This window comes from Alteromonas sp. (assembly GCF_984505615.1).
Genome location: NZ_CFHOXV010000004.1, coordinates 1 through 185,527, shown reverse-complemented (window position 1 = coordinate 185,527; position 185,527 = coordinate 1). Strand labels below are relative to the sequence as shown.

The 185,527-nt window shown below is 49.9% G+C and carries 154 protein-coding genes; 88 read left to right on the top strand and 66 right to left on the bottom strand.

Features of this window, described 5'->3' with window-relative positions; genetic code table 11:
- Window positions 1-170: 170 nt before the first annotated feature.
- Window positions 171-716, bottom strand: a complete 546-nt coding sequence (orn, locus tag AC4PME_RS04985; RefSeq protein WP_491045295.1) for an oligoribonuclease — start codon at window positions 714-716, stop codon at window positions 171-173.
- Between the two features lie 83 nt (window positions 717-799).
- On the opposite strand from orn, the gene rsgA reads away from it, so the two are divergent.
- From rsgA to AC4PME_RS04965, 4 genes are all read left to right on the top strand, one after another.
- Window positions 800-1,834 (top strand): small ribosomal subunit biogenesis GTPase RsgA, encoded by a 1,035-nt coding sequence (gene rsgA / locus AC4PME_RS04980; RefSeq protein WP_303571999.1) that lies wholly within the window; start codon window positions 800-802, stop codon window positions 1,832-1,834.
- A 339-nt stretch (window positions 1,835-2,173) separates the two neighbouring features.
- Window positions 2,174-3,046, top strand: a complete 873-nt coding sequence (gene asd / locus AC4PME_RS04975) for an archaetidylserine decarboxylase (RefSeq protein ID WP_491045294.1) — start codon at window positions 2,174-2,176, stop codon at window positions 3,044-3,046.
- Between the two features lie 2 nt (window positions 3,047-3,048).
- Window positions 3,049-3,921: a DMT family transporter gene (locus AC4PME_RS04970; RefSeq protein WP_119502711.1), complete on the top strand. Its 873-nt coding sequence runs from the start codon at window positions 3,049-3,051 to the stop codon at window positions 3,919-3,921.
- A complete protein-coding gene (locus AC4PME_RS04965) occupies window positions 3,922-4,629 on the top strand; it encodes a glycerophosphodiester phosphodiesterase (protein ID WP_491045293.1) in 708 nt (235 codons plus the stop codon).
- A 5-nt stretch (window positions 4,630-4,634) separates the two neighbouring features.
- Here AC4PME_RS04965 and AC4PME_RS04960 read toward each other — a convergent pair whose 3' ends face one another.
- From AC4PME_RS04960 to AC4PME_RS04950, 3 genes are all read right to left on the bottom strand, one after another.
- Window positions 4,635-5,060, bottom strand: a complete 426-nt coding sequence (locus tag AC4PME_RS04960; RefSeq protein ID WP_119502713.1) for a MerC domain-containing protein — start codon at window positions 5,058-5,060, stop codon at window positions 4,635-4,637.
- A 78-nt stretch (window positions 5,061-5,138) separates the two neighbouring features.
- Window positions 5,139-5,906: a divergent polysaccharide deacetylase family protein gene (locus tag AC4PME_RS04955; protein WP_491224539.1), complete on the bottom strand. Its 768-nt coding sequence runs from the start codon at window positions 5,904-5,906 to the stop codon at window positions 5,139-5,141.
- Window positions 5,907-6,175: 269 nt separating this feature from the next.
- Window positions 6,176-7,270, bottom strand: a complete 1,095-nt coding sequence (locus AC4PME_RS04950) for a murein hydrolase activator EnvC family protein (RefSeq protein ID WP_491045308.1) — start codon at window positions 7,268-7,270, stop codon at window positions 6,176-6,178.
- Between the two features lie 265 nt (window positions 7,271-7,535).
- Between AC4PME_RS04950 and AC4PME_RS04945 the strand changes: the two genes are divergently transcribed.
- The 4 genes from AC4PME_RS04945 to gpsA are packed head-to-tail and all read left to right on the top strand — an operon-like array spanning window position 7,536 to window position 9,805.
- A complete protein-coding gene (locus tag AC4PME_RS04945) occupies window positions 7,536-7,961 on the top strand; it encodes a rhodanese-like domain-containing protein (RefSeq protein ID WP_119502715.1) in 426 nt (141 codons plus the stop codon).
- Between the two features lie 24 nt (window positions 7,962-7,985).
- Window positions 7,986-8,243: a glutaredoxin 3 gene (grxC, locus tag AC4PME_RS04940; protein WP_119502716.1), complete on the top strand. Its 258-nt coding sequence runs from the start codon at window positions 7,986-7,988 to the stop codon at window positions 8,241-8,243.
- A gap of 39 nt (window positions 8,244-8,282) precedes the next feature.
- Entirely contained in the window at window positions 8,283-8,792 is a 510-nt protein-coding gene (gene secB / locus AC4PME_RS04935) for a protein-export chaperone SecB (protein ID WP_119502717.1), read from the top strand.
- 11 nt (window positions 8,793-8,803) lie between these two features.
- Window positions 8,804-9,805 carry an NAD(P)H-dependent glycerol-3-phosphate dehydrogenase gene (gene gpsA, locus AC4PME_RS04930; protein WP_491045292.1) on the top strand — a complete coding sequence of 334 codons (1,002 nt, stop codon included), beginning with the start codon at window positions 8,804-8,806 and terminating at the stop codon, window positions 9,803-9,805.
- Between the two features lie 38 nt (window positions 9,806-9,843).
- Here the strand turns inward: gpsA and AC4PME_RS04925 are convergent, their stop codons facing one another.
- The 9 genes from AC4PME_RS04925 to AC4PME_RS04885 all read right to left on the bottom strand — a co-directional run bounded on the left by AC4PME_RS04925 (window position 9,844) and on the right by AC4PME_RS04885 (window position 19,259).
- Window positions 9,844-11,211 (bottom strand): TolC family protein, encoded by a 1,368-nt coding sequence (locus AC4PME_RS04925; protein WP_491045291.1) that lies wholly within the window; start codon window positions 11,209-11,211, stop codon window positions 9,844-9,846.
- Between the two features lie 3 nt (window positions 11,212-11,214).
- Window positions 11,215-13,149, bottom strand: coding sequence for a MacB family efflux pump subunit (locus AC4PME_RS04920; protein WP_491045290.1), 1,935 nt, complete (start codon window positions 13,147-13,149; stop codon window positions 11,215-11,217).
- Complete coding sequence (locus AC4PME_RS04915; RefSeq protein WP_491045289.1) at window positions 13,142-14,329, bottom strand: efflux RND transporter periplasmic adaptor subunit; 1,188 nt, start codon at window positions 14,327-14,329, stop codon at window positions 13,142-13,144. The genes AC4PME_RS04920 and AC4PME_RS04915 overlap by 8 nt, the downstream gene beginning before the upstream one ends.
- A 131-nt stretch (window positions 14,330-14,460) precedes the next feature.
- Entirely contained in the window at window positions 14,461-14,925 is a 465-nt protein-coding gene (gene trmL, locus AC4PME_RS04910) for a tRNA (uridine(34)/cytosine(34)/5-carboxymethylaminomethyluridine(34)-2'-O)-methyltransferase TrmL (RefSeq protein ID WP_119503500.1), read from the bottom strand.
- A 111-nt stretch (window positions 14,926-15,036) separates the two neighbouring features.
- Window positions 15,037-15,240 carry a hypothetical protein gene (locus tag AC4PME_RS04905; RefSeq protein WP_150154321.1) on the bottom strand — a complete coding sequence of 68 codons (204 nt, stop codon included), beginning with the start codon at window positions 15,238-15,240 and terminating at the stop codon, window positions 15,037-15,039.
- Between the two features lie 258 nt (window positions 15,241-15,498).
- Complete coding sequence (locus AC4PME_RS04900) at window positions 15,499-16,461, bottom strand: alpha/beta fold hydrolase (protein ID WP_491045288.1); 963 nt, start codon at window positions 16,459-16,461, stop codon at window positions 15,499-15,501.
- A complete protein-coding gene (locus AC4PME_RS04895) occupies window positions 16,428-17,834 on the bottom strand; it encodes an ATP-binding protein (RefSeq protein WP_491045287.1) in 1,407 nt (468 codons plus the stop codon). The genes AC4PME_RS04900 and AC4PME_RS04895 overlap by 34 nt, the downstream gene beginning before the upstream one ends.
- Window positions 17,831-18,538, bottom strand: a complete 708-nt coding sequence (locus AC4PME_RS04890; RefSeq protein WP_119503501.1) for a response regulator — start codon at window positions 18,536-18,538, stop codon at window positions 17,831-17,833. The genes AC4PME_RS04895 and AC4PME_RS04890 overlap by 4 nt, the downstream gene beginning before the upstream one ends.
- Window positions 18,539-18,848: 310 nt before the next feature.
- Window positions 18,849-19,259 carry a methylglyoxal synthase gene (locus AC4PME_RS04885; protein ID WP_491045286.1) on the bottom strand — a complete coding sequence of 137 codons (411 nt, stop codon included), beginning with the start codon at window positions 19,257-19,259 and terminating at the stop codon, window positions 18,849-18,851.
- Window positions 19,260-19,771: 512 nt separating this feature from the next.
- On the opposite strand from AC4PME_RS04885, the gene argC reads away from it, so the two are divergent.
- From argC to AC4PME_RS04850, 7 genes are all read left to right on the top strand, one after another.
- The gene (argC, locus tag AC4PME_RS04880) at window positions 19,772-20,788 is read left to right on the top strand and encodes an N-acetyl-gamma-glutamyl-phosphate reductase (protein ID WP_119503502.1); all 1,017 of its coding nucleotides are present in this window, start codon (window positions 19,772-19,774) and stop codon (window positions 20,786-20,788) included.
- Complete coding sequence (argB, locus tag AC4PME_RS04875; RefSeq protein ID WP_491045285.1) at window positions 20,788-21,552, top strand: acetylglutamate kinase; 765 nt, start codon at window positions 20,788-20,790, stop codon at window positions 21,550-21,552. Before argC ends, argB begins: the two co-directional genes overlap by 1 nt.
- 20 nt (window positions 21,553-21,572) lie before the next feature.
- Entirely contained in the window at window positions 21,573-22,484 is a 912-nt protein-coding gene (locus tag AC4PME_RS04870; RefSeq protein WP_119502725.1) for an ornithine carbamoyltransferase, read from the top strand.
- A gap of 13 nt (window positions 22,485-22,497) precedes the next feature.
- Window positions 22,498-23,706: an argininosuccinate synthase gene (locus AC4PME_RS04865; RefSeq protein ID WP_474841436.1), complete on the top strand. Its 1,209-nt coding sequence runs from the start codon at window positions 22,498-22,500 to the stop codon at window positions 23,704-23,706.
- A gap of 12 nt (window positions 23,707-23,718) precedes the next feature.
- Window positions 23,719-25,101, top strand: a complete 1,383-nt coding sequence (gene argH / locus AC4PME_RS04860) for an argininosuccinate lyase (RefSeq protein ID WP_474848182.1) — start codon at window positions 23,719-23,721, stop codon at window positions 25,099-25,101.
- An 8-nt stretch (window positions 25,102-25,109) separates the two neighbouring features.
- Entirely contained in the window at window positions 25,110-26,420 is a 1,311-nt protein-coding gene (gene argA, locus AC4PME_RS04855) for an amino-acid N-acetyltransferase (protein ID WP_119502728.1), read from the top strand.
- A 292-nt stretch (window positions 26,421-26,712) separates the two neighbouring features.
- Complete coding sequence (locus tag AC4PME_RS04850) at window positions 26,713-27,570, top strand: alpha/beta hydrolase (protein WP_491045284.1); 858 nt, start codon at window positions 26,713-26,715, stop codon at window positions 27,568-27,570.
- Between the two features lie 58 nt (window positions 27,571-27,628).
- Here the strand turns inward: AC4PME_RS04850 and AC4PME_RS04845 are convergent, their stop codons facing one another.
- The 4 genes from AC4PME_RS04845 to AC4PME_RS04830 all read right to left on the bottom strand — a co-directional run bounded on the left by AC4PME_RS04845 (window position 27,629) and on the right by AC4PME_RS04830 (window position 30,932).
- Entirely contained in the window at window positions 27,629-28,528 is a 900-nt protein-coding gene (locus AC4PME_RS04845; RefSeq protein ID WP_491045283.1) for a hypothetical protein, read from the bottom strand.
- Between the two features lie 74 nt (window positions 28,529-28,602).
- Window positions 28,603-29,208, bottom strand: a complete 606-nt coding sequence (locus AC4PME_RS04840; protein ID WP_491045282.1) for an FMN-binding negative transcriptional regulator — start codon at window positions 29,206-29,208, stop codon at window positions 28,603-28,605.
- Window positions 29,208-29,738 carry a YgjV family protein gene (locus AC4PME_RS04835; protein WP_491045281.1) on the bottom strand — a complete coding sequence of 177 codons (531 nt, stop codon included), beginning with the start codon at window positions 29,736-29,738 and terminating at the stop codon, window positions 29,208-29,210. Before AC4PME_RS04835 ends, AC4PME_RS04840 begins: the two co-directional genes overlap by 1 nt.
- A gap of 189 nt (window positions 29,739-29,927) precedes the next feature.
- A complete protein-coding gene (locus tag AC4PME_RS04830; RefSeq protein ID WP_491045280.1) occupies window positions 29,928-30,932 on the bottom strand; it encodes a DUF4382 domain-containing protein in 1,005 nt (334 codons plus the stop codon).
- Between the two features lie 616 nt (window positions 30,933-31,548).
- Between AC4PME_RS04830 and AC4PME_RS04825 the strand changes: the two genes are divergently transcribed.
- Window positions 31,549-32,907 carry a CsgG/HfaB family protein gene (locus AC4PME_RS04825; RefSeq protein WP_491045279.1) on the top strand — a complete coding sequence of 453 codons (1,359 nt, stop codon included), beginning with the start codon at window positions 31,549-31,551 and terminating at the stop codon, window positions 32,905-32,907.
- 170 nt (window positions 32,908-33,077) lie between these two features.
- Here AC4PME_RS04825 and AC4PME_RS04820 read toward each other — a convergent pair whose 3' ends face one another.
- Window positions 33,078-34,769, bottom strand: a complete 1,692-nt coding sequence (locus AC4PME_RS04820; RefSeq protein ID WP_491045278.1) for an NAD-dependent malic enzyme — start codon at window positions 34,767-34,769, stop codon at window positions 33,078-33,080.
- Window positions 34,770-34,819: 50 nt separating this feature from the next.
- Window positions 34,820-37,507 (bottom strand): penicillin-binding protein 1A, encoded by a 2,688-nt coding sequence (locus AC4PME_RS04815; protein WP_491045277.1) that lies wholly within the window; start codon window positions 37,505-37,507, stop codon window positions 34,820-34,822.
- A 141-nt stretch (window positions 37,508-37,648) separates the two neighbouring features.
- Between AC4PME_RS04815 and pilM the strand changes: the two genes are divergently transcribed.
- The 10 genes from pilM (at window position 37,649) to AC4PME_RS04765 (ending at window position 47,668) form a co-directional block, all read left to right on the top strand.
- A complete protein-coding gene (gene pilM, locus AC4PME_RS04810; RefSeq protein WP_119502735.1) occupies window positions 37,649-38,716 on the top strand; it encodes a type IV pilus assembly protein PilM in 1,068 nt (355 codons plus the stop codon).
- Window positions 38,704-39,291, top strand: coding sequence for a PilN domain-containing protein (locus tag AC4PME_RS04805; RefSeq protein ID WP_119502736.1), 588 nt, complete (start codon window positions 38,704-38,706; stop codon window positions 39,289-39,291). The genes pilM and AC4PME_RS04805 overlap by 13 nt, the downstream gene beginning before the upstream one ends.
- Window positions 39,288-39,899, top strand: a complete 612-nt coding sequence (locus AC4PME_RS04800) for a type IV pilus inner membrane component PilO (protein ID WP_119502737.1) — start codon at window positions 39,288-39,290, stop codon at window positions 39,897-39,899. Before AC4PME_RS04805 ends, AC4PME_RS04800 begins: the two co-directional genes overlap by 4 nt.
- Window positions 39,896-40,447 carry a pilus assembly protein PilP gene (locus tag AC4PME_RS04795; protein WP_491045276.1) on the top strand — a complete coding sequence of 184 codons (552 nt, stop codon included), beginning with the start codon at window positions 39,896-39,898 and terminating at the stop codon, window positions 40,445-40,447. Before AC4PME_RS04800 ends, AC4PME_RS04795 begins: the two co-directional genes overlap by 4 nt.
- The gene (locus AC4PME_RS04790) at window positions 40,440-42,218 is read left to right on the top strand and encodes a type IV pilus secretin PilQ (RefSeq protein WP_491045275.1); all 1,779 of its coding nucleotides are present in this window, start codon (window positions 40,440-40,442) and stop codon (window positions 42,216-42,218) included. The genes AC4PME_RS04795 and AC4PME_RS04790 overlap by 8 nt, the downstream gene beginning before the upstream one ends.
- 283 nt (window positions 42,219-42,501) lie before the next feature.
- Window positions 42,502-43,017: a shikimate kinase AroK gene (aroK, locus tag AC4PME_RS04785; RefSeq protein ID WP_119502739.1), complete on the top strand. Its 516-nt coding sequence runs from the start codon at window positions 42,502-42,504 to the stop codon at window positions 43,015-43,017.
- A gap of 29 nt (window positions 43,018-43,046) precedes the next feature.
- Window positions 43,047-44,114 carry a 3-dehydroquinate synthase gene (gene aroB, locus AC4PME_RS04780; protein ID WP_491045274.1) on the top strand — a complete coding sequence of 356 codons (1,068 nt, stop codon included), beginning with the start codon at window positions 43,047-43,049 and terminating at the stop codon, window positions 44,112-44,114.
- 77 nt (window positions 44,115-44,191) lie between these two features.
- Entirely contained in the window at window positions 44,192-46,075 is a 1,884-nt protein-coding gene (locus AC4PME_RS04775) for an SPOR domain-containing protein (RefSeq protein WP_491045273.1), read from the top strand.
- 5 nt (window positions 46,076-46,080) lie between these two features.
- Complete coding sequence (locus tag AC4PME_RS04770) at window positions 46,081-46,527, top strand: YaiI/YqxD family protein (protein WP_491045307.1); 447 nt, start codon at window positions 46,081-46,083, stop codon at window positions 46,525-46,527.
- 238 nt (window positions 46,528-46,765) lie between these two features.
- Window positions 46,766-47,668, top strand: a complete 903-nt coding sequence (locus AC4PME_RS04765; RefSeq protein ID WP_349589796.1) for a Dam family site-specific DNA-(adenine-N6)-methyltransferase — start codon at window positions 46,766-46,768, stop codon at window positions 47,666-47,668.
- 3 nt (window positions 47,669-47,671) lie between these two features.
- On the opposite strand, the gene AC4PME_RS04760 is transcribed toward AC4PME_RS04765, so the two are convergent.
- The 3 genes from AC4PME_RS04760 to AC4PME_RS04750 all read right to left on the bottom strand — a co-directional run bounded on the left by AC4PME_RS04760 (window position 47,672) and on the right by AC4PME_RS04750 (window position 49,132).
- Window positions 47,672-47,878 (bottom strand): DUF2970 domain-containing protein, encoded by a 207-nt coding sequence (locus tag AC4PME_RS04760; protein ID WP_119502744.1) that lies wholly within the window; start codon window positions 47,876-47,878, stop codon window positions 47,672-47,674.
- On the bottom strand, window positions 47,878-48,162 hold the full coding sequence (locus AC4PME_RS04755; RefSeq protein ID WP_150154323.1) for a hypothetical protein: 285 nt from the start codon (window positions 48,160-48,162) through the stop codon (window positions 47,878-47,880). The genes AC4PME_RS04760 and AC4PME_RS04755 overlap by 1 nt, the downstream gene beginning before the upstream one ends.
- A gap of 247 nt (window positions 48,163-48,409) precedes the next feature.
- On the bottom strand, window positions 48,410-49,132 hold the full coding sequence (locus AC4PME_RS04750; protein ID WP_119502746.1) for a TorF family putative porin: 723 nt from the start codon (window positions 49,130-49,132) through the stop codon (window positions 48,410-48,412).
- A gap of 403 nt (window positions 49,133-49,535) precedes the next feature.
- Between AC4PME_RS04750 and rpe the strand changes: the two genes are divergently transcribed.
- From rpe to AC4PME_RS04710, 8 genes are all read left to right on the top strand, one after another.
- Window positions 49,536-50,213 carry a ribulose-phosphate 3-epimerase gene (rpe, locus tag AC4PME_RS04745; RefSeq protein WP_119502747.1) on the top strand — a complete coding sequence of 226 codons (678 nt, stop codon included), beginning with the start codon at window positions 49,536-49,538 and terminating at the stop codon, window positions 50,211-50,213.
- Between the two features lie 26 nt (window positions 50,214-50,239).
- A complete protein-coding gene (gene trpS / locus AC4PME_RS04740; protein WP_474841469.1) occupies window positions 50,240-51,250 on the top strand; it encodes a tryptophan--tRNA ligase in 1,011 nt (336 codons plus the stop codon).
- A gap of 26 nt (window positions 51,251-51,276) precedes the next feature.
- Window positions 51,277-51,861: an anthranilate synthase component II gene (locus AC4PME_RS04735; protein WP_491045272.1), complete on the top strand. Its 585-nt coding sequence runs from the start codon at window positions 51,277-51,279 to the stop codon at window positions 51,859-51,861.
- 73 nt (window positions 51,862-51,934) lie between these two features.
- Entirely contained in the window at window positions 51,935-53,164 is a 1,230-nt protein-coding gene (locus tag AC4PME_RS04730; RefSeq protein WP_491045271.1) for an HDOD domain-containing protein, read from the top strand.
- A 361-nt stretch (window positions 53,165-53,525) separates the two neighbouring features.
- Window positions 53,526-54,731, top strand: a complete 1,206-nt coding sequence (locus AC4PME_RS04725; RefSeq protein WP_119502751.1) for an aspartate aminotransferase family protein — start codon at window positions 53,526-53,528, stop codon at window positions 54,729-54,731.
- A gap of 26 nt (window positions 54,732-54,757) precedes the next feature.
- A complete protein-coding gene (gene astA / locus AC4PME_RS04720) occupies window positions 54,758-55,795 on the top strand; it encodes an arginine N-succinyltransferase (protein WP_119502752.1) in 1,038 nt (345 codons plus the stop codon).
- A 15-nt stretch (window positions 55,796-55,810) separates the two neighbouring features.
- Window positions 55,811-57,280: a succinylglutamate-semialdehyde dehydrogenase gene (gene astD / locus AC4PME_RS04715; protein ID WP_119502753.1), complete on the top strand. Its 1,470-nt coding sequence runs from the start codon at window positions 55,811-55,813 to the stop codon at window positions 57,278-57,280.
- A gap of 18 nt (window positions 57,281-57,298) precedes the next feature.
- Entirely contained in the window at window positions 57,299-58,105 is an 807-nt protein-coding gene (locus AC4PME_RS04710; protein WP_491045270.1) for a DUF1338 domain-containing protein, read from the top strand.
- A gap of 97 nt (window positions 58,106-58,202) precedes the next feature.
- Here AC4PME_RS04710 and AC4PME_RS04705 read toward each other — a convergent pair whose 3' ends face one another.
- From AC4PME_RS04705 to parC, 3 genes are all read right to left on the bottom strand, one after another.
- Entirely contained in the window at window positions 58,203-60,383 is a 2,181-nt protein-coding gene (locus tag AC4PME_RS04705; protein ID WP_491045269.1) for a putative bifunctional diguanylate cyclase/phosphodiesterase, read from the bottom strand.
- Window positions 60,355-60,894: a heme NO-binding domain-containing protein gene (locus AC4PME_RS04700; RefSeq protein ID WP_119502755.1), complete on the bottom strand. Its 540-nt coding sequence runs from the start codon at window positions 60,892-60,894 to the stop codon at window positions 60,355-60,357. Before AC4PME_RS04700 ends, AC4PME_RS04705 begins: the two co-directional genes overlap by 29 nt.
- A gap of 109 nt (window positions 60,895-61,003) precedes the next feature.
- Window positions 61,004-63,304, bottom strand: coding sequence for a DNA topoisomerase IV subunit A (gene parC / locus AC4PME_RS04695; RefSeq protein WP_491045268.1), 2,301 nt, complete (start codon window positions 63,302-63,304; stop codon window positions 61,004-61,006).
- A 269-nt stretch (window positions 63,305-63,573) separates the two neighbouring features.
- Between parC and AC4PME_RS04690 the strand changes: the two genes are divergently transcribed.
- From AC4PME_RS04690 to AC4PME_RS04660, 7 genes are all read left to right on the top strand, one after another.
- Entirely contained in the window at window positions 63,574-64,539 is a 966-nt protein-coding gene (locus tag AC4PME_RS04690) for a family 43 glycosylhydrolase (protein ID WP_491045267.1), read from the top strand.
- A gap of 103 nt (window positions 64,540-64,642) precedes the next feature.
- Complete coding sequence (locus tag AC4PME_RS04685) at window positions 64,643-66,646, top strand: GDSL-type esterase/lipase family protein (RefSeq protein WP_491045266.1); 2,004 nt, start codon at window positions 64,643-64,645, stop codon at window positions 66,644-66,646.
- 1 nt (window position 66,647) lies between these two features.
- The gene (locus tag AC4PME_RS04680; RefSeq protein WP_491045265.1) at window positions 66,648-68,207 is read left to right on the top strand and encodes a rhamnogalacturonan acetylesterase; all 1,560 of its coding nucleotides are present in this window, start codon (window positions 66,648-66,650) and stop codon (window positions 68,205-68,207) included.
- Window positions 68,208-68,209: 2 nt separating this feature from the next.
- Window positions 68,210-69,052: a sugar phosphate isomerase/epimerase family protein gene (locus AC4PME_RS04675; RefSeq protein WP_491045264.1), complete on the top strand. Its 843-nt coding sequence runs from the start codon at window positions 68,210-68,212 to the stop codon at window positions 69,050-69,052.
- A gap of 531 nt (window positions 69,053-69,583) precedes the next feature.
- Window positions 69,584-72,610 (top strand): TonB-dependent receptor, encoded by a 3,027-nt coding sequence (locus AC4PME_RS04670; protein WP_491045263.1) that lies wholly within the window; start codon window positions 69,584-69,586, stop codon window positions 72,608-72,610.
- 76 nt (window positions 72,611-72,686) lie between these two features.
- Window positions 72,687-73,001 (top strand): L-rhamnose mutarotase, encoded by a 315-nt coding sequence (gene rhaM / locus AC4PME_RS04665; protein WP_491045262.1) that lies wholly within the window; start codon window positions 72,687-72,689, stop codon window positions 72,999-73,001.
- A 162-nt stretch (window positions 73,002-73,163) separates the two neighbouring features.
- Entirely contained in the window at window positions 73,164-74,219 is a 1,056-nt protein-coding gene (locus AC4PME_RS04660; protein ID WP_491045261.1) for an aromatic ring-hydroxylating oxygenase subunit alpha, read from the top strand.
- Between the two features lie 40 nt (window positions 74,220-74,259).
- Here the strand turns inward: AC4PME_RS04660 and AC4PME_RS04655 are convergent, their stop codons facing one another.
- Together AC4PME_RS04655 and AC4PME_RS04650 are read right to left on the bottom strand one after the other, a co-directional pair.
- The gene (locus AC4PME_RS04655) at window positions 74,260-75,690 is read right to left on the bottom strand and encodes a glycoside hydrolase family 28 protein (RefSeq protein ID WP_491045260.1); all 1,431 of its coding nucleotides are present in this window, start codon (window positions 75,688-75,690) and stop codon (window positions 74,260-74,262) included.
- A complete protein-coding gene (locus tag AC4PME_RS04650; RefSeq protein ID WP_491045259.1) occupies window positions 75,680-76,474 on the bottom strand; it encodes a DUF1961 family protein in 795 nt (264 codons plus the stop codon). Before AC4PME_RS04650 ends, AC4PME_RS04655 begins: the two co-directional genes overlap by 11 nt.
- 171 nt (window positions 76,475-76,645) lie before the next feature.
- On the opposite strand from AC4PME_RS04650, the gene AC4PME_RS04645 reads away from it, so the two are divergent.
- The 13 genes from AC4PME_RS04645 to hutC all read left to right on the top strand — a co-directional run bounded on the left by AC4PME_RS04645 (window position 76,646) and on the right by hutC (window position 94,651).
- Complete coding sequence (locus tag AC4PME_RS04645) at window positions 76,646-79,351, top strand: exo-rhamnogalacturonan lyase family protein (RefSeq protein WP_491045258.1); 2,706 nt, start codon at window positions 76,646-76,648, stop codon at window positions 79,349-79,351.
- A 268-nt stretch (window positions 79,352-79,619) separates the two neighbouring features.
- A complete protein-coding gene (gene bglB / locus AC4PME_RS04640) occupies window positions 79,620-80,726 on the top strand; it encodes a beta-galactosidase BglB (RefSeq protein WP_491045257.1) in 1,107 nt (368 codons plus the stop codon).
- A gap of 26 nt (window positions 80,727-80,752) precedes the next feature.
- Complete coding sequence (locus tag AC4PME_RS04635) at window positions 80,753-82,300, top strand: MFS transporter (RefSeq protein WP_491045256.1); 1,548 nt, start codon at window positions 80,753-80,755, stop codon at window positions 82,298-82,300.
- Window positions 82,293-83,630: an oligogalacturonate lyase family protein gene (locus AC4PME_RS04630; RefSeq protein ID WP_491045255.1), complete on the top strand. Its 1,338-nt coding sequence runs from the start codon at window positions 82,293-82,295 to the stop codon at window positions 83,628-83,630. The genes AC4PME_RS04635 and AC4PME_RS04630 overlap by 8 nt, the downstream gene beginning before the upstream one ends.
- 11 nt (window positions 83,631-83,641) lie before the next feature.
- Entirely contained in the window at window positions 83,642-84,403 is a 762-nt protein-coding gene (locus AC4PME_RS04625) for a glucose 1-dehydrogenase (protein WP_491045254.1), read from the top strand.
- 76 nt (window positions 84,404-84,479) lie between these two features.
- Entirely contained in the window at window positions 84,480-85,253 is a 774-nt protein-coding gene (locus AC4PME_RS04620) for an IclR family transcriptional regulator (RefSeq protein WP_119502766.1), read from the top strand.
- 10 nt (window positions 85,254-85,263) lie between these two features.
- Window positions 85,264-86,271 (top strand): sugar kinase, encoded by a 1,008-nt coding sequence (locus tag AC4PME_RS04615; RefSeq protein ID WP_491045253.1) that lies wholly within the window; start codon window positions 85,264-85,266, stop codon window positions 86,269-86,271.
- Between the two features lie 51 nt (window positions 86,272-86,322).
- On the top strand, window positions 86,323-87,111 hold the full coding sequence (locus tag AC4PME_RS04610) for a DeoR/GlpR family DNA-binding transcription regulator (RefSeq protein WP_119502768.1): 789 nt from the start codon (window positions 86,323-86,325) through the stop codon (window positions 87,109-87,111).
- Between the two features lie 309 nt (window positions 87,112-87,420).
- A complete protein-coding gene (locus AC4PME_RS04605) occupies window positions 87,421-89,736 on the top strand; it encodes a TonB-dependent receptor (RefSeq protein WP_491045252.1) in 2,316 nt (771 codons plus the stop codon).
- Window positions 89,737-89,800: 64 nt separating this feature from the next.
- Window positions 89,801-90,070, top strand: coding sequence for a hypothetical protein (locus tag AC4PME_RS04600; RefSeq protein WP_491045251.1), 270 nt, complete (start codon window positions 89,801-89,803; stop codon window positions 90,068-90,070).
- Between the two features lie 21 nt (window positions 90,071-90,091).
- On the top strand, window positions 90,092-92,422 hold the full coding sequence (locus AC4PME_RS04595) for a M14 family metallopeptidase (RefSeq protein ID WP_491045306.1): 2,331 nt from the start codon (window positions 90,092-90,094) through the stop codon (window positions 92,420-92,422).
- Between the two features lie 115 nt (window positions 92,423-92,537).
- On the top strand, window positions 92,538-93,914 hold the full coding sequence (locus AC4PME_RS04590) for a formimidoylglutamate deiminase (RefSeq protein ID WP_491045250.1): 1,377 nt from the start codon (window positions 92,538-92,540) through the stop codon (window positions 93,912-93,914).
- Window positions 93,914-94,651 carry a histidine utilization transcriptional repressor HutC gene (hutC, locus tag AC4PME_RS04585; RefSeq protein WP_119502772.1) on the top strand — a complete coding sequence of 246 codons (738 nt, stop codon included), beginning with the start codon at window positions 93,914-93,916 and terminating at the stop codon, window positions 94,649-94,651. The genes AC4PME_RS04590 and hutC overlap by 1 nt, the downstream gene beginning before the upstream one ends.
- 36 nt (window positions 94,652-94,687) lie before the next feature.
- Here the strand turns inward: hutC and AC4PME_RS04580 are convergent, their stop codons facing one another.
- Entirely contained in the window at window positions 94,688-96,016 is a 1,329-nt protein-coding gene (locus tag AC4PME_RS04580) for a Na+/H+ antiporter family protein (protein ID WP_491045249.1), read from the bottom strand.
- A 202-nt stretch (window positions 96,017-96,218) separates the two neighbouring features.
- Here AC4PME_RS04580 and hutI point away from each other — a divergent pair, with 202 nt between their 5' ends.
- The 5 genes from hutI (at window position 96,219) to AC4PME_RS04555 (ending at window position 104,712) form a co-directional block, all read left to right on the top strand.
- The gene (gene hutI, locus AC4PME_RS04575; protein WP_491045248.1) at window positions 96,219-97,439 is read left to right on the top strand and encodes an imidazolonepropionase; all 1,221 of its coding nucleotides are present in this window, start codon (window positions 96,219-96,221) and stop codon (window positions 97,437-97,439) included.
- On the top strand, window positions 97,436-98,980 hold the full coding sequence (gene hutH, locus AC4PME_RS04570; protein ID WP_491045247.1) for a histidine ammonia-lyase: 1,545 nt from the start codon (window positions 97,436-97,438) through the stop codon (window positions 98,978-98,980). The genes hutI and hutH overlap by 4 nt, the downstream gene beginning before the upstream one ends.
- Window positions 98,977-99,777: an N-formylglutamate deformylase gene (hutG, locus tag AC4PME_RS04565; RefSeq protein WP_491045246.1), complete on the top strand. Its 801-nt coding sequence runs from the start codon at window positions 98,977-98,979 to the stop codon at window positions 99,775-99,777. Before hutH ends, hutG begins: the two co-directional genes overlap by 4 nt.
- 9 nt (window positions 99,778-99,786) lie before the next feature.
- Window positions 99,787-101,442, top strand: coding sequence for a urocanate hydratase (hutU, locus tag AC4PME_RS04560; RefSeq protein WP_490709697.1), 1,656 nt, complete (start codon window positions 99,787-99,789; stop codon window positions 101,440-101,442).
- Between the two features lie 162 nt (window positions 101,443-101,604).
- Complete coding sequence (locus AC4PME_RS04555; RefSeq protein WP_491045305.1) at window positions 101,605-104,712, top strand: hybrid sensor histidine kinase/response regulator; 3,108 nt, start codon at window positions 101,605-101,607, stop codon at window positions 104,710-104,712.
- Here the strand turns inward: AC4PME_RS04555 and AC4PME_RS04550 are convergent.
- Window positions 104,697-105,407 (bottom strand): DUF2982 domain-containing protein, encoded by a 711-nt coding sequence (locus tag AC4PME_RS04550; RefSeq protein ID WP_491045245.1) that lies wholly within the window; start codon window positions 105,405-105,407, stop codon window positions 104,697-104,699. The two genes, AC4PME_RS04555 and AC4PME_RS04550, sit on opposite strands and share 16 nt — an antisense overlap.
- Before the next feature lie 265 nt (window positions 105,408-105,672).
- Between AC4PME_RS04550 and AC4PME_RS04545 the strand changes: the two genes are divergently transcribed.
- From AC4PME_RS04545 to AC4PME_RS04535, 3 genes are read left to right on the top strand one after another with little or no spacing between them, the layout of a single operon-like run.
- Window positions 105,673-106,686 (top strand): aspartate carbamoyltransferase, encoded by a 1,014-nt coding sequence (locus AC4PME_RS04545; RefSeq protein ID WP_349589890.1) that lies wholly within the window; start codon window positions 105,673-105,675, stop codon window positions 106,684-106,686.
- A 5-nt stretch (window positions 106,687-106,691) separates the two neighbouring features.
- The gene (hemL, locus tag AC4PME_RS04540; RefSeq protein WP_119502781.1) at window positions 106,692-107,972 is read left to right on the top strand and encodes a glutamate-1-semialdehyde 2,1-aminomutase; all 1,281 of its coding nucleotides are present in this window, start codon (window positions 106,692-106,694) and stop codon (window positions 107,970-107,972) included.
- A gap of 21 nt (window positions 107,973-107,993) precedes the next feature.
- Window positions 107,994-109,082 carry an adenylate/guanylate cyclase domain-containing protein gene (locus tag AC4PME_RS04535; RefSeq protein ID WP_119502782.1) on the top strand — a complete coding sequence of 363 codons (1,089 nt, stop codon included), beginning with the start codon at window positions 107,994-107,996 and terminating at the stop codon, window positions 109,080-109,082.
- Between the two features lie 3 nt (window positions 109,083-109,085).
- On the opposite strand, the gene AC4PME_RS04530 is transcribed toward AC4PME_RS04535, so the two are convergent.
- Both AC4PME_RS04530 and ggt read right to left on the bottom strand, forming a co-directional pair.
- Window positions 109,086-110,003 (bottom strand): Dyp-type peroxidase, encoded by a 918-nt coding sequence (locus tag AC4PME_RS04530; protein ID WP_119502783.1) that lies wholly within the window; start codon window positions 110,001-110,003, stop codon window positions 109,086-109,088.
- Window positions 110,004-110,074: 71 nt separating this feature from the next.
- Complete coding sequence (gene ggt / locus AC4PME_RS04525; protein ID WP_491045304.1) at window positions 110,075-111,760, bottom strand: gamma-glutamyltransferase; 1,686 nt, start codon at window positions 111,758-111,760, stop codon at window positions 110,075-110,077.
- A gap of 307 nt (window positions 111,761-112,067) precedes the next feature.
- On the opposite strand from ggt, the gene AC4PME_RS04520 reads away from it, so the two are divergent.
- Window positions 112,068-112,967, top strand: a complete 900-nt coding sequence (locus AC4PME_RS04520) for a glycosyltransferase family 2 protein (protein WP_491045244.1) — start codon at window positions 112,068-112,070, stop codon at window positions 112,965-112,967.
- A 113-nt stretch (window positions 112,968-113,080) separates the two neighbouring features.
- Here AC4PME_RS04520 and AC4PME_RS04515 read toward each other — a convergent pair whose 3' ends face one another.
- The 3 genes from AC4PME_RS04515 to glnK form a co-directional block, all read right to left on the bottom strand.
- Complete coding sequence (locus AC4PME_RS04515; protein ID WP_491045243.1) at window positions 113,081-114,583, bottom strand: catalase; 1,503 nt, start codon at window positions 114,581-114,583, stop codon at window positions 113,081-113,083.
- Window positions 114,584-114,787: 204 nt separating this feature from the next.
- Window positions 114,788-116,032 (bottom strand): ammonium transporter, encoded by a 1,245-nt coding sequence (locus tag AC4PME_RS04510; RefSeq protein WP_119502788.1) that lies wholly within the window; start codon window positions 116,030-116,032, stop codon window positions 114,788-114,790.
- Between the two features lie 31 nt (window positions 116,033-116,063).
- Window positions 116,064-116,402 carry a P-II family nitrogen regulator gene (glnK, locus tag AC4PME_RS04505; protein ID WP_119502789.1) on the bottom strand — a complete coding sequence of 113 codons (339 nt, stop codon included), beginning with the start codon at window positions 116,400-116,402 and terminating at the stop codon, window positions 116,064-116,066.
- Between the two features lie 333 nt (window positions 116,403-116,735).
- On the opposite strand from glnK, the gene AC4PME_RS04500 reads away from it, so the two are divergent.
- From AC4PME_RS04500 to AC4PME_RS04490, 3 genes are all read left to right on the top strand, one after another.
- The gene (locus AC4PME_RS04500; protein WP_491045242.1) at window positions 116,736-117,461 is read left to right on the top strand and encodes a hypothetical protein; all 726 of its coding nucleotides are present in this window, start codon (window positions 116,736-116,738) and stop codon (window positions 117,459-117,461) included.
- Window positions 117,462-117,524: 63 nt separating this feature from the next.
- Window positions 117,525-118,442 carry a DUF808 domain-containing protein gene (locus AC4PME_RS04495; protein ID WP_491045241.1) on the top strand — a complete coding sequence of 306 codons (918 nt, stop codon included), beginning with the start codon at window positions 117,525-117,527 and terminating at the stop codon, window positions 118,440-118,442.
- Between the two features lie 319 nt (window positions 118,443-118,761).
- On the top strand, window positions 118,762-119,061 hold the full coding sequence (locus AC4PME_RS04490) for a hypothetical protein (RefSeq protein WP_150154329.1): 300 nt from the start codon (window positions 118,762-118,764) through the stop codon (window positions 119,059-119,061).
- A gap of 230 nt (window positions 119,062-119,291) precedes the next feature.
- On the opposite strand, the gene mrcB is transcribed toward AC4PME_RS04490, so the two are convergent.
- On the bottom strand, window positions 119,292-121,622 hold the full coding sequence (gene mrcB / locus AC4PME_RS04485) for a penicillin-binding protein 1B (RefSeq protein ID WP_491045240.1): 2,331 nt from the start codon (window positions 121,620-121,622) through the stop codon (window positions 119,292-119,294).
- A gap of 165 nt (window positions 121,623-121,787) precedes the next feature.
- Here mrcB and AC4PME_RS04480 point away from each other — a divergent pair, with 165 nt between their 5' ends.
- Window positions 121,788-122,027 carry a DUF6489 family protein gene (locus AC4PME_RS04480; RefSeq protein ID WP_119502794.1) on the top strand — a complete coding sequence of 80 codons (240 nt, stop codon included), beginning with the start codon at window positions 121,788-121,790 and terminating at the stop codon, window positions 122,025-122,027.
- Between the two features lie 15 nt (window positions 122,028-122,042).
- The gene (locus AC4PME_RS04475; RefSeq protein WP_491045239.1) at window positions 122,043-123,818 is read left to right on the top strand and encodes a PHA/PHB synthase family protein; all 1,776 of its coding nucleotides are present in this window, start codon (window positions 122,043-122,045) and stop codon (window positions 123,816-123,818) included.
- 66 nt (window positions 123,819-123,884) lie between these two features.
- Here AC4PME_RS04475 and AC4PME_RS04470 read toward each other — a convergent pair whose 3' ends face one another.
- Window positions 123,885-124,283 (bottom strand): DUF4168 domain-containing protein, encoded by a 399-nt coding sequence (locus AC4PME_RS04470; protein ID WP_161599183.1) that lies wholly within the window; start codon window positions 124,281-124,283, stop codon window positions 123,885-123,887.
- Between the two features lie 275 nt (window positions 124,284-124,558).
- Between AC4PME_RS04470 and phaR the strand changes: the two genes are divergently transcribed.
- The 5 genes from phaR (at window position 124,559) to AC4PME_RS04445 (ending at window position 128,905) form a co-directional block, all read left to right on the top strand.
- Window positions 124,559-124,975: a polyhydroxyalkanoate synthesis repressor PhaR gene (gene phaR, locus AC4PME_RS04465; protein WP_119502797.1), complete on the top strand. Its 417-nt coding sequence runs from the start codon at window positions 124,559-124,561 to the stop codon at window positions 124,973-124,975.
- A gap of 235 nt (window positions 124,976-125,210) precedes the next feature.
- The gene (locus tag AC4PME_RS04460) at window positions 125,211-125,828 is read left to right on the top strand and encodes a phasin family protein (protein ID WP_490709707.1); all 618 of its coding nucleotides are present in this window, start codon (window positions 125,211-125,213) and stop codon (window positions 125,826-125,828) included.
- Between the two features lie 26 nt (window positions 125,829-125,854).
- The gene (locus AC4PME_RS04455; RefSeq protein ID WP_119502799.1) at window positions 125,855-126,202 is read left to right on the top strand and encodes a phasin family protein; all 348 of its coding nucleotides are present in this window, start codon (window positions 125,855-125,857) and stop codon (window positions 126,200-126,202) included.
- A 107-nt stretch (window positions 126,203-126,309) separates the two neighbouring features.
- Window positions 126,310-127,527 carry a polyhydroxyalkanoate depolymerase gene (locus AC4PME_RS04450; RefSeq protein WP_119502800.1) on the top strand — a complete coding sequence of 406 codons (1,218 nt, stop codon included), beginning with the start codon at window positions 126,310-126,312 and terminating at the stop codon, window positions 127,525-127,527.
- 139 nt (window positions 127,528-127,666) lie between these two features.
- Window positions 127,667-128,905, top strand: coding sequence for a lytic murein transglycosylase (locus tag AC4PME_RS04445; protein WP_490709708.1), 1,239 nt, complete (start codon window positions 127,667-127,669; stop codon window positions 128,903-128,905).
- A gap of 65 nt (window positions 128,906-128,970) precedes the next feature.
- Here the strand turns inward: AC4PME_RS04445 and phbB are convergent, their stop codons facing one another.
- Both phbB and hrpB read right to left on the bottom strand, forming a co-directional pair.
- Complete coding sequence (gene phbB, locus AC4PME_RS04440; RefSeq protein WP_119502801.1) at window positions 128,971-129,693, bottom strand: acetoacetyl-CoA reductase; 723 nt, start codon at window positions 129,691-129,693, stop codon at window positions 128,971-128,973.
- Window positions 129,694-130,015: 322 nt separating this feature from the next.
- The gene (hrpB, locus tag AC4PME_RS04435; protein WP_491045238.1) at window positions 130,016-132,499 is read right to left on the bottom strand and encodes an ATP-dependent helicase HrpB; all 2,484 of its coding nucleotides are present in this window, start codon (window positions 132,497-132,499) and stop codon (window positions 130,016-130,018) included.
- A 188-nt stretch (window positions 132,500-132,687) separates the two neighbouring features.
- On the opposite strand from hrpB, the gene AC4PME_RS04430 reads away from it, so the two are divergent.
- From AC4PME_RS04430 to AC4PME_RS04415, 4 genes are all read left to right on the top strand, one after another.
- Window positions 132,688-133,866: a GGDEF domain-containing protein gene (locus AC4PME_RS04430; protein ID WP_491045237.1), complete on the top strand. Its 1,179-nt coding sequence runs from the start codon at window positions 132,688-132,690 to the stop codon at window positions 133,864-133,866.
- Window positions 133,867-133,943: 77 nt separating this feature from the next.
- The gene (gene thpR / locus AC4PME_RS04425) at window positions 133,944-134,546 is read left to right on the top strand and encodes an RNA 2',3'-cyclic phosphodiesterase (protein ID WP_491045236.1); all 603 of its coding nucleotides are present in this window, start codon (window positions 133,944-133,946) and stop codon (window positions 134,544-134,546) included.
- 91 nt (window positions 134,547-134,637) lie between these two features.
- Window positions 134,638-135,492 (top strand): formyltetrahydrofolate deformylase, encoded by an 855-nt coding sequence (gene purU / locus AC4PME_RS04420; protein WP_491045235.1) that lies wholly within the window; start codon window positions 134,638-134,640, stop codon window positions 135,490-135,492.
- 108 nt (window positions 135,493-135,600) lie between these two features.
- Window positions 135,601-137,784: a M3 family metallopeptidase gene (locus tag AC4PME_RS04415; RefSeq protein ID WP_491045234.1), complete on the top strand. Its 2,184-nt coding sequence runs from the start codon at window positions 135,601-135,603 to the stop codon at window positions 137,782-137,784.
- A gap of 68 nt (window positions 137,785-137,852) precedes the next feature.
- Here the strand turns inward: AC4PME_RS04415 and AC4PME_RS04410 are convergent, their stop codons facing one another.
- Window positions 137,853-138,434 carry a hypothetical protein gene (locus tag AC4PME_RS04410; protein ID WP_491045233.1) on the bottom strand — a complete coding sequence of 194 codons (582 nt, stop codon included), beginning with the start codon at window positions 138,432-138,434 and terminating at the stop codon, window positions 137,853-137,855.
- A gap of 151 nt (window positions 138,435-138,585) precedes the next feature.
- Complete coding sequence (locus AC4PME_RS04405; RefSeq protein ID WP_119502808.1) at window positions 138,586-139,425, bottom strand: NHL repeat-containing protein; 840 nt, start codon at window positions 139,423-139,425, stop codon at window positions 138,586-138,588.
- A gap of 206 nt (window positions 139,426-139,631) precedes the next feature.
- On the opposite strand from AC4PME_RS04405, the gene AC4PME_RS04400 reads away from it, so the two are divergent.
- On the top strand, window positions 139,632-141,431 hold the full coding sequence (locus AC4PME_RS04400) for a cation:proton antiporter (RefSeq protein ID WP_119502809.1): 1,800 nt from the start codon (window positions 139,632-139,634) through the stop codon (window positions 141,429-141,431).
- 273 nt (window positions 141,432-141,704) lie between these two features.
- Here the strand turns inward: AC4PME_RS04400 and waaA are convergent, their stop codons facing one another.
- Complete coding sequence (waaA, locus tag AC4PME_RS04395; protein ID WP_491045232.1) at window positions 141,705-143,012, bottom strand: lipid IV(A) 3-deoxy-D-manno-octulosonic acid transferase; 1,308 nt, start codon at window positions 143,010-143,012, stop codon at window positions 141,705-141,707.
- An 81-nt stretch (window positions 143,013-143,093) separates the two neighbouring features.
- Here waaA and AC4PME_RS04390 point away from each other — a divergent pair, with 81 nt between their 5' ends.
- From AC4PME_RS04390 to AC4PME_RS04380, 3 genes are all read left to right on the top strand, one after another.
- Window positions 143,094-144,128, top strand: a complete 1,035-nt coding sequence (locus AC4PME_RS04390; RefSeq protein ID WP_491045231.1) for a glycosyltransferase family 9 protein — start codon at window positions 143,094-143,096, stop codon at window positions 144,126-144,128.
- Window positions 144,125-145,201 carry a glycosyltransferase family 4 protein gene (locus tag AC4PME_RS04385; RefSeq protein WP_491045230.1) on the top strand — a complete coding sequence of 359 codons (1,077 nt, stop codon included), beginning with the start codon at window positions 144,125-144,127 and terminating at the stop codon, window positions 145,199-145,201. Before AC4PME_RS04390 ends, AC4PME_RS04385 begins: the two co-directional genes overlap by 4 nt.
- A 95-nt stretch (window positions 145,202-145,296) precedes the next feature.
- Window positions 145,297-146,238: a bifunctional helix-turn-helix transcriptional regulator/GNAT family N-acetyltransferase gene (locus AC4PME_RS04380; protein ID WP_491045229.1), complete on the top strand. Its 942-nt coding sequence runs from the start codon at window positions 145,297-145,299 to the stop codon at window positions 146,236-146,238.
- Window positions 146,239-146,320: 82 nt separating this feature from the next.
- Here the strand turns inward: AC4PME_RS04380 and rplI are convergent, their stop codons facing one another.
- The 10 genes from rplI to AC4PME_RS04330 form a co-directional block, all read right to left on the bottom strand.
- Complete coding sequence (rplI, locus tag AC4PME_RS04375) at window positions 146,321-146,773, bottom strand: 50S ribosomal protein L9 (RefSeq protein WP_119502813.1); 453 nt, start codon at window positions 146,771-146,773, stop codon at window positions 146,321-146,323.
- A gap of 20 nt (window positions 146,774-146,793) precedes the next feature.
- A complete protein-coding gene (rpsR, locus tag AC4PME_RS04370) occupies window positions 146,794-147,024 on the bottom strand; it encodes a 30S ribosomal protein S18 (protein WP_070126454.1) in 231 nt (76 codons plus the stop codon).
- An 11-nt stretch (window positions 147,025-147,035) separates the two neighbouring features.
- Window positions 147,036-147,434, bottom strand: coding sequence for a 30S ribosomal protein S6 (gene rpsF / locus AC4PME_RS04365; protein WP_119502814.1), 399 nt, complete (start codon window positions 147,432-147,434; stop codon window positions 147,036-147,038).
- A 169-nt stretch (window positions 147,435-147,603) separates the two neighbouring features.
- On the bottom strand, window positions 147,604-148,374 hold the full coding sequence (locus tag AC4PME_RS04360; protein ID WP_491045303.1) for a 3-keto-disaccharide hydrolase: 771 nt from the start codon (window positions 148,372-148,374) through the stop codon (window positions 147,604-147,606).
- 55 nt (window positions 148,375-148,429) lie between these two features.
- On the bottom strand, window positions 148,430-149,047 hold the full coding sequence (locus AC4PME_RS04355) for a gluconate 2-dehydrogenase subunit 3 family protein (protein WP_119502816.1): 618 nt from the start codon (window positions 149,045-149,047) through the stop codon (window positions 148,430-148,432).
- 2 nt (window positions 149,048-149,049) lie between these two features.
- A complete protein-coding gene (locus AC4PME_RS04350) occupies window positions 149,050-150,732 on the bottom strand; it encodes a GMC oxidoreductase (RefSeq protein WP_491045228.1) in 1,683 nt (560 codons plus the stop codon).
- Window positions 150,733-150,775: 43 nt separating this feature from the next.
- Entirely contained in the window at window positions 150,776-151,663 is an 888-nt protein-coding gene (locus tag AC4PME_RS04345) for a hydroxypyruvate isomerase family protein (protein WP_119502818.1), read from the bottom strand.
- The gene (locus tag AC4PME_RS04340) at window positions 151,656-152,873 is read right to left on the bottom strand and encodes a nucleoside permease (RefSeq protein ID WP_181013638.1); all 1,218 of its coding nucleotides are present in this window, start codon (window positions 152,871-152,873) and stop codon (window positions 151,656-151,658) included. Before AC4PME_RS04340 ends, AC4PME_RS04345 begins: the two co-directional genes overlap by 8 nt.
- A gap of 49 nt (window positions 152,874-152,922) precedes the next feature.
- Window positions 152,923-153,978 (bottom strand): sugar phosphate isomerase/epimerase family protein, encoded by a 1,056-nt coding sequence (locus AC4PME_RS04335; RefSeq protein ID WP_491045227.1) that lies wholly within the window; start codon window positions 153,976-153,978, stop codon window positions 152,923-152,925.
- Between the two features lie 31 nt (window positions 153,979-154,009).
- A complete protein-coding gene (locus AC4PME_RS04330; RefSeq protein WP_474848285.1) occupies window positions 154,010-155,167 on the bottom strand; it encodes a Gfo/Idh/MocA family protein in 1,158 nt (385 codons plus the stop codon).
- A 294-nt stretch (window positions 155,168-155,461) separates the two neighbouring features.
- Between AC4PME_RS04330 and AC4PME_RS04325 the strand changes: the two genes are divergently transcribed.
- The 3 genes from AC4PME_RS04325 (at window position 155,462) to AC4PME_RS04315 (ending at window position 157,865) form a co-directional block, all read left to right on the top strand.
- A complete protein-coding gene (locus AC4PME_RS04325; RefSeq protein WP_491045226.1) occupies window positions 155,462-156,466 on the top strand; it encodes a LacI family DNA-binding transcriptional regulator in 1,005 nt (334 codons plus the stop codon).
- 73 nt (window positions 156,467-156,539) lie between these two features.
- Window positions 156,540-157,433, top strand: coding sequence for a sugar phosphate isomerase/epimerase family protein (locus AC4PME_RS04320; RefSeq protein WP_491045225.1), 894 nt, complete (start codon window positions 156,540-156,542; stop codon window positions 157,431-157,433).
- A 108-nt stretch (window positions 157,434-157,541) separates the two neighbouring features.
- The gene (locus AC4PME_RS04315; protein ID WP_119502824.1) at window positions 157,542-157,865 is read left to right on the top strand and encodes a DUF3392 family protein; all 324 of its coding nucleotides are present in this window, start codon (window positions 157,542-157,544) and stop codon (window positions 157,863-157,865) included.
- Here the strand turns inward: AC4PME_RS04315 and acnA are convergent.
- Window positions 157,862-160,657 (bottom strand): aconitate hydratase AcnA, encoded by a 2,796-nt coding sequence (gene acnA / locus AC4PME_RS04310; protein WP_491045224.1) that lies wholly within the window; start codon window positions 160,655-160,657, stop codon window positions 157,862-157,864. The genes AC4PME_RS04315 and acnA overlap by 4 nt on opposite strands.
- A gap of 145 nt (window positions 160,658-160,802) precedes the next feature.
- Here acnA and AC4PME_RS04305 point away from each other — a divergent pair, with 145 nt between their 5' ends.
- A complete protein-coding gene (locus AC4PME_RS04305; protein WP_119502826.1) occupies window positions 160,803-161,276 on the top strand; it encodes a cupin domain-containing protein in 474 nt (157 codons plus the stop codon).
- Window positions 161,277-161,311: 35 nt separating this feature from the next.
- Here AC4PME_RS04305 and AC4PME_RS04300 read toward each other — a convergent pair whose 3' ends face one another.
- The 3 genes from AC4PME_RS04300 to AC4PME_RS04290 all read right to left on the bottom strand — a co-directional run bounded on the left by AC4PME_RS04300 (window position 161,312) and on the right by AC4PME_RS04290 (window position 165,355).
- Window positions 161,312-162,529 (bottom strand): MFS transporter, encoded by a 1,218-nt coding sequence (locus AC4PME_RS04300; RefSeq protein WP_491045223.1) that lies wholly within the window; start codon window positions 162,527-162,529, stop codon window positions 161,312-161,314.
- A gap of 131 nt (window positions 162,530-162,660) precedes the next feature.
- Window positions 162,661-164,079, bottom strand: coding sequence for a sugar porter family MFS transporter (locus tag AC4PME_RS04295; RefSeq protein ID WP_491045222.1), 1,419 nt, complete (start codon window positions 164,077-164,079; stop codon window positions 162,661-162,663).
- Between the two features lie 55 nt (window positions 164,080-164,134).
- Entirely contained in the window at window positions 164,135-165,355 is a 1,221-nt protein-coding gene (locus AC4PME_RS04290) for a XylR family transcriptional regulator (RefSeq protein WP_119502829.1), read from the bottom strand.
- Between the two features lie 169 nt (window positions 165,356-165,524).
- Here AC4PME_RS04290 and xylB point away from each other — a divergent pair, with 169 nt between their 5' ends.
- The 3 genes from xylB (at window position 165,525) to AC4PME_RS04275 (ending at window position 169,630) form a co-directional block, all read left to right on the top strand.
- The gene (gene xylB / locus AC4PME_RS04285; protein ID WP_491045221.1) at window positions 165,525-167,015 is read left to right on the top strand and encodes a xylulokinase; all 1,491 of its coding nucleotides are present in this window, start codon (window positions 165,525-165,527) and stop codon (window positions 167,013-167,015) included.
- 71 nt (window positions 167,016-167,086) lie between these two features.
- The gene (xylA, locus tag AC4PME_RS04280; RefSeq protein ID WP_474867945.1) at window positions 167,087-168,406 is read left to right on the top strand and encodes a xylose isomerase; all 1,320 of its coding nucleotides are present in this window, start codon (window positions 167,087-167,089) and stop codon (window positions 168,404-168,406) included.
- A 63-nt stretch (window positions 168,407-168,469) separates the two neighbouring features.
- Window positions 168,470-169,630, top strand: a complete 1,161-nt coding sequence (locus tag AC4PME_RS04275; protein WP_491045302.1) for a pyridoxal phosphate-dependent aminotransferase — start codon at window positions 168,470-168,472, stop codon at window positions 169,628-169,630.
- Between the two features lie 87 nt (window positions 169,631-169,717).
- Here AC4PME_RS04275 and AC4PME_RS04270 read toward each other — a convergent pair whose 3' ends face one another.
- From AC4PME_RS04270 to AC4PME_RS04220, 11 genes are all read right to left on the bottom strand, one after another.
- A complete protein-coding gene (locus AC4PME_RS04270; RefSeq protein WP_491045220.1) occupies window positions 169,718-171,832 on the bottom strand; it encodes a TonB-dependent siderophore receptor in 2,115 nt (704 codons plus the stop codon).
- Window positions 171,833-171,974: 142 nt separating this feature from the next.
- The gene (cheD, locus tag AC4PME_RS04265; RefSeq protein ID WP_303572111.1) at window positions 171,975-172,583 is read right to left on the bottom strand and encodes a chemoreceptor glutamine deamidase CheD; all 609 of its coding nucleotides are present in this window, start codon (window positions 172,581-172,583) and stop codon (window positions 171,975-171,977) included.
- 11 nt (window positions 172,584-172,594) lie between these two features.
- Window positions 172,595-173,425 carry a CheR family methyltransferase gene (locus AC4PME_RS04260; protein ID WP_491045219.1) on the bottom strand — a complete coding sequence of 277 codons (831 nt, stop codon included), beginning with the start codon at window positions 173,423-173,425 and terminating at the stop codon, window positions 172,595-172,597.
- A complete protein-coding gene (locus AC4PME_RS04255) occupies window positions 173,426-175,717 on the bottom strand; it encodes a methyl-accepting chemotaxis protein (protein ID WP_491045218.1) in 2,292 nt (763 codons plus the stop codon).
- Between the two features lie 3 nt (window positions 175,718-175,720).
- Window positions 175,721-176,224 (bottom strand): chemotaxis protein CheW, encoded by a 504-nt coding sequence (locus AC4PME_RS04250; protein ID WP_490709725.1) that lies wholly within the window; start codon window positions 176,222-176,224, stop codon window positions 175,721-175,723.
- Complete coding sequence (locus AC4PME_RS04245) at window positions 176,221-178,050, bottom strand: chemotaxis protein CheA (protein ID WP_491045217.1); 1,830 nt, start codon at window positions 178,048-178,050, stop codon at window positions 176,221-176,223. The genes AC4PME_RS04250 and AC4PME_RS04245 overlap by 4 nt, the downstream gene beginning before the upstream one ends.
- 24 nt (window positions 178,051-178,074) lie before the next feature.
- Window positions 178,075-178,440 (bottom strand): response regulator, encoded by a 366-nt coding sequence (locus tag AC4PME_RS04240; protein WP_119502839.1) that lies wholly within the window; start codon window positions 178,438-178,440, stop codon window positions 178,075-178,077.
- A gap of 410 nt (window positions 178,441-178,850) precedes the next feature.
- Window positions 178,851-180,206, bottom strand: coding sequence for a hypothetical protein (locus AC4PME_RS04235; protein ID WP_491045216.1), 1,356 nt, complete (start codon window positions 180,204-180,206; stop codon window positions 178,851-178,853).
- A 123-nt stretch (window positions 180,207-180,329) separates the two neighbouring features.
- Entirely contained in the window at window positions 180,330-180,626 is a 297-nt protein-coding gene (locus tag AC4PME_RS04230) for a hypothetical protein (RefSeq protein ID WP_491045215.1), read from the bottom strand.
- Between the two features lie 92 nt (window positions 180,627-180,718).
- The gene (locus tag AC4PME_RS04225) at window positions 180,719-182,074 is read right to left on the bottom strand and encodes a hypothetical protein (protein ID WP_491045214.1); all 1,356 of its coding nucleotides are present in this window, start codon (window positions 182,072-182,074) and stop codon (window positions 180,719-180,721) included.
- Window positions 182,075-182,158: 84 nt separating this feature from the next.
- Window positions 182,159-185,461 carry a S41 family peptidase gene (locus AC4PME_RS04220; protein WP_491529508.1) on the bottom strand — a complete coding sequence of 1,101 codons (3,303 nt, stop codon included), beginning with the start codon at window positions 185,459-185,461 and terminating at the stop codon, window positions 182,159-182,161.
- Between the last annotated feature and the right edge of the window lie 66 nt (window positions 185,462-185,527).

Sequence of the window (185,527 nt, the reverse complement as noted above, 5' to 3'; positions counted from 1 at the left end):
TCGCGACCCCGACCTTGGCAAGGTCGTGCTCTACCAACTGAGCTATTCCCGCATACCGGTTCAGTCGTTTTGCGAAAGTGGCCCTTCGCAAAAGTGGAGCGCATTTTACAAAAATCCCGGCGATGCGCAACACTTAATTTGAATTTTTTTCGAAATACCGGTTCGTTCGCTTAAATCGTAAACACTTTTTCCCGGTAATACTGCAATTCCGCTATAGACTCGCGAATATCGTCCAGTGCCAGATGCACACCTTTCTTCGTGAAACCGTCGAGAATTTCCGGCTGCCAGCGCTTAACCAGTTCCTTAATCGTGCTCACATCTATACTGCGGTAGTGAAAATACGCTTCCAGTTCCGGCATATATTTCACCATAAAACGGCGATCCTGTCCGATAGTGTTGCCACACAGAGGCGATTTGCCGGCATCTACGTAATCACTCAAAAATGCGATGGTTTGTTTTGCCGCTTCTGTTTCATCAATTTGACTCTCGCGACATCTGGCAGTGAGCCCGCTGTTGCCATGCACACGGGTGCACCACTCATCCATACCATCTAAAATCGCATCCGGCTGGTGTACAGCTATGACCGGCCCTTCTGCCAGTACATTGAGCTGCGGGTCAGTGACGATAGTGGCAATTTCCAGCACCTTACAGGTTTCAGGGTCCAGCCCTGTCATTTCCATATCAATCCAGACTAAATTGCCATCGTGTTTTGTCATTCTAGTTTCCTCGTCTTTAACATGGCACACGGGCCTGACAAACGGTATCATTGGTCAAGTATACGTTAACTTTGCAGGAAATCGTGGCAAAAAAACCAAAACTGACACACCGCCAGAAGCGCCAGGTTGCAGCAAACCGGGCCCGCCGGCTAAAAGATAAAGCATCTGATCCTGAAAAACAGATTGATGCTGCCAACCTGATCCCCGGCCGGGTTGTCGGTCGTTTCGGTAAGCACGCAGACGTTGAAGATCAGCAGGGTACGGTGTACCGCTGTCACATCCGCCGGACTATCGAATCGGTGGTTTGCGGTGATGATGTCCTGTTCGACACCGGTAATGAAAACGAGTCCGGTGTCAGTGGCGTGATTGAAATCGTCCGCGATCGCCGCTCCGTGCTTACCCGGCCGGACTATTACGACGGCGTGAAACCCATCGCCGCGAATATCGACCAGATCATTGTTGTCAGTGCGGTAAAGCCCGATTTATCTCTGAATATCATCGACCGCTATCTGGTTGCCTGCGAAGATACCGGCATTGCCCCCGTTCTCATCCTCAACAAAACCGAGTTACTGAGCGACGAAGAATTCGACACGGTAAAACAGCAACTGGCAGTGTATGAATCTCTGGGTTACAGATTAATTTATACCAGTTGCAAGCGCGGTGACGGCCTGGACGAACTGAAAACCTGTCTGAATGACAAAGTCAGTGTTTTTGTAGGCCAATCCGGTGTGGGCAAATCCAGTATCATCAATCAGGTGCTGCCGGATGCCGATGAACTGGTCGGTGAAATATCAGATAACTCCGGTCTTGGTCAGCACACCACCACCGCAGCAAAATTACTTCATTTCCCTGAAGGTGGCGATCTTATCGATTCCCCGGGCGTAAGGGAATTCAGCTTATGGCATATGCCGGTAGAGCAAATCACCCGCGGCTTCATCGAGTTTCGTGATTATCTGGGCGGTTGTAAATTCCGCGACTGCAAACACATGAACGATCCCGGCTGTCTCATCCGTGAAGCAGTAGAAGAAGGAAAAATCAGCAGCGCCCGCTTCGACAGCTACCACCGCATTCTGGCGACCATGGACGAACAGCGCCCGAGCTATACCAATCCGTTTTAAAAAAGCTGATACATGCACAGCGCTGAAGAGCCGGATTTGGATAACAGAACCGTAAGCCCTTCCCGCCACGGAGACGGAATTGCCTGCGTGAACTATCTGGCGCAAAGATTGTAAAAGAATGGATGCCCGAAACGAGGAGCCCACAGGGATGTGTTTACAGCGTGTTCACGAAGATAGCGCCGCTCGCGGCCAGAAAGGCTAACCGCTTTTAATCCTTTTCCCCTTCCGCTTATATCAAACACTGATGGCCCATAACGGGAAAGTGCATCCGTTTGTTTACAACTTGTTGTACAATCATCCGCGACAGAAACTTGATAACTATTATTTTTCGGAGTGCCCGTGCTGGACTGGTTCAAGGTTAACCTTCAATATATTTTGCCCAAGCATCTTTTATCCCGCCTGGTTGGTAAGTTTGCGGCTGCTGAAGCCGGCGGCGTGACCACAGCGTTTATCAAATTTTTCATCAAGAAATACAATGTGGATATGAGCGAAGCGCTGTATCCCCATCCGGAGCACTACAAAACCTTCAATGAATTCTTCACCCGTCAGCTGAAACCTGAAGTCCGTCAAATTGCAGAAGGTGATGATGTGCTGATCCAGGCAGTTGACGGTGCAGTCAGCCAGTTTGGTGACATTCATCAGGACAGTATTTTTCAGGCGAAAGGCCACAACTACAGCCTCACCACCTTACTGGGTGGCAAACCTGAACTGGCAAAGCCTTTCAAAAACGGTAAGTTCGCGACCATTTATCTGTCGCCGAAAGACTATCACCGTATTCACATGCCCGTTGAAGGCACACTGACAGACATGGTGTATGTACCCGGTGAGCTGTTCTCCGTTAACCCGCTGACTGCTGAAAATGTACCGGGATTATTTGCCCGCAATGAACGGGTAATCGCATTTTTCGACACTCCGGTTGGAAAAATGGCTATGGTACTGGTTGGTGCAACCATTGTAGCCAGTATCGAAACCGTCTGGTCCGGTACAGTGACACCGCCTGCTGGTAAAAACGTGCAACACTGGCAATACGAAAGCGATGATGAAGCAGCCGTTAAGCTCGAAAAAGGCGATGAAATGGGTCGCTTTAAACTTGGCTCTACCATTGTGGTTTGCTTTGAAAAAGACCAGATTGAGTTTGAGGATATGGAAGCAGGCATGACTACCCGCCTCGGGGAAGTGTTTGCCCATGCGAAGGCAAATAAAACTGCCTGATTGTGGATCCTGTTAAACGAAGCCTGATAACGCTTCATATCACCGTTATCTTACTGGGCGGCACAGGCCTTTTTTCAAATATTATTCCCTTGAGCGCAACGGATATTACTTTCGGGCGCTCGGTATTTGCCTGTCTGTGCCTTGCCGTATTCATGCGTCTGGCCGGTGAAACCTTCAGACTGAACAACAAACGTGATTACGGTATTGCCCTGTTGCTGGGTGGTCTGATGGCCGTGCACTGGGTAACATACTTCGCGGCGATGCAATACGCCGGTGTTGCCGTGGGCATGATTGCCCTGTTTACCTTCCCGGTCATAACCGTTCTTATTGAACCCTTCTTCGAGAAAATCCGGCTTGTCTGGCAGGACTTCTTCAGTGCATTAATTGTTTTTGTGGGCGTGGCGCTGCTGGTGCCGGAAATATCGCTGGAAAACGAGGTGACATTGGGTGTGCTGACCGGTATTTTTTCTGCCGTGCTTTATGCACTGAGAAACCTGCTTCACCGCCAGCACTTTTCTCACTATTCAGGTGCGAAGGCCATGGCCTGGCAAATCCTGGTAGTGATAGCCTGCCTGCTGCCTTTTGCCAGTGAACACCTCAGTGATGCCACCTTTGATACATGGTTGCTGCTGGCCGTTCTCGGCTCCATGTTTACCGCAGTACCCCACGCGCTTATAGCAACCGCGCTGATCCACTTGCGGGCAAAAACTTTTTCTCTGATTGCCTGCATGCAACCACTGTACGGCGTAATCCTGGCTATGCTAATTTTACATGAGTCTCCGGGCTGGAAAGCGTTAATAGGTGGCATACTGGTGACATCAGCCTCCATCTACGAAACCATGAACGCACAAAAGCTCCATAACCAGGACAAGTAAATGATAGTACTCGCTCATCGCGGGGCAAGTAAGGCGGCACCGGAGAACACGTTGCTGGCCTTCAGACTCGGATTCGCCATGGGAGCACACGGTGTTGAGTTCGATACTTATCAGATCGGCGATGACATCGTGGTGTTTCATGACCGCTGGCTACACAGAACCACGAATGGCCGGGGGCGGGTTGCCGATCAAACAATTGACTATCTGCGCTCACTGGATGCCGGTCAGGGTGAGCGTATTCCGTTTCTTGCAGAAACCCTGGCTACCCTGCCTGAAGATGCATTATGCAATGTTGAAATCAAAGGACTGACAGACACCGCCCGCTGGCTCAGCGCCTTTGACCGCGCTTGTGAAGAAAGCGGCGCCACTACAGACTCCATGGTGATATCGTCTTTTAATCATCAATGGCTTGCAGAGATCAGCCTCGCCAGACCGGACCTTAAAACCGGTGCACTTACCGCCAGTATCCATACCGGTTTATTGCAGTTCGCAGACTCACTGAAACCCTGGTCATTACACATTGCACTGGATATCGTTGAAGAACGTTATGTCAGCCGGGCAAAAGCCGAGGGCTATAAGGTGTTCGTTTACACTGTGGATAACCCTGAGGATATGCTGTTACTTCAGCAATGGGGTGTGGACGGGATTTTTAGCAATGTGCCGGACGTAGCATGCGAAACGCTGAATGCTACGCGACGGATGTGTTAACGAAGTTACTTTGCAAGATGCTGGGATAGTACCGTATTGCGGCAACAGCGGCACTGCCGGCACAAACGCATGTTTATCCAGTGGCCGGCAACAATAAGCAGCGCGCCGGTGGCAATGGTAAAGGGTTCGTAGTCGTGCCCGAATATATCTTTGAACCAGTAAATAACCCCGCCTGAAAATAACAGAACCAGCGGATAATATTGCCCGTGATAACGCACCGCGCCGTTAATCAGTGCTACAGCACCTATCAGCATGGAAATAGTAAGAATGGTGCGCTCAAACCAAAGTTGCGCGAAGAACGTTGAGCCGATAAGCGGGATCAGCGGCAGCAACAAAGGCAAAGCAAGACAATGCAACGCACACAAGCTGGATATCCATATACCCAGCCTGTCTAATTTAGTCGGATTGTCAGCATCCTGAATTCGGGACATTTCTCGCCTCGCCAGCAAAAGGGACGTTATAATATAACAGTCTTGGCGAAATTCAAAATTACAATCCCAAAAAAAGGATTAATTCGGCGCGACCATCTGTGGCCTCATCGTGTCGTCTGACTTTTGCTGTGCCATCATCGCCGGTTCAGGCTCAAATAAATCGCTGACCGTCGATAGCCTAATCCCCATTTCCTCCAGCTCAGGCAAACGCTTTTGCAGGATTTTCATGGTCAGTCTGTGCGGATGAGCAATGGCAACAGCGGTCCCCGTTTCACGGGCAAGCAGCAACATACGATCGAACTCTTTTTCAATGGCCGCTTCGTCGATGACATGGTCGAGAAACACATGCCTTCGTGCTACCGGGATCCCGGCGTGCAATGCGGCTTCCTCCGCCACAGTTTTCACGGATGTACGGCTGTCAACGAAGAATAAATTTCGTTGCTTCAGCAAATCCATAAAAGAGCGCATCGGATTGAACATGCTGGTCAGCCTGCTTCCCATGTGATTGTTCACGCCAATCGCATAAGGCACACTTTCCATTGCACGGGCAAATTGAAGTTCCATCTGAGTTTCAAACATACCTACGCGCAATCCGTCAGGCCCCATTTCCTGGCCATCAAAGGATTCCATCGGCATGTGTAACATTATATCCCGCCCCTGGGCATGAGCCAGTTCGGACATTTCAGTAGTCATGGGAGCATCAGGAAGAATCGAGAACGTCACTTCTCTTGGCAGGTCAAGCGCCCTGCGGTCAGAGAAACGATGTCCGATATCGTCGATAATAACGACGACTTTTGGTTGGACACTTGCAGCCGCGACTGGTAGACAGAAGAGTGCAAACAACACACCCCAAAACAACGCAAACCAATCAACCAACTGACGGTCAGTTCTTTTGAGTAAACAAATTTTTAGCAAGCGCACGCCTATTATTTTAATAGTGTAATTATAAGGTTCTTATGACCTTTGTTACCCTGCGTCCATACGGGTTATTTATTTAGTATTGCATTCCATACATATTGAGCATAACAGTGATCTTCGAAATATGAAATTTCAAATGCGCTTTTTTTGACATTTTTTGAACAATTTTTGAGGTGGCCGCTCAGTTCGCCGGAATATCAGAGATCCAGCCAGCTTGAGGGATTAAGGGCCTTGCCCTTGTGCCGGATTTCAAAGTATAGATTAGGATAGTTCTGTCCGCCACTTTGTCCGACTAAAGCAATCGTTTCACCGTCGCCCACCGTATCTCCGGCTTGCTTCAGCAATGCCTGATTGTGTCCATAGACACTCATATAGCCTTGCCCGTGATCAACAATGGTTACCAGCCCGAAACCACGTAACCAGTCAGAATAAAGGACACGGCCATGAGACACGGCTCTCACCGGTGTACCTTCTGCACCTTCAATGATGATGCCTTTCCAGCGCACCTGCCCCTGACGACGGGTTCCGAACAGCTTGCGTACACGTCCGGAAGCCGGCTTCAACAACTTCCCTTTGTAGCCGGATAACCCCGCCAGTTCTGATTTCGCCGATTCCGCACGACGGCGCGCCTCATCTATGGCCCGCACAAGCGCTTCTTCGTTTTGCTTGAGTTCATTTACTCTGGCAGCATCACTCTCGATTTTCTGATTAAGTTTTTTCAGTGTTTCAGAACGATCTGCCTGACGGGCCAGTAACACTGCTTGCTGAGACTTCTGCTCCGCCAGCAGGCTATTCAGCGCTCTGGCTTTTTCAGAAAGCGCCTCATTAACCTGAACCAGTTGTTCCACATTCGAGCGGAAAGTGGTGATTTCCTTTGAGCGGGCTTTGCTCAGATACTGATAATAAGTCAGCACGCGCTCAAAGGTACTGGCTTCGTCCTGATAAAACAGCATCTTTGCATAGTCATAATTGCCGGCCATGAAAGCACTGCGTAACTGGTTCGCCAGCATGGTCTGTTGCTGCAGAATGGCCTTTCTCAGCGCTTCCTGTTCTGCTTCCAGCTTTTTCTGCTGTTCACGGTTATCAGCCAGTTGTGTAGAGGTATCATTGAGAGATTTGGCCGTGGAGGCGATTTCAAGTTCAGATTGCTTCAGCGCCGCCTTCAATTCACCGGCATTCGCTTTATTGGCAGCCAGTGTCGCTTGCCTGGCTTTAAGTTCAGCTTGTAACTCAGCAAGTTTTGCCTGTTGTTGTTCCTGAGCATAAGCCTGAGGTAGCAGCACGGTGAACAGGCAGAGCCAGCAAAGGACACTGAGAAGAGGCCCGCGAGCGGACTTTCCGGACGGACCGGCCTGGTTGAAATTTTGTACACTCACCCGTTGCTTTGCCTCTGACAGCACCTGACTCTGATTCAAAGTCCATACTATATCAACGGGATAGAGGATTCATCTGCAATCGACTAATTCAATGATGCGCTGTCAGGCTGGTTTCTGTGCGGTTTTTCTATATACTTTGCAGTCGATTTTTAGTCTTCCATGTAAAGTAAGGGTTTTAGGAATGGAACAGCTCGTAGAGTTTGCCGGTAATAATATGCTGTTAGCCGGTGCGTGGGTCGCCTTAGTTGCAATGCTGATTTTCAGCTATGTCACAGGTTTCACTTCATCAGTAAAAGAAGTAAACACCCACGAAATGACCATGCTGGTAAATAAAGAAGACGCCGTTGTTTTTGATACCCGCGCGCCTAACGAGTTTAAAACCGGTCACATTCTCGGTGCCCGCCAGCTGAAACCCGAGGAAGTCAGAGCAAAAGATTTCAAAAAGCTTGAAAACGTAAAAGACAAACCCATTATTGTTGTATGTGCAATGGGTAACAGCGCACGCGGTATTGCAGCGGCCATGAACAAAGCCGGCTTCGCAAACGTGAAAGTGCTGAAAGGCGGCATGAACGCGTGGAACTCTGCCGGACTTCCGGTTGCCAAATAACGGGCCGGAACACAGGAGCAGATTGTGAGTAAAGTAGAAATTTATACCAAGGGGCATTGCCCTTACTGTCATCGTGCTAAAGCATTATTAGCGCAAAAAGGCGTAGCATTCGAGGAAATCGCAATTGATGTGAACCCTGAACTCCGCGATGTGATGATAGAAAGAGCTAACGGCGGTTGGACAGTACCGCAGATATTTATCAACGATACCCATGTGGGCGGATGTGATGATTTATTTGCTCTTGAATCACAACAAAAACTCGATGCGCTGTTAGCGCAATAATTTTAAGTTAAGAACGTATTTACACATTCAGGAATTATCATGGCTGAAGAAAATCAGAACACCAATGGCGCAGAGGCAGGCCAGCAAGCCCAGGGTCCTCAATTCAATATTCAACGCATCTACACAAAAGACATTTCTTTTGAATCTCCGAATGCGCCGGCTATCTTCCAGAAAGAATGGAAGCCGGAAATCAAATTAGATATCGATACATCTACAAATAAAATGGCTGAAAATGCATTTGAAGTTGTTTTATCTGTAACCGTTACTGCGACCGTTGGTGAAGAAACAGCGTTCCTGTGTGAAGTAGAACAAGCGGGTATTTTTGCGATTGCACCGGAAATGCCAGATCAGGCTAAAGCACCTCTGTTAGGTTCTTACTGCCCTAACCTGTTATTCCCTTATGCCCGTGAAGCTATTTCAAACCTGGTTAACCGTGGCACATTCCCGGCTCTGAACCTGGCTCCGGTTAACTTCGACGCTATCTTCGCCGCTTACATGCAGAAACGTGCACAGCAAGCGCAGGAAGGTGGTCAGAAGCTAGACGCTTAAGTCACTCTTTTATGAATACCGGTTCAGTAACCGTATTGGGGGCGGGGTCTTATGGCACCGCCCTTGCTTTTTGTCTGGCCAGAAATAACAACCCCACGTTGTTATGGGGCCGCGACGAAGCTCACATGCAGGCACTGGCAGACAGCAGGGAAAATGCCCGTTATCTGCCCGGCGCCAAATTTCCCGATGCTTTGACTGTAGAAGCCGACCTTGCCACAGCTGTTGCTGCCAGCCGCGACATTCTTATTGTCGTGCCCAGCCACGCCTTTAAAGATTTACTTAATACCATCAAGCCTATGCTAAAAGCCGATCACCGGCTGATCTGGGCTACTAAAGGTCTGGAACCGGGTACCGGCAGACTGTTGCGTGACGTTGCACTGGATGTATTGGGTGATACTTATCCGCTGGCAGTACTTTCCGGCCCGACGTTCGCAAAAGAAATGGCTGCAGGTCTGCCAACTGCCATTTCACTGTCGTCCACCTGTGAATCGCTGGTCGATGATTTTGCCCGCAAGCTGCATTGCAGCCGTTCATTCAGGGTTTACAAAAATCCTGATTTTATCGGTGTGCAACTCGGCGGCGCAGTGAAAAATGTTATCGCCATTGGTGCAGGTCTGGCTGATGGCCTTGGCTTTGGTGCCAATGCCCGCACAGCGTTGATCACCCGGGGACTGGCTGAACTGACCCGTCTTGGTGTTAAAGTGGGTGCTCAACCGGAAACCTTCATGGGAATGGCCGGTCTGGGTGACCTGGTATTAACCTGTACTGACAATCAGTCCAGAAACCGCCGTTTTGGTCTTGCACTGGGACAAGGGAAAGACGTGGACACTGCCATGCGTGACATCGGCCAGGTTGTCGAGGGTTACCGCAATACCGAAGAAGTGCATGCACTGGCGAAGCAATATGGCGTGGAAATGCCTATTTGTGAGCAAATATATGCTGTGCTTTATCACGGTAAGCCGCCGAAAGAAGCCGCTCTGGCATTACTGGCAAGAGATTTAAAAAGCGAGTAGCACCAGCTACCCGCTTTTCTTACCTTTTCATAAAACCACTACAAGGTAACCAGTTCAGGTTTACCACCCGCTTCCTGATAAATCGTCGCGGCAGCCGATAAGGTCTGCTGATAACTGGTAATAACCGACAATTGTGCCGAGAACCAGCTTCGTTGCGCACTCAGCAAATTCAGAAAATCGATATCACCGGCTTTGTAACGAATTTCAGCTAACCGGTATAACCGTGCGTTGTTTTCCATTGAAGCGACATCCAGTTCATAAGCCGCTTTCAGGTATGCATAGTTGTCCAGTGAATCCAGCAGTGACTGAGATGCGCTTAACGTGGTGGCGCGGTAGTTATTCCACGCCAGAGCCAGATCCACATCGGCAATCTTCTTACCGGCATCGATACGGCCACCGTCGAACAGTGTAGCGGCGCTGTTTAGTGCGGCACTCACACTCCAGCCGGAAGCCAGATCGAGCAAATCACTGACTGATAAGCTACCGCTCAGACTTAATCCCGGCAGCCCCTGAATGCCCGCCAGATACACGTCAATATCAGCCTGCTTCAAAGCAATATCCGCAATCTGCACGTCAGGGCGTTGCTTTAACACCGCAGCCGGCTGATACAATTCAATATCCGGCAGAACAAATGACAGCAGCTTTTCTTCACCACTGATGGCGGTTAAGGTTTCATCCCCCAACAGAACCGCAATGGCGCGGCGGCTCAAGGTAGCCTGATAATTCAGCCGTAACAGTTCCCCACGGGCACTGATCATGGTGTTCTGTTGCTGGCTCACCTCAATACCCGACGCATCCCCTTCCTGAAAGCGAATGTCCACCAGCTTATACAACTGATCAGCCGCTTCGTAGTTTTGTTTTGCGATGACAAGGCGTTGCTCCAGTGACAACAAGGTAAAGTACTCGCTTGTCAGCAAACCCTGCACCTGCAATGCTGCACTGCGGCGGCTAAACTGCTGACTGTCGATACTCAGCTTATTGCCAAGCTGAGTGGCTTCACGACTGCCCCATACATCAAAGGTGTAACTCACGCCCACACTGCCGGATGTACTGTTTGACTCTGTGCCGGTATCGAAGGTTTTTCCGCTGCGGCCGCTTGCACTGGCAGTAATATCCGGAATATTGTCGGCCTGACTCTGACGTAAAATCAGCTCAGCCCGTTGCAGCCTCAGTGCTGCTTCTTCCAGTGTCAGGTTACTGTCTGCCAGGCGAAGCATAAGTGCATTTAACCCCTCAGAATTAAACACACTCCACCAGTTTTCCGCAATGTCTACGCCGGCGCCGTCCTGTGTATAAATATCAAAAACATCCGGCTGTGTTTTTGACTTTTGTCCGTCCAGGTCTGACGGCGTATAAGCACAACCTGTCATTAATGCTGCTATCAGCAAACATCCTGATTTTTTCAAAACTCAATCCTCTGATAACGCATCAATGGGGCTAAGGCGGGATGCCTTGAGTGCAGGAGCATAACCGAACAGTACGCCCACCAGCAGCGATGTAATAAATGCCAGTACAGGCGGTAGCAGTGTATAAGCCACTGAAATGGAAAACTGAGACACGATCAGGATCACCAGATATCCGAGCAGAATGCCCACACAGCCGCCGAGAATACACACTACCCAAGCTTCAATATTGAACTGCTTGAGAATATCGGCCGGCTTGGCACCGGTGGCCATCCGCAGACCAATTTCCCGTTTACGTTCAGACACATTCACCAGCATGATATTCATCACGCCAATACCGCCAACAAATAACGATATGGCAGCAACAGACGCTAAAAGCCAGGTAAGCGTATTTTGTGTTTCGGTAACCGCCTCAACAAGTGAGTCGGTAGTAAACACCATCACATCTTCTGTACCATGACGATCGGTGAGAACAGCAAGGACTGCATCCTTCACATCTGATGCGACTTCTGAACTGGCGGCTTTAATTGTTATGCCGCTCAGGTATTCACGGCCAAATACCTTTAGCCGTCCGGTTGTAATGGGGATCAGTACTTCGTCATCCTGATCACTGCCACCGGCAGTCGCCCCTTTAGATTTTAATACACCAATCACTTGGTACAGGCTGTTTGACATAAGTATGTACTTACCAACTGCCTGCATCTTATCGGTAAATAAGGTTTCAGCAACCGTATCACCTATCACCACAACCGGTGCATAATTGTTCACGTCTTCGGTGGTGAAAAATACGCCCTGCGCCATTTCCCAGTCTTTCACATGAAGGTAATCCGGCGTGGAGCCTTTAATCCGGCCGGAGAAGTCATTCTCGCCATAGCGCATGGTATTGCGGGAAGAACGTTCCGGCGCAACGTAAGTCACGCCGGGAATATCACGTAATGCGTCAGCATCTGCCAGAGTCAGCGTTGCAACATCACCGGAATTGCGCATATTCCTGCCGCCCGGCCGCACTGAAATCAGATTGGTACCAATAGCTTCAATACGCTTCAGCACGTCCTGTTTTCCTCCTTCCCCGATTGCCATCATGGTGACTACCGCTGCTACTCCAATGATAATCCCCAGCAGGGTAAGTAAGGTGCGGAACCAGTTAAGCCGCAGTGATGAAAAAGCCATGCCCAGTGCCGCAACGCCGGAAATACTCTTAAACGGTTTTATCGACGATGTCTGTGCAGCAGATGTCGTCACCGGCTGAGCCACTTCCCCCGAATCAGACACGATTTTTCCATCCAGCAGATGCACCTGACGCTGAGCATGTTCTGCCACAGCCGGATCGTGAGTAATAAGAATGATGGTAACCCCTTCCCCGTGCAGTTCTTTCAGCAGATTAAGCAGTTGCTCTCCGCTGGCAGAGTCCAGTGCGCCGGTGGGTTCATCAGCCAGAATAACCTCTGCACCGTTTATTAGTGCACGGGCAACAGATACCCGCTGTTGCTGACCACCGGACAACTCACCGGGGCGGTGATCCTGCCGGTCGCCCAGCCCGAGCTTGGTCAGTAACGCTGATGCCCGCTCCTCACGGACGCTCTTATCGGTGTTACTGTATATTGCCGGCAGCGCAACGTTTTCCGTCGCGGTGAGGCTGGCGAGTAACTGATAACGCTGAAAGACGAAGCCGAAGGTTTTCAGGCGCAGCGCTGACAACTGTTCCTGTGACAGCTTGTTCACATCGTGGCCGTGAATGGTATAACTGCCCGACGTGGGCGTGTCCAGACAGCCGAGGATATTCATCAGGGTCGATTTTCCGGACCCGGACTGCCCCATGATGGCAACAAACTCACCTTTTTGGATCCGCAGTGAGACACCGTCCAGCGCCCTGACTTCTGTACCTTCAGTTTGATAACTGCGGGTTACATTCGCCAGTTCAATTAAAGGTACGTCAGCCACGTGGCCCCCTCATAGGCGGACCACCCATGGGACCGCCGAAACCACGGTCGTTGTTATCTTTAGTGCCTGCAGCCGCAGATGCCTGGCCGGTAACAATTTCGTCGCCTTCATTCAGACCGGATAAAATCTGAATTTCAGTGCGGGTGCTGACCCCGGTCTTTACCGGCTTTCTTACCAGTTCGCCCTGCTCACGAACCATAACGAACTTATCTCGGGGAGGCCCTTTCACCGCTGCCAGCGGGACTACCAGGGTATCTTCTTCCTTCTCTTCAACAAAGAAAACCTGGGTGGTCATAGAATCCATCAGCGTACCTTCGGTGTTCTCCACATCCACCAGCACCAGATACAGTACTACGTCGTTAATGATTGTGGGTGTAGGTAATACCTGACGTACTACAGAGTGATATTTCTTACGGGTATTACCGATAGTAGAGAAATACACCGGCATACCACGTTTAATACTTTCCACATCAGCTTCAGAGACTTCTGCCCGTAATGTCATGGTAGTAAGATCAGAGATCTGCAGCAGCTCCGGTGCGTTCTGGTTAGCATTTAATGTTTGTCCTTCACGCACAGCAATAGACGCTACCGTGCCGCTGATAGGCGCATAAATTTTGGCAAAGCCCAGTGTCGCTTTATCACCGGCCAGAGATGCTTCGTCAGCTTTAATTTGTGCAATACTGGCTTTAATTTTTGAATCCAGTACTTTGACATCGATACGGCTGCTGATAGCGGTATCAGCACTCACTGCATCCTGATCAAACAGATTGTTGTTCCGTTTCTCACGCAGCAAAGCCAGTTCCCGCTCAGCTTTAAGCTGGGCAAGGTTCGCGTTCTTCACATCCAGCGCAAATTCTGCGTTCTGTACCTGTGTTTCAAAGACTGTTGCATCAATTTCCACCAGCAAATCGCCGGCTTCCACCACATCACCTTCTTCCACATGGATTTTCTCAACCTGACCGGAAACCTGTGCACCAACGACAACATAACGTTTGGGTTCCAGCTGGCCTGTTGCAATGATGTTCTTTTCAATGGTACCGCGGCCAACCTGCGAAAATAAAAATGCGCTGGTGTCTCGGGCGGGTGCTGCGAACATGTTCCATGCAGCGTAGGCGGGTACAGCAATGACAACCAGTAACAGCAGCCATTTTACCCATCGGTGGGATCCTGGTGATAACACAGTCTTTCCTTAAGTGAAAATACCTAAAATACAAAAGCCCGCATCTTTACACTACGGGCTTTACACAACTTAACATTACTTCACAGTGGTCCACAGACAAGGCGGGACGGGGCGTGGCAATCAGATTAGCTTTATCTTGCGCCTTCATATCCCGTTTGCCGCCAACTTTCGTAAACGAAAACTGACACGGCATTGGACAGATTCATGCTGCGGCTGTCTGGCAGCATGGGGATGCGTACGCGTTGCTCCGGAGGCAGGGACTGAATAAACTCGTCGGGCAGACCACGGGTTTCAGGGCCGAAGATTAACGCATCACCTTTCTGGTATTTCACATCACTGTGAAACGCTTTACCTTTCGTGGTACAGGCGAAAATGCGCGCCGGTTGTTCACTTTCGAGATAAGCATCCAGGCTGGCGTGGCGCTTTACGTCGGCAAATTCATGGTAGTCGAGACCAGCACGCCTGACACGCTTATCGTCCCAGTCGAAGCCCAGAGGCTCAATCAGATGCAGGGAAAAGCCTGTGTTTGCACACAAACGGATAATGTTGCCGGTATTGGGCGGAATTTCCGGCTGGTATAAAACGATATCAAACATGGTCACATCACGAATTTTGCTGTGGAGCAAGGATACGGTGTGACAGGACATGAGACAAGCCCACAGCGGAGGAATGGCGGTTGCTGTGGGCAGTTTTGGTGCAATGGACCGTTACAGTGCGTTAAGCACCCTGTTAGTTTGCGCCTGAGCAGCCCAGCGACGTGCACGACGTTGCGCTACGGAATTTCCGACAAACTCAACCACTTTATCTGACAAAGGGGTGAAAGTGCTGATTGCATGCCCGTAAACAGAAGATAAATCTGTATTTTTGGGCGCTTGTAAACGCATTGTTCTTAATGAAGTATATTTTTGCATGATTTTCTGGCCTCGCATTGCTTTATAGGGCAACTTTTCTGTCGTTAAGTTTTATTTTGTTACGGTTCACTCTGATGAGTCTTCCCGTGTCTTATACGAAAGTATTGCATTAGCCATACCGCAATTTTCAGTGTCATTAAAATTTAATAAAAAACGGTGTCAGGTCAGTTATTTACAGAAGCTCGACCGGTCGGCAGAATACATTGCCGGCGACTCTGTCCCCCGTCAGTGTGTGTAAAATAGAGACACTTTTGTAAATCAGGCGAGAAAATCGAGGATCTTGTTCATAGCAGGTTCACGGATCCGGTCTGCTTCAATGAGAATTTCGTGATACGCCCCCTCGCAGGAATGCAGAACGGCATCCGGCATGAGTCCGGCCACCCTTCGCTGCCTGCGGTTATCCACCACCGTATCGTCGCCGGCACTGAGAATTAACACAGGTTGCTTAATATCACCGGCATTATTCTCAATAAAATCCATGGCTTTCATGGCCGCTCTCAGCCAGTGAACGGTTACACCGCCAAGCTGGACCTCTGGCGTGTTTGCGTAAGTATCACGGAACAAACGGTATCGCAGTTCGCTGTGTGTGAGATGATTGGCATCGAAGGTAACCGGCGAGTAATCTTTTTGCCCGATAAAATAGCCTTCCTGTTGCCCGGCTTTCTGATAGCGGCGCTCCACCATATTGAGCAACGAATTGGCAATCCAGCCCGGTAACGCGGGACGTATACCGAACATAGGAGAACAAAAAACAAGTTTCTGAAACAAAGACGGATGGGCCAGAGTCGTGAGTGCTCCAATCGCACACCCCATGCTGTGGGCAAGCAGGTAACGTTCTCCGTCAGGTTGTCTGGCCGATACCACCTCTGTAATGAAGAGGTGAAGGTCACTGACATAATCTGCAAAATCACGGACGAAGCCCTGATGCGGATTAGCGGTCATTCTGTCCGACAGCCCCTGCCCCCGGTGATCCATAATGAAAACAGCAAAGCCCTGATTGTACAGATCAAACATCACTTCCTGATACTTCAGGTACGCCTCAATACGGCCGCTGCTGATAACAATGGTAGCGGCAGGCTGTGCAGGGATACAAAGCGCATAAGCCAGCTTCACACCATCTCTGGCAGTCAGCACACCTGAGGTGACATGCTGCTGCCAGAATGCAGGAATGGCATCGCTGTTATGAATTAATGAGTGTTCTGTGGAGATTGTCCGGACCATGTATCACGCCCGTCCAGTGGCAGAGAAATGTTGACAGCCAGTCCACCGGACGCATTTCGGGTTGCTTTAATGTCGCCATGATGCATTTCCACTGCGGCTTTTGCAATGGCAAGTCCCAAACCAACCCCGCCGGACTCACGATCTCTGGCGAGACTCGCACGGTAGAACGGTGCAAATACAGAGCTGCATTCCTCTTCAGATAACCCCGGGCCGTCATCCTTAACTACAACAAACCACTGCGACTCTTTCACAGAAACGGTTACCGATACGGAAGACTCCGCGTAGCGAATGGCATTTCTCACTACGTTTTCAACGGCGCTGCATAACAGCATACTGTTCACGTTAACGGTTTGCTGTGGCAATGCTGCAACCTCAAACCGGATGTTCCGGTTAGACGCCTCAAATCTGGCGTCGGCAAAGGTACGGTCAAACAGCACACTGATCATCACCGGAGAGATTTCCGGTTTGCCGGACTCTGCCCGTGTTAATGTGAGCAACTGTCCGATCATCGAGTCCATCCGTTCGGCTTCCCGCTCTATCCGGGCAAGGGCCGCCGGATCTACGTTCTGCTGATGCGCCAGACCTACGGCCATTTGCAAACGGGCAAGGGGAGAACGTAATTCGTGGGAGATATCCGCCAGTAGCCGCTGCTGTCCTAACCACATTTGTTCGAGCTGCGATGCCATGGCGTTAAAATCGCGGGATAAACTTCCTAATTCATCACGGCGGCCATCGGCTTCCTTCACCCTGGCTTTCCAGTTCCCCCCCGCCAGTTCACGACTGGTTTCCTGCAAAATAGTGATCGGACGTACCAGAGACCGGGCGAACAGATAGGATAAGACAATGGTAATCACCAGCGCGATGGAAAGAAAATACATGAGAGGCTGTTGACTGTCGGGAGGCCCATTCATCAGCGAAACATAAATGGCAAAATCTTTACCGTTAATAGCGACTCTGGCAGGCCCGATTGTCTCAAAATTTCCCCGAACCAGCGACAACGGTGAGGCCTGCTTAGCCAGCCTGACCAGATCATCCTCTTCACTGCGCCTGACTGGTGGCCCTCCTCCCTGCACCATCGCCCCGTCATCAATGCCTACAGCGATAAGTCTGTGCCGGTTTATCCGGTCAGCTTCTTCCAGAATGCGGCGGGCAGGTTTAGCGCCGTCTTCCTGACTTACGCGGTCAATAACTGCAACAGCCCGGTTCAGGGCTTCCAGCTCGCGCGCATCCGGTGCCCGGATTTCTGCGTGTTCATTGAAAAAACCAACCGCATAAAAAGTCACAACTGCGGTAAAAATAAAGGTTACCCAGAACCATAAAAACAAACGCCCGACTAAACGCCGGGCCGGATTGAAACGTGCAAGTGAATTCATGAAGCCAGTCTTAGTAAATATCCCGACCCGCGAATGGTTTTTATCTTTTCATCATTCGTGGTTTCAGCAATCTTCTTACGCAGATTACTGACATGCATATCGATACTGCGGTCAAAGGCCTGTAACTTCTTACCCAGCACCTTCTGGCTGATGTCATCTTTCGTGACCAGCTGCCCGGCATTAATCATTAGTAAATGCAGTATAGCAAATTCGGTGTTAGTGAGTGTCAGCGCCACATTATGGCTTGCCACTGTCTGCCGGCTCATGCTCAGAGAAATATGGTTTACAGACAAATCCTGTTGTTGTCTGGACTGGGTAGACATTTCCAGACGGCGGAAAATAGCCTTCACCCGCGCCACCAGTTCACGGTGATTAAATGGCTTGGGCAAATAATCATCAGCCCCGAGCTCCAGTCCGAGGATGCGATCATAATCATCGCCCCGGGCAGTTAGCATCAGTACGGGGGTTAAATGGCTGATACGCAATTTTTTCAGCACTTCAAAGCCATCCAGTTGAGGCATCATGACGTCCAGCAGGATCAGGTCAACAGACTCACCGGAAGTTGCCGCCGCCAGACCACTGTATCCGTCATTGGCCACGGTGACACTGTAACCGGTTGCCTCAAGATAAGTTTTCAGCATGTCCGTCAATTCACGGTCATCATCAATGATCAAAATAGACTGCTTTGTCGCTGTGGCGACCATCTCATTGCCTCCAAAATTCTGCGGCTTAAAAAAACGTTGGGTGTGCGTTGATGACATTGAACGTAATACTGACATGGAGAAAACGGTCTGTGTCATGGCATGGCTCCTGTCCTGCTGATAGTAAGTTTACCTGACTCCGACCACCGTAAAGACGCGATGTCACCAACTTTACAGAAGCTTTACAGTACCACTAAACAACTTTGCAGAAATCCCGCCTACACTGACTTAACAATAAGCACGAGTCCACCGACGTTGGCACACACTTCAATGCCAACCGCCGGACCGGCGTAGACCGGTCCGGCTTTTTCTCTTAATACTGCGGTTTCAGCGGCAAGTAATCTTCAGCGAAAAATAACGGCGATGTGATAATAAGGTCAGCAGTCGCCGAAGAACACGCAACCGGCACATTCCATACCGAACACAGGCGCAGCAGCGCTTTTACATCAGGATCATGAGGGGCCGGATTAAGTGGATCCCAGAAGAAAATCAGTGCATCCAGTTTTCCTTCGGCAATGAGCGCTCCAATTTGCTGGTCGCCCCCGAGCGGACCACTCTTATAACGTTTGATACTCAGTCCGGTATCATCTGCAATCAGACCACCGGTGGTACCCGTTGCCACCAGTTCGCATTTTTGCATACTGTCTAAATGTTTATGCACCCACGCAAGGAGTTCTGCTTTTTTATGGTCATGGGCAACCAGTGCGACGGTTTTTTTGTTCATTCTTGTGTCCTTTCTTTCTTACCACAGGCAGTAAATATGTGCGTATCGTGACAAAACGGTGCGCCACCGGACTGTCAAATAATCTTCATAGATACCGTTTATATTACGAAATTCACCGCGCCCGGCACAGAGAAATATTTATACATATTTATTGCATATTTATTCGCAATGAGTATCATAGGCGACGGTTTAGTAATCTCTGCAGCATTCGATAGGCGCTCAAAGTCAGCCATGGCAACGTTTTATCGTGAAGACAGAGAAAATGACAGGACAATCTCATGATTCAACCAACCAGCAGGCCCGACCAGCAGGTTGACAAGGTAAAACAGTTTAGCTCTCCCCTGGCTGGCTACACATTGCATTATGTACACCGACGAGCCGGTGTGGATTTGCTTTTGCGGTAGCGCACTTTTTACCTTTGTACGCGGGCGAATGAAAACAGTATCCCTTTCATTCGCGTACAAAGGTAGAAAGTGATTTTTTATCCCTCTACAGAATTAATTAAACCTATTATGTTAAAAGTATCAGTTATCGGAGCCAGTGGTTACACTGGCGCACAACTCGTTGATTTAGTTCATCGTCACCCTGCTATGGATTTACTGGGCACCTATGTTTCTGAAAACAGTGCCGACGGCAATAAATCCATTGCTGCGATCCACGGTCAGTATGCACACCTGAGCCAGTACATGCTTACGCCGATGAATGACAGCACGTTAGACACACTCGCAGATACCATGGATCTGGTTTTCCTGGCCACACCTCACGAAGCCAGTCACGACTGGATGGCTGCACTGAGTAAAGGCAAAGCCAAAGTGCTGGATTTATCCGGCGCATTCCGCATTAAGAATACAGAAGTATTTGAACAGTTCTACGGTTTTAAACACACCTCGGAGGCGTGTCTGGATAAAGCGGTGTATGGCCTGGCTGAATGGTATGCCAAGGATATTGCGGCAGCGAAAATCGTTGCCGTGCCGGGGTGTTATCCCACAGCTTCACTGACAGCGTTAAAACCTCTGCTGGAGAATGGCCTGTTAGACAGTGCCGTGCGCCCGGTCATAAACGCGGTGTCAGGCGTCAGTGGTGCAGGCCGTAAAGCCGCATTAAACAACAGCTTCTGCGAAGTAAGCCTGCAGGCATACGGCGTGCTGGGTCACAGACACACCCCGGAAATCGAGGCATGGCTCGGTACCGGCGTTATTTTTACGCCACACCTGGGCAACTTCAAACGGGGCATTTTAGCGACCATTACCGTTAAACTTAAGCCTGGCGTGAGCGCCGAGCAACTGTCATCTGCCTATCACACCGCTTATGAGGGCAAACCTGTTGTCCGTATTCGCGATACCTTCCCGAAAATTGATGATGTAGTGAATACGCCGTTTGTTGATTTGCACTGGAAACTGGATGCTCAGTCAGGCTATGCCGTTATTACCAGTGCCATCGACAATACAATGAAAGGTGCAGCCTCGCAGGCAATGCAATGTGCAAACCTGGTCAGTGGTCTGCCCGACGCTCAGGGACTGATTGCATAATGAAGTTGTCTCCTATTGTTATTAAAGTGGGCGGTGCGCTGCTTGAAGATGAAAATGCGGCGCTGTCATTACTGACTTCTGTCGGTGAAGTCATGAAGACCCGTCCTGTGGTCATCGTACATGGCGGCGGTCCGCTGGTTGAAACACTGATGGCCGCACTGAATCTGCCCAGCCAGAAAATTGATGGTCTGCGGGTAACACCGGACGAACATATGCCGTACATCTGCGGCACACTGGCCGGTAGCGCGAACAAATCATTGTGTGCACTGGCAATTCGTAGCGGATTAACACCTGTTGGCTTGTCTTTATTAGATGGCAACATGGTAAGCTGCGAGCCGCTGGATGAGAAATACGGTGCGGTTGGCGTGCCTTCTGCAAACAGCCCGGAACTACTTAAAGCTTTAACCGGCAAGGATCTGTTACCGGTAGTCAGCTCCATCGGCGCCAGTGCGCAGGGCCGTTTGCTGAACATTAATGCCGACCAGGCAGCCACCGTAATCGCCCAGTTGCTAGACGGCGAGTTACTGCTATTGTCTAACGTCAAAGGCGTGCTTGATGCTGATAAAGCGCTGTTAAGCTCATTAAACCAACAACAAATAGACAGCCTGGTTGCCGGCGGTGTGATCACTGACGGCATGAAGGTAAAAACAGATGCGGCTCTGCTGGCAGCTTCGTCCCTGGGACGTCCGGTCACCATCGCCAGCTGGGATGCCAGCATCAGTGACATTTTAAATAAGGATACCGGTACGCGCATCGCGCCATAACCGTATTGAGGATATTGACCATGAAACAGGATTTATTGTCCTTTGCTAACTGGACACCCGAAGACACGAAGGCGCTGTTAGATTTAGCCGTAACCATTAAACAAAACCCGGCGAAGTACAGCCAGGTACTGGCAGGTAAGTCTGTTGCAGCACTGTTTGAAAAGCCTTCTCTGCGTACCCGCGTAAGTTTCGATATCGGCATTAATAAACTGGGTGGCCATATGGTTTACCTGGACGTACAGGGCGGCAAACTGGCCGGCCGTGAAGATAACGTGGATACCGCTGCCAATCTGGCGTGCTGGGCAGACGCCATTGTTGCCCGGGTGTTCTCACACAGCACGCTGGAAGACTACGCGAAAGCGGCAAAAGTACCGGTGATTAATGCGCTTTGCGATAAGTATCACCCGTGTCAGGGTCTGGCTGATTACCTCACCATGTTTGAAGCGTTCGGAAAAACCGAAGGCCTGACTATGGCTTATATCGGTGACGGCAACAACGTAACCCATTCATTACTGATTGTTGGCGCACTGCTGGGCTGCAACCAGGTTGTGGTTACACCGCCAGGACACGAAGCCGATCCGGAAATTGTTGCGCAAGCACAAGACATTGCCGCTAAAACCGGCGTTAAAATAGTACAAAGCAACGATATTGATGCCGCTATCGGCGCTGATGTGCTTTATGCTGATACCTGGTTATCGATGGGCGATGATACGCCGCTTGAAGCCATTAAAGATAAATTTATGCCTTATCAGGTCAACGAAGCCCTGATGGAAAAAACCGGCGCACAATATGTTATGCATTGTCAGCCTGCTCACCGCGACCTGGAAATTACCGGTTCGCTTATCGACAGTGACAAATCACTGCTGATGCAGGAAGCAGAAAACAGAATGCATGCCCAAAACGCAATACTGACCAAACTACTAGGTTCCTGAGAGGACAGGTGTAATGAAAAAGAACGTGAATAAAGTCGTACTCGCCTATTCCGGCGGGTTAGATACCTCAGCCATCATTCCATGGCTGAAAGAAAACTATGACTGTGAAGTGGTGGCATTTGCCGCTGATGTCGGTCAGGGTGATGAAGAACTGGTTGGCCTGAAAGAAAAAGCTATCGCTTCCGGTGCCAGTGAATGTCATATCGTTGACCTGAAAGAAGAGTTCGTCAGCGAATACATTTATCCGACTATCACTACCGGTGCTATTTACGAAGGTGAATACCTGCTGGGTACCTCTATGGCCCGCCCTGTGATTGCAAAAGCACAGGTAGAAATTGCCCGTAAAGTTGGCGCAGATGCGCTGTGTCACGGTTGTACCGGTAAAGGTAACGACCAGGTGCGTTTCGAAGGCACCTTTGCTTCTCTGGCACCTGATCTGCACGTTATCGCGCCATGGCGTGAGTGGGACATGGTTTCCCGTGAAGATCTGCTGGCATACCTGGCAGAACGTAATATCAAAACGACAGCTTCTGCGACCAAAATCTACAGCCGTGACGCAAACGCATGGCACATCTCCCACGAAGGTGGTGAGCTGGAAGATCCATGGCAGGAGCCTACCAAACAAATCTGGACAATGACTGTTGATCCGGAAGATGCGCCTGACCAGGCAGAACGTGTCACGCTGTCTTTCGAAGAAGGTCGTCTGACGAAAGTGAATGATGAAGCCCTGTCGCCTTACCAGGCGCTGGTTAAGCTGAACACCATTGCTGCTGCACATGGCGTTGGCCGCATCGACATCGTTGAGAACCGTCTGGTAGGTATGAAATCCCGCGGTTGTTATGAAACGCCGGGAGGCACAGTAATGGTAGCGGCGTATAAAGCGCTGGAAACCATGGTGCTGGATAAAGCCTCGCTTAAATACCGTGAACAGATTGGTCTGGAATACTCCCACGTGATGTATGACGGTCGCTGGTTCACTCCGCTGAATGATGCCCTTCTGGCCGGCGCTGCGTCTTTCGCTAAGCGCGTAACCGGTGACATCGTTGTGAAGCTTTACAAAGGTCAGGCAACCGTGACGCAACGTCGCTCACCAAACAGCCTGTACTCTGAAGATTTCGCAACCTTCGGTGCTGATGACGTATACGACCAGAGTCATGCTGAAGGCTTTATCCGCCTGTTCAGTCTGTCCAGCCGTATCGAAGCACTGAAAAAGCAGCAGTAACAGGAGAATATCATGGCATTGTGGGGCGGCCGTTTTGCGGCAGGCAGTAGCAACATGTTCCGGCAGGTGAATGATTCCCTGCCGTTCGACAGAGTAATGGCAGCACAGGATATCCAGGGCTCCATTATCTGGTCACGCGGTCTTAAAAAAGCCGGAGTACTGACTGAAGACGAACAGGCGCAGTTAGAGTCTGCCCTGTCTGAACTGAAAGTACTGGCGGAAAAAGGCGAGTTAGATTTCGACGCCAGTCCGGAAGAAGACATTCACAGCTTCGTGGAAGCGGCACTTATCGATAAGCTGGGTGACATTGGTCGTAAACTGCACACAGGTCGCAGCCGTAACGATCAGGTCGCGACAGATTTTCGTTTATGGGTCCGTGAACACGTTGACTCGTTGAAAGCTGACTTAAAAGCGCTGATCCGCTCATTGCTGAATACCGCCAGCCGCCACCAGCAAGCCATTATTCCGGGGTACACCCACTTACAACGTGCCCAGCCCATTCATTTTGCACACTGGTGTTTAGCCTATGTGGAAATGTTCAAGCGTGACCTGGCACGGATGAAAGATCTGAAAAAGCGCATGAATCAGTGCCCGCTGGGCTCCGGTGCGCTTGCAGGTACCACCTATCCGGTTGACCGTCATGAACTGGCGGAAGAACTGGGCTTTGATTCACCCTGCCTGAACAGCCTGGATGCAGTATCAGACCGTGACTTCGTGCTGGAACTGCTGTTCTGCGCGTCCACCAGTATGATGCATATTTCCCGTATGGCTGAAGATCTGATTTTCTACAATTCAGGTGAAGCAGGCTTCCTGCAACTGGGTGATGCGGTAACTTCCGGCTCGTCACTGATGCCGCAGAAGAAAAACCCTGATGCGCTGGAACTGATGCGTGGTAAATGCGGACGAGTTTTCGGCAGCCTGCAAGGCCTGCTGGTTACCATGAAAGGTTTGCCACTGGCATACAACAAAGACATGCAGGAAGACAAAGAAGGTGCCATTGATACCGTAAACCAGTGGCATATTTGTCTGTGTATTGCTGTTGAAGTGCTCGACTCACTGTCGCTGAATGAAGAGCGTTGCCGTGAAGCCGCCCAGCAGGGCTATGCTAACGCCACCGAACTGGCCGATTATCTGGTAGGCAAGGGCATTCCGTTCCGTACCGGCCATGATATTGCGGGTAAAGTGGTGCTGGCAGCCATCGACAAAGGCTGTGCCATCGAAGATTTGCCGCTGGCTGATTTACAGGCCATCTGCGATAAAATCGAAGACGATGTCTATCCGGTACTGCAACTGGAATACGGCGTTAACCAACGCAACATTCTGGGCGGCACCAGCCAGGAAACAGTGACCAAAGCACTGTATCAGGAGCTGGAAAATCTGGATAAGCTGGGGTAACACGACAAATGGTGTTAGCTCATCATGATGGCATAAAACTCTTTCGCAGTTCGCTGCCGTACATCAACGCGCACAGAGGTAAAACCTTTGTGCTGATGTTCGGTGGTGAGGCCATCGAACAGAGTAACTTTGCCAACATTATTCACGATATCGCCCTGCTCGCCAGTTTAGGTGTACGTCTGGTGCTGGTGCACGGTGCCCGTCCGCAAATAGACGAACGGGTTAACATGCGGGGCATCGAAGGGCGTTTTCTCGACGGTGTCCGCATTACCGACAAGCAAACTCTGGAATGTGTTAAAGATGCTGCCGGCTCAGTGCGCAGTCACGTAGAAGCACTGCTGACCATGGGACTGCCCAACTCGCCTATGCACGGCGCGCAAATTCGCGTGTGTACCGGTAATCTTGTCGTCGCTAAACCTATGGGTGTACGTGGCGGTGTTGATTACGAAAATACCGGCCTTGTGCGCCGGATTGATACCACAGGTATCAACGATCATCTGAATGACGGCTCGATTGTTCTGCTTTCTCCCATGGGGTATTCCACCACCGGAGAAGTGTTCAACTTATCCCATGAAGATGTGGCGACGCAGGCTGCGATTGCACTAAAAGCAGATAAAATTATCGTTTTCTCCAAAGACGACGGTATTCGTCATAACGACGGCAAATTACTGCGCACCATTGAACGTCCGCAACTGGAAGAACTCATTTTTGAAGAGCAAATTCAGACTGAGCAAACGGTGTTAAGTGCACTGACCACCAGTGTGGCTGCCGGGATCCCCCGTGCTCACTGCATTAGCTACGAAACTGACGGTGCATTGTTGCAGGAATTGTTCACCCGTGACGGTGCCGGTTCGCTGGTGATGGAACACCACTATGAGCAGTTACGTGGTGCCACCATCGAAGATGTGGGCGGTATCATTAACCTCATCAAACCGCTGGAAGAAAGTGGCGCGCTGGTGAAACGTTCCCGTGAACGCCTTGAGAATGAAATCAATCAGTTCATTATCATTGTGCGTGACGGCATGATCATCGCCTGTGCGGCGCTGTATCTTTATCCGGAAGAAGGCAAAGCGGAGCTGGCTTGTGTGGCAACACACCCGGACTACCGTGGCAAAAACCGGGCAGAGCGCATTCTGGAAGAGGTGAAACGTCGTGCACTGGATTCAGGCATTCACACCTTGTTTGTTCTGACTACGCTGACAGCACACTGGTTTCTGGAGCACGGTTTCCGTCCTTCAGATCTCAGCGAGTTGCCGCAGGCGAAAAAGGAACTGTATAACTTTCAGCGTAACTCGAAGATTTTCACCCTCGGGCTGTAATTTACTTTGTATCACAACCTGCCATCCGGCAGGTTGTTTTTTCTGACTCTGCTCTCATCCCCTAAACGCACCAAATAGCAAAAGATAATCATTCGCATTAATGGTAAAGTAGGTCGTTGCACTTTTCTGATTCGTTATCAGACATCAATTTGCAATCGCACTCACGTTTTCCGTTATTCAGGCTATTAATATGTTTATCAGAGTTTTGATTTTTTCACTTTTCAGTTTGTCTCTTAGTCACGTTTCACCAGCAAACGCTCAACCGGATCTTACAATAACAACCGGTAAAACCGTGGCTGATACCGGCGCCCCGGGCTACCGCTTCACCCGTTTACAATTCACCAGACATGACGCAAAACACGATACGCAGAAAGCGTACCGGGTGAATCTGGCGATACCGGAAGCACCTGCTCCGGAACAGGGCTTTCCTTTACTCATTATGCTGGATGGTAATGCTGCACTGATGGAAGTGTCTGCAGACTTACTTACTGAGCTGTCGCAAAGCGCAGCTCCGCCGGTACTGGCATTCCTCGCTCATGACAACGATCTGCGCATTGACGGCGATGCACGCGCTTATGACTACACACCGGCCGTCAATGAATCTGCATTAAGTGCTAAAGAACAACACCCCGGCAGAGAGTATGGTGGCGCAGACGGATACTTGTCTTTTATCACCGGTAAGGTCATTCCTGCTATTTCAGACAATACCCCGGTTAACCCTGAGAAGATGGGATTGTGGGGTCATTCCTATGGCGGTATTTTCGTTTTGCACGCCCTGTTTACGCGGCCAGACAGCTTCGCGTTCTATGCCCCTGTCGATCCGTCATTGTGGTGGGGAGAAGGCTATATTTTATCTGAGGAGCATGACCTGCTAGCGGAAAGCCCGGCGGACATTAAAGACAAAAGCCTGTTAATACTCACGGGTTCTGGCGGTGAGGCAAAACGTCGCCCGCGGAGAGATCGGGATGCCGCAACACTGGCTGCCGTGTACAAAGCCAGAGAAGCAGTTCCTGCCGGTGAAACAGCCAGAATGGTTGAACGTTTAAAAGCAGCCGGTGTTGATGCTGAAATAACTACGCTTCAGGGCCTCTCTCACGGAGAAACGCTGGGAGCGTCATTACCCTACGTGTTCAGACAGTTCGCCAGATAAACACTCCCCTCCTGACAGCTATGTTATCTGCCGCTGTCCTGTTTCAGAAACAGCGGCTTTAGCGGATGCGCTTAATCTCAGCTTCATCCAGCTTGATGACATAGGCATTCCCACCAATGCCATTGAACTCCTCATCGGTCAGTACAATGGTATTGCTGTTATAAAACGCCACCGCTTCCTTTTGGGTCACGATACCTAAATCAATCCGTGAGACATCGCCGGAAAAGAAATTATCTACTTCAAAATTCTCGAACAACCATAAGCTGGTGGAGTCCAGCAGAACCAGCATATCCCTTTCAGGGTTTAAGGCCGCCGACGTGATCCAACAGAGTTTTTCCAGCGTGGTACATGTTTGGAATGAGCCCAGCAATTCAGCTTCAAAGTTCGCGGCATAATCACCGATGCGGTACAGGTTGGTCAGACCGTCAAAAGGAATAGTACGGTTTTTGGTAAACAGATACAGATTGTGGTCAAATTCCACGAATGCTTCCAAATCAAAATTACGGTGTTCCGGCGGGATTGGAGAACCGTCCATTTCCGGATAAGTAAATTTGATGATTTCAGCTTCCGTCGTATCGGTTTTAATATCGATTGGATTTTCTATTTTGTATACCGTCAGCCATTTTCTGGACTGATCGTTATTGCCGAAATCCCCTAAGAAAAAATGCCCGAAGGCATCCTGCGTCATATCTTCCCAGTCGATATTTTTCGCGTTGGTCACATGTATTTTGCGAACAATACTGCCGTCGTCATCCAGTTGATAGAGCACCGGGTCATCGCCACCATCGTTAATCGCCCATAACCGGTCTTTCTTGTCGAACTCGATACCGGAAATCTCCCGCAGATGGGGATCAAGATTAACGCGCTTTTTACTGTAAAGATCGTGCACAGCAGTGAGCGTAATAATGCCAGCCACGGACGCAGCAAGGCCAATAAAAGCAAACAGGATTTTTACCATGATGAATTATGGAGGAAATTTGTCACGCTAAAGATGGAAATGGATAATAACAGATTAAAGTCAGGGGCCGGAAATTATTCCCCGGTCCCCAATTGCCGTGATTTCATGTAGTTCGCCAGCGCCAATGCGTCTGTATCTTGTAATTGCTGCAAAGCTTGATAAACGCCTTGCTGATCAGCCTGTGACTTGTGCTGATTCAGTTTCTCTTTGCCTTCCAGCGTGTCCACCTGAATACGAAATCCGGTGGTTGCACCGGATAACTTATTCACATAGTCGTCAGACATAATACTTTTATCCCCGGTGAGTCCCGGATCGTAGGTTTCAACCAGTGCCATCATAGCGGCAAGGTTTGCCTCATCTTCAACAAGTTCCAGTGTCCCGTAAGCGTGTACAGCAGCATAATTCCATGTGGGGACGTTTGGCTTACTGGCATACCAGCGGGGAGAAATATAGCTGTGAGGGCCGGAAAAAATTACCAGCACCCGCTGACCATCTGCATCCCGCCACTGAGGATTTGCCTTCGCCAAATGACCCAGCAGTTGCCCTTCCTGTTCACGAACCACAAAAGGTAAATGTGTGGCGGTGAGATCAGGTGTAATCATCACACCGAAGCTGTGCGCTTTAATGAACGACCAGGTTTGTCCGCCCGCAGGCATGCGCATATTTTTAGGAATAAACATCAGGTTCCTGCCTCATGGATATCTTCATTAAGTTTTTTATGCAACCAGAGCCGGCGGATGGTATTTAAATTCACCGCAATCAGGGTAAGTTCCAGCAGCGTGGTGCCTATAGACCCCACCAGTATATTATTAGTCAGCCAGCACAATGCACCAATTATGAAGCCAATGCGCATAGAAATGCCGGTGAGACAAAAAACCGCATAAGTGCCTACGCAACTGCCGAGAATGGGGAACAAGTCTTTCCAGCTGTCTGCCAGCCAGCTCCCCCACCCCATCGTAAAAGCAATAAACCAGAAAGCCACCACCGGCGAACTGGTTTTCAGCGATAATCCGGTTCGCAAAACGGCCAGCAGTGCGCTTACGGCTGCCGTAATGGCATTCAGAAGGAAAAAGTGGAAGGCATGATTAAGGTTCATCACCACCATCATCACTTTCAGATGCCGGTCATCTTTTTGGTAAAAGCACAGTATGCCAAGCACAAAGCTGAGCAGCCCCACTGCCTGGGCAAAGTCTATCTCAGGGAGAGTCATGTAAGATGAGGGTAAACGCGTTGATACCGTTAAAGTATCAACTAAGCAGCCACCACGCAATGATTGTCCAAAGTCGCCTGGCTGGCCGGTTCAAATGTAAACCTCTGGTGTGAAATCTCAGACTACTCTGAGATGCTTTCACACCAGATAAGAATAAAAGAGCGGACAGTCCATTGCCCGCAAACAGGCTCAATTGTCAAAGTTGGCTATTGTTACTTCGTTAGCAGCAACCGTGACTTCTTTGACAGTTAAAAAAGAAAATTCATTATCATCGTCGGTTTCAGGCTCGTCCAGATGACCCAGACAGGTCAGTGCCAGCGTGTAATCACCAGCTTCCAGATAGCCCAGCCCGTAGGATGACTGGTCGGAACTGGCATCGGTATTAACCGTTGCTATCGCGACCGGGCGAAACTCAGTATCTGTGGCACTGGTGTCTGCGTCATCCCCTAAGGAGGCCACATCCAGGCCCGTGCCTTCAAATACGTAAACAGCATTACCGTAAGTAAAGTCAGACTTCACGGAACAAGCTGCCTGAGTCAGCAATGACTCCCCGACACGGCCTTCAATGCCGCCGGCTTCGCTGTTATCGACCAGCCGTATTCCCCGGGGTTTCAGGAACACCTCATCCTGACCTTGCGGATCCACCAGGCTTTTACGTAAATCAAATTCGACGGTAAATGTCTGCTCCTCTCCGGCCAGCGCAGTAAAACCGTCTAACTTCACTTCACCGGAAGGTACGGACAAGGGCCAGGTGCCATCATCCATAACCACGTAAGACGCTTCAGACACAGGGATGCGAATTTGCGTGTATTCACCGGCGGGCAATTCAAAATCTTCTATCAACGATGCAAATGCATTTCCCTGAAGGGTAAGCAAATCTATCTCGCGGGGATCGCCGTTGCTGTCTGTGACATCGATAGTGATGGCATCACCATTCCCGCGTAACTCAACGGTGCTGAAAAATACGACCACTTCACTGGCGTTATCCACCGGCGCATCTGAGATATTCAATGTGAAATTAGAGAAAAACGTTTCTGTATCTTCGGCCTGAGTCACTTCACTACCACTGCCACCACCACAGGCAGTCAGTACCGCAACAGAAGAAATAATGAGAGCCGCAGGGCCTGCCTGCTTCAGAACACGACTAATTTTCTTTGTATAGCGCTTCATTACTGCACCAGCTCCTGTTTTCATTATTATTCTCCGTTTTTTCTGCATTGCTGTTTAAATATCACTAAAATTCTATATAGGCGTTAACCAGAATTTGTTTCTGTGCCATGATCATATCAAGCAGTGTGCCAAAGAAAAAAAGAGCATATAAAACAGTAAATTAACTAACAACACAGTGGGTGAATTAGTCATTTTTGAAGTGAAAACGTAGCGATGTACCGACACTTTCCGGCCCGTGCAGGAGGTTTTTTAGTTTACGTATGCGTTCGTTTACTTTTTAGCCGCAGAGCGTACAGTTTTTCTTCAACCCGTATGCAAAGCCGTTCACACCGAACGAAAGATCAATAAGTTAAGGGTACATACAAGAAGATAAATTCCTGTTCCTCGTGTCAGGTATTGTTGCTTATCCCATACTATGATCATTTTTTGATCAATTATCTTGTCCCATCTGGCCTGCAGTGCTATTTTGAATTTGTTGAGTCGTCAAAAGGGAATTGCGACCATCCCGAAGCTTATGGATAAGTTCGCGCAGTCAACTCCGCCATCTTTTGTTCAACACCGGAATCGGGTGTTGTTTCTAATATCGTCATAAATCCAGCCTGATCCGGTTTACTTATTACACCTATCAGAGGAATTGATTGTGAAAAGGAATAATCCAGGCTCAGGTTGTGCATCCCAGGTACAATCCCTCGCCAAACCCGTTATAACCGTTATCAGCGCTTTGTTTTTTGCGACCGCCTGTATGTCTACCAGTCCTAAAATGGGCGGCAGCGATTCAGGTGCTGTAAGTGGTGGAGCCGGCGGGGCATCTGCAGCTAACAATAATACCCAGTTGGAAAACTGTGATGAAACCCTCGGTACACTCAGTGTATTTGAAGACACCTCTTTACCCTGGTGGTCCGAATACCGCAGGACCTACCCCAAATTAGGCAGCACGATTCCGGTGATCCGCCTGATGATTCAGCAATCCAACTGCTTTGTCATTGTCGAGCGGGGCCGTGCTATGAATGCTATGAATACTGAGCGGCAGTTGATGCAGTCCGGTCAGTTGCGATCCGGCTCAAACATTGGTGGCGGTCAGATGGTTGCCGCAGACTATACTCTCAGCCCTTCCGTGTTGTTTGCAGAAAAAACACAGGGCGGTAAAGCCATAGGCGGTGCATTATTTGGCGCGCTGGGCTCTATCGTGGGCGGCGGCTTCAGTAAAAACGAAGCGGCAACCTCGTTACTGCTCATTGATAATCGCTCCGGTGTTCAGGTTTCATCATCCACAGGCAGCGCAGCGAATCACGACTTCAGCCTGTTTGGGGGCATGTTTGCCGGGGCGGCAGCCGGTGGCGCCGGGGGGTTCTCGAAAACACCGGAAGGTAAAATGCTGGTAACTGCGTTTGCCGATTCTTACAACCAGATGGTAATGGCCCTGCGCACATATAAGGCTCAGGAAGTAAAAGGCGGTCTGGGTAAAGGCGGATTGCTAACGGTAGGCGGCGCAGATGACCCGATGCCCGAAGCGACGGATGCAGGCCCTATCGTCACCACGGCCACAACCACCACTGCTGTTTATGTAGACCCTACACCTACACGGGTAACCGTATCTGAACGTGAGTCATACAACTTTGCTGTTGATGAGTATGATGAGCAGGCTTTCAACAAATATTACGACTGGTTAAAAACCTATGGTCCGATGATGACAACTTTTGTGTCAATTGATCCTGACAAAGCCGACTCAAACATGTTCGGAGGCATGACAATTGCCTCTGTTGCATCCATGTTGTTGACCCAGCTGGATTCCCAACGCATCGAGTTGGAAGCCTGGCCATATCAGGCAAGGGCTCAGGCCTGGAATAAAATGGGTAAACGCATTGAACAACATACAGAGCTATTTGAACGTAACCGGATGCTCGCCCTTAAAAATGAAAAATTAGATCCGGATGTCCGCAGTATCATCGAAAGCATTCAGGTAGTAACCAAAGAATCGCTCTTCCCTGAAGGGATTTAAGCGGAAAGGATAAGCGAAGGAACTCATCTCAAAGAGGTTGTATCTTTAAAAACGAGAAAGACCGTACAACTTGGGTTGCACGGTCTTTTTTATTCGCAGTCAATGCGGGCAGGCGCTGAATAATACCGGTATGCTTTATACCGGTATTAGCGGCTCCGGCTTTACTGTACTTAAATACTTACCCGCTTATAGGGGCGGTATTCAGCCTGCCAGAAGTTTTTCTCAATACTCGCTTTCAGAGCCTCGTCTGTCATTTCCAGCGCCAGATCCTGCTCCATAGCCACTTTCGCCACGGCAAAGGCGATCTCTTTGCTCAGAGTTGCAATTTCAGTAAGTGGCGGCAATAAGCAGCCTTCACCGGTATTAGCCATAGGTGATGCCGACGCCAACGCGTTACTGGCAGCCATCAACATTTCATCACTGATGAGCTTTGCCTTACCCGCAATGACACCCAGGCCAATCCCCGGGAAGATATAACTGTTGTTACACTGGGCAACAGGATACACCTTACCGTTGTACTCAACAGGTTTGAACGGGCTGCCGGTAGCAATGACAACTTCACCGTCTGTCCACTCAATAACCTGCTCAGGCCGGGCTTCAACCTGACGTGACGGATTACTCAACGGGAAGATAATAGGCAGTTCGCAATGACTCTTCATTGCGCGGATAACCTGCTCAGTGAACAGACCCGGCTGACCGGACACACCTATCAGCACATCAGGCTGAGCACAATGCATCACATCCAGCAACGACGGGAATTTACCGGAGAACGTCCAGCCTGCAATGTCTTCCTGACTGTGCTGCAGCTTCGCCTGGAAGTCACGTAAGCCTTCCATACCTTCGGTCAGCAAGCCAAAACGGTCAATCATAAAGACCTGCTTACGCGCCTGCGCATCAGTCAGTCCTTCCGACACCATTTGCTGGATCAGCATTTCTGCAATACCGCAACCTGCTGAGCCGGCACCGACAAAGACCACTTTCATCTCAGACAGTTTGCGCTGAGTAGTCCGGCAGGCTGCCAGGATGGTACCCAGAGTCACCGCTGCGGTGCCCTGAATGTCATCATTGAAACAGCAGATTTCGTTGCGGTAACGTTGCAATAAAGGCATCGCATTAGGCTGAGCAAAATCTTCAAACTGAATCATTACTTCCGGCCAGCGGCGTTTAACCGCTTTAATGAACATGTCGACAAATTCGTCATATTCTTCCTGCCCGATGCGCGGATGGCGCGCGCCCATGTACATCGGGTCGTTTAACAGTTTTTCATTGTTGGTACCCACGTCCAGCATGACAGGTAACGTGTATGCCGGGCTGATACCACCACAAGCGGTATACAGCGACAGTTTACCGATTGGAATACCCATGCCGCCGATCCCCTGGTCACCCAGACCCAGGATCCGCTCACCGTCGGTCACAACAATCACTTTTACCTTACGTTTTGTTGCGTTCCTGACGATATCATCCAGTTGATGACGTTCTTCCCAGGAAACAAAAAGTCCGCGGGAACTGCGATAGATGTCAGAAAACTGCTCACAGGCATCACCTACTGTAGGGGTGTAGATGATGGGCATCATTTCTTCAATATGTGACTGGATAAGGCGATAGAACAGGGTTTCGTTATTATCCTGAATGGCCCGCAGATAGATGTGCTTATTCAGAGCATCATCAAAAGAACTGTATTGCATGAACGCACGTTCAACCTGTTCTTCGATTGACTCATACCTTGGCGGAAGTAATCCGGTCAGGTTGAAAGAGGCCCGTTCACGGGCCGTAAAAGCACTGCCCTTGTTCAACAAGGGCGTTTCTAACAGTGAGGGTCCAGCGTGGGGTATATATAAATATCGGTTTGACTCGTCTGACATTGTTTATCCGATTTATTGTTGGGAATGTAGCCCGGCCAAAACCTTCTCGCCTAAAAGATTTCCTCTGGCTCGGGCGCTGCGTTTTCGTCACCTTGTGCAGGATCGACGATTTCATCGTCAAGCACGAACACCTTCGGTTCGGTGCCTTGCGCAAAGTATTCAAATAGTGTCGTATGGTCTGTTCGTCTGGTCAACTTTCCTGTGCCCCTGTCGATACGAACTCGTACCACTCCTTCCGGAATGGCCATCGGTTCTTCCGGCACACCATCGAGTATTTTCTGCATAAACCGGATCCAGGCAGGTTGCGCCGCTTTCGCGCCATCTTCACCACCAATCATGGCATTACCCAGCCAGTTAAACTTCTCAGGATTACGGTTGATCAGATTCTGATTACGGGTAGAACGGCCAAGATTACGGTTCATATCGTCAAATCCTACCCAGGCTGTTGCGATAATGTCCCGATGAAATCCGCTGAACCACGTATCCCGCGCATCATTGGTTGTACCCGTTTTGCCCGACAGGTCATCCCGCTGCAGAATATTTCTCGCCCGCCAGCCGGTGCCCATCCAGTAGGTTTTCTTGCTCCAGCTGCCATTGGCACGTACACCGGTTCGCATCATATCAGCTACCAGGAAGGCATTTTGTGCACTGATCACTCTTGGTGCTGAGCGCTTTTCTGCTGAATCGTCAGTTGTGACCGGCAAGCCTTTGCCCAGGCCGCCCTCAGCATTCAGCTGGGCTTCCAGCATAGCCTCTACATTGTCTTCACTGTAGTCCTGAGCAGCCGCGCCCGCTATTTGCTCACCGCTTTCAGAGCACGGGTTGCACGCCCACGCCGGAGAGGCTTGCCACAATTGCTCTCCCTGCTCATTGAGCACACGGTCTATAAAGTATGGTGTAATCAGGTAACCGCCGTTGGCGATAACAGACATGGCCCTTACGACTTCCAGCGGCGTGTGCGCGCCGGAACCCAGTGACACGGTTTCATCGTTAGGCACTTCGTCTTTATCGAAGCCAAATTTTGCCAGATGCTCTCTGGCTTTTTGTAATCCCACACCCCGTAGCAAACGCACTGAGACCACGTTCTTCGATTTACCCAGTGCCACACGCATACGGATTGGTCCGTCGTATTCCGGAGGTGAGTTCTGCGGACGCCAGGCCACGCCGGTGGTGGCATCCCACTGATTAATCGGCGCATCATTAATGACGGATGCCAGGGTATAGCCATTTTCCAGCGCAGCGGAATAGATAAAGGGTTTAATATTTGAACCTACCTGACGCTTGGCCTGGGTAGCACGGTTAAACTGGCTCTGATAGAAGCTGTAGCCGCCAACCACAGCCTCAGCCGCACCGTTATGAGGATTGAGTGCAATGAGAGCACCGCTGACTGCCGGAATTTGTGCCAGCCGCCACAGCTCATCCTGCATGCGGATATAAATCACAGCACCGGGAGAAACAATATCCGATGCGGTTTCAGGTTCATCTCCCTGACGGGAATCGGTAATGTAAGGACGGGCCCAGTCGAGACCTTCCCAGTTAATCACACGCTCCACGCCATTCAGGTCGGTCACTGTTATCGACGGCTCTTCTTCCGGCGTGGCAGGATCAAAGACCTGCGTGACCACCGCAGGCACCAGCGGGTGGAAATGCGGCACCGCATCCAGCGCAGTTCGCACTTCATCCGGCGTCCATTGTTTGTTTTGATCGGTCAGGGCCAGAGAATTTTCTTCCGGCTCATCATCTTCATCTTTCGCAGGCTTGTTCCACAACCAGGTCACCGGGCCTCTGTAACCATGACGTTCATCATAGTCGTGCAAGTTTCGTACTACTGCGTCCTGTGCTGCTTGCTGAATATCAGACGGCGCAGTGGCGTATACCTGATATCCCCCGGTTTCAGCCTCTTCCTTCCCGTAGATTTCAACCATCTCGTTGTAGATCAAATCAGCAAGGTACGGGGCATCGAGATCTATTTCAGCGCCGTGTTTACGTGCAGTGACCGGCGCACCGGCGGCTTCATTGAACTCTGCCTTCGTGATAAAGCCCTCATCCAGCATACGTAATAACACAATACGCCGGCGCTCAACCGAACGTTCCGGCCGGCTTACAGGATTCAGCACCGATGGCGCCTGCGGTAAACCGGCAATCGTAGCGAGTTGGGCAAGGTTCAGTTCTTTTAAATTCTTCCCGTAATACACCTGGGCAGCGGCACCGAAGCCAAATGCACGGTGACCAAGTTCAACCTTGTTCAGGTAAAGCTCGAGGATTTCCTGCTTACTCAGCACCTGTTCCATGTGAATCGCAATGAAAATTTCTTTGATCTTACGGATGAAGGTTTTGTCCCGGGTCAGGAAGAATCCGCGGGCAAGCTGCATGGTGAGCGTACTGGCGCCTTGCTGCTTTTCACCGGTGATAATTAAATTGAAAGCCGCCCGGGCCACACCAATAGGATCGATACCATAATGCTCATAAAAACGGCTGTCTTCGGTAGCAATTACCGCCTGAATCAATTTTTCAGGTACGTCCTCAAGTTTTACCGGAATCCGCCGTTTAACTCCATATTGAGAAATTAATTTTCCATCATAGGTATAAATTCTCATGGGTGTTTGTAAGCGTACATCCTTCAGGACAGTAACACTTGGCAGGTCTGGTTTGATATAAAAATAAATACCGGCAAGTGCCGCTACGCCTAGCGTGCCGCCAATAATTGCAATCAGAAAAAGGGATTTTATGTACTTCACGAAGTTTTCATTACCAAGAGTGTTACGCCGGTTAGTGTCAGAAATTTATACCTATGTACCTGTATCATAACCATACAGTTTAAATATTTTGCGTTACATTCTACCTTAGAGTATTAATTCTGAAATTCCGGACGCCAGCAAATGAAATCGCTGTTTAAGAAAAAGCTGCCACCTATTGTGGGCCTTGACATAGGCACTCGTCAAATAAAAGCAGTGTTGATTGAACGCAATGCCAAAGGCTTTGTGCTGCAGGCGTTCGCATGCGAGCCCATCTCTAAACGGGCGTTTTCCGAGCGTGAAATCAAAGATTTCGACGCCATCAGTATTACGCTGAAGAAAATTAAGAAAGTACTGAAAACGAAGGTTAAAGCGGTCAATATTGCCGTAGCGGGCTCGTCTGTGATCAGTAAAGTGGTACACATGGACCCGGAACAGTCTGATTTCGAACTGGAAGGTCAGATTGAAATCGAAGCAGACAGCCTGATCCCCTATCCTCTCGAGGAAGTGTATCTGGACTTCGAAGTACTTGGCCCCAGTAAAACCTATCCCGGCAAAGACAATGTGCTCCTTTCTGCTGCCCACAAAGACCTGGTCGACAGCCGTATCACTCTGGTAAGAGAAGTTCCCTTCGAGCCTAAAGTAGTTGATATGGAAGGCTATGCGCTGGGTAATGCGCTGTTTTACTTCCATCCTCTGGAAAATGAGGACGAGAAAATTTGCTGTATCAACCTGGGTGCTTCACTGCTGCAAATCTGTGTATGGCAAAACGGTGAAGTGATATACACCAAAGAGCATGCTTTTGGCATGAATATGCTGATTCAGGATCTTGCGGCCATCAATATGATGGAGCCCGACGAGGTAGAAAAACAAATTCTGCTGGGCACGCTGCCGGGTAACTGGCAACAGGATACCCTGCCCATTTTTGCTGCCAATCTGCAGCAACAGATCCAGCGGGCCATTCAAATGTACGTGTCTACATTACACGGCGATCGCCCGGAGAAAATTGTATTCGCCGGCGGCGGTGCCACCATACCGGAACTTGTCGAGTCATTGAGACAGGACTTGGGTATGGAAATAGAAGTATTTAATCCTTTTGAAGGTATGACCGTTAATCCCAAACTCGATCAGGAAAAACTGGCGGCGCTGGCCCCCCAGCTTGCCCTTGCCGCGGGTCTGGCCAGCCGGAGCTTTAGCGAATGGCACATGTAAACCTGCTTCCGTGGCGGGAAAAGCAACGCCAGCAACAAAAACAACAGTATCTGATCCTTATTCTCGGCATCGCCATTTTTGTCGGTGCAATTTTCTGGGCTGTGGGTCAGGTCATTGATGCACAAATCCGTAATCAGAATTCCCGCAATAATTACCTCAAACAAGAAATTGCTGTTCTGAATAAGCAAATTGCAGAAATCCAGAAAATTAAAGAAGCGAAGAAAGCGATTGAACAGCGCATGGCACTGATTGAACAGCTTCAGGTCAGCCGGAACGTTGCTCCCTCGGTGTTTGATGAGCTGGCCAGAATCCTGCCAGCCGGTGTGTCTTTTACTTCTATGAGAAGATTGGGTAACAGTATTGAAATACAGGGGCTGAGTGACTCCAACAACCGCCTGTCAGATTTTATGCGCCGGCTTGATAACTCTCCGGTATTTTCGGGCGGTGAATTGTCATCGATTAAAGCAGACACATCGGCCAGTGACGCAGTAAGCGACTTCACACTTAAATTTAATATCAGCCCGGAAGTTGCACCACGCATTGAACAACCTTCTGCGGGAGGTAATAAAAAATGAGTTTTGATTTTAGTAAGCTGAAAGAACTCAACGAACTGGATTTTGAACAGGTTGCCATCTGGTCGAAAGAAGTAAAACTGGTGGTTATGCTGTTCGTGATTATCGTGGTTGGTGCATTGAGCTACTGGTTCATTGTAAAACCTAAGCTCCCTGTGCTTGAACAGGCAGAAATTGAAGAACAGGAACTGAAAATGCAGTTCCAGGCCAAATACCGTATCGCGGTGAACCTCAATGCTTACATGGAACAGTTAAAGCAAATTGAGGCCGATTTCTCTACCATGCTACGTTCACTGCCCACCAGTAACGAAACGCCGGGACTACTGGACGACATTACCTACGTAGGTACTACGTCAGGCCTGACTTTTAAGTTACTGAACTGGCAGCAGGAAGTGCCGAAGGAATTCTATACTGAATTACCTATCGAAATTGAGGTATCAGGCGGCTATCACAATTTTGGTGAATTTGTGTCTGAAATAGCTGATTTACCAAGGATCGTTACTCTTCACGATTTTGAAATTGTGCACGAAGCGGACCGTCTGAATCTGCAGATGCAAGCGAAAACCTACCGTACTTCCATGAATTCTCAACAGGGAGCAAAACAGCCATGATGTTAAAATCGTCACGTTTTGTTCTCCTGGCAGTAGTGGTTTCTGTACTTTCCGCCTGTGGCGCACGGGTGGACGACCTGGTGTCGTACATCCAGCAGGTGAAAGCTACAACGCAGGTACAGGTTGACCCGTACCCTGAGTTCAAATCCCAACCTGCTTTTGAATATGAAGCCTCTTCTTTCAGAAGCCCTTTCGCCCGTCCGGTGGATCGCACCTCTCCGGTGGTCGTCGCCACAAACAACAATTGTTTACAGCCTGATTTTGACCGCAGAAAAGAAGAACTTGAGAAGTATGGTCTTGATTCTCTGACGTTATCTGGCACATTTAGCACGCAGGGTGTACGCTGGGTATTGTTCAAGACCAACGAGGGCAGCCTGTTAAAAGCCCGTGAAGGAAGTCATGTCGGTTTGTTTTACGGAAAAATTAAGTCAATTGGCACCGAATCCATTATTATTGAACAATTGCTACCCGACGGAGCGGGATGCTGGCAACGGGAACAAACCACGCTGTCGATGAATGCAGCGGCAGGAGATAATAACAATGTCTGAGCGATACCTTTTCAATAAAAAGCTGCACAAACGGAGCCGCAGATGGCTTTGGGTGGGTGGCTCTGTGGCTGCGCTGGTGATTTTTAATGTCCTGGCTGCGCCGGCTATTGCCCAGGAACAGGAAACCGTACTGCTGGATCCTTACGCTGAAGTCGATAAGATCTTCAACTCAACCCTGACCAATATCGATTTTTCCCGTGAAGCCGACAATATGGCTGTCACCGTTATCGAATTTGATAACGACAACTTTTCGCCGCAACTCATTGAGGCACAGGGAAAACTCACCATCACTCTGCCCAAAACTGAACTCGGAGATGATCAGTTGGTTGAGCTCGATGTGGTTCAGTTCGGCACAGAGGTGCAGTCTATTGAGACTTTCCAGGACGAAGAAAGTGCCAGCCTTGTAATCAATTACAAAGGCACCGTGCTGGCCCGCCACCGCAAGCAGGGCAATACGCTGCGTATTGAACTACAGCCGATGAGTAAAGAAGAACTGGCTGAACTTGATAAAGATCCGGAATACTCAGGCAAGCCTATTTCACTGGACTTCCAGGACGTACCGGTTCGTCAGGTGCTGCAAATCATTGCTCAAACCAATGGCTTCAACCTGGTAACCACAGACACGGTTACCGGCAACGTAACGATTCGCCTTGAAGGGGTGCCCTGGGATCAGGCACTGGCGATGATTCTTAAAATCAAAGGGCTGGATAAGCGCATGGAAGGCAATATTCTGCTGGTTGCTCCTGCAGAAGAGTTGACCGCGCGGGAAACTGCCCAGTTACAATCGAAAAAGCAGGTGTCAGATCTGGCACCGCTGACTACATCGAATATCACGGTGAATTACGCAAAGGCGGATGCCATTGCGCAAATCCTGAAATCGCAGGATGGAGGCATTTTGTCAGACCGTGGTTCAGTCACAGTTGATGAACGTACCAACACGCTGCTGCTGAAAGATACTCAGGAGTCTATCGATGAAGCCCGCGCTGTTATTGATGCGCTGGATATTCCGGTCAAGCAGGTACTCATCGAATCCCGTATGGTCACAGTACGTGACAATGTTGATGAAGAACTCGGCGTACGCTGGGGCATCACAGATACCCAAAGCAACGGCGCGATTTCAGGTTCACTGGAAGGTGCTGATTCCGCCTCCTCTGGTAGCGTGCCGGACATTTCTGACCGGCTGAATGTGAACCTGCCGGTAACCACCACAGGTGTCGCCCGTATTGGTTTTCAAATTGCCGATTTAATAGACGGTAACATCCTGGATTTGGAGCTGTCAGCACTGGAGTCGGAGAATAAAGGTGAAATCATTGCCAGTCCCCGTATTACAGTCGCCAACCAGCATGAAGCTTATATTGAGCAGGGTACAGAAATTCCTTATGTACAGGCGACGTCCAGCGGCGCTACGTCAGTAGAGTTTAAGAAAGCGGTACTGAGCCTGAAAGTGACACCACACATTACCCCTGATAACCGGATCATTCTTGATTTGGTAGTTACTCAGGATACCCGTGGTGAAACGGTTGATACATCTACCGGCCCGGCGGTTGCCATTGATACGCAGGAAATCCAGACACAAGTGCTGGTAGATAATGGCGAAACTGTGGTGCTGGGTGGTATTTTCCAGCAAACCAGTACCTCAGATGTATCCAAAGTGCCGTTATTCGGCGATTTACCGGTAGTTGGAAATTTATTTAAAAGAAACGCCTCTGTGTATCAGAAACGGGAGTTGCTCATTTTCGTCACACCGAAGATCGTAGCAGAATCTTTGTAAGACTTTTCACAACGTAACGTCAAAATAACCCCGAACGGCAGACCAGTTAACCGGTCTGTCGTTGTTATTTATAACGCTAACGTGCTGATTTCAAAGTCTATCGATTAAAAGTACAACAAAACTTGCATCGCTGCCCGTGAAACTGAGATAATCCCGCTCTCGAAAATAAAGCGAGGTTTTAAGCGTTGTGCCTGTTGTTGAAGTGAACGGGCGCAAGTGAATGGGTAGTCCCGAAGGCAAGACCACTACCCCTAACAGAATAAAAGTTGTGATATAAGCAAATATGGCTGAAAAACGTAATATCTTTTTAATTGGCCCCATGGGTGCTGGCAAAAGCACCATCGGCAGACACCTTGCAGACGAACTTCACCTAGATTTTTTTGATTCCGACCAGGAAATTGAGCGCCGTACCGGTGCTGATATTACATGGATTTTTGACCTGGAAGGTGAAGAAGGTTTCCGCAAGCGCGAAGAAAACGTCATAAACGATCTTACGGACAAGCAAGGTATCGTGTTGGCGACAGGTGGCGGTTCAGTAACCAATAAAGCTGTGCGTAACCGTTTATCTGCCCGGGGTATCGTTGTATACCTGCAAACTACTATCGACAAGCAAGTCGCCCGTACTCAACGTGACAAGCGTCGTCCTCTGCTGCAAAAAGGTGAACCGGAGCAAATCCTGCGTAACCTTGCTGAGGAACGTAACCCGCTTTACGAAGAAGTTGCGGATTACATTGTTGATACTGATGATCAGTCTGCCCGTGCGGTAGCTAACCAAATCATCAGCAAAATCGGATTATAAGTAACATTCAGGAATAGGGGCGCTGCGTGATGTCGATGTTAACTGTAGAACTCGGAGATCGTAGCTACCCGATTCACATAGAAGCGGGCTTACTCTCAAAGCCTGCTGTTCTCTCTCCTTATATCAAAGGCCCGCTGGCTGTCATTATTACAAATGATGTAGTGGCACCGCTTTATCTTGAAAAAGCAAAAGCAGCCTGTGGCGATGTGCATATTGAAACCATCATTATCCCCGATGGTGAGCAACATAAATCTCTGGAACAATTCGGCGTTATCATGACACGTCTGCTGGAGATGAATGCTGCCAGAGATACCACCCTTATTGCGTTGGGCGGTGGGGTAATCGGTGATTTATGCGGATTTGCTGCCGCGTCTTACCAGCGTGGCGTTCCGTTTATACAGGTTCCCACCACCCTGCTCTCTCAGGTTGATTCATCCGTTGGCGGTAAAACCGCGGTTAATCATCCACTTGGGAAAAACATGATTGGCGCGTTCTACCAGCCGGTTTTTGTCGCCATCGATACAGATACCCAATCCACCCTTCCGGCCAGAGAATTTGCGGCCGGCATGGCAGAAGTTATTAAGTACGGCATAATTTATGACAAAAATTTCTTTAAGTGGTTGGAAGATCATGCCGATAAGCTTAAAACACTGGAAACTAAAACACTGGCAGACGCCATCTACCGTTGCTGTGAGATAAAAGCAGATGTGGTAGCCAAGGATGAGCGGGAAGGCGGATTACGTGCCATACTTAACCTCGGTCACACATTTGGTCATGCTATCGAAGCAGAACAGGGATATGGAAATTGGTTACACGGTGAAGCCGTAGCAGCTGGTACAGTAATTGCGTGTCAGGCTGCAGAAGCACTGAATTGGATGGATGCGTCAGAAATTCGACGAGTTACTGCCCTCATGGCAGCGTTCGACCTTCCGGTAGCGGGTCCCGACAGCATGAACAAAGATGCCTACATGAAGCATATGCGCCGGGATAAAAAAGTCGAAGCGGGTAATATCCGTTTTGTTATTCCGCAAGGTATCGGACATGCGGTTGTGACTAAAGACGTCAGCGACGAAATTTTAACGCAACTTCTTCGCTGACCGGCAACCTGCGCATCAGTATCGCCAGACATTCAATGGTAAGTGCGTAACACCAGTAATCAGCTGAGGGTAATCAGGTGCAATCTGAATTGCATGAAAGACTGGAATATCTGGTCAACTATTCTTCACAACTAATTTTTGTAAGCGGGGATTCCGCTGCTCAGCAAAAAAAGACGCTGGAATCTTTTGTGTTCCAGCAACACGACGAGACAGAAATCGCCTACGTGACAGCCGATCCTACTATGGAGCTGTCAGATTATCGTCGTCAACTTTGCAGACAATTACTGGGTACACTGGTTGGCAGCTATATACGGCCGCTGAATGAGTTGCTTGCAGGGCTTAACGAGCACGTTGGTCCCATTCTCATAACCATTACCCAGGCGGAGCATGTACCGGACGAACTGCTTCAGGAGCTGTGGGATCTGGTACTGCAAAGCCGTTTTGCAGGCAATAAGCAACATTTGAATGTATTACTGTTCGGTGAGTCAACCTGGGCGGAGAGAGCCCGGAAATGGCTACCGGCAAAAAACACCGATACGCCTCTGCTTATAAGCAGTCAGTCAGTGGCGACTCAACAACCTGGCTCAGAGTTAGATACTATGATTGAGAACCGACGTAAGGCTTTTCACGAGCACCTGGCTAAACGCAATGGCCAGGAGGAACATCTGCAAACAAGAAGTACCAGTGTACTGGCTTCCCCTCTTTTCATTTCACTTGTCGCAGTGATGTTTGTTGCCGTTTTCGGTGGCCTGATTTACATGCAGTACGGCGATGATATCAAGGCCCTGTTTGGCCCTATTGACGACCAATTCCCGCCAGTATCCTCCGTTGAACCGGGCTCGGCCTTTGATGAACTGAAAGATCCTGCAGAAAAAGCCGTGCAGGAAGATAAACCTGTCGTTTCCTGGGACAGGGCTGTTGCCGCTATCGATGAAAAAGACCAGTCTCAATCAGTTGCTGAAGACAATGCCCAGCCGGAAGACTTACTCAGCTTTATCGAAGACGTGACGGCTGAGAAAGTGGAAGTGCCGGTATCGCAGGATACACCAGCAGAAGCGGAGACTGACACAGGATCTGAAGCCTCGTCTTTCAGTACCGGAAGCGATTTCTCTGACACAACCGCTGAAAACGCATCCGCAGACGAGTTAATTGCATCAATTACAGATACCCGTGAAGAGATTGAAGAAGCGCCGGCACAAGTGCAGGAAGTGACACCGGTCAGAACCAGCATTCCCCGTGAGCCTATGGCATCAGCAGGTTTTGATGAATTTGTATCCGGCCGCAAGGTGCAGCCAGTTCAGCCAGAACCTCAAAGACGTTCTGAACCGGAGAAGCCGCTGATCACCGAGGCTAAAGTGGGTCGCAAACCTATGGTGCTGGAGAGCCGTCCTAAAGGACAAATCCGTGATATTCCGGAAGAACCGGCTCAGGTATCACCGCCCCCGGCTGACGAACCAGCCCGCATTGCTACCCGTACACAAGTACCTGCAACTGAAACGGCACAGCCTGTTCGTGAGGTCGCAAGAGTGACACCTCCTGCCACACCTTCTGTAAGCCCCCGTGCGGCTGAGGTCACCGAATCCCGTACCAGTCCGGCGCCGTCTGTACCTGAGACACCGGCCAGAGCAGAACCGGTATTCAGTGGCAGTGGCAACTATGACAATGAACAACTGTTTAACAGTATTCAGGCAGATGATTACATCGTTCAGCTAGCCGGCCTGAAAGATGAGACCCTGATGAAAGAGTTCATCAAAGACAACAACATGGAAAGCTTCATCTGGATTTACCGCACTCAGCGTTACGGCGGTGACTGGTTTGTTATTTTATACAATGACAAATTCGACGCTTTTTCAGAAGCTAACAATGCTGTGGCCACCATCCCGCCTTTTCAGGGCCGTGAAAAAATCTTCATCAAGCGGGGCCGCAATGTTCTGGAAGAAATTGAAAAGGTAAGCCAGTAATGGCTGTGAGCATATGGGTAGACGCCGATGCCTGCCCGGTTGCCATTAAAGAAATCCTGTTCAAAGCCGGGCCGCGCACTAAAACCATGGTTACCTTCGTGGCAAATCATGGGATCAGGGTTCCGCCTTCCCAGTGGCTTACACGCCTGCAGGTGGAGAAAGGATTCGATATTGCCGATAACGAAATCGTACAGCGGGTATCAGCGGGCGACCTGGTCGTTACTTCAGACATCCCCCTGGCAGACGAAGTCATCAGTAAACAGGCTTGTGTCGTCACACCAAGGGGTGAAGAACTTACCCGCGAGAATATCCGCTCACGACTGAATATCCGTGATTTTATGGACACCATGCGGGCAAGTGGCGTGCAAACCTCCGGCCCACCGCCATTGTCTCAGCGGGAAAGGCAGGCCTTTGCTAATGTGCTCGACCGCTTTTTAGCATCTGCCCGCTAACCTTCAACGTATTTGTCGTTATCACCTGCAACTTTGCTGCAAATCTGATCGTTCCCGCTTTAATTCGCCGTTAAATGCACCGGTTATTCGATTGCAGGTTGTGGGGATCACCGATGACAGATACAATCGATTATGGCTTTGATAGTCACTGAATATCCGGCTGGCCCGGGACAAATAGCAAATAACATCCTATAACACGTTAAAAACGTGATGTGCGCGTGGGTAACATTCAAAAAGCATGATGCAGAAGAAGAACCGGGCCTTCCTGAAGTGGGCTGGCGGTAAGTACAGCCTGGTAGAAAACATCAATGCCAAACTTCCTTCGGGCAATCGGTTGATTGAGCCTTTTGTTGGTGCTGGCTCTGTATTTTTAAATACTGACTTCAAGCGTTATTTGCTAAACGACATTAACCCCGATCTCATTAATCTGTACAACTTTCTGAAAGCCCAACCGGATGCCGTTGTACATGATGCGTCCCGCTTTTTCTCAGACAAACATAACGTTGAAGCCACTTACTACGCGCTGCGGGAAGAGTTTAATCACACAGCAGATGAATATTACCGCGCTATCCTGTTTCTGTACCTGAACCGTCATGGCTACAATGGCCTTTGCCGCTACAGCCTTGCCGGCAAATTTAACGTTCCTTTCGGCCGTTACAAAAAGCCTTACTTCCCTGAAGAAGAAATGATGGTATTTGCCGAGCGCTCCCAAAAGGCAGTGTTCACCTGCTTACCGTTTGAGAAGGTGTTCAGTCGTGCCAGACGGGGCAATGTAATTTATTGTGATCCTCCTTATGCTCCCCTGAGCAAAACAGCGGCTTTCACCAGTTATGCATCCAAAAGTTTTGGCCTTGATTCACAGCATAAGCTGGCAGAGCTGGCCATTCGTGCCTCAAAGAAACGGGGTATACCGGTATTGATATCCAATCATGATCTTCCGCTGACCAGGAAGCTGTATGCCGGTGCTGAAATTTCGGAATTGTCGGTAAAGCGCTCTATCAGTCAGAAGGGTGAAAACCGCAAACCGGCGGCTGAGTTGCTGGCGTATTTTGCTCCGGCGACAGATTTACCGCCCCCTAAACCCCGCAAACGCAGAAAGAAGCCGGTAAAACCGGTGCTGAAGCACACAGGCTTAAAGTAATACTCAGTTAATGATGGCGTTTACCAGACTCGCCAAACCCAACACCAGTAACGCAACGAATATCACACCGGTTACAATGTATCCGGCCAGCTTACCCTGATTAAAATCCCGCTCATAATTTTGCTGGCTTTGCACACCAAATGCACTGGCGAGTACGCTCAGAATCATGGCGAAAAAGCCGGGAGATTTAGGTTTACCGCTGATAAGCATTATTTACCTGCGGGTTGGAAATCTCTGTCTGAATTGCCATAGAGCAGTTCTAACAGGTCGAAGAAATGAAACTGATACGATGTAGACTTACCGGACGCCCATTCCAGCCAGCTGACTTCAGTCATCATCAGCGCTGAACACTCACGGGGCAAGGCTGCTGCCTGAGTTACCGTTTGCGCTTCATCCTGAAAGTCGCATACAGCTTTTGTAACGGTAGCCGGATCGCAAAATGCAGCAGACAGCATGACTGCTATCGCAACGAGAGCACCTGCTGGTTTTTTCACGCAAAAGCGTGATTTACGAAAGAAACTTATCTTTTCCATGATTGTCTTCGCCGGCTAAAAAGTAACCTTATTATAGCGACAATAAGAATTCTAACAAGCTGAAGTTAGTACAGGAAAAGTGGCATTTTTTTCATCTTCGGATAACCGCGGGAGGCGAAGTTACCTTATGGCTGTATTTAAAATAAAAAACCCGGAGACAGATGCTCCGGGCTTTTACTCTCAACGTTATAAAAGAGGTATGTAGATCTTACAGTTCGAAATCTACACCGTAAGAAATAACATACTTGATTGAATCGTTATCCAGAGCGTCTCCCGGATATTCATCATCTAAATCTGTACCGGTAATGGCGAAAGTAAAACCGTCTTTCGCGATAGATACTGCCCAGTCTGCATAACCTTCAACACCGTTGAAAGCTTCTGCAAAGTCACCCTGATGATAACCAACGTGCAGACCCAGCTCTGCACCGGAAGCTACCGGCATGCCGTAGTCCAGAGACACGTAAGAAGCCTGAGCAAAACCGAAGTCCTGGCCTTCGCCTTCATCAGCTTCAGTGTTAGCCAGTAAGTAAAGGGTTGCACTGAAACCGCCGTAACCTACAGTACCGTAGATTTCACCGAAATCGAATTCAGCTTCTTCATCGTAGTTGTAGTACAGGTAACCGACATCATAAGTGAAGTCACCAGACTCACCTGAGAAACCGAAGTACAGATCATGCTCGTATGAGTACACGTCATCTGACGCATACTGAACATTAGATACCCATGTACCGGCATAGAAACCGCTTTCGTCAGCGTAGTCGATACCACCCTGAACAGCAGGTTCGTTAGTAGTCTGAGTCAGACCACGCCAGATGTAGTTGTTTGTGACACTTACGTTCGCACTCAATTCTGCAAAAGAAGGCGCAGAAGTCAGTAAAGCTGCAGATGATACGGCAACAGCCAGCAACGTTTTTTGAATGGAAGTTTTCATGTGTTCTCCGTTGGATTTTATTTATGTACGTATTGAACGATTTCTGTCTTATTGTTTTTATTCAGCTTTCTCGTATAAGGCAAAACTAATGCCCATCTGATTAAAATCATAAAATGATGAATAACCAACTGATTACAATGAATTTTTATTCACAAATTTTAAATCTATCATTAAATAAAACCGAACAGCACCATTATGGTTCGCACTAAATATGAACAACATCACCATTTTGGTGCAGTTATTCATCCTATTTCATGACATTTAGTGAGAAATATCATTGCGACACTATAATTCGCACTTATTTGCGGTATCCGGCCCTGCTTATGCTGGCCGCAAACAAGACAAACGCGGTCTGCCGCGCTATTATCCGGTGCGTTCTTAAGAACATATAAGGTATGAAGCTATGAAAGAGTTTTTAATCGCCCCTTCTATATTGTCTGCCGATTTCGCCAGGTTAGGGGAAGACGTGGAGGCAGTGCTGGCAGCAGGAGCTGATGTGGTTCACTTTGATGTGATGGACAACCACTATGTCCCCAACCTTTCATTTGGTCCGATGATTTGCGAAGCATTGCGGAAATATGGCATTACCGCTCCCATCGACGTGCATCTGATGGTGTCACCGGTGGACGACCTTATCGAACAATTTGCCAAAGCCGGCGCCAGCTATATCAGTTTTCATCCTGAGGCGAGTCAGCACGTCGACCGTTCGCTGCAATTGATCATTGATAACGGCTGCCAGCCCGGACTGGTTTTTAATCCGGCCACCCCGCTTCATTACCTTGACCATGTCATCGACAAACTGCATCACATATTGATCATGTCGGTGAACCCGGGTTTCGGAGGCCAGTCATTTATCCCTTCAACCCTTGATAAACTCCGTGCAGTTAACCAGCGGGTAGAAGAAAGTGGTAAAAATATCCGTATTGAAATTGACGGAGGGGTAAAAACCGATAACATTCGTGCCATCGCAGAAGCCGGCGCAGATATGTTCGTTGCCGGCTCGGCAATTTTTAATGCCCCCGACTATAAAAATGTAATTGACGACATGCGACGGGAATTAGCCGCCGCAAACAACGTCTGAATTCAGCAGGTACAGGTAATCAGGAAATGAGTAACAAACCCATTGTATTAAGTGGCTGTCAGCCCTCAGGACAACTTACTATCGGTAATTACATGGGAGCCCTAAAACAGTGGGTTGCCATGCAGGATGATCACGATTGCCTGTATATGCTGGTAGATTTACATGCCATTACGGTGCGCCAAGAGCCCGCGGCGTTACGTGAAGCCTGCCTTGACGGTCTGGCCTTATACCTGGCCTGCGGCATTGACCCCGAAAAGAGCACCTTGTTCGTGCAGTCCCATGTACCCGAACATGCCCAGCTGGCTTGGATCCTGAACTGCTATACCCAGATGGGTGAGCTGAACCGCATGACTCAGTTTAAAGACAAGTCTGCGAAGAATGTAACCAATATCAATGCCGGCCTTTTCACTTATCCGGCACTGATGGCCGCAGATATTCTGTTATATCAGGCAAATCAGGTACCGGTAGGTGACGACCAGAAACAACACCTGGAACTGGCCCGTGATGTTGCCACACGTATGAACAACATCTACGGCGATATGTTTGCCATCCCGGACCCGTTCATTCCTGAATTCGGCGCACGCATTATGAGCCTGCAGGATCCCGGCAAGAAGATGTCTAAATCTGACGACAATCCGAAAAACTTCATCGGCTTGCTCGAAGATCCGAAAAAGCTCACTAAGAAAATCAAAAGCGCGGTAACTGATTCTGACGAGCAGGCACGCATTTATTTCGACACTGAAGAAAAGCCGGGTGTATCTAACCTGCTGACATTATTGTCTCTGTCTACAGGCCGTTCCATTGATGAACTGGTTCCTGAATACGAGGATAAAATGTATGGTCACCTTAAAGGCGATGTGGCTTCTGCTGTCGTTGCACTGCTTGAGCCAGTACAAACGCGCTTCAAAGCATTACGGGAAGATCGTGCTTATCTTGATGAAGTCATGAAAAAAGGGGCAGAAAAAGCCTCAGCCCGTGCAGCTAACACACTGGATAAGGTTTACGACACACTGGGCTTCATTCCCCGTCCACGCTAAGCCGGCACAATATACGGAGTCAGTTTGTGTTGTTATTAATTGATAACTTCGATTCCTTTACCCATAACCTGGCCCGCTATTTCACTGAGCTGGGCCAGCAGGTAAAAGTGGTGCGTAACGACGAAATCTCCCTTGAGCAAATTACCGCGCTGGCACCGCAATACCTGGTGTTATCACCGGGTCCCTGCACGCCGGATGAAGCCGGTATTACGCTCAGCGCCATTGAACACTTTGCCGGAAAAATTCCCATGCTGGGAGTTTGCCTGGGGCATCAGTCTATTGGTCAGGTGTTCGGCGGTAAAGTCACACGGGCAGATAAAGTCAGGCACGGTAAAACCTCTGTCCTCTACCACAATAATACAGGAATGTTCAGCGACTTGCCCGACGGATACACTGTCACCCGGTATCACTCACTGGTACTTGAACCTGAAACCTTGCCGGACAGTTTGTCAGTGGAAGCCTGGTGTATTAACGAAAGTGGTAAACGGGAAATTATGGCAATTGCCCATAAAACATTACCTCTGTGGGGTGTACAATTTCATCCGGAGTCATTGCTGACAGAGCATGGCCACGCTATTTTGCAGCGGTTTATTACGCTGGCAGATGCATAATATTCAGAAAGTATTCAAAAAAAGTCATACTCCGGCCGATAACAGGGTACTATGATTTTTCCGGTAGCCCGATATGCTTTCGTTTTCTGTATCCGACAGCACCCCGAATAAAAATGACGTACGCAGGAGCCGCCCGGTAGTGGAGCATACCCCTGACAACTTACCCCCAATCAATGAGAGGTTTGATAACCTGCTCATTGCGCCTGCGCGGGTGTCTCAGATGATGGGACGCCGCAGTCCGGGGGAAGTGGCGTTTGCCCAGTCGGAACAGGGCGATGCTCGTCGCCGTTTGCTGCATGTTGAAAAAGTCGCCATTAAAAACAAACAGCTTCAGGCACAGTCAGAAGCCAGTCTGTTAGACCGTGTTAACGCCGAACTTCATCAGTATGTTTTTGAGTTGCTGAAAGATGAAATAGACAATACAGAGGTGGTCCTTACCTCTGTACTTAACCTGAGTCATGACGTTGCACCGCTGCTGGATATTCTGTCAGTCAGGGCCACATCTATTTCCCGCATTGAACCTCATGCTGCGGCACTACCATGGCTCTACGATGACCTCATGACCGTGGTAAATGCACCTAAGTTTCGTCGTAAGGACTCTAAGGGAAAAGTGATTCCGGTGGAAACTTTACGCACGGCGCTGAGCTTTATCGGAATTGAAAACCTCCGTTTATTGCTGCCGGCCATGATTCTGCGCCGGGCTCTGCCGAAAATTACCGATCCGTATCCGGACATTAAAAATCGTATCATGCAATTCGCTCAGTCAACGGGTCTGACTATGCGCGCACTGGCTGATGATTATGATTTACCGCCCCATGAAGCCTTCACTGCAGGGCTCCTGTCCCAGCTGGGGCGGTGTGCGGTGTCACGGTTATATTTTAAAGCCTTTGAACAGGCGCAGATTGCGTTGTTAAGAGAAGCGGAAATTGCAAAGGACACTGAACAGCACGGAGCGATGGCGAAAGTACAACCATCGGCAAATTACCTCATTGCTATGCAGCAGGAATTTTCTGAGCCGCTCACAGCAAGGCTGTTGGAGATACTGCAATTTAAACGTCTGCGCCTGGCGCTGCCGTTTATTGAAATCACAGAGAATGATCAACACCCTCACGATCTCACAGAGCTTTACAAGAAAGCCAAAGCTTATGCCGCTGTACGTATGTTGCACCAGGGTAAATTTCTGAACAAAGACGAAATCCCGCTGGCACTGCATAAAACGGGCTTTGTCAGAAGCGAACGTGACATTTTGAAATCCACCGACATCTTTCAGCTCCCTCTGATTGAGAATCCGCCTCTGGATTAACGTCTTTTGTGCACGAAATCGCCGTTTTTCGTGCACTTCCACAAAATTTAATCAAAAATTTTTACTGGATAATCATTCATACTGCTAAAAATCACGGTACGTCCTTCGCCCCGCCGCCACTTGCCCTGACTCAACTTATTAACAAATTGCATAAGCTTAGACAAATAAGCTGAATGCTTATGCACTTTTTATGCAAAACAAGCTAAAACCCTCTAAAAACAAGGCCTGCAGCGGGATTGCCAAGGTTACAAAGTGGCGATTAACTGGCATACTGTATAGCTAATTCGTACTTTTCGCATCCAACATCATCTGCACAATTTCACATTTGCACAGCGGATGCCCGATAAAAGAGGTAACTATAATGAACGTAACTCGCGCAACCTTTGATGAGGTCATGGTCCCTAACTACAATCCGGCCAACATGGTTCCGGTTCGTGGTGAAGGTTCCCGCGTTTGGGATCAGGATGGTGCTGAATACATCGATTTCGCAGGTGGTATTGCCGTAAACGTACTGGGTCACAGCCACCCTGCACTGGTTAAAGCATTAACCGAACAGGGCAGCAAGTTATGGCACTTAAGTAACGTTTTCACCAACGAACCTGCATTGCGTCTGGCAAAGAAGCTGACTGAAGCCACATTTGCCGAGCGCGTTTACTTTGCTAACTCAGGTGCTGAATCTAATGAAGCGGCACTGAAACTGGCACGTCGCTATGCACTGGAAAAATTCGGTGAAGAGAAAAACGAAATCATCGCCTTTAACAAAGGATTCCACGGTCGTACTTTCTTTACTGTAACAGTAGGCGGACAAGCCGCGTATTCTGATGGTTTTGGCCCTAAGCCCGGCGCTGTTGTTCACTGTGACTACAACGATCTTGCAGCATTTGAAAAGCTTATTTCAGACAAAACCTGTGCGGTTATGATGGAGCCTCTGCAAGGTGAAGGCGGCATTATCTCTCCTGATCCTGACTTCGTAAAAGGCGTGCGTGAACTGTGTGATAAGCACAATGCACTGCTGATCTTTGATGAAGTGCAATCGGGTGTTGGCCGTACCGGTAAACTGTACGCATACATGGGTCTGGGCGTGACGCCTGATATTCTGACCACAGCGAAATCATTAGGCGGCGGCTTCCCGATTGGTGCCATGCTGACTACCGCTGAAATTGCCGCTCACCTGAAAGCCGGTACTCACGGCAGCACTTACGGCGGTAACCCGCTGGCATGTGCAGTAGCTGAGGCCGCTCTTGACGTTGTGAATACGCCGGAAGTGTTAAACGGTGTGATCGAAAAAGAAAACCTGTTCCGTGAACTGCTGGGTGAGATCAACGCTAAATACAATGTGTTCGAAGAGATTCGTGGACAGGGTCTGTTGCTGGGCGCTGCCCTTAACAAAGACTACGAAGGCCGCGCCCGTGACTTCCTGGTTGCTTCAGCTAACGAAAAACTGATGTGCCTGGTGGCCGGTGCCAATGTAGTGCGCTTCGCGCCTTCTCTGATCATTTCAGAAGAAGAAATCCGCGATGGTATGGCACGCTTTGAGCGCGCTGTAGCCAGCGTAGTTAACGCCTGATAAACAACGGCTCCGGAAACGCGGTTATGTATATTATTCGCCCTATTAACACTGGTGACTACGACGCGCTGAACAACATCGCAGTGGAGTCCGGTATTGGCTTTACGTCATTACCGGTAAATGAAACGCTGCTGCGCAAAAAAATCAGTCGTGCAGAAAGCGCTTTTTCCGAACAGGTGGTTCAACCGGGCAATCAGTCTTACCTTTTTGTTATGGAAGATACCACCACAGGCACTGTGGTGGGCACCACTGGTATTGAGGCCGCTGTAGGTCTGGATGATGCGTTTTACCATTATCACATGGGTAAAGTTGTTCATGCCTCCCGTGAGCTGAATATTCACAATACTGTGGATATTCTCTCTGTGTGTAACGACTACACCGGTGTCACCGAAATCTGCACGCTGTTTCTGCGTGAACAGGCTAGAGGCGGTGTTAACGGTCGCTTCCTGTCTAAAGTGCGATTTTTGTTTATGATGGAGCATCGTGAACGGTTCTCGGAAACCATCATTGCCGAAATGCGCGGTGTCAGTGACGAAGAAGGTAAATCACCGTTCTGGGCCTGGCTGGAAGAGCATTTCTTTTCGCTGGATTTCCCCACTGCGGACTACCTTACCGGGATTGGCAATAAACGCTTTATCGCGGAATTGATGCCCAAATACCCCATTTACGTCAATTTATTGAGTAAAGAAGCACAAGCGGTGATTGGTCAGGTTCATGATAAAACCCGCCCCGCCCTGCTTCTGCTTCAGGAAGAAGGCTTCAGCTGCCGTGGCTACGTAGATATTTTCGACGCAGGCCCGACAGTAGAAGCGAATCTGAGCCATATCCGCACAGCACAGGCAAGCCGCAAGCTTCCGGTGGTCATTGACGATCAGACGGCAGCGCAAGGCGGACAGACCTGTTACATCATTAATACTTCTGTAGCGGATTTTCGCGCCGTTGCCACTGATTTGGCGGTCAGCGAAGAAAACAATGTTGCTGCCATTTCCCGCCAGGCTGCAACGGCACTAAATATAAACGAAGGCGACATGGTACGTTTTGCACCAGTCAGCTTTCGGGACTAACGACAGGATTGATTCATGCAAACTACACACTTTATCAATGGTGAGTGGGTCGCTGGACAAGGACACACTATTCAGTCGGTTGATCCGGCAAAAGACCAGGTTATCTGGGAAGGACAAGCTGCCACCGCAGCACAGGTTGGCGAGGCCATCGCTGCCGCGCGTAATGCGTTAACAGACTGGTCATTCAAAAGCTTTGACGAGCGCCTGACTGTCATCAAAAAATACGGTGAACTGCTGGCAGACAGCAAGCCTGAACTGGCTAAAATCATTGCCCGTGAAACAGGTAAACCTGAATGGGAAACGGCAACCGAAGTGGGCGCCATGACAGGCAAAATCGGTATTTCCGAAAAGGCCTATCATGAACGAACCGGTACTGTTGAAAACCCTATGCCCACGGGTCAGGCGTTCATCCGCCATAAGCCCCATGGTGTGGTAGCCGTATTTGGTCCGTATAATTTCCCGGGCCACTTACCAAATGGTCACATCGTACCTGCGCTGATGGCGGGCAACACCATTGTGTTTAAACCCAGCGATTTAACCCCGGCTGTGGCTGAGTTCATGGTGAAGCTGTGGGAAAAAGCCGGTCTGCCGGCTGGTGTACTCAATCTGGTACAGGGCGAAGTAGAAACAGGCAAAGCACTGGCAACGCATGCTGGTATTGACGGCCTTTTCTTCACTGGTAGTTCCCGTACCGGTAAAATTCTCCACGAGCAGTTTGCAGGGCATCCCGGCAAAATTCTGGCTCTGGAAATGGGTGGAAACAACCCGCTGATCGTAAAAGACGTTGCCGACACTGATGCCGCCGTTCACGACATCGTGCAATCAGCCTTTGTGACCTCTGGTCAACGTTGTACCTGCTCCCGCCGTTTATTCCTGCCATCAGGTGCAGCAGGAGATGCCATCCTGAACCGCCTGGTAGAAGTCACCAAAAACATTAAAGTTGGCGACTACGACGCGCAGGAGCAGCCGTTCATGGGTGCGATGATTTCTGCCAAAGCGGCCAGAATGATGGTCGATGCTCAGGCAGAGCTGGTCTCTCTTGGCGGCAAAGTGATTGTGGAACTGACTCAGCCGGAAGCAAACAAGGGCTTTGCGACACCCGGCATTATTGACGTGACAGACATGCTTGATGCCTTGCCGGACGAAGAACACTTCGGACCGTTACTGAAAGTCATCCGTTACACCGATTTTGATGCAGCAATCAAAGAAGCAAACAATACCCGTTACGGTTTATCTGCAGGTTTCCTGGGCGACAGCGAAGAAGACTACCGTTATTTCTTCCAGCGTATCCGTGCCGGTATTGTTAACTGGAACCGCCCGATCACCGGAGCCAGCAGTGCAGCCCCCTTTGGTGGCGTAGGCGAAAGTGGTAACCACCGCGCCAGCGCGTACTACGCAGCCGACTATTGTGCATACCCTGTTGCATCTGTTGAGCTGGAAAAAGTCACCCTGCCGGGTACATTAAGCCCGGGTTTAACGCTGTAGCAAAAGGACGCAGTTAACATGCATACAAATGTAGATACCTTATTTGACCGCCTGTGGGACAAATATGTGGCTATCACACCTTCAGCCCATAAAATTCATGCGCTGCTGGTGGGTGAGGAAAACAGTGACAGTATCGTGAACGATCATGTGGCGTTCCGTACTTTTAATCTCGACAAATGCCGGTTAGATAAACTCGCTGCGCACTTTCTGGCGCTGGGCTATGAGGCGAAAGGCGATTACGACTTTGAAGCCAAAAAGCTGACCGCAAAGCATTTCGAACACGCCGACCTGACTAAACCTAAAGTGTTTATCAGTGAACTCCGTGTAGAAGAGCTGTCAGAAGCCTCTCAGGCGATCATCCATAAGCTGGTAGAGCAAATGGATGAAAGCATCACCACCAGCGAAACGTTTCTTTATTCAGGGCCTCAGTGGTCACTGTCTAAAGAAGACTACGATACGCTGCTGAATGAATCTGAATATGCAGCCTGGATGGCGGCATGGGGATTCCAGGCTAACCACTTCACCGTGAGCGTTAACCATCTCAGCCAGACACAGTCTCTGGTTGACGTGAACACGCTGCTTAAGGAAGCAGGTTTTGTTCTTAACACCTCAGGTGGCGAAATCAAAGGTGGCGAAGACGTATTTCTAGCCCAGTCATCGACAATGGCCGACAAAGCCGGTGTTGAAATGAACGGGGAAACGGTTCAGATCCCATCCTGCTTTTATGAGTTCGCACAACGTTACGAACTGCCTGACGGCAAACTGTACCAGGGCTTTGTTGCGGCGTCTGCTGACAAGATTTTCGAAAGCACAAACGCCAAGTAATTACACAGCAGATATCTGCCGTACTTTCATTGGCAAAAGGCTGCTTCACCAAAGGTGAAGCAGCCTTTTTTATTTACGCCAGCCATCTTTGCAAAGGTCAGCCTGTTACCGCACTCTGTTCCGGTAATCTTGCAAGGAATTCACTGAACCGGGATGGCTTATCAAAATAGAAGCCCTGCAATAAATCCACCCGGGCTTCACGAAGTAACGGCAGGTATTCAGACAACTCCACCCCTTCCACTACAGTATGAATTTCTAACCGTTGCAACATAACAATAATGCCCTGAAACAACGCCAGTGCTTTCGCGTCATGATGGATGTCTTTTAACAAGCTGCGATCCAGCTTTACCGTACTGAACTCAAACATTCTGAGGTAACTTAACGCAGAGAATCCGCTGCCGAAATCATCCAGCGCCAGGTCAAAGCCGGCATCCCTTAACGCCTGAAGTGCACCAATTGCCCGCTGTTCATCCTGCATAAAAATAGACTCAGTCAGTTCTATTTCAATTAATGACTCTGACACCTTTTTTTCCGCACAAATGGCTTTTGCCTGAGCGGGAAAGTGAGGATCTAATAACTGGTTGGCACTGATGTTAACAGCGAGTGGCACTACCTGATGCTGCTGTGCCATCACGGTGAGGTAGTCACAGGCGCGGGACAAAGCCTGCAACCCGATTTGTAAATCCAGCTGATTCGCCTCAGCCAGCGGAATGAAAATGCCCGGAGAGACGTTACCGTGCATAGCAGACTGCCACCGGCACAATACCTCGCCGGATTTCAGCACACCCTCAACATCGTATTTACCCTGAATGTAGAAATCCAGGCTATCCTGCTCGATGGTTTTACGTAAATCAGACAGCATGCTGACCTGCGCCTTCATACTCTCCCATAACCCCTGCTGGTAAACACTCACCCGCCCTTTACCGCCAATCTTCGCCTGATACATGGCTGCGTCGGCATTCTGAATTAAGCGTTCAACGCTGCCGCCATCAAACGGATGACAGGCAATGCCGATACTTGCGGACAGATGTAACTCGGTACTCTGCGCCTCAATTTTGAGGTTTTCTATTCCCTTAATGACAGATTCACCGATAGCGCTGGCACGATCTTCATCACAATCCGGCAATACCACCACAAACTCATCGCCCCCCCAGCGGGTGACAGTTTTACCGTTGTAATGTATGCGGGAAAGGACGCGGGCCACTTCCTGTAAACAGCGGTCACCGGTTTCATGACCGGCACCGTCATTGATTTGTTTAAACCCGTCCAGGTCGATAAACAAGAGCTTAAAGTTCTGACCGGATTCCAGTGCGTTTTCCAAAGCTTCATTCAGCCCGTTGCGGTTACTCAAACCGGTCAGATCATCATGCATGGCCATCTGACGTAAGCGGGTTTCATTAAATTTGCGCTCTGAAATGTCCCGGACAGTGGCAATCAGATAGGGCTTTTTCTGATACTGGCTTTCAAACCGCGCCAGCGATATATCTACCGGCAATTCCCGCTCATCAAGTGTTACCAGCACCGTTTCAAACCGTATTTGCTGATGTCCGTGCTTTGACAAATGTTTGTCTGCATCAACGATCAAATCCTTTAACGACCAGCCGAGGGTCATGTTTTTATCCTGCACTTTGATAAGAGAAACGAATGCCTCGTTACACTCAGTGATGGAATAGTCGTCTGACAACACCAGCATTGCTTCACGAGAGCTTGCGAAGGCGGATGCCATCAGATGAAAGGTCTGCTCTGCTTCACGTTCGTAAGTGATGTCGCGGGTGGTGCCCACAATCCGCACTGCAGAACCAAATTCATCCCGTTCCAGCACTCTGCCCCGTAAACGCATCCAGAGAAACATTTCGCGGAAACGGTAACGGAAGGACACCTCAAGCCGGTCTTCGCCGCCATGCAGTACGATGGACCACTGAAACTCCAGATTGGAAATGTCTTCTTCGTGTATGTTTCGCAGCAAATCAATCGGACTACTTTCCCGCAGAGACTCTTTAGCGGAATGGAGTGAAAATGAACGGATGGTAATTCTGTCGTCACTGGCACGCCATTCCCAGTAAGACTCCTGGGCAGCCCACATGGCAAGGCGCAACCGGGTTTCTGTTGCCTGACTCTGTTGCAGAGCCTCATACAAAGCCACACTGCGCTCAGTCAGCAAAGCTTCCGCCTGCACCCGGGCACGCTTTTCCCTGGCTAAACGGCGCTCAAGCGCTGCAATCGCCTTGCTGTCTTTGTCCATGTCCGCATCAGCTTTCAACGGTGATATTGAATTCATAGGTATGGGGCTTGTCTGATCTGACTGTTGTACGTTGAATAGTTTGCCCGAAGTGATCGGCAGCTGCGTCCATCAGACCTTCAGCCAGAGAATGCAGTTCGCGGGTTGAGTAATATTCTAACAGCATGGTGTTATCCGTTTTGGACAACACTTTAAAAGTTGGTAAATCAGCATCGGGATAAAGTTTGCGTACCTGGACGTGAATATCATTGTCCAGCACACTAAGGGCATCAAGAATACCGCTACGCCCTGCCATCACCTGGCCATGGGCGGAAGCAAGACGACCAAACAGATAGTAGCCAAAGTCGTGCAGCAGTTCTTCTGCAGGCTTGCCGGTCTTTTCCACCAGCACACCAACCAGTTTCTGCATTTCAGAGAAGGGGTAGTAACCTACCGATGTGTAGGCACCATCATTTTCAAGGTTCGCCGCGACAATCACCTCATCAGCAAATTCCGGCGAGACCTTTTCTTCCAGCATTTCAACCAGCGTTGTGAACACAATCCCCAGCATACGGACATTCCTGTTTTATCCAATCTTATTAAGTGTAGCCCGGTAATACCGGGCCACAACTCAATAATTGGTCTAAACCGCAGCAGGTAAGCTGATTGCAGGCAGAGACTTAGGCGTCGTCGTTGCCTTCGCTGTCTGTTTCAGGCGCAGCAGTTTTGGGGAGTTCAACAATGAGGTCGTCTACCCGCTGAAGACCACGGGGAAGTTTGTTGCCCCGGCGTCCCCGCTCACCCTGGTAATGCTCAAGGTCAGCCGGTGACAGTGTCATGCTGCGTTTGCCAGCAACCACTTTCACCGATGCGCCATCTGGTACAACGGCTAAACAGCACACAAACTCTTCGCGGGTTTGTGCTTTCGCTGATGGGATATTAATGATTTTATTGCCTTTTCCTTTCGCAAGGCTGGGTAAATCCCGTAACGGGAACAGCAACATACGCCCTTCATTAGAGATGGCTAAGCACCAGTCGGATTCAATATCATTTACCCGTTGCGGCGTAATCACTTTGGCTGCGGTGGGTAAACTTAAGAAAGCCTTACCGGCTTTATTTTTGCTGATCATATCCGCAAATTTGCCGACGAACCCGTAACCGGCATCGGATGCAATGAGATATCGCTGCTCATCATCCCCCATGAGTACATCAGTAAACTGTTCGCCTCCCACTACGCTGAACCGTCCGGTCAGTGGTTCACCCTGGCTGCGGGCAGAAGGCAGGCCGTGGGCGTCACAGGAGAATGCCCGGCCGGAGGTATCGAGGAACACTGCCGGCTGATTACTCCGGCCTTTCGCGCTCGCGAGGAAACCGTCACCGGCTTTGTAGCTTAATCCTTCTGCGTCTACGTCATGGCCTTTGGCGCATCGTGCCCAGCCTTTTTCCGACAGTACTACGGTTACCGCTTCGGACGGGATAAGCTCTTTTTCAGACAGGGCTTTGGCTTCGCCACGCTCTACCAGCGGCGAACGGCGATCATCACCGTACTTCTCAGCATCAGCCAGAATTTCTTTCTTAATCAGTGTTTTTAAGCGGCGATCAGAGCCCAGTAAGGTTTCCAGTTTCTGACGTTCTTCTTCCAGCTCATCCTGCTCACCTTTAATTTTCATCTCTTCTAACTTCGCAAGGTGACGTAATTTCAGTTCCAGAATGGCTTCGGCCTGCTTATCCGACAGAGAGAACCGGCGCATAAGCTCTGCTTTCGGCTCATCAAAGGTCCGGATGATCTCAATCACTTCATCGATATTTAAGAAGGCAATCATTAAACCTTCTAAAATATGCAGACGCGCCAGCACTTTATCCAGGCGGTACTGAAGACGGCGGGTCACGGTGTCTTTACGGTAAACCAGCCATTCAGCCAGAATAGTGCGCAAATCTTTCACCTGAGGACGGCCGTCAAGACCAATCATATTCAGGTTTACGCGGTAACTTTTCTCTAAATCTGTAGTTGCGAACAAATGCTGCATGAGCTGTTCACTGTCCACACGGTTAGAACGCGGCGTGATAACAAGACGGGTTGGATTTTCGTGGTCAGATTCGTCACGTAAATCACTTACCATAGGCAGCTTTTTCGCCTGCATCTGCGCAGCAATTTGTTCTAACACTTTGCCGCCGGAGGCCTGGTGAGGCAGTGCGGTGATAACTATGTCACCATTTTCTTCGGTGTAAACCGCGCGCATTTTTATTGAACCACGTCCGGTTTCGTAAATTTTCCGGATGTCTGCCCGCGGGGTAATGATTTCTGCATCGGTCGGGAAATCCGGTCCCTGTACATGCTCCAGTACGTCAGCTAATTCGGCTTTGCTGTCATCCAGCAGCATGGCACAGGCATTGGCAACTTCCCGCACGTTGTGAGGAGGAATGTCTGTGGCCATACCTACCGCAATTCCTGTCACGCCGTTTAGCAAAATATGCGGTAAACGGGCGGGTAAAACTTTAGGTTCCTTCAGCGTTCCGTCAAAGTTAGGCATCCAGTCTACGGTGCCCTGCCCCAGCTCGTTCAGCAGCACTTCACTGAAACGGGATAAACGGGCTTCTGTATAACGCATGGCAGCAAAGGATTTGGGGTCATCCGGCGCCCCCCAGTTTCCTTGTCCGTCTACCAGTGGATAGCGGTATGAAAACGGCTGGGCCATCAGTACCATGGCTTCGTAACAGGCAGAATCACCGTGAGGATGGAATTTACCTAATACGTCACCCACGGTTCTGGCTGACTTCTTGTATTTTGCCGTTGCGCTTAAACCAAGATCAGACATCGCATAAATAATGCGGCGTTGAACGGGCTTTAAGCCATCTGCGATATGAGGTAATGCCCGGTCCATGATTACGTACATGGAGTAATTTAAATAGGCATCTTCGGTAAACCGGCGTAGAGGAAGTTGCTCAACCCCATCCCGGTTGATAATGATTTCGTCGCTCATGCGTTATTTTCGTTATGATGTGGTTCACTGCTTTTTAGCCATTGTGAGCCAATCCCCGCCGATACGCAATAAGCTGACAAACCGGGTGGTAATTTCATTATTGGAACAAAACGTTGAAGCCGCCTGTTCAGCCTTGCCTGAAGAACAAGGCCCGCTCTACACTCGCTCCACTCACTGACGACTCATTAACGTGGACAGGGATGAAGCCTGAAGCAATTATTCTATGCCTTGCTGTTTCTTTAATGACAGCTTGTGCCGGTGTCAGAAGCGTGTCTGAAACACAGTCTGTACAAAGTAAGGCAGCTCCGAAACCACTTTACCGTGACCCCGTTTATGACGGCGCCGCCGATCCCACAGTAGTATGGAATCCTCACACCTCCAGCTGGTTCATGTACTACACAAACCGGCGTGCCAATATGCCAGACCCCGAAGGTGTTGAATGGGTTCACGGTACCCCCATCAGTATCGCTGAGTCGGCGGATGGTGGTGTGACGTGGCGCTATAAGCGCAATGCTGTTATCAACTATCCCCACTCCGGTGATAACAGTATTACCTACTGGGCACCGGATGTGTTTTTTCATGAAGAAACCTGGCACATGTATCTCACCATTGTGCCCGGCGTATTTACAGACTGGGCTCATCCCCGCACCATCGCGCACTTCACCAGTACTGACATGCTGTCATGGCATTACGAGTCAACATTGAAGCTGGCCAATGAGAAAGTCATTGATGCCGATGTCATCGCCCTGCCGGATGGTGGCTGGCGCATGTTTTACAACAACGAGCCTGACGGGAAGTCTGTGTACTATGCTGACAGCGACGATTTATATCACTGGCAGGACAAGGGCAGAGCTCAGTTGGCCTGTCGCGGGGAAGGTCCGGTTGCTTTTAAGTGGCAAGGTTACTGGTGGCTGATTGTTGACGCATGGCGAGGGCTGGCGGTTTACCGCTCTACTGATTTAACCCGCTGGGAACAACAAACCGGCTATTTACTGGCGGAACCCGGAACAGGTAAAGACGACGGTATTAATGGCGGCCATCCCGACGTAGTGGTTGAAAATGACCGCGCCTGGCTGTTCTATTTCACCCATGGCGGCAGAGTGGGAGAGAATGCAGAGAAAGACAATGCAGAGTCCAGACGCAGTGTCATTCAGGTCACTGAGTTGCAGTTTGAAAGTAACTGGCTGACTACTGACAGGAACGCGCCAGCACTTATCTCCTTACCGGCAAAATAATTTTGAACCCGCCGGTTCAAATGTGAAATTATTTTTACATACCTGTTTACGCATTGTGAACCCTTGTGATTGAATTTGACTGTACTTTTCAGGATGAATCACAGTGAAACTAACCAATCCATTTGCCGCGAGGCTTGCCAGCCGCACCGCTGTTTTAGCAAGCATCATTACCTTCACAGCTTTTTTCCTGGCAAGCTGTGCCAAATCCCCTCCCCCCCAATCCGGACCTGACTACACCGCGTACCTGTTTGCATCGTTCAGAGGCAACGGTGAGGACGGCTTGCACCTGGCATACAGCAGAGACGGTCTGAACTGGATAGCGTTGAATAACGATAATGCCGTTTTAACACCGGACGCCGGCACGAAGCTGATGCGGGATCCCACGTTGATAAGAGGACCGGAATCGTTTCACATGGTGTGGACCACCGGCTGGGAAGACAAAGGTATTGGTATAGCTCACAGTGATGATTTGGTCACCTGGAGTGAACAGCAATTTGTTCCTGTGATGTCGTCCTATCCTGCCGCTAAAAATGCCTGGGCGCCGGAAATTTATTATGACGAAACTGAGCAGGAGTTTGTCATCTTCTGGGCATCGACCCTGGCCGGAAAATATCCTCAAACTGAGGCTCAGGCAGATAAAGGCTGGGATCATCGCATCTATGCAACACGCACGAAAGATTTCGCCGGATTTACCCCCACCACCCTCTTCTATCAGCCCGACTTTAATGTCATTGATGCCAACATTACGGCGCTGGATTCAGGATACGTGATGCTGATTAAAGACGAGACCCGTTATCCTGCCGCCAAACGCTTGCATACGGCTTTCAGTGACAATATCAACGGGCCGTGGAGGTTCACTGAATCGTCTTTTTCTCCGGATAGTTTGTGGGTAGAAGGCCCGACGACGCTTAAGGTAAAAGACGGCTTCCTGGTGTATTACGATGCCTACATGACACACCGGTTTGGTGCTATGTTCACCAAAGACTTTGTTCACTTTGAAGACAAAACGCCTCAGCTTAATTTGCCTGCAGGCACCCGTCATGGCAGTGCTATTCCCATTACCGAAGAAGAACTGCAGACACTGCTTAACGCTTATGGTGACGACACAACGCACTGGTCAGCAGATTCACTTAAATCAGTGTGTAGTGGTGAACCGTTAACATGCAAACTGGGGGGCGGCACGGGCAATTACCAGGTCGCAGTTATCGGCACCCTGTCGTCAGATATCTACGCAGAGAGCCGCAGAAAAATGTTTACTCCGGCGGTCGCCAGCGAAATGCCTGCTAACCCCGGTCCTTCCACCGCTTACTTCGCGGTTAATGTGCGCGACCCGGAGGGCCAGCCCATTCAGGATGTCAGCGAGCCGTCAACGGACGGCCTGAACCTTACCTTTATGCAGCCCCTTCATACCATCAGCAGTATTGAAGTTACACCAATGAGGAACAGTCGCTCTTTGTTTATCATCGGTGATTCAACGGTGTGCGATCAAACACTGCAATGGTCAAAGGCCAGCGAAGATCGCTATACCGGTTGGGGGCAGTTGCTGCCAGCCTGGTTTGCGCCGTCAATGACTGTCATTAACTATGCAGACAGCGGAGAAGGCACCGAAGCATTCGCAGTGCCCGATGGTGTGCTCTGGCAGAAAATGGCGGGACAGATCCAGCCTGATGACTGGGTACTGATCCAGCTCGGACACAACGATAAGAAAACCCCAAAGTCCGTTTACGTGTCACGATTGACCGGGTTACTTGAAACCATTCAGGGTAAGGGAGCACTTCCTGTTGTGATTTCCCCGATGATCCGCAATCATAATATTTCTCTCACGCAACAGCACATATACGGCGATCTGGTTTTGCGGGACGTGCTGCCGGAGATCACCACCTCCGCAAATGTCCCCTACATTGATTTAATGTCGCTTTCCCACAACTGGGCCACCCGGCTGGGACAGGCTGAAGCACAAACCTATTTTGTGGATGACGATCAGACTCATTCAAACGAACACGGCGCAGGGATATTCGCTCAATTTATAGTGGATGAAATCAGCCGTCAGCAATCAGACCTGGCCAGTTACCTACGTGTATCGCAACATGACAAAGCAGAGAAATAATATGCCTTATCTACCACGCTTCTTACGCCCCGTTTTCGCGTTCTTCGTTACCAGTGTTTGTGCGGTGTTTTCCCTTACCGCACTGGCAGATGACGAAAAGCATCTGACACCAGCCACCATTTTTATCGCCGGCGATTCCACTGCTGCCACATACAACAATACTGATCACCAGGGCTGGGGAGCGGTTTTTCAGCAATACTTCGACGACAAGAAAGTCACCGTTGATAACCGTGCCAAAGGAGGCCGCAGCACGCGGACCTTTATTGCTGAAGGCTGGTGGGACAAATTACTTAACGATGTGAAGCCGGGGGATATCGTGCTTATCCAGTTCGGTCACAATGATGCCAGCCCGGTTAATGACGACTCCAGAGCCAGAGGGACATTAAAGTCTCTGACTGAAGAATACCGCGACATACACAATTTGCTGACTGACAAAGACGAGCGGGTATTTTCTTTCGGCCACTATATCCGTCAGATGGTGGCAGATGTCCGCCAGAAAAAGGCTATCCCTGTTTTACTGTCGCTGACCGCCAGAAACATCTGGCATGGCGATCGTATCGAACGGGGCTCCGGTGAATATGGTGGCTGGATGCACAGTCTGGCCATGGAATTGCACACACCTTTTATTGACGTGACCAACGCTGCGGCTGATCAGTTAGAAGCACTTGGCAAGGAAGAAACCGCTGCGCTTTATCCAAAGGATCATACTCACTTTCATACGCAGGGGGCAAAGCTTCACGCTGAAGTCGTTGTCGCTGCCATAAAAGGTATGCGCCCTTCTCTTTCACCGGCACTGTATTCAGAAGCCGGTAATGCGGTTACTGCGAACAACTGGACCTTCGTTAATTTACCCGTGGTGCAAAATCAGGGACTGCGCAGTGTGTTTATGGTGGGCGATTCTACTGTCAGAAATGGTCGTGGCGATGGTGCCGGCGGTCAGTGGGGTTGGGGTGATTTCATTGCCGGCGCGTTGCCTGATGCCAATGTGAACTTTGTTAACCGCGCTGTAGGAGGCCTGAGCAGCCGGACTTTCGTCACCGGCGGACACTGGCAACGGGCACTGAATATGATGAAGCCCGGCGATATTGTGCTGTTACAGTTTGGCCATAATGATGCCGGCGCGCTTAACGATGACTCCAGAGCCCGCGGTACCATTAAGGGCACAGGCATGGAGCAAAAACGTATTGAGAACATGCTTACCGGCGAACCTGAAGTTGTTCACACCTATGGCTGGTATTTACGTAAGATGATTGGAGAGGCCAAAGCGCAGGGCGTCATCCCGGTAATTTGCTCTCCGGTTCCCCGAAAAAAATGGGAAGACAACGGCTTTCGTATTGCCCGCGCCCGTGACAGTTATCCCCAATGGGCAGAGGCGGTGGCCCGCACTGGCAACACGGCTTTCATCGATTTACACGAATTGGTTGCAAGCGCTTACGACGGTAAACCCCATGAGTTGATCGACAGCTATTTTGGTGATGCCCATACCCACACCAGCAAAGAAGGCGCAGAAGTCACTGCAGCAATAGTCGCTGAGCGCTTAAAACCTATGCTGGGTCTGTAAACATGAGTGCATTGAATATCGGCGTACGCGCCCATGATTTTGGTCAGGGCAGTATTGAGGAAGTCTGCAACCGCATTGGCCAGTATGATGTGTCCTGCGTGCAACTGGCTTTGCCCAAGTCCTTTCCTTTTATGGGACCGGACGCCGGGCGCATCACGCCGGGCTTTGCTAGCAAAGTGAAAAACTGCTTCGCTGCACACAATATCGATATTGCTGTGCTGGGTTGCTACATCAACCCCGTGCATCCGGATAAGCAAATCCGTGAAGTATCGCTGCAATGGTTTGAAGAGCATTTGCAGTTTGCCAGCGACTTCGGTTGCAAAATCGTGGGAACGGAAACCGGCAGTATTAATCCAGATTGCCTCTGGCATCCCGATAATCATTCAGAGAAAGCGTTCAATGAACTGGTTACCTCAGTGAAAAGGCTTGCCCTGACCGCAGAGAAATTTGGCGTAATCATCGGTATAGAGGGTGTAGCCCATCACCACATTATTAATACACCGGAACGTTTGTGTCAGTTACTGGAGGCGGTGGACTCCTCCAATGTAAAAGTGATCTATGACCCGGTAAATTTCTTTCCGGTAAATATGCCTGTCTCTCAGGAGGCTGCCATGGATGAGATGTTTGCAAAGCTTGGACAGCAAATCGTCGCAGTGCATTGCAAAGACTTCATCACTAAAGACCACAAAAAATTCGGGGATTTACCTTCCGGCACAGGAGAGATGAATCACCGCTATCTTTTTGCCTGGCTGGCCAGATTTAAACCGGATATTCAGATCATTCTTGAGAATACATCTGCCGGCAACATCGACAAGGTACTTTCCTTTCTGGATAATCAATTGTAGTTCAACCCTTTTCAAGCGTGTTTGCTCAATCCTCTGTACCCAACCCTCCGGGCAAACACGCAATTTATCCTGCTATTTTTACACCGGCAATTCCCGCGAAACAATTGTAAACCAGCCGTCAAAACAGATTTAAAAACCTGTTAGTTTCATATATTGAATTTTTTGTACTTTTCCGAAAATAGTTTTGGCCACTATTGACCGGTAATTTTGCCCCCGAAAAGCACGATGACTGACCTGACACACCGGTAAACGACATCAAAACTGCTTATTTTATTACCTTAAAAACCATTATTAATCATAGCTTTAAACAAACACCAACAGCTCTCATTTCAATTATGGAACTTTATAGTTAAAAGCTTATTTATCCCTTGACGGCTGATTGTGGATGAAAACGCTTGATTGGAAATGATTGGGCTGTGTTGACGGCTTTTTGGGCCGGGATTACCATCATTTTCGATGTAAACAAAATATTAAAAACATGTACGGAAGACTTACATCGAACTTGGCCGATAACAGCAAATCGAGGTTAAAATGAAAAACTTCAAGGACAACAGAAGAAACACAGGGCAAAACCCTACCCTTGCCCGCAAGCCACTTGCCACACTTATTTCAAACATACTGATTGCAGGATCCTGTGCGTCTCTTTCACTGGCAGCAGTCCCGGCATTTGCACAGCAGAATACCGCTACGCAGCAGGAAGACGCCATTAAGGTGTCCGCTACTGCTAATGCCAATAACGCTGAAACTGCAGAAGCAGAAGATGCAGATGACGAAACAGAAGTTATTGAAGTCAAAGGTATCCGTTTCAGTCAGCGTGGCGCTATCGACCGTAAGAAGATGGCAGGCACCATTATGGACTCCCTTGTAGCTGAAGATGTAGGCCAGTTCCCTGACAAAAACGTGGGTGAAGCCCTGCAACGTATTCCCGGCGTTCAACTTGACCGTGATTTTGGTGAAGGTGCGTCAATCAGTATCCGGGGCGTTGAGCCCGGCTTGCTCCGTGTAGAAGTTAACAATGTATCAGCCCAGGGCTTCGGCGGCGACCGTGGTGTCGACTTCCGCGCCATGGCGTCAGAACTCATCCGCTCACTGGATGTAATTAAAGGTTCAGAAGCCCGGCTAACTGAAGGGGGTATCGGTGGTACCGTGCAGGTTAACACCCGTAAACCTAACGAGTTTACTGAGAACTTCCTGTCTGTGAACGCCGAAGGCCAGTACAACGACCTTACCGGCGAGCCCAATAACCGTTTTAACTTTGTTGGCGTATACAAATTTAATGAAGATTTTGGTGTACTGGCGAACGTAACCAGTGAGAAAAAGAACACCATGATCCATGCTATCCGGAATACCGAGTGGATGCTGTTCGATGATTACGACAACACCGCAGAAAAGACGTTCGTGAATCAGGATTTTGCAGACATTACTGACAAAGCAGACTGTGCCACATCCAGTGATCAGAACCTGTGTGAGCAACAATGGTATGACTTCTCACCCCGTATCCCCCGCTACGGTATCTGGGGTCGTGAGGAAGACCGGATCAGCGCCAACCTGATGGTACAGTACCGTTTCAATGATCGTTTCCAGACACATGTGGGTTACACCTATAACGACCGTGACAAGACCGCAACTGACCTGAACCTGCACCTGGAATCAGGTTCCGCCGCCCGTGTCGATCCGGCATCTGTAGTGGTTGATGACCAGCACAATGTGACCTATTTTGAGACCATTGCCGCCGGTGTAACCAACCGTACGCTGAATTTCGCCTGGGATCAGACAACGTCTATTTTCGAAACCGGGTTTGAATATGATGCCGATGTGTGGAGCGTAGAAGGCTTGCTCTCCAAATCAGACTCTAAGCAGGACATAGATTCCCGGGATACCCATATTACTGCCGAAGGTCTTGCGGGCATTGCTGTTACGCTGAATGATGAAGGCATGCCGGAATGGGATTTCAACGACGGCTATTTTTATAATGCCGATGACCCTACCGATACCTCCGACCGTTTTGATGTAAACGACCCGGGCAGCTACCGCTCACGCTCACGCTATAAATATGCACCGCATACCGATGAATCAGACGAAACCATGGCAAAACTGGATTTCACTTATGTGCCGGATTCAGATTTCATCACTATGGTACGCTCCGGTGTGCAGTACACGAAACAGGAACAAATCAACGCCGATTATCAGTACAACATCATTCGTGATGTGGGTCAGGAATATAATGGTGTTGAGTGGACCGTTGATGATCAGATTGCGCTGATCAGCGGCAATACTTTCCAGTCAGATGAGTTGTTTGACGGCTATGATTTACCGGTAAGTACCGTAGGCTCTTATCAGGCCGTTGATACCCAGCCTTTCATTGATGCAATTCAGGCTATTTCGGACGACAACACAACCCGTGAAGATCTCGATGTGCGTTCGGGCAACTACGACGTATCGGTAGAAACCCAGGCCATCTATCTGCAGGGTAACTTCGAGACTTACGTGGGTGAAATGCGTCTTTGGGGTAATGCCGGTGTGCGGTACGTTAAAACGAAAACGGCTGCAAACGGTAACGTTTGGGAGCGGATTATTGTTGACCAGGTTGATGAGAATGGTGATGTTCTCACAGACCCGGTTACCGGCGAAGACTTAGCAGGTGTGGAAGATCCGGATCATCCGGAGGATTTCGAGGGCCGTAAAACTGTTGACGGTGAATACAGCGACACGCTGCCAAGCATAAACGTGAACCTCGGTATCATTCCTAATGAGCTGGTGCTTTACATGGGTGCAGCAAAAGTTATGTCACGGCCAAAAACCACCGACTTGAACGTGAACGCTGACTGTACCATTTATAAAACACGACGCTCTGTTGAAGATGATATTCACGATTACTGTACTGCCGGTAACCCCGCTCTGAACCCGTATCGTGCGAATCAGTTTGATATTTCACTGAACTGGTATCCCGATGAGAACTCAGTCATCTCCGGTGCTTACTTCATCAAAGATATCACCAGTTGGATCATTGATGCAGAAACCCGTTTTGACGTGGACTTCTTCGGCGACGGCCGTCTGTTTGATGTGCGCCAGAAAATCAATGGCTCAGGTGTAACCACCAAGGGTATCGAGCTTCAGGCTTCCACCGTATTCACCTGGTTGCCGGCGCCCTTCGACGGCTTCGGCGGTAGTGTGAACTACACCCGCATGTCTGCTGATGATGTTGGTTTGTTCAACCAGTTAAACGGTGAAGAACTGCCCTTCCCGTCACAATCTGAAAACAGCTATAACCTGACGGCGTTCTATGAAACGGATATGTGGAGTGTTCGCCTTGCATACAACTATCGCGACGAATACCTGGCATCGCCGGCAGACCGTTCCGGGAACCCCGTCTTCGTTGATGATTCCGGCTATCTGGACGCAAAAATTGTGTACAACGTCACAGAAAACCTGCGCTTATACGCTGACGGTCGTAACTTAACCGGTGAAGTGAAAACTTATACTGCAGGCCCGCACCGTTTATCAGATCTGCAGTGGTCCGGACGTGAGTACGCTGTAGGTGTGACTTACCAGTTCTGAGACCGACATAGCTAACTATGTTACATAAGGCTTCCTGACAGGAAGCCTTTCTTTGTTTACTTACCAGGAGCAACCTTTGGAAACCATCGCATTTGTAATGCAATTACGCCCCGGTTTTGAAGCGGAATATGAAAAACGCCATGATGAAATCTGGCCGGAGTTGGTGACGCTGTTGAAAGAGGCCGGAATAGGAGACTATTCCATTTTCCTGCATCCGCAAACGCTGCAACTCTTCGCCACACTTAAGCGCCCGGAAAGTCACAAAATGGATACCCTGCCAGAGCAGGCAATAATGCAAAAATGGTGGGCATATATGGGCGACATCATGGACCATAATCCCGATAACAGCCCCGTCAGCGTGCCACTGCAGCCGGTTTTTTATCTCAAATAGAGCAACACTTGAGATTTCGGTTAGCCTCACACCATTTTATTTAAAAATTATTCTTTACGCGGACTCATTTACAGAGTAAAAATGCGCCAAATTCGGGTAAGCCGGATCCTACTCTGCCAGCCTGACTTGCAGCTTACTTTTTTGTCATTGCCGGAGAACTCAATGGCATTTCAATATCCGCCGGTGAAGAGCTATTTCGACGCTGCATCATCCGATGCTGAGGTTAAGTTTGCCTTCGAAAAAGGGCTGCGTTATGCAGGCCACACTCTTATGGTACCTGAAAAGTTCAGCTACTTTACCCTGCCTCACCTGAATGATCGCTATGTGCTTTTTAATCAGGGTGATGGTTACGACATCGTGTCGAATGTTTGTCTGCACAGACAGGCAAAACTGCTTGAAGGCGCCGGGCGCACCCGAAACATCATCTGTAAGTTACATTGCTGGGGCTATGACAACCTGGGCACGCTGCGTGGCACACCGCAATTTGGCGAAAAGCAGACCGGTGCACTGAAAAAAGAGTCACTGGTAAACTGGCACGGCTTACTCTTCCGCGACCGCGCGCCGGACATGGACTTAGAAGCACTGGGTCTTAGCAGTTACATTAACTTCGATGATTATTTTTTCGCTGATCTGGAAACGGCCCGCTATAACTTTAACTGGAAGACATTCATCGAGATTTACCTGGAAAATTACCACGTATTCTCTATGCACCCGGGTTTAAAACAGTACGTGAAAGCCGATGACCTGGAATGGGAATTTGGCAATGATTTCTCAGTTCAGAAAGTAGGACTGGGACAGGATTTACTGAAAGCGACAACACCTCACTACCGCCATTTCCAGGATGCGCTGGCTGAGCGCTTCGCCGGCAACCTCCCCCGGTACGGTGCGATTTGGTGCTTTATCTATCCCAACATCATGATTGAGTGGTATCCCGAAGTACTGGTTGTCAGCACTGTATATCCGGACGGTCCGCGACACTGTACTAACCACGTAGAGTTTTATTATCCGAAAGCATTCCATGTAAAATCGCCGGAATACTTCACGGCAGAGAAAAACGCCTACATGGAAACCGCTGAAGAAGATGAAGTGGCCTGCACACTGCTGGAAAAAGGCCGTGAAGCGCTTTACCTTTCAGGCGAAGAAGAATTCGGCCCGGTAGACAGCTTTCTTGAAGCCGGTGTTGCCGGTTTTTATGAGTTTTTGACGCCGGTTGAGTAGACAAGGTGGCAGTAGTTATCCTGCCACCATTGCTGATAATTTATGCGTTATACCACTCAAAACCACCAACATTAACGTTCTGAACCGCCTCTTCGCGGGTGTTTTCTGCAACCACATTGCTGAGTGTAACGTTGCTGACCGGCATTTCTGCCTGACCTTCTATCTTACACACATACCCGGCTTTGCCCACCCGGACGTTCTGCAAATGAATGCCGGAGATAGCCGTTAGTTTGCGCTCGTAAGTGGGTACAAGATCTTTCCACTGATACAGTACATCTGTTGCTATGGTCAGTGCGCCGCCGTTGATGGCAGGTGCGGTGATATTCTGTACCACTACATTTCGTACATAACCGCCTCTGCGCTCATTGGTTTTGATCAGCATCAGATTGCCCGTGCCTTCATACTTAAACGCTGCGCCGCCTTCAAAATGGCAATCATCAACAAACACATTTTCAATACCACCGGATAATTCACTGCCTATGGCGATTAGCTGATGAGCCCGCTTTATCCGGCAATGCCGGATGACCACGTTTTTGCACGGCATGTTTAAGCGCCAGGCGTCCTGATTTCTGCCAGCCTTAATGGCTATTGCATCATCCCCCTGGTCAAACTCACAATGTTCAATCAGCAGATTCTGTGTCATTTCGGGGTCAACGCCGTCATTATTGTGCCCGTACGCTTTTACCGAAACGCCGCGGATGACTACATGCTCACTCATGTAAGGATGCAGTACCCAGAACGGGCTGTTTTCGATATCAATATCTTCTACCAGTACGTGTTTACAGCGATTGAAATGCACGAAGTGAGGACGCAGGTTGGCACCTTCATAATCCATTTTACGGACTTCAACCGGCTCGCCTTTCGCTGCCATATGATAAAGGTTCGCCAGCGCCTGCATATGTTCAGGCGGACGCTTATACCAGATTTTCCAGGTATCCAGGTTGGCAAAAAGCTTGCCTTCACCGCTAAGCGCAATGTGCTCGCATCCGTAAGCGTAAATAAGCGGCGAGTAGTTATAACACTCCATGCCTTCCCAGGATGTTTTTACAGCGGGTAAGTAATCTTTCGGATCCCCCGAAAAAGTAAGCTGAGCACCTTTCCGGACGTGCAAATTCACAAAGCTTTTTAAATGGATTTTACCGCACACCCACTCACCCTGAGGAATAATCACCCGGCCGCCACCAGCCTGATGGGCGGCATCAATTGCACTTGCGATCGCCCGGTTGTTGGCGTGCTTATCACCCGCAATGGCACCAAAGGCGCGGATATCAAACTCCGGCGTATGAGCAAAGTCGGGAACAATGATATCCGGCATAGCAAAAGGCGTATTGGTCTTAAACGACTGCGTATTCATACCGGCCCGTGATGAGTTGATAACTGAAGATTGCTGACATGCAGCCAGCAAGGCTACTGACGATGAGGCGAGCAGGAAATCCCGCCGGGAAAGACATTGTCTATTGTTATTCCCCATGGCCAGCTCCTTTTAGCGCCCAAATTTTCAAATCGCGGTACTGAAACTTTGTCCACTGCATTTGCCGGAAGCCGAGTTTCCCGTCCTGTAACGGCGGGCCGGTGTCGATGCCGTCTACCACGGGCATATCATCGGTGTAATCGATAACGGTGCGCCCGTTGATTGAAAGTTGAATATGATTCTTATGTTTCACTAAGCGAATATGATTGATGCGGGTATCTGTTGCCGCTATGCCGGGCTTACCTTGTTGCAGTAACGAGAATGTGTTGTTTTTGCGCAGATTAGCGTGTCCCCTTGCCGGATTGTGCGCAGCGTTCGCGTAATAAGAAATATGGTAACTGCGAATATCCCCGTTGGTATATTGGGTGAATGTGCCATCCCTCGGAGTAAGGCTTGCATCAAAAATGTCTTCACCTTGTATGCCTTTTGCGGCAAAAAACACTATAACCAGTCCCGCATCTGTTTTCAGCGCCTGCGCATCCCACTCTGCAATGAAACTGTCAGGCAGCGTCTCAGGCATCCAGAACACATGGTGACCCGCTTCGTCGGGCGACCACATTTGCATCCAACCATTCTGAAAGGCTGTCTGGCCCGGACCTTCCATACGCCAGCCCGCCATATCCTTCTCCCGGGATAAGGGGTTTTGATAAATAATGTCGCCTTTTGTCCATTTTTCTTCCACCACCTGCGCACTGGCAGTCATCCCCGATGTTGCATTCCCACTACAGCCACAGACCAGTAAAAATAAAGCGCCTGCAGCAAAATACGTTCTGACTGAAACCATACTCCCTCCGTGTGCCATAACACTATTTTTCAAATGTGAAACTCTTTGACGATTCACTGGCAATCACAACCGGTCAAATAGTGTTATTTTCGTTCTCGTATGATAGAAGTTAAACAAAGATTAACAAGCGGTTAATATTTTTAGTTTCAGATTTGGTATTAAAGGAATCTCATGGACAGACGGCAATTCATCGTTAACAGCAGTATGGCGGCGTCCGTACCTTTTGCATTGTCAGCAACAGGTTGTGCTTCAACGGTAGCGGGACAGGCAACAGGGCAACAGGCAATAAAGCCGGTAACACGACTGCCCGGTGCACTGAGCTGGCTGGAAGGAGAACAACCCGCTTATCAACCGGGCACAACGTTTGGCTATCCCTGGCCCCGCGGCGAATTACAAGTTGAAACGCCATTATCGCTGGTTCATGAGTCAGGCACGCAAATACCATTGCAATCATGGCCCACGGCTTACTGGCCCGATGGCTCGGTTAAGTGGACTGCTCATGCTATTCCGGCAGACGCCCGATGCGGTGATGCGTGTAAAATAGTGAAAGGTAAACCCGCCACGCCAGCTAAGGCGGTATCTGTTGATGAATCGAATCAGCACATCAATGTAAACACCGGTGTCATTCAGTTTTCTGTCCCCAAAAAAGGTTCGTCGTTAATCAGCACGCTCTCCCGCGATGGCAAGGTAACGGGGAAAGACGCCAAACTGGTGGGGATGCGCAAAGCTTCGCCTGATAACGACGCCACCAATGAGCATTTTGAATCTCAAATTCAACAGGTCGTTGTGGAACAAAGCGGTCCGGTGCGGGCGGTAATTAAAGTAACCGGCATAAACCGCACTGCATCACAGCGTGACTGGCTACCTTTCACGTTACGCATGTACGCTTATGCAGGCGGTGAAACCGTACAACTCACCCATTCATTTATCTTCGACGGAGATGCAGAATCCGACTTTATCAGTGGTTTAGGTCTCAGGTTTAAGGTGGTGCAAAGAGACGAGCTTTACAACCGCCACGTTCGCTTAGTGGGCGCAGACAACGGTTTATGGGGCGAGGCAGTAAGAGGCATCACCGGGCTGCGCCGTGACCCGGGTGAAGCGGTCCGGAAAGCACAAATTGAGGGTATAGCTCTGCCACCTGAGTCAGAGTGGGATGAACGGGTAACCAGCCGTTTGCATTACATTCCCGTGTGGAACGATGTCACGCTCACCCAGACAACGGCAAACGGTTTCGAAATCCGCAAACGTACGAAAGCCGGTCATGGCTGGATTGGTTCAGATCAGGGACATCGCGCCAGCGGCGCTGGCTACCTGGGAGGCGTGTCCGGCGGGATCCTGTTTGGTATGCGGGATTTCTGGCAATTGCACCCGGTGCAAATTGATTTACGGGACACCGGTCAGGATGAATCTTCTGCCACTATCTGGTTCTACTCTCCTGAAGCCCCCGCGATGGATTTACGTTTTTACCATGACGGCATGGGTCAGGATACCTACGACAAACAACTCGATGCCCTGAATATTATCTACGAAGACTACGAGCCCGGATTCGGCGACGCGCATGGTATTGCGCGCACCACAGAATTTACCCTGGCCGTAACCGGCAGTACGCCATCCCGCCAGCAAACCATTGACATAGCGGCGGCAATCCGCGAACCGGCCAGACTCATTGCCGCACCGCAGGACTACCTGGCAGCCAAAGTATTCGGCGGCTCCTGGAGCTTACCGGACTCATCAACCCCTGCCATGAAGAAGATTGAAGATCGCCTGGCCTGGCAAGTGGAATACTATGCCGGGCAAGTGGAGCAACGTCACTGGTACGGGTTCTGGAACTATGGCGACATTATGCATACCTACGACAGCGACCGGCATGTGTGGCGCTATGACATAGGCGGATATGCCTGGGATAACTCAGAGCTATCGCCAGACCTGTGGCTCTGGTACTCCTTCCTGCGCACCGGCGATCCCACCACCTTCCATCTGGCTGAACGAATGACCCGCCACAACCGCGATGTGGACATTTATCACGCTGGCCGGTTTAAAGGATTAGGCACCCGTCACAATGTGCAGCACTGGGGATGCAGTGCCAAGCAAATGCGGATCAGCACCGCGTCTTATCGCCGTTTTCATTATTTCATTACCGGCGATGACCGTACAGGTGACGTCCTCAGCGAAGTGACAGATGCAGATAAAGTGCTGGCCGTGCTCAACCCCACCCGCAAGGTAGAAAGAACCAATCCAATCCCCGGCCTGGCGAAAATGGGAGCCGGCACAGACTGGGGCTCTGCCGCCGCAAACTGGCTGACTGCCTGGGAGCGTACCGGCGATGATAAGTACCGAGCACGTCTTGCGGATGCCATGACAGTCATCGGCAATCACCCTCAGGGCTTTTTCGCCGGTGCATTTGGGTATGATCCTGAGAAACAGGCGTTAGTACCTTACCCTGAAGCTGACCCAACCCTGTCTCATTTAAGTTCAGTGTTCGGCCTCATCGAAATGTCCACAGAACTAAATCAGCTCATCGATATTCCGGCTTACCGGGAAGCCTGGCTTAAATACGGCCGGCTTTACAGCGCACCGGATGAAGAGCAGGAAGCTGCGCTGGGGAAAGTGATGCGCGGCAACAGTCTTACCGTGGCCCACTCGCGGTTAACCGCCTATGTGGCTGCGCAGGAAAATGATCCTGAACTGGCCAGACGGGCCTGGAAAGAATTCAGGCAGGAATGGGGTGGAGAGAAATCCATTGGCACAACCCGGGTAACGGGTCCTGATGTGCTAAACCCCGTTGATGAAGCCGCCTGGGTATCGACAAATGATGCCGCCCAGTGGGGCCTGGCCGCTATTCAGAATCTGGCGCTGGTGAAGTCAGCGCTGTCGTAGAATGACGCGCTTTCACCGGTAAAGCGCAACAGTGTGTGGAAAAGGTTTGTGTCAGTCAAACCTACCCTTCGGGCGGCAGTTTTGCCGCCCTTTTTTCAACGTCCTTCCTTTTTTGATTTCACTTCTCTGAACCCTCTGTTTCAAATGTGAAATTAATGTCACATATTTTAACATTTCGATGTTAAGCCAATGTAAATCGAGGTAACGTGATTGAAATTGATTATTTTGGTAACGCCGTTACCCGTTTGGTTTTAAAGAAGGACTTATCATGCCTGCATTAGTTAACGACATCGCGTATTCCACCGTCCGGCAGAACATAGACAAACTCATCGACAACCTGGTGAACATCACCGATGAAACCGGAGAATTCTTACTAAAGCTGGAAGACGGCAGAGTTATAGACACCAAAGGCTGGAATGACTGGGAATGGACCCACGGCATTGGTTTATATGGCTTGCTTAAATATTGGGATATCACCGGCGACGATAAGGCCCGTGAAATTATAGAAGACTGGTTTGCTAACCGCTTTGCGGAAGGTACTCCAACGAAAAACGTTAACACCATGTCGCCGTTCCTGACACTGGCATACATGCAGGAACGTACGGGCAACCGCAGCTATCTGCCGTATCTGGATGTGTGGGCCGAATGGATCATGGATGGTATTCCACGCACTGAAGAAAATGGTATTCAGCATATTGTTTTCAACTCGGTAAACTACCAGCAAATGTGGGATGACACGCTGATGATGAGTGTTATGCCGCTGGCAAAAATCGGCTTGCTACTCGACCGTCCTCACTATGTTGAAGAAGCTAAGCGCCAGTTTATGGTACACACCAAATACCTGGCTGATCGTAAAACCGGATTATGGTTCCACGGCTGGACATTCGACGGCCGTCACAACTTCGCTGATGCACTGTGGGCCCGTGGTAATTGCTGGGTCACCATTGCCATTCCTGAGTTTATAGAGCTGCTGGATCTCCCTGAAACCGATGCACTGCGATTGTTTTTGATTGAAACCCTGGAGGCCCAGGTTAAAGCACTGGTCGAAACACAGCATGAAAGCGGTTTGTGGCACACACTGCTGGATGACCCTACTTCTTACCTTGAAGCGTCTGCCGCTGCCGGTTTCGCATATGGCATCTTAAAAGCGGTACGCAAAGGCTACATCAGCGATAAATATCGTCCCTGTGCAGAAAAAGCCATTAAAGCCGTGCTTGAAAACATCGATGAAACCGGCGAATTACAGCAGGTCTCGTTTGGTACACCAGTGTTTGACACCCTGCAGGGCTACAAGGATATTCCGTTGACGTCGATGCCTTACGGCCAGTCCATGGCGATTCTGGCACTCGTTGAGTACATGAACGCATACATCTGATTGATTTAATCAAGGAGGAGCGCACCATGGCACGACGCGAACTCAAACCGGTAAACTACGTAGCATACGGCCTCAATGATATTCTCGGGGCCGGCTCCATGGCCGTGATCAGTGGCTGGATATTATTTTTCTATACCACATTCTGCGGCTTGTCAGCCGTTCAGGCCGCCAGTATTTTCGCCATCGCCCGTATACTCGATGCAGTGGCAAGCCCGCTTATTGGTCATATTTCTGATGGATTAGGCAATACTAAACTGGGGCGTCGTTTCGGACGCCGCCGGGTATTTCTTATCTTCTCCATTCCTCTGTTACCCAGCTTTGCATTGATGTGGGTGAGTGGTCAGCATTATCTGTATTACCTCGTGACGTATGTCTTTTTCGAGCTGGTCTACGCGGCGGTCATCATTCCTTATGAAACCCTTGCAGCAGAAATGACAGATGACTACAAGAAAAAAGCCAAACTGGCCGGTGCCCGCATTCTGACGGGTCAGGTGTCAGCCATCCTGGCCGGCATTTTGCCAAGCTGGATAGTCAGCGCAGTGGGTGGCAAAGAGTCAGCCTCCACCTTCTTAATCATGGGTGTCATTTTCTCCTTGCTGTTTATGGTGGTTGTGTTCACCGTATGGCTTTTCACCTGGGAACGGGACGTCAAGGAAGTCGGGGAACAGGAGTTGACCAAAGGCAAAGGCTGGACGGTTTCCGGCACGCTCAAAGCGCTGTACACCAACCTTACCTCTACCATGAAAATCCGTGCCTTCAGGCTGCACCTGGGTATGTATCTGGGTGGTTACATCAGTCAGGACGTATTTAATGCCGTGTTCACGTATTTCGTGGTGTTCGCTATAGGAGGTTCTGTGGTCATTGCATCAGAAATGATGGCCGTAACCTATGTTGCACAGCTCTTTGCCGTCGCAGTCGCGATCCCCATGGTGATGAAATTTGGTCCGGCCCCCAGTTACCGGGTTGCCATTTTACTTTACATCATTGCCATTGTGTCTCTGGTTGCCATGTATATCACCACCGATAACTTTAACTTCATGTGGCTGATGCTTGGCGTCATTGTTGCCGGATTAGGCCGGGGAGCACTGAATTACATTCCGTGGAACACTTACAATTACATGGCTGATGTGGACCAGATTGTGACCGCACGTCGCCGTGAGGGCAGCTTTGCCGGCGTGATGACCTTTATCCGTAAAGCAACCCAGGCCGTTGCAGTGATGTCTGTGGGTATTATTCTGGAAGCCGGCGGCTTTATTTCCGGTGCTGAAACCCAAAGCAGCCAGGCCATTTCCACCATCGTCCTGATGCTCGCCATTGGCCCGGTGTTGGTACTCATTTTCGGCTTTTGGGTCTCGACTAAATTTAAGTTATCCAAAGAAACCCACGAAGTGCTGATGAATGAAATTGAGCACTTAAAGCGCGGAGCAACCACACCGACAAGCGAAGAAAACAAAGCCATTGTCGAAGACTTATCAGGCTTCGCTTACCGCGACTTGTGGGGTAATAACACGGTTGGTATTGCACAGGACAACGGTTCGTCAGCGGGGAGTCGTCATGAAAATGCCAATGTGTAGAACATTGTTCACCGCAGCGGTTGCCCTGATGGCCGGGGCTTTGTCTCCGGCAGTCAATGCTGAAGACATTCCCAAATCATGGATTGATAAAGACACCGGCCACCGGGTAATACGCCTGTCAGAAGAACCCGGTTCCCGCTCGCTGTACTTTCATCAAAATGCCTACAGCGCAGATGGCAACAGCATGGTTATTTCGGTGGATAACCCCAGAGGGGTCGCCGTTGTTAATCTGAAAGACGGGACAGTTAAACGGCTGTTTGAAGACCCTGACGCGGGCATTTTGTTCATGGGCCCTGCCAGCCGTGATGTATATGTGACCCGTATAGAAGGTGCCGGAAGTGGTGAAGTCGTTGCCAAAAATGAGCTGCAACAGCCCACAGAAGTTCTGGCTATCAATATAGACAATGGCCGGGTCCGGCATGTTGCCACCGTACCGCGGGGAAAAATTCATTCCATCAATAAGGATGAAAGCCTGCTCATCGGTGCATTTGCAGAGCGCGAATACAGCATTGAATCCGGTCCCCGCCACGCCCGTTTCGAAGCACGCTATGAAGCGACCGGTAAAGATGGCAAACCGCTGACCTTTGCAGAAGCCAAAGAAGTGCGCATTAACGAGCGGCTGGAAGCACGTATTCCCATGGAAATGTTTGTGGTGGATACCCAAACCGGCGAACAACGAACTATTCACAAAGCGACTGACTGGCTGAATCACATTCAGTTCTCCCCCGCTGACCCGGACAAAATCATGTTTTGCCATGAAGGCCCCTGGCATAAAGTGGATCGCATCTGGACGATGAATGTGGATGGCAGCCATATTCAAAAAATGCACTCCCGCAGCATGAACATGGAAATTGCCGGTCATGAATTCTTTGACCACAGCGGCAGCCGTATTTTCTACGACTTACAAACGCCCCGCGGGGAAGTGTTCTGGTTAGCCAGTGTCGATCTTTCCTCAGGAGAGCGTATCTGGCGACACATGCCAAGGGATTACTGGTCAGTGCATTTCAACATTTCTCCCGACGGCAAGCTGTTTGCCGGTGACGGTGGCGATGAAGAAATGGTTGCCAGAGCCAAAGACGGCAAATGGATTTATCTGTTCAGAGATGAGCCAATAAACGATGTGGCCGGGATCAGTGCCCCTGATGCAGCGTTATTGATTAAACCGGCAACCTTACAGGCAGAGCGTCTGGTCAATATGGCTGACCACGACTACCGCCTCGAACCTAACGTTACCTTTACCCCTGATAACAAGTGGGTGGTCTTCCGTTCCAATATGCATGGCCCGGTGCACGTTTACGCCGTAGAAGTGGCCAGAGCACACCAACCTTAAGGAAACCGGTTATGTCTGTTTCATTTGATTTAACGAACAAAACAGCCCTGGTGACAGGCGCGAGCCGTGGCATAGGCCAGGCCCTCGCCACCGGGCTTGCCAGTGCAGGCGCCAGAGTGATCTGTGCCAGCAGCCGCGCCGGCGGATGTGACGATACTGTTGCCCAAATCCGCGATAACGGTGGCGAAGCCACCGCATTGTCAGCCAATTTAAGTGACGCTGATGCAACACTGGCCCTCGCTGAAGAAGCGTTATCTGTGTATGGCGACGTGGATATTCTGCTCAATAACGGCGGAACGATTTTCCGGGCACCGGCAACTGATTTTCCGCTGGATAAGTGGCAGGAAGTGATGCGGGTGAATATTGATTCTGCATTTATTTTGTCGCAGGCCATCGGCAAAACCATGGTAGAGCGCCAGTCGGGGAAAATTATCAACATTGCATCGATGCTGAGCTACAGCGGAGGCATTACGGTTCCCGCCTATACCGCCAGCAAACACGCCATTGCCGGTTTAACCAAAGCGCTGGCCAATGAATGGGGCGCGCATAATGTGCAGGTTAATGCCATTGCACCGGGCTACATCCGTACCGACAATACTCAGGCCCTGCAGGATGACGAAAACCGCAGCACTGAAATTCTTAAGCGTATTCCTGCTAACCGCTGGGGCGAGGCGCAGGACTTACAGGGGGCAGCCGTTTTTCTTGCCAGCGCAGCAAGCAATTACATCAACGGACACATTCTGGCCGTGGATGGCGGCTTCTTAGCCCGGTAACTCGTACCGGGCGGGATTGGCAGTTCCCTTCCGGCAGCGGATAAAGGTTAGCTACATAGCAAAAAAGGACACAGTTATGACAGAACGATATTTGATACCCAGTGTGGTGCATGCCTGCGAAGTTTTCCGCTTGCTGGCCAGCAGAGATCGCGGCATGACCATGCAGGAACTGGAAGCTGCACTGGACCTGCCGCGAACCACGGTTTTCCGTTTACTCCGTACGCTGGTCGCCGAAGAGATGCTGGAAAAGCGCGGCAAAATTTACTTCTGTGGTGCCAATCTGATGCAGTTGGGTCTGCAAATCATTCACTCAGATCGTATGCAGCAAATGGCCATTCCCCATATTCAGCGTCTGGCTCTGCGTACCGGTCATACTGCGCATCTGGCTGTACCGAATCACGGTAAAGCGCTGATCGTCGAAGTGTTCGACAGCCCGAATCCGTTGATGGTATCCAAGCGCCCGGGGGTAGAAGCCCAAATGCACTGCTCTTCAACAGGAAAGGTGTTTCTGGCGTTTTTGTATTACGACAATCTGGAACTGTTGCTGGCCGAACACCCTATGGAACAGCATACGCCGTTTACTATCACTAACATCGCCGATTTGCGCAAAGAACTTAACCGGGTACGGGCATTAGGCTATGCCGTTGACGAAAGAGAATATAACAAGGACGTACGTTGTGTTGCTGTACCTGTGCGCAATAGCCTGGGCACCGTAGTGGCATCGGTGGGTATCACCGCACCGGCCGCTGTATTTCCCAAAACCGCCGTGCCTAAAGTGGCTGAAATGGTTAAAGAAGCAGCCAGAGGCATCTATAAAGATGCCTATCAGCTTGAACGGGTAAGCAATTAGGTCAGAGCCTGTGACAGCAGATACGCTTTTTACCACAACCACCCCGCACTGCCTGCTTGCCGGCGAAGTGATGGTGGAATTATCCCGCGCGGAACCCGGATTGTTCAGGCAGAGTTTTGCCGGCGATGTTTACAACACGGCGGTATATCTCAAGCGCTGCCTGCCCGCCTGCGAGGTGAGCATGCTCACCGCTGTGGGGCGGGATCCCTTTAGCATGGCAATGAAACAGGCCATGGGTGATGAAGGCATCAACACCGGCTTCATACTCACCCACACCGAAAAGGGGCCGGGACTCTACGCCATTCATACCGACGCCAGCGGAGAAAGAAGCTTTCAGTACTGGCGCAATGACGCGGCAGCAAGGGAGTGGGTAACGCTGTGGCAGCAAACCCTCACCGGCTCAGAACCATCACCTTTACCGCAGGCAGATTTAATTTATCTGAGCGGAATTACACTGGCGGTGCTGGATGAAACCCAACGGGCTTTATTGTTCGACTGGCTGCATCAGGCAAGAGAAAGCGGCACCAGAGTAGCATTCGATCCTAACTACCGGCCGCAACTGTGGGCATCTGTTGATGAAGCCGCAGTATGGACCCGACGGGCTTACCGTATTGCTGATATCGCCTTTCCCGGCATGGATGAACACAAACTGCTTTTCGGTCACAAAGACTGTTTTGATGTGATGGATATTGTAGCTGGCTGGGGCGTGAAAGAAGTTGTTGCGAAGAACGGAACCGACCAGATACGCGTGCTGTTTAATGAAACTATGGTGACCATTCCCGTGACACCGGTAGCCCATGTTGTCGATACCACCTCGGCGGGTGACGGATTTACCGGCGGCTATCTGGCAGCACGCCTCGACGGAAAAAGCGTACGTCAGGCCGCGCAGCAGGGGGCTGACGTGGCGGCCACCATTATCCGGTTTCCGGGAGCCATAGTGCCGGAACCCGCTTTCACAGAGGCTTTAAACCGGCTCCGCGACACAGAAACTACTGCCCGTCCGGAAACGGCAGGATAAACCGGGGTTCGTAGCCCCTTCGTTATTTACGGAAAAATAAGAAGACCGCACATGCTTGAAAAACAACGGCATCAACTGATCATCAGTGCCCTGGATGAAACCGAATTTCTCAGTGTGAAAGATCTCTGCTCACAGTTAAAATCGTCAGAAGCCACCATCCGCAGGGATTTAGTCAAGCTGGCGGCACTGGATAAAATTCGCAAAATTCGTGGCGGTGCGCAGGTAAAAGAGAATGCGGTACGGGATAGCAAACCCGGGCTATCTGCCAGCATTTTTGCGCAGGACAGAAGCCGTAATGCGAACACTAAGCGGATGATTGCCAAAGCAGCCACCCAGCTCGTTCAGGACGGTGAAGCCATCATTATAAACGGTGGTACATCGACGTTCATGATGGCCGAGTTCCTGGCGGACAGAAAACTGAACATCCTGACTAACTCATTCATTCTTGCCCACGAACTGCTGGAAAGCAGCCAGAATCAGGTTGCCCTGCCCGGCGGACAGGTTTACCGCCACCAGAGTATTATTCTCAGCTCGTTTGAAAACGATACGACGCAAAAATACCGGGGCAGTATGATGTTCATGGGGTCACCGGGCGTCAGCGAATTTGGCATCATGGAAACCGACCCGCTGCTGATCCTCGCAGAACAGAAGCTTCGCAAACGGGCTGACAAACTGGTGGTACTGGCTGACAGCACCAAAATCGGTGTGAAAGGCAACCTCCTTTTCTGTGGTCTGGAGGAAGTAGACATTGTAATCACCGACAGCCAGGCTAACCCTGAAGCCGTGCAACGTATCAGGCAGCATGGCGTGGATGTCATGATTGTTGAGGCGTGTGGTTAGTACCGCGCCTCCGTGTTTTCCCGCCGCAAGCCCCTCCGCCCAACATTAGTGCAAGTTGCACTCTCCAAGCTCAACATTCAGCTAAATAGCATATTTATTCACCAGAAATTATCTTGTATATATCTATAAAAACTGAAAGCCCCGCTGCACTTTAACTGAAATATTAGTAAAGCCATCCTCATAAATACGAAATTCAACGCGATAAACAGGATACTCACACTATACAAAAGTATCAAAGGCAGACTTATTGCACCCGCAATCCTTAAATGTATATACCTATTAAAATACTACCTGCATAAGGATGCGATAATGAAAGCCACACACACTGCTTCTCTTTCTCCGCTTTTCAAACGTTCCGCACTGTGCTTTTTCGTCACTGCGGCGATGACTTCCGGTGCTGCATTTGCTCAGGAACCGGCAAATGCCACAACACCGGCCAGTCAGTCAGATTCTGACCTGCTGGAGCGTATAGAGGTTACCGCCACCCGCCGCACCACCACACTGCAGGAAACGCCGGTGGCGATATCCGCATTGTCAGGCAAAACGTTGAAGCGCACGGGGATCACCAGTGTGAGCGAGTTCACGAAGATGGTGCCGGGAATGCGTATTGAGGAAAGCAGCCCCGGTAATCAGCGTATCAGTTTACGTGGCGTAACAGCACCGGGCGAAGGAACGGTGGGTATTTACTATGATGAAACGCCGCTGAGTGGCTCAGTGGGGGTTAGCAGCAATGCCGGAGGCCGCCCTCCGATGGCGTCATTATTCGACGTAAACCGTGTTGAAGTGGTTCGCGGACCACAAGGCACATTGTACGGCGCAGGCTCAATGGGTGGTGCTATCCGTACTATCTTTAACAAGCCCATTGATGATTTCGAAGGCGCGGTAGAGTTATCAACCGGTACCATTGAGCATGGTGGCACAACGTCATCAGTTGATGCCATGGTGAACGTGCCGCTGATCGAAGGTGTACTGGATGCCCGTGTGGTCGGTTTCAAGAAATCCAGTGACGGTTATGTCGATAACACGTTTCTTGGCATCGAAGACACCAATGATTACGACAAAGAAGGGGGGCGTATCATGTTGCGGTACACCCCAAGTGAAGATATCACGCTGGACGCCATGTACCTGATGGACTCCACAGAAGCCGGTAACGGCCAGTGGCATCCCACAGTTGGTGAATTTGAATCGGTATCACAAATCAACCAGCCTTTTGAAGATACAACTAAGTTATACAGCGCCACGCTGAACTGGGAGATGGATTTTGCCACGCTTACTGCCACTACCGGCTATTTTAAGCGCTGGACTGAGTTCAACATGGACGACAGTTATTACATCGACACCTACCTCACAGAAGACCGCTGTCAGTCGCGCTGGAACGACGGTACGGCCTGTGATGAAGCGACCCTGACGGAATACTACGATTACGTCAACGGGCTGACGCCGGCAGTGTTGCAGCACAAAGGGTATATGACCAACAAGACCCACGAAATCCGGCTGACTTCAAATATGGAAACCGCCATTGACTGGACCGTCGGTGCCTTCTATCAGAAACGGAATGACTACGTACAATCTCAGGATGGCGCAGCTGACGCTGCAACCGGCGAGCTGATCGAGCCGATGGAGCTGTTCTACCGCCGGTATATTCTGGATGATCTTGAGCAAAAAGCGGTGTTTGGCGAGGTCACCTGGCATACGACAGACAAGCTGGCACTGACCGTGGGTACCCGCTGGTTTGATTACGCCAAAGTCGTCACCGGTGAAACCACTGATGCATGGGAACTGATCAACGCGTTTGAGAAGCCCCGCACGTCGCAGGAATTTTCCGAAAGTGACTTTATGTTCAAATTTAACGCGGCGTGGGAAGTTGATGCTGACATGATGGTCTATGCCACTGCAGCAGAAGGGTTTCGTCCCGGCGGTGCGAATAACGTCATCGGACTGGAAGAAATGCTTACCGGCTATCAGTCAGATTCTTTGTGGAACTATGAAGCCGGTTTCAAAAGCTCCTGGCTAGACCGCGATGTGCAATTTAATGCTGCGGCTTACCTGATTGACTGGGAAAACATGCAGGTGCGCGGGCGGACGACAGACGGCGCGTTCTCCTTCTTATCCAATGCAGGGACAGCGCAAATCACCGGCCTTGAGCTGGAAAGTGGCTGGCGCGTAACAGATGACTTCCTGCTTACCGGAAATATGAATTTCCTGAGTGCTGAGTTAACCGCCGATCAGGTCAGCGATGTGATTTTAGCGCCGGGTCAGGATGGTGACCGTATTCCTTACATACCTGAAGTAACCGCTATGATTGCAGCGACATGGACGCTGCCGGCCCTGATTGACGGCTTCGACGGTTCGGTCCGTGCCGATGCCAATTATGTGGGCTCTTCCTACTCTGAACTGCGACCCGACGACACCTATTATCTGAAGCTCGACAGCTACACCCTGGCAAATGTCCGCTTCAATCTGGATAACTACGACAACGGCTGGGGTTTATCGCTGTACGTGAACAACCTGTTCGACAAGAACGCCATAACCTATATCAGTGGCAGTTCATCATATCCCAATGTGTTTGCCAGTAGCGCTCAACCCAGAACAGTTGGTATAACCGTACGTAAAGACTTCTTCTGACGGACACTCAGGCAATGGCACTACAGTGCGGTTGCCGGATAACAACATTAAAAAAGGAACAAATATGACTATTTCCAACGGGGCGTTTTTCACAGCAAAGCCCGTTAAATCCTTTAGAAAGCTGGCTCTGGGTTTGATGATCAGTGGCCTGCTTGGTACCTCTGCGCCGGTACTGGCACAAAACCATACCATACCGGCTCCGGTTGATGTACTGGGGCACGCCCCGGGTGATGATTTTTATCTGGCGAATTACGAAGATTCGCTGAAGTATTTTCATGCGCTGGCAGACAGCACGGATAAAATGCAGATGTTTACGGCGGGTAAAACCACGTAAGGTAAAACCTTCGAATACGCCATCATCTCCACACCGGAAAACCTGGCGAAGTGGGAAGAGTATAAAGCCATTTCCCGCAGACTGGCTGACTCCAGGGATCTGACGGATGAGGAAGCCCGGAAACTGGCTGCCACGTCAAAAATTATCGTTCATATTGATGGCGGCATGCACGCCTCTGAAGTGGCTGACCATCAGCTCCCTATCAAACTGGCTCATACCATGGTGACTTCGGACGACCCGAAAATCAGCCGTATCCTTGATGATGTGATTCTGGTTTTATGGCCAACCCTGAACCCGGACGGACAGGACATGGTGGTTGACTGGTATCGTCAGAACACCGGAACAGAGCACGAAACCAGCCCCATGCCGTGGCTGTATCAGGAGTACGTCGGCCACGACAACAACCGTGACGGCTATATGCTGAATATGACAGAAAGCCGCTCTGTCACCGCTCAGGTTCAGGAGAATGCGCCGGCGATTTTCTATTCCCAGCACCAGAAAGCGCCCTTCCCTGCCCGGATTTGGGTACCGCCGTTTTCAGATCCTATCTCAGAAAATATCGACCCGCTGGTACGACACTGGACCAGCCTGATTGGCATGCACATGATTGGCGAGTTCGAGCACCAGCAGTTACCGGGAGCTATCGCGCAGGCCCGGTTTGATAACTGGTTCCCGGGCTTTCTGGATTACACCCACGCCTTCCGCCACACTATTTCCTATTTCACGGAAACGGCTCTTCACCTTTACGCCACGCCCTGGGAATACGATGCCAAAGACTTTCCGGATAACCGCAAGGATCTGAAGCCTCAGGTGATGTATCCGTCTCCGTGGAAAGGCGGCAAATGGACGCTGGGTGATGCCGTACACTATATGGAAGTGGCTTCGATCTCTACGCTGGATACTGCATCACGCTACCGCGAGCAAATCTTGTATGACCGATATCAGTCAGGTCGCGATACCGTCGCCCGTTTTAAAGAAGAAGGGCCTTTTGCCTGGATAATTCCGGCTCAGCAACACGATTTATCAGAGGCCAGTGAACTGGTTGAAGTTATGCTGCGCCAGCAGATTGAAGTGTATCAGGTTAGTAAATCCGCTACATTCGGCGACACCAAAGTCGCTGCAGGCAGCTGGGTTATTCCCATGGACCAGCCGTTCGCCGGACTGGTACAGGAGTTGTTTGAACGTCAAACGTATCCCGCCACTTTTGTTGATAAAGACGGCCTTCCGGAAAATCTGCCCTACGATGCCACAGGCTGGACTTTACCCCTGCAAATGGGTGTGGATACAGTAGCGCTGACATCCAAACTGTCTGACCGCGACAAGAAGAAACTGAAAGCTGTTACATCAGTAGATCTGCCCTCCGGTGTTGAAGGCCGCGGTAATGTATTTGTTGCTCCTCAGAATCAGAATGCCAGCTTCGCCCTGATTAATGCAGCCCTTGCAAAAGGTGCTTCGGTAAGCCGCGGAATACATGACGAGAAACCCGCATTCTTTATTTCAGGGATAGACAAAGACAGCGCTGAAGCGCTGGCCACAGCCCACGATGTTACTCTGCAAGGCACTTCCCGCGTACCTGAAAATGCGCAGGCAGTAGAAACAGCGAGAGTTGGACTCTACCGTCCGTGGAAACCATCTATGGATGAAGGCTGGACCCGCTGGATTTTTGAGCAGTACGGTTACAACCCGGTTACCCTGTACAACGACGATATGAAAGCCGGAGATTTACTGTCGAAAATTGATGTCCTGGTACTGCCGGACATCGATTTAAGCTGGATCACCGAAGGCTTCAGTGCGCCTAAGAGCGACAGCTGGTATAACCGTACAGGTGGTGCCACAGAGGATCCTGTACCGGCAAAATATGCCGGAGGCATTGGTTCAGAAGGTGCACAGGCATTACGGGATTTTGTTGCCCGTGGCGGTAAACTCATTGCCTTCAACCAGGCGTCTGATGCCGCTATCAGCTTACTGGGACTGCCGGTAAAAAATGTCCTCGCCGGTGTGGGCAGCGACGTTTTCTACTGTGCCGGTGCGCTGGTACAAACCGAACTGAACAAAGAAGCTGACAGTGCAGCCACACTGGGTCTGCCGGATGACCCGGTAGTGATGTTCTCTCACGGTCCTGCCTTTGATACATTACCCGGCTTTGACGGCACCATATTGTCTTCCTATCCTGAAGAAGGTGACGTATTGCTGAGCGGTGTGTTGCTGCACCCCGAAGCTATCAATGGCAAAGCGGCTGCTATGGAAGTGAATTACGGTGACGGCGAAGTGTATCTGCTGGGCTTCCAGCCTCAATGGCGCGCCCAGTCACACGGCACGTACAAGTTTATCTTCAACAACCTGTACAAGTAACGCCACAACACATAACTATGCAACCGGCTCTGTCAACGACTGAGCCGTTATTTTTGTTCCCTTTCTCAAATTATGTCTATACAATAAATTTATCACCCCCCGAATGGTAGCTACCATGACATCACAAACTGCTTCGCTTTCTGACTATACCCTTTTCGCCCGTCATGTTTTGCTCCCTGACGGCTGGCATCAGGATCAGCGCATCAGTATTGCTGGCGGAAAAATAAGTCATATCACAACGGCAAGCCCTGAACCTTCAGATCGAGTGATTGATGTGCTGCTTCCCGGCATGCCGGACCTGCACAGTCACGCGTTTCAAAGAGGGATGGCAGGGCTTGCAGAAGTGAAAGGACCCGGCGCAGATTCGTTCTGGACCTGGCGGCAGGTCATGTACCGCTTTCTAGAAAAACTCACACCGGACGACCTTACTGCAATTGCTACCCTTGCATACATCGAAATGCTGGAGAGCGGGTTTACCCGTGTGGGCGAATTTCATTACCTTCACCATGCCCCTGATGGTAAACCGTACAGCCAGCCCGCCGCCATGAGTGATGCCATCATCGATGCTGCAATCAGTACCGGCATCAACCTCACAATGCTTCCGGTTTTCTATGCACACAGTGGTTTCGGCGGTCAGGCACCGGAAGCCGCACAGCAACGGTTCATTCACAGCACTGACGACTTCGGTAAACTCTATGAACATATTGAACGCCGGCTGCTGACTACAGACGGTGCCGTAACCGGCGTAGCCCCTCACAGCTTACGGGCGGTGACCGGAGAAGAGCTGCAGTTTTTAACATCGCTGGGGAACGGACCGGTTCACATTCATATTGCAGAGCAAATGAAAGAGGTGAACAGTTGTCTGGCCCATTACGGCGCCCGTCCCGTTCAGTGGTTGCTGGACAATCAGCCCGTGAATGCGCGCTGGTGTCTGGTGCATGCTACTCACCTGGATGAGGCCGAAATTTCCGGTATTGCCCGTTCACAGGCTGTCGCCGGGTTGTGCCCTGTTACCGAAGCCAATCTGGGTGACGGCCTGTTTCCGCTTACCCCGTTCCTGGAGGCCGGCGGCCGCATTGGTGTGGGTTCAGACTCCAACGTAAAAATTGATGCACCGGAGGAGTTACGCCTGCTGGAATATGGTCAGCGCCTGCAACTGCAAAACCGGAATGTGAGCCAGCGTCATGCAGGTGAACGCTGTGGTCAGTCTTTGTGGCAACAAAGCGTTGCCGGGGGCGCTCAGGCACTGGGCGTAGCTCCCGGATTGCAACCCGGCGCCTGTGCCGATATGGTTTCTTTGAAAATCAGCGGGTTACCCGATATGCTAAGGTCTCACGATAATATTATCGAGCAACTGGTTTTCTGTCACAATAAAGACCTGATTGACTGTGTGTGGGTAAATGGCCGGCTTACAGTAAAAGAAGGCCGTCATGCCGGCAGAGAACACGCGCAACGCGCCTTCATTAAGACCATTAACAGAGTATTTCAGTAATGCCGCCAGAACCGCAGGAAAAAGGGGTCAAAGATACACTGCACCAGACAATCTGCAACGACATTCGTCAGCAGATCTTGTCGGGCACCTGGCCTCCGGGTTACAAAATTCCTTTTGAGCATGAGCTTGTTGAGAACTACGGGTGCTCCCGTATGACGGTAAACAAAGCCATTACCTCTCTGGTAGATGAAGGATTGATTCACCGCCGCCGTCGCGCCGGCTCTTTTGTGGCGCGTCCGAAAATTCAGTCTGTCATTGTGGATATTCCTGATATACAAACTGAAATCGCTAACCGGGGGCAGCCATACGGCTTCTCTCTGTTATCACGGCGCAAACGCACCGCGCAAAAACGGAAAACGGAAGAACTGGAACTGGGTGCTGACAATCCGTTACTGGAATTACGTTGTCTGCACCTGGCAAGTAACCGGCCCTTTGCACTGGAAATGCGTCTCATCAACCTGAATGCCGTTCCGGAGGCTGAAGGCATCACGTTTGAGGATGTGTCGCCGGGTCACTGGCTGCTCGAACATGTAGCCTGGAGTAAAGCCCAGCACCGTATCTCTGCCATTTCAGCCAATGCAGAACAGGCTGAAGCGCTGGGTATTGAAGAAGGTACAGCATGCCTGTTGCTGGAGCGTCAGACATGGCGTGGCGGCGAAGGGATCACCTACGTAAGGCAGTTATTTCCGGGCGATGCCTATAATCTTCTCGCCCGTTTCTCACCCGCTTTCGGTTAACCGCAGCCTCGCTTTTATGAAGGCTGCGGCTTCCGGCTATAACAACATGGCAGCAACCCAACCGCCTGCCAGCAAGGATAAATTGTAGTGTAAGAAGGTAGGTACAACCGTGTCCCAGATATGGTTGTGCTGACCGTCTGCATTGAGTCCGGCAGTGGGTCCCAAAGTGGAATCTGAAGCCGGAGAGCCCGCATCGCCCAGTGCACCTGCCGTTCCCACCAGCGTGACAATGGCCAGCGGACTAAAACCCAGTTGCAATGCCAGCGGCACAAAAATCGCGGCGATAATCGGGACAGTGGAAAAAGAAGAACCCACGCCAAGGGTGATTACCAGACCCACCAGTAACATCATCAGCGCGCCTAACGCCTTGCTGTTATCAATCAACGCCGCACTGGTATCGACCAGAGACTGAATATCTCCGGTTGCACGCATCACTGCCGCGAACCCTGATGCTGTGATCATGATAAAGCCCACGTTGGCCATCATCTTCATGCCTTCAACAAAAACATCGTCGGCCTGCTTCCAGCGGATAACCCCGCTGATACTGAAGATCACAAAGCCCACCAGTGCACCCAGCACCATAGAGTCAAACATCAGTTGCACCACAAATGCAGTAATCACAGCAACACCTGACACCGCCAGTGACCGGCCACTGTATTTCACCTCTGTATGCTCAGCCCGTTTCAGCTTTTTGTCACTGTATTCCCGCGGTTTGCGGTAGCTGATAAACACAGCAACCAGTAAACCGGCCAGCATACCAAGGGCAGGCAATGCCATGGCACGGATGACAGATACACCGGACACATCAGCGCCGCTTTCCTGCAGATTTACCAGCAGAATGTCATTCAGATAAATGGAACCGAACCCCACCGGCAGAAACATGTACGGGGTGATCAAACCAAACGTCAGCACGCAGGCAATGGCCCGGCGGTCCAGCTTCAGCTTTTGCGTGACCAGCAGCAGAGGCGGTACCAGCAAAGGAATAAAGGCAATATGAATAGGAATGAGGTTTTGCGAGCATACCGCCATCACTAACAAAGCAGCCATTACGCCATAACGGATATTCCGTGCCAGCGCGGGATTTTCACCCTGCTTCTTATCAAGTTTTTTCAGTACCTGCCCGGCCAGCAGATCAGGAATACCCGAGCGGGAAATTGCCACCGCAAAGGCCCCCAGAAAAGCATACGACAGTGCCACCGTCGCGCCTGCACCCAGTCCGCTGTTGAAGTTATTCAGCGTACCCAAGGTACCCAGACCACTGAGCAGGCCACCTGCAAACGTCGCGATAATAAGCGCTATAACTACGTGCACCCGCGCCAGACTTAGCGCCAGCATTATGCACACCGCAATCAACACTGAATTCATGCTTACCTCTTATGTCTATACTTATACTAATGATGACAGGCAATTTTATTTTTATTGTTCTGTTATATCGGGGGCTGGCAATAAATACAAGACGCAACATAGATATTGCGATGAAATGGATAAATATTTGGATTTATATGACTATACATATTAAAAATTGTTGGCTATATTAAATTGAAATAGCGTCCACAGAGACAAGCGCATGAAGCAACAAGCTGAAAAGATTTGGGTGAATGCAAGGCTGGTAACCATGGCCGATCCCGCCGCCCCTCTGGCGATAACAGATTACGGTGCCGTCGCGATGGCTGATGGCAAAATTCTGGCCGCCGGTCCTGCTGCCGCCGTCACTGCGCAGTATCAGTCTGAACAGGTGATTGACTTACAGGGCTTGCTGGTGACACCCGGCCTCATCGACTGTCACACCCATCTGGTGTATGCAGGCAGCCGTGCCAACGAATTTGAAGCCAGGCTGGAAGGGACCAGTTACGCTGACATCGCCGCACAAGGTGGCGGCATTATGTCTACGCTCACCTCAACCCGCGCCGCATCAGAACAAACCCTGCTGGATGAAACCCTGCCTCGGCTCGACAGTCTGCTCGCACAGGGTGTGACGACGGTAGAGGTAAAATCCGGTTACGGACAGGATATTGAATCTGAACTTAAGCAGTTACGGGTTGCACGGTCACTGGCGCAGCACCGTTCAGTGTCAGTCTCCCCCACACTGCTGGCAGCGCATGTGGTACCGCCGGAATTTAAAGGCAGCGCTGACGACTATGTATCGTATGTGTGTGAACAGTTGATACCGGCTGCTCTGGCAGATGGCAAGATTGATGCAGTGGACGCATTTTGTGAGCACATTGCCTTTACGCCACAGCAAACCAGCCAGATTTTCGACACTGCCAGACAAGCCGGACTCAAGGTAAAACTTCATGCCGGACAACTGTCAGATAATGGCAGCGTGTCGCTGGCAGCAAACTACCAGGCACTGTCTGCCGATCACATTGAATTTGCCACTGCGAAAGACGTGGAAGCCATGGCCGCTTCCGGCACCGTAGCAGTGCTGCTGCCGGGCGCCTTTTACTGTTTGAGAGAAACACAGAAGCCACCGGTTGAATTACTCAGACAACACAATGTTCCGATGGCTGTTGCTACAGATGCCAATCCCGGTACATCGCCGGTAACGTCACCACTACTTATCATGAACATGGCCTGTACTCTTTTCGGACTTACCGTTGCTGAAGCATTCAGTGGTATGACACTTCATGCAGCCGCTGCACTGGGTCAGCAATCTCACACCGGCAGTCTGGAAGCCGGAAAGTACTGCGACCTTGCCTGCTGGGACGCACCGTCACCGGCACACCTTATTTATCAAATCGGACTTAATCCCTTACGTCGCCGAATCTTCAGAGGACTGGAAAAATGACAACAATAATAATGCAACCTGGTCAGGTATCACTTAAAGACTGGCGTACGATTTACGAAGGCGCACCGGCTGTTCTGCACGAAGATGCTTTACCCCGGGTGATTGCTTCAGAACAGGCAGTGCAGCGCATTATCGCCCGCAACAAACCGGTATACGGTATTAATACCGGCTTCGGAAAACTGGCGAATGTGCGTATTCCTGATGATCAACTGGCACAACTGCAGCACAACATCGTCATTTCTCATGCTGCCGGTGTGGGTGAGCCGGCTCCGGTTAACGTTATCCGTTTGATGATGGCGCTTAAACTGGCCAGCCTGGGACACGGCGCATCCGGTGTGAAGCTGGAAACGGTTAAACTGCTGGAGGCTTTCCTCAATGAAGGGATCACCCCGGTTGTACCGGAAAAAGGCTCAGTCGGGGCATCCGGCGATCTTGCGCCTTTATCTCATATGACTATGGCACTTATTGGACTGGGCGATGTGCTGGTTGACGGTAAACAAATACCTGCCGCTGACGCCATGGCTAAAGCTTCACTCACTCCGCTCAGCCTGGGACCGAAGGAAGGTCTGGCGCTCCTCAACGGTACCCAATACTCTACGGCTCAGGCCCTTGCAGGGCTGTTCGCCGCACAACATGGCTTCGCCAGCGCACTTATTACCGGTGCCATGTCTACCGATGCAGCCAAAGGCTCAACCGCCCCGATGGATCCACGCATTCACGCCTTGCGTGGTCATCAGGGTCAAATCACCGTAGCCGCAGCGCTGCGTGAGCTGCTGGAAGGCAGTACAATCCGCGACTCTCATCTGCAATGCGAGAAAGTGCAGGACCCTTACTGCCTGCGCTGTCAGCCACAGGTCATGGGTGCCGCTTTTGACTTACTGAATCAGGCCGCCGCCACCCTGCTTACTGAAGCTAATGGTGTGTCAGATAATCCCCTTATTTTCAGTGATACGGATGAAGCCCTGTCAGGAGGAAATTTTCACGCCGAACCGGTTGCCTTTGCAGCCGACATGATTGCCATGGCCGTGTGCGAAATCGGTTCACTGAGCGAGCGGCGCATTGCCATGCTGGTTGACCCTGCGTTATCAGGCTTGCCGGCATTTTTGACGCCCCGTCCGGGCCTGAATTCCGGCTTTATGATCCCGCAGGTTACGGCAGCAGCCCTGGTATCTGAAAACAAACAACAGGCATTCCCGGCCAGTGTAGACTCCATTCCCACCAGCGCGAATCAGGAAGACCACGTTTCAATGGCCGCGCACGGTGCACGCAGACTGGCTGGTATGAACACCAATCTGCAGCATATTCTGGCCATAGAATTGTTGATCGCCGTGCAGGGCATCGATTTGCATGGTGACATGAAAACCAGTCCTCATCTGGAAACCGTCAGACAAACCCTGCGCAGTGAAGTCCCTATGTTGCAGGATGACCGCTACATGGCAAAAGACATGGCTGCCGCCTTTGCGCTTATATCAGGTCCAGGCCTTACGGGACCGGTCGCAGAGATTTTTAACCCGGCGCAGTCCGGCGGAGCGTCAGCATGAGTACTGACTGGCTGGAGATCAGCGAGGGCAATACGCCCCTTGTGCTGAGTATCCCTCATACCGGGCTGACCATACCGGATGAAATAGCACAACAGCTGCAATGCGATAAAGAAACGGCACTGGCTGATACCGACTGGTGGGTAGACAAGCTATACAGTTTCGCGCCTGAACTCGGTATTACCGTGGTGCGCAGCCATATCTCCCGCACGGTCATCGATTTAAACCGGGACCCGTCCGGCGTATCGCTTTATCCGGGCCAGACCACCACACAACTTTGCCCGCAGGAACGTTTCGACGGCGTACCATTTTATGCCGCACCGCTTTCTGAAGAAGAAACGGAATACCGCAAAGCCACGTGGTTTATGCCCTATCACAACGCACTGTCCCACCAGCTGAACCGGCTTAAGCGTCAGCACGGGCAGGTCGTCCTGTTTGATGCCCATTCCATCCGCTCGCTGTGCCCCCGTTTATTTGAAGGCGAATTACCGGGCCTGAATCTGGGGACAAACACAGATAAAAGTTGCCACAGCGACTACGCCACCATCGCATTTTCTGCGCTGCAAAGCAGCGTTCATTCTGCGGTAAGCAATGGTCGCTTCAAAGGCGGCTGGATCACACGTCACTACGGTAATCCGGAGCAAGGTATTCATGCATTGCAACTGGAAATTGCCCAGCGCTGCTACCTGCGTGAGCCGGCAGAACCCGGCCGGCCGGAATACGATGCGGCTTATGCTGCTCCGCTTCAAAACGAATTAAAACAGTTACTCTCCCGGCTGATTGACCGGGCAAAATCCTGAGGAAAGATCATGACAACATCCCGAGTAATCCGTGCCCCGAGAGGCAGTGAACTGAACGCTAAAAGCTGGCTGACCGAAGCGCCCCTGCGTATGTTGATGAACAACCTGGACCCGGAAGTGGCAGAGCGTCCCGAAGATCTGGTGGTTTACGGCGGTATCGGTAAAGCAGCCAGAAACTGGGAATGCTTCGACAAGATTGTCGATACGCTTAAAAACCTGAATGACGATGAAACCCTGCTGGTGCAGTCAGGGAAGCCGGTGGGAGTGTTCCCCACCCACGAAAATGCACCACGGGTACTGATTGCCAATTCCAATCTTGTTCCCCACTGGGCGAACTGGGACACGTTTAACGAGCTCGATAAAAAAGGCCTCATGATGTATGGCCAGATGACTGCCGGTTCATGGATTTACATCGGCTCTCAGGGCATTGTTCAGGGCACCTATGAAACCTTCGTCGAAGCCGGCCGCCAGCATTTCAACGGTAACCTGGCAGGACGCTGGATCCTGACTGCCGGACTGGGCGGTATGGGCGGAGCACAGCCTTTAGCGGCCACCATGGCCGGCGCCTCCATGCTCGCTATTGAGTGCGATGCTACCCGCATTGATATGCGCCTGCGCACCCGCTATCTGGACGAAAAGGCAGAGACACTGGATGAAGCGCTGGCCATCCTTGAGCGGGCAAAAGAAAACGGTAAACCGGTATCGGTAGGCCTGTTAGGAAATGCAGCGGAAATACTGCCGGAAATGGTTAAGCGTGGCATTAAGCCGGATATGGTTACCGACCAGACATCAGCCCACGACCCGGTTAACGGCTACCTGCCTGCGGGATGGACGCTGGAAGAATGGCGTGAGAAACGGGTGAGCGACCCGGCAGCAGTGACTGCAGCAGCGAAAGTGTCCATGGCGGAACATGTGAAAGCGATGCTGGCCTTTGATGATATGGGCATCCCCACCTTTGATTATGGGAATAACATTCGTCAGGTGGCTTTGCAGGAAGGTGTAACCAATGCCTTTAACTTCCCGGGGTTTGTACCCGCTTATATTCGTCCGCGCTTTTGTGAAGGTGTAGGACCATTCCGCTGGGTTGCCCTGTCAGGCGACCCGGAAGATATTTACAAAACCGATGCCAAAGTAAAGGAGTTGCTGCCTGATGACGCTTCATTGCACAACTGGCTGGACATGGCGCAGGAGCGGATCAGCTTCCAGGGGTTACCTGCACGCATTTGCTGGGTGGGTCTTGGCGACCGTCACCGTCTCGGACTGGCGTTCAACGAAATGTACCGTAACGGCGAACTGAAAGCGCCGGTGGTTATTGGCCGTGATCACCTGGACAGCGGTTCTGTGTCGAGCCCGAACCGTGAAACCGAAGCCATGATGGACGGTTCGGATGCGGTTTCCGACTGGCCGCTGCTCAATGCCATGCTGAATACAGCGGGCGGTGCCACCTGGGTATCACTGCATCATGGTGGTGGTGTGGGCATGGGTTTCAGCCAGCATTCAGGTGTTGTGATTGTGTGTGACGGTACTGAAGAAGCTGACAAGCGCATTGGCCGTGTACTCTGGAATGACCCGGCCACCGGCGTGATGCGTCATGCTGATGCAGGTTACGAACTGGCACAGAAATGTGCGCAGAAACACGACCTGAATCTGCCCATGCTTAAATAACCGTCAAGCCTTCCGTAGTTCGGAAGGCTAATTTTACAGATAGCAGCAATTTACACCCTGTTTTTTGTACAAACGCGCCTGTTGGTGGTTTAATAGGCGCACGTTTTTCTAACCAGCTTATCAAAAATGCGCGCAGTACTGTGGTCCTGGTTCAGCATCTTGATGTTTTTTGGGGTGTGCACTGCGCCGGCTCAGGCTCAGACTACCCATCAGCTCATCAATGAAAATATTGAAACCAGCCTGACGGACAATTTTGAATTTTACTTCGAGACAGACACGCAGCTGACTATCAGTGAAGCAATCAAGCGTCGTCCTGATTTCCGTTTTTATACCGACCCGAATCCTAACTTCGGTTTTCAGTCCCGCGCATTGTGGCTGGTTACTAAATTCAACAACACCAGTAATACCCGTGACTGGGTATTCAATATCGATTTCAGCCAGTTAGATAAAGTCGATTTTTATCTGGTCAGAGGCGATGAAGTCTTAAAGCAAAGTCATCAGGGTAAGCTGCAAACCGAGCAGATATTCCGCGTACCGACCATGCGGGCTGAGCTGCCGGTGGACGCTCCGCTGGAGTTATACCTGCGGGTCGAAAGTTCCTCTTCCAGCCTGATTGTACCGTTATCTGTGGAGCCGGAAACCCGCCATAGTTTCGGCGTACAACTGGACAGTCTGTTGTGGGGATTGTTCTACGGCGGCCTGATCATTCTGGCAATTTACAACTTCGCGCTGTTCTTCGGTTCCAGAGAGCCAAGCCTGGTCGCCTATGTGGGCTACATTGTGGCGGTATTGCTATGGCAATTTGTCTGGGGCGGCCATCTTCACCTGATATTCCGCGACGGCTTTGACCCGTGGTTTGCTGCACATACGGAGATGATTTTCGTCATCATCGGGATCAGCTCCGGGCTGTTCGCGGTTACCTTTCTGGAAACCAAAAAACATGCCCCGAATGCCCATCCGGTAATCATGTCCCTGCTGGTTTTGCAGGGCGTTATCGGCGCAGGCTGCCTCATCGATTTGCTGCCTCACATCTGGAAGAATAACCTGGTGTATGGCGTGGGTATGATTGCGATTTGCAGCTATATCTATGCCGGTTTTGAGGCTTACCTTAATAAGTTCAAACCCGCCCTCTATTTCATCTTCGCCTGGGGCATGCTGGCCAGCGGTGCAATCGTGGGCATTCTGAGCTTACTGAATATTTTACCTTCCAATGACTACACCACGTACTGCTTTCAGGTGGGCGTGTTCATCGAAGCCGGGTTGTTCTCTTTCGCCCTCATGGAAAAGAGTCGCAACCAGCTGGCCTCTGAGGTCAGTCAGGCAACCAATGAGCTTCGCAATAATATGGAACTCATTGAAGAGCAGAATGCCCGTCTGGACATTGCCCGCAAAGACGCTATTAAAGCCAGTAACGTAAAATCTCAGTTCCTGGCCAATATGAGCCATGAAATCCGTACACCTCTCAATGCCATTCTCGGATTCAGTAAAGAGCTCACCCATGTTGCCCTGCCGGTGGAACAACAGGAGCAGGTGCGTATCATCAACACGGCGGCGGATAACCTGCTGGGTATCGTCAATGACGTACTCGACTTCTCTAAAATTGAGGCCGGTAAGCTGCAAATTAACAATCAGCCATTCTCACCGAACCAGTTACTGGAAGACATGGTGACGCTGATGTCTAAGTCTGCCCACTCCAAACGACTGGAATTTGTTTTTGATACCGGCCCCTTACCGGAAAAACTCATCGGCGATGTATTCAGAATCAAGCAGGTACTGAACAACCTTCTCAGTAACGCACTGAAGTTCACCTCTTCCGGCACCATCACCCTCACAGTGAGAGGCACATCCCTGCCCCACGGCATCCATGAATTACACTTCCGGATTGAAGATACCGGTATTGGTATCAGCCGTCAGGATAAGAAAAAACTGTTTAATGCTTTCTCCCAGATTGATGATGCGTTGAACCGTAGTTATCAGGGCACAGGGCTTGGCCTGGTTATCTGCCGGGAGCTGATAAAACTGATGCGCGGCACACTGGATTTAAACAGTGTTCCCGGGCTTGGCAGTGTCTTTGACATCCGTCTGCGGGCGAATCAGCTTAGTCAGAAATACAGTCTGACACCGAACGCCGAATGGATTGGAAAACGGGTTGTGGTATTCGACCCTGTGCCGGACACCCGCAGAGCCACAGCCTCCATGCTCACCGCGCTGGGAGCCAGGGTGACATCAGCAGATTCCGTAGCCTTTCTAAATATGCTGGATATGCATTCTGATTTGCTGTTTGCTACCGTACCGGTTTCCCATCTGGAGAAGCGGAACACGTACCTCAGTGAACTGGTGGAGTTTCCGGCGAAGAAGCGCATCCTGTGGTATTCCGGCCCGGAACCGTTCAACCAGTATCCCAGCCTGACCCAGCACTTCCATGAACAGGTAAGAATGCCTGTCACACTCACCAAACTGGAAAGCCTGCTGCATCAGAAAACAGCCCGTCGCCGCAATCCGATGCAGGATAAGATGAATAACCTGCCTAAGGCACGTATTCTGGCTGTTGATGACATGGAAATGAACCTTAAGCTGTTGCATACCTGGCTGGATCACTCGCCGGTCAGTCTGACCACGTCCATGAGCGGGCAGGATGCCGTTAACCGTTGTCAGAGCACGGAATACGATCTCATCCTGATGGATGTTCAGATGCCGGGTATGGACGGTTTGCAGGCATCAAGACTGATCCGCAAAACGGCTCTGAATATGGGTACCCCCATCATTGCAGTCACCGCCCATGCTTTCAAAGAGGAACAGGAAAGGTTGCTGGCATCAGGTATGGACGATTATCTACCCAAGCCTATCGAAATGGGCGCGCTTCTCGATTTGATTAAGCGCTGGTGTCAGAACGCCACCCCGACAGCCATGGCTTTACCTACTCTGGACTGGCAACTGGCGGTTAAACGCACCCACCAGAACCCGGAAGCAGCACGCTCGTTACTGGGGGATTTTGTGGTGTTGCTGCCGCCCACCATTTCCACATTAAAATCGATGTGGAAAGAAAAAGACTTCGACGGCCTGAAGGCGGAAGTGCACAAACTCCACGGAGCCTGCTGTTACACCGGTGTACCGAAGTTACAGGAACTGGCTTCAGAACTGGAAATCGCGCTGAAGCTTGAGCAAAACTTCCTGATTGCAGAGCATCTGCCTGCTCTGCTGAATGAGTGCGAAATATTAATGACAGAAGCCAGACGCTTCCTGGAAGAAATGAATTACACCTTCCCCTGAGTATCCATCAGTCTGTCCTGACGGGCTTGCTGGCACTGGCGCATAAAGCGGGCAAAGTCAGCAGGCTCACGGTCAATATCAGAGGCGGCAATAAACACGTCATACCCCAGCGACTGACGAAGCTGAGACATTCTGTTCGCCAGCATGGCTTTAACGCCGGTAAAGGTTCGATTGTCTGCCGTGGTGTAATGTTTATCATCAAACATTTCCTGCTCAAAACAGGCACCGGTTTTACAGTTTTGTTCATCTCTGTGAAGCAGCAACGGACGCTGCTCCATCAGTAAATGGGTGGCCAGCCGCGGGGAAACGTGATTTAAGAACGCACCGTAGTCTTTAATCCGGAAACCTACCGCTTCAAGCTCCACCTGCTCTAAACCCTGCTGCACCCGCGGGCAGTCTATACGCTGCACGTTATCCCACTGTAACAGCCAGTTGCCCAAACGGTGATGATAACGGATTTCCTGCGGAGAAATTTCGATACTGAACTGAGGCTCTCTTACTTTGAACCAGCCGATGAGCAGCGAAACAATCGACGCACTGGTCAGGAAAATAGCAGCCAGAAACAGCCAGTCCGGCAGAAATTTCATCCATACTGCCGACATTATCAGTCCTACCACACCCAGCACCAGTGCAGTGATGCCGTTACCCTTTGACGTTGCCCTGACATAAATAGGGTCAGAATCAGCTCCAGACATAAAAATACACCACAAATACGATAACCGCCCAGATGAATATCATACGAAGACGCCGGCATTGCGGACAGTCAGTCCGCCACCATGAACGGGATGGTTTGTTTACCTGCGGTCGCTTTGTCACATTCATCCGGTGATTATCTGAAGAAAGTTTGATTTTACCCCGGCCTGCGCAGAAAAACTCATAAACCTATTTAAGGTTCTTATCTCTACACATCGCCGGCTTTTTGATAAACTGTTCAGGTTTATTTTGTTTGTTGAGAGCACTATGTCACAGTTTACCGGCAACCATATCCTTTCGGTCAATCAATTCGATCGTGATGCCATCGAGAAAGTCTTTTCTGTGGCCCATTCCATGGAGCCTTATGCAAAGCGTCAGAAGCGCACCACGGTGCTGGACGGCGCCATCCTGGGTAACTTATTTTTCGAACCCAGCACACGTACACGGGTAAGTTTCGGTACTGCCTTTAACCTGCTTGGCGGGGAAGTGCGGGAAACCACCGGCATGAGTAACTCTGCGCTGGCGAAAGGTGAATCGCTTTACGACACGGCCCGTGTATTAAGTGGCTATTCCGATATTATTGCCATGCGTCATCCGCAGGCGGGTTCAGTAAGCGAATTTGCTGATGGCAGCCGTGTACCGGTTATCAACGGCGGTGACGGCGCAAACGAACACCCGACTCAGGCATTACTGGACTTATTCACCATTAAGCGTGAGCTGGAATACAACGGTAAAGGCATTGACGGACTCCACATCGCTATGATTGGTGATCTCCGTTATGGCCGTACCGTACACTCCTTGTCGAAACTTCTGTGTTTGTATAAGGATATCCACTTTACACTTATCGCACCTGCAGAGCTGGCCATGCCGGACTACATTGTCTCTGCCATTGAAGATGCCGGTCACAAACTGACTATCTCTGAGCATATCGACGGCACGGTAGATGCGGACATCTGTTATCAGACACGCATTCAGGAAGAACGCTTCCCTTCTCAGGAAGAAGCCAATAAATACCGTGGCCGCTTCCGCCTCAACCAGTCTATTTACACTAAGCACTTCCAGTCAAAAACGGTGATCATGCATCCACTTCCGCGGGATTCCCGTATGGAAGCTAATGAGCTGGATAACGATTTGAATACCAACCCGAACCTGGCCATCTTCCGGCAGACCGATAACGGCGTGCTGGTGAGAATGGCACTCTTCGCGCTGACACTGGGCGTTGAAGATCTGGTCGCGAAATATGAACGCGACGTGGTTTGGTACACTAACAAGAGCCAATAAGCATTATGTCAAAATCTGAAGTCCTCTTTGCCCGCGCGCAAAAAACGATTCCCGGTGGCGTAAACTCCCCGGTCCGTGCCTTTAAAGCGGTAGGCGGCACACCCCGTTTCATCACTAAAGCTGACGGCGCTTACATCTGGGATGCTGACGACAATCAGTACATTGATTACGTGCAGTCCTGGGGCCCCATGGTACTGGGTCATAACAACGATAAAATCCGTGAAGCCGTTATCAGCGCTGCGCAAAACGGATTAAGTTTTGGTGCCCCTACAGAATCTGAAATTATCATGGCCGAAATGGTCAGCAGCATGGTGCCGTCAATGGAAATGGTACGCATGGTGAATTCAGGGACCGAAGCAACCATGTCGGCAATCCGGCTGGCCCGTGGCTATACCGGCCGCAACAAGCTGGTTAAATTTGAAGGCTGTTACCACGGTCATGCTGATTCACTGCTGGTTAAAGCCGGTTCCGGCGCACTGACACTGGGTGTACCGAGTTCACCGGGTGTGCCTGCGGATGTGGCGCAGCATACGCTGACGGTGGAATACAACAACCTTGAAAGCGTTGAAGAAGTCTTCCGTGAACACGGCGATGACATCGCCTGCATCATCGTTGAACCGGTTGCCGGCAACATGAACTGTATTCCGCCTGTAGAAGGATTCCTTGAAGGCTTACGTAAGATCTGTGATGACCACGGCAGTGTACTGATTTTCGATGAAGTGATGACTGGCTTCCGTGTCGCCAAAGGCGGTGCACAGGCAAGATACAACATCAAGCCGGACCTTACATGTCTGGGTAAAGTGATTGGTGGCGGTATGCCGGTGGGCGCATTCGGTGGCCGCCGGGACATAATTGAACATATCGCCCCTACCGGCCCGGTTTACCAGGCAGGGACTTTATCAGGTAATCCGGTAGCCATGGCAGCTGGCCTTGCTGCACTGGCTCAACTTGATGATGACGCCATGTATGAAGGGATTTTCGCACAAACTCAGGCACTGGCAGACGGTTTTCAGGCTCTGGCGGATAAACACGGCATCCCTATGACCACCAACGTTGCCGGCAGCATGTTCGGCTTGTTCTTCACCGGTATTGACCGCGTGACGAACTACCAGCAGGCCATCAACTGCAACCAGGAACAATTCCGGGTGTTCTATCACGGCATGCTGGACAACGGTGTTTACCTGGCACCGGCATCTTATGAAGCAGGGTTTGTGTCAAAAATGCATACTGCAGACGTAGTTGATAAAACACTCAGCATTGCTGATAAAGTGTTAGGCTCTCTGTAGTGTTGGATATGTGGTGACACCATGACGTTAAGCTGGCTACTCATTTATGGTCTTATCGCTGTGGGCGGTGTTGCTGCATATTTCCTGTTCAGACAGTCTGCACAAATCCGCGAACTGAAGGCTGAACTCGACAGAACACACCCGAAGAAAACGCCGGTTTCTGATACCCCTGACGGCCGCGAAGCCAGTTACATCGAAAAAGCCAATGAAGCGATGCAACTGAGTAAAACCTTCCAGAAATTCGTCCCCCGTCAGTTCGTTGAACACTTTGCCAAACATGGCAGCGGAGCCACACTGGAACTGGGACATGCAGACGAGGATGAAGTGGCTATCCTGTTTTGTGATATCCGCGGCTTCACCGGCTTGTCAGAGCATCTCAGCCCGCAGGAACTCATGGGCTTCCTGAATTCCTATTTCCTGCGCATGAATGATCCTATTCACCAGAATCGTGGATTTATCGACAAGTTTATTGGCGACGCCATTATGGCGCTGTTCGACCACCCGGGCGGCACCGCCAAAGATAAAGCCCGCGACGCCCTTCAGGCTGCTATCGATTTACGTAAAGCACTGGTGATGTACAACTCTCACAGGGATAACTGTGAATATCTGCCCATTAATATCGGGATCGGTATTCATTTCGGGCCGGTGATCATTGGTACTATCGGTTCAGATGACCGTATGGACACCACGGTACTCGGCGACAGTGTGAATATTGCTTACAGACTTGAGTCTCTGACCAAAAAATACAATGCAGACATTATTGTCAGCGCACAAACCCTGGAAACGGTAGGCGCGGGCTATCCGGTTAAAACCCGTTTACTTGACTGGGTTAAAGTGAAAGGCCGGCAAAGTGCCATTGAAGTGTATGAAGTGCTCGACCATCTGAGTGAGGAAGAACAGAAAGCCAGGCTCTCTGTACAAACACAAATCACCGCCGGACTGGCCTGTCGTATGCGCAGGGAGTGGGACGACGCCATTGCTCACTTCATGAAAGCCAGAGATATCAATCCACAGGACCAACTGCCTCAGCATCACATTGATGTGTGCCTGCAATACCGCAATCTAACGCTCAGTGAAGACTGGGACGGTGCGTTGAAGCTGCACCACTAGCTGTTATTTTTTTGCGTGCTCGCGGATAAAGTTAACCGGCGGCGCAAAGAAAGATGCCCCGGTTTCCGCACTGGTGTAATCCAGCCAGCGGTCATAATCACCGTCTCCGGTTCCGAAAACCTGGCTGTGCAACATAGACTTGAAAGGCCGTGCACTGGCTGAACAGCTTACAAAGAAAAGTCCCTGAGTTGTCAGATCTCCGTAAGGCATTCCCTGTTTGATTAACCCCGGTAAATCATCATCAGGCCCTTTCGCCGACGCGCGGATACAATGAGACATGGGGTTTTGCTCCTGACTCACCAGGTTGTGTTCCCGGGTCAGACCGATAATTTGTTCCTGCTGACGGGCAGTAAGACTTTCCCAGCGTCGCAAATCGTGACGGTAACGTTGCACATGCACGTAACTGCCGCCGTTAAAAGCCAGTTCGTCGTTATCGATAATACCGGTTTTGCGTCGCTGCATTCCCCGCGGATTATCCGGCGCATAGATAAAACCATTCAGATCACGGCCATCGAGATAACGGAAGCCTCTTACCTGTTCCACCAGCTCAACATGCAGTCTGAGCAATTCCATCACTTCCATACCTACCGCATGACAGATATCAGCACGGTCAGCACGTATTTGAATAAACAGGTCGCAGGGCGTGGAAGGGGCAGTGCGATCTTCACACTGCATATCCGGAAACGGAGCCAGTTCAGTAGGAATAAAGCCCGGATACAATTCAGACCAGAAACCGGCACCGATGGCAATCATGCCGGTGAGCATGGCTTCATAGTGCTCGTTTTCGTAAAAATCGAATATATCCAACACGCGGGCAAGCTTTCCCCTCACCGTTTCTGCATCGTCATCCACGACATTCAGCAATAAATATTGCGCATGCAGATTCGGTTCGGCGCACACCCCTTTTTGAGGTTGACTCATGACATCCTTCCGTTTGCCCGCTGATTATTGATTTATGGGCATTTTCCCGGGCCAGTAACTAATAGTGTGGCTCAATACCCCGCGGCTTGTCCATCTTTTCGGCTTTCAGAGGCACCGAAATACACACCCCGCTGACTATCCAGCATAATTGCCTGATAACCGCCGTAGATCCCGACGGCTGGTTGCAGAGTGTGACCTCTCTCCATCAGTTCACGTTTAACCGTTTCACTGAAGCCTGATTCAAGATGTACCTGACCGCCATCCAGCATGAGATGTCCGGTAGGGCTGCTGGAACCGGAATGTAATATACGGGGCGCGTCACCGGCTTCCTGTAAGTTCATGCCAAAATCAATCAGGTCGACAATGATTTGTGCATGCATTTGTGGCTGCGTGGCACCGCCCATTACACCAAAGCTTAACCACGGCTTACCATTGCGGGTAACGAAGGCAGGAATAATCGTGTGGAAAGGACGCTTGCCCGGTGCATACTCATTCGCGTGTCCTTCCTGCATGGTGAACAGCTCCCCACGGTTCTGCAGCACAAAGCCGAGTTCCGGCGGCGTCATGCCTGAGCCCATACCACGGTAGTTACTCTGGATCAGAGACACCATGTTGCCGTCTTTATCGGCGACAGTCAGATACACGGTATCACCTTCGTACACACCGGCATCATAGCGTTTGGCCGCTTTTTCCGGATTGATAAGTTGCTGCCGCTCTGCGGCGTAGTCTTTAGACACCAGCCAGTCTACGGGCACTGAAGTAAATGCCATATCTGCATAGAATTTTGCGCGGTCTTCAAATGCCAGCTTTTTCGCTTCAACAAAAGTGTGAATGTAGTCTGCTGAGCCGAATCCCATCCCTTCAATATCGTAACGCTCAAGAATATTCAGGATTTGCAGAGCAGCAATGCCCTGTCCGTTAGGGGGTAATTCCCATACATCGTAACCCCGGTAATTCGCGGATACCGGTTCGACCCACTCTGACGTATGGCTGGCCAGATCATCTAAGGTAAGGTAACCGCCCTGCTCTTTCATGTAGGCAGCGATTGTCCGCGCAATATCGCCTTTATAAAAGGCATCTCTGCCGCCGGTGGCGATTTTTTCGTAGGTGGCAGCCAGTCCGGGATTTTTAAACACATCCCCTTTTTTCGGTACTTTACCGCCTGGCATAAAGGTTTCAGCAAATCCGTCATATTGACCAATCCGGTCGGCATTCATTTGCAGGTAATACGCAATGAGTTCAGAAACCGGAAAACCATTACGGGCATATTCAATAGACGGGGTTAAAATGGCAGTCACAGGCAGAGAGCCGAACTTGCTGTGCAGCTCAAACCAGCCATCCACAGCACCGGGAACCGATACCGGCAACGGCCCAAATGAGGGCACTTTATTGAGCCCTTTTTCTGCAAACACGGCTTTGGTCAGGGTACGGGGTGAGCGGCCGGACGCATTCAGACCATAGAGTTTCTTCTCTTCTGCACTCCACACGATAGCAAACAGATCACCGCCAATACCGCTTCCGGTGGGCTCAACCAGACCGAGCATAGCATTTGCTGCAATCGCTGCGTCGATGGCATTGCCACCCTGCTTAAGAATATCCAGCCCCACCTGGGTCGCCAGAGGCTGACTGGTGGCTACCATCCCGTGCTGTGCAATGACCTCGGAACGGCTGGCAAACATTTCACCGGTGATCCGGTCGTATGCCCCGGCAACAGCAGACACGCCCAGTAATACTATACCGATGATAACCGGCTTCAGACTCTTTTTTATCAGTCGCAAATGCATTTCCCCGCTCTGTCTATCCACTGTAAAAATTACCGGCTTTGTGTAAATTCATATTTATCACACTCCGCCCTGCAATTCATCCGGGCCGGCCAGAAAACAAAAAATGACGAATTAACGCGAAGTTAGCCCGTTCACTATACTTTAGTTTAAAGGTGGAATTAAGTTTGCAGTAATCTTGCGGATTTATTCACTGTTTTTCTAACAGACTCACCACGAGCCGTATCTGTGGTTGGAAATTAACCCGTCCCGCAGGGACATGAACCGACAGAGAGACGACGCCATGAGCACTGATTTTAGTATTGTTACTATTGTTAAGCGACGTACCCAGCAGTTGTCTAACCTGATTAGCAGCATAGAACGCTCTACACTTTTACCTAAAGAAATGGTGATTGTGTGGATGGCTCCGCCAAGTGACGAATCACTATTAAGTAGCGAAAACTTCCCTATCGTGCACCGTTTTGCAGCAAGTGATGAACTTCCGATCCCAAAAGCCCGTAACCGTGGTTTCGATACCTGCAAAACCGACAAATTTATTTACCTTGATGTGGACTGCATCTGCCCTGAATCTTTACTGGAAAATCTGGTCCGTTCACTCGCCATCGGTAAGGTTGTCACCGCCAATGTATGCCAGTTGGATAAAAAAGCGGAAGATATCAGCGAAAGCTATGTGCAACAGCTTGCCCTTCCTCAGGCCACTGCCGCAGAAAAAGTCCCGTTTGTGCAGTTCGATACTAATATCTTCGGTATCACCCGGAAGGATTATGAGCGTGTAGGCGGGTTCGATCTCGATTATCACGGCTTTGGTATCGGCGATTTGGATTTTGCTGCACGTTGCAGTCAGGCAGGCCTTTATCTGGTTAACACCGGCCGTCATGTATTCAAGCAATTCCACGCTCACTACAACCCGCCGGTAAATCACTTATGCGATATCGTATCGAACGCTGAAGTGTTCAAACAGAAATGGGGCGCATATCCGTCCTGTGATTTGTTCGCCCGCTTCGCTGAACTCGGGCTTATTAACGCTGATTACGAAGAGTCCGGTATGCGTGTGGTACGTCTGGTCACAGACGAAGAGCTGGCGACTTATCTGGTAAAAGAACCGGATAGTGTGGCGTCAGAAGGCACATCAGCTCCGGCTGGTACGTTAACCCGTACAGGTTCATTGAAGCAAACGGCCTGAAGTAAGAAATTACGCGGGGTCCTATCCCCCGCGATTGGTTCTTCACAACGAAAGCACCCGGCATCTGCCGGGTGTTTTGTTTTTCAGTTTAATTGCCCGTAACCGGGCAATTGTTACTTATCTTCCAGAGGTGTATCTTCGGTAATTGGCACCGCGTTAACGTCTGTGTCCAACGCTTCCACCGCTTTTCGGACACCAGCAGCGTAGTCAGGATGTACTTTTTCAAGAACAGCGTACCAGCGCTCTTTTACGCCGTCAGAACATGGCCCCATCGCGGCAGCATAGTTCTTGTACAACCTTTCTTTCTGCTCATCAGAGAACATGTTGTAAAGGGCTCGTGGCTGCACGTAATCAATGTCCGATTCTTCCTGATAGTAGCGGTCAGCATCGCCGTCGATGCGCAGCGGTGGTTCCGGGTTCTTAATTTGAGCCACCGGACCGTTGTGCTGGTTTGGCTCGTAATAGGCGTCAGGATTACCAAAATCATTGGTAAAGAACCGCATCGCACCGTCTTTATGATAATGGTTCAACTCCGCTTTCTTCGGCGCATTAGCCGGTAAGGCTTCATAGTGAGTTCCCAAACGATAACGGTGAGCATCTGCATAGGAGAACACCCGGGCCTGCAGCATCTTATCAGGACTGAAGCCGATACCGGGCACCACGTTTGACGGGCTGTAGGCTGCATTCTCAATCATCTGGAAGTAGTTTTCAGGCACGGTGTGCATTTCCAGTTCGCCCACTTCAATCAGAGGGAAATCACCATGAGGCCACACTTTGGTGAGGTCGAAAGGATTATAAGCCTGCTTCCCTGCCTCTTCTTCAGGCATCACCTGAATGTACAGAGTCCATTTAGGATATTTGCCGTCTTCGATGGCATTGATTAAGTCTTCCTGATAAGACTCGCGGGTTTTACCTATGATCTCTTCAGCCTCATCATTGGTGTAATGTTCATGCCCCTGCTGTGTTTTAAAGTGGAATTTCACCCAGAAACGCTCGCCTTTGGCATTCCACATACTGAAAGTGTGTGAGCCGTAGCCGTTCATGTACATAGGGTTCTTAGGAATACCACGGTCAGACATCAGAATGGTGACCTGATGCACAGACTCAGGTTGTCCGGCCCAAAAATCAAACATCGCTTCCGGGCTGCGAAGATTTGTTTTCGGATGGCGCTTTTGAGTACGGATAAAATCCGGAAACTTAAACGCGTCGCGGATAAAGAAGATTGGGGTATTGTTACCCACCATATCCCAGTTACCTTCTTCGGTGTAAAACTTAAGACTGAAACCGCGCACATCACGCTCGGTGTCAGCAGCACCTGATTCCCCTGCAACGGTAGACCAGCGACTCAGTACGTCGGTCTTTTTGCCAATCTCAGAGAACAGGTCGGCACAGGTATACCGGGTAATGTCGTGGGTCACTGTAAATGTACCCTGCAAGCCCCAGCCTTTGGCATGCACCGTTCGCTCAGGAATACGCTCCCTGTTCTGGTGTGCCAGCTTTTCAACAAGCTGATAATCTGTCAGCAGAACCGGACCTCTTGCGCCCGCTGTTCTGCTGGTTTCGTTAGATTCGACGGGCGCGCCCGCGCTGGTGGTGAGAGTTGGTTTTTTACTCATAACGGTCTCCTGGGAAAAGCACGATAGTTGGTGTAACTATGCGTACAACAGAGAGCCGGAAAACGACCAATCTATTTTTTAAAAGATGTTAATTATTTATTTCTATTAAACAGAAAAAACCCCGCAGATGCGGGGTTCAAATTTTGGTGAGTTGAGCATTATGCTTTTGTTATAGGTTGCCCAATCAAGTCTCCGTGTTGAAGATTAACGACCTGAAGTAAAGTCAGGATATGCTTCCAGACCACATTCAGCAACGTCAACACCTTCAAATTCTTCTTCTTCAGAAACCCGGATGCCCATTACAGCTTTCAGGATTACCCAAACAATCAGACTGGTTACGAATACCCATACAAAGATTGTAGCAGCACCTAACAGCTGACCACCGAAAGTAGAACCTTCGTTAGTTACCGGCACCAGTAACAGACCTAACAGACCGACTACACCGTGAACAGAGATAGCACCTACAGGATCATCGATCTTAAGTTTGTCCAGGAACACGATGCTCAGAACAACCAGCAGGCCACCTAAGGCACCGAACAGTGTTGCCATCAGAGGCGTTGGCGTTGAAGGTTCAGCAGTAATAGCTACCAGACCAGCCAGTGCACCGTTAAGAACCATAGTCAGGTCAGCTTTACCGAACATTACGCGGGCCAGCAGCAGCGCAGCAATTGCACCACCGGCGGCGGCAGCATTGGTGTTCATGAATACAACCGCAACAGAGTTAGCACTTTCTACAGTCGCTGTTGCCAGAACAGAACCACCGTTGAAGCCGAACCAACCCATCCACAGAATGAATGTACCTAAAGTCGCCAGAGGCAGGTTAGCACCCGGGATAGCATTTACTTTGCCATCTGCAGTGTATTTACCTTTACGGGCACCAAGTACCAGTACACCGGCTAACGCAGCAGCAGCACCTGCCATGTGAACAATACCGGAACCTGCAAAGTCAGAGAAACCGTTGTCGCCCAGTACGTACATACCGAATACAGACTCACCGCCCCATGTCCATGCACCTTCCATTGGATAGATGAAACCAGTCATCACAACTGCGAATGCCAGGAAGGCCCACAGTTTCATACGCTCAGCAACCGCACCGGATACGATAGACATTGCAGTGGCAACGAATACGACCTGGAAGAAGAAGTCAGCTGAAGGGGCGTAGGTAGCAGGTTCTTCTGCAACACCTGTTGCACCGTCACCAACAATACCGGAAAGGAATAATGTGAAGTCACCACCGCCGTACATGATGCTGTAACCGCAGATCATATACATGGTACAGGCAATGGCATACAGCGCCACGTTCTTGGTCAGAATTTCAGTGGTGTTTTTAGCACGAACCAGACCCGCCTCAAGCATGGCAAAGCCGGCAGCCATCCACATGACTAACGCACCGCAAATAAGGAAATAGAAGGTATCTAATGCATACCCGAGTTCAAATGTGATTTCCATTGTTTTCTCCGCAATTTCTTATTGTGTTGTTTTACAGCGCGTCTGCGTCAGCTTCGCCGGTACGAATACGAACAGCATGTTCAAGGTCGTAGACGAATACTTTACCGTCACCGATCTTGCCAGTTTTTGCTGCGCCAACGATGGCTTCTACCAGACGATCAACCTGGTCTGCCTGAACAGCAACTTCCAGTTTTACTTTTGGTAAGAAATCCACCTGATATTCGGCGCCGCGATATAATTCAGTGTGTCCTTTTTGACGTCCAAACCCTTTCACTTCGGTAACGGTAAGACCGTCGATACCGATCTCTGAAATGGCTTCACGAACATCATCCAGCTTGAATGGCTTGATGATAGCTGTGACTAGTTTCATGTGTTGCTCCCAAATAATGGTTGTTTGTTTTCGCTTTTAGCGGGGGTTGCTGAAGTAAACCAAGTCCTATGCCACAAATTTTAATCTATAAAAAACAGATATTTATGCATTAAAACGAATGAAGAGCTTAAAAATTACGCACCATGATCGTGCGAAGGTGAAATAACGCACCACAATTGGGCAACCAAAATCGTGCTTGTGTAAAGACTGGGAACTTCATCTTATTTCAGCGGTCTTCTGTCGCGTATGGAAACCACGGACACCGCTTTCTTTGCCCCTCAAAGGCCAACATTTGATCCACCCCGCCCAGGAAAAAAAAGCGGGGTCTTTGTCGTGTCTGTTATTATTCATCTTATATTGCTTGCCGCGCTGGCGCTGATGGAAAGTAAGCGCAATATTCCGGAGCCCGTGGTCAGTAAGCCCATCACGGCGACGTTAATACGTCCGCCACAACCTCAGGCTGTCCGGGAACCGGACACACTACCGGAAACCATTCCGGAAGCACCGGCTCCCGACAAGCCTGAACCTGAACTGGCCGCACCGGAGTCCAAACCAGCTCCGGAAAAGGCGGCTCCGCCTGACATTGCAACACCGCCGGCAGTAAAAGAGCCGCCGCAGCAACAACCCGTGCAACCTGAAACGTCAGAGCCGGTTCAACCGCCTGTCTCTTCTGTTATCGCGCAGCCGGCTGCGCCAACAGATTCAGGCACGGTTTCAACCAGACCATCATTAACATCGCGCCGTGCTCTGGATGCTTTTTTCAGCCGGCAACAGGCTGCCAGTACACAGCAGGATGCTGAGCAGGTAGCCAAAGAACTCAGGCGGGCAAAAACGTCACCGGATATCAGCGATCCCCGCAAAGGCGCAGAAAAAGAAGATCCTCTTGCCCCGCCCCCTGCCGTTGAAGTGGATTGCAGTAGTAAAACCACCCAAACCCTGGCATTTATTTCACGTTTTACCGGTGGACGGGCGACCTGTTCAGACAGGGGCAAAGGGTTTGAGAAATTTATTGATGCGCGGATAAATAAAGGGGTCAAAGAAGAAGAGAATCAAAATTAGTCTGTATTGCGTATAAGGGCTTCTACAGATAATCTATGCCCCGATTCTTATTGAGGAAAACCTATGGCAGCCGCTAACTTACTCGCCCTGATTGATGATATCGCTACTTTGCTGGATGACATTTCCGCCATGTCTAAAGTGGCTGCGCAGAAAACTGCCGGGGTTCTGGGTGATGATCTTGCATTAAATGCCAACCAGGTTCAGGGAGTGCGTGCCGAAAGAGAACTGCCTGTGGTCTGGGCTGTGGCAAAAGGCTCGCTGCTCAACAAAGTGTTCCTGGTACCTGCAGCGCTGCTTATTTCTGCTTTTATTCCGGTTCTGATCACCGTCATGCTGGTCATTGGTGGTCTGTACCTGTGTTTCGAAGGGGCTGAAAAAGTATTGCACCGGCTTTTCCATAAAGAAGATGAAGCGGAGCGTGAAGCCAGAATTGAAAAACTCTCGCAGGAAAATATTGATCTTGTGGCGCTTGAGAAAGACAAGATTAAAGGCGCCATCCGGACTGATTTTATTTTGTCCGCAGAGATTATCGTCATTGCACTGGGTAGCGTACAGCAGGCTGATTTTGTCACTCAGGTAGGTGTGTTGTGCGCCTTGAGTGTTGGGATCACTGCCGGTGTGTATGGTCTGGTTGCCGGCATTGTGAAAATGGACGACGTCGGTCTGTATATCCTCAGAAAGTCACTCACCGGCGGCTACAACGGTTTTCAGCGTGTCACTGGCCGCGCCCTGCTCGTTGCTGCGCCTCTGTTGATGAAAACCCTCGCTTTTGTCGGCACCATTGCCATGTTCCTCGTTGGCGGTGGCATCCTTACTCACAATATTCCGTTCATGCACCACCTCGCTGAATCCATTAATCACAGTGTGGAGCAACTCAGCTTTGTCATTTCACTTATCACTGATGGTGTGGCTGGTTTGATTGCCGGTTCGATAATTGTGGGGATTGTTTCACTGTTTTCTAAAAAGAAAGACGCGCATTAAGCTTCTCTGATGTTGTCGGGGCGGCAAACTACGCCCCGGCCACAACCAAAATCATCGCGGGCTGACTCACCTGTCAGCCCCTTACATCATACCTGGTCAAATTCGCCAAATAGAGTTTTCAAAATTACTAATTCTTAGTGTTTATACTATTTACACTTATCTAAGCTTTTCCACACCGACAAAATAAAACATTTAAAATCAACACTTTAAAATTTTTATTCGTGTTGGCACAACTATCGCTAAAGTTAATGCGACTTAACAATTAACTGCCGGGAAGTCAGTAAGAGTGCAGTTTATTAACCTTAACTTTGGAGAAATTATGTTTACTTTACGTCGTCAATTCACTGCACTTGCACTTGTTGCTACTTCTGTTCTGTCTGTACCGGCAATGGCTGAAACATCATTGCAAAGCCAGCTTCAGGGCTATTTATCTGAGATGGTTGAGCAACAAATCGATAACGTGCGCACAGAAATCCTGTCTGAAGTGACTCAGCTAGTGGCCAACACCACGTATCAGGCCGAACCTGAAGAAGCTGAAGAAACACTGGTTGCTGACATCAAGATCCGTGATCTCAAACAGGAAGATGCGATGTCTTCTGAAGACATCAAAGGAGAGTAATGATGATGACATCAGGTGCGTTGTTGTTGCTTGCGCTGGGACCGGTTGTCTCGTATCTCGCCAGCGCAGTGTTATTCAGCGGTGTGCAACACATTGCAGACCGCTTTCACTAATCCCAACGAGCTCCCGTAGGGCCTTCCCTGAGTCAGAACTGGTAGCGGGACAGATTTTTACTGAGCCGTATGTCGCTGCCAGTTCTGACTACAGGGCTTTTTCGCTAAGAAAAAGTCCTAATTTCCAAACAAACGTTCCCACCAGCTTTTCTTTTCTTTGCCCGGAGGCGCTACAGGCTTACCGTAGCAATCCTGCGCCGGCGGCGGCAGTACATCAAGAATAGCCGGCACACTCATTGAGTCAGGACACCCGGCAATGGTCAGTGCACCCGTCTGACTGTCGAAATGTGCAATACCTAACCCTTCCGGAAAACGTCGTGACAGTGACTTGGGCGACTGACTTTTCTGATAGTTTACAAACACAGGTAAGGCCCCGCCGGCACCGGTTAACAGCACTGGCTGGTTATCATCATTCCCTACCCATACAGTTGCCACATTATTCCGGTCAAAGCCGGTAAACCAGCTGTCGCGGTAATCATCTGTGGTGCCGGTTTTACCGCCCATATTGATATTCGGGAAATTACTGCCCACACGTTTAGCTGTACCTTCCGTGGTCACTTTATACAACGCGTAGTTCAGCAGGTATGTCGCGGCCTCATCTACCCGCTGGGAATAGTAATCGGCATTCTGCCACACCAGCCGGTTATTCGAAGAAACAACCGATGTCACAGTATGCAGCGGAATATAACGGCCATTGTTCGAAATGGTCTGATACATCTGGTTAGTTTCCAGCGGCGATAACGACATGGCGCCGAGTGTCATAGCCGGCACCTCACGGAAGTCACTCTCTACTCCCAGCCGGTGAATGGTTTCTGCCACATTGTCGAGCCCCACTTGCATACCGAGATTCACTGTAGGCACATTTAACGATTCTGTCAGACCTTCAATCAGAGGTACTTGTCCACGGAATTTCTTATCCGCGTTCAGGGGTGACCAGGTTTGTCCGTTGCCATTTTCAAGGGTAATGGGTTCGTCCTGTAAAGGAGTGGCCAGATTAAACATTACCGGGTCTTCAAGAGCAGTGAGATACACTGCCGGCTTAATGAGTGATCCCACCTGACGTTTGGCATCCAGCGCACGGTTAAACCCTTTGAAGCTGGTATCTTTACTGCCCACAATGGCACGAATTTCTCCACTGGCGATATCAGTCACAATCATCGCGGCCTGTAACTCAGCTTTGCGATCTGACTGCAGGCCCTTCAGTGTGTTTTCAACCGCTTTTTCAGCCCTGCGCTGGGCATATATATCCAGCGTGGTAAATACCTTCACCCCGGAGTCACGCAGGGAAGGATCGGCCAGAATGGTGTTGAGTTCACGGCGCACTTTATCCATAAAAGCGGGATGTTTCCCGCTGGCTAAGCTCGCGCCGGACGCCAGACCTACAGGAGAGTTAACAGCAAATTCGTATTGCTTACGGTCAAGTTCGTTGGCTTCAAATAAAATGCGCAACACCAGATTACGCCGCTCAATAACCCGTTCCTCGTAGCGTCTCGGATTGTAATAGGATGGCCCTTTTATCATGGCCACCAGCGTGGCGATTTCAGGTACGCTGAGTTCATTGGCCGGCCGGTCGAAATAGAAATAACTGGCAAGGCCAAACCCGTGCACAGCCATGTCTCCGTTCTGACCCAGAAAAACTTCGTTCAGATAGGCCTGCAAAATTTCATCTTTGCTGTAACGGGCATCGATGATGAGTGCCATCAATGCTTCTTTTATTTTCCGCGTCAGCGCTTTTTCTCTGGTGAGGTACAGGTTTTTCACCAGCTGCTGCGTTAAAGTACTGCCACCCTGTACGGTTCTCCCTGCCTGAATGTTAGCAACCAGCGCGCGGAGAATAGAAAGTGGTGCGACCCCGTGGTGCTTGTAGAAATCTTTATCCTCGACAAGGATCAGGGCTTTCGGTAATAAAGGCGGAATTTCATTCAGCTTCACCAGCATACGGTCTTCGCGGCTGCCACTTACCATCCGCGTGACAAGCCAGGGTTCCAGACGAATTTTCGGCAGTGAAATACCGGCACTGTCATCCCGGATACTGCTGATGCGGCTGCCCTGCCAGGTAATGGTGATCTGACGTAAAGGCTCATCGCCGTCAGGAAAACTGAACGCCCGTCGCTGAACCACAAGCTTATTGCCGGTATAACGATATTCTCCGCTACTATCGGGATTCGTGACCTTCCGGTAACCAAGCAGTTTCAGTTCATCCAGCACTTCTTTTGGCGTGATTTCCAGCGCTTCAGATAACATTAGTGGCCGGGCAAATATTTGCGCCGGGACTTCCCATTTATTGCCTGTAAAGGTGTGCTTGATCTGGGCATCCAGATACACCATGTACCCTGCCAGCACCACGAACCCGACAATACATAACTTGAACAACAGCCCGGGCCAGCGACGGCGGGGCTTGCTGCCAATTTTCTTTGGTTTATTAACTTTCGTCTGTTTTTTAGCCACTTATCATGCCAATATAGAAAACGTCAAAGGGGATTTTGCGGTTTTCGCGGCTGAATTTCCAGCCTGAAACTAACCGTGCAAATCATTGTCATCTTGCAGTAATCTTATGATTACGCCAGAACAATCAATCCGGATGGCCCGGAAGGCGCCAGAAAGGAGTGAAACATGAAAATTTCCATCGATATCGACCTTTCCCCCAAGGAAGCAAGAGAACTCATGGGATGGCCGGATATGAGCAAACTTCATGAGGCCACCATCTCACAACTCAGCGAGCAAATCAAAAGCGGAAATCAGGAAGCCATGATGTCCATGCTGAAGCCCTACCTGGATGGCAGTCAGCAAGCATTCTCATTCTATCAAAAGATGCTGGAAAGCATGGCAACCACAGGAACCAGCAAAAAATAAGCACGGAGGTTTTTTGTGCACGAGCAGGACAAAGATCATATTCTGGACACATTGAATCAATACGCACAGCAGTTTAACGCCATGGTTCATAACATTCTGACGAAGAAAAATAGCAGTGAGGAGACATCCGCTATGTTCGACCCGGAGAAGTTAGGTTCGCTGCTGTCAAACGACACGGTAGAGGTAGATTCGGCAAAGCTTATCCAGACGCAAATGGATTTCATGCGTCAACAAACTGAATTGTGGCAGCAGGCGACTAAGGCCATGTTGGGAGAGAATGCCCATCCTGTTATGCAGGAAGAGAAAGGCGACCGTCGTTTTTCTCATACAGACTGGCAGGACAATCCCATATTCAGCTACATGAAGCAGGCTTACCTGATTAATTCCAAGATGTTGCAGGGCATGATTTCATCCATGCATTTCAAAGATCCCAAGTCGGAAGAACAGGTAAAATTCTACACCCGTCAATATATCAACTCGGTATCACCGACCAATTACTTACTGTCAAACCCGGAAGTGTGCGAAGAAATTCTGAAAACCAAAGGCCAGAACATGGTGAAAGGCATTGAGAATTTCATGCGGGATCTGGAAAAGAGTCCTCTTGAAGCGTTCAAAATCACACAGACCGATATGGATGCCTTCGAGTTAGGTGTCAACCTGGCTACCACCGAAGGCAAGATCGTTTATCAGAACGATTTGATGCAGTTAATTCATTACACGCCGAAGCATGAGAAAACTTTCGCGACGCCAATACTGTTTGTGCCTCCTTTCATCAACAAATACTACATTCTTGATCTCGACGAACGTAAGTCCGTGGTAAAAGGCCTGCTTGATGCCGGTTTTTCTGTGTTTATGATTTCCTGGGTCAACCCGGATGCAAAACTGGCAGATCAGGATTTCTTCGATTACATGAAGAAAGGTCCGGTGGAAGCCCTTGATGTGGTTTGTGATATCACCGGTAAGAAGAAAGTGAATATGGTGGGCTTTTGTGTGGGCGGCACATTGCTGAGCACAGCAACGGCTTATCTGCGTGCGAAAAAAGACACCCGCATTGAGTCACTCACTTTACTGACCACCTTGCTGGACTTCAGTGAACCCGGCGAAATTGGTAATTACCTTACCGAAGATGCATTACCTGTGATGGAACAGAATGCGGACATCAAAGGTATTTACGACGGCCGCATTCTGGGCCTGAGCTTTAGTTTGCTGCGGGAAAACAACCTTTTCTGGTCGTATTTTATTAATAACTACCTCAAGGGCAAAGACCCTGCTGCCTTTGATATTTTATTCTGGAACAGCGACGCCACCAACATCACCGCGGCCTGTTTTAAGCAATACATCCGCACCATGTACTGGGAAGATAAACTGAAAGTGCCGGGGGCAGTAGAAATTGACGGCATTCCCATCGACCTTGGAAATATCGATGTGCCGGTGTATTTCCTGACTACTCTGGCAGACCACATTGTGCTGTGGCAGGGCGCCTACAAAGGAACACAACTGGTATCAGGCGATACACGCTTTGTACTCGCCGGGTCGGGACACCTTGCAGGGGTAATAAATCCGCCAGATCCCGGGAAATATCCGCACTGGATTAACGACAATCTGCCGGCAAGTGCCAGCGAATGGTTTGATGGTGCTGTGAAGCAGGAAGGCTCATGGTGGCCAGACTGGCATGCATGGTTGCAGAGTCACCGGAAAACAAAAGTAAATGCCCCGCAGCCCGGTGAAAGTGAAAAATATCCGGCCATCGAAGCAGCCCCGGGCAGTTACGTGAAAAAACAGCTGGGATAAGCCGGCAGACAAAAAAAGGGGGCGTTCAACGCCCCGCTTTGCTTCTGTCTACATGAGGATTCAGTATTACGATTCGCTGTTTTGTGTTTTAGCGATATCCAGTACACGGGATCTCAGTTTTTCATCCGTTTGTACCAGTTGTGCAATGGTCGTGTAGGTTTGCACCTCAAGACCGGTTTTTTCAATTTCAGTTACCATTTCAGTTTGTGCAGCCTGCTGAATTTGCTGCATCTTCTCAGGTGTTTCGTCACCTTTCAGTTCAGACTGATATTTATCTGCAACATCACTGACCGCATTCATCGCGACAGTAAATTTCTCAAGAGTTGCATCATCGAAATCCTTCGACTGTGTCATCGGCGCACTTGACGGGGCAGCCTCTTTGGTTTCCTGAGCTGCCTGTGCAGCGAAATTTAACGTGCAAGCAACAGCGAGGCTCATCACAAGTGATTTGACAAGTTTAGTCATAATAATCTCCGGTTTCATTTGAATTGCCTGAAATGCGTTATCTTCAAATGAATGTGATTAAAAGAAAGATAATCCGGCTATTCAGGCTCTCAACAGTGATACAGCGATAACTATGCCAATCACGATTTAATTAATAATTTCAGCAAGTTAACTAAATCCAGGTTTTCTTATCAGTGAAAAAGGTAGTCAGAGTGTCGCTTATTTTCACACCTTTTAGGTTGCCGCAGCGGCATTTTGTGCGTTACTCTCATTTCAGCACCGCCGGAGGTAACATTATGATCATCATTAAAAAATATCCTAATCGCAGATTGTACGACACATCTCAGAGTCAGTACGTTAACCTCGATTATATAAAGGCGTTAATCAATGAACGTCAGGAATTTAAGGTGATTGACTCCAAAAGTGAAGATGACATTACCAAGTCATTATTGCTGCAAATCATCAGTGAATCCGAAGCCAACGAAAACCAGTCTTTGTTAACGAATTCGTTACTAAAACAACTAATCCGATATTACGACACTGACATGCAGGACTTTCTGCGACAGTACCTTGAACAATCTCTTGTTACCTTCATAGAGCAACAGGATCAGGTACAGGGTATGATGAAAAATATGATGGATAACACGCCCTTCGGTATGTTTAACAAAATCATCGAACAAAATATGGATGCCTGGAAGAAGAACCAGAAGTAAGTATCATATACTGGCAGGGGAGCAATTCTCCTGCCCCGAAACAGACACACCTGCCACATTTCCTCTTCAATGCTGCAGAGCAGCATAAAAAGCTATTTGCTTATTAAATAATCGTCTAAACATTCTTGCTGCACCGCAACATTTTTGTTGATCTCTTCAAATGCCCTGGTTAATATCTAATCAAATCTTGCTGCAACGCAGCAGAAGGACTTCATCAACTGGTCGGGAGAAGAGTATGTTTGGCAAGTTTTCAGAACAGCTGAAAAGTACCACTAAACCGGTACATACGCTGTTTGCTGTGAATACAAAAACGCTGGAAAGTCTGTCTCAACACCAAACCACGTTATTTACGGGTTTGCTGAGCGACAGTGTTCGTTACATTGAAGCGGTAACGAAACAAACAGAGTTTAAAGGTGTAATGACAGCGAATTCTGAACTGGCTGAGTCAGTGCGTGAACGCATGACCAGTGCGTCGAAAGACACCTACTCCACCCTTAACGCCATGCGTGAAGAAATGACCGAAGTGATGGCGGCCAGTCTGGCCACCGCCACAGAAGAAACCAAAGAAACAGTTGAAAAAGCGACAGCAGCCGTGAAAAAAACCACGAAAGCTGCCGCACCGAAAAAAGCTGCGCCTGAAGCCGCGAAAGCGCCGGTAAAGGCAGCAGAAAAAGTGGCTGAAGCAACAAAGGAAACTGTTGAGAAGGCCGCTGAAGAGACAAAAGCCGTTGCTGAAGAAGCAAAGGAAGCGACTGCTGAGGCAAAACCTGCCGCAGCAGCAAAGAAACCAGCAACACGTACCCGTCGCACGACTGCTAAGAAGACTGCGACAACGACTAAATCAACTAGCTAACTTACCCCGGAAACTGGAGACAAGTAATGTTTGAGCAAATGAACGAGCAAATGAAAAGCGCAATGAAGCCGATGACTGACCTTGCGACATTGAACATGAGTACAATGCAGGATCTGGCAGAAAAACAGAACGCCCTGTATTCATCTCTGTTATCTGAAAATATGTCTTATTTTGAAAAAGCTTCTCAGCAGAAAGATCTGTCTGGTCTGGCTGAAATGAACAAGGCATATGTTGAAACTATTCAGGAAACTGTTACTGATGCAGCGAAAAGCTCATATGCAGTAATTTCTGATGCACAGCAGAAAGCTGGCGAGATGTTCAAAGGTTTAAGCGACGAAATGACTGCGAAATTCCAAAGCGCAGCAAAAGCATAAGTCCCTCCTGAGCGGCCTTCAGAGGCCGCTCAGGTTACCCCACATCAAGTGAACCTTTTCATCCCCCAAAAGGTCTTAGCCCCAGCCAGTATTTGAGGAGAGACGTAATGAATTATCAGGCTTACGATTATTTGACGCGCGGCGCATACATTATGCACGAGGGTTTCAGTCTGCTTAATGATATTGCGAACCATCCTTCCAATCTTTTCGCACATACCTTACCCGGCCGCATAACCCGCGCTTCGCTGGAAACTGCCATGCGGCTGACACAACGCTACGAGAAGCTGGGGTTTAATATCGACGAAATCAAAATCGACGATAAACGCCATAAGGTGAAAGAAGAAATCGTAATGAGCAAGCCGTTTTGTGATCTCATTCATTTCAACCGGATCGGTGTGAAAGATGATCATAAGGTCTTGCTTGTTGCGCCTTTATCCGGCCATTTTGCAACCTTGTTGAAAGGCACGGTGGAAGCGCTGCTTCCGGATCACGAGATTTATGTGACTGACTGGGCTGATGCCAGAGAAGTACCGCTGGAAGACGGTCCGTTCAGTTTTGATTGCTATGTGGGTTACCTTATCGAGTTTCTTGAGTTCTTAGGGCCCGGCACGCACTTAATGGCGATATGTCAGCCTACTGTGCAGGCTTTAATCGCTACCGCAGTGATGGCCGGACAGAAAAATGCCTGTGTGCCCAAGTCGCTCACTCTCATGGCGGGCCCCATTGACTGCTCTAAGAATCCTACACGGGTGAATGAGTTCGCGCAGGAACACCCGATGAACTGGTTCCGTAATGTGGCGATTATGTCGGTACCTTATGGATATCCGGGCGAAGGTCGTCAGGTGTATCCCGGTTTCATGCAGCTGGGCGGTTTTATCAGTATGAACCAGCAAACTCACATGAAAAAGTATCAGAGCTTCTTCCAAAATCTGGTATTTGGGGAAGAAGAAGATGCTGATCGTTTCCGCGCCTTTTACGATGAATATCTGGCGGTACTGGATATGCCCGCCGAGTTCTATCTTGAAACCATTGAACGGGTATTCAAGAATAACGAGATTGCCCGCGGTGCGATTACTTATCAGGGTAACCCTGTAGATTTTGAAACCATCGACAATACTGCTCTGCTTACCGTAGAGGGTGCTGATGATGATATTTGCGGCTTAGGACAAACAGAAGCTGCACAGGATATTTGTAAAAATATTCCGAAAAATATGCGTAAACATCACGTGCAACAGGGAGCTGGTCATTACGGTATATTCAGTGGTTCTAAGTTCCGCAAATCGGTACGTCCGGTTATCACTGATTTCATCCACAAGTACGCATAAGCCCTCCCGGACAAATAACTCTTTCCTGCAGCGCTCCTGATCTCACCGGCGGAGCGCGCCGTATTTTCACCATGTTTCCCTCGCTCCCGGGGGCTCAGATAAGGTAGCATGAACGCCTCATCAACAAAGGTAATATGCAATGTCTAAATGGATGCCGCGTAAGCTTGGTTTTTCAATACTGTCACTGCTGACAGCGACTTCTTCAGCTTATGCCAATACAGATTTTGAACAGTGTAAAACACAATTATCTCAGCAAGCCGTAGAACAAGGCGTGAAAGAAGAAACGGCAAAGGCCGTGTTCGCCAACATTCAGTATCAGCCCCGCGTGATCTCGCTGGACCGCAGCCAGCCTGAATTTGTACAAACCTTTCCGGGCTACTACAGCAAACGCGTTACGGCATGGCGCATCGGCAAAGGCCGGGAAATGTACGCTAAACATAAAGAACTGTTAAATAGCTTAAGCCATAAATACGGTGTGCCTGCCCATTATCTGGTGGCATTTTGGGGGCTGGAAACCAATTTTGGTGGTTACAAAGGTAAGATGAATGTACTGAATTCACTGGCGACTCTTGCCTGTGATGAAAGACGTAGCAGCTATTTTTCCAAAGAATTAGTCACTGCGGTTAAGCTTCTTGAAAGAGAATCTTTAGATCAGACCAAAATGGTAGGTTCCTGGGCAGGCGCCATGGGCCATACGCAATTTATGCCCTCAGCGTATATGAACTATGCGATTGACGGCGACGGCGATGGCCAGATCAATCTGTGGGACAGTGAAGAAGATGCCCTCGCTTCAGCGGCTAACTTTTTGTCTCAATTAGGCTGGCAACCCGGATTCCGTTGGGGAAGGGAAATTCAGTTACCGGATAATTTCGATTATCGCGAAACGGGATATAAAAACCGGCGCAGTATTACTGAGTGGAACGAAAGCGGGATTAAAAAAGCAGACGGCAGTGCGCTGGGTAACAGTGATGAAAAAGGCTATGTCGTAGTACCAGCCGGTCATAACGGTCCGGCGTTCATTGCCTACCATAACTTCCGTATTATCATGCGCTGGAACAATTCCGAATTCTACGCCATCGCCGTAGGTAAGCTGGCTGACCAGATTGCCGGTGAAGCCGGTATTGATAAAGCGTTACCGGAATTACCGGCTTATACCAGGGATGACATTTTGAGACTGCAAACAGCGCTGAATGCTTCCGGTTACGATGTAGGTAAACCCGACGGTATTATCGGACCGGCAACCCGCGCAGGGATCCGCGAATATCAGCTGGCCAGCAACCTGATTGCTGATGGTTTTCCGGGACTGGATGTGATGAAAGCGATTGGTGTGTTGCCGGATGAACTCAAAGAGAGCGACGGCAATAAAGAAAGCGAGTAGCTGGATCCGGATACGGTCAGTTCACAGAGCACGGGCGTGCTCTGTGAACATTGTAACCGAACAGCTTAGTACATGTGCTGTCCGCCGTTAATGGACAATGTAGAACCGGTAATAAATCCGGCTTCATCGCCTATTAAGAACATAACACTACGGGCGATGTCTTCAGGTTTCCCCAAACGGCCCACCGGAATCGTTGCAATGATCTTCTTCAATACTTCTTCCGGTACAGCACGTACCATGTCAGTATCGACATAACCCGGCGCAATAGCGTTTACGGTTACACCTTTACCTGCACCTTCAAGTGCCAGCGCTTTAGTAAAACCATGAATACCGGACTTAGCTGCCGCATAGTTAACCTGGCCATACTGACCAGCCTGACCGTTAACCGAACCGATATTAACAATGCGACCAAAACCACGGGTGCGCATTGAATCAATCACTGAGCGACACGTGTTAAAACAGGAAGCGAGGTTAGTTTGAATAACGGCATCCCATTGCTCAAAATTCATTCTGTGCATGGTGCCGTCCCGGGTGATCCCGGCATTGTTGATTAGAATATCCACCGGACCATAATCTGTCGCGATTTGGTCAATTGCTTCTTTCGTTTTCTCAAAATTCGAGACATCGAACTTAAATGAAGGTATGCCAGTGCGTTCAGTAAACGCCTTAGCCGCTTCATCGTTACCACCATAATTTGCCACAACAGTGTAACCCGCATCTTTCAACGCTACACAAATTGCTTCACCTATTCCCCGGGTGCCACCTGTGACCAGTGCAACTTTGCTCATTTCGTCTCCCTCAAATGTTGACTCATATTTGTACAACAATTCTATATAAGCATGCTTGATGAGACGTTGACAACGGAAACCTGAAGACTTTTTGCGCCGGGTCAATGCCCGTGTCTAGATGAATGACTATAGTGAATAAGAAACTTCTTACTTATCATGCAGTTGAAAAAATGAACAAGTATTTAGCGATTAACTGGTCAGAGGATCTCTTTTAATAACAGATACTTGCATAATATTTGCAGCACGTAAATTAGTTGTATACACCATTCAAACATGATTAAAGTTGTAAGACGGGTACAATAGTTCAGGAGCAACCACCCGTTTATTTTCGTGGCTTCATTGAACGTCCGGCTTCAGCTTCCATGGGATTATCAGGCCACCGGTGTTTCGGATATCGTCCTTTCATTTCTTTCTGCACAGCAAGATAGCTACCCTGCCAGAAGCCGGCCAAATCCGATGTCGTTTGTACTGGTCTGCCCGCCGGAGACAGCAACTCCAGCGTGATGACCTTTGCGCCGTCTGCAACAGTGAACGTATCTGCACAGCCGAACATTTCCTGCAGTCTGACCGGAAGCACGACTTCGCCGTCTGACCGGTAGACCAGTTTCCTTTTTTCACCGGAAGGCACGGTGATGCTCAGTGGCAAAGCACTGTCCATGGCATGTTGCTGGCTCCAGGGGAGTGACTGATGTAGCAGTGTCGCCCAGGACAGGCCGGCAAGTTGCTCCCAACTTTTAAACGAAGATAATCGTGCGGAGATATCACTACGGTCAAGAAGCGACAATGGTGACTCAGGGTTTTTCCATACCGGCGGGCTGTCGAAAGCTTGCGGTTGGTGTAAGTCACACCCGCAGGCCATTTGATACCGGTACCACCATTGCCAGTCTTTCTCACTGAAAGGCCACGCGGATAACGGCAATCCTTCCAGCAACGATACCCAGGCCTCACCGCGAATGCGGGCCGGCACGTTAGCTGCCGGTTCACTGCTTAACACTATCTCATGGAAACCTTCAGTTTTGCGCGCTTCCATTTGCTTCTTCTGACTGTTATACGTCACCGTGTCTTTAACTTTGAAAGCCCCCGGATATAACTGTCTCAATAAGGATTCATTAACAGGTTCGGCCTGACGAATGATCACGTCAGAGCCGTTAACCTGCCCTTCCTTAACCACCAGCCAGTCAGACTTTTCAATCATACCTTCAGGCAAAGCAGCACCCCGGCCACTGGCCAGCTTATAATCACTGCCCTGCTTACGTCTCGCAACCCGCTCAGGAAAAGCCAGCGCAAGACACACTGCAACAGCTTCACCGTTTAACTTTCGAATCTCTGCTTTCAGTGAGATGCCAAGTGCAGATGCAAACCGCGAGGCCCTGGCTTTCAAACCGGATAACTGAGGTTCTGCCAGTTGTTCAAGCCAGGCTGATACATGAAATTGGCGTTCTGATGCCGTATGTTCTTCACAGGCAGCCGCCACATAGCAGGCAACGTCCTCCAGTTCAGCCAGGTGCGTCTGCGCTCCGGCTTCTTTTGCCTTCACTAACATATTTGCCAGAGCCGGATGCACCGATAATTTGTTAAGTCCGCGACCATGTGCTGTTAATGTACCATCGCGATCTACGGCACCGGCTTGTTGCAGGCGGTGTAATGCTGCAGCAGACTGCGCCTGAGAAGGAGGCGTCAACATGCGCATATTATGCAATTCAGTTCCCCAGGCCAGTGCATCCAGAGTGAGCGGGGAGATATCTTCACGTAAAATTTGTGGCAGCGGGTATTTTGCCAGTCTGTCATGCTGCTCTTTCGGCCACATGCGATACACTTTCCCGGGCCCCAGACGCCCTGCCCGTCCCTTACGCTGAATAGCCGATGCCTGTGAAATCATCTGCGTATTCAGGCGGGTAAACCCGGTGGGAGGATGGTAATTAGCGACATTTTCAAGACCGGCATCTATGACCACTTTAATGCCTTCAATCGTCAGGCTGGTTTCGGCAATATTAGTAGCAAGAATGATTTTTCTCATTCCCCGGCTATCCGGTAAAATAGCAGCAGTTTGCCGTTGTTTACTCAACGCGCCATACAGAGGATGCACCACATATTCAGATGCATTCAGCCGCTGTTCCAGCAAGGTGGCAACTTTGTTAATCGCGCCGGCGCCCGGTAAGAAAACGAGAATGTCGCCGTCATCTTGTGCAAGGCTGAATTGAATTTGCCTGGTAACCTGCTCATGCAAAGTATGACTTTGCACCTGACCGGTATAGACTTCCTCTACTTCAAACTGCCTGCCGGCAGATTTCAGCACAGTGGCATCAGGAATCAGCGTCAGTAATTCATCCACATCGAGGGTGGCAGACATCACCACCAGAGATAAATCTTCCCGCAACCCTTCCTGTACTTCCAGCGCCAGCGCAAGACCAAAGTCACTGTGAATACTGCGTTCGTGAAATTCGTCAAAGATGATTAAGTCAACACCTGCTAACTCCGGGTCCCTCTGGATACGGGCAGACAACACACCTTCTGTGACAATCTCCAGACGTGTTTGCTTACTGACCTTACTTTCACCGCGGATACGGTAACCCACAGTTTGTCCGGTTTCCTCTCCGAGCAATGAAGCAAGGTAGGCCGCCAGATTGCGTACCACAACCCGCCGCGGTTGCAACATGACAATGCGCCCCGGAACATGCTCAAGCAGTGCCAGAGGCAGTACGGTAGATTTCCCCGCCCCGGGCGGTGCACCGACAATGACATTGCCGGCGGCAACAGCAGTTATCAGTTCAGGGATCAGGCCTGCGGCAGGTAATTTACTTTGCATAACAAGAAAACAGGTTCAACAGATAATCTGGCAAGTATATACCTGTGCCCCGGAAGAAATACATAAAGTCATTGATAAGTCAGCCACTTCCGTTTAGATTTTAGACTGTAAGCGAACTGTTTTTATTTTCCGGATACAGTTTTGCTTTCATATATTCAAATTACGTATCAGATAAATGAAGTGAGTAAATGGATTTACAGACCATCATTATTTGTACGGCCATTGCCAGTATGACGTTATGTTTTACTATGGGCATGGCCTGGCAAAGTCACAAGGCATCAAACTATATCTTCCACTGGATGTGTGCCGGCGCCTGCTTTCTCGTCTCCAACCTTACCGCTTTTGTCTGCATTAAATTCGACGTACAAGGCCTGCTGCACCCGGGAATAGCGAATGTGTTATACATGGCAGGCCATGCTTTTATCACCTCTGGTATTGCCCTGTACATATACGGTAAAGCACCGCCTTATCTGGCAACCGGTGTGGCGCTTTTCACCCTTCTGCTCCATCTGAGTCCGGATTTCAGAGGGTCGGTTGATGCCAGATTTATTATCCTGACTCCCGTTGTAGTGATGCTCAGTGGTGCATCCATTACCATGTTGTGGCACACCGCCATGCGTAAAAAGGGGAGATTCCTGTGGCCACTGCTTATCACAATCACCATTTTCGCCCTGCAGATGTTAATACGCACTATGGCGTTACTCACTTCTCACGACGCACTGGCATTTACCGGTAACGACATATTTCAGATTGCAGGATCGCTGGCCGTTATTACTTTTATTTCAATGCTGGCAGTAACATTAAATTACGTCATCAACGGCGAACATCAGCAGATGCTGAAAAAACTCTCGGACACGGATTTCCTCACCGGCTGGCTGAACAGAAAAGCACTTGAGCCCTGTGCACTTTCATGCCGGGAAACAGCTCAGCGGACAGGACATACTTTCGGCATCATCATATTCGACGTTGATCACTTTAAAGCGATTAACGATAAATGGGGTCACCATGCCGGAGACGTTGCTCTCCAGCAAATTACATCGCGGGCAAAAGACATTGTCAGAGATGAAGACAACTGCTTCAGGATCGGCGGCGAAGAATTTCTGATTATTCTGACACGTTGTAATGCAGAACAATTGCAGCGGGTGAGTGAACGTTTGCGGCAGACTGTGGCAAGCCGGCCGGTGATGATGGACGATAAGCCAATGAATATCACAATCAGCATAGGCAGTGCGTTAAGTCGTCACGATGATTCAGGCTGGCAAGCGCTGTTTGACCGTGCTGACAAAGCACTTTACCAGTCAAAAGCAGAAGGCCGGAATACGGTCAGCATTTCCGAACCGGAGCATACCGCTGAAGTATGGCAGTAAATTAACCCGGTTTACTTTGAATCCCCTGTAAGCCTGGTTTACTGTACGCTCTTCACAGAAAAACACGGGTTACTGCGATGCGTTCATTTATCGGTCTTGATCTTTCTTTGCAGGAGAAGCTCGCGCTTTCCGGCTGGCGGGAACGGGCACTTCCGGCTGTAGTGCTCAGGAAAACCGGTGCCATTGTCGCTCCCGGTCAGAAAGCCCCGCCGGCTGCGGTGCCACCGGAGAACTATCACCTCACGCTGGCATTTCTTGGCGACATCAACCAGAGACAGCATGAAGCACTGTTACACGCACTGGACGACATCGCTGCTGAACCTTTTTCTGTGACCCTCAACACCACCGGCGTGTGGGACGGACCTAAAATTTTATATGCGGGCCCTGATGAGCCATGCCCGCCATTGATGCAGTTAGCTAAGTGTGTACGTAAAGCCGCCCGTGAAGCGGGAATACCGCTGGAAAACCGTGAATACAAACCTCATGTCACAGTTGTCAGGAAGGCCGGCAGCGACCAGCCTCCCCCTCTGTTGCCTCCGGATATCAAACTGCAATTCCGTGACTTTCACTTTTTTGAGTCTGTCTCTACGCCATCAGGTGTCCGCTACCCCGTGCGGCACTCCTGGTCTCTGGAGCCTGATATCTCCGTTCGCGAGCGATTGCGGCGGGGTCTGGTATGAGATATATCAATTGAGGCTTTACAGATGCCAATTGCATGGGTAAAACAACACACTGAATTCAACAACCTATTTGTCAGAGCCTTTACATCTCATGCAACAAACTTTTCGTCTTGTAATCGATTGTCCGGACCAGATTGGCCTTGTCGCCAAAGTTTCCCAGTTTCTTGCCGGTCACGGAGCCACTATCGTCGAGGCTAATCACCATACCGACCTGCAAACCGGCCGCTTTTTTATGCGCCATGAAATCGGGGCTGACTCAATCAAACTGGACTATGACGGGTTTGTAAAAGCGTTTACACCGGTTGCAGATGAATTCCGGATGAACTGGAAACTGACCGACTCCCGCGTAAAACAGCGTGTTGCTCTGCTGGCCAGCCTTGAATCCCACTGCCTGGTAGATTTGCTGCACCGCTGGCACACCGGCGAACTACACTGCGACATTCCGGTGATCATCGGTAATCACCCGCAGATGAAACAGTTTGCTGACTGGTACAAAGTACCGTTCCATTGGGTGGATTTTAAAGCTCTGGGTAAAGAACAGGCGTTCTCGCAGATAGAAACGCTGATCAGCGAATACAAAATTGACCTCACAGTACTTGCCCGATTCATGCAAATTCTGCCGGATACGTTGTGCACGAAGTTACAAGGTAAAGCGATTAATATTCATCACAGCTTCCTGCCGTCTTTTGCCGGTGCAAGACCTTATCAGCAGGCCTATGATCGCGGTGTTAAGCTGATTGGAGCCACGTGTCACTACGTGACGAAGGATCTCGATGAAGGTCCTATCATTGAGCAGAGCGTAAAGCGTATCAGTCACAGCGATTCAGCCGCAGACATGGTCCGCAAAGGAAAAGATTGCGAAGTGACAGCGCTGGCCCACGGTGTGCGTTCTCACCTGGAAGACCGGGTCATTATTCACCGCAACAAAACTGTGGTCTTCGCGTAAAGACCACAGTCCACCGTACCTGTCCCGGAACCCGTCGTCGTTATATGGCCCTCAGCGCCGCATTCTTATACACTGAACCGCTGATAATAACGACGATGGAACTCTATAATGAAAAAATTTACCGCCTCGCTGACAGCGATGGCTGTTGCGCTTACCCTCGGCGCATGTTCTGACCAGGCAGCCAACCAGGCTGCAACGACCTCACCGGATGCAAGTGCACAAACGCAGCAACAGTCTCCGGAATTTGACAATGTGTTACTGCAACCCTTCCCCGGGCCTTACGGCGGCGTTCCCCAGTTCGACAAAATGAAGGTTGAAGATGTTAAGCCAGCCCTGAGAAAAGGAATGGCACTCAACCTGGAAGAAATAGACGCCATTGCAAATAACCCTGAACCGCCTACGTTCGACAATACGATTGTCGCCATGGAACGTGCCGGCAGTGCACTGGACCGTGTATTCCGTTACTACGGTATTTTCAGCTCGAACAAATCCAGCCCTGAATTTCGGGATGTGCGGGCAGAAATGTCTCCGGAACTTTCCGCATTCTCAACAAAAATTACCCAAAATGAAGCGTTGTTTAAGCGCATTAAAGCGGTTTACGAAAGTGAAGAACTGAAATCGCTGACGCCCGAAGAACAACGTATTACATGGATCACCTACAACAGCTTCGCCCGTAACGGCGCAACCCTGGATGGTGACGCAAAAGCACGCTATGCCGAAATCAACAAAGAGCTGGCTACGCTGTACAACCAGTTCTCAACGAATGTGCTGGCCGACGAAGAAAACTACGTGACTTACATCACCGCGGAGCAGCTGGGCGGCCTGCCGGATTCATTTGTAAAAGGTGCAGCCGCTGCTGCAAAAGAGCGCGGGCAGGAAGGTAAGTATGCAATTACTAACACCCGTTCATCTATGGATCCTTTCCTCACCTACAGCACAGACCGGGCGCTTCGTGAACAGGTGTGGAACACCTACTACAACCGTGGTGATAACGGCGATGAATTTGATAATAATGACATCATCAAACAAATCCTGACGTTACGTGATGAGCGGGTCGAATTGTTGGGGTATGACAACTACGCCCAGTGGCGTTTAGAAGATCGTATGGCAAAAACACCTGAGAATGCCATGGATCTGATGATGAAAGTCTGGCCGGCAGCCATTGCGAGGGTAGACGAAGAAGTGGCTGACATGCAGGCTATCGCTGATGAAGAAGGCGCAGACATAACTATCAAGCCCTGGGATTACCGTTTTTATGCCGAAAAAGTACGTAAAGCTAAATACGACCTGGACTCAAACGAAGTAAAACAATATCTGCAACTGGATAAACTCCGTGAAGCGATGTTCTATGTCGCCGGCCGTCTGTTTAACTTTGACTTCACACCGGTTCCTGAAGGTTCGGTACCGGTTTTCCACCCTGATGTGAAGGTATGGGAAGTAAAAGACAAGGATAGCGGTAAGCTGATTGGTCTCTGGTATCTCGACCCATTCGCACGCCAGGGCAAACGCTCAGGAGCATGGGCGACCACATACCGCAGTTACACCACCTTTGACGGTGAAACCACTGTGCTGGCTTCTAACAACTCTAACTTCGTTAAAGGCCCTGAGGGCGAACCCACGCTAATATCCTGGGATGACGCCAATACCTATTTCCACGAATTTGGTCATGCTCTGCATTTCCTGTCTTCAGATGTGGAATACCCCACTTCCCACTCCGGTGTCCGTGACTATACCGAGTTCCAGTCACAACTGCTTGAGCGCTGGCTCACCACTGATGAAGTCATCAATAACTACCTGGTCCATTACAAAACCGGCGAGCCGATTCCCGCTGAACTGGTAGAAAAAATTAAGAATGCATCCACCTTCAATTCCGGTTTCGGTACAACCGAATACATGGCTTCGGCAATCATGGATTTGCTGTATCACACCACCGATCCTGAGAAGATTGAGCCTGATGCCTTTGAACGGGATCAACTGAAGGCGCTGGATATGCCTGAAGAGATTGTGATGCGTCACCGCAGCACCCAGTTCGGGCATGTATTCTCCGGTGAAGGTTATGCAGCAGCATACTATGGTTACATGTGGGCGGACGTTCTCTCTGCGGATGCAGCGGAAGCATTCGCAGAAGCGCCGGGCGGCTTCTACGATAAAGAATTATCGGCAAAGCTGGTGAAATATCTCTTTGCTGTCCGCAATGCAATGGATCCGGCCGAAGCTTACCGTCTTTTCCGTGGTCGCGATGCGCAGACAGATGCCCTGATGCGGGCACGTGGTTTTCCGGTACCTGAGTAAACCGCTTAACAACGAAAAAGGGGGATGATGATAATCGCCCCTTTTTTTATCAGCCTCTCAACACTGAATTAAAAGCTTACGCGGTAACCCAACTGCACCTGATTATCGTAACTCTTGTCCTGAGACAAAGTGATATCTGATGTATCGCCGTGCCAGGTTTCTCTGCGAACAGCAAACGACATGGTGTGGTTTTCTTCGGCACCTTCCGTTTCCAGATACACTGATACGGTGTTGCTGTCAGGCAGGGCAAAAGAGCCGCTTACCGGTAAATCAATATCATGAGCAGGACGCACGCCGGACGCTACCCCAACCCGGTAAGCTGGCTGCTCCCACCAGGTAATCAGTTCATACGCTCTCGATGTCACCCGTTCACTGAACACACCAAAGTCCATTACAGCACGACCGTAAGACGCTACCGCTTCAAGATTAACTGTATCGCTGATTCTGGTTGCCAGACTCAGTTTGTAATCTTTCTGGCGGCAGCCATTGAATCTGATTTTATTTTTCGACAGGGAAACGGAGATATCACCGGAGTAATCAAGTTTTTCTTCCAGCCAGGCTTCAGCCTGATCACCAATAGAAGAACTGGCCAGACATACCTGAGGTGTCAGCAGGGCACAAAGTGCTAATGTGGTTACCTGTTTCAACATGGTTCTGCTCCGCTTTATTATCATTCTGCAAAGGGCTTACCTCAGCGAGTGATTAAAGTATAAGCAAACGGGCAGCTTTTTGGGTATATAAAACCATCCTCAATTAGTCTAACTATACCCAAAAAATATCAGTGTGTTGATTTTATAGTCATTAATGAAATTTTAGCTTTGCGAGTTTTGCAGAGGTATAAGGCGTGCTTTCCTGAGAAATCCACACGTTACCGTCAGGACCGTAGCAAACACCTTCGACCTGGGCGAATTGTGAGAGAAAGTCGACAGTTTTCAGCTGATAGTCACCACTGACAGTGGCGATGAAAGGTTTAAACATGCCCAGGGCATTGCTTCGGTAACCGACCAGAACAAATTCCTGTGTATCACTGTTCCAGTCTGCGCCAGTGACAACGCCGGGAAGCCCGTCTACTGACGTGAATGGAGTAAGTACTTGCTTAGCTTTTATATCCTGTAAAACGTATACGTGTGACTGCTCCGTAGCCCAGCTTTTTGAAAACAGGATCAGTTTTCCATCCCGCATTGTCATGGCTTCACCATCATAATCGTGAGCATAGGGAGCATTTTCCTGCGGCGTATTACCTGCGTAGGTAAAACGGCGCTTTACTGCTTCCTGCACGGGGTCTGCACGGTTAATCTTATAGACGGTGAGTGATTTATGCTTACCGGCATTATTTCCGATGTCACCAATATAGAAATAGTCATCGTCACCGGTAATGGCTTCCCAGTCACGGTTTTTTGCATCCAGCGTCACCCTTGCGGTCAGCGATCCGTCCTGTCCAAGGGTAAACAATTCCGGCTCATTGCCAGAGTCATTGATGGTGTAAATACTGTTGCTGTCGCAAAACAGACCCGATGTTTCCTTCAGCGCGTTATCCAGCGTATAGGTGGACAGCACCTCAACACCATGTTGTGGATCTGCTGACACACTGCAACCTGCCAGTAACAATAACGGGCTTAAAATGAAAACAATACGGTTCACTGATATTCTCTTTCTGCTGTAAATAAGGTTAATCTAAATAAAACAATGTGATATGCACAAGTTCAGACTACTATACCATTGTGACGATTATTTTTTGCAATGGCTAACGATAAATCCGCTTTGACCTGAGGTCAGTATAAAAGCCGGAAAATAATAAATATGCCGGGCATCAGCGGCATAGCTTCAACTTTAAGAAGGAACACCACGTGTCAGACCCGTTATTAAGCCTGGTCAGTGTCGGCCTGCTGTCTATATTCTGTCAGTTTCTGGCTTATAAAATACGCCTGCCAGCCATTTTACCTTTGCTGATAACCGGTATTATCGTTGGTCCGGTATTTGGCGTGCTCGACGCAGACGCACTGTTCGGGGATCTTCTGTTTCCAGTTGTATCCCTGTCGGTGGCCATCATCCTGTTTGAAGGTTCACTGACACTAAAATTCAGTGATATTGCGGGTCACGGCAATATGGTGAGAAACCTGTGCAGCGTTGGCGTGCTGGTCACCTGGGTGGTGGCAACCATCGCTGCCCACCTGAGCCTGGATTTATCCTGGCAGCTTGCAGCCCTGTTTGGTGCCATCGTAACCGTAACAGGCCCGACGGTCATTGTGCCGATGATCAGAACTGTAAGACCGAAAAGTAACATCGCTAACATTCTGCGCTGGGAAGGCATTGTCATTGACCCTATCGGTGCGCTTTTGGCGGTGCTGGTTTACGAGTACATTGTGGCCTCTCAGGACACGGCACTGGTACATACTCTGGTGGCGTTTGGTAAGACGGTAGGTATGGGCACCGCCCTGGGTCTGGCCGCCGGCTACCTGCTTGGTCTGTCGCTACGTAAAGAACTGATCCCCCACTATCTGCAAAACACCGCCGTTCTCACCCTGATACTGGGTGTTTTTGCTATCTCTAATCATGTAGCCCATGAGTCAGGCCTGCTGGCGGTGACTATTGCCGGTATGGTACTGGCAAATATGAAAAATGTGGACGTGGAAGACATCCTGGAGTTTAAAGAAACCTTAAGTGTTCTTCTGATTTCCGGCCTGTTTATTATTCTTGCGTCACGGTTAAATCTCGACTCTGTGTTCGAGGTCGGTTCCGGCGTCATTGTGGTTCTGGTGGCCATTATGTTTATCGCCAGACCCCTTTCCGTACTGGCTTCCTCTGTGGGCACAGGACTAAACTGGCGTGAACTGGCACTGATCAGCTGGATAGCGCCCAGAGGTATTGTAGCAGCAGCCGTATCTGCACTGTTTTCTCTGAAGTTGGAGGAAATTGGCTATGAGGGTGCAGGGGTTATCGTTCCCATCGTCTTTGTGGTCATTATTACCACCGTCGTTGTGCAGAGTCTGTCATCTAAATCTGTGGCCAAACTTCTGAAAGTTCGCTCCCCTGCGCCAAACGGCTTTTTAATTTTCGGCGGCAGTAAGTTCAGCCGGATGCTGGCAAAAGAACTGAAAGCACATGATTTGCCGGTTTGTATTGCCGATACCAACTGGGATGCCATTAAAGAAACCAGAATGATGGATATTCCGGCCTATTTCGGTAACCCCATGTCGGATCACGCAGCGCGAAGCCTGGATTTAGGTTTATTCGGTACTGTACTGATCATGTCTCCCTACAAACAACTTAACCCCATGATTGCTTATCATTTTGAGTACACCATGGGCAAAGATAAAGTGTGGGGCTTAACCAACAATGAACAAAGTGCACGGCCATCGCATCAGGTCAGCACCCAGTATGCGCAGAAACTGACACTGTTTGCTGAGGGAGTCACATACGGATACCTGGCCTCTGCTGTCTCTCATGATGCATCCGTGAAAACCACACGCCTGAGCGAAGAATTTACTTTCGAAGATTATTCAGCAAGATACGGCGACAGAGCCATTCCGCTTATTGCACTGGACGAGAACGGACGTTCTCATGCATTTTTGAATGGTAAAGATATTGCACCAAAAGCAGGATGGAAATTAATCAGCTTGATTATACCGGAGAGTGAGCCGGTGTGAGGCCAGAACGGCACCCTACCCTTGGGGCAGGGTGCCTCTCCCTGGAAATAACGTGTATTCAAGCGCTCCCCTCTATTATTATTATTGGATGCGTTGTTGTTTATTTTTTACTTGAGCTACACCGTCGGCGCTTAAGAAAGCAATAGACAGACCAAATTTTAAAAAGCCATAATTATCAGTTATTTATGCTTTTTACAGGGCATTTACCAACCATTACCTACTGTTGACGCACCAACAGAACGCACCAATTCAACTCACATGCACCAAAAAGGCTCAAAGGGATGAACGAATGACTTCCAGTGTCTTCCCGGTCGCGCCCCGGTTTGCACTGATCACAGCAAATCCGGCCTCGCCCGCCACACGGGCAGCATCGGGAGAATCAAACAACGTTTTACAACAGGCGGCGAGTTGCGTCGCATCTTCCACTATGCTGAGCGCACCACATTCTTGCAGGTACTGGCAAATAAGCGGATTGTTATAAACGTTGGGCCCCATGATCACCGGTAACTTCTGTGCAGCCGGCTCCAGGGCGTTGTGACCACCTTTATCCGCAAGACTGCCACCGACAAAGGCAATGGTGCCGAATGTATAGACGGTATTAAGCTTGCCCATTTCATCTACCAGCATGACGTCAGTCTCACTGCTCACCTGTGCGCCCGGCGAAGCTGTACGCAGGTAGTGCAACCCTGTTTGTTCCAGCAGATCCGCTACGCGGGCAAACCGCTCCGGATGCCTGGGCACAAGAATGAGTAATAAATCCGGAAAGCCGGGCTTCAGGCTCTGATAAGCATCAAGTAAGGCACTTTCCTCACCTTCATGAGTACTACCACCAACCAGTACCCGGCGGGCCTTTTTGTCAAGACCGTAAAATGAATCACCGGCATCCGGTGCAGACATTGCCTGGTCGAACTTTATATTGTTAGTAAGTGTTAACTTTTCTTGTTTGATACCGAGAAACTGATAATTTTTAAAGTCTCTCAAACCCTGGGCGCATACATGGGAAAGCTTGTGAAGCATGGGCTCAAACAGTATTTTCAGTTTCTTATATCGTCTGGCGGAGCGATCTGTCATGCGGGCGTTAATCACTACAACCGGAATGTCACGACGCCAGCAGCTGTGGATCAGGTTAGGCCACAGCTCCACCTCAGTGATCAGTACCATTTTGGGCTTCACCCGCCGCAGCATACCCGCCATAGCCATGTGTAAATCGTAGGGTAAATAGAAGTGGTGAACAGTATCTTTGAATATGGATCTGACCCGCGCCGAACCGGTGGGCGTGGTGGTGGTTATCGTCACCGGTGTTTCCGGTTCTTCTTTCATTAACTGCTTTATCAGCACAGACGCCGCGACCACCTCACCTACTGAGACACAGTGAAAAAGATACCCCCCCGGCGCGGCTGGCGGACGAACAAAGCCAAATCGCTCAAAACGGCGGTGGTTATATTCTTTATTTCTTCTCTGCCCGCGAATGATGAGATTCAGAAAAGCGAACGGAACGATAAGCGCCAGCAATAATGAATAAAACCAGCGAAACAATGTCTCACTGAGGCCGGGCCGGTATTGGTTTTTGCGGGCAGTCATACGTACTCTGCGTCCTTTCGTCATTAAACTGTCGTGAAGCTTTGTTTAACTAAAAATCAGTTTTCAATTATTGTGTTTGTTATGCCGGACAAGAGTCACAAGCCTGCTGTACTTCTGGTTAAACTAAGCGCCATCGGTGACATTGTAATGGCCTCCGGTTTGCCATCCAACATAAAATCCTCACTAAATGCTTCACGCCTTGTGTGGCTTACCGAAGCGCCCTATGCCAGTTTCATTGAGGCTCATCCTGATGTTGACGAGGTTATTCGATGGCCGAAGAAAGAATGGTCAGCACTGGTCAAAAAAAGGCGCTGGCTGAGCCTCTGTCGCGCTGTGAGAGCATTTAAGGCAGAGCTGTTATCACATCACTTCGATATCGCTATAGATGCACAGGGACTGCTTAAAAGCGCATTTCTTTGCTGGTTATCCGGCGCAGGCCACCGCATAGGGTTTAAAAGCAAAGAGTACAGTCACTGGCTACTGACAGAATCACTGAAAAAACCGGACTCTGATGACATCAGTTCGGAGTACAAAGCACTGGGGCGCTATCTTGGTGCAAATGACTTCACCATGACACTGCCTGCCTCTGGGCCGGCTGTGCGCCAGGCGAAGGATGCCCTTGCTGCCAGCGGTATCAGTGACGACTACATCGTTCTGTGTCCCTTTACCACCCGTCCTCAGAAACACTGGCCATTGCAGCACTGGAAAGATGTCATAGCGTGGTTAAATATTCATGACAGTCTTCCGGTGATTATTGCCGGGGGGCCTGGCGATGCGGATACAGCATCAGAACTGGCTTCAGGCAAAGAACATATATTCTCTTTCGCAGGAAAACTGTCTCTTGCAGCCAGCGGTGCCATACTGGCAAATGCACGTGCTGTAGTTGGTGTGGATACGGGTTTGACTCACCTGGCGATTTGTCATCAGCGACCTGTTCTGGCCCTGTTCGGTTCCACCTGTCCGTATACGAAAACAGATAATCCGGATGCCACAGTATTGTACGAAAACTTACCCTGCGCCCCCTGTAAGCGTAAGCCGGTTTGTAACGGAGCCCACGACTGCATGCGGGCTATCACGCCACAAAAAGTCACCGCGTGGCTGGAGAAGTGGCTATGACGATAAAGGTGATGCATGTGGAACTTGGCAGACAGTTGTATGGCGGTGCCAAACAGGTTGAATATCTTATCAATGCGTTGCCTGAAGACATCATTACCAGCTACCTGGTGTGCGCATCAGACAGTGCGATTTCTCACATCCCGGCGCCCGGCTGTATCAAGCATCCGGTACCTTACTCCGGCGATACGGATCTCAGGTTTCCTTTCCGCCTTTACCGGCTTGTTAAAAGGCTTGAACCGGATATTCTGCACATTCACAGCCGCCGGGGTGCTGATGTGTGGGGCGGTCTGGTGAGTTCACTGTGCGGTATTCCGGCTGTATGTACCCGCAGGGTGGATAATAAAGAGTCTGCACTGGCTGCAGTGAAGTACCGGCACTACAAAGCTGTCGTCAGTATTTCACGGGGTGTACATGATGTGGTGTCACGGCATTGCAAACAGATCCCGCAGCCTGTGATCCACTCGGCAGTCGATCTCAATGACTTCCGCTACAGCAAGGACGCTGAGTGGTTTCGGGAAAAGTATGACATCCCGGCTAACCATAAGGTCATCGCAAACTTCGCCCAGCTTATTCCGAGGAAAGGTCAGAAAGATCTCATCATGGCCATGCAGGCAGTAATGGCCCGCAGGCAGGATGTGACCTGCTTACTGTTCGGTAAAGGTAAACAACAGGCTGCGTATCAGCAACTGGCAGATGACTCCGGAGCCGGTAAAAATATCAGGCTGTGCGGGTTCACATCAGATGTGCCGCGTATTTTGCCAAATATTGATGTGATGGTTCATCCTGCTTATGCAGAGGGCCTTGGCATAATCCTGCTTCAGGCCGGGGCCTGTAAAGTCCCTATGATAAGCTGCCCTGTTGGCGGCATTCCGGAAATCATTCACAACGAAAAAACCGGCTTACTGGTTGAGCCGGGAGACCCGGCCGCACTGGCGCGGGAAATTCTTCATCTGCTGGATGACCCGGCAGAAGCCCGCGCTCTGGGTGAGAATGCGTTTCGTCATGTGCAGCAGCATTTCAGTATCGCCGCCATGGCGGATGCTTACACGCGCCTTTATAAAAGTCTCCTATAGAGGACTCTCTTACAAACTAAATCATTTCCCCTTGTCACATTACCCGTTGAGATCTAATATACGTAACTAGTTACGTATATTGCGGAGTTTGGGAAATGGGAGATGTTTTACAACTGGCAGGTGCAGCTGCACTGGGCAGCCGGTTCAGGAGATTGTCTGAAAAGTTGGTTGCACAGGCCAGTGAAGTCTATAAAGCGTATAACGTTCCTATGGAACCAAGCTGGTTTCCTGTTATGTATAGTCTGATGCAGGAGTCGCCATTAAGTGTGAGTACCATTGCAGAAATTACCGGCCAGTCTCACCCGTTTGTCAGTAAAACCACCGCTCAAATGAAAAGCGCAGGATTACTTGTTACCCGCCCTTCTGAGCAGGATAAGCGGGTGCAATTGCTTTCACTGTCAGATAAAGCACTGACGATGCAGCCGGTGCTTGAAAAGCAGATAGCCGACATCGGCAGTGCCCTTAATTCAGCACTGAACGACGTGGCGCCGGACTTTCTTGAACAGCTGGGTGCCGTAGAAACCCTGCTGTCACAAACGTCTTTGCTGGGCCTGATAAAACAAAAGGCAACACGGGGATTCCGCGTAATTGACTATTCCCCTGAGCATCGTGATGCGTTTTACCAGCTCAATAAGCACTGGATAGAACGCTATTTCACCATGGAAAGCTCTGATCATGCCTCGCTGGGAGACCCCGAAAATTACATTCTGAAAAAAGGGGGCCATGTTTTGCTGGTGCAAAATCCTGCCGGTGATATTTGCGGAACGGTGGCACTGATAGCCATGGATGATGACTGCTATGAACTGGCTAAAATGGCTGTGGCAGACAGCGAACAGGGCAAAGGTTTGGGAGCACTCCTCGGGGAAGCTGCCATACAAAAGGCCCGGGATGCCGGAGCGAAGAAGCTATACCTGGAAAGTAACAGGAAACTGGCACCGGCCATCAGCCTTTACCGCAAACTGGGGTTCAAAGAAGTGGATAAACCCACACCTTCACCCTACGCGCGGTGCGATATACAAATGCAGCTAATGCTGTAAGTTGATACGGGAAACATCTTAACGGGCATAAAAAAACCGCTGCAAGTGCAGCGGTTTTCAGTATTACTTAATCAACTGGCAATTAAGCTTCTGCAACAATAACAACCTTAACAGATGTCATTACTTCAGAGTGTAACTGCAGGTCGATGTCGTATTCGCCAGTTTCACGCAGTGTACCGGTAGGCAGTTTAACTTCTGCTTTAGATACTTCAACGCCGGCAGCAGTGATTGCTTCAGCGATGTCACGTGTACCGATTGAACCGAACAGTTTGCCTTCGTCACCAGCAGGAGCTGCGATAGTCACTTCACCCAGTTCAGCAACTTTAGCAGCACGAGCTTCAGCAGCAGACAACTGGTCAGCGATTTTCGCTTCCAGCTCTGCGCGGCGAGCTTCAAACTTTTCAACGTTAGCTTTAGTTGCAGGAACTGCTTTACCTTGTGGGAACAGGAAGTTACGCGCAAAACCAGCTTTAACGTTAACTGTATCGCCCAGACCACCAAGGTTAGCGATTTTGTCTAATAAGATGATTTCCATCTAAGTTACTCCTTCGCCAATTACTTGTTGTGTGAATCTGTGTACGGCAGCAGTGCTAAGAAACGCGCACGTTTAATAGCAGTAGACAGCTGACGCTGATACTTTGCACTGGTACCAGTGATACGGCTAGGAACGATTTTACCGCTCTCAGTGATGTAGTTTTTCAGTGTAGCAATATCTTTATAATCGATTTGCTCAACACCTTCTGCAGAAAAACGGCAGAACTTACGACGTCTGAAAAAACGAGCCATGATAGATCTCCTTACGCGTTGTCTTCAGTGGTTTCAGTTTTCTTTTCCGCGCGCTCACCGCGTGGAGCAGAATCGTCACGACGCTCACGACGTTCTTCCTTCATCATTGGAGAAGGTTCAGTCACAGCGTTCTTCGTGCGCATAACCAGGTTACGCAGGATCACATCGTTAAAGCGGAATGCATTTTCCAGCTCGTCAACAGCTTCTGCAGTTGCTTCAGCGTTGATCAAAACGTAGTGTGCTTTGTGAAGCTTTTCGATTGGGTAAGCCAGTTGACGACGGCCCCAGTCTTCCAGACGATGGATTTGACCACCTTCTTGCTTCAGGATAGTGGTATAACGTTCGATCATACCAGGTACTTGTTCACTCTGATCAGGGTGAACCATAAATACGATTTCGTAATGACGCATTACACGCTCCTTACGGTTGTAGCCTCGACAGTACAGCCAAACTGTATAGAGACAAGGAACTAGATAGGTTTGATGGCTGTAAGGGCGCGCATTATATAGATCAATTGCTCACCAGACAAGCAAAAAAGCCGCGATAATTCGCGGCTTTGAAAGGTTAACACTATAAAGCTTAACGGAAGTCCGTCAGAGTATTCTGGCCGATTTCACGTACCCAGATATTACGGAAGCTCACAGGGTTACTGTGGTCCTGTAACTGGATAGGTGCACAACCATGCGCTTCATAAGAAGGTCCGCCAATCCACTCGGTTTTACCTAAGATTTCAGTGTGGTTTTGTACCAGCACCCCGTTAATTAAAACGGTCAGGTAACCAGGTTTCACCAGTTCATCACCATCAAACTCAGGCGCATTAAAGATGATGTCGTAACTCTGCCACTCACCCGGCGGATTCACCGGGTTAACCAACGGGATAGCCTGCTTGTAGATACTGCCCGCCTGACCGTTGGGGTAAGTTTTATTGTTATAAGAGTCCAGAACCTGAACTTCATAACGCTGCTGCAGGAAAATACCTGAGTTGTTGCGCTGCTGGCTTTCCAGCCCCTCAACATCCTCAGGCGTTTTCCACTCAGCATGCAGTTGTACGCTGCAGAAAGACTGCTTGCTGACAATATCACCGGTACCCGGTTTTACAGTTAGCGTGCCGTCTTCTACCGTCCACTTCGCTTCACCACCTTTCAGTGATTCAAAAGCGGATAGGTCAGTACCGTCAAACAGTACCACCGCATCAGAAGGTGCTTTGCCCGCCGCGGTTTCAACCATAGCAGGAACAGGTTCCCACACTTCAGATTTTGCAGCCTGCTCTTCCGGACTCAGTTCTTTCGCCATTGACGATGTTGACGCCAGTGACAGTGCCAGGCCGGATAGCAATGTTGTTTTTGTCATCTTTTTCATTATGTGCCCTTAATATTGAAATGATGGTGTTGGTGAAAAGGCTACCTCAGGTAGCCCAGGCTCTGTCACCTTTCTTATAAGGGATATCTTCATATTTTGTCGGAATGGCAACGTAACGCAGTACTTTCGTTGAGCCAACTTCTGACGTGAAGAACGAGAACAGCACCAGTTGCTTGATCAGCGAGAAGTAGTGAGGAGCAACCAGCTCTTCATCCCATGGCGCTCCCGCATTAGGATTGCTCATGGCTACATCACCCCAAATACCCTTCTTAGCATTATAGGCTTTAGCTTCTTCGTCGAGCGCAGACAGCAATTCCATCTTCTGCTCAGCAGAAAGTAACAGGAAGTCTTTGCCATACTCTTTTTCAGCACGCTTCTTCAACGTTACCAGGCCTTCTTTGAAGGTTTTCTGCATAGTCGGGTGATAGCAGTCTGCTACCAGAACGGCCATACAGCTACCTACGTCGGCGTCTTTTGCCCCCGGTGTATCGGTACGGGGAAGGATGACTTCGCCCAGTTCGTTGAAGAAGGCTACGTCTTCCTTGCTGAAACCGGTGTCGGACAGTGGCACCACTGGCAGATTTTCATAAGCCAGCGCTTTGCCACCTACAAATGCAACACCCGTGGCAGCAGTGATGAATTTCAATAAATCACGACGGTTCATGGCTACAGGTTTCCTTTTTTCAGTTCGTCTACTGCAAAGTCTGCTGCACGGGCAGTCATTGCCATGTAGGTCAGAGACGGGTTAACACACGATGCTGAAGTCATTGCCGCACCATCGGTCACGAACACGTTTGGTGCATCCCAAACCTGATTGTGCTTGTTAAGTACTGAACTCTTCGGATCGCGGCCCATACGTGCCGTACCCATTTCGTGAATACCCATACCCGGTGCGTAATCAGCATCATAACCCTGAACATTCTTAAGGCCAGCAGCCTCAAACATGTCAATGGCGTCCTGCTTCATATCTTTACGCATTTTGTATTCGTTTTCACGGATCTTAACGTCCATGGCAAGTACCGGCAGACCCCATTTATCTTTCTTCTTGCTATCAAGATAGATACGGTTATCGTGATGCGGCAGCATTTCACCGAACGCTGTCATACCGATAGACCAGTCACCCGGCTCAGACATCGCATCTTTCAGGTTAGACCCCAGACCAAGCTCGGCGATGTCTTTACGCCAGCCCCCACGGCTTGCAGAACCCTGATAACCGAAGCCACGTACGTAATCACGCTTGTCGCCATCCCAGTTACGGAAACGGGGCACATAGAAACCAGCCGGACGACGGCCGAAATAATAGCTGTCTTCGTACCCTTCAACACTGGCGCTTGCGCCTACGCGGAAGTGGTGGTCCATGACGTTATGACCCAGCTCGCCAGAGCTGCTGCCCAGACCGCCTTCCCACACATCAGTTGCTGAGTTCATCAGCAGCCATGCAGAGTTAAAGGCAGAGGCGTTTACGAATACAATTTTACTGTTGAACTCGTAAGTCTCATTAGTTTCAGCATCAATGATTTCAACACCGGTTGCACGCTTCTTATCTTTATCGTATTTGATTTCTTTTACGATGGAGAAAGGACGCACTGTCAGGTTACCGGTTGCCATTGCTGCCGGCAGCGTGGAAGACTGCGTTGAGAAATAGCCGCCAAACGGACAGCCTAACCAGCACTTGTTACGGAACTGACAACCCACACGGATATCATTAATCCCCTGGGTTATGTTTGCAGAACGTGAGTGGATGAAATGACGTGAACCACCAAACGCTTTCTTAACGCGGGCAGCAACATCTTTCTCAACCGCATTCAGCGGAATAGGAGGCATAAAGTGACCGTCAGGCAGTACGCTCAAGCCTTCACGGGTACCACTGATACCAGCATATTTTTCAACGTAGTCATACCATGGCGACAGGTCTTCATAACGAATTGGCCAGTCAACGGCGATACCTTCTTTGCCGTTAGCCATGAAATCTTCCGGATTCAGACGGTAGCTTTGACGTCCCCATAACAGTGAACGTCCACCCATTTGATAGGCGCGGTACCAGTCAAAGCGTTCTTTTTCGATGTATGGCGCTTCCTGCTCATTAGCCCACATACCAAGCGTCATTTCATTCAGCGGGTAATCGCGGGAAAGTGCAGGATAAACTTCTTTCATGTCCTGCGTAGCCAGGCCCCGGTGAGGATAGTCCCAGCTTTCTTTATGCGCATTAATATAATCTTTAACGTGCTCAATATTTCGGCCACGTTCCAGCATGAGTACTTTAAGGCCTTTCTCGGTCAGTTCTTTGGCAGCCCAGCCGCCACTGATCCCCGATCCGACAACGATCGCATCATAGTTATTACTTGCCATGTTTTGTCCCCTTAAACACGTCCGGCAAAAGCGTTTCTACTGATCAGACATCACAAATGCGGATCGCCTGGTTAAGCGACTTCAGTTTGCCTGCCTTACTGTCTGGAGTTGGAATAAATTCCTGGGCCAGATACCCGTCAAACGGTAAATCCTTAATCGCTTTCGCAATGGCCGGATAATACAGTTCCTGAGAGTCATCAATCTCGTGACGCCCCGGCACACCCGCTGTGTGGTAATGCCCGAAATACTGATGGTTGTCACGTATGGTGCGAATGATGTCACCCTCGCTTATCTGCATATGGTAGATGTCGTACAGCAATTTAAAATGCGCTGATCCCAGCCGGCGACACAGCTCGATACCCCAGGCTGAATTGTCGGCCATGTAATCAGGATGATTGACCTTGCTGTTAAACAGTTCCATTTGCAGCACTACCCCGTGCTTTTCAGCATGAGGCAGAATTTGTGATAGCCCTTTAACGGCATTTTTCAGTCCGGTCTCGTTGTCCATACCCCGTTTGTTACCACTAAAACAAATGAGGTTGGTGTAACCGGCTGCCGCCACTTTCTCTATATGCGGAATGTAACGTTCGATGAGAGCTTCATGAAAACGGTCGTCACACCAGCCGTCTTCAAGATTCAGTTCAGCACCATTACACATAGAGCAATGCACACCATGTTTCTTAAGAATATGCCACTCATCAGGACCCACTAAGTCGATCGCTGAAAAGCCCATATCTTTAATGGCAAGGCAAAGCTCCTCTAAAGAAAGATCCGGAAATGTCCAACGCGCCACTGCGTGTTTGATATTTCCTTTGAGGGCGGCATGCTGGCTTGTGCCAGCATGCGCATGAAGAGATAAAGCACTGGTCGCTGTCAGCCCAACCCCTGACAGCGCCAGCCCTTTAAGCACCGCTCTACGCGAATTACGCATCGGTGGAAACCTTCTCGTCTTTGAACAGGATGAAGAAAAGTACCAGTACGACAGCCGCGAACCCTGCAGGGAACAACCAGATGCTGCTCCAGTCCGCTCCGGCTTCTGATGTGTAAGTGTCGGTGATCTTACCTGCAACCCAGAAACCAATCAGCATACCCACACCATAGGTGGCTAATGTGATAAGGCCCTGCGCAGCACTTTTGATTTTTTCACCGGCTTTAGCATCGGTATAAATCTGTCCGGATACGAAGAAGAAATCGTAACAAATACCGTGCAGTGCAATACCGATTAATAATAAGAACATACCGCCGTCAGCATCACCGTAAGCGAACATCACATAACGCAGTACCCACGCCAGCATACCCAGCAATAACGTTGCCTTGATGCCGAAACGGTTCAGGAATACCGGCAGTGCCAGAATGAACAATGCTTCTGAAACCTGACCCAGTGCCATTTTACCCGTCGGGTTTTCCACGCCGATACCGGCCAGGAACGGGTTCGCATTCTGATAGTAGAACGCCAGCGGAATACAAATCAGTACCGAAGACAGGAAGAACACCAGGAAGCTGCGGCTTTTAAGCAGTGTCAGTGCATCCAGACCCAGCATTTCACCCAGACTTGCCGATGCTGTACCTTTCGCTTTAGGTGGTGTAGCAGGTAACGTGAAGCTGAAGATACCCAGAATTAATGAGCCAATGGCAGAAAGTGCAAAGGTGTTACGCAGTGCGCCTTCAGAAATGCCGCTGGCAGAATCCCATGAGAACACATAGCTGATCACCAGACCGGCTAAAATCCAACCTATGGTTCCCCAAACACGTACTTTACCGAATTGTTTTGACGGGTCAGTCATCTGGCCGAATGATACCGAGTTAACCAGCGCCAGAGTCGGCATGTAAGCAATCATGTAACCCAGCACATAGGGATAAAACGATGCAAAGTCAGTCGAGACGTACATCATGTACATCAGTGCTGCGCCAATCAGGTGAAGCACACCCAGAATACGTTCTGCATTGAAGAAACGGTCAGCGATTAAGCCAACGATGAAAGGCGCAATAATCGCCCCCCAGGACTGGGTAGAAAACGCCATACCGATTTCACTACCGGAAGCGCCCAGTGTTTGCCCCATGAAGGTACCTAAGGTCACAAACCAGCCACCCCAGATAAAAAACTGGAGAAACATCATAATGCTCAGGCGGGTCATTATCATTGTTATATCCTCTTACTACTTCGGGGCCTTTTGGCCCCGGGCATTATTATTATTTGTCCAGACCCAGGATCCGGCGGTTTCTTTCTGTGCTGCTGCCAGCACCGGCAAAATCATCGAACGCAACTTTGGTTGGCTCAATAATGTGAGATGCGATAAACGGTGCACCTTCAGCAGCACCCTGTGCAGAATCTTTCAGACAGCATTCCCACTCAAGCACTGCCCAGCCTTCAAAACCGTACTGGGTAAGCTTAGTAAAAATGCTCTTGAAATCTACCTGGCCGTCGCCCAGTGAACGGAAGCGCCCGGGACGGTCTACCCAACCCTGGTAACCACCGTATACGCCGCTTCTGCCATTCGGCAGGAACTCAGCATCTTTCACATGGAACATTTTGATGCGGTCGTGGTAACGGTCGATAAAGTCCAGGTAATCCAGTTGTTGCAGCACGAAGTGGCTGGGATCGAACAGAATGTTTGCGCGGGGGTGATCGTCAACTTCCTGCAGGAAACGCTCAAATGTTGCACCGTCGTGTAAGTCTTCACCCGGGTGGATTTCGTAGCACAAATCAACACCGGCTTCTTCGAAGGCATCCAAAATAGGTCTCCAGCGGTTACCCAGTTCTTTGAAGCCTTCGTCAACCAGACCGGCAGGACGTTGCGGCCACGGATAAACAAGATGCCACATCAATGCACCGGAGAAAGTCACGTGCGCATTCAGGCCAAGACGCTTACTGGCTTTTGCCGCCAGCATCAGCTGATTAATTGCCCACTCAGTACGCTCTTTCGGCTTACCGTGTAAATGCTCAGGCGCGAAGTTATCGAATAACTCATCGTAAGCAGGGTGAACAGCCACCAGCTGTCCCTGCAAATGTGTAGACAGCTCGGTAATTTCAACACCGGCTTCAGCACACATGGCTTTTACTTTGTCGCAGTATTCCTGACTTTCTGCGGCAATTTCTAAATCAAATAATTTGGGGTCAGTAGGCACCTGAATGCCCTTATAGCCCAGTGAAGCTGCCCACTTTGCCATCCCTTCCAGAGTATCGAACGGCGCTTTGTCACCTGCAAATTGTGCTAAAAAAATCGCAGGGCCTTTAATTGCTGCCATGGTAATCTCCTAAATTCTGTAAACGGGTCTGTTACTCGGTATCCGGGATCGGATGCCACTTCACGTCGCTGGCGCCGGAGGCAACCATTGCTTCAATAAATGCCATTCCGCGTAAACCGGACTTCAGACCGGGCACGCCTTCAGCTTTACCTGTCTGACCTTCGCGTACGGCGATAGCAAAGTAACGGTAGAGGTTAGCAAAAGCTTCGAGATAGCCTTCAGGGTGACCTGACGGAGTACGGCAGCGATCGGACGCTTCAGGGTACAAACCCGGCTGGCCGGAGCCGGCACGGTATACGCAGTAAGGTGCATCCAGTGTGCGGAAAATAACGGAGTTAGGCTCCATCTGATGCCATTCCAGTCCGCCTTTATCACCGTACACTTTAATTTTCAGCGCGTTCTCTTCACCGGCACACACCTGGCTGGCGATGAGCACGCCCTTAGCGCCTTCGGCAGTGCGGAAGAATGCTGCACCGTCATCGTCTAAACGGCGGTTCGGTACAATGATATTCATGTCTGCACACAGTTCAGTTACCGTGTGGCCGCTGATAAATTCGGCCAGACCAAAGGCATGGGTACCGATATCGCCCATACAGCCTGCACCGCCGGACAATGCCGGATCTGTGCGCCATGCAGCCTGTTTGTTATCAGGATCGTCTTCGCCGCTTAACCAGCCCTGCGGGTACTCAACAAGAATTTTACGGATGTTACCCAGTTTGCCATCTTCAACCATGGCTTTAGCCTGCCACACCATGGGATAGCCCAGGTAGGTGTGCGCCAGACCATACAGACGGTCAGAACTGTTAACGACTTTCGCCAGTTCTTTGGTTTCTGCCAGATTCAGACCGGCAGGCTTTTCGCAGAATACATGATAGCCAGCTTCCAGCGCGGCTATGGTGACCGGCACGTGAAGATGGTTTGGTGTGACAACCACAACCACTTCCATACGCTCGTCAGCAGGTAATTTATTTTCTGCTTCCAGCATTTCCTGCCACGACGCATAAACGCGGTCGCTGCTTAAACCCAAACTGTCACCGGTACGCTGATTATTCCCAGTATCGCGGCTGAATGCCCCGCAAACTAAATCGTACTGACCGTCCAGGCCTGCTGCGTGACGATGTACGGCGCCGATAAAAGCACCTTCACCACCACCGACCATACCCATGCGAACCCGCTGCAACTTCGCCATGTATTCCCCCAATTGTGCGCATCGTTGTTACAAATATGTAATTACTGTAAAAATGTAACGGATTACATAAATTGATGTCAACGAATTTTCTACCATCGTCGTAGTTCGAACGACCAAATGTAATGAATACACGGAAATTTTGTATATTTTTTGTTTATATTTCACATTTAAAACTGGATTTATGCTTACATTTGGGTAATCCTGTCGCGACAAAATGTAATCCGTTACATATGCACAGAAGTGAATACCTCACTTCGCACTGCAAAGAATAAAAAGTGGTTTGAGAAAAAGGTAATGCCAAATATCCGAGATGTCGCTGATTTAGCCGGAGTTTCCGTGGCAACTGTGTCACGTGCTTTGCAACAGCCTGAACGTGTTTCTCCGAAAACACGGGCTAAGGTCATGTCAGCAGTGAGTGAAGTAGGGTATAAGCCAAATCTGATGGCGGTAAAATTCCGCTCCGGTAAAACGCACAGTCTGGTCGTACTGGTTCCGACGGTGGCAAACGTATTTTTTGCCAGGGTGATCAGTGGCATGCAGGAAGCTGCAGCCGAATCCGGCTATTCACTGTTACTGGGCAACACACTTGGTAATGCAGACATCGAGGCAAATTACGCCAAGATGGTACAAACATCACAAGCTGACGGACTTATTCAGCTTCGCGCACACAACCCGTTTTCTGAAGATACCGGCAAGAACGACAGCATGCTGCCCATGGTAAATGCCTGTGAGGTACTCAGTTCGAATATTTGCCCGACCGTGACACTGGATAACCGCGCCGCGGCCAGAGCCATGACGGAGCATCTGCTCTCTCTCGGTCACAAACGTATTGCGCTTTTTAAGGGGCCTGCAGACAGTCCCCTCACACAGGAGCGGCTTGCCGGTTACCGTGACGCATTGCAAGCCGCCGACATTCCTTACGATCAGTCTTTACTTTTCGCCGGTGATTTTACGTTGCAGGCAGGATATGAAGCGGCGGGCCGGATGCTGGCACTGGATAGCCGTCCCACTGCGGTATTTTGCGAGAACGATGAAACCGCTCTGGGTGCACTTCAGGGCTTTAAAAACGCAGGTTTGCGGGTACCTCAGGATATCTCGGTTGCCGGCTTTGATAATATCGACTTTGCCGCCTATTGCGATCCCCCTCTGACCACCATTGCACAGCCGGCAGAAGCCTTCGGCCGCACTGCTGTAAACTTGTTAGTAGACGTACTGGAAGGCAAACTGACAACGGCACCTAAAGTAATTATGCCGTTCGAACTCATTTTACGGGGCAGCACCGGGAAGGCTCCGGATTAAACAGAACGATGACTTTTACTTGCTGCGTACGCTGTAACTTCGTGAGCAAGTGCAAATGACGAAGGAGAATAACATGTCAGGCAGAAACATTAAGGCAAGTCATATTGCCAGCAAGATCGGCCAGTCCTCACTGGACCGTCGTCAATTCGTAAAACTGGGCGCAGCCGGAGCAGGCCTGCTGATGGCACCGGGATTTGCATTTGGTCAGGCTAAAGCGGAAACCCGCGTAGGATTACAGCTGTATACACTGCGCGATATGATGGCCGTCAGTGTACCCGCCGTGCTGAAACTGGTTTCAGCGGTTGGCTACAAAGAACTGGAATTCGCCGGTTATTTTGGTCACAGCCCGAAAGAAATCCGCAAAATTGTTGATGGTGAAGGCCTGTCAGCACCTTCTGCACACATTCCTCTGGATATGTTCCGCAAAGAAGGCATTAATAAAGTTATCGAAACCGCCCTCGAAGTAGGCCACAAATATGTGGTTATCCCTTATCTGACTGAAGAACAGCGCGGTACAACCATCGATGTGTACAAAAAGCTGGCAGAAGAATGCAATAAGTGGGGCGATGCCTGTAACCGTCAGGGACTGAAACTGGCCTACCACAATCATGATTTCGAATTCCACGTTACTGACGGTGTCGAGCCGTACGATGTGTTACTGAACGAAGTGGACGCTGACAAAATGGCGATGGAAATGGATTTGTTCTGGATGTTCAAAGCCAATAAAGATCCGCTGGCCTACTTTGCCAAACATCCCGGCCGCTTCAAGCTGTGGCACGTCAAAGACATGGACAAGCAGGGCCAGTTCGCTGACGTAGGTACCGGTACAATTAACTTTGCCAAAATCTTTGCCGCATCGAAGCAGGCGGGCGTAGAGCACCGTTTCGTTGAACGCGACCAGACACCGGATAAACTGCAAACCATTCAGCAAGGTTACAAAGCCGTATCCACATTGCTGGCCGGCTAATACCTGAGTGGTCAGGTACATACGCTGAACTTTAATTCAGACGTAGGTTTTCTTTGCCGCAAAACGTAAAATGCCCGCTATCAAAGCGGGCATTTTTGCAGTGAATTTATGACAGAACTATTTGGCCAGTTAAGCCAGTGGCTATCTCCCTATTATACCCAACTAAGTATCATGCTGATGGCCACCATTCTGGTGGTGTACGGCGATATCATCAATAAACATATCAAACGGATGCTGGCGCCATATCATTTTCTTATCCGCACAACACTGTTCGTGTTGCTGTGTGCTTTCGGATACGGGCTGCTCACTATTCACGGTGCGCCGTTCCTGCTCTACCTGATAAAATACCTGCCCTGGTATTTACAGGGCGCGGGCTTTATCAGTGCATTCATCATTCTGGGCGTACTTGCCGAAAGACGGCGCTATATTTAAGCGCCTTTCTTCAGATACTCCCGGATAACATAGTGCAGGATGCCGCCGTTCTCGAAGTAGGTAAACTCATTGGCGGTATCAATCCGTACGTCCATCATAAATTGACGGGCCTCACCATCGTCAGGCGTGACAGTTACCTGCACTTCCTTCTGGCCACGTTCAACCGGCGCAATGCTGTAGGTCTCGTCACCACGCAATGACAGTGATGACGCGCTGTCGCCTTCTTTAAACTGCAACGGCAGAATCCCCATACCGATGAGGTTAGAACGGTGAATACGCTCATAACTCTCTACCATTACGGCTTTAACACCTAATAATGACGGCCCTTTGGCTGCCCAGTCCCGGCTTGAGCCTGTACCATACTCTTTACCTCCGATAACCACAGCCGGTACACCATCTTCACGGTAGCGCATGGCTGCATGGAAGATAGACATGGCATCACCGCTGGGATAATGGGTGGTTGCGCTGCCGGTGGTGCCGGGTGCTAACTGATTTTTCAATCTCACATTAGCAAACGTACCCCGCATCATCACTTCATGATTACCACGACGTGATCCCAGAGAGTTAAAGTCTTCCGGTTCAATGCCCTGCTCCTGCAAATATTGTCCTGCAGGGCTGTCCGGGGCAATGGCGCCGGCAGGAGAAATATGGTCGGTGGTAATGGAATCACCCACCTTCACCAGACAACGTGCACCTTCGATGGCACTCAGTGACGCAGGTTCACTGCCCATGTCAGCAAAGAAAGGCGGATGTTTGATGTAAGAGGAGTCCGGCCAGTCATACACAGAGCTTGAAGACACATCCAGTTTGTTCCAGATGTCATTGCCTTTAAATACATCCGCGTATTTCTGCTTAAACAGATCGCCCGATACATAGTCGTTAATTTTCGCCTGAATTTCCTGTTCTGATGGCCACAGATCTTTCAGATAAACCGGTTTTCCGTTCTTATCTGTACCGATTGGCTCACGGGTAATATCCACTTTCATATTACCAGCCAGCGCGTATGCCACCACAAGCGGTGGAGAAGCCAGGTAGTTAGCCGCTACATCCGGATGGATGCGACCTTCAAAGTTACGGTTACCGGACAATACTGAGGTAACGGTGAGTTTCGCATCGTTAATTGCACGGGAAATTTCCTCGGGCAACGGACCTGAGTTTCCGATACAGGTAGTACAGCCGTATCCCACAAGGTTAAAGCCAAGTTGCTCAAGGGGCTCCATGAGTCCTGCATCTTCCAGATACTGTGTGACCACCTGTGAACCCGGCGCCAGTGAAGTTTTCACCCAGGGCTTACGGGTCAGACCCAGTTCCACCGCTTTCTTCGCCAGCAGGCCGGCACCGATAAGCACAGACGGGTTAGACGTATTCGTACAGCTGGTAATGGCGGCAATAACAATTGCACCGTCTTCCAGATTAAATTTCTCACCATTGAAGTCGACGAAAGAATCCTGCTCTTCATCCACCTCTGCCATGTCGCCGCCTTCGGCAACAAATTTAGCTTCTTCACCTTCGACTTTTATATCAATCTGAGACTGATACCAGTCAGTGAAGGCACTGGCGGCAGTATCAAGAGCAATACGGTCCTGCGGACGTTTAGGTCCTGCAATAGAAGGCACCACATCAGCCAGGTCCAATTCCAGCGTTTCGTGATAAATGGCATCTTTGGTGTGATCGTCATGCCACAGACCGGCTGATTTTGCGTAGGCTTCGACCAGTTCAATCTGTTCGTCAGGACGACCGGTCAGCTTCAGGTAATCCAGTGCCACGCTGTCTACCGGGAAAATACCGCAGGTGGCACCGTATTCAGGCGCCATGTTCGCAATGGTCGCGCGGTCTGCAGTGGTAAGGTATTTAATGCCCGGGCCGTAGAATTCAACGAACTTGCCCACCACACCATGCTCACGCAATTGTTCAGTGATCGTCAGAACCATGTCAGTAGCAGTTACGCCGGGATTTAACTTACCGGTTAAACGGAAGCCCACCACATCCGGGCGCAGCATGGTAACGGGTTGTCCCAGCATGGCCGCTTCGGCTTCAATACCACCTACGCCCCAGCCAAGCACGCCAAGACCGTTAATCATCGTGGTATGAGAGTCTGTGCCTACCAGCGTATCCGGATACACCAGAGTGTCGTCTCCTTCCTGTTTGGTAAACGCACAACGTGCGAGATATTCCAGGTTCACCTGGTGCACGATACCCCGGCCCGGCGGCACCACTTTGAAGTTGTCAAAAGAAGACTGTCCCCATTTCAGAAACTGATAGCGCTCACGGTTTCGCTGAACTTCCACACCGGTGTTTTTCTCGAAGGCATCCTCTGAGGCAAAATAATCCACCATAACAGAGTGGTCGATAACCAGTTCTACAGGGTTCAGAGGGTTAATGGTTTGTGCATCTCCCCCTAAATTATTTACCGCATCACGCATGGCGGCGAGGTCAACAATGGCGGGCACGCCGGTAAAGTCCTGCAGGATTACCCTGGCCGGTACGAAGGAAATTTCATGCTGACTGTCATCTTTAATATCCCACTTCGCCACTTTCTCAATATCTTCGCTGCTTACGAATTCCTTGTCTTCGTGGCGGATTAAGTTTTCCAGCAGGATCTTTATGCAGAAAGGCAGACGGTCGAGGTCGAATTGCTGCCCAATGGAATCGAAACTGATTGCTTTGAATGCATTATCGCCAACATTAACGGTCGTAAACTTCTGATATTTCACGTTTTCACCTTTCAAATTGAATGAGTGCGCGGTTCTGTATGGCCTGAACAGACAAAAAAGCGCCGGAGAATTTCTCATTCATACGGTAATGTTGTGAAAAAAAGTTCACCCGTTCACCACATCGGATTTGTTTAGAATTGGTTAATAAAGATGGTGTTTTCGATTAACGGGCACGGTATGCTATTTGTACAGGGTAAAATCACAAAAGAAGAATTATAAAAACATGGGCAAAACGCGACATCACGAATTAATCGATCAACTGCAACTGGAACCACACCCGGAAGGCGGATTTTACAGGCAGATATTCAAGTCTGATAAACAGGTTAATTCACCTGCACACGGTCTGGGCCGCCCCGCCATGACGCATATCTACTTTTTGTTGCTTGAAGGCCAGGTAAGCCGCTTCCACCGCGTTTTACACGATGAAGTCTGGAACCATTACGAGGGAGCGCCGTTGCGTCTGTACCACATTCATCAGCAACAGCTGAGAGAACAGCGGATTGGTGGCAGGGAACATGGCTATGCAGCTGTCATTCCGGCCGGCAACTTTCAGGCCGCTGAAACCACCGGAGAATACACTCTCGTGGGCTGCAGCGTAGCGCCGGGCTTTGACTTCGCAGACTTCAGTTTCATTGAGGAACCGTCACTGAAACAATGGATTGAGATCGCCCACCCGGATATGTCACGTTTTATCTGAATCAACAGACCGGCGTGACATCACGCCCGTCTTCACTATGCCTGTGCCGTTCGCAGCCTTAATACCGGGCGCTCATCAATGAAAATATGGATCAGCGCAGTGATACCGGCAATCACGCAGGCGCTCCACCAGACTACATCGTAAGAACCGGTGGTATCGTACAGATAACCACCCAGCCAAACGCCGCTGAATGAACCCAGCTGATGGCTTAAAAACACAATGCCGTACAGCAGCCCCATGTGCGGCAGACCGAATAACTGCGCCACCAGTCCGGATGTTGGCGGCACCGTGGCCAGCCACAACAAACCAGTCACAATAGAGAATATGTAAACCGATGTTGATGACATAGGAAAATACATGAAGCCGGCAATGGCGACAGCCCGCAATGCGTAAATGAGGGTGAGCAGATTTTTCTTGGAATATTTACCCGCCCATGAGCCGGACAACAGGCAGCCAAAGATGTTAAACAACCCGATAAGTGCCAGGCTCATGACCGCGATGTCAGCAGTAAAGCCCCTGTCAGCAAGAAATGCAGGCATATGCACGGTAATGAATGCCAGTTGGAAACCGCACACATAAAACCCCACCACTATCAGCCAGTAATGAGGGTAAGTACAAGCCTCTTTCAGCGCTTCTTTCACAGTCTGACGCACCTGTGTGTTGCCCTGCGCCGCCTGTTGCCCGCCGCTGCCGGTTAATGAACCGGCCATCAGGCTCATCATCAGCGCACTTCCCGCCATCAGTAACAACGCATTGCTCCAGCCATAAGCGGCAATAAAATGCTGTGCAACGGGTACTACCAGCAACTGTCCGGCGGAGCCGGCGGCGCTGCCAAGACCTAAGGCAAATGAGCGTTTTTCCGGAGACACCATTCTCGCCATTGCAGGCAATACCACACCCAAACCGGAGGCGGCGATGCCCATCCCCATCAGCAAGCCGGCTCCCACGTTCAGGCTGCCGGCGCTGTCACTGAAGGCAGTAACCGCTAAACCACCGGCATACAGGAAGGCGCCCAGAATAACGGTTTTTACGGTACCGAAACGGTCTGCCATTGCTCCGGCAACAGGCTGAAAGAGTCCCCACCATAAATTTTGCATCGCCAGCGCAAAAGCAAACACCTCACGGCCGTAGCCAAACTCTGAGGAAACAGGCTCCATGAAGAAACCCATGGAAGAACGCAATCCAAAATTGAGCGATAACAATATGCAGGCAAATGCGATGGAGAAACTGAAGAGTCTGACCGGCTGTGACATGAGGCATCCTTGTGATGCAGCCCTTTACACTCCGGTATCTGCTTGCGGTAAAAGGCTGAAACGTAAAAAGGCATACTACCGCTTTTCGTATGCCTTTAATACTCAGTGGATGTAAGGTTTTTCCCGCCGGCTCAGCCTTTCATATCTTCCAGTTCACGACCGCGGGTTTCATACACGTACTTGCTGACAAAAATCACTGACAGCACAGCACATAATGCATAGAAGCCGTATGCGCCTGCCAGACCAATACCGGCCAGCATCATCGGGAAAGTCCATGTGATAGCGAAGTTTGTCAGCCACTGGATCAATCCGCTCACCGCCAGACCGGAGCCACGGATTTGATTGGGGAACATTTCTCCCAGCATCACCCACATGACCGGTCCCCATGAGAAGTTGAAGCAGAACACATACAGATTGGCAGCAATCAGTGCAACAGGTCCCCAGGCACCCATTATCAGTTTTCCGTCCATCCCCTGCTCTGCGTTGCCAAACGCGACAACCAGCGCGATAAGCGTGACAGACATACCGGCAGAACCCCACTTCAACAGCGGCTTACGGCCCACTTTATCGATGATTGCCAGGGTAACCAGACAGGCAGCAATACTGATGGCTCCGCTTATCACGTTGATCAGAAGGGCGTCACTTTCTGAGAAGCCGACGGCCTGCCATAACACCGCGCCGTAATAGAACACCACGTTAATACCCACCAGTTGCTGCAAGGTGGCAAGTCCCAGACCAATCCATACGATGGGTCTGACCTTTCCGGTATCCGGTTGTTTCAGGTCGCTCAGGCGGGGCTGATGATCATCTGCCAGCGTGGACTCAATTTCCGCCAGCTTGCCCGCTCCTGCATCACCGTAAAGCTTACCCAGAACCTGCTGCGCTTTGACTTTATCTCCTTTAACGACAAGGAAACGGGGACTTTCAGGTATAAACAACAGCATCACTAAGAACAACGACGCCGGGACCAGCTCCATCCAGAACATCCAGCGCCAGGCTGCATAATCCATCCACAGAGCCTGCGTAGAACCCGAGGCGAAATCGGCAAGAATGTAGTTACTGAGAAAAGCGGCAAATAACCCGCTGATAATAGCAATTTGCTGAATCGAGGTAAGCATGCCACGGTATCTGGCAGGCGAGACTTCGGCAATATAAGCCGGTGCCATGACAGAGGCAGCGCCTACCGCAAGCCCACCCAGGATACGATAGAAAACAAACTCACCACCACTGGTTGAAACACCGGAGCCCCAGGCACTGATAATAAAGAACACTGCAGCCACCAGCAGCAATGCCCTTCTGCCGTACTTATCTGCCAACCGCCCAGCAAAAAAAGCACCGACAGCACAACCTAAAAGCATACTGGAAACATTAAATCCGGTCCCCACACTTTCTGACTGAAAGGCGGCCTGTAAACCGTCAACAGTACCGTTAATAACGCCACTGTCGAACCCGAATAAGAAACCACCTATAGTGGCAACAACACTGATGAAGAAAATAAAACTCCTGTTTTCAGAGGGCTTGTCTGTACTTGCTGATAACACGGTTTCCATAGGGTACTGATTCTCCGTTATTAATAATTCTGCGTCATTTAAGTTTCATTGCTCTCTAGATGGCGGCAAACTTTGATAAACCTTCCACGGGCAAGTCATCCAGACTTTGGGGCCGGTGTGCCTGACGGTACTCCACCGGAGTCTGGTTAAAATGCTTGCGGAATATGGCATACATGTATTGAATCGACGGGTAGCCACAAATTTCTGCGATTTCAACTGCGGCTTCATCAGTTTCCTTCAGCATTTTGCAGGCACGGCTGAGTTTTTCGTTATGAATTTCGGTGTGAATACTGTGTCCCCGCTCCTCTTTGAAACGGCCCTCCAGGTTTGAGCGGGATATACCTACGTAGTCCAGCACCTGGTCAACCTTAATACCCCGACATGCGTTATGCCGTATGAAATGCATAGCCTGCATTACCAGCGGGTCTTTAATCGCTTTGTAATCGGTAGACTGCCGTTCAGCTACACGCTCGGGCGGTACGAGTACCGGCGCTTTGCTGACTGGTAAACCCTGCAATTGCCGGTGCAGCATTCTTGCAGCCTGAAACCCCATGTCAAAACAGCCCTGCTTCACTGATGTCAGACTGACACGACTCAGGTACCGGGCCAGCTCGTCATCATCTATACCTATCACTGAATACCTTTCAGGAATGAGTAAGCCAAGATGATCACAGGCTTGCAGCAGGTGACGGGCCCGCGCATCGGTAACTGCCACGATTCCGGTCGGTTCCGGTAAACTATTCAGCCAGTCGGTGAGTCGTTTTAAAGAATACTGCCAGGTTTCAGGACGTACGGCATGACCACGATAAACGAAACACTCATAGCCTTCCCGCCGAGTCAATTCCAGCATGGCGCGTTCACGCTCATGTGCCCACCGGTTCTGAGAGTCAAGAGGCGCACCGTAAAAGGCGAATTGTTCTATGCCTTTTTGTTTTAAATGTTCAAATGCAGCTTCAACCAATGCAAAGTTATCGGTAGCGACGTAGGGCACTTGGGGATAATCAGCCTTATTTTGATAAGAACCGCCTACTGCCACTACCGGCACTCTGGCTTTAGTCAGCGCTTTTTCAATAGCAGGATTATCAAAATCCGCAATAATTCCGTTTCCGCTCCACTCGTCCAGATGCTCCAGCCGGGTCATAAAGTCCTCTTCAAGATACAAGTCCCAGTCGGCTTTCGACGTTTGCAAATATCGGCCTATACCTTCGATAATCTGACGGTCATAAACCTTACTGGCATTAAACAGCAGCGTGATACTGTGTGACTTTTCAAACATAGCTGGCCCCGACTAATAAGATTCCGTAAAGCAATTTATGAATATTGTTTTTACGCATCCTAAACCACTGCAAAGCAATTAACAAAAAGATTACAAAATTTCATAATTGCTCTGATCGCTTTTGATAATCAACATAGAGGAATAGCGGATTACCAGAATTGGATACAACATGTATATAGGCATTGACTTAGGCACCTCAGGGGTAAAAGTGGTGTTAACAGACGAACAGGGCGCGGTGTTAAGAACCACCCATGCGTCTCTGGATGTATCGATGCCAAGGGCCTTATGGTCAGAGCAGGATCCGGCAGACTGGTGGGAAGCGACCTGTCAGTGTCTGGATGCGCTGAAAGCATCGCAGGACTTAAATACCGTGAAGGCCATCGGACTGAGCGGACAAATGCACGGGGCAACCTTGCTGGATGAAACCGGTGACGTGTTGCGCCCTGCCATTTTGTGGAACGACGGCCGGTGCGACGATGAATGTCATGAAATAGAAGCGGCCGTGAGCGACGCACGTCAGCGCAGCGGTAATATCGTGATGGCAGGCTTTACCGCGCCTAAAATCCTGTGGGTCAAGCACCATGAACCTGATGTCTACAGACGCATTCACAAAGTATTGTTGCCCAAAGATTACCTGCGTTACAAACTGACCGGTGAATTTGCCAGCGAAATGTCAGATGCAGCCGGCACTATCTGGCTGAATACGGAATCCCGTAAATGGGACAGAACATTGCTGGCTGCCACAGGACTGAATGAATCTCATATGCCGGCACTTTTCGAAGGGAATGCGGTCACCGGAGAGCTGACGGCCAGCCTTGCCGCACGCTGGGGCATGAAATCCGTCCCTGTAGCCGGCGGCGGTGGCGATAACGCTGCCGGCGCTATTGGCTGCGGTATTGTTGATCCGGGTCAGGCCATGCTGTCACTGGGCACCTCCGGGGTTTACTTTGCCGTCACCGATACCTTTCGCATTAACACAGAGCAAGCTGTACACAGCTTCTGTCATGCCCTGCCTTCCCGCTGGCATATGATGTCGGTAATGCTGAGTGCTGCGAGCTGTTTACAATGGTACGCAGGTCAAAGTGGTTACGAGGATGTAGGTGCGATGCTTGATGATGTTGAGCAGTCAGTCTCTTATTCTGATGAAGCAACACCGTTGTTTTTGCCTTACCTGACCGGTGAGCGGACACCGCATAATAATCCTTATGCGAAAGCAGCCTTTTTCGGGGTCACAGCCAGCACTACCCGCGCACACATGGCCAGAGCTGTCATTGAAGGTGTTTCCATGGCACTGGCAGATGGCATGGACGCAGTGCATCAAAGTGGCGTCAGTGTATCGTCAATCAGTCTGATCGGTGGTGGAGCGAAAAGTCCTTTCTGGCGACAATTGCTCAGCGATATCAGTGGCCAGACCTTAACCTACCGCAAAGGCGGCGATGTTGGCCCTGCGCTCGGAGCGGCAAGGCTTGCGCAACTGGCGGTGAATCCTGATAAATCCTTATCTGACATTTGTTTCCAGCCTGAAGCCGAAGCGGAATATCAACCAGACCCCAAAGTTAATGAAGCCTATTTAGCAAAACGTCAGCAGTTCCGTGAGCTTTACTACGCCATAGAACCTTTCTGGTCGTCACCGAAAAAACAGAAAACTTTCACGAATTAACATAATTGTTGAACTGCGCAGGGTCTTTCACACTGTCTTCACCATAACCCTGCCTGAACAGGAAAAAGAATATGAGCAACTATTTCGACGCAATTCCAAAGATCAAATACGAAGGCCCGGAATCGACCAATCCACTGGCTTTTAAACACTACAACCCGGAAGAAGTGATCATGGGTAAAACCATGGAAGCGCATCTGCGCTTTGCTGCCTGCTACTGGCACAACTTCTGCTGGGACGGTGCTGATGTATTCGGTGCCGGCACATTTAATCGCCCCTGGCTGACTCAGGGTGATGCCATGACGCAAGCTAAGGCGAAAGCGGATGCGGCTTTCTCATTTCTGGAAAAGCTCGGCGCGCCTTACTACTGCTTTCACGATGTTGATGTGGCACCGGAAGGTCAGTCTCTGAAAGAATACGTGCACAACTTTTCCACCATGACTGAAGTGCTGGCGCACAAGCAGGAAGAAACCGGCATGAAACTGCTCTGGGGCACGGCGAATGTATTCAGCCACCCACGTTACATGTCAGGCGCAGCAACCAACCCGGATCCGGCCGTGTTTGCCCGCGCAGCCACTCAGGTGTTTCATGCCATGAACGCAACAAAGCAACTTGGCGGTGAAAACTACGTGCTGTGGGGCGGCCGCGAAGGCTACGAAACCCTGCTGAATACCGATTTAAAACGTGAACGTCAGCAACTGGGGCGCTTCATGAACATGGTGGTCGAGCACAAGCACAAAATCGGCTTTGACGGCCTGCTGCTGATAGAACCTAAGCCACAGGAACCGACGAAGCATCAGTACGACTACGACACAGCAACCGTACACGGATTCCTGTCTGAATTTGGTTTAGAGAAAGAGTTTGCCGTAAACATTGAAGCCAACCACGCCACGTTATCCGGCCACTCTTTCCATCACGAAATTGCCACTGCATTTGCACTGGGGATCTTCGGCTCTATTGATGCCAACCGCGGCGACCCGCAATTAGGCTGGGATACTGACCAGTTCCCTAATTCAGTAGAAGAAATGACACTGATTTGTTATGAAATTCTGAAAAATGGTGGCTACACATCAGGCGGCTTTAACTTTGACACCAAATTACGCCGTCAAAGCACCGAACCGGAGGACTTATTCCTGGGCCACATCGGCGGCATGGATACCTGTGCGCTGGGCCTGAAAAAAGCTGCTGCTCTGCTGGAGTCTGAAGCACTGGGTAACGCCGTTGAAAAACGCTATGCAGGCTGGTCAGAAGATTTCGGCCAACAGGTATTAAACGGTAAAATGTCACTGGAAGACGTAGCTAAGTTCGCCAGCGATAACGCACTGGATCCTAAGCCTGTATCCGGCAAACAGGAAGGCCTGGAAAACATCGTAAACCAGGTGATCTACAAGTAAGCTGGCTGGCGCTGACCGGTTTGCTGTATCATGGCTCCTCGTTTTTACGGGGAGCCTGTTTTGTTGAAGTTTTCAGATCGTGCCAACGCCATTACACCCTTCTATGCCATGGCTTTTTCAGAGAAAGCCAGTGCCCTTGAAGCAAAAGGGCATCATGTCGTCAGACTCAATATTGGCGAACCGGATTTCGGTGCTCCGGGTCCGGTTGTGCAGGCCATGCAGGACGTCATGGAAAAGGCAGAACTGCCCTACACGTCAGCCTTAGGTTTACCGGCCCTGAGGGAAGCCATCGCCGGTTTCTATGGTCAGCGACACGGTGTTACTGTCAATCCAAATAATGTTGTAGTGACGGCCGGCGCATCAGCCGCACTGCTTCTGGTGAGTGCCGCACTGGTTAACCACGGCGACAAAGTGATGCTGGCCGACCCGGCCTACCCGTGTAACCGTCAGTTTATCCGAAGCTTTGGCGGGCAGTTGCAAAGCATTCCCGCCGGCGCTGAACAGCGCTTTCAGCTGACACCACAAAGCGTGCAGGCAAACTGGGAGAGCGATACCAAAGGTGTGATGCTGGCATCACCGTCTAATCCCACGGGCACATCGGTGCCTGAAAGTGATTTGGCGGCAATATGCGAATTTGTAAAGTCCCGCGGTGGCTGGCGTATTGTTGACGAAATTTACCTGAATCTCAGCCATCATGGTCACGCCCAGACCGTACTGGCTTTTGACCCCGACGCCATTGTGATCAACAGCTTTTCAAAGTACTTCGGTATGACGGGCTGGCGTTTAGGCTGGTGTGTAGTGCCGGATGACATGGTGCCGGTGATGGAGCGTCTGGCGCAGAACTTATACATTTGCCCGTCGACCCCCGCGCAATATGCGGCGCTGGCCTGTTTTACCCCGGAAACCCTGAACGTTTGCGAAGGACGCAGAGATATTCTGCTGCACCGGCGTCAGCGGGTTCTTGATGGCTTAAAGCAGGCTGGATTATCCGTGGATGTGGAGCCGGACGGCGCGTTCTATGTATATATCAACGTCACCTCTACCGGTCTGAACGCCATGACATTCTGTGAGCGGTTACTGGAAGAACAGCACGTTGCCCTGACACCGGGTAATGATTTTGGCGGGGCTACCGGTGATGACTATGTGCGTTTGTCCTTCGCAGCTTCAGAAACTGCACTGGATGAAGGTATAAAGCGTATCGGTACTTTCCTGGCGTCACTGTGATTTATCAGGACTGGTAGCGGCTTAAATATAGAAAAGCCGGTCAGCGGCCCCTGAAGGCAGCACGACCGGCTTTATGAGCATAGTTAGTTAAAACTGATATTTCACGCTGGCAGTATAATTCACCGGCGAGCCCGGCATTACCCAAAGCTTGTGGTATGAGTTTTCAAAGTACACTTCATCAAACAGGTTGTGGACGTCGAACTTCACACTCAGCTTCTCATTTAATGCCAGCGAAGCCGACAGGTTCACCAGCGTATAGGAAGGCAGTATAAATCCGGCGTCAGTGGTTTCCCCCAGGCGGTCGCCCACATAACGCACCGTGGCGCCGAAGAAGGCTTCTTTTTTCATCAGTTGCGTATAGTGATTCAACGAGATAAAGCCTGCGTGTTTCGCCACATTGATCAGACGGGAGCCTTTCGGAATGGTCACGCCCCAATCGAGGTTATTCACTTCATTCGCTGTTTGCGCATCCGTGTAAGCATACGAGAAATCCAGACGGGTATAGGCAGTTAAGTCTGTGGTCAGCTGAAACTCAACGCCCTGACTCTCCACTGTACCTAATGTCGCCGACAACCCGGTGTTGGGCTCTGCTGTCAGCATATTGGTTTTTTCAGCGTCAAAGATAGCAATGCTACCGGAGAACCGCTCAGCCAGATTTTCCCACTTAGCACCCACCTCAAACGAGGTAGTTTCTTCCGGGTCAAACGCATTGCGGTCGGAGTCAAGCCCGGGGTTGGGTCTGAACCCTTCAGCATAGCTGGTATACAGGCTCACCTTTTCGTTTACAGCGTAAGTCAGACCGAGACGGGGCGTGACCACTGTTTGATCCTGGCTCTGACCGGCACCTGCCAGATGGTCATAAATTTCCTGCTCGAATTTGTCTACACGGAAACCCAGCAGAAGTTTAGTGGCTTCATTTAACTCGATGAGATCCTGCGCATAAAAACCCAGACCCTGTTGCTTTTCTGCAGTAAGGGTAACAGGGGAGACATCTGGACGGGCTATGGTGTAATCAGGATTGGCAGGATCGATACTGTAAGTGGTGTCGCCCGCGCCCCAGGCTGTACGCCAGCGACGATAGTCAGTATCGATATGATAATTGTAGTAATCCAGACCAATCAGCAGGTTATTGGTTAAACCGGCAACCTCTGCTTCGCCGCTCAATTCTGCACGTAAGGATAAATCCTGCGCTTCATAATCACGGGTTCTTCGCTGGCGCGACAGAATATCCGGATCAGTCAGTAATAACTGACGACCAGCCGACAACTCTGTATCTGAAGATTGTCCTTTCATGGATGAATCGCGGTACGCCATACCTGTAAGCAGGTGCCAGCTGTGAGTCAGTTCGTGGTTCAGCACCAGTTGATGACCGAAGGTTTTGACTTCATGTGCACCGTCCCGGATATCACCGTAAAAGTCTTCAGGGTTCACCGCATCAAAATCGTTGTCCAGCACATAGACACCACGGTCCAGCGGTTTCTCCTGATCAAGGATTTCCATCTGATAACTCAAACTGGTTACGTCGGACAGGTTCCAGATGAACGAAGGATTGATATTCAGGTTTTTAAAGAAAACGGTATCTCTGTATGTGTCAGAGTCTTCATATGAACCATTGAGCCGGTAAGCCATGTCATCATTCAGACCATTCGTGTAATCGAATTCAACCTGTTTCTTACTGTAATTACCCAGTGTGCCCTGAACGTAGCCCTGTTCTTCAAATTGCGGCTTTTTAGTAATGATATTGATGGTACCGCCGGGTTCTCCCTGTCCGTACAAGGCAGAACCGGGGCCTTTCATCACTTCAACTGACTGAATGTTTACGGTGCCGCGGTTCCCGCTGTAGCCGCGAACATTAAAGCCGTTGATGAGGTAGCCAGTGGCGTTGTTTTCATCGCCTGAGAAACCACGGATGGCAAAACTGTCGAACATGCCGCCGGAATTATTCTGTCTGACTACCGCAGGAGAAAAATCCAGCGCATCGATGAAACGGGTAATGCCTTCATTGGCTAACTGATCTGCACTGATACGATCAACTGCCTGAGGCGTTTGAATTAACGGAACATTGCCACGGTAAGGCTGGAAGTGTCGCTTCACTTCAATGTGTTCCACGTCATCCTTCTTTTCCTGCACGGCAATAACACTTTCTTGTGCTGCTGCGCTGGTGGATAGTGCGAGTAATGAATATAAAAACTGCTTTTTCATAAAATCTTCTGTGCCGGGAATTTACCGGCGCAAAATGTTATAACATCACAAAAACTACCGCAAACAGATTTTTAAAAAACTTTCATGACACACGGAATACGTTTCAGGAATCGATTTTAATGACTTACAGTCCTTTTCCTGCTTAATTCCCAAACATATCAATGGAACCGGTCGCTTTTGTTTCCTCGTTAACACGCATGGCGAGTTCCGCTTCACGGTCATGAATAGTGTTGTTGTTCATGTCGTAAATGCGCTTCATCAGCACCGAACCGGTAGATGGCGTGAAGTAAATTTTGCGGGCGTAATTAGCCATCAAATCGCTGGCCAGGATGGGAATATTCTCGGTTCTTAAGAAGTCGATGGCAAATTCAGAATTGGTTGCGCCGATATCATTTTGCACATATCCGGGCAGCACTCTGGCACCGCCAAATACCTTAGCAACCAGACGTTTCTTTTCTCCGCCCAGATGCAGGCAATCATTTAACAGCACTTCCATGGCATGCACACCGTAGCGGTTTGCTTCAAAAGACATTTTGTCGATTTGCTTATTATTTGGCAGCATGAAATGGTTCATGCCGCCAACTTCAGTGATGGGATCATACAGGCATACTGCCACGCAGGATCCCAGTACCGTCACAATGAGTTTGTCTGCCGCAGTGACATAGTATTGGCCGGGTAAAATTTTTACCGCATCACGGCCAAAACGACTGTCGTAATAGGTGGGAGGCTGACTAAAATCATGGGCGGTCACGTTATGTGTAACTACCTGACTGGCGCATAAATTGTTTTACCGACCGGTCTTAGAATATCCGACGCATCAGCAAAATGCTCAGAGTGCCCGGCAATGTACAAGCTGTCATGCTTGAGATGACCGACCAACCTGTTCAGGATCTGATATTGAGTAGGTTTATCAAAGTAAATCATTACGTTACGGCAAAAAATGACATCCATTTTCTCTTTGAAGCCATAATCTTTATGTAACAGATTGATTTGCCTGAATTCCACCATCTCCCGTACTTCATCGACCACCCGCACCATACCGGATTTCGAGCCTTTGCCCCGGTAGAAAAACTGCTTTTGTCTTTCAGGTGACATTTTCTCGATGGACGATGCTTTATATACACCATTTTTTGCGGTTGCCAGCACCTTGCTGTCAATGTCCGATGAGTAGATTTTGATACCCGGCCGGAATGAGCCAAAGGTTTCAGCTACCGTCATAGCAATAGAGTAAGGTTCTTCTCCTGTACTGCTCGCCGCGCACCAAATCGCGGTCACATTGGAATGATTACGAAGGTATTTTTCCAGCGCGGTGAAGTGATGAGGCTCACGGAAAAATGACGTTAAGTTAGTAGTCAGCGCATTAACAAATTCCTGTTGTTCAATGTCACTGCGCTCTACCACTTTTAAATAGTCACTAAAGGTTTTCAGCCCCAGCGCCCTGAGGCGCCGGGATAACCGGCTGTACACCATGGTAACTTTAGAGTCTGCCAGACGAATGCCTGCAATTTTAAACACGGTGGCGCGCACCCGTTCGAAGTCGTCCTGACTATAAGCATATTCTCTGTCGACTTGCTCAGCGGTTGCGGCGGTCATTTAGAATGTCTCCCACTCACTTTCGCTCGGCGAGCCTGGCTTCAGAGCTTTAGGCGCACTCACGGCTGTCATACGCGCGGCCGGCTTTGATGCACCGTTTGATTTTCTCGCCGGCGGTGGCGCAAGCAAACTGCCACCATCCAGTTTGAACATCGCCACCCGTTCTGTCAGGCCAATGGCTTGTTGTTGCAAGCTGTCAGCCGCCGCAGCAGCCTCTTCAACCAGTGCCGCGTTTTGTTGCGTCATTTCGTCCATGCTGTTCACGGCTTTGCCCACTTCTTCGATGCTGGTAGCCTGCTCAGAAGACGCTGCAGAGATTTCAGACATGATGTCGTTCACGCGCTGAATCGCATTAACCACTTCAGCCATGGTATCGCCGGATTTGTTAACCAGCTGGTTACCACCGTTGATTTTGCCCACAGAGTCAGAAATTAACTCTTTAATTTCCTTCGCGGCTTCCGCTGAACGTTGTGCCAGCGTACGCACTTCCGATGCTACCACAGCAAAACCGCGGCCCTGCTCACCGGCTCTGGCTGCCTCTACAGCCGCATTCAGTGCAAGGATGTTAGTCTGGAAGGCAATACCGTCAATGACGCCGATGATGTCTGAGATTTCCTGAGCTGACGCATTAATATCGCCCATGGTATCGACCACCTGTCGAATAAGATCCCCGCCTTCATTGGCAACTTTTGAAGCCTGTGAAGCCAGCATGTTTGCCTGCTCTGCGTTCTCTGCATTCAGACGCACGGTGCCGGTCAGTTCTTCCATAGCGGAAGCTGTTTCTTCCAGACTGGACGCCTGCTGCTCAGTACGGCTGGATAAGTCGGCGTTACCTGTGGCAATTTCCGACGAAGCCGTATTAATGGTGTCTACCGCTTCGTTAATCGAACGGATAGTGCCTGAGATTTCTTCGGCAAATGAGTTGATGGCGTTGGCCAGCACCTGGAATTCACCCTGGAAGTCATCATCTACCCGCTGTGTTAAGTCACCGGCTGACATTGAAGACATAACATCGCTGATAGTACCGATGATACGTTTATTGTCCTGAACAAACTGGTTAATTGAATTACCCAGTTCAGCGAAGTCACCATCAAGTCGTAACGGGTCGGTATCCAGATCGCCCACCACCAGACGCTGCATAGTGGCGCGGATAGCCTGAACCGCCTTAACCCGCGCAGTAATATCTACGGCGTATTTAACCACGCGGTAGGGTTTACCATTCTGGTCGAAAATCGGATTGTAGGATGCCTGGATCCACACATCGTCACCGGCTTTATTGATGCGTCTAAATTCATCGGCGAAGTAAATACCTTTGCCCAGTTGCTCCCAGAATGAACGGTATTCCGGACTTTTCTTATATTCCGCATCAACAAACATGCTGTGATGTTTGCCCTGAATTTCTTCCAGTGAATAACCCATAGCGCCAAGGAAATTTTCATTGGCGTTGATAATTGTACCGTCCAGGTTAAATTCGATAACCGCCTGAGCACGGTTCAAAGCTTCAATCTGACCTCCGTAATAAGCATTTTTGATTTTCTCGTCAGTGATGTCTGTTGCAAATTTAACAACCCGGATCACTTTACCGTTTTCATCGTATACTGGGTTGTAAGATGCATTGATCCAAATCTCACTGCCGTCTTTGCGAATACGGCAGAATTCACCTGAGGACACCTGACCACGGGCCAGGTTGCGCCAAAAGTCTTTATATTCCTGGCTTGACGTATAATCGCTTTTGCAAAAGATACGGTGGTGTTGACCCTGAATTTCTTCCAGGTCATAACCCACTGCACCGCAAAAATTTTCATTAGCGGTAATAATCGTGCCGTCCGGATAGAACTGAATAACCGCCTGAACGCGATTCAGTGCGTCAGTAATGGCATTGGTTAAAATGGCATCCTGATTATCAATCAGTTCAACGCTGTAGGCGGTTGTCTCGCCACGCACGTTTTTCAGCCCGGCCACCGTGACCTTAATATTCCGGTCCTTCAGTTCCAGTAATACCTCGCCACCGACCGGCGACTGGGCCGCGGCCTGCTGAAGACTGCTGGCCTGTAAGCCCAGGGCACTGATATTACTGCCAATAAGGGTCATGACCGAAAAGCTGCCATTGCGGGCTTTGATGCTACCTTCCAGTTGCCCCAGCAGTGCTTTTGCCGCTTTGTTTGCGACAACTATATTGCACTGATTGTCTAAAATCAGCAGGTTTGCAGACGATGCATCGAGGGCCTGAATGCTTTCCAGCGATCCTACTACGGCATTGTCCTCACCACTTAACCATTTAAAAACACCCATCGATTACTCTCCTACACTCGCCTGACTGACTTCCACCAGCCCAAGTTCATTGCTGTTAATTAAACTTTCAATATTGACAAGAATGACCATGGTTTCGTCCACATCCGCCAAGCCATGTAAATACCGACTATCAAACGCCACGCCAAACTCCGGAGGTGGCAACATTTCTTCTTCACTTAAACGGATAACATCGGATACACCGTCAACCACAATACCCACTATGCGCTCATCCACATTCAACATAATGACAATGGTGAATTCGTTGTAAGTGGCTTCGCCCACATTGAACTTAATGCGCAGGTCAACCACAGGCACAATATCGCCCCGCAGGTTCATGACCCCTTTTATAAAGTCGGGAGCATTGGCGATTTTCGTTACCTGCTCATAACCTCTGATTTCCTTCACGGTGGTGATGTCCAGCGCGTAGTGCTCCTCACCTAAAACAAAACTGAGAAATTCACGATCATCTCCGGCCATCACCGACTGTTGTACGGCGGCTTCGCTCATACACATAACTCCTCTTCTGCGGGCAGTTGACAATGTTCTGCCACGGCGTCTGCATCCAGTATCATGGCCACGGTGCCATCACCCATAATTGTTGCTCCTGCCAGACCGGGGATTTTCCGGTAATGGCGTTCCAGACTCTTAATCACCACCTGCTGCTGACCTAAAATGGAGTCAACCTGAATGCCGTAGCGTTTTTTGCTACTTTCCACCAGTACAACAATGCCTTGAGTAGCCGACGTGACGGCATCATCGATATCCATCATTTGGTGCAGTGCCACCATCGGCCAGTACTGTTCTCTGATCCACAGCAGTTTTTCATTCCGGATATTTTTCAGTTCGTTAGGCTTTGGTTGGAATGACTCAATTATATTTAGTAGAGGAATCACAAAAATGCGACTTCCAACTTTCACACACATGCCATCAAGAATGGCTAAAGTGAGGGGTAACTGGATGTAAAACCCTGATCCTTCTCCAGTTTTTGAAACTATCTCAATTCTTCCGCCAATCGACTCAATATTTCGTCTGACCACGTCCATACCGACTCCCCGGCCACTGACGTCAGTCACTTCCGCAGCAGTGGAAAAGCCGGGCTCAAAAATCAGATTCCACACATCACTGTCTGGCATGTCGTCACTGAAAGGCAGACCATTTTGACGTGCTTTGTCCAGAATGCGCTCACGGTTAAGACCCGCACCGTCGTCTGTAATACCGATGACGATATTGCCGCCTTTTTGCTCCGCACTCAGAGTCACCGTACCCGCCTCTGGTTTACCGGCTGCCTTACGGACTTCAGGGGATTCCACACCGTGATCAATACTGTTGCGCACCAGGTGGGTAAGCGGATCCACCAGCTTTTCAATCAAACTCTTGTCAATTTCGGTGTGCTCACCTTCCATCACCAGATTGACCTGCTTACCTAACTTTTTAGACAAGTCACGGACAACCCGGGGGAAACGGCTGAAGGTCATATTTACAGGCAACATCCGCATGGACATCACCGATTCCTGAATTTCCCGAGTATTGCGTTGCAACTCGGTGATTGCATGTTGCAACCGGTCGCTTGCCTGTCCGTCTACTTCACTGCCCACCATCGAGAGCATTGACTGGGTGATTACAAGCTCTCCCACCAGATTCACCAACCCGTCGATCTTGGTAGTATCTACGCGGATAGAGGCGTTCTCTTTGGCCGGTGGGGCTTTCGCCGGTACTTTCGGTTTTACGGTAACGGCCGCAGGAGCTGGCTCAGGCTGTCCGGCCGCTTTGGCATCTGCCGCAACGTCTGTGGTGTTAGCAGAAGAGGTTTCATCTGCGCTTTCTGCGACAACAGGTAATGCTTCTTCATCATCAAAAAAGCCGAAATCGAACCCTTCACCGTTATCACCGGATTCAGAGGATGCCGCCGGCTGGCTGGCCTGACTGCTATTTTCTCCCTGACTCCCGCTCCCAAGGACGGTTTCCAGTTCAGCAATACGGGCAGAAATATTGTCGTCGGGAGTATCAGTTCCCGCTTTGTAAGCTTCGAGGGTTTCCTTCAGCACATCTGTGGAGGAAAGCAGTAAGTCCACGGATTCCGTGGTGAGTGGCATAAGGTGTTTGCGGGCCTGGTCGAGCAGGTTTTCCATGACATGGGTCAGACGGGTAAGTGCGTCGAAACCAAAAATACCGCTGCCGCCTTTAATGGAGTGGGCGGCGCGAAATATGCTGTTTAGTTCCTCATCATCAGGGGCAGACACATCAATTTCCAATAAGATGCGTTCCATTTCCTGCAAATGTTCGTCGCTTTCGTCGAAAAAGACAGTATGAAACTGCCCAACATCAATGGACATTTTACGCTCCCGTGAAGCATAGAATCAGCTGGCCAACTTATTGATAACTGTCACAAGTTTATTGGGGTCAAAAGGCTTAACCATCCAGCCGGTGGCACCGGCCGCACGCCCTTTTGCTTTCATGTCATCACCTGCTTCGGTAGTTAACATGACGATAGGAACGCGTTGGAATGCCGGTTTGCCTCTGAGCGCTTTAATCAGTGTCAGTCCGTCCATGCGTGGCATGTTCTGGTCTGTAAGCACAACATCAAATGCTGAACCGGAACACATATCCAGTGCATGCTGACCGTCTTCGGCTAATGTCACTTCGAAGTTAGCCGCACGCAATGTCATTTCCACCATTTGTCTGATTGAAACGGAATCATCTACAACTAAAACCCGTGTACTCACCTGATTACTCCTCACTATTCGGTGTTGGCATTAAACCGGACAGAAAGTGATCGGTGATGCCAATAAACGTAGTACACAGTATGAACAAGATCCAAATTCGCGAAATTATACTTTTGGTTATTTGGCGACAATAGTGAATTTTAACGACATTTGCGACACAGATAGTGTAAGCATTAAATTTTGACTATAAATTAGTCGCTTAACATTGGAATAAGAATGAGTCGCATGAAAGAAGATGCTGAAATTGTCAGTGAAATCAGCGACAAACATACATGGTTATACATTTATATAACTGAAAGTAAGTAGATGCCACTGAATATTGAAGGCGTATACAACCAGCTGATGTCTCGCTCGTATATTCAACTGCGTCCTGAGTAGAGGACGCAGCACGTTGTACGGGCGTAGGTACGTTAAAAAATACGCATTTCCATGCTGTACACCTGCTCTTTGCCGTTTATTTCTGACATATAGACTTTATACAGATAATCAGGCGCTTCCACTTCGATAACATCATTCATCACGAAACTGTCCTCGCCCACCGCAGATAAGGCATCGTTTTTAGATTGCCCTTTAAAGAACTGCGCAAAGCGCCATTGATGAGTTTGGGCGTATTCATTCTGAATAAAGTCAGGGCTGACATTCACCTTACTGACATTCCGGCCAATGACTTCTACCAGCGTCCAGGGGTTTATTAACACATACCCTTTGCCAAATCGCCGGTTCGTCCAGCCAATCTTTTCACCGGGCAGTGCGGAGATATCCAGACTTTCCCCGTTGTCGTCCCGATTTGTAAAGTCATCCAGAAATGCCACAGCCTCATTGTTTTCCTGCCAGGTAAATTCAGGTAACGACGCCATCACTTTTTCATTGCGCAATACAAAACCGGTAGCTTCCTGCTCTACATCTTTTTGGTCATTCACCAGATAGGTTTCGCCGGTTAGCGTAAGGGTAATATCTCCCTGTCTGAAAGACATTTGCTGTTTGCCTGAATAACTCTCTCCCTTCCCGATGCCATTAATTGACCACTTACGGTAGTCGAAGCGATCATCAAAAAAGAAAAAGTTGGTCAGTTCATTACCAAAGAATGCTGAGCCGAACCGGGCTTCTGCCACGATACCGTCTTTCAGGGTAATCCAGTGCGAGCGGCCATAGGCAAGCATTGTCCAGTGCTCATCCTGCCTGAACGTAAAAGAAGGCGTCCCGAACAACGTTTCTACTTTTTCCTGCTTATCACCGGGTTTGATGCCATACATGCCCTGCCCGATACTGACTTCAGTGCTTTGTGGCAATGGCGGGGTTTTATCATCGGAGGCTTCAAACGCCGGCGCTGAGATTGTTTGTTTGGCGCGGATGACATTCATGCCGAATTGTTTGAATCCGTCCGGAGTAAACGGGGTCAGATCACCATCAACATATTCACTGCCATCTTTGCATTCAGATAACAACTGGGCCGTTACCCTTAACATGCCACGGTCATAGCTGGTTTGCTGAAATTTTGTCCGTAACACTGCGACACCCTGCGCATCAGCATCAAGGGCTTCGTAAAACAGATCGTCCCTGGCCTCAGCCATCATTTCTTTATGCGCGGCGTCGCTGATTGTGTCACCACGCACATAAGACATCACACTTACCACAGTGGTATCGAGTACGTCGTAATCACACGTCGGGAAATACTTGAGGAATTCCGGCTCCTTGCCGGTAGCATCGACAGACAAACTCCCTGTCAGTAAGGCCAGAAATGTTGCTACGAAAGTATTTGTTTTCATGACACACTCCTTGTTTGTTAGACAATTATAACAACACCAACTGGCCAAAAAGTAAACTAAAGTATAAAACTAATGTCACGCCCGGGTATTCAACTGCGTCCTGAGTAGAGGCCGCAGCGCGTTTTACAGGCGTTCGATTGCAGGGATGTCGTAGTAAATATCCGGAGACTGCTCTTTCAGCTCAGTGAGGGATTTTTTTCTTGCGGTCCGCTCGCTGACTGTTTCACCAAAAACAGCCAGATGCTCTTCTTCAATGATTTGCGAAATATCAGAATGGCTGGCAATTCCTAGCAGTTTTGCTGCCTGAATAAGGCCTTCGGTCCGGTGCTTTTGCACGTTGTCCGGCTTGCCTGACAAAGTATTGCGGAAACTCAGAATAAGTTGCTCCCGGCAATACCCCAAAAATTCATCGTGTGTCATCAGCGTACCTTTTTCATTGTTTGCGATTAAGCACGGTAATGGATCTGCAAAAAGAACTCAAAAGCCACTACACCAATTAAGCAGGGCATACGTTAAAAAATACGCATTTCCATACTGTACACCTGCTCTGTGCCGTTTATTTCTGACATATAGACTTTATACAGATAATCAGGCGCTTCTACTTCGATAACATCATACATAACGAAGCTGTTTTCACCGGCGGCGGACAGAGCGTCAGCTTTCGGTTGCCCTTTGTAAAATTGTGCGAAATGCCAGTTGTGAGAGTCTGTATATTCACTTTGAATGAAATCAGGGCTGACGTTGACCTTGCTGACATTCCGTCCTACAACTTCCACCAGCGTCCACGGGTTTATCAGCACATATCCTTTTCCGGATTGCCGGCTCGTCCAGCCAATCTTCTCGCCGGGCAGTGCAGAGATATCTAAACTCCCGGTTTCTCTGTCCTGCGCTATGTATTCATTCAGATATTCAACGGCCTCATTACTTTTCTGCCAGGTAAACTCAGGTAACGATGCCATCAGTTCTTCATCGCGCAATACAAATCCGGTAGCTTCCTGCTCTTCATCCTGTTGATTGTTCACCAGATAAGTTTCGCCGGTGAGCGTAAGCGTTATACTTCCCTGCCTGAAAATCTGTTGTTTTTTGCCGGTATAAATGTCTCCTTTCCCGATGCCATTAATTGACCACTTACGGTAGTCGAAGCGATCATCAAAGAAGAAAAAGTTGGTTAATTCATTGCCAAAGAATGGTGAGCCGAAACGGGCTTCTGTCACGATGCCGTCTTTCAGGGTAATCCAGTGTGAGCGGCCATAGGCAAGCATTGTCCAGTGCTCATCCTGTCTGAACGTAAAAGAAGGAGTACCAAAAATGTCTTCCACCTTTTCTGACGAGTCACCGGGCTTGATGCCGTACATGCCCTCAGCGATACTCACGACGGTATTTTCTGGCAGTGCAGGCGTTATTACTTTGCCGGCACCGAACGCATCGAGGGTAATGGTTCGTTCAGAGCATATAACATTCATGCTGAACTGTTTGTGTCCGTTTGGTGTGAGTGGAGTCACATCACCTTCATCATAATCGCTGCCGTCCTTGCATCCGGATAATAGCTCTGCGGTCACCCTCATTTTGCCACGATTATTATTGATCTGATTAAATTTGGCTTTTAGTAACACGATCCCCCGGGCATCGACCTCCAGCGCCTTGTTAAACAAATCATCACGGGCATCCGCCATCATGTCGTTGTGCGCAGCCTCGCTGACCACATTGCCTTGCACAAATGACATAACAACAGCCACACCGGTATCAATAATTTCGTAATCACACGTCGGGTAATACTTGAGGAATTCCGGCTCATTGCCAGTGGCATCGACAGACAAACTCCCTGTCAGTAAGGCCAGAAATGTTGCTACGAAAATATTTGTTTTCATGACACACTCCCTGTTTGTGTGACAAATATAACAACACTAACTGGCCAAAAAGCAAACTAAAAATATAAACCTGATGTTGCCCCGTTACGGCCGGATATCATGCGCCGGCGTGCGAACATCCGGGAGTGTCTCTCCTTCCAGCGGGTTTACCGGATTCAGTTTTATCTGCTCTTTTAAATAGCGGATTGCAGCTTCGAGCTGGGCGTCTTTTCCGTTAAATGTTGCATAAGGAAGATTATCGACTTCCCTGTCCGGACTGATCCCCCGCCCTTCAGTTATCCAGCGTCCGTCTGCAGCAAATACAGGAAATTCAGCCACCCGCGCCATACCATTATCGGCAACGCGGTTGCGTCCGGTAAGCCACACACCGGCACCTGCGGTCTGCTTGCCGATAACCGGAGCCAGGCGCATTGCTTTTACTCCGGCAGTGAACGTTTCGCCATCTGAATAGGTAAACTGATCGGCCAGTACCACAAGGTGGCCACGGAAGGTTTGCTGCATGTTTGTGCCAACACTACCGGTAGGATACTGCCAGAACATCCATACCCGCCGGAGCAGTTTCTCAAGGATCATACTGTCTACGTTGCCACCGCGATTACGCCTGACATCAATGATTAAGCCATCCTTTTTATACTGGGCATAGAACTCCCGCGCAAACGACGCCACATCATTACCCCCCATTGCATAGAGGTGCAGATAGCCGATGTCAGCATCTTCCTGATTCACTTTTTCGCTGTTCGCCATTACCCAGTCACGGTAACGCTGTGCAAAATCTGTATTCACATCTGTCGGGGTAACAACGGTTTTCACTACTTTCTCACCCCGTTTCAGTGTCAGCAACACCTGCTTGCCGGCGGTGTTCATGAGCGCCCGTACTACGTCTGCGCGGGTTTGTGTTTCACGGCCATTTACCGCAAGGACTATATCGCCTTCTTTCGCATCGGTACCCGGCTTTGCCAGAGGTGGAGCTTCTGCCGGAATTTCACTGTCGTAACGGTAAATGTGGGAAAGAAGTACACCATCAGCGGTGTCTTCAAGGATCCCGCCCAACATGGCCGCTTTGGCTGCATTTTTATCAGCCGGCATTTCACCGCCCCGCACCTGACTGTGTAACGCATTGAGCTCTCCCATCATCTGGGCAAAAACGTCATTCAGTTCACTCCGGTGTGTTACACGTGCAAGCAGCGGAGCGTATTTCTTTTCTACCTGTTTCCAGTCGAGCCCCCGCATCGCCGGATCGAACAGTGACTCCCTGTGCATCAGCCAGGCATCATGGAACATCTGCGCCCATTCCTGTTGCGGCGTAATGCGCATTTGCCAGCCTGCTGTATCGAGTTGCTTACCTGACAAGTCTTTCGGAAAACTGGTACTGGCAGGCACGATGTACATGTGCTTATTGCCCTTACCCTGTTTGTGTACAAACAGGGACTTTCTGTCTGCGGATAAGGCATAACCGGCCACACCGGAGGTCACCGGCTTCAGCTTACCGTCGTGCTTAATTGCCATCCCTTTCAGCACGGCTGCACTGCCACTTTGTTCCGTTACAAATAAGGTTGAGTCAGTCATAGTCAGATGACCGTAGTTAGCCGGACTGACTGGCACCTGCCAGAGTCTCGAAGTCAGGCCATCCCATGTTACAACGGGGCCGGCCTGCTCGCCTTCCTGCTCACCTTCCTGCTCTGACCCCGTTTCATCTTTTTCTGAGCCTTTTACTTTACGGTTCAGCTCGGTTGGCGCGGCAAAACTGAATTCACCGTTACCGGTAAGATCAAGAGCAAAAATTTGTGTCGGTTTGTCAAAGGCAGTCCCCATGGCACGATCGCCCCAGGGATTCGACGGTGAAGGAGCAAAATGCCGGTCAGACAGAAAATAAAGCCACTGACTGTCTGCACTGAACGCCGGAGAGTAAGACTGGTATTTATCCGATGTTACTTCCATCCCCCGCTGTTCAGCCATGGCATACAGATAAATACTGTTGCGCTCGTTACCTAAAATATTACGGCTGACAGCCAGCAGTTTGCTGTCCGCAGACCACACCAGGTCCGGGGTGGCAAACAATCCGTCACTGTCGTCCAGTACCGTGGACACCGTGCTATCAGAAGTATTGAGAACCTGAACCTTTCCCTCATTATCGTCGAAGGCAAGCCACTTACCGTCAGGTGAAAGGGATAACTGCCAGCGGAAGGCATCGCCATTTTTTGTGAGTTGCTCAGCCTGGTCAGAACCATCTGCTGCAAAACGCCAGATCTCCGTTTCACCGCTGGCGTCATTTAATGCATAAACCCACTTCCCGTCATGACTGAGCAGGGCTTTCCGGCTGCGTGAATCTTCCGGCGTATCCACTTCAACCAGTCTTGAACCATCTGTTCTGGCAATAGCAATGCGGCCCCTGGCGGTCAGCACAACGGCATCACCGGATTGCGCGAAGGCCGTATTGGTAAGAAACTCAAGAGGCGCATTGTCCCAGTGTTCCCGCAGGTAGGGGAAATCTGAAATTAGCTGAACCGGCACAATATCGCTGCTGCCTGATGACAAGTCTTTCAACACTAAATCCGCACCCTGCTGGTACACAATCCGGTTGCTGTCTGCACTGGCACCGCGTACCGTCCAGTCTGCCGTTGCGGATTCTTTTCGCAGAGATTTTCCGTCGGGAGTCATCGACCAGAGGCTGTCCGGGCCATCCTGGTTACTGATAAAATAAACACGGTTGTCTGCCAGCATTGGCGTGCGTACAGAACCGTTATGGTCTGCTGTTAACCGCTCAGCCTCCTGCCCGGAATGCAGTTTCCAGCGCCAGAGTTCGCCTTTCGCGCCCCCCTGGTAATAGTTTGCATTGTCGCCGGATACCTGTAAGCCAAAGCGAACAAAGTAGAGCCACTCACCTTTGTCATCAATGACCCCCTCTACTGCATCAGCGAGAGGTAAAGTAGTGACCTTGCCAGAATCCGGCTCCAGCAGTTTAAGAACATAACTATTGGCTGGTCCTGTATGGCTGTTCGTGCTGTAAAGGAGCGCGCCGGATGTCGTCCACTGGTGCAGTTTAACTGCCGCATTTTCAAAGGTGGCACGCTTTGCTACACCACCACTCACAGGTTTTATGTAAACTTCTGTCGTGCCTTCATAGTTAGCAACAAACGCCAGTTGTGTGCCATCAGGAGAAATAACCGGCTGCGTTTCTTCTGCCCGTTGGGTAGTTAACCGTGTCGCTCCGAACTGACCGCCATTCTTAGTGTTCAAATCTACAGACCAGAGATCGCCTTCAGCGTTGAATATCAGCTGGTCATTATGCAAAACCGGTTCACGGTAATACCCCGGAGCCGCCATGGCCTGCGATACAGAGATGGCAAGCAGCACTGCTATGCTGCACGCGAGTCGTTTGCGCTTCATTCGTTTCATGGTTTGTTCCCTGGTGTAAGTGCGTTATAATTTATTTTTTAATCCCCGCCTCAACGC

What these genes read in the sequence shown, in the direction of transcription:
- AC4PME_RS04490 (WP_150154329.1), top strand. Translation starts at nt 118,762, where the DNA reads ATGTTTACTTTACGTCGTCAATTCACTGCACTTGCACTTGTTGCTACT.
- AC4PME_RS04480 (WP_119502794.1), top strand. Translation starts at nt 121,788, where the DNA reads ATGAAAATTTCCATCGATATCGACCTTTCCCCCAAGGAAGCAAGAGAA.
- AC4PME_RS04250 (WP_490709725.1), bottom strand. Translation starts at nt 176,224, where the DNA reads ATGAGCGAAGCCGCCGTACAACAGTCGGTGATGGCCGGAGATGATCGT.
- secB (WP_119502717.1), top strand. Translation starts at nt 8,283, where the DNA reads ATGGCTGAAGAAAATCAGAACACCAATGGCGCAGAGGCAGGCCAGCAA.
- hutI (WP_491045248.1), top strand. Translation starts at nt 96,219, where the DNA reads ATGAAGCAACAAGCTGAAAAGATTTGGGTGAATGCAAGGCTGGTAACC.
- acnA (WP_491045224.1), bottom strand. Translation starts at nt 160,657, where the DNA reads ATGAGAAATTCTCCGGCGCTTTTTTGTCTGTTCAGGCCATACAGAACC.
- hutH (WP_491045247.1), top strand. Translation starts at nt 97,436, where the DNA reads ATGACAACAATAATAATGCAACCTGGTCAGGTATCACTTAAAGACTGG.
- AC4PME_RS04530 (WP_119502783.1), bottom strand. Translation starts at nt 110,003, where the DNA reads ATGAGTCAACCTCAAAAAGGGGTGTGCGCCGAACCGAATCTGCATGCG.
- bglB (WP_491045257.1), top strand. Translation starts at nt 79,620, where the DNA reads ATGCCTGCATTAGTTAACGACATCGCGTATTCCACCGTCCGGCAGAAC.
- hutG (WP_491045246.1), top strand. Translation starts at nt 98,977, where the DNA reads ATGAGTACTGACTGGCTGGAGATCAGCGAGGGCAATACGCCCCTTGTG.
- purU (WP_491045235.1), top strand. Translation starts at nt 134,638, where the DNA reads ATGCAACAAACTTTTCGTCTTGTAATCGATTGTCCGGACCAGATTGGC.
- AC4PME_RS04510 (WP_119502788.1), bottom strand. Translation starts at nt 116,032, where the DNA reads ATGGAAATCACATTTGAACTCGGGTATGCATTAGATACCTTCTATTTC.
- AC4PME_RS04835 (WP_491045281.1), bottom strand. Translation starts at nt 29,738, where the DNA reads ATGACTCTCCCTGAGATAGACTTTGCCCAGGCAGTGGGGCTGCTCAGC.
- AC4PME_RS04535 (WP_119502782.1), top strand. Translation starts at nt 107,994, where the DNA reads ATGACGTTAAGCTGGCTACTCATTTATGGTCTTATCGCTGTGGGCGGT.
- AC4PME_RS04630 (WP_491045255.1), top strand. Translation starts at nt 82,293, where the DNA reads ATGTGTAGAACATTGTTCACCGCAGCGGTTGCCCTGATGGCCGGGGCT.
- orn (WP_491045295.1), bottom strand. Translation starts at nt 716, where the DNA reads ATGACAAAACACGATGGCAATTTAGTCTGGATTGATATGGAAATGACA.
- AC4PME_RS04605 (WP_491045252.1), top strand. Translation starts at nt 87,421, where the DNA reads ATGAAAGCCACACACACTGCTTCTCTTTCTCCGCTTTTCAAACGTTCC.
- AC4PME_RS04515 (WP_491045243.1), bottom strand. Translation starts at nt 114,583, where the DNA reads ATGAGTAAAAAACCAACTCTCACCACCAGCGCGGGCGCGCCCGTCGAA.
- AC4PME_RS04350 (WP_491045228.1), bottom strand. Translation starts at nt 150,732, where the DNA reads ATGGCAAGTAATAACTATGATGCGATCGTTGTCGGATCGGGGATCAGT.
- AC4PME_RS04355 (WP_119502816.1), bottom strand. Translation starts at nt 149,047, where the DNA reads ATGAACCGTCGTGATTTATTGAAATTCATCACTGCTGCCACGGGTGTT.
- aroK (WP_119502739.1), top strand. Translation starts at nt 42,502, where the DNA reads ATGGCTGAAAAACGTAATATCTTTTTAATTGGCCCCATGGGTGCTGGC.
- phaR (WP_119502797.1), top strand. Translation starts at nt 124,559, where the DNA reads ATGATCATCATTAAAAAATATCCTAATCGCAGATTGTACGACACATCT.
- AC4PME_RS04895 (WP_491045287.1), bottom strand. Translation starts at nt 17,834, where the DNA reads ATGAATTCACTTGCACGTTTCAATCCGGCCCGGCGTTTAGTCGGGCGT.
- AC4PME_RS04360 (WP_491045303.1), bottom strand. Translation starts at nt 148,374, where the DNA reads ATGACAAAAACAACATTGCTATCCGGCCTGGCACTGTCACTGGCGTCA.
- AC4PME_RS04410 (WP_491045233.1), bottom strand. Translation starts at nt 138,434, where the DNA reads ATGTTGAAACAGGTAACCACATTAGCACTTTGTGCCCTGCTGACACCT.
- AC4PME_RS04460 (WP_490709707.1), top strand. Translation starts at nt 125,211, where the DNA reads ATGTTTGGCAAGTTTTCAGAACAGCTGAAAAGTACCACTAAACCGGTA.
- aroB (WP_491045274.1), top strand. Translation starts at nt 43,047, where the DNA reads ATGTCGATGTTAACTGTAGAACTCGGAGATCGTAGCTACCCGATTCAC.
- AC4PME_RS04790 (WP_491045275.1), top strand. Translation starts at nt 40,440, where the DNA reads ATGTCTGAGCGATACCTTTTCAATAAAAAGCTGCACAAACGGAGCCGC.
- AC4PME_RS04795 (WP_491045276.1), top strand. Translation starts at nt 39,896, where the DNA reads ATGATGTTAAAATCGTCACGTTTTGTTCTCCTGGCAGTAGTGGTTTCT.
- hemL (WP_119502781.1), top strand. Translation starts at nt 106,692, where the DNA reads ATGTCAAAATCTGAAGTCCTCTTTGCCCGCGCGCAAAAAACGATTCCC.
- AC4PME_RS04610 (WP_119502768.1), top strand. Translation starts at nt 86,323, where the DNA reads ATGCTTGAAAAACAACGGCATCAACTGATCATCAGTGCCCTGGATGAA.
- AC4PME_RS04670 (WP_491045263.1), top strand. Translation starts at nt 69,584, where the DNA reads ATGAAAAACTTCAAGGACAACAGAAGAAACACAGGGCAAAACCCTACC.
- AC4PME_RS04700 (WP_119502755.1), bottom strand. Translation starts at nt 60,894, where the DNA reads ATGCTGGGGATTGTGTTCACAACGCTGGTTGAAATGCTGGAAGAAAAG.
- hrpB (WP_491045238.1), bottom strand. Translation starts at nt 132,499, where the DNA reads ATGCAAAGTAAATTACCTGCCGCAGGCCTGATCCCTGAACTGATAACT.
- AC4PME_RS04520 (WP_491045244.1), top strand. Translation starts at nt 112,068, where the DNA reads ATGAGCACTGATTTTAGTATTGTTACTATTGTTAAGCGACGTACCCAG.
- rplI (WP_119502813.1), bottom strand. Translation starts at nt 146,773, where the DNA reads ATGGAAATCATCTTATTAGACAAAATCGCTAACCTTGGTGGTCTGGGC.
- AC4PME_RS04415 (WP_491045234.1), top strand. Translation starts at nt 135,601, where the DNA reads ATGAAAAAATTTACCGCCTCGCTGACAGCGATGGCTGTTGCGCTTACC.
- AC4PME_RS04905 (WP_150154321.1), bottom strand. Translation starts at nt 15,240, where the DNA reads ATGCAAAAATATACTTCATTAAGAACAATGCGTTTACAAGCGCCCAAA.
- AC4PME_RS04450 (WP_119502800.1), top strand. Translation starts at nt 126,310, where the DNA reads ATGAATTATCAGGCTTACGATTATTTGACGCGCGGCGCATACATTATG.
- gpsA (WP_491045292.1), top strand. Translation starts at nt 8,804, where the DNA reads ATGAATACCGGTTCAGTAACCGTATTGGGGGCGGGGTCTTATGGCACC.
- AC4PME_RS04235 (WP_491045216.1), bottom strand. Translation starts at nt 180,206, where the DNA reads ATGAAAACAAATACTTTCGTAGCAACATTTCTGGCCTTACTGACAGGG.
- waaA (WP_491045232.1), bottom strand. Translation starts at nt 143,012, where the DNA reads ATGACTGCCCGCAAAAACCAATACCGGCCCGGCCTCAGTGAGACATTG.
- AC4PME_RS04710 (WP_491045270.1), top strand. Translation starts at nt 57,299, where the DNA reads ATGCATACAAATGTAGATACCTTATTTGACCGCCTGTGGGACAAATAT.
- AC4PME_RS04870 (WP_119502725.1), top strand. Translation starts at nt 21,573, where the DNA reads ATGAAACAGGATTTATTGTCCTTTGCTAACTGGACACCCGAAGACACG.
- astD (WP_119502753.1), top strand. Translation starts at nt 55,811, where the DNA reads ATGCAAACTACACACTTTATCAATGGTGAGTGGGTCGCTGGACAAGGA.
- AC4PME_RS04965 (WP_491045293.1), top strand. Translation starts at nt 3,922, where the DNA reads ATGATAGTACTCGCTCATCGCGGGGCAAGTAAGGCGGCACCGGAGAAC.
- AC4PME_RS04805 (WP_119502736.1), top strand. Translation starts at nt 38,704, where the DNA reads ATGGCACATGTAAACCTGCTTCCGTGGCGGGAAAAGCAACGCCAGCAA.
- thpR (WP_491045236.1), top strand. Translation starts at nt 133,944, where the DNA reads ATGCGTTCATTTATCGGTCTTGATCTTTCTTTGCAGGAGAAGCTCGCG.
- rpe (WP_119502747.1), top strand. Translation starts at nt 49,536, where the DNA reads ATGAAAGAGTTTTTAATCGCCCCTTCTATATTGTCTGCCGATTTCGCC.
- hutC (WP_119502772.1), top strand. Translation starts at nt 93,914, where the DNA reads ATGCCGCCAGAACCGCAGGAAAAAGGGGTCAAAGATACACTGCACCAG.
- AC4PME_RS04945 (WP_119502715.1), top strand. Translation starts at nt 7,536, where the DNA reads ATGGAACAGCTCGTAGAGTTTGCCGGTAATAATATGCTGTTAGCCGGT.
- AC4PME_RS04255 (WP_491045218.1), bottom strand. Translation starts at nt 175,717, where the DNA reads ATGGGTGTTTTTAAATGGTTAAGTGGTGAGGACAATGCCGTAGTAGGA.
- hutU (WP_490709697.1), top strand. Translation starts at nt 99,787, where the DNA reads ATGACAACATCCCGAGTAATCCGTGCCCCGAGAGGCAGTGAACTGAAC.
- AC4PME_RS04330 (WP_474848285.1), bottom strand. Translation starts at nt 155,167, where the DNA reads ATGGCGAAGTTGCAGCGGGTTCGCATGGGTATGGTCGGTGGTGGTGAA.
- pilM (WP_119502735.1), top strand. Translation starts at nt 37,649, where the DNA reads ATGAAATCGCTGTTTAAGAAAAAGCTGCCACCTATTGTGGGCCTTGAC.
- AC4PME_RS04900 (WP_491045288.1), bottom strand. Translation starts at nt 16,461, where the DNA reads ATGGTCCGGACAATCTCCACAGAACACTCATTAATTCATAACAGCGAT.
- AC4PME_RS04260 (WP_491045219.1), bottom strand. Translation starts at nt 173,425, where the DNA reads ATGACCGCCGCAACCGCTGAGCAAGTCGACAGAGAATATGCTTATAGT.
- AC4PME_RS04830 (WP_491045280.1), bottom strand. Translation starts at nt 30,932, where the DNA reads ATGAAAACAGGAGCTGGTGCAGTAATGAAGCGCTATACAAAGAAAATT.
- AC4PME_RS04655 (WP_491045260.1), bottom strand. Translation starts at nt 75,690, where the DNA reads ATGGGGAATAACAATAGACAATGTCTTTCCCGGCGGGATTTCCTGCTC.
- xylB (WP_491045221.1), top strand. Translation starts at nt 165,525, where the DNA reads ATGTATATAGGCATTGACTTAGGCACCTCAGGGGTAAAAGTGGTGTTA.
- AC4PME_RS04890 (WP_119503501.1), bottom strand. Translation starts at nt 18,538, where the DNA reads ATGGTCGCCACAGCGACAAAGCAGTCTATTTTGATCATTGATGATGAC.
- AC4PME_RS04800 (WP_119502737.1), top strand. Translation starts at nt 39,288, where the DNA reads ATGAGTTTTGATTTTAGTAAGCTGAAAGAACTCAACGAACTGGATTTT.
- AC4PME_RS04675 (WP_491045264.1), top strand. Translation starts at nt 68,210, where the DNA reads ATGAGTGCATTGAATATCGGCGTACGCGCCCATGATTTTGGTCAGGGC.
- xylA (WP_474867945.1), top strand. Translation starts at nt 167,087, where the DNA reads ATGAGCAACTATTTCGACGCAATTCCAAAGATCAAATACGAAGGCCCG.
- argA (WP_119502728.1), top strand. Translation starts at nt 25,110, where the DNA reads ATGGTGTTAGCTCATCATGATGGCATAAAACTCTTTCGCAGTTCGCTG.
- AC4PME_RS04645 (WP_491045258.1), top strand. Translation starts at nt 76,646, where the DNA reads ATGGACAGACGGCAATTCATCGTTAACAGCAGTATGGCGGCGTCCGTA.
- rpsR (WP_070126454.1), bottom strand. Translation starts at nt 147,024, where the DNA reads ATGGCTCGTTTTTTCAGACGTCGTAAGTTCTGCCGTTTTTCTGCAGAA.
- AC4PME_RS04650 (WP_491045259.1), bottom strand. Translation starts at nt 76,474, where the DNA reads ATGGTTTCAGTCAGAACGTATTTTGCTGCAGGCGCTTTATTTTTACTG.
- astA (WP_119502752.1), top strand. Translation starts at nt 54,758, where the DNA reads ATGTATATTATTCGCCCTATTAACACTGGTGACTACGACGCGCTGAAC.
- AC4PME_RS04305 (WP_119502826.1), top strand. Translation starts at nt 160,803, where the DNA reads ATGGGCAAAACGCGACATCACGAATTAATCGATCAACTGCAACTGGAA.
- AC4PME_RS04545 (WP_349589890.1), top strand. Translation starts at nt 105,673, where the DNA reads ATGTCACAGTTTACCGGCAACCATATCCTTTCGGTCAATCAATTCGAT.
- AC4PME_RS04750 (WP_119502746.1), bottom strand. Translation starts at nt 49,132, where the DNA reads ATGAAAACTTCCATTCAAAAAACGTTGCTGGCTGTTGCCGTATCATCT.
- trpS (WP_474841469.1), top strand. Translation starts at nt 50,240, where the DNA reads ATGAGTAACAAACCCATTGTATTAAGTGGCTGTCAGCCCTCAGGACAA.
- AC4PME_RS04345 (WP_119502818.1), bottom strand. Translation starts at nt 151,663, where the DNA reads ATGCGTAATTCGCGTAGAGCGGTGCTTAAAGGGCTGGCGCTGTCAGGG.
- argH (WP_474848182.1), top strand. Translation starts at nt 23,719, where the DNA reads ATGGCATTGTGGGGCGGCCGTTTTGCGGCAGGCAGTAGCAACATGTTC.
- AC4PME_RS04840 (WP_491045282.1), bottom strand. Translation starts at nt 29,208, where the DNA reads ATGTTTATTCCTAAAAATATGCGCATGCCTGCGGGCGGACAAACCTGG.
- AC4PME_RS04680 (WP_491045265.1), top strand. Translation starts at nt 66,648, where the DNA reads ATGCCTTATCTACCACGCTTCTTACGCCCCGTTTTCGCGTTCTTCGTT.
- AC4PME_RS04730 (WP_491045271.1), top strand. Translation starts at nt 51,935, where the DNA reads ATGCTTTCGTTTTCTGTATCCGACAGCACCCCGAATAAAAATGACGTA.
- AC4PME_RS04625 (WP_491045254.1), top strand. Translation starts at nt 83,642, where the DNA reads ATGTCTGTTTCATTTGATTTAACGAACAAAACAGCCCTGGTGACAGGC.
- glnK (WP_119502789.1), bottom strand. Translation starts at nt 116,402, where the DNA reads ATGAAACTAGTCACAGCTATCATCAAGCCATTCAAGCTGGATGATGTT.
- AC4PME_RS04230 (WP_491045215.1), bottom strand. Translation starts at nt 180,626, where the DNA reads ATGACACACGATGAATTTTTGGGGTATTGCCGGGAGCAACTTATTCTG.
- AC4PME_RS04335 (WP_491045227.1), bottom strand. Translation starts at nt 153,978, where the DNA reads ATGGCAGCAATTAAAGGCCCTGCGATTTTTTTAGCACAATTTGCAGGT.
- AC4PME_RS04445 (WP_490709708.1), top strand. Translation starts at nt 127,667, where the DNA reads ATGTCTAAATGGATGCCGCGTAAGCTTGGTTTTTCAATACTGTCACTG.
- AC4PME_RS04470 (WP_161599183.1), bottom strand. Translation starts at nt 124,283, where the DNA reads ATGACTAAACTTGTCAAATCACTTGTGATGAGCCTCGCTGTTGCTTGC.
- AC4PME_RS04225 (WP_491045214.1), bottom strand. Translation starts at nt 182,074, where the DNA reads ATGAAAACAAATATTTTCGTAGCAACATTTCTGGCCTTACTGACAGGG.
- AC4PME_RS04660 (WP_491045261.1), top strand. Translation starts at nt 73,164, where the DNA reads ATGGCATTTCAATATCCGCCGGTGAAGAGCTATTTCGACGCTGCATCA.
- AC4PME_RS04295 (WP_491045222.1), bottom strand. Translation starts at nt 164,079, where the DNA reads ATGGAAACCGTGTTATCAGCAAGTACAGACAAGCCCTCTGAAAACAGG.
- AC4PME_RS04820 (WP_491045278.1), bottom strand. Translation starts at nt 34,769, where the DNA reads ATGTCAGACGAGTCAAACCGATATTTATATATACCCCACGCTGGACCC.
- argB (WP_491045285.1), top strand. Translation starts at nt 20,788, where the DNA reads ATGAAGTTGTCTCCTATTGTTATTAAAGTGGGCGGTGCGCTGCTTGAA.
- AC4PME_RS04885 (WP_491045286.1), bottom strand. Translation starts at nt 19,259, where the DNA reads ATGAACAAAAAAACCGTCGCACTGGTTGCCCATGACCATAAAAAAGCA.
- argC (WP_119503502.1), top strand. Translation starts at nt 19,772, where the DNA reads ATGTTAAAAGTATCAGTTATCGGAGCCAGTGGTTACACTGGCGCACAA.
- AC4PME_RS04390 (WP_491045231.1), top strand. Translation starts at nt 143,094, where the DNA reads ATGCCGGACAAGAGTCACAAGCCTGCTGTACTTCTGGTTAAACTAAGC.
- AC4PME_RS04845 (WP_491045283.1), bottom strand. Translation starts at nt 28,528, where the DNA reads ATGGTAAAAATCCTGTTTGCTTTTATTGGCCTTGCTGCGTCCGTGGCT.
- AC4PME_RS04725 (WP_119502751.1), top strand. Translation starts at nt 53,526, where the DNA reads ATGAACGTAACTCGCGCAACCTTTGATGAGGTCATGGTCCCTAACTAC.
- AC4PME_RS04430 (WP_491045237.1), top strand. Translation starts at nt 132,688, where the DNA reads ATGGATTTACAGACCATCATTATTTGTACGGCCATTGCCAGTATGACG.
- rpsF (WP_119502814.1), bottom strand. Translation starts at nt 147,434, where the DNA reads ATGCGTCATTACGAAATCGTATTTATGGTTCACCCTGATCAGAGTGAA.
- AC4PME_RS04865 (WP_474841436.1), top strand. Translation starts at nt 22,498, where the DNA reads ATGAAAAAGAACGTGAATAAAGTCGTACTCGCCTATTCCGGCGGGTTA.
- AC4PME_RS04760 (WP_119502744.1), bottom strand. Translation starts at nt 47,878, where the DNA reads ATGCTTATCAGCGGTAAACCTAAATCTCCCGGCTTTTTCGCCATGATT.
- AC4PME_RS04455 (WP_119502799.1), top strand. Translation starts at nt 125,855, where the DNA reads ATGTTTGAGCAAATGAACGAGCAAATGAAAAGCGCAATGAAGCCGATG.
- AC4PME_RS04380 (WP_491045229.1), top strand. Translation starts at nt 145,297, where the DNA reads ATGGGAGATGTTTTACAACTGGCAGGTGCAGCTGCACTGGGCAGCCGG.
- AC4PME_RS04300 (WP_491045223.1), bottom strand. Translation starts at nt 162,529, where the DNA reads ATGTCACAGCCGGTCAGACTCTTCAGTTTCTCCATCGCATTTGCCTGC.
- AC4PME_RS04270 (WP_491045220.1), bottom strand. Translation starts at nt 171,832, where the DNA reads ATGAAAAAGCAGTTTTTATATTCATTACTCGCACTATCCACCAGCGCA.
- AC4PME_RS04550 (WP_491045245.1), bottom strand. Translation starts at nt 105,407, where the DNA reads ATGTCTGGAGCTGATTCTGACCCTATTTATGTCAGGGCAACGTCAAAG.
- AC4PME_RS04620 (WP_119502766.1), top strand. Translation starts at nt 84,480, where the DNA reads ATGACAGAACGATATTTGATACCCAGTGTGGTGCATGCCTGCGAAGTT.
- phbB (WP_119502801.1), bottom strand. Translation starts at nt 129,693, where the DNA reads ATGAGCAAAGTTGCACTGGTCACAGGTGGCACCCGGGGAATAGGTGAA.
- AC4PME_RS04290 (WP_119502829.1), bottom strand. Translation starts at nt 165,355, where the DNA reads ATGTTTGAAAAGTCACACAGTATCACGCTGCTGTTTAATGCCAGTAAG.
- parC (WP_491045268.1), bottom strand. Translation starts at nt 63,304, where the DNA reads ATGAGCGACGAAATCATTATCAACCGGGATGGGGTTGAGCAACTTCCT.
- AC4PME_RS04960 (WP_119502713.1), bottom strand. Translation starts at nt 5,060, where the DNA reads ATGTCCCGAATTCAGGATGCTGACAATCCGACTAAATTAGACAGGCTG.
- AC4PME_RS04600 (WP_491045251.1), top strand. Translation starts at nt 89,801, where the DNA reads ATGACTATTTCCAACGGGGCGTTTTTCACAGCAAAGCCCGTTAAATCC.
- AC4PME_RS04580 (WP_491045249.1), bottom strand. Translation starts at nt 96,016, where the DNA reads ATGAATTCAGTGTTGATTGCGGTGTGCATAATGCTGGCGCTAAGTCTG.
- AC4PME_RS04385 (WP_491045230.1), top strand. Translation starts at nt 144,125, where the DNA reads ATGACGATAAAGGTGATGCATGTGGAACTTGGCAGACAGTTGTATGGC.
- trmL (WP_119503500.1), bottom strand. Translation starts at nt 14,925, where the DNA reads ATGTTTGATATCGTTTTATACCAGCCGGAAATTCCGCCCAATACCGGC.
- AC4PME_RS04245 (WP_491045217.1), bottom strand. Translation starts at nt 178,050, where the DNA reads ATGTCCATTGATGTTGGGCAGTTTCATACTGTCTTTTTCGACGAAAGC.
- AC4PME_RS04590 (WP_491045250.1), top strand. Translation starts at nt 92,538, where the DNA reads ATGACATCACAAACTGCTTCGCTTTCTGACTATACCCTTTTCGCCCGT.
- AC4PME_RS04705 (WP_491045269.1), bottom strand. Translation starts at nt 60,383, where the DNA reads ATGAATTCAATATCACCGTTGAAAGCTGATGCGGACATGGACAAAGAC.
- AC4PME_RS04320 (WP_491045225.1), top strand. Translation starts at nt 156,540, where the DNA reads ATGTCAGGCAGAAACATTAAGGCAAGTCATATTGCCAGCAAGATCGGC.
- AC4PME_RS04765 (WP_349589796.1), top strand. Translation starts at nt 46,766, where the DNA reads ATGATGCAGAAGAAGAACCGGGCCTTCCTGAAGTGGGCTGGCGGTAAG.
- AC4PME_RS04325 (WP_491045226.1), top strand. Translation starts at nt 155,462, where the DNA reads ATGCCAAATATCCGAGATGTCGCTGATTTAGCCGGAGTTTCCGTGGCA.
- AC4PME_RS04495 (WP_491045241.1), top strand. Translation starts at nt 117,525, where the DNA reads ATGGCAGCCGCTAACTTACTCGCCCTGATTGATGATATCGCTACTTTG.
- AC4PME_RS04315 (WP_119502824.1), top strand. Translation starts at nt 157,542, where the DNA reads ATGACAGAACTATTTGGCCAGTTAAGCCAGTGGCTATCTCCCTATTAT.
- AC4PME_RS04635 (WP_491045256.1), top strand. Translation starts at nt 80,753, where the DNA reads ATGGCACGACGCGAACTCAAACCGGTAAACTACGTAGCATACGGCCTC.
- AC4PME_RS04220 (WP_491529508.1), bottom strand. Translation starts at nt 185,461, where the DNA reads ATGAAGCGCAAACGACTCGCGTGCAGCATAGCAGTGCTGCTTGCCATC.
- AC4PME_RS04555 (WP_491045305.1), top strand. Translation starts at nt 101,605, where the DNA reads ATGTTTTTTGGGGTGTGCACTGCGCCGGCTCAGGCTCAGACTACCCAT.
- AC4PME_RS04340 (WP_181013638.1), bottom strand. Translation starts at nt 152,873, where the DNA reads ATGATAATGACCCGCCTGAGCATTATGATGTTTCTCCAGTTTTTTATC.